Annotated in this window: 219 protein-coding genes, 1 tRNA gene and 3 pseudogenes (1 of these 223 only partly in view); 104 read left to right on the forward strand and 119 right to left on the reverse strand. The window is 61.5% G+C overall.

Features of this window, described 5'->3' with window-relative positions; translation table 11 throughout:
• Positions 1-83 precede the first annotated feature (83 nt).
• A complete protein-coding gene (locus UF78_RS14925; protein ID WP_045163006.1) occupies positions 84-2,006 on the forward strand; it encodes a methyl-accepting chemotaxis protein in 1,923 nt (640 codons plus the stop codon).
• Between the two features lie 177 nt (positions 2,007-2,183).
• Positions 2,184-2,531: a cupin domain-containing protein gene (locus UF78_RS14930; RefSeq protein ID WP_045163007.1), complete on the forward strand. Its 348-nt coding sequence runs from the start codon at positions 2,184-2,186 to the stop codon at positions 2,529-2,531.
• A 129-nt stretch (positions 2,532-2,660) separates the two neighbouring features.
• Here the strand turns inward: UF78_RS14930 and UF78_RS14935 are convergent, their stop codons facing one another.
• From UF78_RS14935 to UF78_RS14945, 6 genes and pseudogenes are all read right to left on the reverse strand, one after another.
• Positions 2,661-3,551 (reverse strand): NAD(P)/FAD-dependent oxidoreductase, encoded by an 891-nt coding sequence (locus UF78_RS14935; protein ID WP_045163008.1) that lies wholly within the window; start codon positions 3,549-3,551, stop codon positions 2,661-2,663.
• 97 nt (positions 3,552-3,648) lie between these two features.
• A complete protein-coding gene (locus UF78_RS14940; RefSeq protein ID WP_045163009.1) occupies positions 3,649-4,107 on the reverse strand; it encodes an Rrf2 family transcriptional regulator in 459 nt (152 codons plus the stop codon).
• A gap of 81 nt (positions 4,108-4,188) precedes the next feature.
• Positions 4,189-4,299 (reverse strand): annotated as a pseudogene (locus UF78_RS22915) (AraC family transcriptional regulator); the annotation flags it as partial.
• A 134-nt stretch (positions 4,300-4,433) separates the two neighbouring features.
• Positions 4,434-4,562: a hypothetical protein gene (locus UF78_RS23185; protein WP_268988826.1), complete on the reverse strand. Its 129-nt coding sequence runs from the start codon at positions 4,560-4,562 to the stop codon at positions 4,434-4,436.
• 148 nt (positions 4,563-4,710) lie between these two features.
• A complete protein-coding gene (locus tag UF78_RS23015) occupies positions 4,711-4,863 on the reverse strand; it encodes a hypothetical protein (RefSeq protein ID WP_196298680.1) in 153 nt (50 codons plus the stop codon).
• A gap of 160 nt (positions 4,864-5,023) precedes the next feature.
• Positions 5,024-5,458, reverse strand: coding sequence for a transcriptional regulator (locus tag UF78_RS14945; protein ID WP_045163010.1), 435 nt, complete (start codon positions 5,456-5,458; stop codon positions 5,024-5,026).
• 240 nt (positions 5,459-5,698) lie between these two features.
• Between UF78_RS14945 and UF78_RS14950 the strand changes: the two genes are divergently transcribed.
• Positions 5,699-6,163: a hypothetical protein gene (locus tag UF78_RS14950; RefSeq protein ID WP_045163011.1), complete on the forward strand. Its 465-nt coding sequence runs from the start codon at positions 5,699-5,701 to the stop codon at positions 6,161-6,163.
• 91 nt (positions 6,164-6,254) lie between these two features.
• On the opposite strand, the gene UF78_RS14955 is transcribed toward UF78_RS14950, so the two are convergent.
• Entirely contained in the window at positions 6,255-7,106 is an 852-nt protein-coding gene (locus UF78_RS14955) for a CAP domain-containing protein (RefSeq protein WP_045163012.1), read from the reverse strand.
• A gap of 157 nt (positions 7,107-7,263) precedes the next feature.
• On the opposite strand from UF78_RS14955, the gene UF78_RS14960 reads away from it, so the two are divergent.
• From UF78_RS14960 to UF78_RS14985, 6 genes are all read left to right on the forward strand, one after another.
• Positions 7,264-7,965: a response regulator transcription factor gene (locus UF78_RS14960; RefSeq protein WP_045163013.1), complete on the forward strand. Its 702-nt coding sequence runs from the start codon at positions 7,264-7,266 to the stop codon at positions 7,963-7,965.
• Positions 7,965-9,296, forward strand: a complete 1,332-nt coding sequence (locus UF78_RS14965; protein WP_045163014.1) for a HAMP domain-containing sensor histidine kinase — start codon at positions 7,965-7,967, stop codon at positions 9,294-9,296. The genes UF78_RS14960 and UF78_RS14965 overlap by 1 nt, the downstream gene beginning before the upstream one ends.
• A gap of 133 nt (positions 9,297-9,429) precedes the next feature.
• Positions 9,430-11,403: a ligand-gated channel protein gene (locus UF78_RS14970; protein WP_045163015.1), complete on the forward strand. Its 1,974-nt coding sequence runs from the start codon at positions 9,430-9,432 to the stop codon at positions 11,401-11,403.
• 194 nt (positions 11,404-11,597) lie between these two features.
• Positions 11,598-11,900: a hypothetical protein gene (locus UF78_RS14975; RefSeq protein WP_045163016.1), complete on the forward strand. Its 303-nt coding sequence runs from the start codon at positions 11,598-11,600 to the stop codon at positions 11,898-11,900.
• A complete protein-coding gene (locus tag UF78_RS14980; RefSeq protein WP_045163017.1) occupies positions 11,897-13,495 on the forward strand; it encodes a PepSY-associated TM helix domain-containing protein in 1,599 nt (532 codons plus the stop codon). Before UF78_RS14975 ends, UF78_RS14980 begins: the two co-directional genes overlap by 4 nt.
• Positions 13,492-13,827: a DUF3325 domain-containing protein gene (locus UF78_RS14985; RefSeq protein WP_045163018.1), complete on the forward strand. Its 336-nt coding sequence runs from the start codon at positions 13,492-13,494 to the stop codon at positions 13,825-13,827. Before UF78_RS14980 ends, UF78_RS14985 begins: the two co-directional genes overlap by 4 nt.
• Before the next feature lie 458 nt (positions 13,828-14,285).
• Here UF78_RS14985 and UF78_RS14990 read toward each other — a convergent pair whose 3' ends face one another.
• Positions 14,286-16,409 carry a TonB-dependent siderophore receptor gene (locus tag UF78_RS14990; protein WP_045163019.1) on the reverse strand — a complete coding sequence of 708 codons (2,124 nt, stop codon included), beginning with the start codon at positions 16,407-16,409 and terminating at the stop codon, positions 14,286-14,288.
• A 348-nt stretch (positions 16,410-16,757) separates the two neighbouring features.
• On the opposite strand from UF78_RS14990, the gene UF78_RS14995 reads away from it, so the two are divergent.
• From UF78_RS14995 to UF78_RS15015, 5 genes are all read left to right on the forward strand, one after another.
• Positions 16,758-18,758, forward strand: coding sequence for a peptidase U32 family protein (locus UF78_RS14995; protein WP_045163020.1), 2,001 nt, complete (start codon positions 16,758-16,760; stop codon positions 18,756-18,758).
• Between the two features lie 18 nt (positions 18,759-18,776).
• Positions 18,777-19,460 (forward strand): hypothetical protein, encoded by a 684-nt coding sequence (locus UF78_RS15000; protein ID WP_045163021.1) that lies wholly within the window; start codon positions 18,777-18,779, stop codon positions 19,458-19,460.
• A gap of 139 nt (positions 19,461-19,599) precedes the next feature.
• The gene (locus UF78_RS15005; protein WP_423831483.1) at positions 19,600-20,364 is read left to right on the forward strand and encodes a transporter substrate-binding domain-containing protein; all 765 of its coding nucleotides are present in this window, start codon (positions 19,600-19,602) and stop codon (positions 20,362-20,364) included.
• Between the two features lie 182 nt (positions 20,365-20,546).
• Complete coding sequence (locus tag UF78_RS15010; protein WP_052679335.1) at positions 20,547-20,963, forward strand: septal ring lytic transglycosylase RlpA family protein; 417 nt, start codon at positions 20,547-20,549, stop codon at positions 20,961-20,963.
• 122 nt (positions 20,964-21,085) lie between these two features.
• Positions 21,086-22,396: a methyl-accepting chemotaxis protein gene (locus tag UF78_RS15015; protein WP_045163023.1), complete on the forward strand. Its 1,311-nt coding sequence runs from the start codon at positions 21,086-21,088 to the stop codon at positions 22,394-22,396.
• Between the two features lie 49 nt (positions 22,397-22,445).
• Here UF78_RS15015 and UF78_RS15020 read toward each other — a convergent pair whose 3' ends face one another.
• Positions 22,446-23,636 (reverse strand): sugar transporter, encoded by a 1,191-nt coding sequence (locus tag UF78_RS15020; RefSeq protein WP_045163024.1) that lies wholly within the window; start codon positions 23,634-23,636, stop codon positions 22,446-22,448.
• Between the two features lie 337 nt (positions 23,637-23,973).
• Here UF78_RS15020 and UF78_RS22680 point away from each other — a divergent pair.
• Positions 23,974-24,178 (forward strand): annotated as a pseudogene (locus tag UF78_RS22680) (NAD(P)-dependent oxidoreductase); the annotation flags it as partial.
• Positions 24,179-24,395: 217 nt separating this feature from the next.
• A complete protein-coding gene (locus tag UF78_RS15025) occupies positions 24,396-24,992 on the forward strand; it encodes a hypothetical protein (RefSeq protein ID WP_045163025.1) in 597 nt (198 codons plus the stop codon).
• Positions 24,993-25,005: 13 nt separating this feature from the next.
• Here the strand turns inward: UF78_RS15025 and UF78_RS15030 are convergent, their stop codons facing one another.
• From UF78_RS15030 to UF78_RS15040, 3 genes are all read right to left on the reverse strand, one after another.
• Positions 25,006-25,788, reverse strand: a complete 783-nt coding sequence (locus tag UF78_RS15030) for a dienelactone hydrolase family protein (protein WP_045163026.1) — start codon at positions 25,786-25,788, stop codon at positions 25,006-25,008.
• 126 nt (positions 25,789-25,914) lie between these two features.
• Complete coding sequence (locus tag UF78_RS15035; protein ID WP_045163027.1) at positions 25,915-26,661, reverse strand: DUF72 domain-containing protein; 747 nt, start codon at positions 26,659-26,661, stop codon at positions 25,915-25,917.
• Positions 26,661-27,932 (reverse strand): acyltransferase family protein, encoded by a 1,272-nt coding sequence (locus tag UF78_RS15040; protein WP_045163028.1) that lies wholly within the window; start codon positions 27,930-27,932, stop codon positions 26,661-26,663. The genes UF78_RS15035 and UF78_RS15040 overlap by 1 nt, the downstream gene beginning before the upstream one ends.
• Positions 27,933-28,029: 97 nt before the next feature.
• Here UF78_RS15040 and UF78_RS15045 point away from each other — a divergent pair, with 97 nt between their 5' ends.
• The 12 genes from UF78_RS15045 (at position 28,030) to UF78_RS15100 (ending at position 43,077) form a co-directional block, all read left to right on the forward strand.
• Entirely contained in the window at positions 28,030-29,208 is a 1,179-nt protein-coding gene (locus UF78_RS15045) for a serine hydrolase (protein ID WP_080890636.1), read from the forward strand.
• Positions 29,205-30,287, forward strand: coding sequence for a serine hydrolase (locus UF78_RS15050; RefSeq protein WP_045163029.1), 1,083 nt, complete (start codon positions 29,205-29,207; stop codon positions 30,285-30,287). Before UF78_RS15045 ends, UF78_RS15050 begins: the two co-directional genes overlap by 4 nt.
• A 113-nt stretch (positions 30,288-30,400) precedes the next feature.
• Positions 30,401-32,836 carry a helicase-related protein gene (locus UF78_RS15055; protein ID WP_045163274.1) on the forward strand — a complete coding sequence of 812 codons (2,436 nt, stop codon included), beginning with the start codon at positions 30,401-30,403 and terminating at the stop codon, positions 32,834-32,836.
• Positions 32,837-33,036: 200 nt separating this feature from the next.
• Positions 33,037-34,068, forward strand: a complete 1,032-nt coding sequence (locus UF78_RS15060) for an ion channel (protein WP_045163030.1) — start codon at positions 33,037-33,039, stop codon at positions 34,066-34,068.
• A 213-nt stretch (positions 34,069-34,281) separates the two neighbouring features.
• Positions 34,282-34,707 carry a DUF1810 domain-containing protein gene (locus UF78_RS15065; protein ID WP_045163031.1) on the forward strand — a complete coding sequence of 142 codons (426 nt, stop codon included), beginning with the start codon at positions 34,282-34,284 and terminating at the stop codon, positions 34,705-34,707.
• 462 nt (positions 34,708-35,169) lie between these two features.
• Positions 35,170-36,045, forward strand: a complete 876-nt coding sequence (locus UF78_RS15070) for an MIP/aquaporin family protein (protein ID WP_045163032.1) — start codon at positions 35,170-35,172, stop codon at positions 36,043-36,045.
• Between the two features lie 12 nt (positions 36,046-36,057).
• Complete coding sequence (glpK, locus tag UF78_RS15075; RefSeq protein ID WP_045163033.1) at positions 36,058-37,569, forward strand: glycerol kinase GlpK; 1,512 nt, start codon at positions 36,058-36,060, stop codon at positions 37,567-37,569.
• Positions 37,570-37,712: 143 nt separating this feature from the next.
• Complete coding sequence (locus UF78_RS15080) at positions 37,713-38,471, forward strand: DeoR/GlpR family transcriptional regulator (RefSeq protein WP_045163034.1); 759 nt, start codon at positions 37,713-37,715, stop codon at positions 38,469-38,471.
• Positions 38,472-38,890: 419 nt separating this feature from the next.
• On the forward strand, positions 38,891-40,450 hold the full coding sequence (gene glpD / locus UF78_RS15085; protein WP_045163035.1) for a glycerol-3-phosphate dehydrogenase: 1,560 nt from the start codon (positions 38,891-38,893) through the stop codon (positions 40,448-40,450).
• 218 nt (positions 40,451-40,668) lie between these two features.
• Positions 40,669-41,832, forward strand: a complete 1,164-nt coding sequence (locus UF78_RS15090) for a Na/Pi symporter (RefSeq protein ID WP_045163036.1) — start codon at positions 40,669-40,671, stop codon at positions 41,830-41,832.
• A 19-nt stretch (positions 41,833-41,851) separates the two neighbouring features.
• Complete coding sequence (locus UF78_RS15095; protein ID WP_021207578.1) at positions 41,852-42,079, forward strand: hypothetical protein; 228 nt, start codon at positions 41,852-41,854, stop codon at positions 42,077-42,079.
• A gap of 20 nt (positions 42,080-42,099) precedes the next feature.
• Positions 42,100-43,077: a PstS family phosphate ABC transporter substrate-binding protein gene (locus tag UF78_RS15100; RefSeq protein WP_045163037.1), complete on the forward strand. Its 978-nt coding sequence runs from the start codon at positions 42,100-42,102 to the stop codon at positions 43,075-43,077.
• Here UF78_RS15100 and ppk2 read toward each other — a convergent pair.
• Positions 43,071-43,997, reverse strand: a complete 927-nt coding sequence (gene ppk2, locus UF78_RS15105; RefSeq protein ID WP_045163038.1) for a polyphosphate kinase 2 — start codon at positions 43,995-43,997, stop codon at positions 43,071-43,073. The two genes, UF78_RS15100 and ppk2, sit on opposite strands and share 7 nt — an antisense overlap.
• Positions 43,998-44,195: 198 nt before the next feature.
• Here ppk2 and UF78_RS15110 point away from each other — a divergent pair, with 198 nt between their 5' ends.
• Entirely contained in the window at positions 44,196-44,477 is a 282-nt protein-coding gene (locus UF78_RS15110) for a peptidylprolyl isomerase (protein ID WP_025242533.1), read from the forward strand.
• A 174-nt stretch (positions 44,478-44,651) separates the two neighbouring features.
• On the opposite strand, the pseudogene UF78_RS23290 reads toward UF78_RS15110, so the two are convergent.
• Positions 44,652-44,890, reverse strand: a pseudogene (locus tag UF78_RS23290) (type IV pili methyl-accepting chemotaxis transducer N-terminal domain-containing protein); the annotation flags it as partial.
• A gap of 318 nt (positions 44,891-45,208) precedes the next feature.
• Here UF78_RS23290 and UF78_RS15115 point away from each other — a divergent pair.
• Positions 45,209-45,580: an STAS/SEC14 domain-containing protein gene (locus UF78_RS15115; protein ID WP_045163039.1), complete on the forward strand. Its 372-nt coding sequence runs from the start codon at positions 45,209-45,211 to the stop codon at positions 45,578-45,580.
• 9 nt (positions 45,581-45,589) lie between these two features.
• Here the strand turns inward: UF78_RS15115 and UF78_RS15120 are convergent, their stop codons facing one another.
• Complete coding sequence (locus UF78_RS15120; RefSeq protein WP_155397657.1) at positions 45,590-46,483, reverse strand: CAP domain-containing protein; 894 nt, start codon at positions 46,481-46,483, stop codon at positions 45,590-45,592.
• A 220-nt stretch (positions 46,484-46,703) separates the two neighbouring features.
• Here UF78_RS15120 and UF78_RS15125 point away from each other — a divergent pair, with 220 nt between their 5' ends.
• Both UF78_RS15125 and UF78_RS15130 read left to right on the forward strand, forming a co-directional pair.
• Positions 46,704-47,438 carry a sulfite exporter TauE/SafE family protein gene (locus UF78_RS15125; RefSeq protein ID WP_045163040.1) on the forward strand — a complete coding sequence of 245 codons (735 nt, stop codon included), beginning with the start codon at positions 46,704-46,706 and terminating at the stop codon, positions 47,436-47,438.
• Positions 47,439-47,905: 467 nt separating this feature from the next.
• A complete protein-coding gene (locus UF78_RS15130) occupies positions 47,906-48,385 on the forward strand; it encodes a DUF3597 domain-containing protein (RefSeq protein WP_045163041.1) in 480 nt (159 codons plus the stop codon).
• Positions 48,386-48,456: 71 nt separating this feature from the next.
• Here the strand turns inward: UF78_RS15130 and UF78_RS15135 are convergent, their stop codons facing one another.
• The 11 genes from UF78_RS15135 to ppc form a co-directional block, all read right to left on the reverse strand.
• Positions 48,457-49,281 carry an inositol monophosphatase family protein gene (locus UF78_RS15135; RefSeq protein ID WP_045163042.1) on the reverse strand — a complete coding sequence of 275 codons (825 nt, stop codon included), beginning with the start codon at positions 49,279-49,281 and terminating at the stop codon, positions 48,457-48,459.
• A 184-nt stretch (positions 49,282-49,465) separates the two neighbouring features.
• Positions 49,466-49,714, reverse strand: a complete 249-nt coding sequence (locus UF78_RS15140; RefSeq protein ID WP_045163043.1) for a DUF2789 domain-containing protein — start codon at positions 49,712-49,714, stop codon at positions 49,466-49,468.
• Positions 49,715-49,878: 164 nt separating this feature from the next.
• The gene (locus UF78_RS15145) at positions 49,879-50,139 is read right to left on the reverse strand and encodes a hypothetical protein (protein ID WP_045163044.1); all 261 of its coding nucleotides are present in this window, start codon (positions 50,137-50,139) and stop codon (positions 49,879-49,881) included.
• A gap of 314 nt (positions 50,140-50,453) precedes the next feature.
• Positions 50,454-50,873, reverse strand: coding sequence for an HPF/RaiA family ribosome-associated protein (locus UF78_RS15150; RefSeq protein WP_045163045.1), 420 nt, complete (start codon positions 50,871-50,873; stop codon positions 50,454-50,456).
• A 358-nt stretch (positions 50,874-51,231) separates the two neighbouring features.
• Positions 51,232-52,014, reverse strand: a complete 783-nt coding sequence (locus tag UF78_RS15155) for a class I SAM-dependent methyltransferase (protein ID WP_045163046.1) — start codon at positions 52,012-52,014, stop codon at positions 51,232-51,234.
• A gap of 56 nt (positions 52,015-52,070) precedes the next feature.
• Positions 52,071-52,763 carry an extensin family protein gene (locus UF78_RS15160; protein ID WP_045163047.1) on the reverse strand — a complete coding sequence of 231 codons (693 nt, stop codon included), beginning with the start codon at positions 52,761-52,763 and terminating at the stop codon, positions 52,071-52,073.
• Between the two features lie 56 nt (positions 52,764-52,819).
• Positions 52,820-53,695, reverse strand: coding sequence for a DUF72 domain-containing protein (locus tag UF78_RS15165; protein ID WP_045163048.1), 876 nt, complete (start codon positions 53,693-53,695; stop codon positions 52,820-52,822).
• Between the two features lie 17 nt (positions 53,696-53,712).
• Positions 53,713-54,075, reverse strand: coding sequence for a hypothetical protein (locus UF78_RS15170; RefSeq protein ID WP_230623663.1), 363 nt, complete (start codon positions 54,073-54,075; stop codon positions 53,713-53,715).
• Between the two features lie 59 nt (positions 54,076-54,134).
• Positions 54,135-54,812 carry a tRNA (adenosine(37)-N6)-threonylcarbamoyltransferase complex dimerization subunit type 1 TsaB gene (gene tsaB / locus UF78_RS15175; RefSeq protein ID WP_045163049.1) on the reverse strand — a complete coding sequence of 226 codons (678 nt, stop codon included), beginning with the start codon at positions 54,810-54,812 and terminating at the stop codon, positions 54,135-54,137.
• A gap of 277 nt (positions 54,813-55,089) precedes the next feature.
• Complete coding sequence (gene adk, locus UF78_RS15180; protein WP_045163050.1) at positions 55,090-55,737, reverse strand: adenylate kinase; 648 nt, start codon at positions 55,735-55,737, stop codon at positions 55,090-55,092.
• Between the two features lie 254 nt (positions 55,738-55,991).
• Positions 55,992-58,628 carry a phosphoenolpyruvate carboxylase gene (ppc, locus tag UF78_RS15185; RefSeq protein WP_045163051.1) on the reverse strand — a complete coding sequence of 879 codons (2,637 nt, stop codon included), beginning with the start codon at positions 58,626-58,628 and terminating at the stop codon, positions 55,992-55,994.
• Between the two features lie 199 nt (positions 58,629-58,827).
• Between ppc and UF78_RS15190 the strand changes: the two genes are divergently transcribed.
• The 3 genes from UF78_RS15190 (at position 58,828) to UF78_RS15200 (ending at position 60,666) form a co-directional block, all read left to right on the forward strand.
• The gene (locus UF78_RS15190; protein WP_045163052.1) at positions 58,828-59,169 is read left to right on the forward strand and encodes a hypothetical protein; all 342 of its coding nucleotides are present in this window, start codon (positions 58,828-58,830) and stop codon (positions 59,167-59,169) included.
• A gap of 252 nt (positions 59,170-59,421) precedes the next feature.
• Complete coding sequence (locus UF78_RS15195) at positions 59,422-59,817, forward strand: DUF4398 domain-containing protein (RefSeq protein WP_045163053.1); 396 nt, start codon at positions 59,422-59,424, stop codon at positions 59,815-59,817.
• Between the two features lie 45 nt (positions 59,818-59,862).
• Positions 59,863-60,666, forward strand: coding sequence for an OmpA family protein (locus UF78_RS15200; protein WP_045163054.1), 804 nt, complete (start codon positions 59,863-59,865; stop codon positions 60,664-60,666).
• Positions 60,667-60,751: 85 nt separating this feature from the next.
• On the opposite strand, the gene UF78_RS15205 is transcribed toward UF78_RS15200, so the two are convergent.
• Complete coding sequence (locus tag UF78_RS15205) at positions 60,752-61,090, reverse strand: hypothetical protein (RefSeq protein ID WP_045163055.1); 339 nt, start codon at positions 61,088-61,090, stop codon at positions 60,752-60,754.
• A 281-nt stretch (positions 61,091-61,371) separates the two neighbouring features.
• Between UF78_RS15205 and UF78_RS15210 the strand changes: the two genes are divergently transcribed.
• A complete protein-coding gene (locus UF78_RS15210) occupies positions 61,372-62,931 on the forward strand; it encodes a class I adenylate-forming enzyme family protein (RefSeq protein WP_045163056.1) in 1,560 nt (519 codons plus the stop codon).
• Between the two features lie 157 nt (positions 62,932-63,088).
• Here the strand turns inward: UF78_RS15210 and UF78_RS15215 are convergent, their stop codons facing one another.
• The 10 genes from UF78_RS15215 to UF78_RS15265 all read right to left on the reverse strand — a co-directional run bounded on the left by UF78_RS15215 (position 63,089) and on the right by UF78_RS15265 (position 75,168).
• The gene (locus UF78_RS15215) at positions 63,089-63,892 is read right to left on the reverse strand and encodes a hypothetical protein (RefSeq protein WP_045163057.1); all 804 of its coding nucleotides are present in this window, start codon (positions 63,890-63,892) and stop codon (positions 63,089-63,091) included.
• Entirely contained in the window at positions 63,889-66,324 is a 2,436-nt protein-coding gene (locus UF78_RS15220; RefSeq protein WP_045163058.1) for a glycoside hydrolase family 19 protein, read from the reverse strand. The genes UF78_RS15215 and UF78_RS15220 overlap by 4 nt, the downstream gene beginning before the upstream one ends.
• 988 nt (positions 66,325-67,312) lie before the next feature.
• Positions 67,313-68,242, reverse strand: a complete 930-nt coding sequence (locus tag UF78_RS15230) for a 2-hydroxyacid dehydrogenase (protein WP_045163060.1) — start codon at positions 68,240-68,242, stop codon at positions 67,313-67,315.
• A gap of 51 nt (positions 68,243-68,293) precedes the next feature.
• The gene (locus UF78_RS15235) at positions 68,294-69,040 is read right to left on the reverse strand and encodes a class II aldolase/adducin family protein (RefSeq protein ID WP_045163061.1); all 747 of its coding nucleotides are present in this window, start codon (positions 69,038-69,040) and stop codon (positions 68,294-68,296) included.
• A 65-nt stretch (positions 69,041-69,105) separates the two neighbouring features.
• Positions 69,106-70,788 carry a long-chain fatty acid--CoA ligase gene (locus UF78_RS15240; protein WP_045163062.1) on the reverse strand — a complete coding sequence of 561 codons (1,683 nt, stop codon included), beginning with the start codon at positions 70,786-70,788 and terminating at the stop codon, positions 69,106-69,108.
• A complete protein-coding gene (gene surE, locus UF78_RS15245; protein ID WP_045163063.1) occupies positions 70,788-71,591 on the reverse strand; it encodes a 5'/3'-nucleotidase SurE in 804 nt (267 codons plus the stop codon). Before surE ends, UF78_RS15240 begins: the two co-directional genes overlap by 1 nt.
• On the reverse strand, positions 71,588-72,658 hold the full coding sequence (locus UF78_RS15250; RefSeq protein WP_045163064.1) for a phosphotransferase: 1,071 nt from the start codon (positions 72,656-72,658) through the stop codon (positions 71,588-71,590). The genes surE and UF78_RS15250 overlap by 4 nt, the downstream gene beginning before the upstream one ends.
• A gap of 10 nt (positions 72,659-72,668) precedes the next feature.
• Positions 72,669-73,436 carry an SDR family NAD(P)-dependent oxidoreductase gene (locus tag UF78_RS15255; protein ID WP_045163065.1) on the reverse strand — a complete coding sequence of 256 codons (768 nt, stop codon included), beginning with the start codon at positions 73,434-73,436 and terminating at the stop codon, positions 72,669-72,671.
• 33 nt (positions 73,437-73,469) lie between these two features.
• Entirely contained in the window at positions 73,470-74,681 is a 1,212-nt protein-coding gene (locus UF78_RS15260; RefSeq protein WP_045163066.1) for an acyl-CoA dehydrogenase family protein, read from the reverse strand.
• Positions 74,674-75,168 (reverse strand): PaaI family thioesterase, encoded by a 495-nt coding sequence (locus UF78_RS15265; protein ID WP_045163277.1) that lies wholly within the window; start codon positions 75,166-75,168, stop codon positions 74,674-74,676. Before UF78_RS15265 ends, UF78_RS15260 begins: the two co-directional genes overlap by 8 nt.
• A 431-nt stretch (positions 75,169-75,599) precedes the next feature.
• Here UF78_RS15265 and dctP point away from each other — a divergent pair, with 431 nt between their 5' ends.
• The 3 genes from dctP to UF78_RS15280 all read left to right on the forward strand — a co-directional run bounded on the left by dctP (position 75,600) and on the right by UF78_RS15280 (position 78,564).
• The gene (dctP, locus tag UF78_RS15270) at positions 75,600-76,634 is read left to right on the forward strand and encodes a TRAP transporter substrate-binding protein DctP (RefSeq protein ID WP_052679336.1); all 1,035 of its coding nucleotides are present in this window, start codon (positions 75,600-75,602) and stop codon (positions 76,632-76,634) included.
• Between the two features lie 83 nt (positions 76,635-76,717).
• Positions 76,718-77,257, forward strand: coding sequence for a TRAP transporter small permease subunit (locus UF78_RS15275; RefSeq protein ID WP_045163067.1), 540 nt, complete (start codon positions 76,718-76,720; stop codon positions 77,255-77,257).
• Complete coding sequence (locus UF78_RS15280) at positions 77,254-78,564, forward strand: TRAP transporter large permease (protein ID WP_045163068.1); 1,311 nt, start codon at positions 77,254-77,256, stop codon at positions 78,562-78,564. The genes UF78_RS15275 and UF78_RS15280 overlap by 4 nt, the downstream gene beginning before the upstream one ends.
• 60 nt (positions 78,565-78,624) lie before the next feature.
• Here UF78_RS15280 and UF78_RS15285 read toward each other — a convergent pair whose 3' ends face one another.
• From UF78_RS15285 to UF78_RS15310, 7 genes are all read right to left on the reverse strand, one after another.
• Positions 78,625-79,920: a flavohemoglobin expression-modulating QEGLA motif protein gene (locus UF78_RS15285; RefSeq protein ID WP_045163069.1), complete on the reverse strand. Its 1,296-nt coding sequence runs from the start codon at positions 79,918-79,920 to the stop codon at positions 78,625-78,627.
• A gap of 136 nt (positions 79,921-80,056) precedes the next feature.
• The gene (locus UF78_RS15290; RefSeq protein WP_045163070.1) at positions 80,057-80,266 is read right to left on the reverse strand and encodes a hypothetical protein; all 210 of its coding nucleotides are present in this window, start codon (positions 80,264-80,266) and stop codon (positions 80,057-80,059) included.
• A gap of 26 nt (positions 80,267-80,292) precedes the next feature.
• Positions 80,293-81,795, reverse strand: a complete 1,503-nt coding sequence (gene lysS, locus UF78_RS15295; protein WP_045163071.1) for a lysine--tRNA ligase — start codon at positions 81,793-81,795, stop codon at positions 80,293-80,295.
• Between the two features lie 181 nt (positions 81,796-81,976).
• Positions 81,977-83,072 (reverse strand): peptide chain release factor 2 gene (gene prfB, locus UF78_RS15300; RefSeq protein WP_155397658.1). Its coding sequence is split into 2 segments (ribosomal slippage): positions 81,977-82,999 and positions 83,001-83,072, totalling 1,095 coding nucleotides; the frame shifts between segments, so codons are not numbered across the junction.
• Between the two features lie 13 nt (positions 83,073-83,085).
• Positions 83,086-83,211 carry a hypothetical protein gene (locus UF78_RS23190; protein ID WP_268988827.1) on the reverse strand — a complete coding sequence of 42 codons (126 nt, stop codon included), beginning with the start codon at positions 83,209-83,211 and terminating at the stop codon, positions 83,086-83,088.
• Positions 83,212-83,230: 19 nt separating this feature from the next.
• Entirely contained in the window at positions 83,231-83,989 is a 759-nt protein-coding gene (locus tag UF78_RS15305; RefSeq protein ID WP_045163072.1) for a tellurite resistance TerB family protein, read from the reverse strand.
• A gap of 31 nt (positions 83,990-84,020) precedes the next feature.
• Positions 84,021-85,130 carry an NADH:flavin oxidoreductase/NADH oxidase gene (locus UF78_RS15310; RefSeq protein WP_045163073.1) on the reverse strand — a complete coding sequence of 370 codons (1,110 nt, stop codon included), beginning with the start codon at positions 85,128-85,130 and terminating at the stop codon, positions 84,021-84,023.
• A 324-nt stretch (positions 85,131-85,454) separates the two neighbouring features.
• Between UF78_RS15310 and UF78_RS15315 the strand changes: the two genes are divergently transcribed.
• From UF78_RS15315 to UF78_RS15335, 5 genes are all read left to right on the forward strand, one after another.
• On the forward strand, positions 85,455-86,351 hold the full coding sequence (locus UF78_RS15315) for a LysR family transcriptional regulator (protein ID WP_196298681.1): 897 nt from the start codon (positions 85,455-85,457) through the stop codon (positions 86,349-86,351).
• A gap of 3 nt (positions 86,352-86,354) precedes the next feature.
• Positions 86,355-87,257: a LysR family transcriptional regulator gene (locus UF78_RS15320; protein ID WP_045163074.1), complete on the forward strand. Its 903-nt coding sequence runs from the start codon at positions 86,355-86,357 to the stop codon at positions 87,255-87,257.
• A 206-nt stretch (positions 87,258-87,463) separates the two neighbouring features.
• A complete protein-coding gene (locus UF78_RS15325) occupies positions 87,464-88,093 on the forward strand; it encodes a glutathione S-transferase family protein (protein WP_045163075.1) in 630 nt (209 codons plus the stop codon).
• 51 nt (positions 88,094-88,144) lie between these two features.
• Positions 88,145-90,202: a pyridoxamine 5'-phosphate oxidase family protein gene (locus tag UF78_RS15330; RefSeq protein WP_045163076.1), complete on the forward strand. Its 2,058-nt coding sequence runs from the start codon at positions 88,145-88,147 to the stop codon at positions 90,200-90,202.
• A gap of 71 nt (positions 90,203-90,273) precedes the next feature.
• Positions 90,274-90,750, forward strand: a complete 477-nt coding sequence (locus UF78_RS15335) for a DUF1348 family protein (protein ID WP_045163077.1) — start codon at positions 90,274-90,276, stop codon at positions 90,748-90,750.
• Between the two features lie 53 nt (positions 90,751-90,803).
• Here UF78_RS15335 and UF78_RS15340 read toward each other — a convergent pair whose 3' ends face one another.
• The 3 genes from UF78_RS15340 to UF78_RS15350 form a co-directional block, all read right to left on the reverse strand.
• Positions 90,804-92,900, reverse strand: a complete 2,097-nt coding sequence (locus UF78_RS15340) for a molybdopterin oxidoreductase family protein (protein ID WP_045163078.1) — start codon at positions 92,898-92,900, stop codon at positions 90,804-90,806.
• Between the two features lie 135 nt (positions 92,901-93,035).
• Entirely contained in the window at positions 93,036-94,751 is a 1,716-nt protein-coding gene (recJ, locus tag UF78_RS15345; RefSeq protein WP_045163079.1) for a single-stranded-DNA-specific exonuclease RecJ, read from the reverse strand.
• 30 nt (positions 94,752-94,781) lie between these two features.
• Positions 94,782-95,309: a winged helix DNA-binding protein gene (locus UF78_RS15350; protein WP_025242572.1), complete on the reverse strand. Its 528-nt coding sequence runs from the start codon at positions 95,307-95,309 to the stop codon at positions 94,782-94,784.
• A 194-nt stretch (positions 95,310-95,503) separates the two neighbouring features.
• On the opposite strand from UF78_RS15350, the gene UF78_RS15355 reads away from it, so the two are divergent.
• The 4 genes from UF78_RS15355 to UF78_RS15370 all read left to right on the forward strand — a co-directional run bounded on the left by UF78_RS15355 (position 95,504) and on the right by UF78_RS15370 (position 99,261).
• Entirely contained in the window at positions 95,504-96,253 is a 750-nt protein-coding gene (locus tag UF78_RS15355) for a 5-oxoprolinase subunit PxpA (RefSeq protein WP_045163080.1), read from the forward strand.
• Positions 96,250-96,954 (forward strand): 5-oxoprolinase subunit PxpB, encoded by a 705-nt coding sequence (pxpB, locus tag UF78_RS15360; RefSeq protein WP_045163081.1) that lies wholly within the window; start codon positions 96,250-96,252, stop codon positions 96,952-96,954. Before UF78_RS15355 ends, pxpB begins: the two co-directional genes overlap by 4 nt.
• Positions 96,951-97,880 (forward strand): biotin-dependent carboxyltransferase family protein, encoded by a 930-nt coding sequence (locus UF78_RS15365; RefSeq protein WP_045163082.1) that lies wholly within the window; start codon positions 96,951-96,953, stop codon positions 97,878-97,880. The genes pxpB and UF78_RS15365 overlap by 4 nt, the downstream gene beginning before the upstream one ends.
• A gap of 163 nt (positions 97,881-98,043) precedes the next feature.
• A complete protein-coding gene (locus UF78_RS15370; protein ID WP_045163083.1) occupies positions 98,044-99,261 on the forward strand; it encodes an NRAMP family divalent metal transporter in 1,218 nt (405 codons plus the stop codon).
• A 48-nt stretch (positions 99,262-99,309) separates the two neighbouring features.
• On the opposite strand, the gene UF78_RS15375 is transcribed toward UF78_RS15370, so the two are convergent.
• A complete protein-coding gene (locus UF78_RS15375; RefSeq protein ID WP_045163084.1) occupies positions 99,310-99,852 on the reverse strand; it encodes a YaeQ family protein in 543 nt (180 codons plus the stop codon).
• Between the two features lie 217 nt (positions 99,853-100,069).
• On the opposite strand from UF78_RS15375, the gene UF78_RS15380 reads away from it, so the two are divergent.
• Together UF78_RS15380 and bfr are read left to right on the forward strand one after the other, a co-directional pair.
• Entirely contained in the window at positions 100,070-100,288 is a 219-nt protein-coding gene (locus tag UF78_RS15380) for a bacterioferritin-associated ferredoxin (protein ID WP_045163085.1), read from the forward strand.
• A gap of 199 nt (positions 100,289-100,487) precedes the next feature.
• Entirely contained in the window at positions 100,488-100,958 is a 471-nt protein-coding gene (gene bfr, locus UF78_RS15385) for a bacterioferritin (RefSeq protein ID WP_021209934.1), read from the forward strand.
• Positions 100,959-101,115: 157 nt separating this feature from the next.
• Here the strand turns inward: bfr and grxD are convergent, their stop codons facing one another.
• Positions 101,116-101,442 (reverse strand): Grx4 family monothiol glutaredoxin, encoded by a 327-nt coding sequence (gene grxD, locus UF78_RS15390; RefSeq protein WP_045163086.1) that lies wholly within the window; start codon positions 101,440-101,442, stop codon positions 101,116-101,118.
• 272 nt (positions 101,443-101,714) lie between these two features.
• On the opposite strand from grxD, the gene argF reads away from it, so the two are divergent.
• Positions 101,715-102,635 carry an ornithine carbamoyltransferase gene (gene argF, locus UF78_RS15395; RefSeq protein WP_045163087.1) on the forward strand — a complete coding sequence of 307 codons (921 nt, stop codon included), beginning with the start codon at positions 101,715-101,717 and terminating at the stop codon, positions 102,633-102,635.
• On the forward strand, positions 102,632-103,741 hold the full coding sequence (locus UF78_RS15400) for an ABC transporter ATP-binding protein (RefSeq protein WP_045163088.1): 1,110 nt from the start codon (positions 102,632-102,634) through the stop codon (positions 103,739-103,741). Before argF ends, UF78_RS15400 begins: the two co-directional genes overlap by 4 nt.
• A gap of 19 nt (positions 103,742-103,760) precedes the next feature.
• On the opposite strand, the gene tadA is transcribed toward UF78_RS15400, so the two are convergent.
• Positions 103,761-104,276 (reverse strand): tRNA adenosine(34) deaminase TadA, encoded by a 516-nt coding sequence (gene tadA / locus UF78_RS15405; protein ID WP_045163089.1) that lies wholly within the window; start codon positions 104,274-104,276, stop codon positions 103,761-103,763.
• A 69-nt stretch (positions 104,277-104,345) separates the two neighbouring features.
• Entirely contained in the window at positions 104,346-105,716 is a 1,371-nt protein-coding gene (locus UF78_RS15410; RefSeq protein WP_045163090.1) for a multicopper oxidase family protein, read from the reverse strand.
• A gap of 362 nt (positions 105,717-106,078) precedes the next feature.
• Between UF78_RS15410 and UF78_RS15415 the strand changes: the two genes are divergently transcribed.
• Positions 106,079-106,918 carry a DUF1206 domain-containing protein gene (locus tag UF78_RS15415; RefSeq protein ID WP_045163091.1) on the forward strand — a complete coding sequence of 280 codons (840 nt, stop codon included), beginning with the start codon at positions 106,079-106,081 and terminating at the stop codon, positions 106,916-106,918.
• 196 nt (positions 106,919-107,114) lie between these two features.
• Positions 107,115-108,101 carry a transcriptional regulator FeaR gene (gene feaR / locus UF78_RS15420; RefSeq protein ID WP_230623665.1) on the forward strand — a complete coding sequence of 329 codons (987 nt, stop codon included), beginning with the start codon at positions 107,115-107,117 and terminating at the stop codon, positions 108,099-108,101.
• A 42-nt stretch (positions 108,102-108,143) separates the two neighbouring features.
• On the opposite strand, the gene UF78_RS15425 is transcribed toward feaR, so the two are convergent.
• The 15 genes from UF78_RS15425 to hpaR form a co-directional block, all read right to left on the reverse strand.
• Positions 108,144-108,818 carry a helix-turn-helix transcriptional regulator gene (locus UF78_RS15425; RefSeq protein WP_045163092.1) on the reverse strand — a complete coding sequence of 225 codons (675 nt, stop codon included), beginning with the start codon at positions 108,816-108,818 and terminating at the stop codon, positions 108,144-108,146.
• 78 nt (positions 108,819-108,896) lie between these two features.
• The gene (locus UF78_RS15430) at positions 108,897-109,256 is read right to left on the reverse strand and encodes a cupin domain-containing protein (RefSeq protein WP_045163093.1); all 360 of its coding nucleotides are present in this window, start codon (positions 109,254-109,256) and stop codon (positions 108,897-108,899) included.
• A 30-nt stretch (positions 109,257-109,286) separates the two neighbouring features.
• Complete coding sequence (locus tag UF78_RS15435; RefSeq protein WP_045163094.1) at positions 109,287-110,585, reverse strand: NAD(P)/FAD-dependent oxidoreductase; 1,299 nt, start codon at positions 110,583-110,585, stop codon at positions 109,287-109,289.
• 158 nt (positions 110,586-110,743) lie between these two features.
• Complete coding sequence (locus tag UF78_RS15440) at positions 110,744-111,193, reverse strand: GlcG/HbpS family heme-binding protein (protein WP_045163095.1); 450 nt, start codon at positions 111,191-111,193, stop codon at positions 110,744-110,746.
• Between the two features lie 28 nt (positions 111,194-111,221).
• Positions 111,222-112,229 (reverse strand): methyl-accepting chemotaxis protein, encoded by a 1,008-nt coding sequence (locus UF78_RS23215; protein WP_045163096.1) that lies wholly within the window; start codon positions 112,227-112,229, stop codon positions 111,222-111,224.
• 15 nt (positions 112,230-112,244) lie between these two features.
• On the reverse strand, positions 112,245-113,315 hold the full coding sequence (locus UF78_RS15450) for an extracellular solute-binding protein (protein WP_045163097.1): 1,071 nt from the start codon (positions 113,313-113,315) through the stop codon (positions 112,245-112,247).
• A gap of 135 nt (positions 113,316-113,450) precedes the next feature.
• The gene (locus tag UF78_RS15455) at positions 113,451-114,794 is read right to left on the reverse strand and encodes an APC family permease (RefSeq protein WP_230623667.1); all 1,344 of its coding nucleotides are present in this window, start codon (positions 114,792-114,794) and stop codon (positions 113,451-113,453) included.
• A gap of 282 nt (positions 114,795-115,076) precedes the next feature.
• Positions 115,077-116,018 carry a p-hydroxyphenylacetate 3-hydroxylase reductase component gene (locus UF78_RS15460; protein ID WP_045163099.1) on the reverse strand — a complete coding sequence of 314 codons (942 nt, stop codon included), beginning with the start codon at positions 116,016-116,018 and terminating at the stop codon, positions 115,077-115,079.
• Between the two features lie 62 nt (positions 116,019-116,080).
• On the reverse strand, positions 116,081-117,250 hold the full coding sequence (locus tag UF78_RS15465; RefSeq protein WP_045163100.1) for a p-hydroxyphenylacetate 3-hydroxylase oxygenase component: 1,170 nt from the start codon (positions 117,248-117,250) through the stop codon (positions 116,081-116,083).
• A 277-nt stretch (positions 117,251-117,527) separates the two neighbouring features.
• Positions 117,528-118,712: a Bcr/CflA family multidrug efflux MFS transporter gene (locus tag UF78_RS15470; protein WP_045163101.1), complete on the reverse strand. Its 1,185-nt coding sequence runs from the start codon at positions 118,710-118,712 to the stop codon at positions 117,528-117,530.
• A gap of 49 nt (positions 118,713-118,761) precedes the next feature.
• On the reverse strand, positions 118,762-120,084 hold the full coding sequence (locus tag UF78_RS15475; protein ID WP_045163102.1) for a TRAP transporter large permease: 1,323 nt from the start codon (positions 120,082-120,084) through the stop codon (positions 118,762-118,764).
• Positions 120,081-120,611, reverse strand: a complete 531-nt coding sequence (locus tag UF78_RS15480) for a TRAP transporter small permease (protein WP_052679337.1) — start codon at positions 120,609-120,611, stop codon at positions 120,081-120,083. Before UF78_RS15480 ends, UF78_RS15475 begins: the two co-directional genes overlap by 4 nt.
• A gap of 4 nt (positions 120,612-120,615) precedes the next feature.
• Positions 120,616-121,632, reverse strand: coding sequence for a TRAP transporter substrate-binding protein (locus UF78_RS15485; protein ID WP_045163103.1), 1,017 nt, complete (start codon positions 121,630-121,632; stop codon positions 120,616-120,618).
• A 352-nt stretch (positions 121,633-121,984) separates the two neighbouring features.
• Positions 121,985-122,899, reverse strand: coding sequence for a 4-hydroxyphenylacetate catabolism regulatory protein HpaA (gene hpaA / locus UF78_RS15490; protein ID WP_045163104.1), 915 nt, complete (start codon positions 122,897-122,899; stop codon positions 121,985-121,987).
• A 29-nt stretch (positions 122,900-122,928) separates the two neighbouring features.
• The gene (hpaR, locus tag UF78_RS15495; RefSeq protein ID WP_045163105.1) at positions 122,929-123,348 is read right to left on the reverse strand and encodes a homoprotocatechuate degradation operon regulator HpaR; all 420 of its coding nucleotides are present in this window, start codon (positions 123,346-123,348) and stop codon (positions 122,929-122,931) included.
• A gap of 207 nt (positions 123,349-123,555) precedes the next feature.
• Here hpaR and UF78_RS15500 point away from each other — a divergent pair, with 207 nt between their 5' ends.
• The 17 genes from UF78_RS15500 (at position 123,556) to UF78_RS15580 (ending at position 140,721) form a co-directional block, all read left to right on the forward strand.
• Complete coding sequence (locus UF78_RS15500; RefSeq protein WP_045163106.1) at positions 123,556-125,052, forward strand: aldehyde dehydrogenase family protein; 1,497 nt, start codon at positions 123,556-123,558, stop codon at positions 125,050-125,052.
• A gap of 152 nt (positions 125,053-125,204) precedes the next feature.
• Complete coding sequence (locus UF78_RS15505; RefSeq protein ID WP_045163107.1) at positions 125,205-125,864, forward strand: fumarylacetoacetate hydrolase family protein; 660 nt, start codon at positions 125,205-125,207, stop codon at positions 125,862-125,864.
• Between the two features lie 10 nt (positions 125,865-125,874).
• Positions 125,875-126,648: a fumarylacetoacetate hydrolase family protein gene (locus UF78_RS15510; protein ID WP_045163108.1), complete on the forward strand. Its 774-nt coding sequence runs from the start codon at positions 125,875-125,877 to the stop codon at positions 126,646-126,648.
• Between the two features lie 4 nt (positions 126,649-126,652).
• Positions 126,653-128,113: a 5-carboxymethyl-2-hydroxymuconate semialdehyde dehydrogenase gene (gene hpaE / locus UF78_RS15515; protein ID WP_045163109.1), complete on the forward strand. Its 1,461-nt coding sequence runs from the start codon at positions 126,653-126,655 to the stop codon at positions 128,111-128,113.
• Positions 128,114-128,185: 72 nt separating this feature from the next.
• A complete protein-coding gene (gene hpaD, locus UF78_RS15520; protein WP_045163110.1) occupies positions 128,186-129,043 on the forward strand; it encodes a 3,4-dihydroxyphenylacetate 2,3-dioxygenase in 858 nt (285 codons plus the stop codon).
• Positions 129,044-129,063: 20 nt separating this feature from the next.
• Entirely contained in the window at positions 129,064-129,474 is a 411-nt protein-coding gene (locus tag UF78_RS15525) for a 5-carboxymethyl-2-hydroxymuconate Delta-isomerase (RefSeq protein ID WP_045163111.1), read from the forward strand.
• Between the two features lie 9 nt (positions 129,475-129,483).
• Positions 129,484-130,287 carry a 2-oxo-hept-4-ene-1,7-dioate hydratase gene (hpaH, locus tag UF78_RS15530; protein WP_045163112.1) on the forward strand — a complete coding sequence of 268 codons (804 nt, stop codon included), beginning with the start codon at positions 129,484-129,486 and terminating at the stop codon, positions 130,285-130,287.
• Positions 130,288-130,382: 95 nt separating this feature from the next.
• Positions 130,383-131,186 carry a 4-hydroxy-2-oxoheptanedioate aldolase gene (hpaI, locus tag UF78_RS15535; protein ID WP_045163113.1) on the forward strand — a complete coding sequence of 268 codons (804 nt, stop codon included), beginning with the start codon at positions 130,383-130,385 and terminating at the stop codon, positions 131,184-131,186.
• 11 nt (positions 131,187-131,197) lie between these two features.
• Entirely contained in the window at positions 131,198-132,652 is a 1,455-nt protein-coding gene (locus UF78_RS15540; protein ID WP_045163114.1) for an NAD-dependent succinate-semialdehyde dehydrogenase, read from the forward strand.
• A 66-nt stretch (positions 132,653-132,718) separates the two neighbouring features.
• On the forward strand, positions 132,719-133,318 hold the full coding sequence (locus UF78_RS15545; RefSeq protein ID WP_045163115.1) for a hypothetical protein: 600 nt from the start codon (positions 132,719-132,721) through the stop codon (positions 133,316-133,318).
• Between the two features lie 139 nt (positions 133,319-133,457).
• Positions 133,458-134,432 (forward strand): helix-turn-helix domain-containing protein, encoded by a 975-nt coding sequence (locus tag UF78_RS15550; protein WP_045163116.1) that lies wholly within the window; start codon positions 133,458-133,460, stop codon positions 134,430-134,432.
• A 100-nt stretch (positions 134,433-134,532) separates the two neighbouring features.
• Positions 134,533-135,441: a SphA family protein gene (locus UF78_RS15555; RefSeq protein ID WP_045163117.1), complete on the forward strand. Its 909-nt coding sequence runs from the start codon at positions 134,533-134,535 to the stop codon at positions 135,439-135,441.
• An 11-nt stretch (positions 135,442-135,452) separates the two neighbouring features.
• Complete coding sequence (locus UF78_RS15560; RefSeq protein WP_045163118.1) at positions 135,453-136,670, forward strand: MFS transporter; 1,218 nt, start codon at positions 135,453-135,455, stop codon at positions 136,668-136,670.
• Positions 136,671-136,718: 48 nt separating this feature from the next.
• Positions 136,719-138,158: an amidase gene (locus tag UF78_RS15565; protein ID WP_045163119.1), complete on the forward strand. Its 1,440-nt coding sequence runs from the start codon at positions 136,719-136,721 to the stop codon at positions 138,156-138,158.
• Positions 138,159-138,347: 189 nt separating this feature from the next.
• Positions 138,348-139,166 carry a molybdenum cofactor biosynthesis F family protein gene (locus UF78_RS15570; protein WP_045163120.1) on the forward strand — a complete coding sequence of 273 codons (819 nt, stop codon included), beginning with the start codon at positions 138,348-138,350 and terminating at the stop codon, positions 139,164-139,166.
• Entirely contained in the window at positions 139,163-139,957 is a 795-nt protein-coding gene (locus UF78_RS15575) for an SDR family NAD(P)-dependent oxidoreductase (protein ID WP_045163121.1), read from the forward strand. The genes UF78_RS15570 and UF78_RS15575 overlap by 4 nt, the downstream gene beginning before the upstream one ends.
• Entirely contained in the window at positions 139,954-140,721 is a 768-nt protein-coding gene (locus tag UF78_RS15580; protein ID WP_045163122.1) for an SDR family oxidoreductase, read from the forward strand. Before UF78_RS15575 ends, UF78_RS15580 begins: the two co-directional genes overlap by 4 nt.
• A gap of 226 nt (positions 140,722-140,947) precedes the next feature.
• Here the strand turns inward: UF78_RS15580 and UF78_RS22920 are convergent, their stop codons facing one another.
• From UF78_RS22920 to UF78_RS15600, 5 genes are all read right to left on the reverse strand, one after another.
• Entirely contained in the window at positions 140,948-141,091 is a 144-nt protein-coding gene (locus tag UF78_RS22920; RefSeq protein WP_155397659.1) for a hypothetical protein, read from the reverse strand.
• A 251-nt stretch (positions 141,092-141,342) separates the two neighbouring features.
• Complete coding sequence (locus tag UF78_RS15585) at positions 141,343-142,686, reverse strand: hypothetical protein (protein ID WP_045163123.1); 1,344 nt, start codon at positions 142,684-142,686, stop codon at positions 141,343-141,345.
• A 931-nt stretch (positions 142,687-143,617) separates the two neighbouring features.
• Complete coding sequence (guaA, locus tag UF78_RS15590) at positions 143,618-145,198, reverse strand: glutamine-hydrolyzing GMP synthase (protein ID WP_045163124.1); 1,581 nt, start codon at positions 145,196-145,198, stop codon at positions 143,618-143,620.
• 111 nt (positions 145,199-145,309) lie between these two features.
• A complete protein-coding gene (guaB, locus tag UF78_RS15595; protein ID WP_045163125.1) occupies positions 145,310-146,779 on the reverse strand; it encodes an IMP dehydrogenase in 1,470 nt (489 codons plus the stop codon).
• 121 nt (positions 146,780-146,900) lie between these two features.
• Positions 146,901-147,461, reverse strand: a complete 561-nt coding sequence (locus UF78_RS15600) for a hypothetical protein (RefSeq protein ID WP_045163126.1) — start codon at positions 147,459-147,461, stop codon at positions 146,901-146,903.
• Between the two features lie 147 nt (positions 147,462-147,608).
• Here UF78_RS15600 and xseA point away from each other — a divergent pair, with 147 nt between their 5' ends.
• The 4 genes from xseA to UF78_RS15620 all read left to right on the forward strand — a co-directional run bounded on the left by xseA (position 147,609) and on the right by UF78_RS15620 (position 151,775).
• Positions 147,609-148,988, forward strand: a complete 1,380-nt coding sequence (xseA, locus tag UF78_RS15605) for an exodeoxyribonuclease VII large subunit (protein ID WP_045163283.1) — start codon at positions 147,609-147,611, stop codon at positions 148,986-148,988.
• A 36-nt stretch (positions 148,989-149,024) separates the two neighbouring features.
• Positions 149,025-149,843, forward strand: coding sequence for a M23 family metallopeptidase (locus tag UF78_RS15610; protein WP_045163127.1), 819 nt, complete (start codon positions 149,025-149,027; stop codon positions 149,841-149,843).
• Between the two features lie 22 nt (positions 149,844-149,865).
• A complete protein-coding gene (locus UF78_RS15615; protein WP_045163128.1) occupies positions 149,866-150,408 on the forward strand; it encodes a hydrolase in 543 nt (180 codons plus the stop codon).
• A gap of 62 nt (positions 150,409-150,470) precedes the next feature.
• The gene (locus tag UF78_RS15620) at positions 150,471-151,775 is read left to right on the forward strand and encodes a mechanosensitive ion channel family protein (protein WP_045163129.1); all 1,305 of its coding nucleotides are present in this window, start codon (positions 150,471-150,473) and stop codon (positions 151,773-151,775) included.
• Between the two features lie 47 nt (positions 151,776-151,822).
• Here UF78_RS15620 and UF78_RS15625 read toward each other — a convergent pair whose 3' ends face one another.
• Together UF78_RS15625 and UF78_RS15630 are read right to left on the reverse strand one after the other, a co-directional pair.
• A complete protein-coding gene (locus UF78_RS15625) occupies positions 151,823-153,955 on the reverse strand; it encodes a TonB-dependent copper receptor (RefSeq protein ID WP_045163130.1) in 2,133 nt (710 codons plus the stop codon).
• Between the two features lie 53 nt (positions 153,956-154,008).
• Positions 154,009-154,398 (reverse strand): DUF2946 domain-containing protein, encoded by a 390-nt coding sequence (locus UF78_RS15630; RefSeq protein ID WP_268988829.1) that lies wholly within the window; start codon positions 154,396-154,398, stop codon positions 154,009-154,011.
• Between the two features lie 297 nt (positions 154,399-154,695).
• On the opposite strand from UF78_RS15630, the gene leuA reads away from it, so the two are divergent.
• The 6 genes from leuA (at position 154,696) to UF78_RS15660 (ending at position 160,576) form a co-directional block, all read left to right on the forward strand.
• A complete protein-coding gene (gene leuA / locus UF78_RS15635) occupies positions 154,696-156,366 on the forward strand; it encodes a 2-isopropylmalate synthase (protein ID WP_045163132.1) in 1,671 nt (556 codons plus the stop codon).
• Between the two features lie 220 nt (positions 156,367-156,586).
• Complete coding sequence (locus tag UF78_RS15640) at positions 156,587-157,645, forward strand: NAD(P)-dependent alcohol dehydrogenase (RefSeq protein WP_045163133.1); 1,059 nt, start codon at positions 156,587-156,589, stop codon at positions 157,643-157,645.
• Between the two features lie 105 nt (positions 157,646-157,750).
• On the forward strand, positions 157,751-158,608 hold the full coding sequence (locus tag UF78_RS15645; RefSeq protein WP_045163134.1) for a carboxylate/amino acid/amine transporter: 858 nt from the start codon (positions 157,751-157,753) through the stop codon (positions 158,606-158,608).
• A 98-nt stretch (positions 158,609-158,706) separates the two neighbouring features.
• Positions 158,707-159,438 carry an endonuclease gene (locus tag UF78_RS15650; RefSeq protein WP_045163135.1) on the forward strand — a complete coding sequence of 244 codons (732 nt, stop codon included), beginning with the start codon at positions 158,707-158,709 and terminating at the stop codon, positions 159,436-159,438.
• A gap of 125 nt (positions 159,439-159,563) precedes the next feature.
• Positions 159,564-160,190, forward strand: a complete 627-nt coding sequence (locus tag UF78_RS15655; protein ID WP_045163136.1) for a DUF2238 domain-containing protein — start codon at positions 159,564-159,566, stop codon at positions 160,188-160,190.
• 5 nt (positions 160,191-160,195) lie between these two features.
• Complete coding sequence (locus UF78_RS15660) at positions 160,196-160,576, forward strand: DUF2784 domain-containing protein (protein ID WP_045163137.1); 381 nt, start codon at positions 160,196-160,198, stop codon at positions 160,574-160,576.
• 16 nt (positions 160,577-160,592) lie between these two features.
• Here the strand turns inward: UF78_RS15660 and UF78_RS15665 are convergent, their stop codons facing one another.
• The 21 genes from UF78_RS15665 to trmJ all read right to left on the reverse strand — a co-directional run bounded on the left by UF78_RS15665 (position 160,593) and on the right by trmJ (position 179,191).
• Positions 160,593-161,387, reverse strand: coding sequence for an amidohydrolase (locus UF78_RS15665; RefSeq protein ID WP_045163138.1), 795 nt, complete (start codon positions 161,385-161,387; stop codon positions 160,593-160,595).
• Positions 161,375-162,523: a pyridoxal phosphate-dependent aminotransferase gene (locus UF78_RS15670; protein WP_045163139.1), complete on the reverse strand. Its 1,149-nt coding sequence runs from the start codon at positions 162,521-162,523 to the stop codon at positions 161,375-161,377. Before UF78_RS15670 ends, UF78_RS15665 begins: the two co-directional genes overlap by 13 nt.
• Before the next feature lie 78 nt (positions 162,524-162,601).
• Complete coding sequence (der, locus tag UF78_RS15675; protein ID WP_045163140.1) at positions 162,602-164,086, reverse strand: ribosome biogenesis GTPase Der; 1,485 nt, start codon at positions 164,084-164,086, stop codon at positions 162,602-162,604.
• A gap of 107 nt (positions 164,087-164,193) precedes the next feature.
• Positions 164,194-165,342 carry an outer membrane protein assembly factor BamB gene (gene bamB / locus UF78_RS15680; protein WP_045163284.1) on the reverse strand — a complete coding sequence of 383 codons (1,149 nt, stop codon included), beginning with the start codon at positions 165,340-165,342 and terminating at the stop codon, positions 164,194-164,196.
• Between the two features lie 4 nt (positions 165,343-165,346).
• A complete protein-coding gene (locus UF78_RS15685; RefSeq protein ID WP_045163141.1) occupies positions 165,347-165,988 on the reverse strand; it encodes a tetratricopeptide repeat protein in 642 nt (213 codons plus the stop codon).
• Positions 165,989-166,028: 40 nt separating this feature from the next.
• Complete coding sequence (gene hisS, locus UF78_RS15690) at positions 166,029-167,312, reverse strand: histidine--tRNA ligase (RefSeq protein ID WP_045163142.1); 1,284 nt, start codon at positions 167,310-167,312, stop codon at positions 166,029-166,031.
• A 14-nt stretch (positions 167,313-167,326) separates the two neighbouring features.
• Positions 167,327-168,439, reverse strand: coding sequence for a flavodoxin-dependent (E)-4-hydroxy-3-methylbut-2-enyl-diphosphate synthase (gene ispG, locus UF78_RS15695; protein ID WP_045163143.1), 1,113 nt, complete (start codon positions 168,437-168,439; stop codon positions 167,327-167,329).
• Position 168,440: 1 nt separating this feature from the next.
• Complete coding sequence (locus UF78_RS15700; RefSeq protein WP_045163144.1) at positions 168,441-169,430, reverse strand: RodZ domain-containing protein; 990 nt, start codon at positions 169,428-169,430, stop codon at positions 168,441-168,443.
• Complete coding sequence (gene pilW / locus UF78_RS15705) at positions 169,430-170,185, reverse strand: type IV pilus biogenesis/stability protein PilW (RefSeq protein WP_045163285.1); 756 nt, start codon at positions 170,183-170,185, stop codon at positions 169,430-169,432. Before pilW ends, UF78_RS15700 begins: the two co-directional genes overlap by 1 nt.
• Before the next feature lie 11 nt (positions 170,186-170,196).
• Positions 170,197-171,345: a 23S rRNA (adenine(2503)-C(2))-methyltransferase RlmN gene (gene rlmN / locus UF78_RS15710; RefSeq protein WP_045163145.1), complete on the reverse strand. Its 1,149-nt coding sequence runs from the start codon at positions 171,343-171,345 to the stop codon at positions 170,197-170,199.
• Positions 171,346-171,365: 20 nt separating this feature from the next.
• Positions 171,366-171,797: a nucleoside-diphosphate kinase gene (ndk, locus tag UF78_RS15715; protein ID WP_021209485.1), complete on the reverse strand. Its 432-nt coding sequence runs from the start codon at positions 171,795-171,797 to the stop codon at positions 171,366-171,368.
• 160 nt (positions 171,798-171,957) lie between these two features.
• Positions 171,958-172,155 (reverse strand): Fe-S cluster assembly protein IscX, encoded by a 198-nt coding sequence (iscX, locus tag UF78_RS15720; RefSeq protein WP_045163146.1) that lies wholly within the window; start codon positions 172,153-172,155, stop codon positions 171,958-171,960.
• A gap of 14 nt (positions 172,156-172,169) precedes the next feature.
• Positions 172,170-172,508 carry an ISC system 2Fe-2S type ferredoxin gene (fdx, locus tag UF78_RS15725; protein ID WP_045163286.1) on the reverse strand — a complete coding sequence of 113 codons (339 nt, stop codon included), beginning with the start codon at positions 172,506-172,508 and terminating at the stop codon, positions 172,170-172,172.
• A 5-nt stretch (positions 172,509-172,513) separates the two neighbouring features.
• Positions 172,514-174,376 (reverse strand): Fe-S protein assembly chaperone HscA, encoded by a 1,863-nt coding sequence (hscA, locus tag UF78_RS15730; RefSeq protein ID WP_045163147.1) that lies wholly within the window; start codon positions 174,374-174,376, stop codon positions 172,514-172,516.
• A 41-nt stretch (positions 174,377-174,417) separates the two neighbouring features.
• Positions 174,418-174,939, reverse strand: a complete 522-nt coding sequence (gene hscB / locus UF78_RS15735; protein WP_045163148.1) for a co-chaperone HscB — start codon at positions 174,937-174,939, stop codon at positions 174,418-174,420.
• Positions 174,940-174,946: 7 nt separating this feature from the next.
• The gene (iscA, locus tag UF78_RS15740; protein ID WP_021209490.1) at positions 174,947-175,270 is read right to left on the reverse strand and encodes an iron-sulfur cluster assembly protein IscA; all 324 of its coding nucleotides are present in this window, start codon (positions 175,268-175,270) and stop codon (positions 174,947-174,949) included.
• Between the two features lie 10 nt (positions 175,271-175,280).
• Positions 175,281-175,673, reverse strand: coding sequence for a Fe-S cluster assembly scaffold IscU (gene iscU, locus UF78_RS15745; protein ID WP_045163149.1), 393 nt, complete (start codon positions 175,671-175,673; stop codon positions 175,281-175,283).
• A 47-nt stretch (positions 175,674-175,720) separates the two neighbouring features.
• On the reverse strand, positions 175,721-176,935 hold the full coding sequence (locus UF78_RS15750) for an IscS subfamily cysteine desulfurase (protein ID WP_045163150.1): 1,215 nt from the start codon (positions 176,933-176,935) through the stop codon (positions 175,721-175,723).
• 30 nt (positions 176,936-176,965) lie between these two features.
• A complete protein-coding gene (iscR, locus tag UF78_RS15755) occupies positions 176,966-177,457 on the reverse strand; it encodes a Fe-S cluster assembly transcriptional regulator IscR (RefSeq protein ID WP_045163151.1) in 492 nt (163 codons plus the stop codon).
• 181 nt (positions 177,458-177,638) lie between these two features.
• Positions 177,639-178,415: a serine O-acetyltransferase gene (gene cysE / locus UF78_RS15760; protein WP_045163152.1), complete on the reverse strand. Its 777-nt coding sequence runs from the start codon at positions 178,413-178,415 to the stop codon at positions 177,639-177,641.
• Complete coding sequence (gene trmJ, locus UF78_RS15765) at positions 178,415-179,191, reverse strand: tRNA (cytosine(32)/uridine(32)-2'-O)-methyltransferase TrmJ (RefSeq protein ID WP_045163153.1); 777 nt, start codon at positions 179,189-179,191, stop codon at positions 178,415-178,417. The genes cysE and trmJ overlap by 1 nt, the downstream gene beginning before the upstream one ends.
• Before the next feature lie 150 nt (positions 179,192-179,341).
• Here trmJ and suhB point away from each other — a divergent pair, with 150 nt between their 5' ends.
• On the forward strand, positions 179,342-180,157 hold the full coding sequence (suhB, locus tag UF78_RS15770) for an inositol-phosphate phosphatase (RefSeq protein WP_025242617.1): 816 nt from the start codon (positions 179,342-179,344) through the stop codon (positions 180,155-180,157).
• Between the two features lie 53 nt (positions 180,158-180,210).
• On the opposite strand, the gene UF78_RS15775 is transcribed toward suhB, so the two are convergent.
• From UF78_RS15775 to queA, 6 genes are all read right to left on the reverse strand, one after another.
• Positions 180,211-180,744 (reverse strand): glycine zipper 2TM domain-containing protein, encoded by a 534-nt coding sequence (locus UF78_RS15775; RefSeq protein ID WP_045163154.1) that lies wholly within the window; start codon positions 180,742-180,744, stop codon positions 180,211-180,213.
• A 79-nt stretch (positions 180,745-180,823) separates the two neighbouring features.
• A complete protein-coding gene (gene secF, locus UF78_RS15780) occupies positions 180,824-181,732 on the reverse strand; it encodes a protein translocase subunit SecF (RefSeq protein ID WP_045163155.1) in 909 nt (302 codons plus the stop codon).
• A gap of 12 nt (positions 181,733-181,744) precedes the next feature.
• On the reverse strand, positions 181,745-183,613 hold the full coding sequence (secD, locus tag UF78_RS15785) for a protein translocase subunit SecD (protein ID WP_045163156.1): 1,869 nt from the start codon (positions 183,611-183,613) through the stop codon (positions 181,745-181,747).
• Between the two features lie 67 nt (positions 183,614-183,680).
• Positions 183,681-184,010, reverse strand: coding sequence for a preprotein translocase subunit YajC (yajC, locus tag UF78_RS15790; RefSeq protein WP_021209500.1), 330 nt, complete (start codon positions 184,008-184,010; stop codon positions 183,681-183,683).
• A gap of 41 nt (positions 184,011-184,051) precedes the next feature.
• Complete coding sequence (gene tgt, locus UF78_RS15795) at positions 184,052-185,167, reverse strand: tRNA guanosine(34) transglycosylase Tgt (RefSeq protein ID WP_196298686.1); 1,116 nt, start codon at positions 185,165-185,167, stop codon at positions 184,052-184,054.
• Positions 185,168-185,181: 14 nt separating this feature from the next.
• On the reverse strand, positions 185,182-186,231 hold the full coding sequence (gene queA / locus UF78_RS15800) for a tRNA preQ1(34) S-adenosylmethionine ribosyltransferase-isomerase QueA (RefSeq protein WP_045163287.1): 1,050 nt from the start codon (positions 186,229-186,231) through the stop codon (positions 185,182-185,184).
• A 116-nt stretch (positions 186,232-186,347) separates the two neighbouring features.
• Here queA and UF78_RS15805 point away from each other — a divergent pair.
• The 3 genes from UF78_RS15805 (at position 186,348) to UF78_RS15815 (ending at position 187,681) form a co-directional block, all read left to right on the forward strand.
• Positions 186,348-186,434, forward strand: a tRNA-Leu gene (locus UF78_RS15805).
• Between the two features lie 440 nt (positions 186,435-186,874).
• Positions 186,875-187,087, forward strand: coding sequence for a cold-shock protein (locus UF78_RS15810; protein ID WP_003284681.1), 213 nt, complete (start codon positions 186,875-186,877; stop codon positions 187,085-187,087).
• A gap of 96 nt (positions 187,088-187,183) precedes the next feature.
• Entirely contained in the window at positions 187,184-187,681 is a 498-nt protein-coding gene (locus tag UF78_RS15815; protein ID WP_045163158.1) for an RDD family protein, read from the forward strand.
• A gap of 143 nt (positions 187,682-187,824) precedes the next feature.
• On the opposite strand, the gene lptG is transcribed toward UF78_RS15815, so the two are convergent.
• Complete coding sequence (gene lptG / locus UF78_RS15820; RefSeq protein WP_045163159.1) at positions 187,825-188,886, reverse strand: LPS export ABC transporter permease LptG; 1,062 nt, start codon at positions 188,884-188,886, stop codon at positions 187,825-187,827.
• Positions 188,879-190,000 carry an LPS export ABC transporter permease LptF gene (lptF, locus tag UF78_RS15825; protein ID WP_045163160.1) on the reverse strand — a complete coding sequence of 374 codons (1,122 nt, stop codon included), beginning with the start codon at positions 189,998-190,000 and terminating at the stop codon, positions 188,879-188,881. Before lptF ends, lptG begins: the two co-directional genes overlap by 8 nt.
• Positions 190,001-190,186: 186 nt before the next feature.
• Here lptF and UF78_RS15830 point away from each other — a divergent pair, with 186 nt between their 5' ends.
• The 8 genes from UF78_RS15830 (at position 190,187) to rlmF (ending at position 200,174) form a co-directional block, all read left to right on the forward strand.
• A complete protein-coding gene (locus tag UF78_RS15830; protein WP_045163161.1) occupies positions 190,187-191,680 on the forward strand; it encodes a leucyl aminopeptidase in 1,494 nt (497 codons plus the stop codon).
• A 22-nt stretch (positions 191,681-191,702) separates the two neighbouring features.
• Positions 191,703-192,122 carry a DNA polymerase III subunit chi gene (locus tag UF78_RS15835; protein ID WP_045163162.1) on the forward strand — a complete coding sequence of 140 codons (420 nt, stop codon included), beginning with the start codon at positions 191,703-191,705 and terminating at the stop codon, positions 192,120-192,122.
• A 122-nt stretch (positions 192,123-192,244) separates the two neighbouring features.
• Complete coding sequence (locus UF78_RS15840) at positions 192,245-192,613, forward strand: hypothetical protein (protein WP_045163163.1); 369 nt, start codon at positions 192,245-192,247, stop codon at positions 192,611-192,613.
• 169 nt (positions 192,614-192,782) lie between these two features.
• Positions 192,783-195,647 (forward strand): valine--tRNA ligase, encoded by a 2,865-nt coding sequence (locus UF78_RS15845; RefSeq protein WP_045163164.1) that lies wholly within the window; start codon positions 192,783-192,785, stop codon positions 195,645-195,647.
• Between the two features lie 352 nt (positions 195,648-195,999).
• Positions 196,000-197,379 (forward strand): sodium:proton antiporter NhaD, encoded by a 1,380-nt coding sequence (gene nhaD, locus UF78_RS15850; RefSeq protein ID WP_045163165.1) that lies wholly within the window; start codon positions 196,000-196,002, stop codon positions 197,377-197,379.
• A 76-nt stretch (positions 197,380-197,455) separates the two neighbouring features.
• The gene (locus UF78_RS15855) at positions 197,456-197,752 is read left to right on the forward strand and encodes a winged helix-turn-helix domain-containing protein (protein ID WP_045163166.1); all 297 of its coding nucleotides are present in this window, start codon (positions 197,456-197,458) and stop codon (positions 197,750-197,752) included.
• Between the two features lie 201 nt (positions 197,753-197,953).
• The gene (locus tag UF78_RS15860) at positions 197,954-199,123 is read left to right on the forward strand and encodes a YbfB/YjiJ family MFS transporter (RefSeq protein ID WP_045163167.1); all 1,170 of its coding nucleotides are present in this window, start codon (positions 197,954-197,956) and stop codon (positions 199,121-199,123) included.
• A gap of 46 nt (positions 199,124-199,169) precedes the next feature.
• Positions 199,170-200,174: a 23S rRNA (adenine(1618)-N(6))-methyltransferase RlmF gene (gene rlmF, locus UF78_RS15865; RefSeq protein WP_045163168.1), complete on the forward strand. Its 1,005-nt coding sequence runs from the start codon at positions 199,170-199,172 to the stop codon at positions 200,172-200,174.
• Here rlmF and UF78_RS22690 read toward each other — a convergent pair whose 3' ends face one another.
• The 4 genes from UF78_RS22690 to UF78_RS15880 form a co-directional block, all read right to left on the reverse strand.
• Positions 200,175-200,606: a GNAT family N-acetyltransferase gene (locus UF78_RS22690; RefSeq protein WP_080890639.1), complete on the reverse strand. Its 432-nt coding sequence runs from the start codon at positions 200,604-200,606 to the stop codon at positions 200,175-200,177. It abuts the gene before it with no gap.
• Between the two features lie 3 nt (positions 200,607-200,609).
• Positions 200,610-200,801 carry a hypothetical protein gene (locus UF78_RS15875; protein ID WP_045163170.1) on the reverse strand — a complete coding sequence of 64 codons (192 nt, stop codon included), beginning with the start codon at positions 200,799-200,801 and terminating at the stop codon, positions 200,610-200,612.
• A gap of 146 nt (positions 200,802-200,947) precedes the next feature.
• Positions 200,948-201,070, reverse strand: coding sequence for a hypothetical protein (locus UF78_RS23195; RefSeq protein WP_268988828.1), 123 nt, complete (start codon positions 201,068-201,070; stop codon positions 200,948-200,950).
• Positions 201,070-202,281 (reverse strand): MFS transporter, encoded by a 1,212-nt coding sequence (locus tag UF78_RS15880; RefSeq protein WP_045163171.1) that lies wholly within the window; start codon positions 202,279-202,281, stop codon positions 201,070-201,072. Before UF78_RS15880 ends, UF78_RS23195 begins: the two co-directional genes overlap by 1 nt.
• 145 nt (positions 202,282-202,426) lie before the next feature.
• Here UF78_RS15880 and yejK point away from each other — a divergent pair, with 145 nt between their 5' ends.
• Positions 202,427-203,434 (forward strand): nucleoid-associated protein YejK, encoded by a 1,008-nt coding sequence (gene yejK / locus UF78_RS15885; protein ID WP_045163172.1) that lies wholly within the window; start codon positions 202,427-202,429, stop codon positions 203,432-203,434.
• 184 nt (positions 203,435-203,618) lie between these two features.
• Complete coding sequence (locus UF78_RS15890) at positions 203,619-204,416, forward strand: undecaprenyl-diphosphate phosphatase (protein ID WP_045163173.1); 798 nt, start codon at positions 203,619-203,621, stop codon at positions 204,414-204,416.
• A 48-nt stretch (positions 204,417-204,464) separates the two neighbouring features.
• Here the strand turns inward: UF78_RS15890 and UF78_RS15895 are convergent, their stop codons facing one another.
• Both UF78_RS15895 and UF78_RS15900 read right to left on the reverse strand, forming a co-directional pair.
• Positions 204,465-205,403 (reverse strand): glutathione S-transferase family protein, encoded by a 939-nt coding sequence (locus UF78_RS15895; RefSeq protein WP_045163174.1) that lies wholly within the window; start codon positions 205,401-205,403, stop codon positions 204,465-204,467.
• 69 nt (positions 205,404-205,472) lie between these two features.
• Positions 205,473-205,772 (reverse strand): GIY-YIG nuclease family protein, encoded by a 300-nt coding sequence (locus UF78_RS15900; RefSeq protein WP_045163175.1) that lies wholly within the window; start codon positions 205,770-205,772, stop codon positions 205,473-205,475.
• A 287-nt stretch (positions 205,773-206,059) separates the two neighbouring features.
• Between UF78_RS15900 and mltF the strand changes: the two genes are divergently transcribed.
• The gene (gene mltF, locus UF78_RS15905; RefSeq protein WP_045163176.1) at positions 206,060-207,520 is read left to right on the forward strand and encodes a membrane-bound lytic murein transglycosylase MltF; all 1,461 of its coding nucleotides are present in this window, start codon (positions 206,060-206,062) and stop codon (positions 207,518-207,520) included.
• A gap of 12 nt (positions 207,521-207,532) precedes the next feature.
• Here the strand turns inward: mltF and ybaK are convergent, their stop codons facing one another.
• Positions 207,533-208,003 (reverse strand): Cys-tRNA(Pro) deacylase, encoded by a 471-nt coding sequence (ybaK, locus tag UF78_RS15910; protein ID WP_045163177.1) that lies wholly within the window; start codon positions 208,001-208,003, stop codon positions 207,533-207,535.
• A gap of 109 nt (positions 208,004-208,112) precedes the next feature.
• Positions 208,113-210,413 carry a 5-methyltetrahydropteroyltriglutamate--homocysteine S-methyltransferase gene (metE, locus tag UF78_RS15915; RefSeq protein ID WP_045163178.1) on the reverse strand — a complete coding sequence of 767 codons (2,301 nt, stop codon included), beginning with the start codon at positions 210,411-210,413 and terminating at the stop codon, positions 208,113-208,115.
• A gap of 157 nt (positions 210,414-210,570) precedes the next feature.
• On the opposite strand from metE, the gene UF78_RS15920 reads away from it, so the two are divergent.
• Positions 210,571-211,161 carry an exopolysaccharide biosynthesis protein gene (locus UF78_RS15920; protein ID WP_045163179.1) on the forward strand — a complete coding sequence of 197 codons (591 nt, stop codon included), beginning with the start codon at positions 210,571-210,573 and terminating at the stop codon, positions 211,159-211,161.
• Between the two features lie 214 nt (positions 211,162-211,375).
• Positions 211,376-212,302, forward strand: a complete 927-nt coding sequence (gene metR, locus UF78_RS15925; RefSeq protein WP_045163180.1) for a transcriptional regulator MetR — start codon at positions 211,376-211,378, stop codon at positions 212,300-212,302.
• Positions 212,303-212,310: 8 nt separating this feature from the next.
• Here the strand turns inward: metR and UF78_RS15930 are convergent, their stop codons facing one another.
• From UF78_RS15930 to UF78_RS15940, 3 genes are all read right to left on the reverse strand, one after another.
• A complete protein-coding gene (locus UF78_RS15930) occupies positions 212,311-213,438 on the reverse strand; it encodes a GNAT family N-acetyltransferase (RefSeq protein ID WP_045163181.1) in 1,128 nt (375 codons plus the stop codon).
• Between the two features lie 88 nt (positions 213,439-213,526).
• Complete coding sequence (locus UF78_RS15935) at positions 213,527-214,825, reverse strand: OprO/OprP family phosphate-selective porin (protein WP_045163182.1); 1,299 nt, start codon at positions 214,823-214,825, stop codon at positions 213,527-213,529.
• A 259-nt stretch (positions 214,826-215,084) separates the two neighbouring features.
• Positions 215,085-216,206: a beta-ketoacyl-ACP synthase III gene (locus UF78_RS15940; RefSeq protein WP_045163183.1), complete on the reverse strand. Its 1,122-nt coding sequence runs from the start codon at positions 216,204-216,206 to the stop codon at positions 215,085-215,087.
• A 319-nt stretch (positions 216,207-216,525) separates the two neighbouring features.
• Between UF78_RS15940 and UF78_RS15945 the strand changes: the two genes are divergently transcribed.
• Positions 216,526-217,056, forward strand: coding sequence for a hypothetical protein (locus UF78_RS15945; RefSeq protein ID WP_045163288.1), 531 nt, complete (start codon positions 216,526-216,528; stop codon positions 217,054-217,056).
• Between the two features lie 43 nt (positions 217,057-217,099).
• Here UF78_RS15945 and UF78_RS15950 read toward each other — a convergent pair whose 3' ends face one another.
• Positions 217,100-217,312 carry a DUF3820 family protein gene (locus UF78_RS15950; protein ID WP_025242650.1) on the reverse strand — a complete coding sequence of 71 codons (213 nt, stop codon included), beginning with the start codon at positions 217,310-217,312 and terminating at the stop codon, positions 217,100-217,102.
• A 315-nt stretch (positions 217,313-217,627) separates the two neighbouring features.
• On the opposite strand from UF78_RS15950, the gene UF78_RS15955 reads away from it, so the two are divergent.
• From UF78_RS15955 to UF78_RS15965, 3 genes are all read left to right on the forward strand, one after another.
• Complete coding sequence (locus tag UF78_RS15955) at positions 217,628-218,986, forward strand: cytochrome B6 (RefSeq protein WP_080890644.1); 1,359 nt, start codon at positions 217,628-217,630, stop codon at positions 218,984-218,986.
• 143 nt (positions 218,987-219,129) lie between these two features.
• Entirely contained in the window at positions 219,130-219,654 is a 525-nt protein-coding gene (locus tag UF78_RS15960) for an ankyrin repeat domain-containing protein (protein WP_045163185.1), read from the forward strand.
• Between the two features lie 166 nt (positions 219,655-219,820).
• Positions 219,821-221,044, forward strand: coding sequence for an MFS transporter (locus UF78_RS15965; protein WP_045163186.1), 1,224 nt, complete (start codon positions 219,821-219,823; stop codon positions 221,042-221,044).
• A 63-nt stretch (positions 221,045-221,107) separates the two neighbouring features.
• Here the strand turns inward: UF78_RS15965 and UF78_RS15970 are convergent, their stop codons facing one another.
• Positions 221,108-222,130 (reverse strand): MerR family transcriptional regulator, encoded by a 1,023-nt coding sequence (locus UF78_RS15970; RefSeq protein WP_045163187.1) that lies wholly within the window; start codon positions 222,128-222,130, stop codon positions 221,108-221,110.
• Between the two features lie 126 nt (positions 222,131-222,256).
• Positions 222,257-222,982 (reverse strand): SIMPL domain-containing protein, encoded by a 726-nt coding sequence (locus UF78_RS15975; RefSeq protein ID WP_045163188.1) that lies wholly within the window; start codon positions 222,980-222,982, stop codon positions 222,257-222,259.
• 176 nt (positions 222,983-223,158) lie between these two features.
• Between UF78_RS15975 and UF78_RS15980 the strand changes: the two genes are divergently transcribed.
• Positions 223,159-224,106: an alpha/beta hydrolase gene (locus UF78_RS15980; RefSeq protein ID WP_045163189.1), complete on the forward strand. Its 948-nt coding sequence runs from the start codon at positions 223,159-223,161 to the stop codon at positions 224,104-224,106.
• Between the two features lie 64 nt (positions 224,107-224,170).
• Here UF78_RS15980 and UF78_RS15985 read toward each other — a convergent pair whose 3' ends face one another.
• Positions 224,171-225,073 (reverse strand): alpha/beta fold hydrolase, encoded by a 903-nt coding sequence (locus UF78_RS15985; protein WP_045163190.1) that lies wholly within the window; start codon positions 225,071-225,073, stop codon positions 224,171-224,173.
• A 285-nt stretch (positions 225,074-225,358) separates the two neighbouring features.
• Here UF78_RS15985 and UF78_RS15990 point away from each other — a divergent pair, with 285 nt between their 5' ends.
• Positions 225,359-227,218, forward strand: a complete 1,860-nt coding sequence (locus UF78_RS15990; RefSeq protein WP_045163191.1) for an SLC13 family permease — start codon at positions 225,359-225,361, stop codon at positions 227,216-227,218.
• 18 nt (positions 227,219-227,236) lie between these two features.
• On the opposite strand, the gene UF78_RS15995 is transcribed toward UF78_RS15990, so the two are convergent.
• Together UF78_RS15995 and UF78_RS16000 are read right to left on the reverse strand one after the other, a co-directional pair.
• On the reverse strand, positions 227,237-228,247 hold the full coding sequence (locus tag UF78_RS15995; RefSeq protein WP_045163192.1) for an alpha/beta fold hydrolase: 1,011 nt from the start codon (positions 228,245-228,247) through the stop codon (positions 227,237-227,239).
• Between the two features lie 229 nt (positions 228,248-228,476).
• Positions 228,477-228,491: the 3' portion of a hypothetical protein gene (locus UF78_RS16000; protein ID WP_045163193.1), read on the reverse strand. Its footprint extends 414 nt past the window's final position; 15 of the gene's 429 nt are visible here — the last part of the coding sequence; its start codon lies off the right edge, out of view; the stop codon is at positions 228,477-228,479.

Below are 228,491 nucleotides of genomic sequence, written 5' to 3' on the forward strand. Positions count from 1 at the left end.
CCGGCGCATAGGCACCGGGCTGCGCGCTGGCCCCGCGCAGGGCAATCGGCACCGAATCGATTTTTGGAAAGGAGAAACACTCAATGAAGAACTGGTTCGCCGATATCAGCATGACCAGGAAGCTGGCGATCGGCTTCGGCTCGGTGTTGCTGCTCACCGCCGCGTTGGCCGTCTATGGCTGGCTCAGCCTCGGCAAAGTGACCCACCGCGGCGAGCTGATGGCCCAGATCGCTTCGCTGAACGAAGCATTGGCCGAGCTGAAGGTCGCACGCCTGCAGTACATGCTCGATAACGGCGACGTGAAGTCGTCCGAGGCCGTCGACGAGGCCATCGAGTGGTTCTCGACTCGGCTCGAGGAGATCTCTCCGAACTTTTCCAGCGCCGAAGATTTGGCGCTGCTGCGCAAGCAGGGTGAACTGATCCAGCAATACCGCACCTCGCTGCAACGGATGCGTGACGCCTATGCTGCCGGCGCCGCCGCCCGCGCGAACATGGGTCAGCAGGCAATGCTTGCCAGCAAGCCGATCGACGCCATGGGCAAGACGATTGAGCAGATGCCGGCGGACGCCGAAAACCGCTACGCAGGCCTCAAGGCGATCTCCGAGCTGCGCATGAACTGGCAGCTGGTGCGCTACCAAATGCGTGGTTACAACACGACGCCGACCGACCAGGTCGCGGCGCTGGTCGAACAGCAGATCGGGCAGGCTCGGCAATCCGCCGCGCGCCTCAAGACGCTACTCGGGGAGTCGTTCTCCACTCAGGTCGCCGTCACCGAGCAAGCCCTCGACGGCTATCTCGCCGCGCTCAAGGCGGTGGTCGCGCAGACCGAAGCGATCGCGACAGCGCGCCAGGCCATGACGAACCAGACCGCCGAAATAAGCCGTCTCAGCAAGGCCCTGACCCAAGCCCAGGATGCCAGACGTGCCGACGAGACCGCACAAGCCCGCATCACCCAGATGACGGTTGCCGGTCTGGCCCTGCTCATCGGCCTGCTGGCCGCCTGGCTGATCACTCGGCAGATCACCCAACCGCTGGCGGATACGCTGGTGGTGGTCAGGAAAATCGCCGCCGGCGATCTGACCGACCAACGCCGCATCGCGCGCCGGGACGAAATGGGCGCGCTGCAGCAAGGCGTGATGGGCATGGCGGCAACCTTGCGCGAACTCATCAGCGGGATCCGCGACAGCGTTACGCAAATGGCCAGCGCCGCTGAGCAATTGTCCACCATCACCGAGCAGACCAGCGTCGGCATGAACGGTCAAAAGATCGAGACCGATCAGGTGGCAACGGCGATGCACGAGATGTCTGCGACGGTGCAAGAAGTTGCACGCAACGCCGAGGAGGCCTCGCAAGCCGCCAGCGAAGCGGATCGCGAAGCACGCGCGGGCGATGCGGTGGTGGCCGAGGCGGTCACCCAGATCGAACGGCTGTCGCAGGAGATGCTGCGCTCCACCGAAGCCATGGCCAAACTGGAGTCCGAGAGCAACCGAATCGGCAGTGTCATGGACGTGATCAAGACGGTGGCCGAGCAAACCAATCTGCTGGCCCTCAATGCGGCGATCGAGGCGGCGCGTGCCGGTGAAGCGGGACGTGGTTTCGCGGTGGTCGCCGATGAGGTTCGCGGCCTGGCCCAGCGCACACAGAAGTCGACCGAAGAGATCGAGCTACTGGTTGCCGGTTTGCAACAGGGCACACAACAGGTGGCCGTCGCCATGCAGAACAGCCACAACCTGACCGAAAGCAGCGTCGAACTCACGCGCAAGGCCGGACTGGCGCTCAACGACATCACCGCCAAGGTCTCGAACATCCAGGCGATGAACCAGCAGATCGCCGCCGCTGCCGAGGAGCAAGGCGCCGTCGCTGAAGAGATCAGCCGCAGCGTGATCAACGTACGCGACATCTCCGAGCAGACCGCCACGGCCAGCGACGAGACCGCTGCCTCGAGTGTCGAACTGGCTCGTCTCGGCAACGAGTTGCAGGCGATGGTCAGCCGGTTCCGTGTGTAAACGCTACGTATCGCTGGGCAGGTCGACGCACGAACGCCGGAGCCTAAAAGCGCTGCGCACGGCAACGTTCACTGCCGCGTACAGCGCAGATGGGCATCCAGGCGTCGACCCCAGACAATTGGACAACGTAACGCCGCTCTATGGTGGGCGACCTACCCCGCCTCACCAGGAGCGCCCATGGCCAACCCACCGATCACCGTACTGCGCGATACCCAGCCCATGCCCGTCGTCGATGCCTGCAAATGGGAGCGAATCGAAGGCGAACCGCATACCGTCAATCTCAATGCCTACACCTCCGATGACGGCAGCAAAATCATGGGCACCTGGATCTGCACGCCGGGCAAATGGCGGGTGGAATACGTCAAATGGGAATACTGCCATTTCCAGGAAGGCTACTGCATCATCACGCCGGACGGCATGGAGCCCATCCACCTCAAAGCCGGCGACATCTTCGTAGTCGAGCCGGGCATGACAGGAACTTGGGAAGTCGTCGAGACCGTCCGCAAGTACTTCGTCTTCGCCTGACGGCCGCGGCATTGGCGAGCGTTCCCATGTGCGATATGGGAACGTCTCGGCTCCAGCCTTACTGCCTCCAAACCGTTGAATGGTAGAGGGACTCGCGTTTCACTACCGACGTTTCGCCGTTCTTCGCCGTCAGATCCCGAACATCAGCGCCCGATGTGCCGCGGCACCCGCCATCGCACCATCACCTACCGCCAAGGGCACCGATCCTGCCGCTCGTGCCGCGTCGCCGCATGCGAATACCCCCGGGATCGAGGTGGCCTGGGTAGGATCGGTTTTGATGAAGGGCCCCAGCGGGCCCTCCTGCATCGCGCAACCCAGTTGCTCGATCAACGCCGAAACGCGTATGCGCGGCGCGAGGAAGATGCCGTCGAACGGCAACCGGCGACCATCGGCCAACTCCACATTCATCGGTTCGCCCTCCTTCAGCCGGATCACCCGGGTTCGCTCCAGTGCGGCGCCTCGCGCTTCGAGCTGCGCCAGTTCTTCGGCGGAAGGCTCGAACACCTCGTTGAGCAGTAACGTCGTGCTGCCCCAGTCGGGCAGCATCAGGGCTTGGTGCATCGACAGCGACGAAGTCGCCAGCACGCCAATCCGGCCCTGGTCGAGCTCGTATCCGTGGCAATACGGGCAATGGAAAACCTGCTTGCCCCAACGCTCGGCCAGCCCCGGGATCGCAGGCAATTCATCGACGATGCCGTTGGCCAGGATCAACAGCCGTGCCCGGTGGTCGTTTCCGCGTGCATCGGTCAGACGAAAGCCCTGCTCGTCGCGCTCGACCCGCGTTACTTCGGCGTGTAGCCAATCGACGGTGTCGTAGTTCATCAGTTGGGCACGACCTTCGGCGGCAATTTCATCCGGGGGAGCGCCATCCTGAGTCAGAAAGCCATGGGACGCCGCAGCAAAACGGTTGCGCCGCAAACCTGCATCAATCACCAACACCCGCCGGCGGGCCCGCGCCAAGGGTAGTCCTGCCGATAACCCCGCATAGCTCCCGCCGATAATGATCACGTCATAGAACACAGCGCTCACCTCTTCGGCAATTTATGTATCTTTTAAAGTTACACTAATAATCGAACGAAAAGAAACTGCTTTCCATTGAGGCTTCAGATGAGCTTGATCAGTGGGGCTTATGCGTGGCAGGCATCGCCTGGCAGGTGCTGTAAAGCGCGTTGAACTCGTTCGACAGATCGGCCAGGGTCAGCGAGCCCAGCCTTTGCAACAGCAGGGCTTCAGCTTGTTGCAAGGCTTCTTCGAGTGCCGAATTGACCACCCGTTCGACCAGGCAATCTGGGTTGTCGCGATCCGCGCCGATGGCGAAGATGCGCGGTCCGCCAACAGCGTGATGAATGTCCAGCAGCGTCACCTGCTGCAAATCGACCGACAGGCTCCAGCCCCCGTTGTAGCCTTTGTCCGCACGCACGTAGCCGGCTTTGCGCAGGCCCGTCATGGTGCGGCGCACAACCGCCGCGTTGGTCCCGAGCATCTGCGCGATCTGCTCGGAGGTGACCGGGCGTTCGTCACGCGCCATGTGCAGCAGGACGTGAAGCATGCGGGAAAGACGGCTATCGGTTCTCATGGCGGGCTTTTCGAGTGGCGGCAAGGTCGGCTCGCACCATACCTCGCAACCGGTGCGAAGGCACGCGGCGGGTCGTTCGCGCTAGGGCAGATAGGGCTCGATGTTGCGCAACCCACGTTCGACGTAATCCGCCTTTTCTCCTACGGGTGCGACGTAATGCAACGCCTCGGCTGCAGCATCGAGAGTCAGAATGGCGATATGCATGGCAAAGCTCGGCGCTGGGCAGGTTGGATCATTCTCAGCGCGACGAGGATCGGCGAGTAGGCACAGTTATCCGTCGCGATACCGGTACAGGCCCGGAACGATACGGCTCAACCAGCGGCCGTTCAGGACTGTTTGGCCAGCACCAGCACGAACCCCACCACGATCCCGGCCAGGGAGATCAACCAGCCGATCCGGTGCGCACGGTTCTTTTCGGCTTGGCGAACGGGATCTACGGGCTTCTTTTTTCTCACGGTTCCACTGCCTCTCGCTGAATAGGGCGCGTTCCGGGGGCGAACCGTCCCAAACGCAACGCGCGCCTTTGTAGGCCGTGAGCGCGGAATTGTCCAGCGAGCAGCCTGTCCTTCACCCTGGAAATACGTCTGGGCTGCTACCGCGAGACTACCCCAGCGGGCTTTCTCCCGGATTCGGTTCATTGCCGGGATCACCGCCCTCGTCCGGCTCGGCCGAATCACCCGACCCGGGTGCATCACCGTATTCATCGTAATCGGGTGGTGTCAGGCCATCCTTGAGTGGATCTTTCGGATCGGTCATGGCTGCGCTCCTCTTCGCGATGAAAAGACCAGAACGACTTCCCCCTTTTTGATGCACGAGCCGCTTCATCGTTCGCCGTCGGCGAGCTAGCGCGCGTCGGGTCGTATTTGACACAGACCTGCCGCTTGGGAATCCGTGTCGGACCGCAAGCGCGGTTGGCTCAAGGAGATCGCTTCGTGACTGTCCGAGCCGGAGGCCTTCCGGCTGCTTCGCCTGTCTTGGCGAAAGCCTTGATCACGTCGCGTACGACCTTACGCTGCTCATTTGGCAGTGCCAGGAAGGCGTCGATGGCCTCTCGGTCGTCATAGAAAGCCGGGTCTTCCCACTGCGCCCGCTGCTCACGGATCGCAGTCACCGCCCTGTCACCAAATCGCAAGGCCTGAGGCTCGACCTTCAACCACTGCGCGATGACCTGAAGCTTGTCCTGCGAGGGGATGGACTTTCCGCCGAGCCAGCGTGAAACAGCCTGAAAGGTCACCGACCGTCCCCAGTAACGCGAATTGAATTCGCGTTCCAGAACAGCAGGGCGATCAGGGTATCCCGCGGCAAGCATCGCAGTGCGCAGGCGTTCGGCAAATTCCATCTTCTCGTTCATGGAGTGGACGTTAAGTTCCAGCCCCATGCCCAACTGAACATGCTGTTGTACATAAAACTGAATTCATGCTTTCATTTCTCAAGAATGCTGTGAAGGACGACGGCATGTCGTTCGATCACGGCAATACGCTTGGTATCCTGAGGCCGTGCACGATAGTTCGACGCATCAGGACACGGGGCAGCTGGGTAACGAATGAAGAAGCCTGACGCCAATGCGGTTCGGGCAGCACGAGGACAAGGAATGCCTACCCTTCATTATCTGAATTTCGAGGGCCACAACCTTTGCGTAGCGCATCGACCAGACGGCCTTGTGCTGCTGGACGGTACAGCGCTGGCACGTTTGCTCGGATACGTCGACGAACTCGGCGCTCTGCATTCACATTGCCGGGTCGAGGGTTTCATCTTCGGCAACCAGCCTCGTCCAACGATCTGGATCGATATACACAACACCTACTGCCTGGTAACTCACAGCGAATCGTCGGTAGCCGAGCGCCTTGGCCATTGGATCAGCCATTGGTTGCTACCGCGCTTCAGCGACCAACGCTCGCAGCCCCATGTTCGAAAGGCCGTTATCGGTGAGCAGCCCCTACGGGTGCTGAACTGGCGGGACGAGTGCTGGATTTCGCTTCACGGAGCGATACGGCTACTCCGCATCGCTGACCAGAACGTGGTCAAAGCACTCGCGGACTTACGCAACTTTCGCTAATGCCAACAACAAATGCGCAGCTCAATGCCGACCCCTAATTGCCCCTGAGCGGTTGCCAGGGAGCGATAGCGCAGCGTCTCGGCCCGCCTGTTCATCGACCGCCAAACATCCCCACCCAGTAGATTCCCGCATCGCTCTGCGGGTCCACCGCGTAGGCGCCGCCCAGCTCGCTGAATTCCGGGTTCATTACATTGGCACAATGCCCCGGGCTTGCCAGCCAGCCCTCGACGATCTGCCGGGGACGGTCGAGCGCCGCGGCGATGTTCTGCCCGACCGGCGAACCGGGATAACCCGCCAGCTCGGCGCGGTCGCCCGGGGTGCGACCTTCAGGGTCGAGATGGCCAAAAAAATTGCCATTGGCCATGGCGCGGCTGTGGGTTTCGGCGAGGCTGGCGAGCGTCGCGTTCCAGCTCAAGGGCGGTGCGGCGGCAAAAGCCTTGCCAGCGCACTGATGAGCGGTTCCGCGGACGCGGTTGACCTCTTCGAGCAACCGCTGCCCTTCGCTCTGGGAATCCTTCAGATGGCCGCCGATCAGCGGGCGCGCCAGCACGATGCGCCAGTCGCGTCCGGCACGGCTGACGCCGACACCGGCGTACTGCGGATCGAGCACCACGCGACAGAAACTTTCACGCAATGCCTGCATGGCCGACGCGGCGTCGCGCGGGCCGGAAAGGCTAATGGCCTGCACACTGACCATAGGGTAACCAGCACGGGCCAACGCGCCCTGCAGATCACCGGAGCCGGTCGCCGGCAGCACCAGGCGCGAGTCGGACTGAAGCGGTGTCAGCTCTTCGCTGGCGCGGTTGTCGCAGCGCTGTACCTCACTGCGATAGGCATTGATCGAGTCGATCAGCTGCGCCTCCCCTCCCACATCGGCGGCGACCACAACGCGACCGCCACCGAGCAGTGCCATCAGAAACAAGGAAGACGAAAGCAGGCGCACGAAATATCTCCAGCAACAGTTGGCGGGACGCTGAAGATGCACCCAGCACGCCCCGAAAGTCGAGCCGGTGCGGCAAAACGCTACCTACCGCGGCCCACTTGCCGTATGGCGAGGACTCCAACTTATAATAGTTCTTATTTGCACCGGAGCCTTTCCATTGGCAACTTGCTCAGCTCAGCGGCTTCTGGCTATCGAGGACGACCCGATCCTGGGGGCGCACTTGAAAACATCGCTGGAAAACCGTGGATTCGACGTAACACTCGCTGGCGACGGTTCTACCGGCCTGGCACTGGCTCGCGATTCGACCTACGACCTGATCCTGCTGGATGTCATGCTGCCGGAACTCAGCGGTATGGAGCTATTAACCCAGCTGCGGAAGCAACGCCGCACACCGGTGCTGATGATGTCCGCGCTGGGCAACGAGGCGCACCGCATCCAGGGCTTCGACAGCGGCGCCGACGACTACCTGCCCAAGCCCTTCAGCGTCGAGGAATTACAGGTTCGCATCTCCGCCATCCTGCGCCGCGTGGCCTATGAGCGCAGTGCACCATCGGCGGTGAATCATGAATCGATACGCTTCGACGATCAGCGCTGCGATCTGCGCTACGAGGGGCGCTGGGTTGGCCTGACCGCCACTGAATACCGGCTGATGAAGGTGCTGCATGACACTGCCGGCGAGGTGCTGAGCAAGCCGTTTCTCTACCAGCAGGCGCTGCGCCGCGGTTATTCGCAACATGATCGCAGCCTGGACATGCACATCAGCAACATCCGCCGCAAACTGGCGCGCGAACAGGTGCTGAATTTGCGCCTGGAATCGGTATGGGGCAAGGGCTACGTGCTGGACCTGCAGGTCGGTTGATGCCCAATCGTCATTCACTGTTCTGGCGCCTGGTGGTGCTGGTCGCGGGCTTCTGCCTGGCAATGATCTGGGCCGGCGGCTACGTCGGCCATCATATCGACCGGACCAGTTCCTATCTGTCGCAGGAAGCCCACAGGGTACTCGCCGGCTATGCCGACGAGGCCCAGGCTGCCTTGCAAACCGGGCCGCAGGCACTGGCCCGATGGCTCGCGGACATGCGCCAGCGAGAGCCGGGCTGGCTGGTCGTGGTCGACGAACAGCTGCAACCCCTCGGCGGCCAAACCCTGACCGCCGCGGAGCGGCAGGGGCTCACGTTCGTGCGGCACTACGAATGGCCAATGAGCCGCCGCTATGAAGGCCTGCCGCTGATTTCCATCCCGATCGCTGATAGCGGCGCACGGCTGGTGATGCGTCTACCGGAACGCTTTCGCCCGTGGCGCCACTATGCGCTGCTCAGGGCCGGCGCGGTGTATCTGCCCCCGATACTGCTGTCCGTGCTGTTCTGCTGGTTGCTCTATCGCCTGTTGGTTTCGCCGCTCGATAGCTTGCGCCGGCAGGCCAATGCGCTACGCGGCAACCGCCTCGACTCGCTGCTGCCGCCCTCCATTGCCCGGCGCAACGATGAACTCGGCGAACTGGGCCACTCGCTGGAATACCTCACCCAGCGCCTGCGCGATTCGATCAACCAGCAACAACAACTGCTACGCGACCTGTCCCATGAATTGCGCACCCCGCTCAGCCGCCTGCGCGTGGCCTGCGAGAGCGAGCTCAGCGCGGAGGAAATGCGAAGCCGAACCGACCGCGAGATCACCCGTATGCAGCAGCTGGTCGATAGCACCCTGGAGTTCGCCTGGCTGGACAGTGAACAGCCCCGCTTTGAATGCGAGTCGGTGGACGTCGCAGCCCTGTGGGACGTGATCAGCGAGAACGCCTGCTTCGAAGCCGGCTGGCCGCGCGAGCGCATCCGGGCGCAGGTTCCGGAAGATTGCCAGGTGCTCGGCAACCTCAACGCGCTGGCGCAGGCCATGGAGAACATTCTGCGCAATGCCGTTCGCTACTCTCCCGCTCAGGGAACGGTGTGCCTGTCCGTCGATCGCGACGGGAACCACTGGAGGCTGCGCATCGAAGATCAGGGCCCGGGCGTGCCAACGGATCGGTTGTCGGTGATCTTCCTGCCATTCGCGCGACTCAGCGCCGCCCGTCCCGGCGGCGATGGTTTCGGCCTGGGCCTGGCGATCGCCCGTGGCATGGTGCTGATGCAAGGCGGCACGATCTGGGCCGAAAACGGCGATACCGGCCTGAGAATGACCATTCGCTTGCGAAGTGTATAGATTGTAAATGCGCTTTACTCTCAAATGAGAATACTTAGCATTGCCAGCAACATCGCGGCGCTCGATGTGCACGCTGGCATGTGGCGAGCTTTTAGCCGCGGACTATGTAGGTTTCTCAGGGAGACGGCAGTAAATGGTGATTTTGAATCGGCATCGGCTGGCTTGCGCAATCGCTGTAGCAACATGGATGAGCACTCCGGTCAGTGCCGAAGAGCCGGTCGAACTATCGAACGTCGTCGTGACCGCATCAGGCTTCCAGCAACAGATCAAGGAGGCGCCCGCCTCCATCTCCGTCGTTACGCGGGAAGAGCTGGAAAAGAAGTCCTACCGCGATGTGACCGATGCCCTACGGGACATCCCCGGCGTCGTGATCACCGGCGGCGCCAGTTCCAGCGACATCAGCATTCGCGGCATGGCGTCCAAGTACACCTTGATCCTCATCGACGGCAAACGCATGGAGTCGCGTGCGACGCGCCCCAACAGCGACGGCCCGGGCATCGAGCAGGGCTGGACGCCTCCCCTGGAAGCCATCGAGCGCATCGAGGTCGTGCGCGGCCCGATGTCGTCCCTGTATGGCTCCGACGCCATGGGGGGAGTGATCAATATCATCACGCGCAAGGTGGCGGACACTTGGCATGGTGGCGTACGAACCGAAAAGACCTTCCAGGACCGCTCAGACTCCGGTGATTACCACAGCCTCAACGGATACCTGTCAGGTCCTCTGGTCGATGGTCTGCTAGGGCTACAGGTCTATGGGCAGGCGTCTCGCCGAGACGAGGACGACATCCCTAGCGGGTTCAACGAGCAGAAGACCAACAGTGGAACAGCCAAACTGTCTTTCACGCCCAACGCGGCTAACGACATCGTTCTGGAAGTGGGAAAGACCGAGCAGGAACGCAACGCCAAGATGGGCCGCTCCGGCACGGGTAACAGTGATTCGCTATCGGATTACGACCGTACTCATTATTCCATCAGCCATACCGGGCGCTGGGATTCGGGCCAGTCGGAAAGCTATGTGCAGCAGGAGCGTATCGAGAACCCAGGCCGCGAGATGGAGCTGGAGAACAGCGTCTTCAATACGCAGACCTCGCTCTTTCTGGGCGATCACATCGCCACGCTCGGCGGCCAGTACAAGTACGAGGATCTCTCGGACAAGGGCAACCAGCTGGCAGGTGCCGAAGACCTGACCCAACTGACACGCTGGTCCTGGGCGCTCTTCGCCGAGGACGAGTGGAGCCTGACCGACAGCTTCGCGCTGACCACCGGCCTGCGCATGGATCGTGATGAAAACTACGGCACTCATTGGTCTCCGCGCATCTATGGCGTGTGGCAAGCCGCGGAGCAATGGACGGTCAAAGGTGGCGTATCCAGTGGTTATCGCTCGCCTGACATTCGCGCCGCGGTGGATAACTGGGGGCAGATCACCGGCGGCGGCCGAGGCGATCCAGCAGTGATCGTGGGCAACTCCTCTCTCAAGCCAGAGGAAAGCCTGAGCCAGGAAATCGGGGTGTTATGGGACAGCCTGAACGGCCTGTCGGCCGGTGTGACGCTGTTCAACACGGACTTCAAGGATAAGATCACCGAGCTTCGTCGCTGCACGGATACCACCGGCAATGCGTCGGGCCAATGTGTCGTCAACGGCGCGGCGTACCGCTTCATCAGCGACCGAGTCAATGTCGATGAAGCTCGCATGCGCGGTGTCGAGGCAACGTTCGACTGGGACATCACCGAAACCGTTTCGCTGGGCGCCAACTACACCTATACCGAATCGGAGCAGCGCAGTGGCGACTTTCGTGGCGAGCCCCTTAATCAGATGCCCAAGCACATGTTCAACACCACGTTGGACTGGCAAACCAGCGACCGCCTCGGCACTTGGGCTCGGCTCAATTACCGCAGCGAAACATCTGAATACCTGTCGCGTACCAGCATGGCCGAAAGCACCCCTTCATACACTTTGGTTGACCTTGGCGGCACCTATGACGTGAACCGCAACGTCAAGCTGCTGGCGGGTGTTTACAACATTTTCAACGAGCAGATCGACTACAACAGCTACGAAACGGTGCTAGATGGGCGTCGATACACGGTCGGGATGAGCGCCTCTTTTTGATGCGATGAACGAGACGCCCATTACCAGGAGCGTCTCGATGGTCGACATGGGACCTGCGTCGCCAATCTTGAGCTTGGCCCCGAGCGTATCGGCGTAGGTCTACTCACCGCTCAACACAGACTCAATGCCCAGCCAGCTAACGCAGCAACGGCTGGGTATTTTCCGTATGGATTCGTTCGGTTCTGGAGCTCGTCGTGACCCGTTCCACATCGCAACCGGGTGGTAACTGGCGAGACATCGCCACGCGTACCGCCCTCGCCATCCTCGGCGGCTATACCTTCACCTACGCCGCGACCGCCGCCCTCGCGCGGCTGCTGCCACTGGACCGGATCGATGCACTGACTGCTGCCTCGCTGCTGTCGTTCGTGATCTATCTGGTATTCATTCTGTGGACGTTTTCCGCCGCCTCGGTGCGACGCGTGCTGATCGTTTTGTGCCTAGCCATACCCATGGCGGGCGTCGGCTTCTGGCCACAACTGCTGGAGGTCCTGCGATGAAACGCAGCCTGACACAATCCATGGCGTGGCTGCACACCTGGTGCGGACTGCTGCTCGGTTGGGTGCTGTTCGCCATTTTTCTCACCGGCACCCTGGCGGTGTTCGACAAGGAGATCAACTGGTGGATGCAGCCGGAGCTGACCGATCGGGCACAATCACCGGCGGCCGCCGCCAACGTCGCGCAACGTTGGTTGACGGCGCACCACGGCGACGAGTCGAACTGGAACATCAACCTGCCGACCGAGCGCTCGCCGAATCTCGGCGTATCCGTCGGCGAGCGGCGCCGGGGCGGTGGTGGCACTCAGCTGGATCCGCTGACTGGCGAGACCATCCACGCGCGTGAAACCATCGGCGGCAACTTTTTCTTCCATTTCCACTACACCTTGCATATGCCGCGGTTGCTCGGAATCTGGGTGGTCGGGTTCGCAGCCATGGCAATGCTGGTGGCGCTGATCAGTGGAATCGTCATTCACAAGAAAATCTTCAAGGAGTTCTTTACCTTCCGCCCCGCCAAAGGCCAACGCTCCTGGCTCGACGGCCATAACGCCAGCGCCGTCCTGCTGCTGCCGTTCCACCTGATGATCGTCTATACCGGCCTGGTGATTTTCTTCCTGATCTACATGCCAGCAGCGGTAGACGCCCTCTATGACGGCGATCGTCAAGCCTACTTCCGCGAGGCGCAGCCAGCCCGTGCTGCCGAGCAAGGTCGAGGTGAGCAACAGAACACGCGTGAGCAGCAAGCGAGGCGTGTCGAAGGTCGCAGCGACAACCCAGCCCCCGCGCCGGCAGCCCCTCTACTGGCGTTGGGTGAAATCGTCAGCCGTGCCGAGGCGCACTACGGCAAGGGTATGATCGGTGCGCTGGCGGTGAGCAACCCAGGCCGCGCCAACGCCCTGGTCACGGCGCGTCCCGTGCTGGGTAATCGCATCGAGCTGACCAAGGGTGAAGGCATGGTCTTCAACGGTGTCACCGGCGAGCTGATCCAGGCACCAGAACCTTCTCGCCCCAGTCTACTGACCCAGCGGGTGATGGCCGGCCTGCACTTCGCCCAGTTCGGTGGCTACCCAATGCGCTGGCTGTACTTCGTCTGCGGCCTGATCAGCTGCGCGATGATCGGTACGGGACTGGTGCTCTATACCGTCAAGCAACGCAAGCAGCCCAAGGCCAACGCGCGCTTCCTGAGGATGGTCGAGAGCTTAAACGTAGCGATCGTCGCCGGGCTTTCGCTGGCCTGCGTTGCGCTGCTGTGGGGTAATCGCTTGCTGCCTTCGGAACTGGCTGGTCGGCAAGACTGGGAGCTGCGGCTGTTCTTCGGCGTCTGGGCTTTGAGCTGGTTGCACGGCTGGGTCCGCAAGCCGCTGCGCGCCTGGCGCGAGCAGCTGTTCGTTGCCGCCGGATTGTCGATCGGCCTGCCGCTGCTGGACTTGATGACTGCGAGCCCGACGCTGGATCCCATGCGTCTATCGCTTGTTGCCAGCGTGTCGGTGATAGGGCTGACGCTCGCCTGGACAGCCTGGCGAATCCCGAACGCCGTTGCCGCCAGACAGGCGCGTTCCACCCCACTCAACCACCCCGCCCCAGGAGCCTCGTCATGAACGGCTCAGCTTTGTTTGCCAGCCTCCTCTTGGCCTATGGCGGCATGCTGGGTTTCTGCCTCGGTATGGAACGGCACTGGAAGCAGCTGGTCAGCTCGCGCGTGCCCGCCCGGCTGCGCCGCCTCGGCACCCCGCTCGGCAGTCTGCTGCTCGGATTGGCGGTCTACACGGCTGGCGACGTCTGGCCCGGCGGCATGGCACTGGTTGGCTGGTTTGGCCTGATCTCGCTTGCCGGCTTCGCCCTGCTCATGCTGATTCCTTACGCGCCGCGCCTGGTTGTCAGATTGCCCGTGGTAGGTGTTCTGCTGTGGATAGTCGTCGCCTGGGTGTGATGTAGGCACGATGGTTGGAGCAGGCAGCGGACTGATCCGGCCATAGCTTGACGGTCACTGCTCGAACCGGCGCGGCCCGGGACCGAAAGGACACCACGTCAAATCTGGCCACCGGGAGGCCTGCACGGAGCTGACCGAATGACGCGTGCCTCTGCCCAACCGGAACGCGTCCGTGAAGCTGCCCGGCGAAGTAGTGCCGGCGACGAGCTGCTTCCCCGATATAACGCATAGCGTCTCGGCCGGTTCGGCACAGAAAAGCGAGAATTAGCGAGCCTGGTGTCGGCTGTTCGCTCAGGGGCAATCAAGCCGCTCGCAAGACGGTATCCCCACATCGCAGCGGTATGATCGAGCGCAGATGAAGCTGACCGTTGTGCCACTTCCGTTTCACAGCGTAAAAAGCGGCACGGTCTGAAGAAGATCCGAGCTCGCCGTAGCGGCAAGGATCTTCAGGGCACCGCTTACCAGTTGTAGCTAACCTTTGCAGTGATTTCACGGCCGGGGTTGTAGTAGTCCGCAGTGGCCGAGCCGACCACATGCTGCTCGTCCAGCAGATTACTGACGTTGACCGCTAGGTCGGTGCCTTTGGCGATCCGGTAGTTGAAAGCGGCATCAAAGAGCGTAGCCGCGTCGCTCTCAGAGGTGTTTTCAGCCTCGAAGTAATAGGCGCTGGTGTAACGGGCACCCAGACCAACGCTCATCTCCGTGCCCGGCAAGGTGTAGTAGCCCCAGAGTGACGCCGTATGATTCGGCGCGACGGTGAACTCGTTTCCTTCGATGGACGTGCCACTACGGAGCGTTCCGCGCACTACTTCAGATTCCATGTACGAATAGCCACCAATCAGGCTCAGGTTGGCGGTCAGCTCCGTCTTGGCTTCCAGATCAAGGCCACGTACGCGTGATTCGCCCACGGTTTCGCGTTCGATGGTGCCGTTGGGCTGCACGATAGCGATGGTCACGTCTTCCTGATTGAGGTCGTAGATGGCTGCTGAATACAGCGAACTCGTGCCAGCAGGCGCGTACTTCACGCCGACTTCGTACTGCTTGCCGTGCTCTGGATTGACACCCACATCAGGCGGCGCGACAGATTCCACCATGCTGACGTAGGTGGAGATTTCATCGGTGACCTTGTAGGTCAGCGAGCCGCGAAGGGAGGTTTCCGAGAAGTCAGACGTGGCGGTGGCTCCAGAGATGCCCGTTTCAGACAGATCCAGGCGATCGTTGCGCACACCTGCAGTCACGATGAACCGGTCGATGGAAAAGTTCTGCTGCACGAAAGCTGATTTAGTCTTGAAGTCCCGGTCATAGCGAGCGTAGACATTCAGGCTGGTCGGTGCGCCGCTGTACACCGGATTGGCAAGGTCGATCGAAGTGGCGTCGCCGTAGAAAGAAGATTCTTCAGTCGATGCATCACGGTACTCGACGCCCACCAATGTGCTGCTGTCGATGCGCTCGAAGCGGGCATCGTATTGCAGCATCACGTTGCCTATAAATTCCTGGGCTTCGCTATCGGTGCCGAAGTAGTCGCGGTCCACCACCGTGCCCGTCCGGGCGGCGGAATCGGTGATGTAGACGTAGCCGAAGCTGTCGGTCAGCTCGCTGTAACGCAGGTTACTGCGCAGGGTGAAGCCGTTGTCGAAATCATGGGTCACGGTACCAGTCACGCTGGTGCGCTCGACATCGTGGTAGTTGAAGCTGGGCTCGCCGAAGAAGTCGCTGCGGTCGTACTCGTCATCAAGCGGGTAGCCACCGCTGTTTGGCGTGCTGTCACGGTTGAGGTAGTCAAGGATGACGGTGGCCGAGGTGAATGCTGTCGGCTCCCACGTCAGGCCACCCATCAAGAACTCGTCATCGTCCTTGGAGTTATCGTATTCGCGCTCACTGTCCTGAAACTTGCCGGTGAGGCGGTATGCCAAGGTTTGGTCGGTGTTCAGAGCATCGCCAACATCAATGCCGGCTTCCTTATGATCAAAGGAGCCGTAGGTCACGAAACCTTGGCCGAAACTCTCGAACCGGGGTTGCTTGCTCACGAAGTTCACCGAGCCACCTGGATCTGCCGGGCCGAACAGTGTGGAGTTCGCACCGCGCAGCACTTCAACGCGCTCGTAGGCGAAAGGCTCTTCGCGAACGCCCCGCATCGAGCCCAAGGTCAGCCCGTCACGGTAAGTGGTGGCATCGAAGCCACGGATCTTGAAGTAATCGTTACGATCATCGGTGCCGTAAAAATCGGTGATGACGCCAGGAGTGTATTGCAGAACCTCTTCGGTGGTACTGGCGCTGCGTTGCTCGATTTCCTTTTCTGTAACCACTGAAACCGAGGCCGGTGTATCGAGGATACTGGTTGCGACCTTGCCGCCTACCCAAAGCTCCCTGGCAACTACCGAGTTCGCATCATCGTCGGGGGCAGCCTGGGCATTAACGATGATGGGCGCAAGACGATACGGTTCATCGACACTCCTGCCGCTCGACTCTTGCGCATTGGCGCTCAAAGGCGCAGCAACCAGCGGCGCGCAGCACAAGAGCGCGGTGGTGGTACGTCGCCAAGGTGTCTGTGCTTGATCAAGCCGGGCCTTACTACCAGTCATACTTGGGCTCCTTAAGTGTGGGAGGCGTGTCAGCGCGCCTTGTAATTTTTGTGCGAGGATGTTGTGCGTTTCGCGGCGAGATAATAATCAATCGCGAATAAGAAACGTAATCATTTTACAAAACTCATCACCTGCTAATGTTCTTCGGGCTTTGCTTTAGCCGCCCGAGCGCTCCAATGCCCATTCAGGTGCAGGTAAACAGGAGCGGTCAGAAAGCGCGCCCAGTGCTCTCTCGGCCTCGGCCAAACCCCAGCGAAGGATCAACCCGACGCACTCGCCCAGCGGCCGTCCCAAATGGTCCGTAAGCCTTTACAATGCGCGCCTTCGATCTGCATCCGGTCCGCGCCCATGTCCTTGCCCCAACACCATCTCGAACTGCTCTCCCCTGCTCGGGACACCGTTATTGCACGCGAGGCCATCCTGCATGGCGCCGATGCGGTGTACATCGGCGGGCCGAGTTTCGGGGCGCGGCACAATGCCGAGAACAGCGTGGCGGACATCGCTGAGCTGGTGACATTCGCGCATCTGTTCCATGCGCGGGTGTTCGTCACCATCAACACCATCCTGCATGACGATGAGCTGGAAGCCGCGCGCACACTGATCTGGAAGCTCTACGAGATCGGTGTCGATGCGCTGATCGTGCAGGACATGGGCGTGATGGAAATGGACATCCCGCCCATCGAAATCCACGCCAGCACCCAGACTGATATCCGCACCCTGGAGCGCGCCAAGTTCCTCTCCAAGGCCGGCTTCTCGCAGTTGGTATTGGCCCGCGAGCTGAACCTGCAGGAGATTCGCGCGATTGCCGATGAGGTGGATTCAGCCATCGAGTTCTTCATCCACGGCGCGCTATGCGTGGCGTTTTCCGGGCAATGCAACATTTCCCATGCCCAGACCGGGCGTAGCGCCAACCGTGGCGATTGCTCCCAGGCGTGCCGTCTGCCGTACACGTTGAAGGACGACCAGGGCCGCGTCGTCGCATTCGATAAGCACCTGTTGTCGATGAAGGACAACAACCAGAGCGCCAACCTGCGCGCGCTGGTCGATGCCGGTGTGCGTTCATTCAAGATCGAGGGGCGCTACAAGGATGTGAGCTACGTGAAGAACATCACTGCTTACTACCGGCAGCGCCTCGACGAAATCCTCGAAGACCGCCCTGATTTGGCCCGCGCCTCCAGCGGCCGCACCGATCACTTCTTCGTGCCGGACCCGGACAAGACTTTCCACCGCGGCAGCACCGACTACTTCGTGACCGATCGCAAGATCGACATCGGCGCCTTCGACTCGCCGACCTTCACCGGCCTCGCCGTGGGCGAAGTGCTCAAGGTGGGCAAGCACGACCTCACCGTGCAGACCCGCGAGCCGCTATCCAACGGTGACGGCCTGAACGTGCTGGTCAAACGCGAGGTGGTGGGCTTTCGCGCCAGCGTGGTCGAGCCGCTGGGGCAGTTCGAAGACGACGGCCAGCAGCTCCTGCAGTACCGGGTCGAGCCCAACGAGATGCCCGCCGCGCTGCGCCAGTTACGGCCGAATCATCCGCTAAACCGCAACCTGGACCACAACTGGCAGAACGCCCTGCTCAAGACCTCCGCCGAGCGCCGTATCGGCGTGCGCTGGCTGGCCAAACTGCGCGCCGATGAGCTCGAGCTGCATGTCACCAGCGAAGAAGGCGCTTATGTCAGCGTCTCACTGGCCGGCCCGTTCGGCGAAGCGAAGAAGCCCGAGCAGGTGCCCGGTCAGATTGCCGATCTGCTGAGCCAGCTCGGTACCACGATCTACCACGCCGAAGAGGTGGACGTGGACGCGCCGCAGGCGTTCTTCATCCCTAACTCGCAGCTCAAGGCCCTGCGCCGCGAAGCTATAGAGGCGCTGACCGAAGCCCGCGAATCGATTCGCCCGCTGGGCAGCCGCAAGGCCATCAGCGTGCCACCGCCGGTCTACCCGGAAGCGCACCTGTCATTTCTCTATAACGTTTACAATGAGAAAGCCCGCGCCTTCTACCACCGCTACGGCGTGCAGCTGATCGATGCGGCCTACGAGGCCCACGAGGAAACCGGTGAAGTCCCGGTGATGATCACCAAGCACTGCCTGCGCTTCTCGTTCAACCTCTGCCCGAAGCAGGCCAAGGGCGTGACCGGCGTGCGCACCAAAGTCGCGCCGATGCAGCTGGTGCACGGCGACGAGGTGCTGACCTTGAAATTCGACTGCAAGCCCTGCGAGATGCACGTGATCGGCAAGATCAAGGGCAACATTCTCAATCTCCCGCAGCCGGGCAGCGCCAGCGGCGTTGTCGGGCATATCACGCCGGACGACCTGAAAAAGACCATTCGCAGCAAGCCGCACGCCTGAAGCTCGAAAGGCACCGCCATGACTTTAATCGCGACATGGGCGGAAATTCGTTCGCTCTATCGGGAGTGCCACCCCAGCGTGTTCAAGGCAAGCTTCGTGCGGGGTGGGCTTCGCATGGTCTGGCCGTCCTGGGGACTGACGCTGGCTGTCGGCGTATTGCTGGTCAGCACCTGGTTCAATGGCCAATCGCCGCTGCAAGGGCTGGCTGCACTGGCGGGCACGACGCTGGCCCTGTTTGGCATGGTGCTGGCCCGCGAGCGCTATTGTGCCTGGCACTTCCGAGATATTTATGCGCGCGAAACGCTGCATCGTTACAGCTTCCTGCGACGAGAGGAGCTGCTCCGCTATGCGCTATTCAGGGACGCCCTACTCGCCCGTGGACTTGGTGCCGCGGATATCGACGAACTGGCACGCATCGCCGAGCTCGCCGGCCAACCGGCGCAGGAACGTTGGATCTCCCAGAACTTGGTGATCGTCATGCTCGTTTCGGCGATCGTCAGCCTGTCGACCGACGTCATCAAACTCACTGATACCTGGATCGCCGGCAAAGGCGTCGTCTTCGTGTTCGCCTTGGCACTGGTCACATATCTGATTTGCTCAGTGCTGGATGGCCTCCGCAGCAACCAGCACCGCGACCGCGTGATCCAACGCCATCTGGAGCGGGCGGCCTTGGACATAGCGCGCGCCACCCCGAGGCCATGAAAGGCCACACGTGATCTGTTCGGCCTTGTGAGTACCTGCCTGCGTCCGGTACGTTTCAGCTGTCCGCCGTATCTCGCGGACCCAGAACAATAACCGGGCCGCTGCGCCCGCCTTGCAAGGAACAACCATGAGATCTCTGATGGCGGCCGGCGTCTTGCTGGCCAGCGGCGTGAGTTTCGCTGCACCCTCTTCCTCAGTACTCGATCAAGTCCAACAGCGCGGTACGCTGAAGGTCTGCACGACCGGCGACTACAAGCCCTACACCTTCCTGCGCGACGACAAGCAGTACGAGGGGATCGACATCGCCCTGGCCGAATCGCTGGCCAAGTCGCTCGGCGTGACGGTCCAGTGGGTGCCGACGACCTGGAAGACACTGATGCCGGACTTCCTGGCTCAGTGCGACATGGCCGTCGGCGGCGTCTCCATTTCGCTGGAGCGGCAGAAAAAAGCGTTCTTCAGCGACCCGATCGCGGTGGACGGCAAGATTCCCTTCGTCCGCTGCGACGAGGTCGAGAAGTACCAGACCATCGAACAGCTCAACCGGCCTTCGGTCCGCCTGATCGAGCCACCGGGCGGCACCAACGAGGCCTTCGTCCATCGCGAATTACCCAAGGCACAGCTGGAGCTGTTCCACGACAACACGGTGATCTTCCAATCCGTCGCCGATAACAAGGCCGACGTGATGATCACCGACTCGTCCGAGGCGCAGTACCAACAACGCAACTACCCTACGCTGTGCGCGGTGAACCCCGACAAGCCGCTGCAATACAGCGAGAAGGCGTTTTTGCTACCGCGTGGCGACGTGGCGTTCAAGGCCTATGTTGACCAATGGCTGCACCTGACCAAGGCGACCGGCGAGTACAAGCGCATCGCCGATAGCTGGCTGGCCAAGCCCGGCGATTGACGGCAGCCGATGAGCCGCGCGAATCAGAACGTCACGTCAGCGCTCAAGCGTGCGGTTCTCGGTCAATTCGTCCACAAACGTAGATAGCTCGCACCATTTCCATAGACACCGATCGCACCAAGCCTGGGTCGATCGCTAGATACCCGTCGACACAGCCTCGGATAGGTAGACAAGGAACGAACATGCTGAAAGGGTCAACTCGCTGGATCGCAATCTCGTTATTTGCCGCGCTGGCCGGTTGCGCGACACCGCCGCCGAAGGAGCCACCATCCGGCACCGAGCCCCGGCCGACCACCGAGCAGGGCGAAGCCATAGGCTCTGGCAAGGCCTCCTTCTATGCCCAACAGCACCATGGCAAGTTGACCGCCAGCGGCGAGCGCTTCGACCAGGGTGCGCTGACGGCCGCCCACCGTACCCTGCCGTTCGGGACCAAAGTCCGGGTGGTCAACGCCCGCAATGGTAAGAGCGTCGTGGTGCGCATCAATGACCGCGGCCCCTATGTCCGCGGACGCGTCATCGACCTCTCCAAAGCGGCATTCCAGCGCATCGCCAGCACCCGCGCCGGGGTGATCCGAGTTCGACTCGAACGGGCTGACTGAGCAGAGCGCCCATGGCGGAGGCAAGCTGAACGACCGCTTGCCGCTGGCCGCGGACGAGCTGCATCAAGAACCCGGAGGCAGCGCCGATAGAGCTGGCACATCAACTCACCTTTCGGTGCCACATGTTCAACGGCCATCTCAAAAAACAACTCGAAGAACAATCCGCGGAGCTGCTGCAGCTACGTCAGCTGCGCGAGCAGATGGACGCCACCAAGCTCACCATCACGCTCGATCGCGATTTCCGCATGATGGCCATGAACCAGCGCTTCGCGCAGACCCTCGGCTACTCCGTAAGCCAGTTGCAGGGCCGGGTCATGACCGACATCGTGCCGGCTTATGTGAGGAACCTGTCCTGTTTCAAGAGTTTCACCAGCGCCGTGTCCCGGATGGAACCCATCAGCGACAACTATCGTTTCCTGGGCGGCAACGGCAACCTCGTCTGGCTGCACATCGAGTGGTATCCGATCCGCGACGCGAAGGGTGGGCTGCAGCACATGAGCGGCTTCGCCCGCGAAGTGACGCGAGAGCTGCAGCTGGCCAAGGAGAACGAAGCCTTCATCAAGGCCCTGCTACGCTCGACCGCGGTCATTCAGTTCAACCTGGACGGCACAATCGTGACCGCGAACGAGCAATTCCTGAAGGGCACCGGCTATTCGCTCCAGCAGATCGTCGGCAAGCACCACCGCATGTTCTGCACCCAGGAAGAGGCCTCGTCCACGCAGTACAGGGCGTTCTGGGAAACCCTCAATCGCGGCGAGTTCGTCGCCGACCGCTTCAAGCGTATCGACAGCCATGGGCGCGACCTCTGGCTGGAAGCGACCTACAACCCGGTATTCGATGCCGAGGGCAAGCTTTGCAAGGTGGTCAAGTTCGCCAGCGTGGTAACCGATCAGGTGGCGCGTGAGGAAGAAGTGCGTGAGGCGGCCAGTATCGCCTATGACGTCTCCCGGCAGACCGACACCCGTGCCGAACGCGGTGCTGTCGTGGTCAAGGACACAGTAGCGACCATGCAGCGCATCGCGGCGGAGGTGGAATCGGCCACTCAGGGTATCGAAGCCCTGGGCCAGCAATCGTTGCTGATCAGTTCGATCGTCCAGACCATTGGCGGCATCGCCGCGCAGACCAACCTGCTCGCGCTCAATGCGGCCATCGAAGCGGCACGCGCCGGCGAACAGGGCCGGGGCTTCGCGGTCGTCGCCGACGAAGTTCGCCAGCTGGCGGGCCGGACCAGCGCAGCCACCGAAGAGATCGTCGCCGTGGTGCAGAAGAACCAGACCCTGGTCGACGACGCCGTGCGGGAGATGGCCAACAGCCGGGAACAGGCGGCCGAAGGGCTGTCACTGGCCAACCAGGCCGGTGCCGTGATCGTCGAGATCCAGGACGGCGCGAAACAGGTCGTCAGCGCGGTCGGTCGCTTCGCCAACGAGCTGTAATCGAAACGATAACGAGGCGGGTGGCATTCCATTCGCCTTTTTCGTTGAGTCAAAGCACCGCGTTGCCCACCGGCCTGGCGAAACGATAGGTCGCAAAGCAGCACAGCACGACGCCACTGACCGCCAGCAGTCCGGCGACGATACCGATATTGCTGAGCCCCAGGTGACTCGTGACGAGGCTTCCCAGCAACGCACCACCCCCGATCCCCACGTTATAGATGCCGGAAAACATTGCCATGGCAACATCGGTCGCGTCGGAGGCCAGGTTCAATACCTTCGACTGCGAGGCCAACCCGAAGCACATCCCGGCGATGCCCCAGACCACCACCAGCGCACCGAGCATCGACGGATCGCTCGCTGCCGGCAGCAGCAACAGCAAACACAGCGCCATGGTCGAGATCGCCGCGATCATGAAGCCTCGCGGATAACGCCCGCTATAACGGCTGAACAGAAACGAGCCGAGAATCCCGGCGCCGCCAAACAACAGCAGCAAGACAGTCGTCAGATCACCGCTCAGGTGCGCGATGGTTTGTGCGAAAGGCTCGATATAGGTGTAGGCAGTGAACTGCGCGGTGATCACCAGCGCGGTCAGCACATAGGCCGCGACCAGCGCCGACCGTTTGAACAGCATCGGCAGGCTGCGCAGCGAACCGGAATTCTGGCTCGGCAGCAGAGGTAGCGTCCGGGCCAGGCAGAGCACCACCAGCGCCGCGATCACGGCAATCGACAGGAACGTCGTGCGCCAACCCAGCAGCTCCCCTATCACTCGACCAATGGGGATACCCAGCACCATGGCCAACGCACTGCCGGTCGCCAGCAGGCCCAGCGCCTGTGCTTGCTTGCCCGGCGGTGCAACGCGCACGGCCAACGATGCAGTGATTGACCAGAACACCGCATGCGCCAGCGCGATGCCGATGCGGCTAAGCATCAACATCCCAAAGCTCGAGGCCACGCTCGAAACCAGATGGCTGCCAATGAACACCACGAAAACGAACATCAGCAAGGTGCGCCGTTCGACGTTGCGCGTCATCAGCATCATCGGCAGCGACATCAGCGCCACCACCCAGGCGTAGATCGTCAGCATCAGCCCGACCTGGGACGGCGGCATGTCGAATGAGCGGCCGATATCGCTGAGCAAGGCGACCGGGACGAATTCGGTGGTACTGAAGATGAAGGCGGCCAGGGCCAGTGCGACGACACTGAGCCAGCTTCCGCCGGTGGCGCTTTGGGTTTCGTTCATTCGGGCAGTTCTGAAAAGCAATGCTTCGTCCGCCAGAGCCTCCCGAACGGAGGTCAGCGCGAAGGACGGTGATGAAAAGGACGATGCACCTGAAGCCGAACGACGAGATCGCCCGCAGCCTCGAGCAAGCGCGGGGACGGGGACGGAAGAAAATTCAGGCGGCAGGTCTGAGCGGCGCGGATTCTACGCCTGGCGCGGAGCGCTGTCAGGTGCCGCGCGCCCCCGGCGACCAGCGGCCACCATCGCTGAGAAGCGAGGCCCTCCACTCGGCACCCTGCCGAAACTTTGCTGGCGGGTATCAGCCGTAACTAGACCGACCCAGCCCCCTGGAGCAGTCATGGCCTACCCAAAAATCCCCGCGCAGAAACAGGACCGCCAGCCCGGCATGGAAGAAGCGAAATGAACCCGCCCGCCGAATTCATCCGCGACAGCTACAAGGGCAGCGGCAAGCTGGCCGGCAAGGTCGCGCTGGTCAGTGGTGGCGACAGCGGCATCGGTCGCGCCGCGGCGGTGCATTCGCCCGCGAGGGCGCGGGTGTCGCTCATCGTACGTTAGCGGCCAGACCATTCGTATCAACGGCGGGAAGGTGGTGAACGGCTGAGCGGCCACGGTGACGTATGACGGCCTGTCGAAGCATCGCGTAACCCCTGCGCAGGGAACCATCGTCGAGCCTGTCGCGCCCAAGACTGAGGAAGGCTGGCAAGACGCCCGGCCCGTATCTCAATCGCAGCCAGCGCTGCCCATGAAACAGGTGAAGTCATGCCCCAGATCCTCATCGCGGCTTTCGACCGCTACGCCGAAGCCGAGCAAGTCAAAACCGAGCTCCTGAGCCAGGGCGTGGCCAGCACGGATATTCAGATTTCCGCGTCGTTCAATCCGGAGACGGTCAACAGCAGCCGGGTGGAAGTGATCGGCGAAGAGCCGGATGAGGACGCGACGGTCGCCGACAAGATCGGCAGCTTCTTTCACAAGGTATTTGGAGACGGTTCCAGCCAGCATGCCGGCCGTTATCCCGAGGCGGCTCGGCGCGGTTCGACGGTGGTGACCGTCAGCCTGGACGATGAAAGCCAGGTCTCGATGGTGGAACGCATCATGGAGCGAAACGGTGCGATCGATATCGACGAGCGCAGCGCAAGCTGGGGCAGCGACGAAGCGACTCCGGTCACCGCCAGCACCGAGACGCTGACCACCGGCTATCCCGAAGCCGCCTCGGTCAGCGAAGACGAGCGCAAGCTCAACGGTATGGCCAGCGCGGATCGCGGCGCGGACGACGGCTCGGTCCCGGGGCGGGCCGAGAATGACAAGGCCTCGCGCCGCGACAACACGGCGGGACGGGTCAGAATCATTCCGCGCTGACCATGAGCAGCGTTCACGGCGCCGTGAACACTTCGTCGAGCAGGTCGTTCATCGCCGCGAAGGCACGTTTCGCCACCTCCGGGTTGTACTCGTTGCGACCCGGTACGTTGGCGTAGGGATCAGTGAACGAGTGCACGGCGTTGCCGTAGCTCACGAGTTGCCAGTCCACATCGGTGGCTTTCATTTCGGTAATGAATCCCTCGACCTGCTCCGGCGGAACAGCCGGATCATCGGCGCCATGCAGCACCAGCACGGGCGCCTTGATCTGTTTAGCGTCATCGGGATCGGGCGTATCGAGGTTGCCGTGGAACGATATGAAAGCGTCAAGTTCCGCGCCGGATCGAGCCAGTTCGAGCACTGATCCGCCACCGAAACAGAAGCCGATCGCCGCCATTCTCCCGGTGTCGACCGGCACTATCGATTGCGCCTTTAATGCATCCGTCGCCGCCTGAGCACGCTTGCGCATGAGCGGGCGATCGCCGCGTACCGAGGAGGCCGCCGCCTTGGCCTCGTCGGGGTTGGAGGGGCGTACGGCCTTGCCGTACATGTCCGCCATGAACACTACGTATTTCTCACCAGCCGCACGCGCCGCCTTCTCCGCCGAACGCTCGGTCACGCCCAGCCAGTTGGGCACCATCACCAGGCCGGGCCGCGCGGTAGTGACCGCATCGTCATAGACGAGCAGCCCCTCGAAAGGCTCGCCGTCGATCTCGTAGGCGAGCGGTTTGACGACGGTTGCCGCCTCGACGGCTCCAATCGATCCCACCAGTGCCAAGGCCAAGCATGACTTTTTCATCGACGGACTCCCTCTCGTGAACGCGTTCATCAACAGTAGAGGAAATCCGCGCAGGCGCTTTACCGACTGGCCGGGAGAGCGTTTCGATTTATGTCGGCCGAACCCGGCCGGCCAGCCGTAATGCCCTTATCCGCATGGGTGCCGACCACCGGATCGCAACTCGTCCAGCGCGAGGGCGTTGGCTGTCGCGGCGCCGCTGGCAGTGTTATCGAAGATGCACCATTGCGGCACATCGACCGGAGCCTTGGCCAGCCGTGCGTCCAATCGGCACAGCCATTCGGGCTCGTAGGAGGAGTAATAAAGACGCGGCGAGCCGTGTAGCCGGTAGTAACGCAGACCGGCCCAACCACCCGGATCGGCCGCCTCGGCAAATGGCGCCGGATCGGCGGCGACCCGTGCGATCCGCATGCGCTGAAGCAGAGCTTCGGACTCGAGCCAGCTCGGGTGGCGGGGCTCGAAGGCCACGAAGCCCTCATGGCGGGCCCGTAGCGCATCGAAGAAGGCCTCGGCACAGCCTGCTTCGTAGACAAGCGAGGGCGGCAACTGCACCAGCAGGCAACCCAGTTTCTCGCCAAGGTGCCCGCACTCGTGCAGGAAGGCCTGGAGCAAGCCCTCGCACCCGAGCAGGCGCGCTTCGTGGGTGATCTGCTTCGGCACCTTCACGCTGAAGCGAAAGCCGGGCGGTACGCTGTCGGCCCAGCGCGCATAGGTCGCCGGCCGGTGCGCACGGTAGAAGGAGCTGTTGATCTCCACTGCCGGCAGCCGAGCGGCATAGCGCTGCAGGTGCGTGCCCACGGCCGGAAAATGCGGCCATTGTTCACGCGGCAGGCTCCAGCCCGCAGTGCCGAGATGAAGGCTGGCCACGGCGCGCATCAAGCTCGCCCCTCAGCATGCTTCGTCTGCACGGGCAGCCGCCTGAGCAGCCACTTTCGCACCGGCACCACGGCGTGTTCCTGCGCCCAGACACACAGCACGACGGTCAATAGCAGATACAGCGGGTAGAGCCTCAGCGACAACGTCTGCTCTGCGGCTTGGGCGGCACAGGCCGCCCAGTCGTCCAGACAACGAGCCGAAGCCACGCCGAGCAGTTTCTCCATACGCGAGAACAGGACGAATGCCGGTACGTGCAATACGAACAGTGGCAGGGACGCGGTACCCAGGCGTTGCGCCCAGACGTTCAGCCGCTCGCGCTTAGGCATACGGATCAAGGCGAGCAGATAGATCAGCATCAATTGCGCAGGTAACAGCAAGCCGTTGTGCAGCAGGAAGTACCAGTACTTCTCGCCCTTGAGTAGCCAGATGGCGAGCAGGAAGCAGAACAGAACGAACCCGGCCATCAGCAGCCGCAGCGCCCTGTTCGGCAGGCGGCCGGCGGTCTGGTGCTCGCGAAACAGCCCGTAGGCGAGAATGCCCGCGAGGAATTCCGGCAAACGCAGCAAAGGCATGCGGTGCAGCATGCCGGTGAAGGGAGTCCCGTACTCCTGCTGCAGGATGACCCACACCGGCGGGATCAGATAGAGCAGCACCACCACGGCCAGCCAGACGACCTTGTGCGGCGTACGCATCAACCGGGGCGCCAGCAACGGGAAGGTCAGGTAGAAGAAGAACAGGGTCGAAATCGACCAGAGCGGCGGATTGAAAGTCAGGTAATAAGGATTCCACGCCTGAAGCATGAACAGCTGAAGTACGAAATTGAGCAGCAGCTCGCCATTGCTCATGAAGTGCTCCAACGTCTCGCGCGAGGCGTCGCCCAGGTCCTCGTTGGTGTCATAGACGACGAATCGCAGCGTGGCCTTGGTGTCGTCCGGTGGGATGCCAAGGTTGGAGATGATCAGCAGCACCACGGCCGTCAGCGCCAGCGAGAACAGGTGCAACGGGTAAAGATTGGCGAAGCGCCGGCTGAGGAAACTCCGTCCGGGCTCGCGCATCCGCCCCTGTTGGCAGTAGACATGCGCCAGCAGGAAGCCAGACAGCGCGAAGAAGCTGCTGGTGGCGAAGAAGCCGACGCCGGTGAGATCCGCCACCCAGTCGGGCAACGAGGTCTCGGCATAGTTGTGCAGGGTGTGGAAACACACGATGTACAGACCAAGCGAGAAGCGCAGCCACTCGAGCCCGATGAATTTGTCCTTGCTGACCTGCTCCACTCGAGGCTCCTACATCCAAGACCGGCGAACATCCCAGCACTAGGACGCACAACGGCGGTCAGTCGTTCGATCAACGAGCGCAGCGGCGGTGCGCCGGATGAATTTAGTCACTATTGAGCGGCGCACGGGCCACGCCGGCTGGGGTCAAAACGGCAGAACCCATCCTGCAGGAGGTCCGACCGCAGTGCTGTCCCGAGTCATTAATCGCCTTCCCGCTAGCCATACCCTTTCCCTGATGCTGGCCGTACTCCTCCTCAATGTCTCGCTGCCGGCCTGCGCCCAGGAAGGCTTCAGTTGGGCGGAAGAATTTCTCCAGCGCGTGGCCGAGGTGGACGAGCGCACGCCCGGCGAGCTGGGCGTTTTCGTCAAGGATCTCGACAGCGGCGTATCGGCGTCCTATCACGGCGATGAACGCTGGTACCTCGCCTCGACCGTGAAGGTCCCGGTGGCGATTGCGATCATGCGCCGCGTCGACGAGGGCGCGCTGAGCCTGGACAGCACCGTGCGGCTGATGGAGTCCGACTACGTCGACGGCGCCGGGCCGACCAACAGCTATGCGCCGGGGACCCGCCTCAGCGTGCGCTATCTTATGGATCAGATGCTGATCCACAGCGACAACACCGCCAGCGACATGTTGATCAGCCTGGTCGGGCTGGAGGCGGTCAATGCCGTCACCGCCGAGCTGGTCCCGGAGGGCTTCGGCCCCATCACGTCGCTCGCCGATGTGCGGCGGCTCATCTACGGCGAATTTCACCCCGCCGCACGCCAGCTGTCGGGCCGCGACTTTCTGCGCCTGAAACAGCAGCGCGGCGAAGCCGGCCGTTTGGAGTTGCTGGCCAGACTGCTTGGCGTGCCAAAAAGCGAACTGCGCGCCATTCGCCTGCGCGAAGCCTACGAACGCTACTACGCCACCCCGAACAACTCCGCCACGCTGCAGGCCTACGGTGACTTGCTCGCGGCGCTGGTGGCCGGCAAGGCCGTGTCCCGGGCGAGCACCGAATATCTGCTGGGCGTGATGACACGGGTGCAGACCGGCGACCAGCGCATCAAGGCCGGCCTGCCGGCCACCGTCAGCTATGCCCACAAAACCGGCACTCAGGTGGCACGAATCTGCGATGCCGGTCTGATTGCCCCGCCCCCGTTCCACGTCGCCGAGGCCACCGGCCGCATCGTAGTGGTCGCCTGCGTGCGCGGCGCCGCCTCGACCGTGAAGGCCGAACGCGCCTTGCGGGGTGCCGGCGAAGCCATTACCGCCTCCGGAGTCTTACGCCTATGACAAGCGTCGCGCTCGGCAACGGAAAGCTTCTCGCATTGCCCGTGCTGATCGGCCTCGGCATAGCGCTTTGGGCGTACCGGGAACAGGCCTATTCGGACTCCTGGCGCAATGAGCTGGAACAGGACATGCGCCGCATCGACGAAGGCTCGCCAGGGCGGCTGGGGCTATACGTCAAACATCTGGGCGACGGCACGGCTTTCGTCTACGAAGCGGATCGATTCTGGTACCTCGGCTCGGCGGTCAAGGTACCGATCGCCGTGGCGGTGCTGCAGGGTGTCGATGAGGGCGAACACAGCCTGGACGATGAGCTGGCCCTCGAAGCCCGCGACAAGGTCGATGGCTCCGGCGATCTGGTCTGGCAAGACAACGGCGTCGCGTACTCGGTGCGCACCCTGCTCAACGAGATGCTCATCGAGAGCGACAACACCGCAGCCAACATGCTGATTCGGCTGGTCGGCGAGGACCGGCTCAACGAGCGCACCCACGAGAACATGGGCGGTAAGGGCTTCGAGCGCATCACCGACTTCACCCAGGTTCGCCGTGACGTCTATGGCGAACTGCACCCGGACGCGCGCGAGCTGGACAACCTCGACTTGGTCAAGCTGGCTTCCGCCCCGTTCAGCCAGCCGCGCTACGAGGCGGTGGCACGAGTGCTCAACCGCTCGCCCGATGAGCTCGAGGCGGACAGCATGGAGCAGGCCTACGAGCGCTACTACGCGCGCAAGCTCAACTCCAGCACGCTGGAGGCCTACGGCACGCTGCTGGAAAAGCTGGTGAGCGGCGAGCTGCTCTCCGAATCCAGCCGGGACCTCCTGTTCAAGAACATGAAGCTCGACCGCTATGATGCCTACCGCCTCGAAGCGGGGCTGCCGCGCGACGTACCTTTCATTCAGAAGACCGGCACACAACTGGAACGCGCCTGCCATGTGGGCGTGATCGACCCACTGTCCGAGGATCAGACCAATACCGTGATCGTCGTGGCCTGCGCCGAAGCCATGGACGAGGATAAGGAAGCAGGCGCCGCCTTCGAGCAGCTCGGCCAGGCAATCACCCAGGCATTGCTGGGCAAGCCCGAGTGACCCCTTCACGCCGCGCAACGCCTCACACCACGGCCGCCCGTCGAGCCTGATGCTCGTATTCAGGCGAGTGATTGTCCAAACTGCGCAGTCATCTGATCAGTGAGGCGTCGATCATGCGCAAGGCCGGAACCAAACAACGCCACGCCTACAAGCTCGAAAGACTTCAGCGCTTTTTGGACTGGGCCAACACGCGCCATCCCGATTTCGTGCCGAAGAAAAATCACCAGGAAAAATGGTTCAGCACCTATCTCGGCCATCAGCCACCGGAAATCGGCCGCGCGGCGCGATTGTTCTGGTTGGGACTGGACCTGCCCACGGTCGAGGCGAATCTTGGGGACGCCGAACCGACTCGCCTGATCGGCCGGCTGCTGAACCGGGACGTGAACGATTTCAGTTGTACCGTCGATATCTTCGGTGTCGAAAAATCGCTGGATTGCGGCCCGGTGCAGAACCTGCTCGAACCCGAGTTCGCGCTGCGCATCGACGACAGCGGATCGATAGACGACTTCGAACGAAACGTGTGCGCCGCGGTGGAGGCCTTGGTCCGGGATCGCTTGCATGTCCTGGAACAGCCATTCACCAGCCTCAGCGAAGAACAGAAAGTTCAATGCTTGGAGCGCCTGCCCGTGCGGCTTTCACGCCTCGACGATTTCGCGGCGCGTGCCGTCGACATCGTCAACGAGGTCAAACACGACCTGCGCTATGTCGTCGAGCTGCGCCACGGCGACGTCGCGCTGGACATGCAACGGCGCATCTCAGGTGGCCAAGGCCATGTGCTCAGCGCGGACGAGGTCGCCGCGATCAAGCGCGAGGACCGCCAGGCCCTGCAGGCCAAGTTCGAGATGATGATCGAGGAGGCGCAGGACTTCGATCTGCAGTTGCTCGGCGAGAAGCGCCTGACTGAAGTCTTCTTGATGGAGCCGAAAAAGCTGCGCCGGACCATCCGTTTCGCCCGCGAGGACAACCGGGAAAAGATGGCCTTCGCTGTGCTGCTGGAGAACAACCCGCGCTTCGTCCACTACCACAAGCTGTACGCCGCTCGGCGCATCACCCGTACCTGGACCGCCCTGCTCGGCCCGACCAACAGCGGCAAGACGCATCAGGCCATCGAGGCGATGACCGCGGTCGAGCATGCCATTTACCTGTCGCCGCTTCGCCTGATGGCACTGGAGAACCAGGAGCGCATCGAGTCCATGGGCGTGCCTTGCTCGCTGGTCACCGGCGAGGAAGAGATCATTCGCGAGGGCGCCACTCATTTCTGCTGCACCGTCGAGGAGTTCGCGCGCTTCCGGCACGAATCCTGGGACGTGGTGGTCATCGACGAAGTGCAGATGATGGCCGACTCGCAACGCGGCTGGGCCTGGGTCGATGCGCTGGTCAGCGCCTACACGCAGGATCTGATCATGACCGGCCCGGAGCTGATCCAGCCGTCGCTGAAAACCCTTTGCGACCTCTGCGAAGACCAACTGGTGGTCAAACGCACCAAACGACTCTCACCGGTGGACGTGGCGCGCCGCTCGACCACCCTCAAGCAGCTCGAGGCAGGCTCGATGCTGGTCGCCTTCAGCCGCAAGACCGTGCTGGAACTCAAGGCATTGCTGGAGATGACCGGCAAGACCGTTTCGGTGGTCTACGGTGCGCTGTCGCCTGAAGTGCGGCGTGAGCAAGCCCGCCGCTTCCGTGAAGGCGAGGCGGACATCATGGTTGCCACCGACGCCGTCGGCATGGGCCTGAATATGCCGGCGCACACGCTGTGCTTCTACACCGACGAGAAGTACGACGGCATCCAGAGCCGTCAGCTCAAAGTGCAGGAGGTCAAGCAGATCGGCGGGCGGGCCGGACGCTTCGGGCATCACGACAGCGGCGTCATCACCGCGCTGGATGTGCAGACACTGCAATCGATCAGGCGTCTGTTCCACAGCCCGGACCTGCCAGTGGACCTGACGCAATTCCAGGTACGGCCTTCCATCGAGCACTTGCAGGCGATCGCCGAGCTGATGAACGAGCCGAGCCTGCTGCGGGCATGGCTGACCTTCAACCGCAACATCAACTACGGCGACGAATTCATCTCGATCCTGCCCGACGAGCTGGCGGAGTGGATCAAGCTGGTCGACGACCCGACCATCGATCTGCCGTTGCGCTGGATTTTTGCCTGCACGCCGATTCGCGGTGGTCTGGACAGCCCGGCGAGCATCTTTGCCCAGCAATGGCTGAAGAAGGTCGCCCAGGACAAGGAGATCCCATTGCCGCGGCTGATCATCGATGCCGATTTGGCAACACTGGAAAGCTCGCTGCATGTCATCGAAACCTACCTGCACCTGTCGCGCACGCTGCCGGCACACTTCCCGGCGTTGGAGCAGGCCGAACAGCATCGCAGCCTGCTCAACGGTGCGATCACCCGCGAGTTGTCACGCCAGCGTAAGCCACGCAGTTCGGATCGCCGGCGGATTTCCGGAGAGACCCGCAACTGCGAGGGCTGCGGCAAGGCGATGCCGATGGCGGCGCGCAAATTTCGGCTGTGTCAGAACTGCTTCCGCGAGCGGCGTTGAGGCAGCTTGGGCGTTTCGGGCGACCAAAAGCAGGCGCTCGACGAGCGTAGTTGGTCGATGTTCGAACGAGCGACACGAGGCATCGAGGCTGGCCAGGGACGGCTTCGGCCCTTAGGATGCCGCAGGTTTATCCAGATGGACGGCGCCTTTTCGGGCGTCGGTCATGACCCTAATCACCGCTTGCCAAGGAACCAGGGCCGATGTCGATCATCCTTCAGTTGCGCCAGCAACTGGCCGCGATCACCAGCAAGTTCGGCTGGGCTGCACTGTTGCTCGCACTAGGCGTCCATGTTGCCGTGTCCTATGCCGGCCTGCGTCTGTTCGAAGAAACACCACTCACCGAGCTGAAGACATTCGTCTATTTCTATCTGACCACCGCGCTGACCGTCGGCTACGGTGACTTCTCACCGCAGACCGCTGGCGGTCGCATCTTTGTTTCCACCTGGTTGATGATCGGCGGCATCGCGCTGCTGACCGCCATCATCGGCAAAACCACCAATTCCATAATCGCAGTCTGGAGGAAAGGCATGAAAGGCAAGGGGACGTTCGCCACCTGCACGGGCCATACCGTTGTGATCGGTTGGGAAGGCGAAATCAGCGAGCGCGTCGTCGAACTGCTGCATGAAGACGAAACCTCCAACGACCACCTGATCGTCATCTGCGACACGGTGCTCGAAGAAAACCCAATGCCAGGCAAGACCGAGTTCATCCATGGCGAGAGTCTGTCGTCTCTGGTGCTGCTGCAGCGCGCCGGGGTGAAAGGGGCCGAACGCACCCTGGTGCGCACCGGCTCGGACGACCTGACGCTAGCCGTCGTGCTGACCATCAACCAGCTCAATCCGGTCGGCCACGTGGTTGCCCACTTCAGCAGCAGTGAGACCGCCCGACTGGCCCGCAGTTATGCGCCCAAGCTGGAATGCACTTCCAGCATGGCCATCGAAATGCTGGTGCGCTCATCGCAGGATCCGGGCTCCTCAGTGATCATTAATGAGCTATTGAGCGTGGGCCAGGGCGCGACCCAATACCGCCTGCTACTGCCCGAGAGCTACGAAAGCACGGTCGGCGCGCTGTACAAGCAATTGAAAGACCGGCACAACGCGACGCTGATCGGCTACCGCGCCAAAGATCAGCCCCAGCCGACCATCAACCCGTCCAACGACACCCCGGTACGAGGCGGCGAATTGTTCTATATCGCCAATACACGCCTCGCCGGCCTGGGTGACGCAAGCTGAGCATGGTGCTGCGCCGAGCAGAGATTCGCCGGTAGGGCTGAACGAGTCGGCCCTACAACAAACGCATCGACACCGCGATCGCCGATAGGCCCAACGAAGCGCCACGGGCGTAGCACCTGCCCCCCGGCTACGACACCCGGCTCCCTTCATTTCGGGAATCAACCTCGCCATTCCGGCTCTGATTAGGACAGCCATGAGCAGCCGGGAGACACCATGAGCGACCCATACGACCTGCAGCGATTCGTCGACGCCCAGCAATCGATCTATGACCGCGCACTGGCGGAGCTGAAGGCCGGCCATAAGCAAAGCCACTGGATGTGGTTCATCTTTCCGCAGATAGCCGGCCTCGGCCATAGTGATATGGCGCGTCGCTACGCCATCAAGGATGCAAACGAGGCGGCGGCCTATCTACAGCACGCCCTGCTCGGGCCTCGTCTTGAGGAATGCGCGGAGGCGCTGCTTGCCCATGCCGAGCGTCCGGCACGGCAGATTCTTGGTTCACCCGACGACATAAAGCTGCGCTCGAGCATGACGCTATTCGCCACCGTTGCGCCTGAGCGAACCGTATTCCAAACGGTGCTGGATGCGTTCTTCGCGGCCGACCCTGACCCGGCGACACTGTCGCGCCTGCATCGTTGAGCGGCGCGGAACGGACCTGCGATAGGCGAGCCAAGGCCGGCACGATAGGCTTCTCGCTTTTCCGGCAGGCCCGCCGCCCCCACACAGGTGCAATACATGGCTCAGGCCGACAGCTTCGAAGCCATGCCGCGGAAGACCGAGTGCGGTACCGCGCAAGCTGATCAGCAAAATCATGCTGCAGCGGATCTCCCCCAGACGCGATCCGGCTTGCGTGTCCCGCCCGGCCCTTAACACACGATCATCGCCACGCATCGAGCCAGCCGTTGCGACCGCTCACCTCGCCACGCCAGAAAACCGTCATCAGTGGCGGCGACAACAGCCTTTCGTCAGCTTTCCGTTGAAATGTTCAAGTTTTTACTTTGACAGCTCGGTATTTTGACTTTAAGTTTTCATTTCCGAACATTTCCGAACCCTCGCAGTATTCGGACTACAACAACAACAGACTCAGAAGAGGACCTGCGCATGAGCAACCCGTCCACCCCGACGCTACGGGGGCAATGCATTGCCGAGTTTCTCGGCACCGCCCTGCTTATCTTCTTCGGCACAGGCTGCGTGGCCGCGTTAAAGCTTGGCGGCGCAGAGCTAGGTCTTTGGGAAATAAGCGTTATCTGGGGTATCGGGGTCAGTATGGGAGTCTACCTTGCCGCCGGTGTTTCCGGCGCTCATCTGAATCCCGCCGTGTCCATCGCGCTTTGGTTGTTCGGCACGTTCGAGCGCAACAAGGTCCCTGCCTACATCCTCGCTCAGACAGCGGGAGCCTTCTGCGCCGCTGCGTTGGTTTATGGTCTTTACAGCAGCCTGTTTTTCGATTTCGAACAGACGCAGCACATGACCCGCGGCAGCATCGCCAGCCTTGAACTCGCATCGGTATTTTCCACCTACCCTCATGCATCCTTATCGGTCGGTCAGGCGTTTGTGGTGGAAGTGGTGATTACCGCTATCCTGCTGGGGATGATCATGGCCCTGACCGATGACGGCAACGGCCTGCCTCGCGGCCCGCTGGCACCCTTGCTGATCGGCCTGCTGATCGCGGTGATCGGCGGCGCGATGGGCCCTCTCACCGGCTTCGCAATGAACCCGGCGCGTGATTTCGGACCGAAGCTGATGACGTATTTCGCTGGTTGGGGTGAAGTGGCCTTTACCGGTGGCCGGGAGATCCCCTACTTTCTGGTTCCATTGATCGCCCCGGTGCTGGGTGCCTGCATCGGCGCCGCAGGCTACAAGGCGCTGATCTGCAAGCATCTGCCAAATCTGGATGGAGGCGCTTGCGCCGCCGAGCCGGACCGCAAGGCCGAGCGCTACACCGCACACGATGTCACTGCCCAAGAAGCTCGTTAAGGAATCGACACCATGAGCACTCAGAACAACAAGCAATTCATCGTCGCCCTCGACCAGGGCACCACCAGTTCCCGCGCCATCGTGCTGGACCGCAACGCCAACGTGGTCACCATTGCTCAGCGCGAATTCGCGCAGATCTATCCGCAACCGAGCTGGGTCGAGCATGACCCCATGGAAATCTGGGCCACCCAGAGCGGCGTGTTCGTCGAAGCCCTGGCACAGGCCGGCATCACTAACGAGCAGGTCGCAGCGATCGGCATCACCAACCAACGCGAAACCGCCATCGTCTGGGACAAGAGCACCGGCCGGCCGATCTACAACGCCATCGTCTGGCAGAGTCGCCAGAGCACGCCGATCTGCGATCAGCTCAAGCGTGACGGTATGGAAGAACACATCCGCAACACCACCGGCCTGGTCATCGACCCCTACTTCTCCGGCACCAAGATCAAGTGGATTCTCGATCACGTCGAGGGCAGCCGTGAACGCGCCCGTCGGGGCGAACTGTTGTTCGGCACCGTCGATTGCTGGCTGATCTGGAAGATGACCCAGGGCAAGGCTCACGTCACCGATTACACCAACGCCTCGCGCACCATGCTCTTCGACATCCACAAGCTGGAGTGGGATCCGGTGATGCTGGAGGCGCTGGATATACCGCGCGAAATGCTGCCAGAGGTGCGCTCATCCTCCGAAGTCTACGGTCACGCCTATCTGGGCTCCGGACAGAGCACCGGCATTCCGATCGCGGGTATCGCGGGCGATCAGCAAGCCGCGCTGTTCGGCCAGATGTGCGTCGAGCCCGGCCAGGCCAAGAATACCTACGGAACCGGCTGCTTCCTCCTGATGAATACCGGCACCAAGGCCGTTCAGTCCAAGCACGGCTTGCTCACCACCATAGCCTGCGGGCCGAAGGGCGAGGTCAACTACGCCCTGGAAGGCGCCATCTTCAACGGTGGCTCGACCGTGCAGTGGCTGCGCGACGAGCTGAAGGTGATCAACGACTCGCTGGACTCCGAATACTTCGCCACCAAAGTACAGGACAGCAACGGCGTCTACCTGGTGCCAGCGTTCACCGGGCTCGGCGCGCCCTATTGGGATCCGCGTGCCCGTGGCGCACTGTTCGGGCTGACCCGTGGGGTCAAGGTCGACCACATCATCCGCGCCGCGCTGGAATCGATCGCCTACCAGACCCGCGACGTGCTCGACGCCATGCAGCAGGACGCCGGCGAGCGCCTGCGCTCACTGCGTGTGGATGGCGGCGCAGTGGCCAACAATTTCCTCATGCAATTCCAAGCCGACCTGCTCGGCACGCACGTGGAACGTCCCCAGATGAAGGAAACCACCGCCCTCGGCGCCGCCTACTTGGCAGGCCTGGCGACCGGTTTCTGGAGCAGCCTGGACGAGTTGCGCAGCAAGGCCACAATCGAGCGCATCTTCGAACCGGCCTGTGATGACGAGAAGCGTGAAGCGCTCTACAAGGGCTGGAAGAAGGCGGTGGGTCGCACCCGCGACTGGGAAGAGGAATAGCCTCGACTACCGAATCGGCATCTTGATTGCGCCCAGCCGGATTCACTTCCGCGCTGGGCGCTGCTATTCGCAAATGAACAATTCTTTAATCACGGACCAGACTGCGGCATGCTTCCCGGCATATCGATAACAAGGAAGCCTCCATGAGTCTGGCCCCACGACAGCAGAGCATTCTCGAATTGGTGCGCGAACGCGGCTACGTCAGCATCGAAGAGCTGGCGCAACAGTTCTCGGTGACACCCCAAACCATCCGTCGTGACATCAATCAGCTGGGCGAAGCCGGCCTGCTGCGTCGTTATCACGGCGGTGCCGCCCACGACTCCAGCGTGCAGAACACCGCTTACACCCAGCGTGCCCGGCAGATGCGCGACGAGAAACGCCGCATCGCCGACGCCATGGCCGCGCACATTCCTGATCAGGCTTCGCTGTTCATCAATATCGGCACCACCACCGAAGCCATCGCCCATGCGCTGCTCAATCACCGCGATCTCAAGATCATCACCAACAACCTGCACGTGGCGAGCATCCTCAGCCCCAAGGAAGACTTCGACGTGCTGATCGCCGGCGGCAATGTGCGCAGCGACGGCGGCGTGGTCGGCCAGGCCACAGCGGATTTCATTAGCCAGTTCAAGGTAGATTTCGCCCTGATCGGCATCAGCGGGATCGACGAAGACGGCACCCTGCTGGACTTCGACTATCAGGAAGTGCGCGTCTCCCAGGCCATCATCAGCAACGCGCGCAAGATCTTTCTCGCGGCGGATTCGAGCAAGTTCGGCCGCAGCGCCATGACCCGACTCGGCTCGCTGGAGCAGATCGACATGCTGTTCACCGAAGCCCGGCCACCGGAAACCTTCATGGAGCTGTTGAATCGCCACAAGGTCAAACTCGAAGTCACGGGTTGACCCGCCATTACAGAGCGTCTTCGGCGAGGCGCGCAACTCGCCACGACTGGATGGATGCCTCTACAAGCGCCAGCGCCGTAGGGTGGCTTTAGCCACCAATACGGACCATATCCCGACACCGTGGCTGGCGCCTACGAAACTGAGCCGTTCCACGAACTGCGTGCAGGCAAGGCGTTGCGCTTAACCGAACCAAGCCGAGTGACTTTCTGTCACACCCGCCTGCCACATTTCTTTGCTCGGCCCGCCTCTGCTTCCACTCCGAGCGGGACAATCCCGAATCACTACGACTGCACAAGCGCCGTCGCTAGCACCAATTGGCAGTTCGAATAGGTTCGATTATTTTCTTTTGATATAAAAAACGAACATACCATCTGGAGAGCGAACTTCTTCTGCGCTAGGATGTTCATATTCGAAAATAAATGTTCGTTCTTGAGGAGAACCCCGTGACCGAAGCCGCCTGCCCCGTCTCCGAACTCTACGACATCGCCGTCATCGGCGGTGGAATCAATGGTGTGGGTATCGCTGCGGACGCGGCTGGTCGCGGACTTTCGGTGTTTTTGTGCGAGCGCGACGACTTGGCGAGCCATACATCATCGGCCAGCAGCAAGCTGATCCACGGTGGCCTGCGCTATCTCGAACATTATGAATTCCGCCTGGTCCGCGAAGCCCTGGCCGAACGCGAAGTGCTACTGGCCAAAGCGCCGCACATCGTCAAGCCGATGCGCTTCGTGTTGCCGCACCGCCCTCACCTGCGCCCCGCATGGATGATCCGTGCTGGCCTGTTCCTGTACGACCACCTCGGCAAGCGCGAGAAGCTACCGGCTTCGCGCGGCCTGCGCTTCGGCGATGACAGCCCGCTGAAGCCGGCGATCCGCCGCGGTTTCGAATATTCCGATTGCTGGGTCGACGATGCGCGCCTGGTCGTGCTCAATGCCATGGCCGCGCGAGAAAAAGGCGCGCATATCCATACCCGTACCCAATGCCTGAGCGCCAAGCGTGCCGCCGGTATCTGGCATGTCGAACTGCAACGTCAGGATGGCAGCCGCTTCTCCTTGCGGGCCAAAGCGCTGGTCAACGCGGCCGGGCCTTGGGTGGCGCAGTTCATCGGTGAGAACCTGCAGCAGCGCTCGCCATACGGCATCCGCCTCATCCAGGGCAGCCATATCATCGTGCCCAGGCTGTACGAAGGCGAACAGGCCTACATCATGCAGAACGAGGATCGGCGCATCGTTTTTGCCATCCCTTATCTGGATCGCTACACCATGATCGGCACCACCGATCGGGAATATCACGGCGATCCGGCTACGGTCAGCATTACCGAGCAAGAGATCGTCTATTTGCTGGGTATAGCCAACACGCATTTCCGCACGCAGTTGGAGCCTAAGGACATTCTGCATACCTTCGCTGGCGTGCGGCCGCTGTGTGACGACGAATCCGACAACCCCTCGGCCGTCACCCGGGACTACACGCTATCGCTGGCTGCCGAGCACAAGCAGGCCCCGCTGCTGTCGGTGTTTGGCGGCAAGCTCACCACCTACCGTAAGCTGGCCGAATCGGCGATGACGCAGCTCAAACCGTACTTCCCGGACATGGAGCCGAGCTGGACGGCCAGCGCCCCGCTACCCGGCGGCGAAGGGATGAGCACCGTCGAAGCACTCATCGAAGCACTGATGAGCAAGGTGCAGGGCGTCGACTTCGCGTTGGCCAAGCGCTGGGCAACGCTTTACGGCAATCGCATCTGGCGAATGCTGGGCGATGCGCGCTCGGTCGACGCGCTGGGTGAGGACCTGGGCCACCAACTGTACGCGCAAGAGGTCGATTATCTTCGCCGCGAGGAGTGGGCGAACGATGTGGACGACATTCTCTGGCGTCGCACCAAACTCGGTCTGGCCTTCAGCGAACCGCAGAAGGAGCGCCTGCAACGCCATCTGCTCGAGCAGCCCACTGAGAACTCCGCGCGCAGCAGCGACGCCGCCTGATTCGATCGGGCCTGCCCATGGCAGGCCGGACATTAGCTCGACGACTAGCCCGCAACTGTTCGGGAAGTGTCCGCGATAGCGTATCGCTTACCCATTAAGCCGCCCTTCTGCCGAATCGAAACGCCTTCAACCCTTCGTCCCGCAGTCCGCTGCGGTCATCAAGCGTTCACACCAGCGCGGCACCGTTAAGCGACCTACACGCTCACGGGAGTTGCCTGATGACGACGAATACCGGTGCCTTGGCGGAAAGCCCCTCCTCCCCGATCACACGCCAATGGCTGTCCTGGCTTCTGGTCATCACGCTTATTTACCTCTTGCTGGCTGCAGTGGGCGCGATCGGCGACGGCTTCAAAGCCGCCACTGGCGATAACGCCAAGGAGCTGTTTGCCTTTGCCACCAACCCCTTCGTCGGGCTGATGATCGGCTTGGCAGCCACGGCGCTGATCCAGAGCTCCAGCACGGTAACGTCGATCATCGTTGGCATGGTCGCCGGCGGGCTGCCGATCCCGATTGCGATTCCGCTGATCATGGGCGCCAACATCGGCACCTCGCTGACCAGCACCATCGTCAGCCTGGGCCACATCCGCAGCGGGCCGGAATTTCATCGCGCCTTCTCGGCAGCGACCGTGCACGATGCGTTCAACATCACCGCCGTGACGATTCTGCTACCGCTGGAACTGCTCTTCCATCCTCTGCAGCGCATGTCCGAAGTCCTGGCGGGTCTGCTGGTAAACGACAGCACCGGGGTCGAAATGAAGAGCATGAACTTCATGAAAACGCTGCTCGCCCCGGCTAGCGACCTGCTCGATGCCAGCGTCTCCTGGCTGCCCAACAAGGTGTGGGCCGGGATCGCACTGATCACCATCGGAATCGGCCTGATCCTGTTCGTGGTGCAAGCCATCGGCAAAGTGCTGCGCAAGGTGATGGTCGGGCGCGCCAAGGACATCATGCACGCCAGCGTCGGACGCGGCCCGCTGTCGGGCATCGCTTCGGGCACATTGATCACAATGCTGGTGCAATCCTCCTCGACGACAACAGCGCTCATCGTGCCGCTGGCGGGCACCGGTGTGTTTACCCTCAAGCAGGTCTATCCCTTCACGCTGGGCACCAATATAGGAACCTGCGTCACTGCCCTGCTGGCCGCCACGGCAATTGCGGGACCAACGGCGGAACTCGCGATGCAGATCGCCTTGGTGCACCTGCTGTTCAATCTTCTCGGTATCTCGATCATCTACGTACTGCCCTTCCTGCGCGGAGTACCTCCGGCCATTGCCAACTACCTGGCGGATCTGGCGCAACGCAGCAAGCTGTATGTCGGGGCGTATATCGGAGGCGTGTTCTTCGGCCTGCCCTTGCTACTGATCGGCGGCAGCCAACTCTGACCCAGCCTGGAGCCCAATCATGCAAAGCGAACGTCGCATCCAGACCGAAAACCGCATCCGCGAATTGCGCGAATCGCTCAATGAGCTCGAAGCCCAACTGGAACGCATCGATGCCCAGGAACAACGTGCGCAGCACCGTGAGATCGAGCACCTGGACGAATACATCAATGCAGTGGATACCCGTTTCAACAGCCTTCAGCTGTTCTGGACCACCCTCAAGGCCGAATGGCTGAAAGCGAAATCCTGACACCCGTAGAGGAACGACACATGCGCGTCAAACCAGGCCCTCTGCTGCTGATCAGCCTCACGCTGAGTCTGCACACGGTGCTCGCCCCGTCCTCACATGCCGTTGAGCCGGTGTCCGACGGGCTGCTCGTCGATGGATCCAGCACCGTTTACCCACTGACGAAGGAAGCGGCACGACGCTTTCAACGCGCCCGGCCAGGCCATCCCATAGAGGTCAAGTTCTCCGGAACCACTGCCGGCTTTCGCCGCTTCTGCGCCGGCGAAACGGACATCAACGACGCTTCGCGCGAGATGAACGCCGAAGAGCAAGCGCATTGCGCCGAGAATGGCATCCGCTATCGCCAGGTTCCGCTGGCCATGGATTCCATCGCCGTGGTGGTACACCCGAGCAACCGCTGGGCAAACGACATCACGGTGGATGAACTCAAGACGTTGTGGGCACCGGCTGCAGAAGGGCATGTCATGCGCTGGAACCAGATCCGCCCGGATTGGCCGGATCGCCCGGTGAAGCTGTTCGGGCGAGGACAGGATTCAGGTACCTATGATGTTTTCACTCAGGAGATCGTGGGAACCACCCATCGCAGCCGCCAGGACTACACCGCCAGCGAAGATGAAGAGCAGTTGGCCGCAGGCATCGCGGCAGAGCCTAACGCGCTCGGCTTCTTCGGCATCGGCGCCTACCATCGGCACTGGGAGGAATTGAAGCTGCTCGCGGTGGACAATGGCAGCGGCCCGATCTTTCCAACGCTCGAAACGGTCAGCGACAACCGCTACAGGCCGCTGACACGCCCGCTGTTCCTGTACCTGAACGAACAGAGCCTTCAGCGCAAGCCCATCACCCAGGCATTCGTTGAACACTACCTGGACGGCTTGCCCAGCTGGATTCATTTCACCGGCTACATGCCACTCAAGGCCGAGCGCTATGCGCGCAGCCTTGCAGCTCTGCAGCAAGCGCAGGAACCGAGCACGACCGACGCAAACCGAACCGGCGCTCAATAGAGCGTCGGCACGACCATGTTGTCCGGCACCGGATTGCGCAGATAGTCCGGGTTGTAGACGCGCTCGGGCAACTTCACCGGGGCGCGTTCCACCTCGCCGTAGGGCAACTGGCTCAGCAGGTGACTGATGCAATTCAAGCGTGCACGCTTCTTGTCGTCGGCCTCGACGATCCACCAGGGCGCGTCGTCGATGTGGGTACGCTCGAGCATGATTTCCTTGGCCCGCGTATAGGCTTCCCAACGACGCCGGGATTCGAGGTCCATGGGGCTCAATTTCCATTGCTTCAGCGGATCATGGATGCGCGCCAGGAATCGGCGGTTCTGCTCTTCATCCGAGATGGAAAACCAGTACTTGATCAGGATGATGCCCGAGCGCACCAGCATCCGCTCGAACTCCGGGACCGAGCGGAAGAACTCCTCATATTCGTCGTCGCTGCAAAAGCCCATCACCTTCTCGACACCGGCGCGGTTGTACCAGCTGCGGTCGAACAGGACCATTTCGCCAGCGGCGGGTAGATGCGAGACGTACCGCTGGAAATACCATTGGGTGCGCTCGCGGTCGTTGGGTGCCGGCAAGGCGGCAACGCGGCAGATGCGCGGATTGAGCCGCTGGGTCACGCGCTTGATGACCCCACCCTTGCCCGCCGCGTCCCGTCCCTCGAAGAGCACGACCACGCGTAGCTTGTGATGCACGATCCAGTCCTGCAACTTGACCAGTTCGCCTTGCAGACGCAGCAGTTCGGAGAAATAGACCCGTCGGGACAACCCACTATCCGACGGTTGCGGCATGCCTTCGCGCCTTATCAACGCATCCATGCGCGCATCGTCCAACTCCATTTCAAACTCTTCGTCGAGGCTGTCCTGAAACTCGTGCAACAGGTGCTCGTATACCTGGAGCGAATTACTCAGATCATCGGTCATCGTCGGCTTCCGGTAAGCGTGAGATAAAAGCCAGGTTTGGTGGCTCCCAGGCTCACGCTAGTGAACAGCAATGACGAGATCATGACCGAAGCCTCCGCTGCGCCGATGGACGACGTGCGAACAGACTTGGATGGAGGCAGCGTTTGAATCGCAGGGCAAATCCGGTAGGCTCGCAACTTTCCAACTGGAGTACACCCCATGGCCCGAGCCACTGCCCGCCACATCCTGGTTCCCACCGAAGAAAAGTGCAACGAGCTGAAAGCTGCCATCGAAGGCGGCGCCGATTTCGCTCAGGTTGCCAAAGACAACTCCACCTGCCCCTCCAGCCGCCAGGGCGGCGATCTGGGATCGTTCGGTCCGGGCCAGATGGTCAAGGAGTTCGACACCGTGGTGTTCAGCGCGCCGATCAACGTCGTGCAGGGCCCGGTGAAGACCCAGTTCGGTTACCACCTGCTGGAAGTGACCAGCCGCCAGGATTGATCCTGAGCCCCTGCGCCAAGGCGCGGGGGCTGTTCGCCTTCCCCTCGAATCCCTCTCCTACCCTTCTCCGATACCGCGAGATCGATCGCCCTGCCCCGCTCGCATACGCACGCTGTTACACGCAAGCCGGCGTCAGGCTTCCAGGCGGAAACGCCCGGTCAGGCTCTTCAAGCTTTCCACATCGCCCGCCGCGCCAACGCCCTGCGCAGCCAACAGCGCCTCCTTGACCATCTTCTGGCTCAGCATTCGCTGGGCTCCGGCCATATCGAGTTGTGAGGCGTCCCTGCTGGAAAGAAACAACCCCCTGCCGTGATCGCCGCGCACAGAAAGATCAGGCTGTAGGAAAAGAAGATCTGGAGATTGATAGTACGCAGGCGGAGGCTGCGTAACAGGGTTCGGATGGCGTTCGCCAGAGCTGATCATGTGATCGTCCAGTGGCCAATTAAAAAAGAGCGTCACGGCCATTGAAACGTCCTCCGACGCTGGCGCAGTTGCCCTTGTCTCGGCCTGGAATGCGCTACTTTTAATACCGTTGATCATGACTGAACTTACTGATCCAGACGGGCTAGTTGGCCTTCAAAAACAGTCCTGAGACAGCGTTTCAGCGCATTGACGAAGGTCAATGAAAACGAAAAATCAAGGTGCTTTTTTTTCGAGCTGATGCGCCTCGACAGCTATGGTTCAAGTAAACGAGCCCGAGCCGTCATTCCCCGTGCTAAAGGAGCGATGAGATGTTCCATGTAACGCGTATAGGCGACAAACGTATCGACGTGGATTTTTCCGGCAAGCTCGACAGCAACGAAATGCGCTTTGCGCTTGATGAGCTGATGAGAAAGTCCGAAGGCATTACCCATGGGCAGATGCTCTTCCGAGTTGGGGACTTCGACATGCCAACGCTCGGCGCGGTCGGCGTCGAGCTGTCGCGAATTCCGCAGATGTTCCGTTTCGTGCGCCGCTTCGACCGTTGCGCGGTCGTTTGCGCCAAGGAGTGGATGAGGAAGGCCAGCGAGATCGAAGGGGCGCTTATTCCTGGCCTGAAGGTCAAGGCCTTCGATCAGCATCAGTCCACCGAGGCGCACGAATGGCTGGAAGGCGCGCTGTAACGCGCCAGGCTAACGCGGCGTACCGAACACCTGCGTCCAGTAGATGGTCGCCGCGCTGCGTGGATGGGTCGCATAGGCGGCACCCATTTCCGTGAAGTCCGGATTCATGATGTTCTGGCAGTGGCCTGGGCTGGCCAGCCAGCCCGACACCGCCTGTTCGGCAGAACCATGACCAGCCGCGATGTTTTCACCGATGCGCTGCCAGCGGTAGCCCTGACGCCTGGCGCGGTCACCAGCCAGGCTCTGATCATGACCCTGGTGAGCGAAATAGTCCCTTTTAGCCATGTCCTGGCTGTGGGCCAACGCGGCTTCCCCCAGTTGCTCGTTCCAGCTCAGCGGCGGCGCCGCATCGAACCGTTGATTGCCACAGCGCCGCGGCTCGGCACGCGCTCGGTTGACCTGTTCGAGAACCGTCTTGCCGGCCTGCGGCCAGTCGCCGATATCGGCGGACAGCAACGGTTTTGCCAGAATCAATTGCCAGGTATTGCCCTCATGCGAGACGCCGATCTCAGCGAAATCGTCGTTCATCAATGCACTGCAGTAACGCTGCTTAAAGACGCGCATCACGGTGTTCGCATCGCCAGGACCGGTCACCGCCATGGCCTGCAGGCTGGCCGCCTGGTAGCCCGACTCCACCACCGCCTGCTGGATCTGCGCGCCGGCACCGGCAGGTATCGATGCCAGTGCAGCGGCGGGTGCGAGGGGGCCGACCGGTTCGGCCTTGGCGCCGCCACAACCTTCGCCCGAGGCGCGGAACTCGTTGACCAGACTCACCAACTCGTCCGTATCATCGGCGCTCGCGCCATTGGCGAATATCGCGGTCAGCAGTGCCGAGCCGACCACAAGACGGCGCAGCGGCGTTCCGAAGATGGATGACCATAAGGCTGATTTGCGTACATCCATACGGCACCTGGATCGAGCGGGAGAGAAAGACCGGTGACGTTCACCAGCCTTCCATGCTGACCACATTCAGCCCCGAGCTATCCCGACCAATGCATCTGGCCGGCACCACCGAGCGCATCGGCCCCATCGCGGCAAACTGATCGACCGGTAAAAAATGCGATGATTGATCCGTCGCCAAAACGACTCATCCGCACTCTTCCCGTCGAGCGCCAACACCGTCATGAACCTTGCCGATTTTCTGCTGTTCGCGCTGCCTGCGATCTTTCTCACAGGGCTATCCAAAGGCGGCTTTGGCGGTGCCCTGGGGGGCATCGCCGTACCCTTGCTGGCGCTGGCCATCTCACCGAAACAGGCAGCGGCCGTGATGCTGCCGATTCTCTGTCTGGCTGACGTGGTGGGTCTGAAAGCCTATTTCGGTAAATGGGACACCGCCAATCTCAAGGTCATGCTGCCTGGCGCGCTGATTGGCATTGCCCTGGGTTCGCTCACCTTCGGCCTGCTCGACGAGCGCATGATCGGCCTGATGATGGGCGTGATCGCGGTGGGTTTCGTGGTGCTCGGGCTGATCACCAACAACGACAAGCCACGTCCACTGCAGCGCGGTCGCGGCACGCTGCTCTCGTCGATTGCCGGCTTTACCAGCTTCGTCGCCCATGCGGGCGGCCCACCGATCATGATGCATCTGCTGCCGCAACAGCTGGACAAGCTGCGCTACGTGGCGACCATCAATCTGTTCTTCCTGATGACCAACGCGATCAAGCTAGTTCCCTACGCCGCACTTGGCCAGTTCAGTCGCGAGAATTTGCTGCTGAGCCTGACGCTTGCGCCCATCGTGCCATTCGGCGTCTGGGCCGGGCTTTGGCTGCACAAACGTATCGATCACACCTGGTTCTACCGAATCGCTCGGATCGGCATGCTGCTCGCCGGCTTGCAACTGATCTGGAAGCACCTTTGACGCGGCATTTGCGCCGCTTACCCGCCGCTGTCTGAACGATCACCGCCCGCCCCAGTCGGAATTAGTGAACCCACTGCAACAGGAGTCATCCTCATGCTGAAGTTTCTGGGCAGCACCATTGGCATCATTTTCCTGATCGGTCTGTTGGTGGTGATCGGCCTGTTCATGCTGGTGTTCTGACACCGCTCCAGCCGAACAGCGCGACGAGGCGGCAGCAGTCGAGTCGAATGCCGAGTGAACGCGTTATCGCAAGGCCGCCGCGGCTCCGGCGGCTTGCTTATACCCGCCTACGTCATTGCGCGTCCTTTGATCCATCCATGCAAAAGCACATAGCCGACTCGCAGCGAAGGTCCGGTGCACCAGATGCGTACCAAATGACACCAGCGTCCGGCTTCCGACCTGCGGCGGTGAATGACCTGAGCGCCGCGAAGGTCCAACGGAAACCTACATCAACCGAGGATCGTGCAATGGGCCTGTTCGACAAGATCAAAGATGCGCTGGGCATGGGTGGCGTGAGCAACGAAGCGCACAAACCTGCCGCCCCGGATTCGGGCGTCAATCAGCACGCCACCGATACGGTGGTCGACTCCGAGCGGCCCACCGCGGCCAACAACGCGACCACGGCACCGTCTACCGCCGGTGGAGTGACCGCCGGCACCGTCGGCACTGCGGGCGGGACCACCAGTGCCGTTGACGTGCCCGCAAAGCTCGACGGTATGGCGGCCAATTTTCCGGAAAAGCTGAACTGGCGTACCTCCATCGTCGACCTGCTCAAACTGCTGGGCCTCGACAGCAGCCTGGAGTCACGCAAGGAGCTCGCCTCCGAGCTGGGTTGTCCGCCAGACAAAATGGCCGACTCGGCGCAGATGAACATCTGGCTGCACCGCACCGTGATGCACAAACTCGCCGAACACGGCGGGACGGTTCCCCCCGAGCTACGCACCTGATACCGAGCCATGGTCCGTTCGCACGCGGCCGTGCGAACGCAGCTGCGGACGCTTCGACGTCCGCTGCGACCTCAACCGTCCAGCGAAGGACCGATCATTTCCGCTAGTTGCGGATAGACGCCCGGGCAGGCGACCAGATAGGGATTGCCACGTAACAGCCCGTCATTACGGAAAAAGTCGTTCACGCAGCCACCCGCCTCCTTCACCAGCACCAGGCCGGCCATGCAGTCCCAGCTTTTCAGCTCGGTTTCGTAATAGCCGAGCAGACGCCCGGCCGCCACATAGGCGGTCATCAGCGCGCCGGAGCCGTTGCGAAAGAACATACCGCCTTCGGCCAGCAGCTTTTCCAGAAACGGGATGAAATGCTCCTTGCCACGCGGGTGAAAGGTGCCGGTGGCGGTCACGCCCTGTCCCACATGAGTGGCGCCGCTCACCTTCAGGGGCGTGTCATTGACGAACGCACCCTGGCCCAGGCAGCCATGGAACAGCTCGTTGTGATTGGGATCGGCGATGGCGCCCAAATGCGGCTCGCCGTCGATCAGCAGGCCGATCGAGACGCACCAGTTATGCAGTCCGTTGACGAAGCAGGCCGTGCCGTCGATGGGATCGATCACCCACACGCAACGGGCGCCGAGATCGGCGGAACCGCTCTCCTCGCCGAGAAATCCATCCTCTGGAAAACGCTCAGCCAGTCGGGCACGAATAAAATCTTCGATCTGCTTATCTGCGATGCTCACCACATCCTGAAGGTCGTCGCCCTTGTGCTCCACCGTCAGCACGTCGCGCTTGCGGTAGTAGTCCAGGCCCAGCTGCGCCGCCTCGAGTGAGAGGGCTTTGGCGCAGGCGTAACGGGCCGCGATATCGAGAGGGCTGGCCGCCGATGGGTCGCTATTCATGGTTGTCCTTCTTGCAGCGGGTCTACAACGAAGCGCGGCATCGCGCGGGAGCGGCGAATTCTAGTGAATCGTCATGGGCAGGCAAACACCGGCCTCGGCTAACCGCTCCCAGCACCACGTCAGGCTCGCGCTCGACCCAGTGGATTGGTTGGCGTTGCGCGCTCGCTGCAAGCCCAGGTTTGGGTCAGGGCTGTGCCTGCTTTTCGTGAAGGCGAGCGTTCAGTTCATCAATGATCGGCACCCATTCGGCGTCCTCTATCCATTCATCGGCGAGGAAGGCACGCTGCGCGTCGCTCCAGAACGGCGCTTCGGTAAGCTTGACGTGGTTGGGTAGCGGCGCATGCTCGGCGATGAAATCGTCAATGCTGGCTGGATCCGAAGGTAGGCCCAGCTGCTCGAACAGTGTGGTCATGTCTTTGTTGGGAAGTTCCATCGAACGGGTCCTCGTCCTGGTGGGTTTGGCGCTGCTCAGGCGCAGGCGACGTCCCCAGTAGAGGCTCCAGCACGGCTAACAGTTCAACGGAACGCTTAGCCACGCGCTCGGCAGTGGCCGTAAGAAAGAAGCGGGCCGCGCGAGGGGCGCGGCCCGCAGGAAATTCAGGCGGCCTTGTCGAACAGTTGCCTGCCTTGATCCAGATATTGGTCCACCAGCCACTTGCCGTGGGCGATGGATGCCCGCTGCGCTTGCTCGAGCTCCGCCATGAAGGCGTGCCCGACCGGAAGCGCCATACGCCGAGTGACCTGTCCCTGCGGGTTGCTGATTCGGCACCCACCGGCCCAGGGAGTCGGGGTGCCGGGATGTTCCATCACTTCGGCCGTAATGACGTGATCGCGGTACTCGCATTGCATCATGGTCATGGTGTCACCTCGCTGTTGATAGCCGTGAGCAATTATCAACAATGCTCATACGGCAAAATTGCCCCCCTCTCGTCATGGTCCGCCACGAGCCGAGCGCGCCGTTAGCCGACGCTCCTCGCGCAGTACCTTGACTGGGTATAGCACAAGGACCGGCGTGCGAAAGGGCCGATGGTCGCTTAAGGGAAGATGGTGGAGCCGGCAGATTTGCGAGCAAGGCGCAGGCACCGCGGAGCGATGCCTGCCTGCTGAGATGGGAAATGAATGACAGGTGTAGCCATCAGGTTACGTCCCGAAGGAGCGATGGATGGCCAGTTTCAGGAGGTGCGCAGCTGCTCGTCCGCAAGGAAATCTTCTTCCAACAAGGCGTCCCGGCCCTCGACTTCGAGGGTCTCGCCTTCGATCGGCGTAGGTGCCGATACGCGCTTGCTGCGCAGTTTGCCGAATTGATGCTTGAGAGCGTTATTGAGCTTGTCGATGGCACCGTCCACGGCCAGTTCCAGGGATGCCGCCTTGTGTGTAACGGAGACCGGCTGCTGTCCTTTCGGGCGTGCCTCGATCTGGCATCGTTTGTCGTGGGCGCCGGCCTTGACGCCGTTTTCGTCGTTCAGATGCACCACGACGCGGGTGACTTCGTCGTCGAACCGATCCAGCTTGTCGGCAACATTGCCGCTGACCCAGTCCACGAGACGGGCGCTTCCTTCGATGTGGTTATCGCTATGTACTTGGATCTGCATATGCTCTTCCTTCTACGCGATCTAGGTAACCACCGTTCAGCCCACAAACGGTCTGATCCAGGACGTGTCCCGGTTCACTGCCGGCCACACCAGCCCTTAAAGGCGCGCGGCCCTTGGCTCAGCAGCCTGGCTTGCAAAGCAACGGAACACGGCCTAGAAATGCCATTGTTGGCGACATTAAGCAAGGCCAACGCAACGCCGCGAGCACGATGGTGGTCGGCCAACCGAACCCGCCCTTCGTGCAGCCACTGCCGAGCAGCCGGCGCACAAGACCTCCAGCCGCTTGGTTACAGAAGATTGCGAAGACTCATAAGTGCCCTGTGCTCCACCGCCGAATCGGATCATCGCCAGCCAGTGATCATTGACCGGCGGATAGCTTCTTTTTCGGGTAAATGTCGTAGCGGCTGGACTTACCCTCCAGGCTATAACCCGGTTTGGGTCCGTCAATGGCAGGCGCTTTACGTGGCCGCTTCACTACCACTCGGTGGCTGGCCAGCGCCAGCGCCCGCTCGAGCAGGACACCCGCGTCCAGATCGTCCCCGACGAAGGGTCTGAACAGGCGCATTTCCTTTTTCACCAACGCGCTCTTTTCACGATGCGGAAACATCGGATCGAGATAGATCACCTGCGGTGGATCACCCTGCCACTGGGCCATTAGCTCGATGGCATTGCCATGCCGCAGGCGCATGCGTTCGACGATCGATCGCACGTCGGCGTCCTCACACCCGCGCCTCAGGCCGTCCTCCAGCAAGGCGGCGATCAGCGGCTGGCGCTCGAACAGCACCAGGTCGCAGCCCAACGTCGCCAGCACGAAGGCATCGCGGCCAAGTCCGGCTGTTGCGTCCAGCACGCTGGGGCGAATCCCGGGTTGAATGCCGACCGCCTTGGCGATCATCTGCCCGCTGCCTCCGCCGAACTGACGACGATGTGCGGCGCCGCCCTCAACGAAATCCACCCGGACCGGGCCCGGCGCCTGAGGGCCGAGCAATTGCAGCTGCAACCCGCTCTCACCCAGTTGCAGGGCGAACTCTGCCTCGTCCGCCCGCAAAGGTAATTCCAGTCGCGATGCCCAGGCACCAGCCTGCTCGGCAAATTGAGGTGCAAGGGCTTCGACACGAACTAACGGGGATGAAGCAATCATACGGAGCTCGGTGGCGGGAAAACGCCGCATTCTGCCAGAGGCGACGCCGGCGTGCCTCAGCGACAGAGGCCAAAACCGCCCATATCCACATGGAAATGATCGTGATGAGCGGCGTTGTACTCCGGGCTCAGAGTAATCCTGAAGGCATCGCAGGCGGCTGCCTTGACCCTGCGAAGGAAGCGCGCCTTGGCGTCATCGCCTTTCCAGTCGCGAGCCACGGTAATGCGCGTACCGTCCTGCAGCCAAAACCCGGCCAGATCCAGCGCATTGGCCGAAGCATGCTGGCTGCGCCGGTTGCTGCGGGCGATGTTGCGGCAGGCGAAACTACCGAAGTGATCGACGCGCACCACCGGCTGACCGAACACCTGTTGCGCTGCGGGCTGCAAGCCATGGCGTTCGAACAACGCATAGGCGGCAGCCAGCGGGCAAGTCGCGAGAAAGGGGCCGTTGAAGCGCACCGCCGAGCCGCTCACGCGCACGGCATTCTCGACCGGACAGCCGGGTTGCGGCGTGCTGTCCGGCACGGCAACGTAGCTCAGATCGGACGTTTTCAGCGCCTGCTCGCATAGTTCCCGATCTTCCTGCAGACGCCGCAGCTTGAAGGAAGTGAGCAGGTTCGGCGCCTCGCGAATATCCAGCGGCGCCCAGGGATTCCACTTCGGCGGGACATCGACGTGACCGCGCCATACCGCGTAGACGAACCCGCCTAATGCGAGCAGCAGCAACAGGAAGAATCGGCCGAAAGTCATAGCGATTTTGGCAACGCCGACACGCCAAGGTTGCAGCGCCGCCCGCTACCGGCAAATCACGAGCAGGGTTCGCTATCGAGCAGAGACATCTGCGACTCGCTCTGTGTCGGCGCTACCGCCAGTGGGGGCAAACCCGGCAGCCGTCCGCTGAGCTGCTCATGGAAACGCATGGCCAAATCCGGCGCCAACCGGTTGTCCGGCGTATGCAGATATACATGCGGACGCTTGCCTGCCTCGATCCAGCCCGCCACCTTGTCCAGCCAGGGCGCGAGAAAGCGATCATTGGCTGCCAGCTCGGGATGCCCGACGAAGCGCAGCTGCGGTGACTGGCTGAACGCCGCCGGACGCACAGGAAGCCGCGGCTTCTTGCTTTGTGCATGAAGCACGGCGGGATCGCTCGTCCGGCAGCTGAACAGTGCGCGAGTGTCCATGCAGACGCGCTCGACACCGCATTCGTGCAATAAGCGGTTCAGCGCCCGCTCCTCCTCGCCTCTGGCGAAAAACGCGGGGTGACGCACCTCTACCGCCAACGGTCTATTCAAGGTTTCGATCAGAGGCACCAGTTCGCCCAGGCGAGCCGGGCCGAAGGTGGCGGGCAGTTGCAACCAGAACGGACTGACCCGCTGCCCCAGCGGAGCCAGCAGCGAACGGAACGACAGGATCAGATCCGTTGTTTCACGCAGATCCGTCGCTTGACTGATCTCCCGTGGCAGCTTGGCGCAGAAGCGAAAGTCGTCCGGCATCAGCGCCGCCCAACGTTCGATCTTCGCTACGGACGGCCAGGCGTAGAGCGTGGTATTGCCTTCGACGGAATTGAAGACCGCGCAATAGCGTGCAAGGAACTCAGTCGCCGGCAAACCTGGCGAATAGAGCGCCCCGCGCCAGGCGGCGTCATTCCAGGACGGGCAGCCGAGAAAGTAGGGAAGGTTCACGCGCGGTTCGCTACGCCTCAGGCGTAGAGATCCAGACCGAGCACTTCGTGGGCATCAAGATCGGCGCTGAAGCTCGCCGTGGTGCCGTAGCTCTGCAGCGCTTGAGAAGCACGACTGGTCAATGGCCGCTCCATCATGGCTTCGAAGCGGGCCGGCATGAAGTCGCCGGAGACTACCGAGGCATAGTCGGTGGACTCGCTCCGAGTGCCTCTGGAGAGGTGTTCATAGGTGGAATCGGCCTGGCTGGACGGGGTAACGATCGACTCACGCGCTTGCTCCGCAGCCCTTTCACTTTCGCGATAGGGCACCGGCGCGCTGCCATGCGGGGCAGGACGTTCGATGGGATAGGCAGAGGGGGCGAGACCGTTGAGGCGCATCATTCACCTGTTCAAGTGCCGCCGACTCTAGCGATCCGCCAGGAGTTTGGCAATGCCGCTGGTCACCGAGTGGCTTTCGGGGTGGCGACGTTGTCGCGAAGATAGGTCGGCTGGGCCTGATCGGCCTCCACCGCTTCTCCGCGTCGCCAGCCATAGGTCGCCAGACACAACAGATCCTCGGCGTGTGGCAGCAACGCCGCATCGACCGCGGCAGGCTTCAGCGCAAGCCGCTCGCCATAGCGCCAGCCCGTGCCAGCAGCGAACCAGTCTCCGCTGCCATCGCGTGGCAGGCTGACCTGTTCCGGCGGCAACACGGCTTCGATCCCAGCCAGCTGCATCTCGCCCTCATGCACGCGATAGCAGCCCCAATAGACCTCATCCATGCGCGCATCGATGGCCACCGCCACCTGCCCTGCGTCATGCTCGCGATACGCGCGCTGGGCGATCGTCGCCAGCGTGGAGATCGGCAGTACCGGGCGCTCCAGCGCGAACGCCAGCCCCTGCACCACGCCAACCGCAATACGCACCCCGGTGAAAGCGCCGGGGCCGCGACCGAAGGCCAGCGCATCAACCGCCGACAGGGCGATTCCCGCCTCGGCCAGCAGGGTCTGGATCATCGGCAGCAACCGTTGCGCATGCAGCCGCGGAATCACTTCGTAGTGGCTGATTACCTTGCCGTCATGCAGCAATGCAACGGAACAGGCTTCGGTCGCAGTATCCAGCGCCAGCAGAGTGGTCATGATGATTTATGCAGGTTGCCGAGTGGGCGGGCATTAAAACGGTTTAGGTCTTTTTTTGCCAGCGTTGCGGCCCGCCGAGCGACGGGGCACAGCGTCGTACGCCTGCGGGCGAGGCCAGGCGTAACGACATCATCCGAAAGCATGCGATTTTCCGGAGCTATGTCAAATTGCCTAGCCGAGCGCTGTAGCGCTCAGCGGCGTTTTTGCCTACCACTTCGATTTGCCTTGAAACGACAACGGCCCGCAAAAGCGGGCCGTTGGTTGACAGCAAGACCGTTTAGCTGAGTGCAGCCATCACCTTTGCAGTGATCTCTTCCACCGAGCCGACGCCTTCGACGCGGCTGCACTTGGGCGTGCCTTCGCTAGCTTCGAGGTTCTGGTAGAAGGCCACCAGCGGTTTGGTCTGCGAGTGGTAGACGCTCAGGCGATGGCGAACGGTTTCTTCCAGATCGTCCTTGCGCTGGATCAGCTCCTCGCCGGTGAGGTCATCGACACCGGCGACCTTCGGCGGATTGTGCTCGGTGTGATACACCCGACCGGAGGCCGGATGCACACGGCGGCCGGACAGGCGACCGACGATCTCTTCGTCATCCACGGCGATTTCAAGTACGTGATCCAGCTTGACACCGGCATCACGCAGCGCCTCGGCTTGCGGGATGGTGCGCGGGAAGCCATCGAACAGAAAACCATTGGAGCAATCGGGCTGCTGCAGCCGCTCCTGGATCAGCGCGATGATGATTTCATCGGAGACCAGACCACCGCTGTCCATGACGTCTTTGACCTGCAGGCCCAGCGGCGAACCGGCCTTGACCGCTGCACGCAACATGTCGCCCGTGGAGATTTGCGGAATGGCGAACTTCTCGGTAATGAAGCGTGCCTGTGTGCCTTTCCCGGCACCGGGCGCTCCCAGCAGAATTACGCGCATGGAGTGAGTCCTCAAGTTTTGCAAAGGGTGCCGCCAGGTCGATGAATGCAACCCTACCTCTGGCGAATCAAAAAATCGGGTTTGCCGCCATGCGACAAAAGGTTGAACACGATACACAGCGCACAGAAAGCAGACAAGCGACCCTCATGGACCCCTTTGCGGTGAGCCTGCCGCCAAGGGTGGGGGCGGTAAAACGTCGCCGCGCGGGCGTGACGACGTTTACCCGACGCGCCACGCGCCGTCCTCTCATGCCGTCAGCCAGTGTTGCGCAACCCGGCAGCAATACCCGCGACACTGACCAGCAAGGCTTGCTCCAGAGGGCTTTCCGCCAGGCTCCGTTGTTGCCGTGAACGGGCCAACAACTCGGTCTGCATCAGGTGCAACGGGTCGAGATAGGTATTGCGCAGACTGAACGCCTCAAGTGTCTCGGGGCTGTGTGCCAGCAGCTCGGACTGACCGGTCAGATCGAGTACCGCCGCCACCGCCTGCGACAATCTGTCACGTAAATCCTCACCCAGGGGCTGCAATTGCGCAGAGACCAGGCGCTCGTCGTAGCGCTTGGCGATGTCGCCATCGGCCTTGGCCAGCACCATCTCGAGCATATCGATACGGGTACTGAAGAACGGCCAACGCTGCCGCATCTGTTTCAGTCGATCACCTTCGCCACGCTCCAGTGCGGCTTGTAGCGCCTGATCCCAGCCAAGCCAGGCGGGCAACATCAGCCGTGTCTGGGTCCAGGCGAATATCCACGGGATTGCCCGCAGGCTCTCGACGCCACCCTCACGGCGTTTTGACGGACGGCTGCCCAACGGCAGGCGTCCGAGTTCCTGCTCGGGCGTGGCCTGCCGAAAATACTCGACGAACTGCGGGTGATCACGCACCACCCCGCGGTAGGCCTTGACCCCAGCGCTAGCCAGTTGCTCCATGGTTTCGCGCCAGTCCGGCTCCGGCATGGGTGGCGGCAGCAGCGTTGCTTCCAGAACCGCCGCCAGATACAGGCTGAGGTTCTGTTCAGCTATATCCGGCAGACCGAATTTGAAACGAATCATTTCGCCCTGCTCGGTGGTGCGGAAACGCCCCGCTACCGATCCGGGCGGCTGCGAGAGGATCGCCGCATGAGCCGGTCCGCCACCGCGCCCAACGGTGCCGCCACGGCCATGGAACAGCAGCAATTCGACCTGGTGTTGGCGGCAGATCTCGACGAGGCTTTCCTGCGCGCGGTACTGCGCCCAGGCGGCGGCCGTGGTGCCGGCGTCCTTGGCCGAGTCCGAATAACCGATCATCACTTCCTGCGGACCATGCAAACGCTGGCGATAGCCGGGCAAGCTCAACAACCGATCGATGGTCGGGCCTGCATTGTTCAGGTCGTCGAGCGTCTCGAACAGCGGCACGACCCGCATCGGTCGTTGCAGGCCCGCCTCTTTCAATAGCAACTGCACCGCCAATACATCCGACGCGCCGCGGGCCATGGAGATGACATAGGAGCCAAGCGATGCACCGGGTGCCTGCGCCACCACACGACAGGTCGCCAGCACTTCGGCGGTCTCGGCAGACGGCTGGAAATGGGGTGGCAGCAGCGGGCGGCGATTGTTCAGCTCGCGCTGGAGGAAATCCAGGCGCTGTTGCTCGTCCCACTGGTCATAGTGGCCAATCCCCAGGTAATCGGTGATTTCCGCCAGCGCCGCGACATGCCGGGTCGAGTCCTGGCGGATATCGAGGCGCACCAGGAACAGGCCGAACGCGGCCACCCGACGCAAGGAGTCGAGCAAGGTGCCGTCGGCGATCACGCCCATGCCGCAGGCATGCAGCGAGTGATAGCAGAGTTCCAGCGGTTCGCGCAGCTCACGGTTGTCCTGTAGCACGGCAGGGGGTGGCGGCTGGTCATGTTCAACCGCGGCGCTGGCCCAATCGCGCGTCGCCTGCAGTCGCTCGCGCAGGCCCTTGAGCAATGCCCGGTAGGGTTCGGCCGATTCGCCACTGTGACGCAGAAGTTCTTCGCTGGCAGCCTGCATCGACAGGGCGGTAATCAACCCCTCGATATCGCGCAGGAACAGATCCGCCGCCACCCAGCGCGCCAGCAGCAACACTTCACGGGTCACCTTTGCCGTCACGTTGGGATTGCCGTCGCGATCACCGCCCATCCAGGAGGCGAAGCGGATCGGCGCCGCATCCAGCGGCAAGTGCAGGCTGGTGCTGCGCTTGAGCGCCTGGTCGGTCTGCCGCAGCACATTGGGCAGCGCCTGCCAGAGCGAATTCTCGATAACGGCGAAGCCCCACTTCGCCTCTTCCACTGGCGTCGGCCGGCTGCGACGGATTTCCTCGGTGTGCCAGGCTTCGGCGATCAGCCGCTGCAAGCGCAGTTCGATACGTGCCAGCTCCGCCGTGCCGAGGTCGGTGTGATCGCGTGCAGCCAGTTGCGCGGCGATGGCGTCGTATTTTTGGATAAGCGTGCGTCGCGACACCTCGGTCGGGTGCGCCGTCAACACCAGTTCGATATCCAGCCGCCCCACCTGCCGGGCCAGAAATTCCTGCCCGAACCCCTCGCCCTTGAGCCGCTCTAGCAGGCCACCCAGCACGCCGATTTCGAACGGAGCCGGCTCGCCGGGCCGACGCCTGCGCACCTGGTGATACTGCTCGGCGATATTGGCCAGATTGAGGAACTGATTGAAGGCGCGGGTCATCGGCAGCAGCTCGTCGTCGGCCAGCCCGTCGAGGGTTTCCTTCAACAGTCTGGCCCCGTCGGCCGAACCACGGCGTGCGCCCTTGGCACCCTTGCGGACGCGTTCGATCTTGTCGAGGAAGGCATCGCCGTGTTGCTCGCGAATGGTGTTGCCCAGCAATTCGCCGAGCAGGTGAACGTTCTCGCGCAACCGCGCGTCGATCTTCGCCATGTTCTGTCTCCTCAGGCTGCGCCCCCAAAGGCTCACAACCGATATGCAACCGATGCTGAACGGCTACGCTGTAAGAACCCTCCAAACAGAGTGCCCAGCGTGTCCGTCGAAGACAAGGCGTCGCGAGGCAAGTCTGTTCGACGGTCGCTCGCATTACACGCCAATATCGCTCGCCACGGCGGGCTAAGGATGGAGCTAGATGAAGATTTCAGAACTTGTCCGTGAATGGGAAAGCAGCGCCACCGGGCGCATGAGCACCACTCGATACACCATTCCACTGGACGTCGAAAGCGCCGCACGGCTGGCCGCGCTGGCGGAGATGTATCCCAAGCGCAGTACCGAGGAACTGCTGGGGGAACTGGTCGGCGCCGCGCTCGAAGGCATCGAGACCAGTCTTCCCTACCAACGGGGTACCAAGGTGATTTCGACCGACGAGCAAGGCGATCCGATCTATGAAGACGTCGGCCCGACACCGCGTTTTCTCGCCCTGTCGCGCAAGCATCTCGAACGCCTGCTGGCCGAGCAATCGGCCGAGTCCTGACACCCACCACGGACACGGCCGGCCCCCGGCCGGCCAGCCGTTCAACTCAGCGAGGCGTTCTCATCCGGCCGCCCCGCTTTTCTCTCGACAGCTCTAAAAAGCCATCTTCAGGCGCTCCGTTTGGCTTTTCACTGGAACGATTGCGGCCTGACGCCCTCACAAAAACATGCCCGTTCTGATTGCTGGGTCCTCCCTAGGGGCCAAACACACGGCTCGCGGGCACCGTTCCCGATCTTCCACTGGAGACTGGCTATGAAAACGAACACCATCGAAAGCCCCCTATCGAGATTTCAGCTACCCAAGCTGGCAGCCGTTGCGCTGGGAGGTCTGCTGCTGGTTGGTTGTGCCGGCAATCCACCCAATGAACAGTTCGCGGTCACCGAGTCCGCAGTGCGCAGCGCGGTCAGCGCGGGCGGCACCGAATATGCCGCGGTGGAAATGCGCGCCGCGCAGGAAAAATGGAAGCAGGCCGAACTGGCCATGCAGAAAGAGAACTACGACGAAGCGCGCAAGCTGGCCGAACAAGCCGAGTGGGATGCACGCGTCGCCGAGCGCAAGGCTCAGGCGGCCAAAGCGCAGAAGGCTGTAGAGGACGCCAACCGGGGTATTCAGGAACTGCGCGAAGAAAGCATGCGCAGCGTCCAGTGATCACCACGATCAACTCTCCACGCCTTCAACACAGGATGATTCGCTATGAATAAATTACTGACGCTCCCTACCCTACTCGCCGTGACCATCGGACTGGCAGCCTGTTCTTCGCAGCCCAACCAGAACCTCGAGCAAGCGCGCGGGCAATATTCGCAACTGCAGGCCGACGCGCGCTCCAGCCAACTGGCCGCATTGGAAACCGAAGATGCGGGCAAGATGCTGGAAAAGGCCAACCAGGCCTACCTCAACGATGCCGACGAGGAAAAAGTCGATCAGCTCGCCTATCTGGCCAAGCGGCGCATCGAGCTCGCCGAGCAGACCATCGCCCTGCGTACTGCCGAGCAGGAGATCGAGAAGGCGTCCGCCAAGCGCGCCGAAGCCCGGCTCGAGTCTCGCGAGCAACAACTCAAGCGCCAGCAGGACGAAATCCGCAAGTTGCAGCAGGATCTGCAAGCCAAACAGACCGAGCGCGGCACACTGGTGACCTTCGGCGATGTGCTGTTCGATCTCAACAAGGCAGAGCTCAAGCCGGCCGGTATGCGCGGCATACAGAAGCTCGCCGACTTCCTGAATGAAAATCCCGAGCGCAAGGTGGTGGTCGAGGGCTATACCGACAGCACCGGTTCGGACTCCTACAACCTGCAGCTGTCCGAACGCCGTGCCGAGTCCGTCCGGCGCGCACTGACCCGCGCCGGGGTCGATGTGCAGCGCATCCAGGCGGTCGGTTATGGAGAAGAGTATCCGGTGGCGAGCAACGACTCGAACTCAGGTCGGGCAATGAACCGCCGTGTCGAGGTCACCATCTCTAACGACAACCAGCGTGTGGCACCGCGCTCATCGATGCAGTGATACTGCGCTGCCGTCATACGGCTGAGAGCATCTATCGTCGAGGCCCGCCATCATGGCGGGCTTTTTTTTGCGCCGAAGCGACGCCTCAGGGCCTGGTTGCTGGCTCTGCGGCAGCCGGCACCTTCTGCCCCATGCAACGAATCGCACGCTTTTTGTTATCCACCAGCACACCGCTCAGGCCCTTCTGCTCGGTGTCGAAGAGCACCAGCACGCCGTCGATGCATTCGGCTACCTGCGGTGCCGGCTTCAGCGAGACGCGATAGTCTTCGCCCGGAACGGTCTTGAGCATGGTGTAGTCAGCCAGCAAGAGCGCGTCTTCCGGCTTGGCGATGTGCACATAACCATAGTAGGTGAGCACCGCAACGGTGCCGATGACGCTGCCGATAGCGGTAAGGATCAGCGGGATGGGATTGCGTTCGGACATGGACGGATTCGCCTGATCAAAGAGGCGGCATTGTCGCAAAAAACAGCGCGCCGAGGGACGCGAGCTTGGCCGACCGGACATGCAACACGGCCACCGTAACGGCCATTCGGCAATGGCACCCACAGGCGGTAAGGCTGGTCTGTACTGATTGCTCGTCATCGCCGGTACGAATAACACTTCACGCACGCGCGTTTACCGCTGAAGGTGGTTTCCATTCCGGTGCCTGCCGTGCCTGCTGTTGCACGGCGCCGCCTTTCCCCATTCGACAGGACGAGCCAGCCATGGAATTTTCTGACCGCCCCGACGCCCTTATTCTCGACCAACCTTTCGCGGCGATTCCCGATCTGATTGCGCACTGGGCCGAACGGCGACCCGATCACCCCGCCTTGCTCCAAGACGAGCGGAGCATGAGCTTCGCCGAACTCGATGCACAGATGAACCGGGTCGCTTGCGCACTGCAGCGCGATGGCATGAAACCCGGCGACGTGTTGGCGATCTGCGCGCTGAATTCCATCGAATACGCCACGGCATTTCTCGGGGCGTTGCGCGCCGGCATGACAGTCGCGCCGCTGGCTCCGTCCGCCAGTGCCGACAGCCTGCTGACCATGCTGGCGGACGCCTCGCCCCGCCTGTTGTGCTTGGATGCGCTATCGGCTCAGCACCTACAGTCGGTCGCGGCACAGCTGCCTTGTACAACGATGCGGCTGGATCAGCAGGATGAGTGGTCCGCCTGGCTGAGCGATGCGACGCCTGAGGCCGTGACGATCCAGCCGGCCTGGGCGTTCAACATCATCTATTCGTCAGGCACCACGGGAGAACCCAAGGGCATCGTGCAGTCTCATGCCATGCGCTGGGCCCATGTGCGCCGCAGCGCCGCCTATGGTTATGACGATGCCACCACGCTGATTTCCACGCCGCTGTACTCCAACACCACGTTGGTGGCCTTCCTGCCGACCTTGGCGCTGGGCAGCACGGTGGTGCTGATGGGCAAGTTCGACGCCGGTCAATACCTGAGGCTGGCCCAGCAGCATCGCGTTACCCATACCATGCTGGTGCCGGTGCAGTACCAGCGGATCATGGCGCGCGACGACTTCGACCAGTACGATCTCAGCCACTTCCGGCAGAAGTTCTGCACCAGCGCACCGTTCAACGCGGCGCTCAAAGCCGAGGTGCTGGCACGCTGGCCGGGGGGCCTGGTCGACACCTATGGCATGACCGAAGGCGGCGGTACCTGCATCCTGGCCGCCCACGAGCACCCCGACAAGCTGCATACCGTGGGCAAACCCGCCGAGGGCCACGATATTCGCGTCATCGACGACGAGGGCAACGAACTACCCAAAGGGGAAATCGGCGAGATTGTCGGTCACTCCCCGGCCATGATGACCGGCTACCTGAACAAGCCGGAGAAGACCGCCGAAGCTGAATGGTTCGACCCCAGCGGTAAGCGCTTCATCCGCACCGGCGATGTGGGTCGCTTCGATGAGCAGGGCTTTCTCACCCTGCTGGACCGCAAGAAGGACATGATCATCTCTGGCGGCTTCAACCTCTATCCGAGCGATCTCGAGGCCATCCTGCGCCACCACCCGACCATCGCCGACGTGGCCGTGGTCGGCGTGCCGTCCACACGCTGGGGCGAGACCCCGGTGGCCTTCGTGGTGCGCGTCACGGGCGCTGCGGTGGCACCCGAAGCGCTACTGGACTGGTTCAACGGACGCGTTGGCAAGACCCAGCGCCTGGCACGCCTGGAGCTAGCTGACGAACTGCCGCGCAGTGCCATCGGCAAGGTACTCAAGCGCGAGCTGCGGGATCGGTATCTGGCGGAACACGGCACGGCCGCTTGATGGGGAATACCCGACGTATTGGCACGCCTTGGTGGGTCAAGGCAGGTCAGTGGCCTTATCCAGCGTCGGGTTTGGTCTTGCAGCGCTCGGCCTCAAGGCGCTTTAACCACAGCAAAGGCCGTTGCGCTCCTAGTAGCCCAAGGCGACTGGTTTCAGTTTATTTTTTTAGAGAGCGGTTCTGATCCGAACATTCGAGCGTGTCCCGACACAGAACCCAGCCTTTGATGTCACCCTTTTTATTGTGGAACACAGCCTCCAACCATCCCGCTTGCCGATCGAGCACCTGTATCTGATCCCCTGCTACCAGATAACTGGTGGTCTTATCTGCGGTGTTGGCTTGATCGTATAGGTAGGTTTTTCTCATGATCCGGGTGACAACACGTTTTTGTTCGAGCCAAGCTCTATATCGCGTGGAGTCAAGCTCGCTTTCTACCTGTGCTTTGGACTTGTAAGGGTGCTTGTATATAAGATCGTCGCTAATCGGTGACGACAGAACATCCGCACCTGAACCAAAGTAGTTGCTGATACGCTCGTCCAGTTCGTATTTTTCTGCTGACCTGGGCCTGTATACCAGGGTCGTGAAGTAATCGGAGCCATAGCTTGTGCCGGTATCCGAGTAAAGAGTTGCCCGATGAATGACAAAAAGCTCGCTAATTCCGTCGAAATCTGCATCTTTCAAGAAGGCGCTCTCCACCTTCCCCGGGTCACCAAGGTAGGGAAGCTCAGCAACCTGCTTTTCGCTACTGGTATCGCATTTTTGCTCGAATATCATGATGGGATAGATATCACCATCCGGGTCAACCGATTCTTCCGCCTTATTAAATCGTATGGCAGTGTTAATACCTAGGCGCACAGAGGGGTATAGGTCATTTTGAGATGCTGTACAGGTCGAGTCGGCTGCATAGGCATTGAGAGCGATAAAGAGTGTGATGACACATGACATGGCCTCAAGGCTATTCATGAAGAACAGGCTCCATATAGTTCAACGAATACATCAGTGATTTCTCGCTTGAATTGTATTCTTTCTGCGAGGCCTTTGGCCCCACCATTGATGACCCGTGTGATTTTTTCCACGGCCTCATCGTCAGTAAGGTCGATGCTTTCAGCATATATTTTTAAGTTGTTGGTTTTCCAGAACCAAAGTCCTGTTTCGATAATCACAGAGGTGTCACTCTGCACCAGAATAGGCTCCGCATCGATCGGCTTTCCTATTGCCAAGGCACAAGCGTGATAGTTGGCGTAATGTGTGAGGTGGAGCAAACCTCGTCCTCGATAATCATTGCCAGGGTACTCGTTACTACCAAAGCAATGTTGCCCATATCCCGCGTCATTCTTAAGCAGGTGATCCTCAATATATTGGAGTTTGGCAGCATGATTGGGAAAGGTAAGGCCGTTCCGGGAAAAACCATTGTTTATTGCTGTCGGCGCCATGTTATAGAGAGACTGAGCTGAATAGCTGGAATAATAGAGCGATTCGCGAAACGCAGTGAAGCGCTTTGTCTCATGCTTTGCTTGGGCAAGCAAATGGGTTATTTGCGCACAGGAATTCACACCATACCGCTCAAATAGCCCGTCAGCATGCAGAGCAAAATCTCTGACAAAACCATCTTCTGCAGAGTTGGCGCATATCCTTCTCAGAAATTCATAGGTTATCGCAATTTGCTTTCCGCACTTGGTGCAGGCATTGCCCCTCTTCGTCTTAAAATTGTCGATTAACATCATGGCATGTATATGCCAGCTTTCCCCGTCTTCGGAAATCCCATGCTTCCCGCCCAACTCCTTCCACCACGACAGTTTCTCGATCCGCTTCTTCTCTTCGGTCCAGTCCAGATTCGGATCGGCGGGGCTGTGTTCCATTAGTTCATCCAGCTCGTCCCACTTGTCCGGGTTCCAGAGCCATTCGCTTTCATGTTTGGTGATCAGCTGTGCGATGGATTGGGCGTGCCAAGGCTTGCCGAGAGCAGTTCGGATTTCTTCCGGAGTGATCTTTTGATCGTCGTTACCGTCGAGGATGGCATATAGGCGTTGCTTGACCGGGCCCTTGTCGGATTGGTCGATCATGCCTTTGTAGCTAGCACGTTCGCTGTCGATCAGCCGGCGCAGGGCTTCGAGGTGATACGCCAGGGCGCCTGCCGGGCGTTCACGGTCTTCGATGAAGTCGTAGCCTTCCCACTCCCAGGGGCTGTGGCGAGTAGTGATCATTTCCTGTTCGGCCAACCAGCCGCTGATCGGCTGGCCGTCCTTGTCGGCCAGCAGGTTATCGAGACGCCACCAACGGGTCTCGGGGCTGCATGACATGTCGCCAGTGCTGGCCGTCACCACCAGCTTGGCGTCTGCCGGCAGGCTGTCGAGCAGGCTCTGCGGCAGCACGAGGTCGACGCCGACCATCACGCCTTCGTCGCTGAGCCTGGGGGGATTGTCGGCACCAATGCCCTGGCGATGCGGAATCAGTTTGCTGGCGCCTTTGTAGACCTTTAGCAGGGTTTTCTGCGTCTCCGGCAGGCGAGAGGCATAAGCCCTGCTCTGGGCAACGAATGCAGGCACGTCATCGCAGCTGAATACCTCCAGATGCAGCAGGGGTTGGGGCATGGCTTCGTCGTGGTTCTGATAGCGGCCGAGGTGGCCGATAAGGTCGCCGGCCTTGATCGGCACGGGCTGGTCCAGTACCACGACGCTGCCTTTGGCTTTGGGTTCGCTTTGTGCCTTGAGGAACTTGAAGGCCAGGTAACCCGGTAGGATTCCCTCACCATCGGCGGGCGTCAGAGCAGGCCGTGCCGCTCCGCTGACAATGCTCAGCAACTTGCGAAACTGACCGTTGCTGGCGCCAACCTTGACCCGCGTTCCCTTGGGTAAAGCAGCCAATATGCTCGCGCTCTGGCTGGGCTCGGCACGGACATTGAGGTCCGAGCCCTGTGTTTCGACGCAATAGATCCCTTCGCCCCAGAAGTCAGGGCGTGGCAGGCTCGCTTGAGCTTGGTATCCGGCCCAGTCCTGCAGATGCATGTAGAGGCTATAGAACGTCAAGGCTGGCTCTGACGCGTCCGATGCAGGCGCAAGGTGCAATGACGGAAGTGCCAGCCGATGCCTGACCAACACGAACCCGGTGGAAAAAAGCGCGCGCTTGATTAGCGGAATCTCGTTGGTGTACTCGCTTATCGGATATTGCTCGTCGATGCGGTAGGCAATCACCTCGCCGTCGGCAATGCAACGCACGCTGGACTGATCGAAGGTACCAGCGGTGCCTTGGTCGAAGTGCACGCCGCCATGCCACAGGCCGTTGGCGCCCATCGGGTAGTAGCCGCCCCTGGCCTTGGCCAGGCTGGTCAGGTTTGCTAACGGATTGCCTGTATTGCCGGCAAAGGGATAGCTCCAATGGTTAACGTTGCCCGTCATCGCCACTCACCTAAAGTCCTTTTCCTTGGTAACGCCGGCGTTCATTGCCTGCGCGTGTTGTGTCCCTTCAACCAAAGAGGTTGAGCATTTCTCTCGCCGCGCAACCTTGCGACAAAGCGCTTGGCGGGTGCAAATGAATAGAGCGGTTTTATGGGCTGGTTCGCGGTAAGAAACCAAGCCGCGCAACAAGTTGCGCAGCTTGGTATGAGCTTCGGCGTATGGCCTGCAGCCAGTAGCGCCAGTTCTTCCCAGAGCTGCTACATGCTTCCCGACCTTGGTAACCACAGCCAAAACGGGACGATTGTGGACAGAAGCCCGCTCCGGGATGAAGCGTTGTACCTCGCTGGGCAGGCCTGCGGCCTGCATTCGCCGCGGGGGCGCGGCTCCCACAACGGCCGGGGCCGGTTGGCCGCTTAGCTGTGGAGCCCCGACCTCAGGATGAAGTTTTCGGCTTCTGGATGCGAAGCGAGCATGGGCGTTCTTCAGCACGACAGCAGCCCTTGAGCGCTTAAGCAGGCCCTGCAGCTGCATTCGCCGCGGGGCCGCGGCTCCCACAACGGCCGGGTGCGGTTGGCCACTTAGCTGTGGGAGCTCCGAGCCGGGGGCGAAGTTTTGGCTTCTGGATGCGAAGCGAGTATGGGCCGTTCTTCAGCGCGACATGACCCTGAGCGCTTAAGCAGGCCTGCAGCTGCATTCGCCGCGGGGGCGCGGCTCCCACAACGGCCGGGTGCGGTTGGCCACTTAGCTGTGGGGAGCTCCGACCCGGGGGCGAAGTTTTGGCTTCTGGATGCGAAGCGAGTATGGGCCGTTCTTCAGCGCGACATGACCCTGAGCGCTTAGGCAGGTCTGCGGCCTGCATTCGCCGCGGAGCGCGGCTCCCACAACGGCCGGGTGCGGTTGGCCACTTAGCTGTGGGAGCCCCGACCTCGGGGCGAAGTTTTTGGCTTGTGGCGGCAAACCGGTCGTTCGGGCCTGTTTCTACAGGGACTCAGTAGCCGCGCTGTATATCGATGACGCCGCTGATGGATTGACCCTTTTCCAGCGCCACGATCTTTTCCGCGATCTGGGCAACGGTCGCTTCGCGCAGGGTGCGGGCCGACACGTGCGGGGTGATGGTCACCTGCGGCATCCGCCAGAACGGATGCTCGGAGGGCAGCGGCTCCTCACGGAACACGTCGAGCACCGCGCGGGCCACCTTGCCCTCGTCGATGGCCCGGCAGAGATCTTCGTCGACCAGATGCTCGCCGCGGCCGACGTTGATCACCACCGCGTCGGGCCTTAGCCGCGACAGCAGGGAATAGTCGATCAGATCGCGCGTGCTGTCGGTCAACGGCAGGGTGTTGATCAATACCCGTGTCTGTCCGAGAAACCCGTCGAGCCCAGCCTCGCCGGCAAAGCTGCGTACGCCGTCGATGGCATGATCGGAGCGCGCCCAGCCACAGACCGGGTAGCCCAGCGCAGCGAACGTGCGGGCGACGCGCTGGCCGATCTGCCCCAACCCAAGCACACCGACCGGCCATTCACTGCGCTCGATGGGCCGGCGCAGCTTCCACTGGCCCGCCGCCTGCTGGTCCCGGTAGTAGTCCATGTCACGGCTGATACCGATGACGTGATAGGCGACATATTCGGCCATCTGCACCGCCATACCGGCGTCTTCGAGGCGAACAATCGGGAGATCGCGTGGCAGGTTCGGTATCCGCACCAGCGCATCCACCCCGGCGCCGAGGTTGAACAGCGCCTTGAGTTGCGGCTCCTTGTCGAACAGCGCCGTTGGCGGGTGCCAGACGATGGCGTAGTCGGCCCCCCAACTGGGGTTGTCCGGCTTCCAGACCTGGATCTCGGCGTCCGGCAAATGCTGCTGGATCAAGTCGGTCCAGCGCTCGGGCTTGGGGTCGGCGGCGACGAAAAGAATCTTCATGGGCACTCGGCAATATTCCCTGGCAGGTAAGCGGATCGCGCTAGCGTAGCGCTATATCGCATAGACGTGACCGTTGGCCTCCAGCAAGCGCAACAGTGCCGGCCAGGTCAGTTTCGACACCATGCCCAGCTCGGTCGACTGTTGGCGAGTGGTCTCGATGGCGGCCGCGGATGGCGTGTGCGTCGGACCGCAGGCCTGGGCGCGCACCTGAATCTCGCAGGCCTTCATCAGGAAATAGAGGTAGGTGAAGGCTTCGGCGACGGTGCCGCCCGCCGTGAGCACGCCATGGTTGCGCAGGATCATCATCTGTTTGTCGCCGAGGTCGCGAATCAATCGCTCCCGTTCGCTGAGGTCCAACGCGACGCCCTCGTAATCGTGATAGCAGAGATGACCGAGACAAAGCATCGCCGTCTGGCTCAGCGGCAACAGACCATCGCGATGCGCCGAGACTGCCACGCCATCAGCGGCGTGCAGATGCATCACCGCACCGGCGTCTTCCCGCCCCATGTGCACGGCGCTGTGAATGGTGAAGCCGGCCGGATTGACCCGGTGCAGGCTGCCGCTCTGGACGATCTGCCCTTCTTGGTCGACCTTCACCAGCGAAGAGGCGGTGATTTCCTGGAACAGCAAACCGTAGGGATTGATCAGAAAATGATGCTCAGGCCCCGGCACCCGCGCCGACAGATGCGTGAAGACCAAATCGTCCCAGCCGAAGTGCGCCACCAGCCGATAGGCCGCGGCAAGGTCCTTGCGCACCTGCCATTCCGCGTCCCGATTCGTCGAGGTTGAATCTTGCATAGCATCTTCTCCATTGGTTGCGAAGGCGCCAGGTGGCGCATTGGCCTGCAGTCGGCACGGTGTCGTCAGGCTTCTTGCGTATCGGCCGCGTGCTTGCGGTTTTCCTCTTCCTGCAGGACACGCCACATCAGCTTGCCGGTGGACGAACGCGGCAACGATGCGACGAACTCGACGTAAACCGGTGCCTTGTAGGCTGCCATCTCGGCCCTGCACCAGTCGATGATGTCCTGCTCGCTGACCTGCCCGGCCTGACCGTCGCGCAGTATCACGCAGGCCTTCACCGTCTCGCCGCGCTTGGGATCGGGGCGCGAGATGACGCAGCACTCCTGGATCGCCGGGTGGCGGTACATCAGGCTTTCGACTTCCGACGGCCAGACCTTGAAGCCGGACGCATTGATCATGCGCTTGACCCGGTCGACCAGGAAGAAATAGCCCTCTTCATCGTAGTAGCCCATGTCCCCAGTGCGAAAGAAACGCTTGCCGTCCAGCTCGATGAACGCGCGCTCGGTCTCATCCGGGCGGTTCCAGTAGCCTTGGAACAGCTGCGGGCCGTGACTGATGATTTCGCCCACTTCGTTGGGGCCCAGCTCCCGCTGCGTCTGCAAATCAATGACCCGGCTGTCGACATCGAACACCGGAATGCCCAGGCACTGTGCCTTGGGCCGCGGCACCGGATTGATATGGGTGGCGGCGATGGTTTCCGACAGGCCGTAGCCTTCGATGTAGCGCAGGCCGGTCAGCCGATGCAGTTTTTCCTCCACCGCCTTGGGCATGGCCGCGCCACCGCCGCCGACGCTGACCAGACTGGACAGGTTGTAGCGCTCCAGATCCGGGTCTGAAAGGAAATCGATGGCCATGGTGGCGATGTTGACCCAGCCGGTCACCTTGTGCCGCTCGATCAGCTCGGCCGCCACCTTGCGGTCCCAGCGGGTCATGATCACTGCGGTGCCGCCGTTATAGATCGGCCCGCTCATGGCGCCCTGCATGCCAGTGACATGGAAGTACGGCAGCGTGGCGAGGATTACTGACTCACTGGTGCTGTTGGTCCAGACCACGCGGTGGATGATCGTCGCCATGGCCGAGCGATGGGTGTGCATGCAACCCTTCGGCGCGCCGGTAGTGCCGGAGCTATAGGGAAACACGCAGAGATCATCCGGGCCGGCCGTGTGGGGCCCCGGTGTATGGCCAGCACGGATGGCCTCATTCCAGCCGATGCCGCCAGTGAAGCTCGGTGTGACCGCTGCTGCCTGGACTTCAGCCGGCAGGGCCAGGTCGGTGGATTGCCGCACGTATTCGGAATAGGCCGCGACGACCACATGGCGCAGCTGCGCCGTGCCGACCAGCGGCGCGATGAAGCCGGTCAGCTCCTGCCCGCAGAGACTCACCGTAGCGCCGGTGTCATGCAGATAGTGCTCCAGCTCGGCGCTGTGGTTCATTGGGTTGACGGGCACCACCACCGCGTCTGCACGAAGAATCGCGTAGTAGGCGATGGTGAACTGCGGTGAGTTCTGCATGTACAACAGCACCCGATCACCCTTGGCAACCCCCAGGTGCTGCAGATAGCCGGCCAGCGCTTCCACTTCACGCAGCAGCTCGGTGTAGGTGATCAGGGTGTCGTAATAGATGATCGCCGTCTTGTCCGGAAAACGCCGCGCGGATATCTCCAGATTGGCGAACAGACTGGTTTCCGGCACCGTCAGATGTTTCGGCAGATCCTCGGGCCAGACCGCGTGATGACGAGTGAACATTAAAGAACTCCTGAATCGCTATGGAGGGCCAGTTCGGCCATGGCCCGTTCTTCGCCCCACTCGAGCCAGCCCCGGGTGTCGCGCAAGGGAGTGATGGCGATGCGCTTGTCGCGCAGCGCGGTGACATCGAGTTCGGGATCGACGAGGTGCGCCGAAGAGTGCTCGAAACCGAGCCACCAGTACGGCAGTCCACGACCGTCCCGACCCGCCTGCAGACGCGGCCGGGCAATCGAACCACGTGATTGCCGGGCCAGTCGCAGATGGCTGACCGCATCGGCCGAGCAAGCCGGGAAGTTCACATTCCAGCAACAGCCGTTTTCGTCACGACGCGCCCAGAGCGCACGTATCGTGGTGGCCGCGTAGGTTTCGACGCATGACCAATCGATCAGCGTGCGATCAAGGAAGGCCTGGCTGAGGCCGATAGCCGGAAGGCCCAGCAGATCAGCGCTGAGCACCGCACCGAGGGTGCCCGAATAAGGCACGGAATCGCCGATGTTCGCCCCGCTGTTAACGCCGGAGAGCACCAGATCCGGCGGCGAATCCTGCAGCCATTCGGCCATGGCGAACATCACGCAGTCCGACGGCGTCCCGGAGACGGCGAAGCGTCGCTCGCCATGGTGATACACGCGCAGAGGTGAATGCACCGAGATACCCTGACCGGTGCCGCTCTGGTCATGTTCAGGCGCGACTATCCAGACTTCCTCGGCCAGTTGGGCCGCAATGCGCTCGAGCAGTGCGAGCCCCGGCGCGGCGATGCCGTCATCGTTGGTCAGCAGGACGCGGCGCAGCAATGGACCGTTCATAGGGCCTCGCCTCCGTCGCCGGCTTGGGCGATGCGCCAACCGGCATCGGCGAGCAGACCGGCGCGTTGTCCAACCTGCAGCGCATCGGCGTTACTGGCATTGCCCTGCAGCGCACGCGCATAAACGCCCTGCAGAATGGCCGCGAGACGAAACAGCGAAAACGCCACGAACACGTGCCAGTCTTCAATGCTCGGTCGCCCGCTCTGCTGGCAGTAACGCGCCAGCAACTCCTGCTCGGATGGAATGCCCTGAGCTTTCAGATCGATCCCGACCAGGCCACGCAGGCCTTCGACGCCCGCCGGCAGGTGATACGGCAAACAGAAGTAAGCGAGGTCCGCCAGCGGATGGCCGAGGGTCGACAGCTCCCAGTCGAGAATTGCCGCCACCTTCGCCTGCTCCGGTTCGAAGATCAGGTTGCCGAGCCGATAGTCACCGTGGGCGATGGCGCATTCGTCGCGCTGCGGCGCCTGCTCCGGCAACCATTGCATCAGCCGCTCCATCGCCGGCATGTCGCCCGTACACGAAGCCTGATACTGGCCGGACCAACGCTTGACCTGGCGGGCGAAGTAACCCTGAGCCTTGCCGAAGCCGCCAAGCCCGACCGCCTCGACATCGACCTGGTGCAGCTCGGCCAGGGTGTCGATGGCGGCCAGATGGAATGCCCGGCGGTCCTGATTAGGCAGCTCTTCCAGCGCCGGGTGGCTGAAGATTCGTCCCGGAACGTAGTCCATCACATAGAAGGCCGTGCCGATGATGCCTTCGTCTTCGCATAACAGGCGCGCAGGCGGTACCGGCACACGGGTGTGCTCGGACAGCGCACGGATCACTTTGTATTCGCGTTCGACCATGTGCGCCGAGGGCAGCACCTTGCCCGGCGGTTTCTTGCGCAGCACGTAGCGGCGACCGGCGCTTTCCAGTAGGTAGGTGGGGTTGGACTGACCACCCTGGAACTGCTTCAACTGCAGACCATCTTCGATCTCTGGCACATGCTGGCGCAGGTAGCGACCTAGCGCGGCCTCATCGAAACGATGCGCCGGTAATACCTCGATCAGTTCGGGCTCGCTCATTACCGGTCCCTCAGCATGCGGTTTCGCCACCATCGGCGACGATTACCTGCCCGGTGATATAGGCACTGGCCGGTGTCGCCAGAAACACCGCCAGACCTGCAATGTCCACCGGCTCGCCGATGCGGCGCAGCGGAGTCCTTTCGGCGGCGCGGCGGACCCGCTCCGGATCGTCGAGCAGTGCCTTGGCGAAATCGGTACGCACCAGTCCCGGGGCGATGGCATTGACGCGAATGCCCTTCGGCCCCCACTCCGCCGCCAGATTGCGGGCCAGCGCCGCCTCGGCCGCCTTGGACACGCCATAGGTACCGATCACGGTGTTGCCGCGCAGCCCGGCGATGCTGGAGAGCATGATCACCGCGCCCTCGCCACGCTCGGCCATCTGCGGCAGCACCATGTTGGACAGCCAGAAGGTGCCCTTGACGTTGGTGTCCATGATCTTGTCCCAGGCGTCGTCGGTCAGCTCGCTGGTCGGGCCATAGACCGGATTGGTGGCCGCATTGCAGACCAGTACGTCGATACGCCCCCAGGTATGCAGGGTGGTATTGACCAACCGCTGCAAATCTTCCTTACGGCCTACATGACAAGGCACCGAGATAGCCTCGAAACCCTCAGCCTTGAGCTCTGCGGCCACCGTCTCGCAGGCATCGGCCTTGCGGCTGGAAATGACGACGCGCGCGCCGCAGCGGGCCATTTCTTCGGCGATGGAGCGGCCAATGCCGCGAGTGGAGCCGGTGATCAGCGCCACCTTCCCGGATAGATCGAATAGCGGATTGTTCATGACGGCATCCTTCTTGTAGGTTTTGTCGGAGGCTCAGCGCTTGCTGGAGTAGTTCTGCAGCTCGAGTTTGGCGATGGTGTCCAGATGAACCTCGTCCGGGCCATCGGCCAACCGCAGCGTCCGCTGGTGAGCCCAGGCCGCCGCCAGGAAACTGTCCTGGCAGACGCCCTTGGCGCCGTGCACCTGGATGGCACGATCCAGCACCCGCAGCGCCATGCTCGGTGCGGCCGCCTTGATCATGGCGATCTCCTGCCGCGCCACCTTGTTGCCGACGGTGTCCATCATGCGCGCCGCCTTCAGGGTCAGCAGGCGAGTCTGTTCGATCTCGATGCGCGAGCGAGCAATGTCCTTGCGGATCGAATCGAAATCAGCCAGCGGCCTGCCGAACGCCACACGGGAATGCACGCGCTCGCACATGGCCTGTAGCGCGCGTTCGGCCACGCCGATGGTGCGCATGCAATGGTGGATGCGCCCCGGGCCAAGACGACCCTGTGCGATTTCGAAGCCTCGACCCTCGCCGAGCAGTATGTTGCTGGCCGGCACCCGGACATTGTTGTAGCGAATCTCGGCATGGCCATGGGGCGCATGGTCATAGCCGAACACGTGGAGTGCCCGGGTGATTTCCACGCCGGGCGTGTCCAGCGGCACGAGGATCATCGACTGTTGCCGATGGCGCTCAGCGCTGGGATCGGTCTTACCCATGACGATGGCGATCTTGCAGCTGGTCGCCATCGCGCCGGACGACCACCACTTGTGTCCATTGATCACATATTCATCGCCTTCACGGCGGATTTCACAGGCGATGTTGGTGGCATCGGACGACGCCACTTCCGGTTCGGTCATGGAAAAGCAGGAGCGTATCTCGCCGTTGAGCAGCGGTTTGAGCCATTTTTCCTGCTGCTCCGGCGTGCCGTAGCGCGTCAGCACTTCCATGTTGCCGGTGTCAGGTGCCGAGCAGTTGAAGATCTCGGCGGCACCGTGCGAGCGCCCCATGATTTCGCAGAGGTGGGCGTATTCGAAATTGCTCAGGCCGGCGCCGAATTCGCTTTCCGGCAGGAACAGATTCCACAGCCCCTGCTCCCTCGCCTTGGCTTTGAGCGCTTCGAGAATTGGCGGCGGCGCCCAGCGATTTTCTGCCGAGGCGGTCTGCTCGTGGAACAAGTGCTCATTGGGATAGACATGCGCTTCCATGAATGCCGTAAGCCGTTCATAAAGTTGTAGCGCTTTACCGGTCAGTTCATACATCGCCGTTTTCCTTTTGGTTGTGCTCCGCCAGAAGCGTTAACGGCACCCCTTGCGGGTGCTCGCTGCCGGAGCGCAGACGGAAAGTCGCTTCGCCGATCGCCAATAGACGGTCGTGCTGGTCGCGTATCTCGCCCGAGCTATTGAATATGCGGGTGCCGCCGGCACGCCGCTTGCCGATGGCGCGGATCACACCACCTGAGCACTGCCCAGTGAAGGTTGTGTTCAGCACCAGCGTGATGGCCTTGCGCACCCGTCCCGGATGGGGGCAATAGGTACCGGCCTCGGCTAGCACCACATCGAGTAGCGAGGTCAGCACGCCGCCATGGAGCACGCCGGCCATGTTCAGGTGGCAGGCCTGTACATCGAGCTCAATGACCGCCTCGTCGTCAGTCCAAGACACCTGGCGATAACCCAGCACCTGATGGAAACCCGGCAGGTCCTTGCCTCCGCTGATCGGCAAGCCGTCTGTCCGGGCTTCGCTTGGCATCGCGTCAGCGTCAGGCCGCTTCATTGCGCTGAATCTGCGCGGGGCGGTTCCATCCCGATGCTTGTTTAAGGAGTCGCATGGCCTGTCCTCTCGATTGTTTTTATGGCGAGTCTGCGTCTTTTTGAAGCTGGCACGACTGAAACCATGCGTCAATTCGAAATCAAGTTCCATCAGGCAGAATTATGATGCCCCACAAACATAACGGTCTAAGATCAGTATCGAAGTGCCATATGCCCGGCGAGCCAGGCGCTTGGACACATCATGAAAAATTAGAAGGGCGACGATAGCCTTCTGCTAGTGGTTGAAAAAGCTCCCCGCTATGTTAGCTTTCGGATAACTTTGTAAAAATCAGTTTTGCTGTGCGAAACGCAAAGCGAAGCAAGTGCTAGAAAATGGCCGTCAGCCAGACAATTACAAGAAGAGGACGCGATATGAAATCCATGTTCAAGAAGCTGCTCGTTCCAGCCAGCCTGGTCGCCTTGGCGGTCTCGGCAGTGCTTCCGCAGATGGCGGCCGCCGCCGATGTCACGAAATGGCGTGTTCAATCGCACTGGCCGAGCGCCAGTAGCTCCTACAAAGACAGTCTTGTGCGCCTGAAAAACCAGATCGAACAGCGCACCGAAGGCCGGCTCGAACTGCAACTGTTCGAATCCGGCGCCCTGTTCAAACCGCAGGAGACGTTCAACGCGGTCAGCCGCGGCATCATCCAGATGGGCACCATCTCCCCCGGCTACGCACAGGACAAGATGACCCTCGCCGGCATCGCCTCCGGTCTGCCCTTCGCCTTCGATAACGTCTGGGAGGCGTCCTACTTCCACAAGCACATGGGCTTCGAGGACATGCTCCGCGAGGAAGCGGCCCAGCACGGCGTCTACTGGTCGACGGACAAGGTCTATCCCACTGAGATGGTGGTGAAAAAGCCGATCAACAGCTGGGAGGATTTCACCAAGCTGAAGATCCGCTCGTCGGGCGCCCTGCAGAAATTCCTCGATGAGGCCGGCGCTTCGACCACCTACCTGCCAGGTGGCGAACTCTATCCGGCGCTCGATACCGGCGTGGTAGACGGTGCTCACTGGGGTGCGGTGCAGGGCGCGGCGAGCATGAGCTTCTATGAGGTGGCCAAGTACCACGTCAGGCCCGCGCTCAACATCGCCGGCACCGATGTGATCATCATCAGTCAGAAGGCGCTGGAGAAACTCTCCGAGCGCGACCAGGAAATCGTCAAGCAGATCCTCGACGAGCAGTTCTGGTACCGCACCAACGAGTACCTGTATCAGGAGCAGGTCACGCTGCGAAAGGTCATGGCCGAGCAAGGCGTTCAGGTCAACACGCTGCCGGATGATGTGCAAAAACGCCTGCGTGAAGTGGCACAGAAGACCTGGGAAGAAGAAGGCCAGCGCAGCGACAAGGCGGCCGAAGCACTGAAGAAGCTCAAGTCCTTCCTCGGCGAACTCGGTTACCTCTGACACCCCTCGCCTGTTCGGCTCGTCCGGCGCGATAGCTCGCGCCGGGCAGCTGATCCGCTCAACCCTTGCTCGTAGGGCTCGTCATGCGCGCGATTCATGCCTACATCAATGGCATCACCCGGCTCAACGAATTCATCGGTCGCTGGGTGGCCTATCTGATCTTTCTGATCTTCGTGCTGTTGCTGCTCGAAGTGTTCATGCGCTACCTGTTTTCGAGCCCGACCTCTTGGACCAACGAGCTCGGCCAGATGCTGTTCGGTGCCTACGTGGTGCTATCCGGCGGTTACGTCATGGCGCACCGCGACCACGTCAACGTCGACCTGCTCTATTCAACCTTCAGCCCGCGTGTTCGCGCCTGGGTCGATATTTTCACCTCGAGCATGTTTTTCCTGTTCATGGCCGCACTGCTGTACTTCGGCAGTTCCATGGCCTGGGAATCGGTACAGGGCATGGAAACCTCCTATTCGGCGTGGAACCCACCGGTGTGGCCGATCAAGATCATGATTCCGCTCGGTACCCTGCTGCTGTTATTGCAAGGCATCGCCAAACTGCTGCAGGACATCCTGATCGCGCTGGGCCGCGAGCCCACTAACGGCGCCAAGCACGCGGAGGATGCCCAATGAGCATCGAAATCACCACGCTGCTGTTCTTTTTGACGCTGGTGTTTTTCCTGGTGCTGGGGCTGCCGCTGGCCTTCGTGCTGGGCGGAGTCTCGGTACTGTTCCTGTATTTCACATGGGGCGTCGATGCCTTCTACATGGTGGCCTCGCAGATGTGGGGCACCATGGAAAGCTTCACCCTGGTGGCTATTCCCTTGTTCGTCTTCATGGCGATGTTGCTGGAGCGCACCGGGGTCGCGCGCGATCTCTATCGGATGATGCACCTGTGGTGCGGCGGCATGCGCGGCGGGCTGGCGATCGGCACCTTAGGCATCTGCGCGGTGTTCGGCGCCATGGTTGGCATCAGCGGCGCGGCGGTAGTGGCGATGGGCACCATTGCCCTACCGGCCATGCTCGAACGCGGCTACGACAAACGCATGGTGCTCGGTTGCATCAACACCGGCGGCGGCTGGGGCATCCTGATACCGCCGAGCATCATGATGATTCTCTACGCCATGATCAGCGGCCAGTCGGTCGGCAAGATGTTCGCCGCCGGAGTGCTGCCGGGCCTGTTGCTGGTGGCGCTGACGGTCACCTACGTGCTGGTGCGCTCTTTCCTGCAACCTCATCTCGCACCGGCACTGCCGAGGGAAGAGCGAGGCAGCTGGGGCGAGAAACTACGGGCGATACGCGCGGTGCTGCTGCCCATTGGTATCGTGGTAATGGTACTCGGCTCGATCATCGGCGGGCTGACCACACCCACCGAAGCCGCCGCCATGGGCGTGTTCGGCGCGCTGATTTCAGCCGCTGTCTACCGCAAGCTGAACTGGCCTGTGCTGCAGGAAGCGGCTATCCGTACCTTCAAACTGACCGGTATGATCGCCTGGATCCTGTTCGCAGCCCACGCGTTCAGCTCGGCCTACCAAGGTATGGGGGCGCAGTCGCTGATCGAAGGACTGATGATGGATCTGCCTGGGGGCCGCTGGGCCATCATCATTTTCATGATGGCGATCGTCTTTGTCATGGGCATGCTGCTCGACCCTGTCGGCATCATGCTGATCACGCTGCCGGTATTCCTGCCGATCGTCGCTTCACTCGGCTTCGATCCGATCTGGTTCGGCGTGCTTTTCGTGATCAACATGGAAATCGGCTACATGACGCCACCGTTCGGGTTCAACCTGTTCTACCTCAAAGGCATTGTGCCGCCCGGCATCACCATGAAAGACATCTACTGGTCGGTCATACCCTTCGTGATCGTCAACATCATTGGCATGGGCATCATCATGCTATTCCCAGAGATCGCAACCTACCTGCCGAATACGTTGTTCTGACGACGGGCCGCTTAAACGAAAAAGCCGGAGCGAAAGCTCCGGCTTTTTTGTGCGCTCCGATCAGATGATGTTGGCGTAGTCGGCTTCGATGCGATCCAGGCTCAGATGATTGAGGAAGTTGGAAAAGCACATCCAGGCCGACAGCGCGTTCAAATCCTGGAATTGCTGCGGCAGGTACTTGGGCGGCACCACCATTCCCTCCTCGACCAGCTGGCGCAGGGTACGCATGTCTTCCAGCGTGGTCTTGCCGCAGAATAACAGCGGGATATGTTCCAGCTTGCCCTTGCGCACCGCCAGCTGAATATAGTTGTAGATCATGATGAAACCCTTCAGATAGGACAGGTCCTTGGTGAAGGGCAGACCATTCGGGAGCGAGCCGCGGAAAACCCGGCTGGCATTGCTGTAGCACTCGTCCTCCGTATAGCCCTGGTCACGGAAAAAGCCGAACACATCGAGAAAGTCCGCGCCCTCCTCGGCCATGTGGATCGCACGGGTACGGTTGGTCAGCTTGCGCAGGCGGGTCGGGTAGGAGGCAAAAGCGATTACCTCCATCAGAATCGCCAAGCCTTCCTGGGTCACTGTCGAGGACGGCGGGCCCTTCGCGAGGAAGGTGCAGATCGGCTGGTTCTGGCCGTTGAGCGTGGTGCCGACGTGCACCAGCCCCTCATGGACTTCCAGCGCACGCACATCGCGGGCATTGAACATCGCGTCGCTGCGGATCTTGATGTAGTCGGCCCCCGCCGCGGCGTCGGCGAGAATGCCGTCGGATTCAAATACGCGAATCACGCCTTCACCCTCACCGAACACCAGATCCAGCCGCTGCTGCAACATGTCCACGGCTTGCGGCGCACTGAGTGTCTTGGCTTCGTCTTTGAGATCGCCCCGGTCGGCGATGTTGTTCAGGTAGTCGGAAAGCATCAGACCGAGGTCCGCCAGCGTCGGATCGCCCGCGTGAAAGGCGTCCGAAGCGGCGCCGTAAAGCTCTTGGGAAATCAGACCGAAATCGGCGGTGCCACGCGCTTCGAGCATGCGGATCACCATGCGGTACTCCTTGCACATGCGCCGCATGATCTGCCCGACCGGATTGAACTGTCCTAGCTGGCGCGTGATGTCACGCTCGATATTCTGAAATTCTTCCTTCTTCGCACTGGAATCGAAGCCCAGCGGCCGTCCCTCGTAATACCCACGATCAACCTGTGGCAGCTCGCGAGCACCCGCGGCGAAGAAGCCCTGGCGAATGCTGTCGTCCCACTTCACCGCATCAAGCACCCGCATAGGGGTTTGCGCCTCGACGATACGATCGGACAGGCCGCGCACCGTGCTTTGGTACTCATCGAGATTGTTACGGGTATTCATCCGTACCTCGTCAGTGATGATCCGTAGCGTTCAAGTTATACATCAGTGGGCCCTCGCCTTCCGTGTTCGGTTCACGAACGCCGCGTGCCATATATGAAGCTTTCGGCAGGCGACGACCGATCTGAAGCCATCGAGCCTAGCGCTCGATCGTGGTGCCATGGCTCAGCTGTGCATCTTCGGTGCTGACGCAACCACCACGATGGGCGAACGCGGCCGGCTGCGGCGTGGCGCCTGTCCGTGGCGGTTCCACCTGCGGATGGCCCGTCCGTCGCTTGCGTGCACCGACGCAGGCCAGCAGAACGATGTCGGGCGCAGCCAGTCGCCGAGGACGATTGGCTCCGTCCACGGCGGATTTTGCGCGTCCTGGTCTGATCAGACTTCTGGACGCATATGCGGGAACAGAATCACGTCGCGGATCGACGGCGAGTTGGTCAGCAACATCACCAGACGATCGATACCGATGCCCTCACCTGCGGTCGGCGGCATGCCGTATTCCAGCGCGCGGACGAAGTCGGCGTCGAAGTGCATGGCCTCATCGTCACCCGCGTCCTTGTCACGGACCTGCGCGTGGAAGCGCTCGGCCTGGTCTTCGGCGTCGTTCAACTCGGAATAGGCGTTGGCGATCTCGCGGCCGCCAATGAACAGCTCGAAGCGGTCGGTCACACTCGGGTCGTCGTTGCTACGACGCGCCAGCGGCGACACTTCGAACGGGTAACGGGTGATGAACGTCGGCTGCTCGAGCTTGTGCTCGACCAGCTCTTCAAAAATCATCACCTGCAACTTGCCCAGCCCCTCGAAGCCGAGCACCTTGGCGCCGGCTTTCTTGGCGATGGCGCGCGCGGTGTCGATGTCCTGCAGATCGGCGGCGCTGATGTCCGGGTTGAATTTGAGGATCGAATCGAACACCGACAGCCGCGCAAAGGGCTCGCCGAAATGAAACACCTTGTCGCCGTAGGGCACGTCGGTGCTGCCGAGGACCAGCTGCGCCAACTCGCGGAACAGTTCTTCGGTGAGGTCCATGTTGTCTTCGTAATCGGCGTAGGCCTGATAGAACTCGAGCATGGTGAACTCGGGGTTGTGCCGAGTCGAAACACCTTCGTTGCGGAAGTTGCGGTTAATCTCGAAGACCCGCTCGAAGCCGCCGACCACCAGGCGCTTGAGATAGAGCTCCGGCGCGATACGCAGGAACATCGGCAGGTCCAGCGCGTTGTGGTGGGTCTCGAACGGCTTGGCCGCGGCACCGCCAGGGATGGTCTGCAGCATCGGTGTCTCGACTTCGAGGAAGTCGCGTTCGTTGAGGAACTTGCGGATGTGGCCGATCACCTGCGAACGCACACGGAAGGTGTGGCGGGTTTCTTCGTTGACGATCAGGTCGACGTAACGCTGGCGGTAGCGCTGCTCGGTGTCGGTCAGGCCGTGGTGCTTGTCCGGCAGCGGACGCAGCGACTTGGTCAGCAAGCGTACGTCGGTCATCTCGACGTAGAGGTCGCCCTTGCCGGACCGCGCCAGCGTGCCTTCCGTCGCGATGATGTCGCCCAGATCCCAGTGCTTGATGGCTTCCAGGGTCTCAGCCGGCAGCGTCTTGCGGTTGACGTAGACCTGAATGCGCCCGGTCATGTCCTGCAGCACCATGAAGGCGCCGCGGTTGAGCATGATGCGCCCGGCAACCTTCACCGGGATCGCCGCTTCTGCCAGCTCTTCCTTGGTCTTGTCGGCGTATTTCAGCTGCAGGTCGTTGCAGTAGCTGTCGCGACGGAAGTCATTGGGGAAAACATTGCCCTTGGCGCGCTCGGCGGCCAGCTTTTCCTTGCGCTGAAGGATCAGGCTATTTTCTTCCTCTTGGATGGCGTGCTGGTTCAGCGGTTGTTCGCTCATGGTTTCAAAATGCCTGGATCGATTGGATGAATCCTGGGACGACCGTGCCGGAAAGTGCTCCGCAGCAGGTACTGCCCCGTTTTGGTCGGCTGAAGCCCACCCTACTTGTATGCAAAGCTGATGCAGAGAGGGCCAGGCGACGTTCCGCTTCAGCCCACCTCCACTCGCCAAGCACAGCGGCTTAGAGCCCCTGTTTCAAACTGGCTTCGAGGTACTGGTCGATGTCGCCATCCAGAACCTTCTGGCAGTCGCTACGTTCCACACCGGTACGCAAATCCTTGATGCGCGAGTCGTCGAGCACATAGGAGCGAATCTGATGACCCCAGCCGATATCGGACTTGGTGTCTTCCAGCGCCTGGGAGGCCGCGTTGCGCTTCTGCATTTCCTGCTCGTACAACCGGGCCCGCAGCATTTTCATGGCGGTGTCCTTGTTGGCGTGCTGGGAACGCTCGTTCTGGCAGGCCACCACCGTGTTGGTTGGTACGTGGGTGATACGTACCGCCGAGTCGGTGGTGTTGACGTGCTGACCACCAGCACCGGAGGACCGGTAGGTGTCGATGCGCAGATCCGCCGGATTGATGTCGATCTCGACCCTGTCGTCGATCTCGGGCGAGACGAACACTGCCGAGAATGAGGTGTGGCGGCGAGCGCCAGAGTCGAACGGGCTCTTGCGCACCAGGCGGTGCACGCCGATCTCGGTGCGCAACCAACCAAAGGCGTACTCGCCTTTGATGTGTACGGTCGCGCCCTTGATACCGGCGACTTCACCCTCGGACAGCTCGACGATCTCGGCGCTGAAACCGCGCTTGTCAGCCCAGCGAAGGTACATGCGCAGCAGGATGTTGGCCCAGTCCTGGGCTTCGGTGCCGCCGGAGCCGGCCTGGATGTCGAGGTAGGCGTTGTTGGGGTCCATCTCGCCGCTGAACATGCGGCGGAATTCCAGCCCTTCGAGGATGGCGCGCAGGCGGTCGAGTTCGGTGGCGACATCGTCCACGGCGCTCTGGTCGTCTTCTTCGACAGCCATGTCGAGCAGGTCGCGGGAATCGGCCAGGCCGCCCTCGAGGTCGTCGATGGTCTCGACGATCTGCGCCAGGGTCGCGCGCTCACGGCCCAGGTTTTGGGCGTACTCAGGTTTGTTCCAGACGTTGGGGTCTTCGAGTTCGCGGTTTACTTCGACGAGACGATCATGCTTCTGATCGTAGTCAAAGATACCCCCGAATTGACTGGGTGCGCTCGGACAGGTCCTTGATGCTGTTGAGGATCGGGTTGATTTCCATAGGTAGGCAGCTCTCAATCGGACGGTGCGAAAAGCCGGCGATTATAGCGCAGCAGACCGCCGCTGACAGCCCACGCGAGACCGCCGGCATCGCCGCTGTCAAGCAGCTCGACCGGGAACAACACAGCCAGGGCGATCAAGCATCACCCCTACAAGGCATCAGGCGGAAACGCCGCGCACCTGGCTCTCCAGTTCGACCTTCAACTGCGCATCGAGCTTCAACTGCCGAGCCAGTTCGTCGAGGTAGGCTCGCTCCATGAACTGCTCCTCATCCACCATCAGCACGCTGGCCAAGTACATTTCCGAAGCCATTTCCGGTGTGGTGGCGGCCGCGGCGACATCAACCGGATCCAGCGGCTTGTTCAACTCCGCCTCGAGCCAACGCTGCAATTCGGGATCATCAGTGAGCTGGGCCAGCTCGGCTTCGAACATTTTCCGCTCCTGGTCATCGACGTGGCCATCGGCTTTTGCCGCCGCGACCAGCGCCTTGAGGATCCCGCGGCTGTGCTCCTCGACCTGATCCGGCGGCAGCCGATCGACCGTCTTCGGCTCCGCCCGTGTAGCGGTTGTTCGCGCTGTGCCACCCTGCTGTGCCTGTTGTGCCTGCCAGTTACCGTAGGCCTTGTAGGCCAGCATGCCGAGGGCGGCCAGGCCGCCATAGGTGATCGCCTTGCCACCCAAGCGGCGGCCGCCCCGGCTTCCGAGGAGCATACCCAGTGCCCCGGTCGCCAGCGCGCCTTTTCCAGCTCCGCCGACGCCACCGAGTATGCTTCCAAGCGGGCCACCGGCACCGGCCAGCATGTCGCCGAGCGCCCCCTTTCCATTGGTCGTCGGTGAACGGGAGGCCGACCCTTGCTGCTTCTGCAGCAGGTCCTGGCCGGACTTGAGTAGCTGATCGAGCAAACCACTGGTTTTCATGGAGATTACCTGAAGCGAGTTTATGGGGGATTCAATCGAGCGAATCGGGAACTTGGCGAATGGGCGTGTTTCGGTGAGCTGCGCGGACGTACTGGGCGGGCCAAGGCACCGAGCTGTCACGTAGGTCCTCGGCCGCGTGCAACGGCCAGTAGGGATCACGTAGTAGCTCGCGCGCCAGCAGGATCAGATCGGCCTGGCCGGTACGCAGGATGTGCTCGGCCTGCACCGCCTCGGTAATCATGCCGACCGTACCGGTGGCGATGCCGGCCTCACGCCGCACCTGCTCGGCAAACTGGGTCTGATAGCCCGGGCCGACCGGGATCTCGGCATTGACGGCCGTGCCACCAGAGGACACGTCGATCAGATCGACGCCGAGAGTCTTCAGCCGCCGCGCGAGTTCAACGGTTTCTTCCGCATTCCAGCCGTCCTGTACCCAGTCGGTCGCCGACAGCCGCACGAACAGCGGCAACGCCTCCGGCCATACCGCCCGCACCGCCTGGGTAACCTCCAGCAGCAAGCGGATACGGTTGTCGAAGGAGCCGCCATAGCGGTCCTGACGCTGATTAGAAAGCGGTGAGAGGAACTGATGCAGTAGATAGCCGTGCGCCGCGTGCACCTCAGCCACTTTGAAGCCTGCCGCCAGCGAGCGCTCGGCGGCACGCACGAACGCCTGGATGATCTCGTTGATTCCCGCCTCGTCCAGCGCGGTGGGCACCGCATGCTCCGGATCGAAAGCGATGGTCGAGGGGCCGACCGGCGTCCAGCCCCCGGCCGCGATCGGTACGCTTCCGTGCCGTCCGAGCCAGGGCTGCCAGGTGCTCGCCTTGCGGCCGGCATGGGCCAGCTGAATGCCGGTTACCGAACCCTGAGACTCGATGAACCGCGTGACGCGGCGCAACGGTTCGACATGGTCGTCGGACCAGATACCCAGGTCTTCCGGCGAGATGCGCCCATCAGCCGTCACTGCGGTGGCTTCGATGATGACCAGCCCCGCCCCGCCGACGGCCCGGCTACCCAGATGAACCAAATGCCAATCGTTGGCCATGCCGGCTTTGGCCGAGTACTGACACATGGGCGAAACGGCGATGCGATTGGGCAGCGTCAGCTGACGCAGGGTGAGCGGCTGGAAAAGCTGTGTCATGGAAACCTCACTGCAATGGATGCGCGTTGGACATCCTCCAGTACAGACTGTTTCGACGACTTTGCTCGGCCAAGGCCGCGTGGGTGGCGAATCGGTGACAGAGTGTTGCAGTTGGCTAGCTCATCACTGTGGGTGGGCGGTTTCGTGGGAAACAAATCAGCCTTGGACGATCGATTCGTGCCTGCCCTTTCCCAGCGCAGCGCAAATGGGACGGCACTGCCCGTGCCGGTTGTTTTCTTTTCGACGGTGACTCGCAAACACTAAGCTGGAATCCATTTAACGAAGGCTCGAATCTGGACGGTGAGTGTGGACAGGTTTCAGGAGATGAAGGTACTGCTGGCGGTTGCTGATGCGCAGAGCTTTGCGGGCGGGGCGAAACGGATGGGCATGTCGCCGCCGAGCGTGACGCGAGTGATAGCGGGTCTGGAGCGCCGCCTAGGCACTCTGCTATTGGCGCGCAGCACCCGCAGTCTGCGTCTGACCGAAGCAGGCCGGCGCTATGTGGAAGACTGCAAGCGCATCCTGCTGGATCTGGAAGAAGCCGAAGAACTGGCCACCGGCAGCAGCATTCGTGTGCGCGGCAATCTGACCGTGACAGCTCCGGTGATGTTTGGTGAGTTATTCCTGATTCCGCTGATCACCGAGTACCTTGGTGAGCACCCGGACGTAGTCATCCACGCGCTGTTGGTGGATCGTCTGGTGAACGTGGTTGAGGAAGGCGTAGATGTGGCCATACGCATCGGCCAGCTGCCTGAGACCGGTCTGCAGGCTATCCATGTCGGGCAGATCCGCCCTGTCATCTGTGCCGCACCCGCATTCCTCGATCGCGTCGGCAGACCGATATCCCCAAATGAGGTACTGGCGTCACCGATAGTGATGTCCTCTACGAGCAGCCTGCTTACCGATTGGCAATTCCAGGTGGGGCCGAACTCCATCACCTTGCACCCCAAACCGCGGCTGGTGGTCAGCTCCAATCAGGCGGCAATCAATGCCGCGCGCATTGGCTGGGGGTTCACCCGGGTGCTGTCTTACCAAGTTGCCGACCTGGTATCGAAGGGGGAACTGGAAATCGTCCTCGATGAGTTCGGTACATCGGCATTGCCGGTGCATGTGCTCTATCAAGGCGGTAAACGGGTGCCTGCCAAGGTGCGCACTTTCGTCGACTATTGCGCCAGTCGGTTTCTGGAAAATCCAGGGCTGCACGTGGTTACACGGACCTAGCGCATGAGCCGATACCGCGAAATGCAGGTATTCGAAGCCGTTGTGAAATCGGGCAGCCTCGCCGCTGCCGCGCGGAATCTGAATCTATCGCCAGCGACAATCACGCGCACGGTAGCGTCATTGGAAGCACGCCTGAATAACACCCTGTTGATTCGTGGTCCGCGCGGCGTCGAGCCGAGCCCTGCAGGCGAACGGTTTGCCTTGGACTGTCGAGAAATCCTGGAGCGAATCGACCACGCCGAACACTCCGCTGCCGGCTTGCATGCATGTCCCACCGGGGAACTGACCGTCTCGCTACCGCTGCTGATGGATCCCCACGTATTCACGCCGATCGCCACTGCTTACTTGGCGGCCTTTCCTGACGTAAGTCTGGTTATCCGGACCAGCGAAGGCGTGCCCAAACTCCTCGAGGAGGGCATCGATGTCGCCCTTGTCGTTGGCCAGCTGCCAGACTCGTCCGGGTTCGCCATGCCAGTGGGCATGGTGAGACCCATTGTCTGTGGTTCGCCCGGCTACCTGGCAACATGGGGGCGGCCCGAGACCCCCGACGATCTCCACGCTCACCGCACCGTCCTTACCGCGTCCGCAAGCCCTGAGGCCGAATGGCGTTTTCGCGGCGAGCGCGCCACACGGCTGATGCGGCCTGCCCCCGTGCTGACGTGCACCACCCAGCGTGCGGCTATTCGTGCCGCCACCCTGGGGTTGGGGCTGATTCGCTGCATGAGCTACGAAGCGCACCATGAGCTGCAGAGCGGCTTGCTCGAGCCCGTCTTGGACGGCTTCGCCAACCAGAGCATGCCGGCCCATTTGATCTACCGCGATGGCCGCCGGGCCGAGGCGCGCGTGCGCACCTTCGTCGACTTCGCGACGCCCCGATTACGCGCCCACCCGGCCTTTTCCAGATGAAGCCACCAGGCTTCGATCGATCCATTTCCCACCGTAGCCCTTTGTCAGCTGGCAATACGATTATTTCGTAGAACGAAATTATGGATTGCTCCGTGTGGCGATTCTATCGAGCCGCGAGCAGGCGCAGCATTCATCTGGCAGCGCAAGGTTCTCTACACGACTCGAAGCTGCGCTGACTTCTCTCAACCAGCTACGGAGCCACGACCATGACCCAAGCCGCCATCAAACTGTATCGCCATCCTCTTTCGGGCCATGCCCATCGCGTCGAGCTGCTGCTCTCGTTGATGAAGCTGCCAACCGAGCTGGTTTTCGTAGACCTGGCGAATGGTGCGCACAAAAAGCCTGAATTCCTGGCCATCAATGCGTTTGGCCAGGTTCCGGTTATCGAAGACAACGGCACCACGCTCAGCGACTCCAACGCGATCCTGGTCTATCTGGCAAAAAAATACGGTGGCGGCAGTTGGCTGGCTGAAGATTCCCTCGGTGCCGCGCGCATTCAGCGCTGGCTATCGGTTGCCGCAGGCCAGATTGCCTATGGGCCGGCCGCCGCGCGCCTGATCACGGTATTCGGCGCCCCGTTGAATGCCGATGACGTCACCGCGCGCTCCCACGCCTTGCTCAAGGTGATGGACAGCGAGTTGACCAACTCGCCGTTCCTGGCCGGCAACACCGCAACCATCGCCGATGTCGCCAACTACACCTATATCGCCCATGCCCCGGAAGGCAACGTGTCGCTGCAGGCCTACCCCAATGTGCGCGCCTGGCTGGAGCGTATAGAAGCGCTTCCCGGCTTCGTACCCATGCAGCGCACTGCCGTCGGTTTGCAGAGCAACTGAGTGGGCACCGGCTGCTGGGCTTTCCGGCAGTCTTCCCAAGGAGCGTCTTCCATGAATCATCTCCCCAAGCACCGTCAGTCACCCTGGCATGCCGGCGAAAAAATGCTTCAGGAAACAGTCGGCGCGACCGAGCGAATGGACGTTGTTGGCCAGAAGGCCATTCGTGACTACATGCCCGACCAGCACCGGGAGTTCTATCATCAATTGCCCTTCATGGTCGTCGGCGCGGTCGATGCGCGGAACCGTCCTTGGGCCACGCTGATGGAGGGGCCGGAGGGTTTCGTCGTTTCTCCGGATCCACAGCATTTGGTGCTTGCGGCACCTCTCGACAGCCAGGACCCGGCCGCGGCTGGCCTGCAGGCGGGTCATGCCGTCGGCATGCTCGGTATCGAGCTGCATACGCGCCGACGTAATCGCATCAACGGCATGATCGAACACGCCGCACCGGACCGCCTCGAGGTTGTGGTCGAGCATTCCTTTGGTAACTGCCCGAAGTACATCCAGGAAAGGTCCTATACGCGCTCGACGGAGCGGTGGAAAGACCGCGGAGCGCGCGAGGATTTCACTGCGTTGAACCCTCGAACCACCGAGATGATCCGCGCCGCCGACACATTTTTCATCGCCAGCTACTTCGATCATGACGACCACCACCGCTCCGTGGATGTCTCCCACCGGGGAGGTCGCGCCGGGTTTGTGAAGGTCGAACGCAACCGGCTGTTCATTCCCGACTATGCGGGCAATCAATTCTTCGCCACGTTGGGGAATCTGAAGGTCAACTCCCGCGCCGGGCTGTTGTTTGTCGACTTCACCAGCGGCGACATGCTGCAACTTAGCGGGCGCACGGAACTGATTCTGGACGGCCCGATCGTCCGCGCCTTCGAAGGCGCCGAGCGGCTGTTTACCTTCGACGTGGAGCACGTGGTGCTGAGGCCGGCCGCCGTGTCTCTGCGCTGGACGTTCCATGGCTACGCACCGACCAGCTTGATGACCGGCACCTGGGCCGCGGCAGACGAAAAGCTGCGGCAGAACGAACAGCATCGGCGGTGGCAACCGTGGCGGGTGATGCGGCTGCAGGACGAAAGCAGAGACATTCGCTCATTCATCCTCCAACCGCTGGACGATACTCCGGTGGAATTCAACCCCGGACAGCACCTGCCGATGCGCCTATACGCCGACGGTGAAGCGGCACTGATCAGGACCTACAGCATCTCCAGCGCCCCTTCCGATGGTCACATTCGCATCAGCGTCAAGGCGCAGGGGCTCGCATCCCAACATCTCCACGACAAGGTGCAGGTGGGCGACATTCTGGAGGTTCGTCCGCCACTGGGCGGCTTCACCCTGACGGTTGACACCGCAAGACCGGCGGTATTGATTGGCGCGGGGGTCGGCATTACACCGCTTATTTCCATGTTCAGGGAGCTGGCCTGGCAAAACCAGACGCAGCAAAGGGAACGCCACATCCATCTGTTCCAGAGCGCCAGGGCGCTGGAGGACCTTCCGTTTCAGGAGGAGCTTGAGCAACTGTTACAGCGCGATGCTGGGCAGCTGCACGTCCACCGGGCGCTGAGCAGGCCGGGCACGGAAGCGGTTCTTGGGCGCGACTACGAAATAGCCGGTCGCCTCGGCTTAGCCGACGTCAAGGCCAGGCTCGCGTTCGATGACTACGACTTTTATCTCTGCGGGCCAGCCGGGTTCATCCAGGACCTGTACGACGGTTTGCGCGCACTGAACATTGCGGATGAGCGAATCCACGCCGAGGCATTCGGCCCTTCGATGCTTCAGCGGTCAGCGGCCGAACATTCCACCGCCTTGATTCAAGCGCCGGCTGCCAGCGCTCCGGTGCCGGTGCTTTTCTCGTTATCGGCACTGGAAGCACGCTGGACTCCAGGAAGCGGCAGCCTGCTGGAGCTGGCGGAAAGCCGCGGTCTGAACCCCGATTTCAGCTGCCGTGGAGGCTCCTGCGGGACCTGCAAGACACGTCGGATCAGCGGCATTGTCCATTACCCCAATCCTCCGGTGGAAATGCCGGAGAGCGACATGGTGCTGATCTGCTGCGCCGTAACCGCGGAAGGTGAGAATGGGAGTCAGCCCTTGGTCCTTGAACTCTAGTGCCGCCAGCCGCAACAGCCCGAACCGACGACTATCCTCAATATCTCTTTCTCGAAACCGGAGCGATCGCCATGTCTACCACCGAAATCCGTCAACCTGTTCCTCCCTTCACTCGGGAGTCAGCGGTATTGAAAGTCCGACTGGCCGAAGATGGCTGGAACAGCCGCGATGCGGCAAAAGTGGCCATGGCCTATACCCCGGACACCAAGTGGCGAAACCGCTCGGAATTCGTCACCAGTCGAGCTGAGGCGCAGGCGTTTCTGACCCGCAAATGGAACAAGGAACTGGAATACAGGCTGATCAAAGAGCTTTGGGCGTTTACCGATAACCGAATCGCCGTGCGTTACGCCTATGAATGGCACGACGATTCGGGTAACTGGTTCCGCTCCTACGGCAACGAAAACTGGGAGTTCGCTGAAAACGGCCTGATGGCTCATCGATTTGCCTGCATCAATGATTTACCCATTCAGGAGTCCGACAGGAAATTCCGCTGGCCGCAAGGTCGCCGTCCCGATGACCATCCAGGACTGTCGGATCTAGGCCTATAACAGCCCACCTCGCGCCCGCCAAAAGCTCCGGTGATCGCCCGATGGCCGGGACGCTAGGCGGCTTCCACCCGCACCGGCACACCGTTGAGCGCAGCATTGCCGGACAGCGCGTCCAGCTGGCGCTCATCGGTCAGATCGTTGGCGCTGGCGCCCGGCTGGCTGCTGGCGATGCCCATCTGCACGCCGGGGCGAGCGTGGCCCCAGCCATGCGGCAGGCTGACTACACCGGACATCATCTCGTCGCTGGCAGCAACCTCCACCTCGATCATGCCGACCCGCGAACGAACCCGCACACGCTGACCATCGGTCAATTCGAGGCGGCTCAAGTCCGCCGGATTCATCAGCAACTGATGACGCGGCTTACCCTTCACCAGACGATGGTAGTTGTGCATCCAGGAATTGTTGCTGCGGACATGACGGCGTCCAATCAGCACCAGTTGATCCGACGCCGACTGCGGCGCGGAGGCGAAGCGCTTCAGGTCTCCGAGGAACAGTTCCGGTGCGACCTGCACCTGTCTGGTCGCGGTCTTCAGGCGGCCGGCGAGGTTCGGCTGCAGCGGCCCCAGATCCAGGCCGTGCGGGTAATCACGCAGTTTGGCGAGACTCAGGCCAGACGTGCTGCCGTCGCCATGCGGACCGGCACGCAAGCCCAGATCGATCATCTGCTCGGGCGCCATGGTCGATTTCAGCTCGATTCCGGTACGCGCCGCGAACGCCTTGGCCAGCCCGACGAAGATTTCCCAGTCATGCAGCGCACCCGCCGGCTTGGCGAGCACCGCTTCGTTGAAGCGAGTGACGTTGCGCACCGCGAAGACGTTGAAAGTGGTGTCGTAGTGATCATGCTCCAGCGGCGCCGTCGGCGGCAGGATCAGATCGGCGTAACGGGTGGTTTCGTTGATGTAGAAGTCGACGCTGAGCATGAACTCCAGCCCATCCAGCGCCTGTTCCAGCTGACGGCCGTTGGGCGTGGACAGTACCGGATTACCGGCCACGGTGACTAACGCACGCACCTGCCCTTCCCCTTCGGTGAGCATCTCCTCAGCCAGCGCCGATACCGGTAGCTCGCCACCATATTCCGGCAGCCCCGAGACTCGGCTTTGCCAGCGATTGAAGTGGCCACCCGAAGTGCTGGCCACAAGGTCCACCGCCGGCTGGGTGCAGAGCGCGCCGCCCACCCGGTCGAGGTTGCCGGTGACCAGATTGATCGACTGCACCAGCCATTGGCACAGCGTGCCGAACGCTTGCGTGGAGACGCCCATGCGCCCATAGCAGACCGCTTTGTCGGCCGCAGCGAAATCCCGGGCCAGTTGACGAATCTGCACGGCCGGCACCCCACAGCGTGTACTCATAGCCTCCGCGGTGAAAGGCGCCACTGCCGTGCGCAGCTCATCCAGCCCCTCCACAGGTAAATGACTGGCACGGGTCAGGTCTTCTTCGAACAGGGTATTGAGCAAACCGAACAGCAGCGCTGCGTCTTCGCCAGGGCGAACGAACAGATGCTGGTCGGCAATGGCCGCCGTTTCACTGCGACGCGGATCCACCACCACCAGTTTGCCGCCACGCGCCTTCAAGGCTTTGAGACGCTTTTCCACATCCGGCACGGTCATGATGCTGCCGTTGGAGGCCAACGGATTGCCACCCAGTATCAGCATGAAATCGGTGTGATCGATGTCCGGGATAGGAATCAGCAGACCGTGGCCGTACATCATCAGGCTGGTCAAGTGATGCGGCAGCTGGTCGACCGAGGTGGCGGAGAAACGATTGCGAGTCTTCAGCTGACCGAGGAAGTAGTTGCTGTGGGTCATCAACCCATAGTTGTGCACGCTGGGGTTGCCCTGGTAAACGGCCACCGCGTTATTGCCATGGCGCTCGCGAATCTCGGCGAGGCGCTCGGCGACCAGCTCGAACGCAGCGTCCCACTCGATGGCCTGCCACTCGTTGCCGACGCGGCGCATGGGATGACGCAGACGGTCCGGATCGTTCTGGATGTCCTGCAGCGCGACGGCCTTGGGACATATGTGGCCGCGACTGAAGCTGTCCTGCGGATCGCCCTTGATCGAAACGATTTGCTCGTCGCGAGTTTCGATTGTCAGGCCACAGATGGCCTCGCACAGATGGCATGCACGGTGGTGCTGGGTCGATTCGCTCATCGCGGGCTCCGAAGGATTGTTCTTTTAATCCAATCACTCTAGGCCCACGACGACCAGGCAACAATCAATTGCGCCCTGGTAAATGCTCCTCGATTCAGCAGGCCGATCTTGGATCCCGAACGAGGGCCTGGCGAATCAACGCGCGGCGATATGCGCCACCAGCAGCTGCACGCTTTCACGGCCGCGGAATTCATTGACGTCCAGCTTGTAGGCCAGGTCGGCCCAGCGCACGTTGGGGTTGGGCCAGAGATCCCGGTCGATATTGAATGCGATGCCATCGAGAGTCAGCGAGCCGCATTCGCTCTTGAGCACCATCTTCAGGTGCTTCTCGCCGACCAGGCGCTGCTGCACCAACTGGAACACACCGTGGAACACCGGCTCTGGGAAATGCTGTCCCCAGGGGCCGGCGTTGCGCAGTGCCTTGGCCAGTTCGAGATGAAACTCCTCGATGCTCAACTGCCCATCGGTGAGCAGCCGTCCGGTCAGATCGTCTTCGCACAACTGCCGGCGCACTTCGGCATCGAAGGCGGCCGCAAAGGCGCCAAAGTTCGCTTCTGGCAGCGATAGACCTGCCGCCATCGCATGGCCGCCGAACTTGCTGATCAGACCCGGATGACGTGCCGCCACCGCATCCAGCGCATCACGAATATGGAAGCCCGGCACCGAACGTGCCGACCCCTTGAGCACGCCTTCGCCAGCATCGGCAAAGGCGATGGTCGGCCGGTGATAGCGCTCCTTAAGCCGCGAAGCGAGAATACCGATGACGCCCTGGTGCCAGTCCGGCTCGAACAGGCAGAGGCCGAACGGCATGTCTTCGAGCGGCAAGTCCTTGAGCTGGGCCAGCGCCTCGCGCTGCATGCCCTGCTCGATACCCTTGCGGTCCTGGTTGAGTTGATCCAGCTGCACGGCCATGTCCCGCGCCAGTGCCTCGTCTTCGCAAAGCAGGCATTCGATGCCCAGCGCCATGTCATCCAGGCGCCCCGCCGCATTCAGCCGCGGGCCGAGAATGAAGCCGAGATCGGTCGAGGTGATCCGCCGATGATCGCGCCCGGCAACCTCGAGGATTGCCCGCAGCCCAGGCCGCGCGCGACCCGCGCGTATGCGCGCCAGGCCCTGGTGCACCAGGATGCGGTTGTTGGCATCCAGCGGGACCACGTCGGCGACGCTGCCCAGCGCCACCAGATCCAGCAATTCGCCCAGGTTCGGCTCCGCCCAACCATTGCGGGCGAACCAGCCCAACTCGCGCAACCGGGCACGCAGCGCCAGCAGTACGTAAAAGATGACGCCGACGCCCGCGATGCACTTGCTCGGGAAGGCGCATTCCGGCTGGTTGGGGTTAACGATGGCGTCCGCCGCCGGCAGTTCGGGCCCGGGCAGGTGGTGATCGGTTACCAGTACTTTGAGTCCGGCCACCTTGGCTGCCGCCACGCCGTCGACACTGGAGATGCCGTTGTCCACCGTCACCAGCAGATCGGGCTGGCGCTCCAGCGCCACAGCGACGATCTCAGGGGTCAGGCCATAGCCGTACTCGAAGCGATTGGGCACCAGGTAATCCACATGCGCGGCGCCCAACTGGCGTAGGCCCAGGACGCCAACCGTGCTGGCGGTGGCGCCGTCGGCATCGAAGTCACCGACGAAGAGAATGCGCTGACGCTTTTCCAGCGCCTCGACCAACAGCGTCACGGCCGCGTCGATACCTTTGAGCTGGTCGTACGGGATCAAGCGCGCCAGGCCCTTGTCCAGTTCAATCACCGACTGCACGCCACGTGCCGCATAGAGGCGTGTCAGCAGAGGCGGCAGGTCACCCAGATCGGGCAACAGGTCGGGCAACGGGCGGGGTTCAATGCGCATTCTGGGATTATCCGGTTCAGCGTGAGGCGTTCAGAGCGAAGTCGCGGCGCGCGCGGCCTGATCGTACAGGCCCGACATGGCGCGCAGCATCCCGGCGAGGCGGTGAATCTCCTCCGGGTCGATATTCAGGTTCTCGAAGGACGCGATCAGGCATTCGCGACGGATATCAGCGTATTCCTGACACAGCTCGCGGCCTTTGTCGGTGGTTCGGTAGAACATTTCCTTGCCTTGCTTCTCACCCGTCACCAGGCCCAGCTTGCCGAGCTTTTTCAGCGCGTAGGTCACGGTGTGCGTGTCTTCGATGTTCAGCAGCAGACAGATATCCGCCTGTCGCTTGGCACGGCCGCGGCTGGTCAGGTTGTGCAGCACCATGACGTCCAGCGCATTCATTTCCACCGCACCGGAGGCCTTCATGCAGCGTTCCATCCAGCGCATCAGCGCGGCGCTGGCGATGATGATGCCGTATTCGAGTTCTGAGAGTTCCTGCGACTGCTCGGCGAGATGCGCCGACGCCACGATGGACGATCGCAACGGACGAGGGGATTTGGCGTCAACCATCTTGCGGACCATGAAAAATGAGGATGGCCGCTGGCTGCCATCCAGGTGAATCGGGTCCGCAAGCATACAGCAATGCGCACCGAGAGACGGCTCGGCGGCGCTACGAAAAATATTTATTGATAAATTATCGATAATTTATCATCGTATTTCCACGCATCGACTTGTTACACGGGACAGCCCGTTACAGAGGACCCATGAACGCCCTACTCCTGAATTGCGATATCGGCGAAAGCTTTGGCGCCTGGACCATGGGCATGGACGCCGAGGTCATGCCCTTCATCGACTGCGCCAACATCGCGTGCGGCTTCCACGCGTCGGATCCCCAGGTCATGCGGCGCACCGTGGCGCTGGCGACACAGCATGACGTGCAGATCGGCGCGCATCCGGCTTATCCCGATCTGGCCGGGTTCGGTCGCCGCTCCATGGACTGCAGCCCGAAGGAAGTGGAGAACATGCTGCTCTACCAGATCGGCGCGCTGGACGGCATCTGTCGCGCCGAGGGCACCCGGGTTCGCTACGTCAAACCCCACGGCGCGCTGTACAACGACATGATGCGCAAGCCAGAACTGCTGCGCGCCGTGATGACTGCAATCGTTTCCTACGCGCCGTCGCTGCCGCTGATGCTAATGTCGACACGCGACAACAGCGCCAGCCAGACAATGGCGGACGAGCTCGGCATCACGCTCTGGTTCGAAGTATTCGCCGATCGGGCCTATGACGCCTCCGGCATGCTGGTTTCCCGCGCCCTGCCCGGTGCGGTACATCACGATGCCAATACTGTCGCGGCCCAGGCGCTCAGCCTGGCCAAAGGCGAACCATTGACCGCCAGCGATGGCAGCGCGCTGGTTCTGCGCGCTGACACGCTCTGTGTGCATGGCGACAACGCCGGCTCGGTTGCTGCGGTGCAGCGCATCCGCCAGACGCTCGAGAGCCTTGCGGGATGAAGCCGCGTATCGAAGTGGTCGGCATCGACAGCCTGATGCTGCGCCTGTTCGATGAGATCGACGAAGCCCATATGCCCTGGCTTCTGGCTGCGGCCAGCCGTCTGCGTGAGGCCTTCGGTGCGGCGCTGATCGACCTGGTGCCCTCTTATACGACGCTGCTGGTGCATTACGACCTGACACGACTGGACGACCATCAGGCGCGCCAGTGCATCGCCGATGCCCTGCATGAATTGCAGCCGGACGCAGGTGGTCAGGCGCGCGAGCTGAACATTCCGGTGTGGTACGACCCCAGCGTCGGGCCGGAGCTCGAGGCCCTCGGCCAGCGCAGCGGGTTGGGAATATCCGGTGTGATCGAGCAGCACAGCGCCCGAACTTATCAGGTGTTCGCGCTGGGCTTTGCGCCGGGCTTCGCCTTCATGGGGTTGGTCGATGAAATCCTCGCCAGTCCTCGCTTGCAGACACCCCGTAAACAGGTCCCGGCTGGCAGCTTGGGCATCGCTGACCGCCAGACCGCGATCTATCCGCTCGTTTCGCCCGGGGGCTGGAACCTGATCGGCCGCAGCCCAACCCGGCTGTTCGATCGAGAAATGGAGGGTTACAGCATCTGGCAGCCTGGCGACCATGTGCGTTTTCAGCCTATCGAGCACGATGAATTCGTGCGCCTCGGCGGTGACGACAGCCCGTTCGAGGTGATGCCATGAGCCTGCTGATCGAACGCAGTGGCGCGTTGGCCAGCTTGCAGGACGGCGGCCGGTTCGGTGTCCGTCACCTGGGCGTGACCCAGGGCGGCGCTGCTGACTGGGTCTCCCAGGCTTGGGCCAACTGGCTGCTGGGTAATCCGCTGCAGGCCGCTACCCTGGAAATCACCCTTGGTAATGTCGTGCTGCTCGCCGAAGCCGATACCTGCGTGGCGCTGTGCGGCGCCGATCTGGGCGCCACACTGGACGGTCAGCCCATCGCGCCGGGACGCAGCTTCAGCATTCGCAGGGGGCAACGGCTCAGCTTCGCCCAGCCGCGCCAGGGCGTGCGCGCCTACCTTGCCGCGCCCGGTGGTTTCGTGGCCCCGCAGCTACTCGGCAGCTGCGCGACGGTACGCCGGGAAGAACTAGGTGGGCTACACGGAAACGGCCAACCATTGGCGTCAGGCGACCGGCTGCACTGGAATGGCGCAGCCCCCCTACCGCGAACTCTGGATGCCACCCAGACACTGCCGCTGATCACTTCTGATGCGCTGCCGGTGGTATTGGGTGCACAGATCGGTGACTTCAGCGGGCGAAGCCTGTTCGATGCATTCAACTGCGAATGGACCGTGGACCAGCGGGCCGATCGTATGGGCGTTCGCCTGCGCGGGCCGGTACTGCGCAGCTCGCGCCAGTCGATGATTTCCGAAGGCGTTCCGCTCGGGGCCATTCAGGTCCCGCCGGATGGCCAGCCCATCGTGTTGCTCAACGACCGGCAGACCATCGGTGGCTATCCGCGGCTCGGCGCCCTAACGCCCCTGGCAGTCGCTCATCTGGCTCAGTGCATGCCGGGAACCACATTGCGGCTCAAACCAATATCCCTGGAGCGCGCGCAGAACGAGCAACGCGGGCTGCTAGGTAGCTGGCGTCGTCCGCCCTCTCGATAGCGAAGCGAATCAACGGACCGTACTCCCGAACGCGATAGAAAACCCAAAGGTGATCCGACCCAGACCAGACCACACAAAACCAAAACAACAATTACAAGAGAGTCCGGTTCACGCCCGGCTGCATTCCTACCTGCCCCAACGCCAATAAAGAAAAGGTACTCCAATGCACCCCACCTCCAGCGCCACCCCTGCGTCGCAACGCAACGTCCTGCGCGGCGCCATCTTCATAATGGCAACCTCGTCGATCGGCCCCGCCTTTCTGACCCAAACTTCGCTGTTCACCGAGAAATATCTGGCGAGCTTCGCCTTCGCCATTGTCATTTCGCTGCTGATCGACATCGGCGCCCAGCTCAACATCTGGCGGATCATCACCGTTGCCAACATGCGCGGTCAGGACGTTGCGAACCGGGTTCTGCCGGGGGTCGGCCACCTGATTTCCGCATTCATCGTGCTCGGCGGAGTCGCCTTCAATATCGGCAATATCGGTGGTGCCGGCCTGGCAATGAACGTGATTTTCGGCGTACCGCCGGTGATCGGCTCACTGATCGCAGCGGTACTGATCATCGGCATCTTTCTACTGCGCAACGCCAAAAGCGTCATGGACTCGGTGATGCAGCTGCTTGGACTGGTCATGCTGTGCATGATCGGCTACGCCATGCTGCAATCGAGCCCGCCGGTCATGGAAGCCTTGAACCGCAGCTTCAATCCCGACGACCCGCTGATCCTGCTGCTGCCGATCGTGACACTGGTGGGCGGTACCGTGGGCGGTTATATCTCGTTTTCAGGCGGCCATCGCCTGGTGGAAGCCGGCATCACCGGCGTACAGAACGTGGGCGTCGTGACGCGCGCCGCAGTGACCGGTATCGCGACGACGGGCGTAGTACGGATCTGCCTGTTCCTGGCCGCCCTGGGCGTCGTCAGCCAGGGGCTGAGCCTGGATCCCGGCAACCCGGCCGCGTCGGTGTTCTCCCATTCGATGGGTACGGTGGGTTACAAGATTTTCGGTGTGGTGCTGCTGGCCGCTTCAGTGTCTTCGGTGATCGGTGCCGCCTATACCAGCGTAACCTTCATGTATTCGCTGCATGAGAGCATCCAGCGCAACAATCAGCGCGTAGTGATCGCTTTCATCGCCTGTTCGACATTGATCTACAGCCTGGTCGGCCAACCGGTCAAGGTACTGGTCATCGCCGGCTCGTTGAATGCACTGGTGCTGCCGCTGGCACTGGGTTGTGTCCTGTGGGCAGCCAAGAAGCCGAGCATTGTCGGCACCGAGTACCGCCATCCCTCCTGGATGCTGGTATTCGGCCTGCTGGCAATGATCGCCACCGCAGCGGGCGTGGTGCTCTCCTTCAACGCCCTGGTGCAGTTCTGGCAGTCCTGAATCGCTGCTTGCCGGGGCACAGACGCCCCGGCGAGTCCTTCCGGCGCTTTAGCCGCGCTCGCCGATCAACCATTCCAGCGGTACTTCATGCTGGCCGCGCTCATCGGTGATGAACAATCCGCCCTCGCTGATCATGACACTCCAGCTGATTGCCCGCGGCAGATCACGCGCCACGGTTTCCAGCGCCTCCTGATCGACCGCCACCACGTTGATCTTCTTCAGGCTGCGCACGCTGTCGAGAACCTTGGTCTGCCAGACACGCAAGTTGCCGTAGGCCACCAGGCTGAATCGTTCCGCACGCCGTGAACACCAAGTGATCCGCTCGGCGTCTGGCTGGCCGACTTCGATCCAGTGCAGCACGCGATCGTCCAGGCTTTTCTCCCATAGCGCCGGCTCGTCGACATCCGATAGCCCGCGGCCGAACGCCAACTGCTCGCCGTACCAGAGCACATAGGCGATCAACCGGGCGGCGAGACGCTCTTCGGTTTCCGACGGATGCCGGGCAACCGTAAAGCGCAGATCCTGATAAACGTGGCGATCGAGGTCAGTGAGATTGATCTCAACTTTATAGGGCGTGGCTTGCAGGGCCATGACGGCTCCAGACACAGAAAAGGGGACGCAGTTTAACCCATCGCGCGTTCGGACTTTTATCACTCGATTAGCGCAATTCAGCCAACCGTCTATACGCATGCAACCACAGCGACAATTCGGCTATCCAGGCGGCGCACGCTACCCGACGAACGATCTTTGACAATCATTCTCATTCTGTTTAGCATCTCAAACATCGCAGACCCAACGGGTAGTTCATATGTACGTGTGTCTTTGCCAGGGTGTTACCGACGGCCAGATCCGTGAAGCCATCTACGAAGGCTGCTGCAGCTATCGTGAGGTGCGTGAGGCCACCGGCGTTGCCAGCCAGTGCGGCAAATGTGCATGCCTTGCCAAGCAAGTGGTCCGTGAAACGCTGAGCAATGTCCAAAGCGCTCAGGTTTCCCTGGCCTACCCCGCCGGTTTCGCTCCCGCCTGATAGAAACAGCATATTTAGAAGCCGGGCCTATGCCCGGCTTTTTTCTGACCATAAATCAAAGTGTTGCTCCCCATTCGCGGAACAGACGTATTCTTATTCAGTTTTACCCTTTTGCATTCAACGACTTAGGTTTGACAGCCCACGAGTTGGTGGCCAGACTGCCTGCATCGAACATATTGATTCAACGCAGGACACCGACATGAAAGGCGACAAGCTAGTCATTCAGCACCTCAATAAAATCCTCGGCAATGAGCTGGTCGCCATCAACCAGTATTTTCTGCATGCCCGCATGTATGAAGATTGGGGACTCGGCAAGCTCGGCAAGCATGAATACGACGAATCCATCGACGAGATGAAGCATGCCGACAAGCTGATCAAGCGAATCCTGTTTCTCGAAGGTCTGCCCAATCTGCAGGATCTCGGCAAGCTGCTGATCGGCGAGAACACGCGTGAAATGCTCGACTGCGACCTAAAGCTCGAGCAGGGGGGCGTCCAGGATCTCAAGGTTGCCATTGCCTACTGCGAGAGCGTCGGCGACTACGGAAGCCGCGAGCTGCTGGAAGACATCCTCGAGTCCGAAGAAGAACACATCGATTGGCTGGAAACCCAGTTGAGCCTGATCGACAAGGTCGGCATGGAAAACTATCTCCAGTCCCAGATGGACGACTGATTCTTCTGCCTGTAATGCGAACGGGAGCCATCGGCTCCCGTTTTCATTCCAGCATCTACCCAGCGCAACGCGGCTTTGCAGCGACCGCCATGCCTCGATCGAAAGGCGTCGAGACATAAAAAACCCGCCGTGCGGCGGGTTCAGTCGGGCATCGCGATCAGGCGCCGGCTTTCTGCACGGCTTCCTTGATCAGCGGTTGCAGTTCACCTTTCTCGAACATTTCCAGAATGATGTCGCTGCCACCGACCAGCTCGCCGTTGACCCACAGTTGTGGGAAGGTCGGCCAGTTGGCGTATTTCGGCAGGTTCGCCCGAATCTCGGGATTCTGCAGGATGTCCACGTAAGCGAATTTTTCGCCGCAGCCCATCACAGCCTGCGTCGCGCGGGCGGAGAAGCCGCACTGCGGGGCGTTGGGCGAGCCTTTCATGTACAGCAGCACCGGGTTCTTTTCGATCTGCTCTTTGATGGTTTCGATGATATCCATGGGGCACCTCGGCTAGTCACGGTTGGCGCGCATTGTACCGTAACAACAGGTTAAAAGCCGAGTCGCGGACTCGGCTTTTCTCTTCCACCACTTATAAATGCTCGCTTGTGGGGCACGTTTCCAGCGTGCTGAGGCCGATTTGCGCCCGTGAATGCTTTCTGGATAAGATCGCGCCTTTCCCGTTTCGTCGCTTCTGGTGCGACCCCTGTCGTAGGCCCCCTTTTTTCTCGAAAAACCCCCAGGCCTCGATTGCGGCAATAAAGGTAGTTGATATGAGCGCAAGGCATTTTCTCTCACTGATGGATTGCACGCCCCAGGAGCTACTTGGCCTGGTTCGTCGCGGCATCGAGCTGAAGGATCTGCGCGAGCGCGGCATTCTGTTCGAGCCGCTGAAGAATCGGGTTCTGGGAATGATCTTCGAGAAAGCCTCGACGCGGACTCGATTGTCGTTCGAGGCCGGCATGATTCAGCTGGGCGGCCAGGCGATCTTCCTCTCGCCTCGCGATACTCAACTGGGGCGCGGCGAGCCGATCAGCGACTCGGCCATCGTCATGTCGAGCATGCTTGATGCGGTCATGATTCGCACCTTCGCTCACGCCACCCTGACCGAGTTCGCGGCCCACTCATCGGTGCCCGTCATCAATGGCCTGTCCGACGATCTGCATCCCTGCCAACTGATGGCCGACATGCAGACGTTCCATGAGTACCGTGGCAGCATCGCCGGCAAGACGGTGGCCTGGATTGGCGATGGCAACAACATGTGCAACTCCTATATGGAAGCAGCGATCCAGTTCGATTTCCAACTGCGTATCGCCTGCCCTGAAGGCTACGAGCCCGAGGGCGAACTGCTGGCCAAAGCGGGTGATCGGGTAAAGATCGTCCGCGACCCGCGAGAAGCGGCTGCCGGCGCTCATCTTATCAGTACCGATGTATGGGCCTCGATGGGCCAGGAAGACGAAGTCGCCGCGCGGATCGCCACCTTCCGCCCCTATCAGGTCGACCGCGCCCTGCTCGACGTGGCGGACGAAGACGTGCTGTTCATGCATTGCCTGCCGGCTCATCGAGGCGAGGAGATCAGCCACGACCTGCTCGACGACCCTCGCTCAGTCGCCTGGTCCCAGGCCGAAAACCGTCTGCATGTACAGAAGGCCCTGCTTGAATTTCTGGTCGAGCCGGCCTACCACCACGCATGAGCCATCAGCCGCTGCTGCATCTGCGCAATCTGGACTGCGGTTATGGCGGACAGAGCGTCGTCCAGAACCTCAATCTGCACTTGAATCGCGGCGACATCGGCTGCCTGCTGGGGCCTTCCGGCTGCGGCAAGACCACCACGCTAAGGGCCATCGCCGGTTTCGAGCACATTAACGAAGGCGAGATCCAGCTGGGCGACGCCGTACTCTCGCGACGTGGCTTCACGCTCTCGCCGGAGAAGCGCCGGATCGGCATGGTTTTCCAGGACTATGCACTGTTCCCCCATCTGACCGTGGCGGAAAACATCGGCTTCGGCATTCGCAAGCACCCGCACAGCCAACGTATCGTTCGCGAAATGCTCGAGCTGGTGCATCTTTCGCCCCTCAGCAAGCGCTACCCGCACGAGCTATCCGGCGGTCAGCAGCAACGTGTCGCGCTTGCTCGAGCACTCGCTCCCGAACCCGAGCTGCTGCTGCTCGACGAGCCTTTCTCCAACCTTGATGGCGACCTGCGGCGCCGCCTGAGCCATGAAGTACGAGAGATTCTCAAGGCGCGAGGCACCAGTGCGATTCTCGTCACCCATGATCAGGAAGAAGCGTTCGCCGTCAGCGATCAGGTCGGGGTATTCAAGGATGGTCGCCTGGAACAGTGGGACACGCCGTTCAACCTGTACCACGAACCGCTTACGCCTTTTGTCGCAAGCTTCATCGGCCAGGGTTACTTCATTCGCGGACAGTTGATCGATCCGGAAACGGTACAGACCGAGCTTGGCGTCATTCGCGGCAACCGTGCCTATACCATGCCGGCCGGCAGCTCGGTGGACGTTCTGCTGCGCCCCGACGACATCGTCTATTCGCCGCAAAGCGCGCTCAAGGCGCTCATCGTCGGCAAGACGTTCCTCGGCGCCTCGACCTTGTATCGCCTGCAATTGCCGACCGGCAATCTGCTCGAAGGGATCTTCCCCAGCCATGCGGACTATCCGACCGGCCAGGATGTCGGTATTGGCATCGCCGCCGACCATTTGGTGGTATTTCCCGCCCAGGGCAGCATTGCCGCCCACGAAAAGCTGCCGGAAGCAGGCGTGCGTCGCTACAGCGGCAACGTCTGATCGTCAGACGTTCGCCCTCTCAGCCTTCCACCTGCCCCAGTGCCCCACCTTCACGAGCCTTGAGGCGCCGAGCCCGAAAGAACTCGCTCAGCATTGCGCTGCACGCATCTGGCATAACGCCACCTTCGACCACCACGCGGTGGTTGAGAAACGCCTGGGAAAAGAACTGCCCGCGGCTGATCGCTACACCAGCCTTGGGCTCCGTAGCGCCGTACACCACTCGTTGGATGCGTGAATGCACAATCAGTCCGGCGCACATACTGCAAGGCTCTAGCGTCACGTACAGCGTACTGCCCGACAGTCGGTAGTTTGCGATATTCGCTGCTGCGTCACGGATCGCCACCATTTCGGCATGCGCGCTGGGGTCGTGGCGAGATATCGGACAATTGAAGCCGCGGCCGATGACCTGGCCGTTCTGCACCACTACCGCCCCTACCGGAACTTCTCCCAACTGCGCACCTTCTGCGGCCAGCGCTAACGCTTCACGCATGAAGTCCTCGTCACGAGAACGATCGATGATCACGGGTCTTTTCATTTCAAATCCAGCTTACCCACTCCAGACACTCGCTGTTCACTTGCTGTTGTGACGCTTGGCAGCAGCTGCTTACACCACTTCGATGGCCGCCATCAGCCCGGTTTCCATATGGTCGATGACATGGCAGTGAAACATCCAAACGCCCGGATTATCCGCCACCAACGCGATTCTGGCGGTTTCATTCTTGCCCAGCAGATAGGTATCGGTGAGCCAGGGGTCGATCTTCTTGCGGTTGGACGAGATCACCTTGAAGGTCATGCCGTGCAAATGAATCGGGTGTTGATATTGGCTGAGGTTACGCAGTTCGAAGATGTAGTGGCCGTTCTTTCTCAGCGTCGCGATTGGTCGGTCCGCACAGGTCTTGTCGTTGATGTCCCAGGCCTGGCCGTTGATTTGCCAGAAGGTGAACGCCTTGTCCTGCCCCGCGTCGCTGGACAAGGTGCCGGCCCATTCGAAGTTGAAGCGCAGGGTTTCGGCCTGCTGCAGATTCGGTTCGGCGACAGGATTGGCGGGTAGCGCCGCAGGCCAGTCCCCCCCTACCTCGTTGGTGTTCACCGACTTCAGGGTGGCCAACCGTAGCGGACCATTACGCAGCGACAGCTCCTCGCCAGCCGGCGGAACCTTCAACGCCAAATCCGCGCGCATGCCCGGCCCCAACCAATAACCCTTGCCGAGCGGACGCGGATCGATCGGGTTGCCATCGAGCGCATAGAGACGCGCTTCTCCGTCCGGCAGATTCAACCGGTAGGTCAGCGTGTTGTCCAGGTTGAGAATGCGCAGGCGCACCACCTGTCCGGCGGGTAATTCCAATGTCGGCGCATGCTCGCCATTGACGCTCGAGAGCACGCCCGGAGTGCCGCCGCGTGCGGCTTCGCGCGGTACGCTGAAGGCTGTGAATGCGCCTTCCTTGTCGACGTGCCAGCTCTTCAGGCTCAGCGTGCGCTCGTGGCGGAAGCCGCTCGGCTCACGTTCCTCAATGATCAGCGGCCCGACCAGGCCGCGACCAAGCTGTTCGGCGCTGCGAGTGTGCGGGTGATACCAGAAACTGCCTGCATCAGGCACCTGAAAGCGGTAATCGAATGACTCGCCCGGCAACACCGGAAGCTGCGATACGTACGGCACGCCATCCATGTTCAACGGCAGACGGATGCCATGCCAGTGGATGGTGGTCGGTTCCGGCAGATGATTGGTGAAGCGCACCCGCAGCCAGTCACCCTGTCGCGCACGCAATTCTTGGCCTGGAGCTTGCCCGCCGTAACACCAGGCGGGCGTCGCCGCACCAGGAATCAGCTCGATATCAGCGGGTGCTGCGATCAGGTCGTAATCATGGGTGGCGACATCAGCGGGACGCCCGAGCCAGTAGCGTACGCCCCCGACGCCTGCGCCGACGGCGCCCAGCCCGACCAGCCCGGTGAGTATCTGTCTACGGCTAAACGACATGATGCTCGGAAGTTCCTTACGTGAAGACGACACAGTTTCTCATTAACTGTCGGGATTGTGCGACCGCCACGACGCCTTGATCTGTGTCCGATAGCCGCAACCTCGCGACGGCCAACCGTGCCGGCAGGATTTGCCGCGCTCAGAAGCCGCTGGCAATCGGCATCAATAGCCCTGCAGCACTAGCAGCCATGCCGACGGCTCAGTGGTGCCTGGCGCCGCTGCCTAGCGGGCTCGGCTCGGCGTCCCGTTTACGTTCGCTCTCATTGCTACCACCACCGGCCGGCAGCTGTGTCCCGAGTTTCGCGAACCGTTGCGCGACGTTACGCGTCTACTGAACACACTTACATACACAAGGATGCTCTATGCACACCAACCCAGCCAGTGCAAAAGATGACGACAGCATAAGCAAAGGCATCGTCTGGCTCGCACGGAGCGGGTACGCCGCTCGAGGCGTGGTCTACCTGATCATCGGCGCTTTCGCGTTCCTTGCCGGTATCGGCAGCGGTGAAACCATCGGCACAAAAGGCGCCATCCAACAATTGTTGAGCCAGCCGTTCGGTGAAACCTTGCTCTGGATCTTGGTGGTAGGGCTCGTGGCCTATGCGGCATGGCGCCTGACTCAGGCAATCGCCGATCCGGAAGGTCATGGCGCCGACGCCAAAGGCCTCGCGATCCGAGCTGGTCTGGTCGGCAGCGCGATCGCCTATGCCCTGCTCACGCTGTTCACGCTGGGCCTGCTCGGCAGTCCGATAGGCAATGCAGGTGGCAGTGGCGGCTCTGATGGCCAGGACTTCCTATCGGGTCTGCTCGGCTGGAAGTTTTCCAACTACCTGGTCTACGCCGTTGCACTGATTCCGCTTGGCGTGGGTATCGCTCATATCATCAAGGGCTGGAAAGCAAAGTTCGAAAAATATTTCTACGCCTCCGAAGATGTCATGCGCTGGGTCCGACCGATTTCACGCGCAGGTCTGATTGCGCGAGGTGTTGCCTTCCTGATCATTGCCGGCATGCTTTTCAGTGGCGGAGCGCGCTACGAACCAACCGATCCGCCTGGTCTGGAAGATGCGCTGAATGCGTTACAAAGCCTGCCCTTCGGTGCCTTCTGGCTCTCGCTGGTCGGTCTCGGGTTGGCGGCTTTCGCCCTGTACAGCGTCTTCGAAGCCATCTGGCGCCGTATCGATATGCCGGCGGTCATCCACTAGCAGCAAAGCCGGGAAAGCTTTCGTACAAGCCGACGCAATGACTAGGCGCGAACCAGCGTACTGCTATCCACAGCAGCTCGATCAGGAATTATCCATTCACCGCTGACGAGCGCTGGCACAAAAAATGCTCCTTTCTAATTATGGTTGGCCTAAAGGAGCAAATTGCTCCGATAGGTAACATATTAACGAATTACGAATGAGCAGCTGTGCTTCGGAGGGCGCCATGTTGGGGCAACAGACCACACACCACGCATTGGAACGTTGGCAGCAATCAATCGAATCGGTTTGCGGCGCCTATGAAACACAGCTCGCCTATAACCGCTCCCTGTTCATTGGCGAAGTTGAAGCCCGAGCTCATGCAGGAATCACACTTGCCCACTTGAAGACCAATGCCGGCTTGATCAGACGCACTCGCCGCCCGGACCGCGAGGATGAGAGCAATTGCTTTCTGGTCAGTCAGCGCAGCGGTACGTCTCAGATTTCACAGAACGGCATAACCTTCACGCTCGTTCCGGGCGATATCGTTTTGATGGATTCGGTGGGCAGTTGCGAAATCACTCCCCAGGGACTGATCGAACATGCCTCCTTTGCGCTCCCCCGAGCTGAGGTGGTCAAAGTGCTGCGCAGCCCCGGTACACAGTTCGGCAAGGTCTCGACCAATCACACCAGCGGCCGCATGCTCAAGCTGCTCATCGACCAGCTCTGCCTGTATGAAGAAGGGTCTACCGCAGATACCAGCGAGGCGGGCTCCCTACTATCTGCGTTCACGACGCTGCTAAGTCCGTCGCTTTGCCGCAACGCCAACCAGGACATGGTGTTCGAGTCGCTGGACAGCCAAAGCCTCCGTGCTTGCGTGTACAAGCTAATCGATGAGTCGCTCGGTCAGCCGAACCTCACACCCCTCTCGCTTGCGACTCGGTTGGAAATATCCGTTCGACATCTGTACCGCCTGTTCGAAGAGCAGGGAGACAGTGTCTGCCGTTACATTCAGCGCATGCGACTCAAACGCAGCGCGGCCGACCTGGCCAACCCGAACCTGCGCCATCAGTCGATCACCTCGATCGCATACAAATGGGGTTTCACCGATTCGGCGCATTTCAGTCGCTCGTTCAAGAAACAGTACGAGGCCAGTCCCAAGGACTATCGTGCCGTCTCGCTCCAGGCGTTGATGCGCTTGAACTAAGCCGGGGCAAGCGATTTACGCCGGACGCTTACTGCAGAACCCTCAGTTCTGCAGAAAAAGCGTCGCGATCAGCTCGGTGCGATTATGCACGCCCAACTTGCGATAGAGGTTGTTGAGATGCGTCTTGATCGTGGGCAAGCCAACCCCGAGTGTCTGGGCCAGCACCTTGTTGCTCGCTCCCTGACGGAGCAGTTCGGTCAATTCGCGCTCACGACCGGTCAAGCGCTTGAACGCGTCGGCCGACGGTGGACAGAGCGATGGTAGAGCCAGCTGGAGCAAGCCGCGCATGCCCGCCAGGCAGTCAAGGTCGCGATCATTGAACGTCCCCTGCCCTACGATACGCAGCAGCGAGATACCCAACACAGGTCGGCCTTGATCGCTGACCAGCAGCTCCACGACATCGCACGCGCCAAAACGGGCAAGAAATCGGCCGTAGGTATCGCAGGCAGAACGTGACTGGACGGCCCGGGCTTCATCGAGGGTGACGAGATCCAGGCCTAGCGCCTGACATCGGACGGGTCTCAACGGATCGAAGCGCTGGTAGGTATCGAGGTAGCGCTGGTGCATGGTGGGCGTCAGCCCGAGCAGTTCGTAGTCGAAGGCGTCGAGCCCCTCATCGATGCGGTACAGCGCAGCGCTAGCCGCAGGAACCGCCAAAGTCACCGCCCTGAGGCATGCCTGGGTGGCGGACACCCCGGACCCTTCAATCGCAAGCATGTAAGGCCCCCCTTGTATGGCTCTTCGAAGCCAACCGAGAGAATGAGCCCGCCAGACCTTCCGGCGGGCTCGGATGGGTCAGACGACCGCGAGGTAGTGCTTGGTGAAGCTGTCGCTGACGACGTCCCACAGAACGGGCGTGCCTTTTTCGACGAACCAGCTCTCGCCAGCTTTGTATCGGGTGCTTTGTCCGGTCTTTTCATCGGTCAGGACCACTTCGCCGTGCACGACGGTGGCCTGTTCGGTGAACGGATAGACCATGCGGAACTTGCTCCTGGTCGCGGCGAAGTAGCCAGCGCTGACCGGATCGGTCGGTGCACCGAAGGTCATGCGACCGGCTATCTTCGCTTCACCTTCGAGGATTTCCGAGCCAAGGTCAGCGACAGTGCCCCAGCTATCCAGTTCTTGATACGTAACACCCTGTTTGATCGGGGTCATGGCAGTTCCTCCAGTTGAGGTGAGTCGTTATTAGCGGCGCCCGGTCCAGAAGCCTTCGAGCTGATGCCAGGTTTTGCCGCCCGTGAGAATGAGGGCACGCAAGGTGTCCTTGGCCGGGATATCGGCATGCTGTACAGAACTGATCAGATCGTAGCGGGCCGAACCTTCGTTCATCCCCTCGGCGAGAACCTTGCAGATGATGTGGCTCGGAGTGACGCCGAATCCTGCGTAACCCTGTACGAAGAACACGTTTGGATGACCGGGCAAGGAGCCGATCTGCGGGAACAGGTTCGCACCGACGGCCATCGGCCCGCCCCAAGCCAGATCGATCTTCACGTCCTTGAGATAGGGGAAGATCTTAAGCATCAGGTTGCGATTCCAGGCCTTCAGGTCGCTGGGAATATGCTCCACGTACGGGGTAGCAGAACCGAACAGGAGCCGGTTCTCAGCCGTGACCCGGTAGTAGTCGATGACCGGACGGATATCGCTGAACGCACCGCGGATCGGACTGATGCGCTCGATGAGCGCGTCGGACAGCGGCTCGGTCATGATCTGGAAGGCGTAGGTGTTGAGCGTCTTCTTATGCAGCGTGGGCTCGAGCTTGTTGAGAAAGCTGTCGCAGGCCCAGAGCAGCTTGCTCGCCCTGACCGAGCCCTTGGCGGTGCGCACCGTGACTCGGTCGCCGTACTCGACGGCCAGCGCCGGGCTGTTTTCGTAGAGCCTGGCGCCATGGCTGGTCAGAGCCTGTGCTTCGCCGAGCAGCAGATTGAGCGAGTGAACATGGCCACCGCCCATGTGAAGAAGACCACAGCTGTAAGCATCCGACCCGACCATCCGCTTCAGATCAGACCCGGTCAGCAGCTCGATTTCCTGATCCGGCGCGATGGCGCGAAATTCTTTTTCCCAGCCCCGCAGCGTCTTCTCCTGGCGGCTGTTGAAGCCCATGTAGCCATAGCCATGGGTGAAATCCGCATCGATGTTGTAACGCTCGATACGGCTCTTGATGATCTTGGCGCCCTGATCACTGATTTCGAAGATCTTCGCCAGGCCATCCTCGCCCACTTGCTTGCGGATCGTTTCAAGATCATGGCCAATACCCGCCATGATCTGTCCGCCGTTGCGCCCGGTGCCGCCGAAGCCTAGATAGCGCGCTTCCAGCAACACGATATTGGTGATTCCTTTCTCGGCCAGTTCCAGCGCGGTGTTCACGCCGGAGAACCCGCCACCAATCACGACGACATCCGCCTCGATATCACCTTCGAGTGAAGGGAAGCTCAGGTCGTATTTCTTCGTGGCGGTGTAATACGTCGGGGTTTCGATATTGATCATGGGACAACCTGCACGAGGTGAACGCTCTGGCGGTAAACATCTGGTTTGCCGGCAAAGCTACAACGGAGTGGCCTATTAACGGTTTTCAGCGCGCAAAAGTCTTGACCATCACTGACGCCGGCTTGACCGATCATGCCAGGACTGAAAAAGCCGGGCATCTAGTCGGGCAGGCCCTGCAGCAAGGCCTTCACCCGTTCGCTGGCCGCGCGAGCGCACGCGACATCGACCGACTCGGACGCACCTGAAAGACCAACCGCACCGATGACGTCGCCCTGATGCACGAAGGGTTCGCCGCCACCGAAAAATGCAAGACCCGGCTGCAACGGTAAGCCTTGCCTGACCATTGCAGAGCAGCAGGCCAGCCGCTCCTCCCACTCGGCCGTTGAGTCACGGAACGCGGCAGCGGTCATCGCCTTGCTCAGCGCAATGGCGCGGCTTGGCGGCGGTGCGCCATCCATATGCGCGGTCAACACCACTTCGCCTCCGGCACCGACAATAGCGACGCTGACGGCCACCTCCTGGCGCTCGGCCTCCTCAATCACGCACGCCAGGATTTCGCGGGCCAGGCTCAAGGTAATGCTCGGGACGACACGCAGCAGCTTCGACATGGCGTGACTCTCCTGGCTCATTTACTTGTCAGCTCGCCTCGGATCCACTGCCCGTACCGCGCAGCGTCTGCGCCTCGAGCATCTCCTGGATCTGCTGGGTGGCCTGCCGAGTCCGGTCCGCCAGTTTCTTCACCTCGTCGGCGACCACCGAGAATCCCCGCCCCACTTCGCCGGCGCGGGCGGCCTCGATCGCCGCATTGAGCGCCAGCAAGTTTGTCTGATCAGCGATGCCCTTGATGACGCTGACGACCTGGGCGATCTGCGCGTAGGTCGCCTGGTTCTGCCGCACCATCTGCTCATGGACCGAGCGCGCGCTGTGTTCGTCCGAGATGTCCCTGACCGCCCCGATCACCCGATAGAGCACGCCAGCGGCGTCGCGCACTGCACGCCCGCGCTCGCGGCACCAGATATAGCCGCGGGTCTTGTGCCGCATACGGTATTCGATGACGTACTCACCGCTACCGGCGGGACTGACGATTTCTCGCTCGAACAACGCGAAGATGGCCGGCGCATCGTCCGGATGAGTAATGCTGACCTGGCTATCCCAGCCATCGGGCAGCTCCTCCGCACCATACCCCATCAATGCTCGGAACTGCCCAGACAGCCGCATCAGGCTGGCCGGGTCGTCGACTCGTCCGTTGACTACCGTGATGTCCCAGCAGCCCTCGGTGAGCGTCGACTGCATGATCTCCCAGACATGCGCTTCACGAGCATGCAGTTCGTTCTGTTCCGCGAGGACTTCACGCGCACGAGCGGCCTCGCGGTGCGCATGCTCGAGGGCGATGCAATCGCGCTCCAGGCTCGCGATACGTTGCTCGGCCGTGCTCAGAGCGCTACGGGAGCCAGCCGCCTCGTGTTTGAAGCGCTCTAACCGTTCGGCTGTAGCTTGTTCCCGGCGTTGAAGCTGGTCGAGTGCCTCGATCAGCAGCGGGAACGGCCGCAGAGACGCGGATGCCGCGACGGGTTCGCCCCGCCCCAGGGCCTCCAGCTGCTGTACGAGATCTTCGGCGAGCCGTTGGCGTTTATCGATGAACATGAGCACTCCACACGGTTATGGCACCAGGTCAGGCGCCCGATCCTGTTTCAAGCGCGACCACTCTCGATCAATGACCGCTTTCTGATCAGGGGACAGCTGCTCCAGGAAATACAGGCGCTGCCGCGCAGCGGCGGTTGGCACAAGACGGGCGTCGGTGATCGCCAAAGCCTCCATCTCGGCCAGCGTGGTCTTCATCGGTGAGTAGAAGCCCGTCGCCTGGGTGTTGCGGACCGCAACCGGAGCCATCAGCATGAAGTTGATGAATCGATGGGCAAGTTCCGGGTTGCCGGCATTGGCAGGTATCGCCCAGCTGTCAATGGTCAGCAAACCGCCTTCACGCGGGATCCGGTATCGCAGCGACGGGCGCTGCTGCGCGGCGGTGATCGCGTGCCCTGCCCACGCCATGGCAACGCAGAGCTGCCCCTTGGCGAGGCCATCCACATAGGCGTCATTGTTCAGCGAGCCAACCCGTGAAGCCGACTCGCCAATGCGCCGCGCATAGCGCTCCAGGGCCCGTGGGCTGGCTCGCCCAAGCTGTTTGCCGCGATAGTTCAACCAGAGCGAGAAGATTTCCTCCGGCGCGTCTATCCAACCGATGCCGCAATCGCTCAGCCTGTTGGCAATAGTTGGATCGAACAGAACGGACCAGCTGTCGGCTGGCGTCTCACCAAGCCGCTCGGCCAGCTTGGCGTCATCCGTCACGAGGCCGACGGTGGTCCAGAGATAAGGCACGACGTAATCGTTTGCCCTGGAAAAGGCCGCCAGGGAGGCGAGTAGTTTCGGATCCAGATTGTCGTAGTGGCTCAGGCGGAATTTATCCAGGCGCAGGAGCCGGCCGCTGTCGATCAATCTGGTGAGCTGGAAATGCGAGGGCACGATCAGGTCGTAGGGCGTGCCGGCATCCAGCAGGCGGTCGAGTTCATCGGCCGAGGTGAAGGTCTGGTAGTCGATGCGCACCGCATGCTCGGCCTTGAAGCGTTCCAGCACCTCGGGTTCGATGTAGTCCTTCCAGTTGAGCACTCTGAGTGTGGTATCGGCCCGGGCCAGACCGGCCAACAGCGTCAGCAACAGCAGCAATCCTCTCATGAGCACTCTCCCCCCGATCCGTTCAGAGAATTAAGTCCTCAACCGCACCCCCCGTCTTGCCTCTCGCTGCTGTGGTGTTGTTTGCCGCTGCCATGCAGACGAAAAAAAGGCGCCTTGCGGCGCCTCGTCGAGCGGTTACGACAGATCCGGTTCGAACAGGTTGCGCTTCATGTAGAACTTCACCCAGAGCGCCGCAATGACACTGATCAGCAACAGGATGCCACCGGTAATCTTGTAGACCAGCGCCGTGATTTCCGGCGACGGCGAGTTGTTCAGAGCCACATAGGCCATGCCGAGAATACCCAGCAGCTGTGGCAGCGGATAGAACGGCGTCCTGTAGGGACGCGCGTGCTCCGGCATGCGGCGGCGCAGAACCAGCACGTTGACGTGCGCGACGATGTAGGCGAGCAGCCAACTGGTGGATGCGGCGATCACCAGCGTGATGAGCGAATCGATATCGGCGAGCAGCACAGGAACGGCGATGATGATGGCCATGAACAAGATCGCAACCCAGGGCGTGCCGAAGCGCTCGCTGACGATCTTCATCTGCGGGAACGCCTGACCATTCTCGGCCATGCCCTGCAGCATCCGCGGTACGGCCGCGAGTACGGTATTGATCGTGCTGCAGGTCGCTGCGATAGCCATGACGGTAGCAACCAGCAGACCGGCCTTACCGAACACAGCGTTCGCATAATCCAGGTACGGCAACGGCGCCGTCGCCAGGGTTTCCGCGCTCAGGTAGCGAGAAGCGCCAACCACGAACGTCAGGAAAATCGCCAGCATCAGCACCAGCGAAAGCATCATCGCCCGCGGGATGTTGCGTTCGGGCTTGTCGACCTCGTTGATCATCGGGCAGATGAATTCGACCCCGACCATCAGCCACATCGCCAAGGCGACCAGCCCCAGGAAGCTGCCATCAGCGACCGAGGCGAAGCTCCAATCGACCCCTGCTCCCTCGATCGCCGGATACGGCTCGGCGATACCGGTCACAGCGCACAGGCCAATCAGCACCAGTGCGCAGACGAGGACGAACGCCAGCAGATTCTGCACCCTGGCGAAAACATCTGCCCCCACCAAGTTAGTGATCGTCAGCAGGACCAGGATGGCAATAGGCACGACCTTCGCTGGAAACATGCCGGGGAGCAACTCACCGATGATGGCATCGACCAGGAACATCTCGACCGGCAGCGCCAGCATTGCCACCACCACGTAACCTGCAAACACCGCGACGATGGCCGGGAAATGGCCGATCGCTTTCTGCGTGTAAGTGGCCAGCGTTCCGGCCTGCGGGAACATCAGCGATAGCTCGGAAAAGGTCATGGCGTTGAATTGCGCCAGCACGAAAGCGACGAACATCGCCGCGATGAAGCCCATGCCGCCGATACCGATTCCCTGCGTCGCCGAGATCATCGAGCCCTGCACGATGACCACGCCGATACAGATCGACATCATGGTCAGAAAGCCCAGCTTTTTCGTCATGGTCGAAGCGCTCCCTGGTGCAGCGTTCGCAAGACTGGATACCTGTGTCGGGTTCATAATTGTTCGTCCCGTATTCGTATTCGGCCCAAGCCGTCGGTTGCAGTAGTACGCGATCGTCTCGATCAGGCGTCGCGCAATCGCTTGCTACTGTGAAACGCGGCGGCCGGAGTTTCTTGCCCCTGGCTGCCGAGCTCTTGCATCGGGCTGTCATGGTGGCTTTTCAATATCACAGCGCGATGGAGCCGCCAAACGTAAAACGGCGCCCTGAGGCGCCGTCCGTACTCAACAACCGGCTATCAACGCTCTCAATACCTGCTTGAAGGCCGACATCTGCTCGTCGCTGAAACGTCCGAACACAGCGTCTTGCTGTTCCTTGGAAATGCTCCAGAGATCCTCGGTCTGCTCGTTCCCTGACGGGGTGAGCGCGTAGCCGGCAGCGCTGTCACTGACCAGCCCCTTGCGTTTGAGTATCTCGGCCGCCTGCTCGATCTCGCGCAGGGGCATGTCGACCTCACGCTGCAGGTCCGCCATGCTCAGGCCCGAATCGTTCTCGAGCACCATCAGCATGCGCGCCTCGCTGGTGCGCAAACCGGTGGACAGCTGACGAGGTTGATAACTGGCCTGGTAGCAGCGCACCGCTTGGGTCATCAAGTAGTACATATTGTCGGCCAGACGTCCCTGAAAGGCGCTCGTCGGCCGCTGCACTTCGTCCTGACGGTGCATCCGCGTGTGCGGCAGCACCATGGAATAGGCGCCCTGGTGATAGAGCAGCGGCGACCGACCGAAGTCGTCGAACGCAACCACCTTACCGATCAGAATCCAGTGATCACCACCTTCGACGATCTGATGCCGTTCGCACTGGAAGCGTGCCGCGCAGTCGGCCAGTAGCGGCGCGCCACCGGCGCCGCGCTCGAAGTCGATCCCGGCGAACTTGTCGTCCTTGGGGCGGGCGAACTGGTTGGATATCTCGATCTGGTCTGCCGCCAGGATGTTGACCGCGAAGTGGCTCGCCTCCGCAAACACCTCATAGCTGGTGGAACGCTTGTCGATGCTCCAGAGGATCAGCGCGGGGTCGAGCGATACCGAGTTGAAGCTGTTGGCCGTGACGCCGGCCTGCTGACCGGCAGGCGTGGCGGCCGTCATGACGGTTACGCCTGTGGCGAAATTGCCGAGCGCACGGCGGAAGGCGCGCGGGTCGAAACCCGACTCGTGGGGGGTGTTCATGCAGGGCTCCTCGGCTGCCGGCGCCCGACAGCCAGTTGTTCTTGTAGTGAAAGGGCAGCGGCTCAGAGCAGGGTCGGATCGGGCTCCAGGCCCATAAGCTCTCGGCCGAGGATCTGTGCGCACACGTCGTAATCGGTGTAGGCATGAGCACCGGTCATGTGCACGTCGCGGAACAAGCGCTGCATTTCGTTGGCTTCCATCCAGGCGCCACCGCCCGCTGCCTCGAACAGGCGATCCACTGCTTGGATGCACATCTTCACCGCATAGGCCTGGTTGGTCCGCCAGAACGCCAGCGTCTCTCGATCGGGATAGCGATGTGCTTCGCTGTACTCGGCATGCTGCTGCCAGGTTTTTTCCAGAAACGCGCGAGCTGCGGCGACCTGGTGGGTGGACTCGGCCAGGCGCATCAGCGCTGGTGTTGCCGCACCGACATTGGCGCCGGTGTATGCCCGCACGCGGTTTTTAGTCTTTTCCTTGAAGGCGACGAGCATGCGTTCGGCGATCCCGAGACTGACAATCGAGAAACCACTGGCGAAATATGGACGGTACGGCGAATAGAAGATTTTGCTGTCCGGGTACAAACCAAAACCGGCCGACTTGCCTTCCATCATGTCCTTGGCGGTCTGGATGCGATGGTTGGGCACGAAGGCATCCTTGACGCTTAGCGTCTTGGTGCCGCTGCCCCGCATGCCGACGGCATACCAGTCGTCACGGATTTCGTAATCCGAGCGCGGCAGCACCGCGAAACAGTAGTTCAGGTTGCCTTCAGCGTCTTTGCGCTTGCAACCCATGATTGCCCACTCAGCGTGGTCGGAGCCGCTGCTCCAGCCCATCTCGCCATTGAAGATGACCCCGCCTTCGACCTCCTCCACCTTGCCGAAGGGCGCGATGCTGCTGCTGGCCGTGGCATCCGGGTTCTCGCCCCAGACTTCGTCCTGTAGCTGCCTGGGAAACATCGCCAGTTGATGGCTATGCGTGCACAGCAAGCTCATCGCCCAGGCCGTGCTGGCGCAGGCGCCGGCCAGCGCGGCTATGCAATCGGCAAATTCGGGCAATGAAATCTCAAGGCCACCGTAGGGCTTGGGCTGGAAGGCCCGATGCATGCCAATGCCCTTGAGCATCTCGATATTTTCCGGTGGCACCATGCGCAGCCCTTCGGCTTTGGAAGCATTGGCGGCAATGGCAGGCAGGATGTCCTGAAGGCTTTCGAGTAGCGGGTTTGGCTTTTTCATACGGTGACCCTGATTATGGTTGTGCTTTCCGGCCGACCCATTCGTGACAGGACAACGACGGGCATTCACGCAAGGATGCCCCGCCCACGCCACGACTGGATCGACTTGGGTATGGCTCGATTATGAATGTGTGAACGATCCATCGAAATGTATGTTCCGGGGAGTGAGTTGCACTTTTCATGAAAATACGGCAGCCCCCGAAACACCCTAAACACACACCATTCGCCGCCCCTCGGATGTTCCCCCGTACAGGTGCCCATACGGGCTAAGCCGAGTCTTACGGGTGAGTCCGGCAGGCCAGACCATAGGCCAGCGCACTGCCGATTCCGGTCGTCGCGATGATCAGGGTCATGGGGAGCGGCGTGCCGTCATGCCATGCGCTGACCCAGGCACTCGCCAGCATGCCCAAGCCGAACTGGGTAGCGACGGCCAATCCCGCAGCGGCCCCCGCCTGCTCGGGAAAGTCGCCAAGGAGCCGGGCCAGGCAGTTGGCGCCCAGCAGTCCGGTGACGCTGATATAACAAAGCAGCCCGACCACGATGGCAGCGAGCCCGCCGGCTTCGATCAACCCAACGATCAGCAGCCCAATACCCGACGCAGCAGCCATGAGCACGCCAAAGACCAGCATGCGGTGGGGCCCGACGCGGGTCACCAGCCGTGCATTGAACAAGGTGACGACAATGACGCCGGCGATATTCAGTGCGAACAGCAAACCATAGCGCTGCGCCGACACGCCGAAGTAATCGATGTAGATAAAGGGCGATGCGGTGATGTAGGCGAACATCCCGGCGAAGCACAGCGACATGCAGAGAATTAGCCCCACCGCGTGCGCGCTGCGCAGCAACCGTCCATAGGCACGGAACGCGCGGCTCACCGACGCGCCCCGCCGTTCCGAGGGATGGGTTTCAGGTATCGCCAGATAGACGCACACCAGGCAGATTGCCGCATAGCCTGCGAGCGAAATGAACAGTGATCGCCAACCGGTGATCAGCATCAGGTAGCTGCCGAGAATGGGCGCGATCAGCGTCGCGACCATGGTCACCAGATGCATCAGTGAAAGGGTTCGGGCTGCCTGCGACACCACGAAAATATCGCGCACGATGGTTCGCGCCAGCACCGTCGCCGAAGCGGCGCCGAGGGCTTGGACCAGCCTTAGCACGGTGAGCTGCTGCGCATCGGCGCTAACCGCACAGCCGAGGCTGGCGAGAATGTACAAGAGCATGCCGCCAAGCAGGAGCCGCCGCCGACCGAAGCGATCGGACAACGGCCCATAAAGCAACATCCCGGCGCTGACGCCGCCCAGGAACACCCCGATGGTCAGTTGAATAGCCGACTCGGTCGCGCCGAGGTCGGCAGCGATCACGGGTAGGCTCGGCAGGTACATATCGATGGAAAGCGGACCGAATGCAGTCAGTGCCGCGAGCAGCACGATCAGCCGCTGCGGTCGGGTTACGGTGGTCATTGTTTGCTCCAGCAGCTGCAGCCGTCAGGGCGACGGCTGCGATGTCGATCTACAGGCTAAGCAAGCCGAGGCTGATGATCGGAAACAGCGCCAGCAGCACGATGCGAACCAGGTCGGAGGCCAGGAACGGCAGCACGCCCCGCGCCGTCTCGGAGAACGGCACGTCGCCCGCCGCTTTCTGCACGATGAACAGGTTCATGCCCAGCGGCGGCGTGATCAGCCCGATCTCCACCACCATCAAGGCGAGGATGCCGAACCAGATGGACTTTTCGGAGGCATCGAGCCCGTAGAAATCCAGCCCGATGATCAGCGGATAGAAGATCGGGATGGTCAATAGGATCATCGCCAGCGAATCCATCACGCAGCCCAGCAGTAAGTACAGCACCAGGATCGCCGCTAGCACGATCATTGGAGCCAGGCCGGACTCGCTCACCCGTGTGGCCAGTTCGGTCGGCATCTGGGTCAGCGCCAGGCCTGAATTGAGCAGGTCAGCTCCGAGCAGCACCAAGAAGATCATCGCGGTGGTTTCGGCCGTGCCCAGCAGGCTGGTACGCATGCCGGCCCAGCGCATGCCGCCCTGCAGCACCGCGAGAATGCCGCAGGCCGCCGCGCCGATGGATGCCGCCTCGGTCGGGTTCGCCCAACCGCCGTAGATCCCGACGATCACCACCAGAAATACCCCGATCACCGGTAGAACACGCACGAACGCACGCAGACGCTCGCTTGCCGACGCTTTTTCGATCACATCGATGGTGTCCTCGTCGCGTGCCACCATGATGCGCAGGACGATCATGTAGCCGATCACCGCAAGGATGCCTGGGATTACCGCCGCGACGAACAGCTTGGCGATCGACTCCTGGGTCAGCACCGCATAGATGATCAACGGCACCGAGGGCGGTATGAGAATGCCCAGGGTGCCGCCCGCCGCGACTGTGGCCGTCGCCAAACGTCCGGAATAGTGATGACGCCGCAACTCGGGTAACGCCACGTGACTCATGGTCGCCGACGTTGCCAGCGAGGAGCCGCAGATGGCACCGAAGCCGGCGCAAGCGCCGATGGCGGACATTCCCAGCCCGCCCCGCAGATGCCCCACGAAAGCCGCTGCGCAGCGGAAGATGCCCTTCGACAATCCTCCGTGCGTGGCGAACTGCCCCATCAGCACGAAAAGCGGGATCACCGCCAGGTCATAACTCGATAGGCGCGAATAGGCCAGGTTATTCAGGGTGAACCACAACGCGTTGAAGTCGCCGTCATTCACCGCCAGGTAGCACAGCGCACCGCCAACCAGCATGGTGACGCCGATATGGATGCGCATCACCAGCAGGAACATGGTCACAGCCAGCGCGATGAGCCCCAACGTCAAGCCGCTCATGCCCGCACTCCCGCACCGCGAATGATGTCTGCCACCCTTGCCAGCGCACACAGCGCAAGCAATGCAAGGCTGGGCACAATCAGCGCCAGCGGAATCCACAGAGGAATGGAAAGCAGCGTGGTTACGTCCCCGTATTCCAGGCTTTCAAGTGCCTGCAGGCTGGTTCGCCAGACGAGAATCGCGGCCGCGAAGAAACACAGAAAATGGGCGAGCCCATCCAGCACTCTTCGCACCATCAAGGGCGCCTTGAGCGTGAAGGCATCAGCCTTGAGATGGTTGCCTCTGAACTCACACAGAGGCAGAAAAGCCGCAATGGCTACGGCAGCCCCCACTTCCATGATCTCCATGTCACCGCGTATCGGCGTGGAGAACAGCTTTCTACCGACGATCGATACCAGCGACATGTTGATCAATCCCAGCAGAATCAGCCCGCCCGCCAGGGCGAAGGATCGGGTGGTGATATCCAGCACACGCCGGAGGAAGCCGGCATGCTGAGGCGTAGTGGGAAAGGACAGGGACTCGTTCATCTAATCACCGGTCACCGGCAACCAGCTTGCGCACGCCGTCTACCAGCGCAGCACCGTCGAGCCCGTTATCGCTGGCCTCTTTCGCCCACTGATCCGGTACCGCAGCCACGGCGGCTTCCATGGCTTGGTACTCCGCGTCAGCAATCGGCACGATCGAGTCAGCCGGTACCTTCTGTTTGGCCTCGGCGATCGCCTTGTCCCAGGCGGCACCAAAGCGCTCGGCCAGCGCCTTGCCGCTGTTGCGGTCGAGAATGGCCTTTAGATCATCCGGCAGTTGCTCGTATTTGCGCTTGTTCATCAGCATCGTCAGCACCGTGTAGCCGAATGCCTGGCGGCCTTCGGCAGCGCTGTGATATTGGGTGACTTCATCGAGTTTGGTAGGCGGCACCACTTCCCAGGTCGCCATCGCACCGTCGACCACGCCCTTGGATATCGCCTCGGTCATCTGTGCGGGGGGCATGCTCACGGGCGTCGCGCCGAGGCTTTCCAGGGTCCTGGCAATGGTTCGGCTGGATGCGCGCAGTTTCAGGTCCTTGAAGTCCGCTGCCGTTCTTACCGGTGTGCTGCGCGTGTGTACATCCATGCCGCCGTCGCCAAACAGCGCGAGCATTTTGTAGTCTTTGAAATCATCCTTCGCGTACTGCTCGTAGAAATCCCAGATGATGCGATTGCCAGCCTGACCGCCATACGGGAGCAGGGATGGCAGCTCCAGCGCCTCTACCCGCGGGAACTTGCCCGCGGAGTAGCCGGGAGCTGTCCAGACGATATCAGCCACACCGTTTCGGGCCATGTCCGCCAGCTTGGCCGGGGTGCCGCCCAGTTGCATCGACGGATAGATCTGGCATTTCAGGCGACCCTGCGACTCTTTTTCCAGATCTGCACACCAAGGCTCGATGACGTTGGCATGCGCATTTGACGCGGCGGGAAGGAAATGGCCGATCTTGAGGGTGACGGTCTCGGCACTGACCAGTGACGATATCCCGAGCAGGACGGCAGCGGCAGCAGCTTTGGCGGTATGCATCGTAGGGTCCCTTCGTTGTTGTTTTAGAGACAGGGGGCAAGGTCGCCCGGACTTTGGTTAATACATTAACCTTCTAACGACTAAAGTCAACATACAGACAAATGGGCCAAGCTAGTTATGCGTTGCTCCATCTAGGCATGAGTAGATAAATACTTTAAATTCAATCGCTTATTTGTTTTCACTCACGAATAAAAACAACGACCGCTATCAAAAAAGCGCCGATCCAACATTGTTAATCTATTAATAGTAGATCGCTGGCTAAGCAGCGCTTACCTCCGCGCGCAACGCGCCAGCGCCGTCGACGAAAGGTGCATCCTCAGAGGGCGATCGGGTGCAACCGGCAGGCGCCCTCCTAGCCTGCGTGCGGATCGTTGCGAGCCGCACGCAGGCGGTACTCACCCGGCGTGACATCCGCGTTACGGCTGAAGAAACGGCTGAAATACGCCGGGTCCTTGAAGCCCAGCTCGTAGCAGATCTCGTTGACCGAATGCCCCGTGAACAGCAGAAGCCGCTTGGCCTCTTGCATAAGCCGATCATGGACCAGTCGTTTGGACGGCAGGTCGGCGATACGCCTGCACACATCGTTGAGTCGCGCTTCCGTCGCGCCCAACGCCTCGGCATATTGCGACAGCGACCAATGCGCCTGGTAGTGCGCCTCGATGAGTTCGTTGAAGCGTTGATAGATGTGAAGGTCCTCGCCGCGTGCCGGCTGTGCAGTGAGCGAGCGCGAGGACAGGCGCAGCAGGCTGATGAAGATTAGCCGTGTCAGCGAGATAAGACTCAATGCACGGCCCGGACGCTGCTCGGCGAACTCGCTGCGCAACTCGTCGAACAACAGATTCAGGCGCATGATTTCACGTCCGAACTCAGGCCCCAGCTCGGCCAGCCCTACACAAACCGGCGAGATGTTCGGGCCCGACGCAAGCCCGAACTCCTCGGACAACAGCGGCCAGATCAGTTGCTGGCGAACCGTAATGACGTGCCCGTCGCTTTCGGCATCCGTGACGAAGGCATGGGTGAAGGTCGGCGGCGTGAGAAAGAACATCGGCCCTTGCTGCTGATAGCGCTGGTCATCGAGATAGACCCGCACCGTGCCGCTCTTGACGTAGTGAACCTGAAAGAAGCGGTCATGCCGATGCACGGGCATGTTGCGACCGAAGAAGTCAGCCAGATTGCCAAGCGCCTCGTAATGCACCTCGGCGTCGGCGTAGCGCTGGTCGTAGACCTGGCCGATATCGATATTGGGAATGGGTTGCTGATCTCGCATGTGCCCTCCCGATGCCTGCATTTAGCCCGTCAGGGCTTGATCTGCTTGAACTCGTTGAGCAAGCCGAACAGCTGCTGCAGTTTTTCCTCGCCGAATTGCTCCTGGATCCGCCGATAGTTGGCTTCCATGTCCTCGCTCATGGACAGGAAGCACTGATGCCCCTTCTCCGTGAGGTTGATGTGCACGCGCCGCTGGTCGTGGGCCGGCTTACGGCGGCTGACGATACCGTCGCGCTCCAGACGCGTCAGCACGCCAGTCATGCTCGGTTTGAGAATGCAGGCGAGCTCGGCCAGCCGATAGCTCTCCATCTCGCCATGCTGGCGGAGTATGCGTATGACCCGCCATTGCTGCTCGGTCAGGCCGTGCTGATTGAGCGACGGACGGAAAAAGCTCATGGCGGCCTCGCGGGCCTGCAAGAGTGTCAGCGTGAGGGATGGACGTGTTGGCATGGGATTCCGAGTTCGAGTTGGAATGATGAACATTTTAACGTTCGCATGATGATCCCTGGCAAGCGCTGCCGACAAAAGCAGGCTTCTGGCAAGCATGAACATATCGCGCTGCACGCAGAGTCAAGCCACCTGCAACGAGGGATCTTAACCTCCGACATCCAAGAGGCATCTGTTCAGCGATGCCAACATTGAAGCGGGAGCACTCAAATGTCTGCCTTGATCGACGTGATCCAACCAGTAACTCAATTCCTTCAGAAACGACACGCCTCGTTCATTGACGGTCAATCCTTATCCGACCAAGGCGGCGCCAGCCACACGCTGCATAACCCGGCCACCGGCGAGCCGTTGGCTACAACAGTCCAGGCCGACGCTGCCGAAGTCGATGCGATCGTGCTGTCGGCATACCAGGCGTTCACCTCCGGGCGTTGGAGCAAGCTAGCACCGGCCGAACGCGAACGTACACTGCTGCGCTTCGCCGATCTGGTCGAAGCGCACGGTGAAGAACTGGCGCAGATCGAAACGCTGAACCAGGGCAAGTCGATCCACCTGTCCCGCGCCATCGAGGTTGGCGCCTCGGTCAACTACATGCGCTACATGGCGGGCTGGGCCACCAAGATCGAAGGCCAAACCTTCGACGTCTCGATCCCGATCCCGGCTGGCGCGCGTTTCAATGCTTATACCCGTCGCGAGCCTGCAGGAGTGGTTGCGGGCATCGTGCCGTGGAATTTTCCGATGATGATCGCGCTGTGGAAGGTCATGCCTGCACTGGCCTGCGGCTGCACCATCGTCATCAAACCGGCCGACGAAACGCCACTGACGGCATTACGCCTGGCCGAACTGGCCATCGAAGCCGGCATCCCTGCAGGCGTGTTCAACGTACTGATCGGCAAAGGTTCGCAAGCCGGCGCAGCACTGGTCGCCCATCCGCTGGTCAACAAGGTCTCGTTTACCGGCTCGACCGCGGTCGGCAAGCAGGTTGGTATCGCCGCGTTGAACAACATGACCCGCTTCACCCTGGAGCTCGGCGGCAAGAACCCGATGCTGGTTCTGGAAGACGCGGACATCGAGAAAGCCGTCGCCGGCGCCATTGGTGGCGGTTTGCTCAATCAGGGACAGGTGTGCGCAGCCGCCTCTCGCCTCTATGTGCACAGCAGCCAGTACAACCGGTTCGTCGAGGCGCTCAGCGCAGCAGTGTCGGGAATGACCATCGGCGCGGGCCTGGACCCGAATGCGCAGATCAACCCGCTGGTCTCCCAAAAGCACCAAGCCAGCGTATTGAATTACCTCGAAATCACCCGAAGGGAAGGCGCACGTTTCGCAACCGGCGGCCAGACCATGGACCTTCCGGGCTATTTCGTTCAGCCCACGGTGCTGTGCGACATGGAACAGAAATCCACCCCCATCCAGGAAGAAATCTTCGGCCCGGTGCTTTCAGTCATGGCCTACGACGACCTCGAGCGCGCGGTGGAGATGGTCAATGACAGCCGCTACGGCCTGACCGCGAGCATCTGGAGCAACGATCTGGGCCGGGTCATGGACCTGATCCCCCGTATCGAAGCCGGAACCGTCTGGGTCAACAACCACGTGCCGGTCGATCCGAACATGCCGTTCGGCGGTTTCAAGCAATCGGGCATGGGCCGTGAATTCGGCCGCGCTGCGATTGAAGGGTTCACCGAAACCAAGTCGGTGTGCATCACCTACTGATCGAAGTGGATGCCGTGGGCGCACGGCTCGGCCAGCAAGTCGACCAAACGACCAGCATACTCCCTTGACATTCATTAACATATTAACTACAAAGTTAACATCTTAACGAGCTGCAGACGGACAGGTTCGCAGCCAAGTATCGGAGAACAACGATGGCCCGCTCCTTAGACCAGGCAGCCTCCGGCACCCTGTTCGGCATTGCGCTGAACTACAAAGGGCTGCTCGATAGCCGGATGGATGAGTTCCAGCAAGCGCCTTACCAGAAGCCGCCGGTCAAGCCGGTGCTGTTCATCAAGACGCCTAATACGCGCAATGCCGACGGTCAGCCGGTGGTGTTTCCGGCCGGTGTCGAGCGCCTGCAACCCGGCCCTGCGCTGGGTGTGGTCATCGGCAAACGTGCCAGCCGCGTCAGCGAAGCCGACGCCATGAGCCACGTGGCCGGCTACACCATCGTCAACGAATTCAGCCTGCCGGAAGACAGCTATTACCGCCCGGCGGTCAAGGCCAAGTGCCGCGACGGCTTCTGCCCCATCGGGCCCGAGCTCGTGGAAGCGAGCCAAGTCACCGACCCGAACGCCCTGACCCTGCGCCTGCTGGTCAACGGCGAGGTTCGACAGGAAAACAGCACCGCCAACTGGGTGCGCACCATCCCCCAGCTGATCGCCGAACTGAGCGACTTCATGACCCTGAACGAAGGCGACGTGCTGATCACCGGCACCCCGGAGGGCCGTGTGGACGTAAAGCCCGGTGACACCGTAGTGGTGGAAATCACAGGTCTGGGCAAGCTGACCAATACCGTGGTCGCGGAATAAGGAGCCAACGATGAAACGCGCACGTATCCGCTACCAAGGCGACATCCATAACGTCACCGTAGAAGCCGACAACGCTGTTCGCTTGTCGAGCGGCGAGCTGCTGCTCGAAGACCAGGTCGAGTGGCTGCCGCCCGCCACCGGCAGCATGTTCGCCCTGGGCCTGAACTACGCCGACCACGCCGCCGAGCTGTCCTTCAAGGCGCCGACCGAGCCGCTGGCCTTCATCAAGTCGGCAAATACCTACACCGGCCACAAGCAGGTCACCTGGCGCCCGGACAACGTCAAGTACATGCACTACGAGTGCGAACTGGTCGCCGTGATCGGCAAGCCGGCACGCAACGTCAAGCGCGAGGACGCCCTTGAGTATCTGGCCGGCTACACCGTCTGCAACGACTACGCGATTCGCGACTACCTCGAGAACTACTACCGCCCGAACCTGCGGGTGAAGAACCGCGACTGCACCACGCCGGTCGGCCCGTGGATCGTCGACGCGGCCGAGGTGCCGGACCCATCCAACCTAAAACTGCGCACCTGGATCAACGGTGAGCTGAAGCAGGAAGGCACCACCGCGGACATGATTTTCGATATCCCCTACCTGATCGAGTACTTCTCCAGCTTCATGACCCTGCAGCCGGGCGACATGATCGCCACCGGCACGCCAGAGGGCCTGGCCGACGTGGTGCCGGGGGATGAAGTCGTCGTGGAAGTGGAAGGCGTAGGCCGTCTCGTCAATACCATCGTCAGCGAAGAAGAGTTTTTCGCGGCGCGTGCCAAAGAGGTTTGAATACATGATCAAGCATTGGATCAACGGCCGTGAGGTCGAGAGCAAAGAGACGTTCACCAACTACAACCCGGCCACCATGGAAGCCATCGGCGAAGTCGCCAGCGGTGGTGCCGACGAGGTGAACCAGGCCGTTGCGGCCGCCAAGGAAGCCTTTCCCAAGTGGGCTGGCCTGCCCGCCAAGGAACGCGCTCGCCTGATGCGCAAGCTGGGTGAGCTGATCGACCAGAACGTGCCCAAACTGGCCGAACTGGAGACGCTGGACACCGGCCTGCCGATCCACCAGACCAAGAACGTGCTGATCCCGCGGGCCTCGCACAACTTCGACTTTTTCGCTGAAGTCTGCACGCGCATGAATGGTCACACCTACCCGGTCGATGACCAGATGCTCAATTACACCCTGCATCAGCCGGTGGGTGTGTGTGGCCTGGTGTCGCCGTGGAATGTGCCGTTCATGACAGCCACCTGGAAAACCGCGCCCTGCCTCGCACTGGGCAACACCGCCGTTCTGAAGATGAGCGAGCTGTCACCGTTGACGGCGAACGAACTGGGCCGCCTGGCCCTTGAAGCCGGCATCCCCAACGGCGTATTGAACGTCATCCAGGGTTATGGGCACATCGCCGGCGACGCGCTGGTCAAGCACCCGGACGTGCGTGCCATCTCCTTCACCGGCGGCACCGCCACCGGCAAGAAGATCATGGCCAACGCCGGCCTGAAGAAGTACTCGATGGAGCTGGGCGGCAAGAGCCCGGTACTGATCTTCGACGATGCCGATCTCGACCGGGCGCTGGATGCCGCGCTATTCACCATCTTCTCGCTCAACGGCGAGCGCTGCACCGCTGGCAGCCGTGTCTTCATCCAGGAAAGCGTCTACGCGAAGTTCGTCGACGAGTTCGCCGCCCGCGCCAAGCGGCTGATTGTCGGTGACCCGCAGGATCCGAAGACCCAGGTCGGTTCGATGATCACCCAGGCTCACTACGACAAGGTCACTGGCTACATCAAGATCGGCATGGAAGAAGGCGCCACCCTGGTTGCCGGTGGCCTCGAGCGCCCTGCGGGCCTCCCGGCTCATCTGTCCAAAGGCCAGTTCATCCAGCCGACGGTGTTCGCCGACGTGAACAACAAGATGCGCATCGCCCAGGAGGAAATCTTCGGCCCGGTGGTCTGCCTGATCCCCTTCAAGGACGAAGCCGAAGCCCTGCGTTTGGCCAACGACACCGAGTACGGCCTGGCCTCCTACATCTGGACCCAGGACATCGGCAAGGCGCACCGTCTGGCTGCGGGTATCGAAGCGGGCATGGTGTTCATCAACAGCCAGAACGTGCGCGACCTGCGTCAGCCGTTCGGTGGCGTGAAGGGCTCGGGCACCGGCCGCGAAGGTGGCGAGTACAGCTTCGAGGTGTTCACCGAAGTGAAGAACGTCTGCATCTCCATGGGCAGTCACCACATCCCGCGTTGGGGCGTGTAAGGCAGCCGGCGGGCGCCAGCGCGCCCGCCACCACTGAACAACAAGAGCCCTCCGGGGCCAGGGAGAACCGTCATGGGCGAAGTCGTCCTCGCAGCAAAGATCTGCCACGTTCCTTCGATGTATCTGTCCGAACTACCCGGCCCGAACCACGGCTGCCGGGAACAAGCGATCGCCGGCCACAAGGAAATTTCCCGCCGCGCCCGTGAGTTGGGTGCCGACACCGCCGTGGTGTTCGATGTGCACTGGCTGGTCAACAGCGGCTATCACATCAACTGTGGCGAGCACTTCAAGGGCATCTACACCAGCAATGAGCTGCCGCACTTCATCAAGGACATGGACTACGAGTATCAGGGCTGCCCGGAGCTGGGCGCGTTGATCGCTGAAGAGGCCAATGCCGCCGATGTGCGTACCCTGGCGCACAACATCCCGAGCCTGGAGCTGGAATACGGCACCCTCGTCCCGATGCGCTACATGCACATGGGCGCGCCCGACGATCAGCAGTTGAAGGTGGTTTCCATCGCCGCCTGGTGCGCCTGGCACCGCCTGGAAGACAGCTTCACCTTTGGCGCAGCCGTGCGCCGCGCTATCGAGAAGAGCGACCGCAAGGTGCTGGTGCTGGCCTCCGGTTCGCTGTCGCACCGCTTCTCCGATGACCGCATCGCTCAGCAGAACCTGAACAACTGGAGCCGCGAATTCGACAAGCAGGTCGACCATCACGTGGTGAAGCTTTGGCAGGAAGGCCGCTTCAAGGAGTTCTGCGCCATGCTGCCGGACTACGCCGAGCACTGCTATGGCGAAGGCAAGATGCACGACACAGCCATGCTGCTCGGCCTGCTCGGCGGCCCGGAATACAGCGGCAAGGTGGAAGTCATCACTCCGCTGTTCGGCAGCTCCGGCACCGGCCAGATCAACGCCATTTTCCCGCTCTGACCCAGCACGCGGAGGCCCCTATGCCACATCTGGTTCTGCTCTATACCGCCGACCTGGAAGCCGAGGTGCCGATGGGCACACTCTGCCGCGAGCTGGCTGACACCATGCTCGAGCAGCGCGACGAGGCCGGCAAAGCCGTGTTTCCCAAGGGCGGCACCCGTGTGCTGGCCTACCCTGCCGCGCATTCGGCGGTGGCTGACGGCCAGGGCGACTATGGCTTTCTCTACGCCAACCTGCGGATGGGCAGCGGTCGCAGCCAGGCCGTGCACCAGACGGTCGGCGCGGCCCTGAGCGCCGTACTGGCGCGCCACACCGAGGCCGTGCGAGCGCGTCGCCCAGTAGGCGTGACGCTGCAGATCGATGAAAGCCCGGGTCAGGTATTCGATGCCAAGCACAGCAGCCTGCACCCCCTGTTCAACAAGAATTCCTGAGGACACCCCATGCTCGACGCCTCCGTCATCCAACAGTGCGCCGCACGGCTGGACGCAGCCGAACGCTCACGGCAGCAGATTCGCCAGTTCTCGCTGGAGCATCCCGAAATCTCCATCGAGGACGCCTACGCCATCCAGCGCGCCTGGGTGGACATGAAGATCGAGGATGGCCGCAAGCTGGTCGGCCACAAGATCGGCCTGACCTCGCGCGCCATGCAGGTCTCGTCCAACATCACCGAGCCGGACTACGGCGCGCTGCTCGACGACATGCTGTTCGACGAGGGCACCGACATTCCCTTCGAGCGCTTCATCGTGCCGCGCGTGGAAGTCGAACTGGCGTTCATCCTCGGCAAACCGCTGAAGGGCCCGAACTGCACCATCTTCGACGTGCTGGACGCCACCGAATACGTGATTCCCGCGCTGGAAATCATTGATGCACGCATCCATCAGGTTGACCCCGACACCAAGGTCACCCGCAAGGTCTTCGATACCATCTCCGACAACGCGGCCAATGGTGGCGTGGTCATGGGCGGCCGGCCGATACGACCCCACGACATGGACCTGCGCCGCGTCCCGGCGATCCTCTACCGCAACGGCGTCATCGAGGAGTCGGGCGTTTCCGCCGCGGTGCTCAATCACCCGGCCAAAGGCGTGGCCTGGCTGGCGAACAAGCTGGCGCCGTATGACGTCACCCTGCAGCCGGGCCAGATCATCCTCGGCGGCTCCTTCACCCGTCCGGTCGCCGCCAACCCAGGCGACAGCTTCCACGTCGATTACGACCAGCTGGGCTCCATCGCCTGCCGGTTCGTTTAACGAGCACTGGGGCTGGGGACGGGGGGTAGGCATGGGACAGACAGAATTCCGTGAGCCGTGCACCCAGCCCCAGCGCCTCAATTGAGGAGTCCACCATGGACCTTCCAGTCAACACCTTCAAACAACGCCTGAAATCGGGCGAAGCGCAAATCGGCCTCTGGGTCGGGCTGGCCGAGCCCTATTGCGCTGAGCTGGCAGCCAACGCCGGCTTCGACTGGCTGCTGCTCGATGGCGAGCACGCGCCGAACGATGTCCGCAGCCTGCTCGGCCAGCTCCAGGCCGTGGCAGCATATCCGTCCCATCCGGTGATCCGCCCGCCCATCGGTGATGCCGTAGTGATCAAGCAGCTACTGGATCTCGGCGCGCAGACGCTTCTGGTACCGATGGTGGATTCCCGTGACCAGGCCGAGCAGCTGGTACGCGCCATTCACTACCCGCCCAAGGGCATTCGCGGTGTGGGCAGTGCGCTGGCTCGCGCCTCGCGCTGGAACACCGTTCCTGGCTACCTCACTCATGCCGACGAACAGATCTGCCTGCTGGTGCAGATCGAGAACCTGGAAGGTCTCGCGCATCTCGATGAAATCGTCGCAGTCGATGGCGTGGATGGCGTGTTCATCGGCCCGGCTGATCTATCCGCTTCGATGGGCCATCGCGGCAATCCGGGCCATCCGGATGTACAGGCTGCCATCGAGGATGCCATCGAGCGTATCCGTCGCGCCGGCAAGGCCGCGGGCATCCTCTCGGCCGACCAAACGCTGGCACGCCGCTACATCGAACTCGGCGCAGCCTTCGTCGCGGTCGGCGTCGATACCACCATTCTGATGCGCGGGCTGCAGAGCCTGGCCGCCGCATTCAAGGACGCCCCCGCCCCGACTACCGGTGGCGGCGGCGTTTACTAAACGAGGTCGAGATGAATCTGAATGACTCCTCACTGCTGCGCCAGAACGCCTACGTTGATGGCCAGTGGATCGAAGCCGAAGACGGCGCCCGCTTCGCCGTGCGTAACCCAGCCGATAACAGCGTCATCACCGAAGTCGCCTCGGTTGGCGTGAGCGAAACCCGCCGCGCCATCGAGGCCGCCGAACGGGCCTGGCCGGCCTGGCGCGACAAGACCGCCAAGGAACGCGCCGCCATCCTGCGCCGCTGGTTCGAACTGATCATGGCCAATCAGGAAGACCTGGCGCGCCTGCTGAGTTGGGAACAGGGCAAGCCGCTGGCCGAAAGCCGTGGCGAAATCGCCTACGGCGCGAGCTTTATCGAGTGGTTCGCCGAAGAGGCCAAGCGGGTTTACGGCGATGTGATCCCGCACGACAAACAGGGCCGTCGCCTCGTGGTGATCAAGCAGCCGATCGGTGTGGTTGCAGCCATCACACCGTGGAACTTCCCCAATGCCATGATTACCCGCAAGGCCGGTCCGGCCCTGGCCGCCGGTTGCACCGTGGTGCTCAAGCCCGCCTCGGAGACGCCGCTGTCAGCCCTCGCACTGGCCGAACTCGGCGAGCGTGCGGGCATTCCGGCCGGTGTGTTCAACGTGGTGCCGGGCACCAATTCCCGCGCCATCGGTGGTGAACTGACCGGTAACCCGAAGGTGCGCAAGCTCTCCTTCACCGGCTCCACCGGCATCGGCAAATTGCTCATGGCCCAATGCGCCGAAAGCATCAAGAAGGTCAGCCTGGAGCTGGGCGGCAACGCGCCCTTCATCGTCTTCGACGACGCCGATCTGGATGCGGCCGTACAGGGCGCGCTGGGATCGAAGTTCCGCAACACCGGGCAGACCTGCGTCTGTACCAACCGCGTATTGGTCCAGGCCGGCGTGTATGAAGAATTTTCCAAGCGTCTGAGCGAGGCCGTTGCCGCCATGAAAGTCGCCCCGGCCACAGACGACGGCGCTCAACAGGGCCCGCTGATCAACGAGAAAGCAGTCGCCAAGGTCGTCGAGCACATCGAAGATGCCGTGTCCAAGGGTGCCCGCGTGCTCACTGGCGGCAAATCCCATGCCCTGGGCGGAAGCTTCTTCGAGCCGACCGTGTTGGCCGATGTCACGCCTGACATGCTGGTCGCACGCGACGAAACCTTTGGCCCGCTGGCGCCGATCTTCCGCTTCGAGACCGAAGAGCAGGCAATCGCCATGGCCAACGATACCGAGTTCGGTCTGGCGTCCTACCTCTATACACAGAACCTGGGCCGTGCCTGGCGGGTCAGCGAGGCGCTGGAATACGGCATGGTCGGCGTTAACGAAGGGCTGATTTCGACCGAAGTCGCTCCCTTCGGCGGCATCAAGCAATCCGGCCTCGGTCGCGAAGGCTCCCATTACGGAATCGACGATTACATCGAGCAAAAATACATGTGCCTTGGCATCGGCTGAGGCTTCCGAACTCCTCGTGTCACCTTCTTAGCCGGCTCACCACCGGCTCTTTTTTGGGAGTTGAGTATGAATAGACGCCTCCTACAGGCGGTTCTCCCACTGGCCGTAACGCTTGGCTTATCCGGCTGCAGCACCTCCAGCGATACCGATCCGCACGCGCGCTTCACCGCCGCGCTGCAGAAGGAAATCGATAACCGCGCGCTCGCTAGACACGTAGTGCCGGTTCTGGCTGAACGGCATGCGGGTAGCGACCAAGGCCAGTTCTGGTCCAGCTACACCGCGCTGGAGATTCTTCAGGCGCCCCGTTACACCGCCATTGCCGAACGCCACGGCTTCGCACCCGCCAGGCTGAAGACGCGGATCAAGGGGGATGCTTCGCTGTTGATCAGTTGGGCTTTCCCGCAGCGCTTCACTCGCTCTCTGTCCGGCGCAACGGAGAAATACGTCGAGGAGCTGCGCGCCATCCCGGTGCCACCTGATCCGGAAGATGCCGAATTCCGTCAGTACATGATCGAGCAGGAAGAGGCTCAGGTTAAGGCGCTCGCCCAAGCGGCCGCTGGGCGCTATCAGGCAGCGGCTGACGAACTTGAGGCGTTCATTGCCATGACCCGATGCGCCTCGGGTGAAGCCAACAGCTCGGCAGCTCTGGCGGGCTGCGATGGCTGAGCCGTAAGGCGCACAGAACCGTGTTCCCTGCGCTCGGCTTCTAGCCGATATCGGCAAATATTGAGCGCATCGGCCCGCATGGGAATGGAAATTGCCTTAACCAGATATCGCAGGATTCAACCCCCAGAGGGTTACCGAAATGCACAGTGCCATCATCGATCAAGCCGTGCCGCTACCGATCATTCGCTATCGGCAGACATTCGACATCGAGGATCACGCCGGCGGCTTGGACGGCTGGCAGTTGCGCTACGACCAGCTCACCCCCGGTGTATTCAAGGGCAGCATCAGCCAGATGCACCTCGAAGGCCTGCAACTGGTTCATGATCGAGCCAACCAGGCAATGACCAAGCAGGGCGAAACCTGGAAAGGTGCCATCAGCTTCAGTTTGCCGCTGCACGTACCAAACAGCAGTTTCCATTGCCTTGGCCATTCGGTCATTGGCCGAAATCTGCTGGTCACACGAGGCGAAGACTTGCCCGAGCTGCGAACGCCAGCCGATCTAGATCTGCTCTGCATCGCCGTTGACGAGTCGCTGCTTCGCGACAGGCTGGAAAGGAACCTCCAGTTGACCAGCCTGCCATCGATGCCTCACTGGTATCGCATGGTGGACGCAGAGAGTCATACCGCGCTGGTCGAGCTGTGTAGCAGTCTGCTCGATGCGCATGCCAACAAAACCAACGACCTACTCGGATACGCCGCTATACGCGCCGGTATTCGTGATGCCGTGGTCATGCACCTGCTGGATCTGATCGACGATCAGGAGGTGAATCTGCTGGAACCCAACGCACGTAAGCGCCTGGTCGACCGTGCGCGCGAATACGCGTTGGCGAACCGCGATGCCCCACCCACGATCCTGGAACTCTGCGACAAGGTCGGCGCCTCGCGTCGCAAGCTTCAGTACTGTTTCCAGGAGACGCTGGGGATCAATCCGGTGGCGTACCTGCGGGCGTTACGACTGAATGCTGCGCACCGCGCGCTGATCACAAGTGACGGCACGCTATCGGTGCAGACAGTGGCGGCCAGCTGGGGATTCTGGCACCTCAGCCGCTTCGCCAGCGACTATCGCCAACTGTTTGGTGAATTGCCTTCGGACACGCTTCGCCGTGCTCGATGAAACTGTGCTGATTTCGGATAACCACCTTCGCTGACCTGTCCATAGGCTTCCCCTACCCATAACAACAAAACAGGGGAACACCATGAAAGGACATCGCACGATGGCCGCCAAGGGATTGCTTTGCGTATCGATCCTGGCCGCATCCGGCATTGCACTGGCTACTGAAGGCGGCGCGCCCACGACTCCCAATGGCGTGTACGACTTCGGTGCCGGTTTCACACCGCCGGCGACACCTACCGGCACCGTCGGTCTGCGCACGGCGTTCTACTCGGCCAACCGGCTGATGGACGCCAGCGGGGACAAAACCCCGGTGGACTTCTCGATCGATGTCCTGTCCATCGGACTGGCGTATATCCGCATGACCGACCAGCAGTTCCTCGGCGCGCGATACGGCTTCGGAGCGGTGCTGCCCTTCTTCAAGATGAATGCATCGCTCGATGTCGACACCCCGTTCGGTCCGATATCCCGAGACGCGGAAATGTTTCGCCAGGCAGACGCACAGATCCTCCCACTCATACTGCAGTGGTCGCCTTCACGCAATCTGGGGATCAATACCCAGTTTCAGATCCAGCTACCGACCGGTGACTACGACGAAGATCGCTTGGTTTCTCCCGGGCTCAACCACTGGACCTTCTCGCCAATTCTCAACGCCACCTACATCACCGATGGCGGTTTCGAGATGTCGTCGAGCTTCCAGGTTGACGTCAACACTCGCAACCACGCAACCGACTACAAGAACGGCGTCGAGTACCGCCACGAGTTCGCCGTCGGACAGCACGTCGGCCCCTGGACGCTAGGCCTGGGTGGCTATTACTACCGTCAACTGAGCGATGATGACAGCCCCGACCTCACCAGCGGCAACCGTGGCCGAGTCGCCGCCATCGGGCCCGCTATCAGCTATTTCAAGCCGGGTCTGCCGCCCGTCTGGCTCCACGCTTACAAGGAATTCGGCGCACGCAACAAACCCGAGGGCTACACCGTCGCCCTGCGCTTCTCGCACAGTTTCTGAGGAGACCGAACATGAGCCGGAATCTGTCACCGATACGCCAAGCCAGGACCGGACGCGAAGGCGCCGTACTGATGCTCGGCAGCAGTCTCACTATCATGGGCTCGGTCATGGTCGCGCCGATCTTGCCGAAGCTCTTCGCTGAGTTCGGCCCGGTCGAACCGAAAGCCGACCTGCTCGTTCCGCTGGCCATCACAGGCCCCGCGTTGACCATTGCACTCTTCGCACCGCTGGCTGGATGGCTGGCCGACCGCGTGGGCCGCAAGGCATTGCTGGTGGCTGCCACCATCCTGTACGCCCTCTTGGGCACGTTACCGGCGCTACTGGACAGCTTGCCCGCCATTGTCGGTTCGCGGCTGCTGTTCGGCTGTACCGAAGCGGCAATCATGACCTGCTGCGCCGCCTTGATTGCAGACTACTGGCAGGGAGAGCAACGGTTGCGGCTGGTCAACCTGCAAGTCGTGACGATCGGGCTGATCGGCGCGCTGTTCTTCGTGATTGGCGGCGCGTTGGGTGAGCAGGCATGGCGAGCGCCGTTCTATCTGTATTTGTTGCCCTTGCTGCTGGTGCCATTCATGGCTCGCGTGCTCTGGGAACCGGCAACCATCCGCCAGCAACAGTTGGAAGATGGCGAGGACCAAATTTCCGTCCTGACGCTGGTGATCGGCTATCTGCTGATCTTCGCCGGCATGCTGCTCAACTTCATCGTCCCGGTACAGGCGCCCGCGCTGCTGGTCAGCATCGGCATCACCTCCAGCACGCTGATCGGCGCCTCTGCCGGCCTTGGCCTGCTGGCCTCGCTGGCAGGCGCGCTGCTTTGGCCGGTGTTGCGCCGGACGCTGGGCATCTCCGGATGCAACGCTCTGCTGCTTGGGTTGCTGGCGCTGGGTCTGTGGCTACTGAGCCAAGCCCAGACCTATAACGAGGTGTTGGTGGCGGTATCGCTCCATGGCATCGGTGCCGGCTTGCTGGTCCCCAACGCCATGGCACCGGTGATGAACGCGCTGAGCGCCAACACCCGAGGGCGTGGTCTGGGCGCGTTCACCGCATTCCTCTACCTCGGCCAATTCGCGAGCCCCCTGCTGATCGCGATGCTCGGCGGCTTCAATTACGACCTTCGTGGCGCCATCCAACTGCTGGCCATGCTCAGCCTGACGGGCGGCATCGTCTGGGTCGTCGCGGCCATCCTCAAGCCACATCGTGCTGCAGAAGCCATCGGCCCGCACGCCTGATTCAACTGCCGACGCGCGAGCGTCGGCCTTCACACCTCCGAGGCTTATATGCAAGACATCCAATCACTCATGGACCGCGAGGACGCGACAGGACTCGCCAATTTGGTCAAAGCACGCGAGGTCAGCCACAGCGAGTTGCTGGAAGCTGCGATTGCTCGACTGGAACTCGTAGAGCCGCAGCTCAACGCGGTCGCCGAAAAGCTCTATGACACCGCACGCAAGGCGCCGACGTTCGATGGCCCGTTCGCCGGCGTACCAACGCTGATCAAAGACCTGTTTTCACCGTTGACCGAAGCACGCATGACCAGCGGCTCGATTGCGCTGGGTGAGGCCAGGCCCGGGCTCGACGATGCAGTGGTGAGCCGCCTTCGCACCGCGGGTTGTCAGTTCATCGGCACCAGCACGTCGCCTGAATTCGGCACCTCCTATACCACCGAGTCGACCCGCTTCGGTGCGACCCGCAACCCCTGGGATACAACGCGCAGCGCCGGTGGCTCCAGCGGCGGCGCCGCAGCCTTGGTAGCGGCTCGTGTCGTCCCCTTTGCGCATGGCAATGATGGCGGCGGCTCGCTACGCGTGCCGGCGTCCTGTTGTGGCGTCTTCGGGCTCAAACCCAGCCGCGGTCGCATGCCCAGTGGCCCACTCGTCGGTGAAGGCTGGGCCGGTATGGGTACGCCCCACGCCATCACCCTGTCAGTGCGCGACAGCGCCGCCCTGCTCGATGTGACCGCTGGTGCGGATCTTGGCGCGCCCTACGCCGCCCCTCACCAGAGCATCCCATTCGTTGACTGCCTGACTCGCCGGCCCACCCGGCTGCGCATTGCGGTGATCGAGCATCTGGCTCCCTGGACCAGCAGTGCGGAAGCGCTGGCCGCCGTGCGCCACACCGCGCAGCTGTGCCAGGAGCTGGGTCACCAGGTAAAGCAGACCACACTCCCGGTCAATCCGCTGCCGGTGCTCGACGCGATGTTCGACATCATCGGCGCCAGCACCCGCAGCTACGTCGATATGCTCGGCAAGCTACGGAATCAGCCGGTCGCCGATGAGGAACTGGAGCCCCGAACCCGGATCATTCTGCGCGAGCGAGGCGCCGTCAGCGGGGCACGCTACGCCGATGGCGTCGCCAGCCTCCATGCACTGGGACGCGACCTGGCACGCTTCCTCTGCGACTACGACCTGATACTGACCCCGACGCTGACCCGCGAGCCTCCACGCATCGGGACTCTGGATGCGTTCGATGACCGCCTCGACCTGGCCACGCTGATCGAACACTTCCACAGCTACTCGCCGTTCACCTCGCTGTTCAATGCCAGCGGCCAGCCCGCCATGTCGGTTCCGCTTTACTGGAGCCCGAAGGGTTTGCCGATCGGCTCCCATTTTGCCGCTCGTTTCGGTGAGGAAGGCACCCTGCTCGCCCTCGCCGCGCAGCTTGAAGAAGCCCAGCCATGGAGGGGCCGGGTGCCGGTGGTAAACGCGCTGCAACGCTGAAATGCATAGGCGGGAACGTCTGGACTCCCAACCGGCCAGTCCCGCCGTCCCGTTTCGAGGCTTATCGCAGCAATGTGCGCGCCTAGCCCCGCCTCGAGTTTTCCCGGTGCGGACCTAAACCTTCTGGTTGATATTCGCGCCCGGGCATCGCGGCCAGGATAGACGCACCCATACCGAGGAGTACTACTCATGTCCGCTACATCAGAATGGATCACTGTCGGCGCCCTGGCCGACGGCTTCATGCCCGAAGCCTTCCTGCTACCGCACGTCAACGACTTTGCTGGCAAGACCCATACGCTGCATTTCGCCAAGGGCGGCGCCATCGAGCATCGCTTCGAGGCTGATCGCCTGCATTGGCACGCGGACGATGGCCACTCGACCGGCAGTGCCCCGTACCGGGCTACAGCGCTGCGTCCCAGCATTTACCTGGTGGATTTCGTCAAACAGGAACAGGGCCGCCATTGGTCCATCAGCCTGGTGCTCGACGTCAGCGCTGGCGTTTTTACCGCAGTCATCGGTGCGCTGCCCAGCGAAGCCGACACGCAGCGTGGGCTCTATGGACGTGCGCTCGCCGGCGAGCCTCTGACAGGCGTGGAGGTGCAAATCCTGCACGGCAGCCTCAACGACGCCAGCCGTGCCAGCCAGTGCCATCACCAACCAACCGATCAACTGGTGGGCCTGCGCAACCGTTACCGCTACAGCCCCACCGAGGTCTATGACCATATCTACCTCAACGAGCAGTTCTACACCTGGATGTGCCTGAAGGGCGTTGAGAAAGGTCTGTGCGACACCGACCGCTGCCATTACATCGCGATTGCACCGGAGCTGTTCCTGTTCGTATGGCGCGAAAAGATCGTACCGACCCTGGGGCTGGTGCTGATTGACCTGAAAGCCCATCGCAGCGACGGCAAAATCTTCGGTTATGCCGGGGAAGACTTCACCCAGGTGTCCAACTTCCCTGTCGCGTCCCACTGCCAGGTGGTCAGCCGCCTGGAGGCGTCTGAATGAGCCAGCGCACCCTCCTGATTACCGGGGCCGGCACCGGCATTGGCGAAGCCTGCGCGCGGCTGTTCGCGCAGGATGGCGCTAATGTGGTGCTGGTCGGCCGTCGGCGCGAACCGCTGGAACGGCTTGCAGCGGAAATCGGCGGCCTGGTCCTGGCCGGCGATGCCGCCAGCAGCCAGGGCTGGCAAGCGTTCATAGCGCAGATCCGTGAGCGCTTCGGTGGCCTGGACGGTGTCGTCGCCTGCGCCGGCGGGCTCGGCCCGGGCAGCGCCACCCAGACCAGCGACGAGGTCTGGCAGATGGCCATGCGCAGCAACCTGGATAGCGCCTTCCAGACCGCACGGGCCTGCATACCCTTGCTGGCAGAGCGAGGCGGCAGCCTGGTGCTGCTTGGCTCCATCGCTTCCTTGGCGGCCGGCCCGGAAGTGTGCGGCTACACCACGGCCAAGCACGCCCTGCTGGGGCTGAACCGTTCGCTGGCCCGCGACTTCGGTCCGCAGGGCGTGCGGGTCAACTGCGTCTGCCCGGGCTGGGTGCGCACGCCGATGGCGGACGAGGAAATGCAGCCGCTGATGGACCACTACGGTGAGGATCTCGACGCCGCCTATGCCCGCGTCACAGCGGACGTGCCGCTGCGCAGGCCAGCGACCTCGGAGGAGATCGCCCGGGTCTGCCGCTTCTTGCTCGGCGAGGACGCCTCGATCATTACCGGTGCCACGCTGGTGGCCGATGGCGGCTCCACCATCGTCGACGTGCCCACTCTCGCTTACGACCGCATGGGGATTGCGCAATGACCGGGAATCAGACCTTCGCCAACCGCATCGTCTTGGTCACCGGCGGCGCACAGGGGATCGGCCGTGGCATCGTCGAAGCCTTCGCGCGCCGCGGTGCCGAGGTGGTGATCGCCGACCGCCAGGCCGACGCCGCCGAGGCGCTGGCCGAGACGCTACGTCAGGAAGGGTTGGCGGTCCGCGCGCATGCCGTCGATCTGGCCGATCTCGCCGCCATCGATGCCCTGTTCAAGGTGCTCGACGGGCTGGATGTGCTGGTGCACAACGCCGCGTACTTCCCATTGGTCAACTTCACCGACATCACCCCAGAGGTGCTGCAACGAACCCTGGATGTGAATCTGGCCGCGCCCTTCTGGCTGACGCAACGCGCGCTGCCGCTGATGCAAGCGCGTGGCGGCGGCAGCGTACTGATGACCTCCTCGGTGACCGGACCGCGCATGGCCTATCCGGGGCTCGCGCACTACGCGGCCTCCAAGGCAGGCGTCAACGGCTTCATCCGCGCCGCGGCGCTGGAGCTGGCGCCCTACAACGTGCGGGTCAACGGCGTCGAGCCGGGCATGATCCAGACGCCAGCGATGGACAACCTCGGCGACACGGCGCTGGCCGAGCACATCGCCGCTGGCGTGCCGCTGGGCCGTCTCGGCCGCCCAGCCGACATTGCCGAGGCGATGGTATTCCTCGCATCCGAGGGTGCCGGCTACATCACCGGCCAGACCATCGTGGTCGATGGCGGCGCCACGCTGCCGGAGGTACGGCCGGCGGGCTGAGCGTCCGGCTGGCGACCTCAGACAAGCGGGAGCAGCAGGTCGCATTGCCCCGTACCTAGCTTTCGAAGTACGGGGTGATGATTTCCCAGCGCCCGCCTGGCGGTCCCAGGCCCGCAGACCGAAGATCGAGCCTTCCGCCCTTCCCATCGCAGTCCTGCGTGTACTGCCCCGCATCTCCGGGAACGGTGGCGCATCGCATCAATCGTCAGGGCGGGTTCCAGCCCCTTCAGCGCACGCCCAAAATCTGCGGGCGGACGCTGTAACCGTGGGCTCCGTAATGCGAGTAGTGGAACAGCCGCTGCATCTCGTTCGGCACCAGCCAGCCCACATCGCCCGGCGCATAGAACAACCGCCCCACTGCCGAACGCACATCTCACGGCCACCGTTGCCTTGGGCTGGAAGGCACCGTGCGTGCCGATGGACTTGAGCAATGCGACGGGTCATTGATTCAGATCGAAACGGCGGCGGATTACCACGGCAAGGCCCCTGATGTAACTTTGCGCCAGCCAAAGAAAAAGGCGCTGGCTAACCAGCCAGCGCCTTTTGGGGTCCGTCAAGCGGTGTTCAGCCGCATCGGGACGACGTGGCGATGCCTTCGCGCCACACCTGATGACTCGCCGATCAGAACATGGTCACGACCAGCAACTGTCCATACAGGTTGGTGTCGTCATTGCCTATCTGGCTGCCGCCGTTGGCCAGGCTTTCGTTCGGCTTGTAGAAGCCCACCACAGGAATGATGAACAGATTGTCCCTGGCTGCCCACTCGGCATACAGGTCGATTTCCTTGCCGCCCAGGTCGGCGAACGCACCGGCATTCGAATCGATCGTTTCGAAGCGGTACATCAAGGCGCCAACCGTCAGGTTTTCCGCAGGGGCGGCCTTCAAGCCGATGTGGTGCACGCGCGTGTTGCTATTGAACGGGCCGGCATAGTTGGAGGCGACTTCGCCTTGGAACCAGGTGCCCAGTGCACGGCCGTTGCCGTAGAACAGCGGGTCATAGGCGTTGGAGAAGCGGCTGTAGCGGTAGTTGACGCTCGGTGACCAGGCGATGTCCGAGAAGGTCCAGCCGGCTTCCAGATACCAGGCGTTCTCGTTGCCGGCATTCTTGTCCTGATAGGCGTATTCGCCCGACAGGAACAGATTTTCGATGCCGGCGTTGCCCTGCGCCCGTAGGCTGTAGGTCTTGATGCCCTTGCGATCGACGAAGTCAAAGTCCTCGTCGGTATCCAGCACGTCGAGGTAGGTAAGGCCCACGGTGCCCTTATCGGTGACATTTTCCAGCGTAGCCACCGCCATTTCTGGCCGCCCCTGGGAGCGATTGTCGGATTTGAGCCACATCAGATCGCCGCGCAGGCCCTGCTCCCCTCCAAGCCGCAACACTGCCGTCTTGTCGAAGGCTTTACGCGGGGTGATGTAATAAGCACCGCCTCGGTCGAGCATCCCGTCCGCCACTTCCCGGCCGAAATTGAGCGCATCACCGGAAACCAGAAAGCCGTCACCGATCACGATGTTCTGCCGGCCGAAAGAGACATCCACACCGTTTTCGCCCAAGGCCGCGAACCGATTGCCCGAGCGCCAACCGAGGTAGGCGTCCTCGATCTTGGTGGTGCGCTCGCTACCGTTGGACCAGCCCGCCGCATCGCCGTCACCGAAGGTACCGGAGCTGACCCAGTTGAGCGCGCCGTATGCCTGATCCCCGGAACCGCTCAGCCCCTGCGAGAAGCTGAAGCCGTACTTGAGATAGGCCTCCTGCCAGGATGAAGAGCCTTCTGCCAAGGTGCCGGATTGGCCATAGTTCTCGCCGCTGTGGAACAGCCCGACCATGGCTTCCAGGTCAGCGTTGATTTGCGTGTCGCCCTGGTTGTACAGCTCGTAAGCCCAACCCTGGCCGCTGGCGCAAACCAGCAGCGCTGCACTACCCGCGCGAATGGACTGGGCAAGCTTGGTACGCGATAGCCTATGCATTCGAAGAATCCTTGTTGTTGTGTTGTTCAGTTCCGAGGGCAATGGCGATGCCGCTCGATGCCACGGCGGCTCGAACGCTCCTTGTTGGCCATATGGCGGCCGGAGCTTGGGCGAGTGTAGGGAGGGGGCGCAGGCAATTATTTCCTGTGGCTGCCAGATCCTTGATTACCGATGCCACCGCGAATATCGTCATGCGGGCACGCCTGCGGGATCGGGCGACGCGCCTTTAAGAGGCCGCGTAGCGGGCCAGGCGCCGCATTTCGACGGCACCGAAGGCATGCATATCAGCGGCGATCCGCCAGCGTCGGTTAGACGATCAAGGGCCTCGAGGCTACAGTCGGTCCCGCAGCCATTCTTATGGCTTTGCCGCAGGCGTTATCGTCATCCAACGCGCCCACTGCCTCACTTCGCTGCGCCATCAACTGCGCAAGATTCCTGTGGAAGTGCTGGAGCTGCTGCCCGCCCCATGTGCAAACGGAACTCACCGGTGCCCAGCAAGCCACCGATCCTCGTGCCATGCCGCTTCGCGACTACATAGAACAAGTGATGCGAATGCTCGAACGTCGCAATCATCCCCGCGGGGAGCTTTTGCTCGATCGCGATAACGCTCGAAGATGGGCCGATTGGGCGGCACATACGACGCCATATTCGCAACGATGAACTCTTAGCGATGAGCCGCCTCGGGGATTGACCGTGCACACCTCCAATCTTTCGGAGCATGCTCTGCTTCGAGGGCTGTGGCGATCTGCAGTCCCAGCCGCTGAGGTCGCCAGGCTGCGCTGATCGATACCCGTCACGTCCTGCCCATCGGCCTATGGCCGATGCGTGGGATCAACAGGGATAGCGCCGGAAATCCAAAAAAACGAAAGCCCGCATAGGCGGGCTTTCATGTGCTGCGGGCTATAGGTAGCGACTATCGCCGGCTATCCGATCATTCCCACTCGATGGTCGCTGGTGGCTTGCTCGACACGTCGTAGGTGACGCGGGAAATGCCTTCGATCTCGTTGATGATGCGGTTGGAGACCTTCTCCAGCAGCTCGTACGGCAGATGCGCCCAGCGTGCGGTCATGAAGTCGATGGTTTCCACTGCACGCAGCGCGACGACCCAGGCGTAGCGACGACCGTCGCCGACGACACCGACCGACTTGACCGGCTGGAACACCACGAAGGCCTGGCTGGTCTTGTGGTACCAGTCGAAGTTGCGCAGTTCCTGGATGAAGATGTGGTCGGCACGACGCAGGAGGTCGGCGTATTCCTTTTTCACTTCGCCAAGGATGCGTACGCCCAGACCCGGGCCCGGGAATGGGTGGCGATAGACCATGTCGTACGGCAGGCCCAGCTCGAGGCCGATCTTGCGGACTTCGTCCTTGAACAGTTCGCGCAACGGCTCGACCAGCTTGAGGTTCATTTCCTCCGGCAGGCCGCCAACGTTGTGGTGGGACTTGATCACGTGGGCCTTGCCGCTCTTGGCACCGGCGGACTCGATGACGTCCGGGTAGATGGTGCCCTGGGCGAGGTACTGGATGTTGTCGAGCTTGCTGGCCTGGGCATCGAACACGTCGATGAAGGTGCGGCCGATGATCTTGCGCTTCTTCTCCGGGTCGGCTTCGCCAGCCAGATTCTCGAGAAACTGCGCTTCGGCATCGGCACGGATCACCTTGACGCCCATGTTCTCTGCGAACATCGCCATTACCTGGTCGCCTTCATGCAGGCGCAGCAGGCCGTTGTCGACGAATACGCAGGTCAGCTGATCGCCGATGGCCTTGTGCAGCAGCGCCGCGACCACCGAGGAATCGACACCGCCGGACAGGCCCAGCAGCACGTTGGCCGAACCGACCTGATTGCGCACCTGCTCGACCAGATCTTCGACGATGTTGGACGGCGTCCACAGCGCTTCGCAGCCGCAGATTTCCAGCAGGAAGCGCGACAGGATGCGCCCGCCCTGACGGGTGTGGGTCACTTCCGGATGGAACTGCACGCCGTAGTAACGACGCTCGTCATCACCCATCGCGGCGATCGCGCAGCTCGGGGTGCTGGCGAGGATATGGAAGCCTTCCGGCAGGTCGGTGACCTTGTCGCCGTGACTCATCCAGACGTCGAGGCCGAACACGCCGTCGTCGTCCATATGATCTTCGATGCCATCGAACAGCTTGGACTTGCCGACCAGATCGACCCGCGCGTAGCCGAACTCGCGCTCATCGGAACCCTGCACCTTGCCGCCGAGCTGCTCGGAGATGGTCTGCATGCCGTAGCAAATACCGAACAGCGGCACGCCCAGGTCGAACACCGCTTGTGGCGCGCGCGGGCTACCTTCAGCGTGAACCGACTCCGGGCCGCCGGCCAGGATGATGCCGCGCGGGTTGAAGGCACGGATGTCCTCGTCGCTCATGTCGAACGGATGCAGCTCGCAATAGACGCCGATCTCGCGAACGCGACGGGCGATCAGCTGGGTGTACTGGGAACCGAAATCCAGGATCAGGATGCGGTGGGCGTGAATGTCAGGATGAGACATGGGCTTTCCTTCGGAAAGAGCTTGAAGCTGAAGCCGGAAGCTGGAAGTGCAAGCCGAAGTCATCGCCTCGGCTTCCAGCTTCCAGCTTCCAGCGCCTGTTAAAGCGACGGATCAACCCACGCGGTAATTGGGCGCTTCCTTGGTGATCTGCACGTCATGTACGTGGGACTCGGCCATGCCGGCGCCGGTGATGCGCACGAACTGCGGATGGGTCCGCATATGGTCGATAGTCGCGCTGCCGGTATAGCCCATGGAGGCGCGCAACCCGCCCATCAGCTGGTGGATGATCGCGGCCAGCGAACCCTTGTACGGTACGCGGCCTTCGATGCCCTCGGGCACCAGCTTCTCGGCGCCGGCAGAGGAATCCTGGAAGTAGCGATCCGAGGACCCCTGCGCCTGGGACATCGCGCCCAGCGAGCCCATGCCGCGATAGGCCTTATAGGAGCGGCCCTGGAACAGCTCGATCTCGCCTGGAGCTTCTTCGGTACCAGCGAACATCGAGCCCATCATCACCGCGTTGGCGCCGGCAACGATGGCCTTGGACAGGTCGCCGGAGAAACGGATGCCGCCGTCGGCGATCATTGGAACACCGGTACCTTCGAGGGCGGCGGAGACGTTGGCGATGGCGGAGATCTGCGGTACGCCGACACCGGCGACGATGCGGGTGGTGCAGATCGAGCCAGGGCCGATACCGACCTTGACCGCGTCGGCGCCGGCCTTGACCAGGTCCAGTGCCGCTTCGGCGGTGGCGATGTTGCCGCCGATGACTTGCACCTGCGGGAAGTTTTCCTTCACCCAACGCACGCGATCCAACACGCCGCGCGAGTGGCCATGTGCGGTGTCGACGACGATCACATCGACACCGGCAGCAGCCAGTGCCTCGACACGCTCGGCAGTATCGGCGCCAGTACCAACGGCCGCGCCGACACGCAGACGCCCCTGGTCGTCTTTGGACGCCAGCGGGTAAGTCTTGGCCTTCTCGATATCACGGAAGGTGACCAGGCCGCGCAGATGGAAATTGCTGTCGACCACCAGCATCTTTTCGATGCGGTGCTCGTAGAGTTTGGTCTTGATCTCTTCGAGGCCGGTGCCTTCCTGTACGGTGACCAGCTCTTCTTTCGGCGTCATGATCGCGGCGACCGAATCGCCGGCATTCGGCGTAAAACGCAGGTCGCGGCCGGTGACGATACCGACCAGTTCCTTGCCGGACACCACTGGAAAGCCGGAGAAGCCCAGCTCATGCGCCTTGCGCAGCAACTCGCTGATCTTGGTTTCCGGCGTAACCGTCACCGGGTCATGGACGATGGCCGTCTCGTGACGCTTGACCTTGCGGACCTCGGCGGCCTGCTGCTCGATGTTCATGTTCTTGTGGATGATGCCGATGCCGCCTTCCTGCGCCATGGCGATGGCCAGGCGGGCTTCGGTGACGGTGTCCATTGCAGCCGAAACGAGGGGAATGTTCAGCTCGATTTCGCGGGTCAGGCGGGTCTTGAGACTGACATCCTTCGGCAAGACCTCGGAATAACCCGGGATCAGGAGAACATCATCGAAAGTCAGGGCTTCTTGGCTGATACGCAGCATGGCGGGGGCTCCCAGGCGGGAAAAAGGAAGCGCGGCATTATACCGAGCACGGGCGCATGGCTCAATCAAACAATGCGCCGCCGCGGCACGAATGAACAGCGTAGAGACACGTCACGCGTCGCTAGTAGGCGACTTCCACCAACGCCAACGGATACCCCAGCCGCTCAGTGAACTCCTCGATGAAGGAGCGGCGGAAGTACCGGCCTGGCCAGTTGTTGAAGATGAACCCCAGATCCGAGAAACCGCAGGGTTGGCTGAAGGGGAAGCCGTTGATGTCGTCCTCGTGCCCGCACTCCGGGCAGATGAAATTCTCCGTTTCGCCCGGCATCCACTCTTCTAGATGCTCCAGCAGCGCTTCGCCGATCTGCTTGCGACACTCCGGGCAGCGCGCTCGCCCTTCGAAGCCACGCTCGGGTGTATAGATGCAGCGATCGGTGATGATTTCCAGGCCGTTGCGCTCCCGTTCATAGGGCAGCAAGGCGGCGCCAGCCGGCTCCAGTACCTCGGCGGCGCGCGGACCGATGCCGTAGGCCAGGCGGCCCGGCGGCGCCGAACCGCACGCGGACAGGTGCGGGGCGATGATTCCGCGCTCCACCAGCCAACGCTGGATTACCCGTGCGCGCGACTGGGCGCCCGGGTAGCTGGAAATCTTCGGCACGATGATGAACTGCTGATCACTCATGGACGCTACGTCTGAAGGAAAGCGCGCAGCTTAATCGGCCATCGCCGCAGGTCAAGCCGTAGCCATGGCGGTCCCGACATCTACGAACCTTGCAACAAGGTACCGGTACGGATGAAGCGCCCAGCGTCTTGCCGTATCATCGCCGCCATGCTCAAAGACCCTTTTCAACGCCTGAACCTCGACCGCGAAGTGCTGACTGTCAGCCAGCTCAACGGGCGCGCCCGGCTGCTGCTCGAAGACGTGTTCGCCCAAGTCTGGGTGGAGGGCGAGATTTCCAACCTGGCCAAGCCCGCCTCCGGCCACATCTATTTCACCCTGAAAGACAAGAGCGCCCAGGTCCGCTGCGCGCTGTTCCGGCAGAACGCGCTACGTGTGCGGCAGGCCCTGCGCGACGGGCTGGCGGTGAAGGTGCGTGGGCGGGTGTCGTTGTTCGAAGGGCGTGGTGACTACCAGCTGATCCTCGACAACGTCGAGCCTGCGGGCGATGGCTCGCTGCGCCTGGCGTTCGAAGCATTGAAAGACAAGCTCAGTGCCGAAGGCCTGTTCGACGCCGCCGGCAAGCGCGCCCTGCCCGCTCATCCACGGCGCATCGGCATTGTCAGCTCGCCCACCGGAGCGGTGATCCGCGACATCATTTCGGTGTTCCGCCGGCGGGCACCGCACGTGGCCCTGACCCTGGTGCCGACGCCGGTACAGGGCCGCGAAGCGACCGCGCAGATCGTCCGTGCGCTGGAGCTGGCCGATCGCGGAGACTTCGATGCGCTGATCCTGGCGCGTGGCGGTGGCTCGCTGGAAGATCTCTGGTGCTTTAACGAGGAAGTGGTTGCACGGGCCGTGGCGGCCTGCGTGACACCCATCGTCTGTGCCGTCGGGCATGAAACCGATGTTTCCATCGCCGACTTCGTGGCCGACGTCCGCGCGCCGACGCCCTCCGCCGCCGCCGAATTGCTGGCGCCGAGCAGCGAAGACCTACGTCAGCGGCTGCAGAGTCTGCGTCAACGCCTGTTGCTGCGGATGCGTGATCGCCTGCATCGCAACAGCTCGCAACTGGAAGGTCTGACCCGACGCCTGCGCCATCCAGGCGAGCGCCTGCAACAACAGGCCCAGCGTATCGACGATTTAGAGCAGCGGCTTTTGCGCGGTATCGATCGACGGCTCTGCGCGGGCCAGGAACGCTTCGCGCGGCTGGAGACGCGCCTCGCTGCGCAGCATCCCGGACGAGCCCTGCATCTGTTGCGTCAGCGCCTTGAGCACCTGACCGGACGCATGCCACGTGCCATGCAGGAAGCGTTGAAAAGTCGCCGACAGCATTTACAAGGGCTGGCCCAGACCCTGAATGTGGTGAGTCCGCTGGCGACCCTGTCCCGCGGTTACAGCATTCTGCTCGACGAACGAGGGCAGGCGATTCGTCGCGCCGACCAGACTCAACCCGGCCAGCGCCTGAAGGCTCGCCTGGGAGAAGGCGAACTGGATGTTCGTGTCGAGGACAATCATCAGACGCCAGTGACGTTGTCGCTGCTGGACTAGCGCACTGGCCGCAACCCGCTCATCACAGGAATCACCATGCGTTTTGCCTTAGCCCTGCTGCTGTGTTTCGCCCTTCCCGTCCACGCCGAAGGTTTCCTGACCCGTCTGCTGAACAAGCCGGTGCCGGGCGGCGTGGCGGTGATCGGCCTGGGGGATGGCACCGAGGCGCCCAACGTGCGTTATGAAGGTAAACCGGTCCTGGTGGTACGCGAAGAAGGCCAACGCTGGATCGCCATCGTCGGGCTCCCGCTGACGGTAAAGCCCGGCCAGCAGCAGCTGGAAGTGAACGGCACCGCACGAACCTTCTCTGTCGGCGCTCGCGAATACCGCGCGCAGCACATCACGCTGAAAAACAAGCGTCAGGTCAATCCCAACCCCGCCGATCTCGAACGCATCCAGCGCGAGCTGGACGAACAGACCCAGGCCTACCAGCAGTTCAGCGCCCGACAGCCGAGCAACCTGTTGTTCGACAAGCCGGTCGACGGCGCCCTCTCGTCGCCGTTCGGGCTGCGTCGCTTCTTCAACGGTGAGGAGCGCAACCCGCATTCCGGCCTGGATTTCGCTGTCCCGGCCGGCACCCCGATCAAGTCACCTGCCGCTGGCAAGGTGATCCTCACGGGCAACTATTTCTTCAACGGCAACACGGTGTTCGTTGACCACGGCCAGGGCCTAATCAGCATGTTCTGCCACCTGTCGAAGATCGACGTAAAGGTCGGCGACGAACTGGCCCGCGGCGCGGTGCTGGGCAAGGTTGGCTCCACCGGCCGGGCCACGGGGCCGCATCTGCACTGGAACGTCAGCCTCAACGATGCGCGGATCGACCCATCGATTTTCATCGGTGCATTCAAACTCTGAATCCACTTTCAAGGACAACGACATGCTTATCCATGCGCAGGACTCCACGCTGCTCGTCATCGATATCCAGGAACGGCTGTTTCCCATCATCGAAGACAACACGGCGCTGGCCGAGCACAGCACCTGGCTGATCCAGATCGCCCAACGCGTCGGGGTGCCGGTCCTGCTCACCGAGCAATACAGCAAGGGCCTGGGGCCGACCATCGCGGCGCTACGAGACGGCATCGACGCGGACTCGATCATCGAAAAACTGCACTTCTCCGCAGCGCGCGACGGTGAGCTGTTCAAACGCCCAGGAGGCGAACGCCGGCAGTTCATCGTGTGTGGTGCTGAGACGCACATCTGCGTCCTGCAGACGGTGCTCGACCTGCTCGCGCGCGGCCATCAGGTGTTCGTGGTGGAGGAAGCTGTCGGCTCACGCCGCGCCCGCGATAAGGCCCTGGGGCTGGCGCGGATGCAACAGGCTGGCGCCAGCATCGTTTCGCGGGAGATGGTCGCCTTCGAGTGGATGGAGCAGGCCGGCACCGACATCTTTCGCAGCATCAGCCGCGAATTCATCCGCTAAGCAAAGACCCCGCAAGGGCAACGCTGCGACAGTCACATTCGATCGGACGGAGAAATGATCCCATGCAGGAAGACCTGAACGTCTGGCTGGAATGGCTGAGCGAGCATGCCGAGTTGCAGACCCTAGTAGCCAGCAGTGCGCTGATATTCGCAGCCTGGCTCGCCAACTGGGTAGTCAAGAGGATTCTGGTGCGCGGTCTGTACAAAGTACTGCGCCGCGCTCGCGAAACCGAACTGCAGGACTTCGGCATCATCCGCCGTTTATCGAATATCGTACCGGCGCTGGTACTGTCGATCGGCGTAAACACCGTACCGGGCCTGCCGGAAGCCGTCGTCACGGTGGTACGCAATGTCTGCGGTGGTTTCATCGTGCTGACCATCGCACTCGCCATGGGCGCGCTGCTGGACATCATCAACCTGCTCTACCAGCGGCGCGCCGATGCGCATGTCCATCCGATCAAGGGCTACCTGCAGGTGGTCAAGATCATCCTCTACGCCGTCGCCACCATCCTCATCATCGCCACGCTGATCGACCGCTCACCGCTGATCCTGCTGTCCGGACTCGGCGCGATGGCAGCGGTGTTGATGTTGATCTTTCAGGACACCATCCTCTCGCTGGTGGCCAGCGTACAGATCTCGTCGAACGACATCATTCGGGTCGGCGACTGGGTCGAGATGCCGCAACTCAACGCCGACGGCGAGGTCGTCGACATAGCCCTGCACACGGTGAAGGTGCAGAACTGGGATAAAACCATCACCAACATCCCGACCAAGCGCTTCATCAGCGATTCGTTCAAGAACTGGCGGGGCATGCAGCAAAGTGGCGGTCGAAGGATCATGCGCAGCCTTTACCTGGATCAGCAGAGCGTGCATTTTCTCGACCCCGAAGAATGCAAGCACCTGCACCGCTTCAACCTGCTGGATGACTACCTGACCGACAAGCGTCGCGAAATCGACGAGTGGAATGCCAAGCTCGAGAAACGCGGCAAGGAGCCGGTCAATACCCGACGCATCACCAACATCGGCAGCTTCCGGGCCTACGTGGAGCGCTACTTGCGCAATCACGGCGGGATTCACCAGGGCATGACCCTGATGGTGCGTCAGCTCAGCCCGACGGCGGACGGTCTGCCAATGCAGATCTACTGCTTCACCAACACGGTGCAGTGGGTCAGATACGAAAGCATCCAGTCGGATATTTTCGACCACCTGCTGGCCATCCTCCCCGAGTTCGGCTTACGTGTGTTTCAGCACCCGAGCGGCGCCGATATGCGTGAGGGCTACGGCTCGGTCAGCCAGTTGCTCAGCCGATCGCGGCCCGAACAGCACCAGCCCGACAAACGCGGCGAAGGCCAGCGGCTGGAAGATTGAGGGAATCGGGAGAGCCGTGCCGCAGGCCCTCCCGAGCTCCGACAGCATCAGAAGCTCATGTCCACCCGTGCCCAGTAGATTCGACCGGGTTCGTTGATACGAGTATCCGCGGCATAGCCGAAGCCGGCGCTTCCCGCCTGGTTAAGGTGCTCGCTGTACGTCTTGTCGAGCAGGTTGTCGATGCCGGCACTGAGCTTGTAATGCATATTCACGCGATAGGCGCCGTTGAGCGAGAACACGCCGAACCCGGCGCTATCGCCAAAATCCTTGCTGGTGACGTTGCCCTGCCCTTCTGCGATCCGGGTCTGCTTGGCCACCAGGCGCCACATGCCCGCCGCACTCCAGTCGCCCTGCTCATAAGTCAGCCCCAGTCGCCCTTCCAGGGGCGGAATCTGCGGCATGGGGCGATCGTCCGAACGATTCTTGCCCCAGGCATAAGCCAGGCTGGCATCGGTCTTCCAGTTCGGTGTCAGCCGGTAGCTGGCGCCAAGCTCACCGCCCATGATGCGCGCGTCGATGTTATCAACCGAGGTGCTGGTCATCATGCCCATCGGCACATAGTTGAACAGGATGTAGTCGCGCACCTGCCCGACGTACCCCGACGCCCACACAGCCAACGGCCCCTGCTCGTACTGAATGCCGACATCCAGCTGAGTGGTTTTTTCCGGCTTGACCGTTTCGAATGCCTGGATACTGCCAACGGGCCCGGTGCTGGCGGAAAACAGCTCCCAGTAATCGGGGAAGCGCTGAGCATGACCGAGTCCTATGTAGGCGGTGGCGGGGATATCGTTCAGGTCATGTTCATAGCGCAGGAACGCACTGGGCAAGGTATCGCTGCGCTCGTGATCGGCGGTCGGGTTCACCCAACTACCACCCATGGTCGTGGCAAACCGCTGCCGATAATCCTTGGCAGAGGCTCGGTCGAGACGTGCACCAGCGATTACCCGGTCATCCATGGCCGCATTCCAGGTCAACTCCGCGAAAGTCCCGTAGTTGTGGAAATCGGCGTCCTTGCTCCAGTTCGCCCGTTCATGACGGGTGTAGCCGGTCATCATGCTGAATGCCGAGGAGCGTTTGCGATGTTCATTGGTCTGGGCGTCAACCCCCGCGACCAATTCGTAGGCGTCCCATACCCAGGTGCCGGCCACTCGGCCGCCCAGCGTTCGACGATCGACATTGCTCGCCATGGGGTTGCCCATCATGCCGGTGCCTGACGGCCTACGCAGGCTGAAATTGTCCATTACATGGTCGGCATAGTTGTAGTAGAGGCGCGCCTCGATCTTTTGTAGCACCTGGCCCAGATTCTCGCGCTCGAAACGCAGCCCCAGGCTCTCCCGCTCGAATTGGCTACCGTCCATTCCGCGTCCCGCATAAGCGGCTTCGCCGTCACCGATGCCGGCAGTCAGCTCCAGCAGCGTGTCGGCATCGGGCGTCCAGCCGATCACCAGGTCGCTGCTCCACTTATCCCACTGCGAATGGACCCGGTCACCATTGCCGTCGCTGTAATCATCGGAATCCGAGCGGTTCGCCAGGAGTCGGACATAGCCCTGATCGTTGCCGGCCGCCGCATCGACGCTGCGATCGAAACGACCATCGGATCCGATCAGCAGGCTTGCATCGACGCGACCGCCGAGTTCGCTGAAGCGTTCAGGGTCACGTTCGAAGAGAATGGTTGCAGCGGAACCACCCGGCCCCCACAACACGGTTTGCGGTCCCTTGATCACGGTGAGCCGGTCATAGCTCTGCGGGGTGATGTAGGAACTGGGGGAATCCATGCGACTCGGGCATGCACCGAGCATCACCCCACCGTTGGTGAGCATGTTCAGTCTGGAACCGAACATGCCGCGAAACACCGGATCGCTGTTGGAACCGCCGCCGCGCACCGCGGAGAACCCTGGAATCGTCTGCAGGTAATCGCCTGCATCGCTCGCCGGCACGGGCTGACGAGGAATTTTCGGATCCGTAACCACGGTCAGCGGTGATTGTTGCGCCACACCAGTGATGACCATCGGCGTGAGTTCGATCGATTGATGTTGATGTGCTTCGGTTGCCATGGCATTGCTGGCAAGACTACCTAGCAGGGCCAGGTGAGCCAGTCGCCAATGCAGACGCGACGGCTGCAGGGCAAAGGTGGCGGACAGGCGCGGACGCGCCGAGCAGACAAGCGTGTTCTTGGACATACAGAGATTTCCACATCTGGATATTCGGACGCCGCGCACTGGCGGCTCGGAGATCAGCTGTGGACGGCGGGCGGTGCACGCGGATAGCCGGCGCCACCACGCGGCGCGGGCGGCAGCGGCCGTTGTGGACGCAGCCGGGCGTATGACGGCGCGTAGTAGGGCATCGCCATCTGGACGGTGAGCACCAACGCCGGGCTCAAGGTCAGCAACTCGCAGTAGCCGCACAGATCGAGCGCCGACAACCAGGCCGGCTCAGCGGCATTGGCCCGCTGGGGTTGGTGCCCGGCTTGAGCGTGCGCGTGATGGGAAGATTGGGCGATAGGTGCGGCAATCGACGACGTCAGTCGCGAAGCCGAATAAAGCGGACCGACATGAATCATCAGCATGGCGAAAAGGCCAAGCCATAAACCCGATGTGAGGTGCGCTTTACGAATCACGGAAATCCTTGCATGCGGGCATCCGCCCTGTCCGTTCAATCGGGGCGAATGATGGCACGGCTCGCCACCCCCGTTGAGTGCGACCCGGAGCCGCAACCTCTTAGCAATCCAATGCATGCTTCTGCGGCGCTAAAAGAACCAAATATCCGTTTATCGAACTTTTTTGAAATAAAACATCAATTTTATGCAAGCTGTTGCAATGAACCGTCGCCACCTACTAAATTCGAACCATCAACCCGTATCGATCCGCTCTGTCTTGCTCTTCGACGTACCACGCCCGGAGAGCCGCTCAAGGAAAACGCCATGACCATGCTCAAAGATCCCTCGAAAAAATATCGGGCTTTTCCGGTCATCAACCTGCCCGACCGCACCTGGCCATCGCAAACTATCACCCGCGCACCGATCTGGCTGAGCTCCGATCTGCGCGACGGCAACCAGTCGTTGATCGAACCGATGGACGCCGGCAAGAAGATGCGCTTCTTCAAGACCCTGGTGCAGGTTGGCGTAAAGGAAATCGAGGTGGGCTTCCCCTCCGCATCGCAGACCGACTTCGACTTCGTTCGTGAACTGATCGAAGGTGGCCACATTCCGGACGACGTGACCATCCAGGTGCTCACTCAGGCCCGCGAAGATCTGATCACCCGCACCTTCGAGTCGCTCAAGGGCGCCAGGCGAGCCATCGTCCATTACTACAACGCCACCGCGCCGAGCTTCCGCCGCATCGTCTTCAACCAGGACAAAGCCGGCGTGGTGGGAATCGCGGTCAACGCCGCGCAGGTCGTCAAACGTCTGGCCGACGCCGCGCCGGAGACGGATTGGCGTTTCGAGTACTCACCGGAAGTCTTCAGCTCCACCGAGACCGATTTCGCTGTCGAGGTATGCAACGCGGTTATCGAAGTCTTCCAACCGACGCCGGCGAAGAAACTGATCCTCAACCTGCCGGCCACCATCGAAGCGGCTACCCCGAACATCTACGCCGACCAGATCGAATACTTCGGTCGCCAGATCAACAAGCGCGACAGCGTGCTGATCAGCCTGCATACCCACAACGATCGCGGCACCGGTGTGGCTGCCACCGAGCTGGGCCTGATGGCCGGCGCCGATCGCGTCGAGGGCTGCCTGTTTGGCAACGGTGAGCGCACCGGCAACGTCGATCTGGTGACCGTGGCGCTGAACATGTATAGCCAGGGCGTCGACCCACAGCTGGACTTCTCGGATATCGACGCGGTGCGCAAGGTCGTCGAGGAATGCAACCAGCTGCCGGTGCACCCACGGCATCCCTATGTGGGCGATCTGGTCCATACCGCCTTCTCCGGTTCGCACCAGGACGCGATCCGCAAAGGTTTCAGTCAGCAGGACCCTGATGGCGTCTGGGAGGTACCCTATCTGCCGATCGACCCGGCCGACATCGGCCGTAGCTACGAGGCGGTCATCCGCGTCAACAGCCAGTCTGGCAAGGGCGGCATCGCCTATCTGCTGGAGCAGGAATACGGCATCAGCCTGCCACGGCGCATGCAGATCGAATTCAGCCAGGTGGTGCAGAAGGAAACCGATCGCCTCGGTCTGGAAATGAGTGCCAAGCAAATCTATGCACTGCTCGAGGCCGAGTATCTGCACGCCAGCACGCCCTACATGCTCAAGAGCCATCGTCTGCAGGAAGAGAACGGCACCAGCGCGGTGGATGTGGAAGTGGCCAGCGACGGCGAAGTCATGCATTGGCGTGGCATCGGCAAGGGCCCGCTGGAAGCCTTGGTCGCCGGGTTGCCGGTCAAGTTGGAGATCATGGATTACCACGAGCACTCGATCGGCGCCGGCAGCAACGCCAGGGCTGCGGCTTACATTGAAGTGCGCCTGGACGGTGAACGCTCGCTGCACGGTATCGGCATCGACGAAAACATCACCACCGCCAGCATCCGCGCGCTGTTCAGCGCATTGAACCGTGCACTGCGCGAAGCGACGTCCAAAGCCGCCTGAGGTTGGACGGCGAGCCCTGAATGGGCTCGCCGTTCAGGTTTGCGCTTGTGCCTGGGCGCAACAGCTCCTCGGGCCCATCGCCATATGCAGGTCGTATCCATAGCCGCTCTCCCCCGTTCCAGCAGGAACGCATCATTCATCAGCAGAATCGTGCAACCGCTCCGCGGCCATCGGCACTAGGATTGGTTTTCCGTTCAGACCATCAGTCCAAGGAGCCGCCATGAGCAATGCCATCGGTTACGCCGCCCACGATCCGAGCACGCCGCTCGTTCCCTATTCGTTCACCCGCCGCGACGTCGGTCCGAACGACGTAAAGATCGATATTCTCTACTGCGGCGTCTGTCATTCCGACCTGCATACCGCCCGCAACGAATGGAACAACACGCTCTACCCCTCGGTCCCCGGCCACGAAATTGTCGGGCGGGTAACGGCCGTTGGTGATGCAGTCAGCCGCTTCAAGGTCGGAGAAATCGCCGGCGTCGGCTGTCTGGTCGACAGCTGTCGGACCTGCCCGTCCTGTGACGAGGGGCTTGAGCAGTACTGCGAGAACGGCTTCACCGGCACCTACAATGGCCCGGCATTTGGCGGTGGCGAGAACACCCTTGGCGGTTACTCGGACAATATCGTGGTGGATCAGAAATTCGTTCTGCGCATTTCCCATAGCGAAGACAAGCTTGCCGCCGTCGCGCCGCTGCTGTGCGCCGGTATTACCACCTATTCGCCGCTGCGTCAGTGGAAGGTAGGCCCCGGCCAGAAAGTCGGCGTGGTCGGCCTCGGTGGCCTCGGCCACATGGCGGTGAAGATCGCCAATGCCATGGGCGCGCGCGTGGTGCTGTTCACCACCTCGCCGGACAAGAAAGAAGACGCGCTGCGCCTCGGCGCCAGCGAGGTGGTGGTATCGAAGAGCAAGGACGAGATGGCCGCGCATCTGAACAGCTTCGATTTCATCCTCAACACCGTGGCGGCGCCGCACAACCTCGATGCCTTTCTGAGCTTGCTCAAGCGTGACGCGACCATGACGCTGGTGGGTGCACCGGCCTCACCCCACCCGTCGCCCAGCGTCTTCGGGCTGATCTTCAAGCGCCGCCGCCTAGCCGGTTCGTTGATCGGAGGCATCGCCGAGACGCAGGAAATGCTCGATTTCTGTGCCGAGCACGGCATCGTTTCGGACATTGAGATGATCGAGATTCAGAACATCAACGAAGCCTACGAGCGAATGCTCAAGAGCGATGTGAAGTACCGTTTCGTCATCGACATGGCCTCGCTGAAGGCGGCCTAAAACTCCTGGGCCGAGAGTGCCTGCCATGCAACGCCCGTTGCTGGCAGGTCTTTCCTCTTTTCAACCGAACCGCTATGGTCGCCGGCCTTCTGCTGAGGAGCCGGCATGCGCTACCTGATCTTCGTCACTTTGCTCTGGGCCTATTCTTTCAACCTGATTGGCGCCTATCTGGCCGGGCAGGTGGATAGCTATTTCGCCGTGCTGACACGGGTCGTCCTGGCCGGCATCGTGTTCCTGCCGCTGACCCGCTGGCGTGGCGTCGAGCCGCGCTTCATCGCCGGCGTGACGTTGGTGGGCGCGCTGCAGTTCGGAGTCACTTATCTGTGCCTGTATCTGAGCTTCAACGTGCTGACCGTGGCCGAAGTGCTGTTGTTTACAGTGCTCACACCGTTGCACGTGACGCTGATCGACGATGCGCTCAATCGCCGCTTCAATCCCTGGGCGCTGGTAGCGGCAGCGGTTGCTGTACTTGGCGCCGGACTGATTCGCTATGACGGTATTTCCAGCGATTTTCTCGGCGGTTTCTTGCTGATGCAGCTGGCCAACTTTACCTTCGCCGCCGGGCAGGTGGGCTACAAGCATCTGGCGCAGCGGTACCCGTCCGATATCCCGCTTTATCGGCGCTTCGGCTATTTTTTCCTCGGTGCATTGGTGATCGTGCTGCCAGCCTGGCTGCTGTTCGGTCACGTCGACAAGCTGCCGACCACGGCGAGCCAATGGGGCGTGCTGATATGGATGGGGGTGCTGGCGACCGCGCTCGGCCAGTTCTGCTGGAACAAGGGCGCAACGTTGGTCGATGCCGGGACCCTGGCAGTGATGAACAACATGGCGGTACCGGTCGGGTTAGTGCTCAATCTACTGTTCTGGGGCACGGAAACCAACCTGGTACTGCTCGCCATCGGAGGGCTGATTATTCTCACCTCGCTGTGGATCAATCGCCTGGGCCGCAAGCAGGCCCAATGACACTATGTAACTTACTGTTATATATAGGTTTTATGGATTAGCAATTAAGATAGCGCACCCCGCATGGATGCGATTCTCAGTCCGTCGTCGAGAACCCCATGCGCCGTTACAGCTTGCTTCTGCTCGTCCTGTTTTTATCATCAACCGTGCATGCCGATGCGCCACGCACCTTTCGCGAAGCGAAGAAGCTGGCCTGGCATATCTACGCTGAACGGCCAGTGGACTTCTATTGTGGCTGCGCCTTCAAGGGCAGGCGCATCGATCTCGCCAGTTGCGGTTACGTCCCACGCAAACAGCCCAAGCGTGCAGCGCGCGTGGAGTGGGAACACATCGTTCCCGCCTGGGTGATCGGCCACCAACGCCAATGCTGGCAACAAGGCGGGCGCAAACATTGCACTTCGAGTGACCCGGTGTTCAGCAAAGCGGAAGCCGACCTGCATAACCTCGTTCCGGTGGTCGGTGAGGTCAACGGTGATCGCAGCAATTACGGCTTCGGCATGCTCAGCGAGAAGCCAAGCCAATACGGCGCATGCCCCTTCGTGGTGAACTTCAAGCAGCGCACCGCCATGCCGCCGGCGTACAGCCGTGGCGCTATCGCCCGCACCTACCTGTATATGAGCGATCGCTACGGGCTGCGTCTGTCGAAGCAGGACCGCCGACTCTACGATATCTGGAATCGCCAGCATCCGATCACCGAGTGGGAACGGTGGCGCAACCGCAGCGTCGCTTGCGTACAGGGCAATGCCAACCGCTATGTGGGCGCAGTGGATCTGAATCGCTGCGGCAAATCGATCTCTCGTTTTCCAGCGACACGCGCCGGGCGGGTCTGAGCGAGTCGCCTGGCAAGATGCCCTCAGAAGCCGGGCAATGACCGTTCACCGCCCGCTCGGATCTTGCGTGGCGCCGCGCATGCACTGCATGCTGGCAGCTTATCCGGCCACCATGGCGACGCCCGATGCAGGACAAAACGCTCTACGCAACCCTGGCCCTAGCGGTTCTGCTGGCGCTGATCGCCTCAGGCATCGCTCCATACGACCGCGCGACCTGGCTGCTGGAAGTCGCGCCGGTGCTGATCGCGATCCCTGTCCTGCTATTCAGCTACCGGCAATTCCCGCTTAGCCGTCTGCTCTACGTTGTGATCGCTATCCATGCGCTGATATTGATCCTGGGCGGCGCCTACACATATGCCCGGGTGCCACCAGGGTTCTGGGTACAGGAGTGGTTCGATCTCAGCCGAAATCCTTACGACAAGCTCGGCCATTTCCTACAAGGCGTGACACCTGCCCTGCTCGCACGGGAGATCCTGCTGCGCCTCGGCATGCTTGCGCCCGGAAAAATGCTGGGGTTTCTCGCGCTCTGTGTTGCGCTGGCATTCAGCGCCTTCTACGAACTGATCGAGTGGTGGGTAGCGCTGATCGCCGGGCAAGGCGCGGAAGACTTCCTCGGCACCCAGGGCGACCCCTGGGATACCCAGTCGGACATGTTCATGGCGCTGCTCGGTGCGCTGCTGTCGGTCTCCTGGCTCGCGCATACTCAGGATCGACAGATCGCCCGACAAGCGTTACCGAGCCCGCGAGCATAGCTGTCATGCTCCATCGCCTCGCCGCCGATGCGGTGCTTATCCTGCACCTCAGCTTTATCGTTTTCGTCTTGCTGGGCGGCTTGCTGGTGGCCTGGAAGCCCCGCCTGCTGTGGCTGCATCTGCCGGCGGTAGCCTGGGGCGTTTTCGTCGAATTGAGCGGACGTCTGTGCCCGCTCACCGACTGGGAAAACTCGCTGCGGCATCTGGCTGGTGAAGCCGGATACGAGACCAGCTTCGTCGAGCAGTATCTGCTGCCGCTGATCTATCCGAGCTGGCTGAGCGTACCAGCGCAATACCTATTGGCCGCTATAGTGGTGTTCGTCAATCTGTTGATTTATGGCTGGCTGATCGCGCGCTGGCGACGCAAGACCGCACCGCCAAGCTGACAACCGCGACGCTGGGCTAGACCTTCAGTTCGAATGCATCGCCGTCGTGATACGCCGGGAACTTGCTGCGGAACGCGGCCAAATCCTGGGCGCGTAACGTGGTTCGGAACACGCCGTCAGCAGCGCCCACTTCCAGCAACGGATCCCCCAGATAATCCAGCACCTGGCTATCGCCACTGTAGGGGTAGCCCTTGCCGTCTTCGCCGACTCGATTCACAGCCGCAACATAACATAGGTTCTCGATCGCCCGTGCCGGCAGCAGACGGTTCCAGGCGTCGCGCCGGGCAGCAGGCCAGTTGGCGGTGTAAAGCAGCAGATCGGTGTCGTGCGGATCGCGACTCCATACCGGGAAGCGCAAGTCGTAACAGATCAAAGGCCGCACATGCCAGCCGTTGAGCTCGAACAAAGCCTGTTGCTCGCCCGCCGTGTAGTGCTTGTGCTCACCCGCCATGCGGAACAGATGGCGCTTGTCATAGTGCGAAATCTCGCCGTTGGGCCGCGCCCAGAGCAGGCGGTTGCGATGACTGCCGTCTGCGGCTTCGATGATCACGCTGCCGGTTATCACCGCGTCCATACGCGCCGCCTGCTCACGCAACCAGGCGTAAGTCGGCCCTTCCTCGGGCTCGGCCAGTTCCGATGAGTTCATCGAGAACGCTGTAGTGAACATTTCCGGCAAAACGATCAGGTCGGCCCCACGCGCCTGTTCGAGCAAACCGACAAACCGCTCGCGGTTGGCAGCCGGGTCCTGCCAGACAAGGTTCGTCTGGATCAAGGCCAGTTCGAGGTCGGGCAAATCGTTCAGATCGCGCATAGCCGCTCCGCTGCCTGGCGCAGCGTCTCCTCTCGTTTGGCGAAGCAGAAGCGAACCAGTCGCGATTTTGCAGGAGGCTTTTGGTAAAAGACCGAAATCGGGATGCTGGCCACACCGTGCTCACGGGTCAGCCATTCGGACATGGCGACGTCGTCGAGATCCGGTCGAATAGCCGAATAGTCGGCCAACTGGAAATAGGTGCCCGCCGCGCGGCGGAAGCCAAAACGCGAGTCAGCCAGCAGATCGCAGAACAAATCGCGCTTGGCCTGGTAGAACGCCGGCAAGTCGCTGAGGTGTTCCGGATGCGCCGCCATGAAATCGGCCAGCGCCCACTGCAAGGGTGTAACGCCGGTGAAGCTGACGTACTGGTGAACCTTTCGTAGTTCGCTGCTGAGTGCGGCAGGCGCCACCACATAGCCGGTTTTCCAGCCGGTGACGTGGTAGGTCTTGCCGAAGGAACTGATGACGAAGGCGCGTTGATAAAGTTCTTCATGGCGCAACACACTGGCATGCTCGCGGCCGTCGAAAACCAGATGCTCGTACACCTCGTCGCTGAGTAAATAGATGTCCCGCTCGCGGATCAGATCGGTCAGCCGATCGAGATCTGCCAGGTCGATCAGTGCGCCACTGGGATTGTGCGGCGTGTTCAGCACGATCATCCGCGTACGCGGCGTAATCGCATCGGCCAGCTTCTGCCAGTCGATGGCGAAATCCGGCAGGCTCAGCGCCTGGTGGATGCAGATCCCGCCAGCCAGCTCCACCGCTGGCTCGTAACTGTCGTAGCAGGGATCGAAGACGATCACTTCGTCGCCAGGGCGGATGACCGCATGGATCGCACAGAAGATCGCTTGCGTCGCACCTGGGGTGATGGTGACTTCGGCGTCGGCGCTGACCTGGCGGCCGTAGAGCGATGCCACCTTGAGGGCGACCTGCTCGCGCAGCGCCGGCAGGCCGGCCATGGGTGCGTACTGGTTGTGCCCGGCCATGACATGGCGGGCGACGGCTTCACGCAGCGCATCAGGCCCGTCAAAGTCCGGGAAGCCTTGCGACAGGTTCAGCGCGCCGGTCTGAGCCGCCAGATGCGACATGGTGGTGAAAATGGTGGTGCCGACATTGGGCAGTTTGCTGGTGATCATGAATTCGCTCGGAGCTGAAAGTTGGAAGCAACGAGCCGGAAGCAAGACACTGCCAGCTCACGGCTTCCATACTTGAGGCTATCGTTTGTCGCGGCGCTTCTTCTCGGCCTTCTTGTGGTGCGACATGAGGCGGCGCTTCTTGTTTACCTGCCGGTCGGTGAGGGTGTTCTTTTTGCCCTCGTAGGGGTTTTCGCCACCCTTGTATTCGATGCGGATCGGCGTACCGACCAGCTTCAGCACACGCCGGTAGGTGTTCTCCAGATAGCGGGTATAAGACTTGGGAATCGAGTCGACCTGGTTGCCGTGAATTACGATCAGAGGCGGGTTGGCGCCGCCCAGGTGCGCATAGCGCAACTTGATCCGGCGACTGGCCACCATCGGCGGCGCATGCTCACGCACGGCGTCCTCGAGGATCTGCGTCAGGCGGCTGGTGGGCCAGCGGGTAACGGCCGAGGTGAACGAGGCCTGCACCGACTTGTACAGGTTGCCGACACCGGTGCCGTGCTTGGCGGAGATGAAGTGGATATCGGCGAACTCGACGAAGAACAACCGGCGTTCCAGCTCGGTCTTGACGTAGTCACGCTCGCTCGGCTCCATGCCATCCCACTTGTTCAACGCAATCACCAGCGCCCGACCGCTCTCGAGAACGAAACCGAGCAGGTTGAGATCATGCTCGACCACCCCTTCACGCGCGTCCATGACGAAGATCACTACGTTGGAGTCCTGGATGGCCTGCAGCGTCTTGACCACGGAAAACTTTTCCACCGCCTCGAAGATCTTGCCGCGACGACGGACGCCGGCAGTGTCGATCAGGGTGTATTTTTCATCGTCGCGTTCGAACGGGATGTAGATGCTGTCGCGCGTGGTACCGGCCTGATCATAGACAATGACCCGCTCCTCACCGAGCATCCGGTTGACCAGCGTCGACTTGCCAACGTTGGGGCGGCCAATGATGGCGATCTTGATGCCATCCTTTTCGCTCGGTCCGGGGATGCGCTTGAGCTCCTGCCCCTCCGCAACGACCTCGCCCTCTTCCGCCTCGCCTTCTGCTTCGGTTGTCTCGGCGTTGTCCTTGGGAAAGACACCGAGCGCCTGCTCCAGCATATGGCTGATACCGCGACCATGGGCGGCAGCGATCGGCAGGGCATCGCCAAGCCCCAGAGGGCTGAACTCCGCTCGGGCAATGTCCGGATCGATGCTGTCGACCTTGTTCGCTACCAGGAAGTGGCGCTTGTTCATCTTGCGCAGATGCTCAGCGATCATCTGATCGCCAGGGGTCATGCCGGCACGCGCATCGACCATGAACATCACCGCGTCGGCTTCCTGCATCGCTTGCAGCGACTGCTCGGCCATCTTGGCGTCGATGCCTTCTTCGTCTCCGGTCAAACCACCGGTATCGATGACGATGTAGGTGCGGCCCTGCCATTTGGCCTCGCCGTACTGGCGGTCACGGGTCAGACCGGCGTACTCCGCAACAATGGCGTCGCGACTCTTGGTCAGACGGTTAAAGAGAGTGGACTTACCCACGTTCGGGCGGCCCACCAGGGCGATTACGGGAACCATTCGGCTCTCCACTGCGATAATTCAGAAAACACGAAGGCCGCTGCAAAGCAGCGGCCGAATATTAGTGCCCCGCCCAAGCGAAACAGCAGACAGCTGAAATGAAGCCGTCAGTCCGCCTGGCGAATGGTCAACGCGACAAGCTTGCCGTCATTGCCGTAAGCATAAAGCCAGTCACCCTCGACGACCGGACGGGCACGCACGCCGTCGCTGTCGATACGGGTCCGGGCAACGAAACGGCCGTCGACCTGACTCAGAAAGTGTAGATAACCCTCCTTGTCGCCGACTACCACGTAACTGGAAAACACCGCCGGAGCGGAAAGCTGACGCCGCAGCAGCGAGTCGTTGTTCCACAGCACTGAAGTGGACCGCTCATCGATGCCCATGACAGTGCCATCGGCCTGACTCACGTAAACACTTCCGTAGCCCAACGCAACACCGGTCGCCGTCGACGCATCGCGCTGCCAGAGGATTCGACCGCTTTCCATATCCAGCGCCGCAGCACGGCCTTGGAAGGAGGCGACATACAAGGTACCGCCGGAGAGCAGCAGTCCGCCGTCGATATCGACGACACGCTCGAGTTCGGAACGGCCTTGCGGAACGGCAACGCGCTGCTCCCAGATCGGTAGGCCTCGGCTGGTGTCCAACGCCACGACCTTACCGCTGGAAAGACCGGCGATCGCCAGCTGATTGGTCAGCAAGGGGGCACCAGTACCCCGCAGGGTGAGCACCGCCGGGGAGCTTTCATAGCTCCAACGCTGCTTGCCGGTGTCGATTTCCAACGCGATCACGCGGTCGTCCTGGGTTTGAACCACCACTACATCGCCGTTCACCGCGGGCGCGGCAAGGACCTCACTGCTAACCTGACTGCGCCAGCGCTCTTCTCCGGTCGAGACATCCAGGGCCAGCACTTCGCCACGCAGGGTGCCGACCAACACCAGGCCATAGCCTGCCCCAACAGCGCCCGAGATCGGTACATCCAAATCGTTTTTCCAGTTGACCTTGCCCGTGGTGCGATCCATCGCAACCACCAGGCCTTCAACATCAGCGGCGAATATTTCGTTGCCGTAGACGACAGGTGCCAGAAGGTTATAGGTCTCGCCCTGGCCTTCGCCAATCGAGCGACTCCACTCCTTGTTCAACTGTATCTCGGCGTCGAACTTGACCAGTTCGGCGGGTTCGGGTTCTTTCTTGTCGTTGCTGCTGCAACCAGCAGCCAGGACGGCCAGGGTCAGCAGTGCGGCAGTTTTCCAACGCATCAATTCACGCCTCTCCACGAGCCAGATCGTCCAGTTTCAGCTGCAGGCCACCGATCGCGGCATCCTGCGAAAGCAGTTCTTTTGCCTTGGAATAGGCGGCATGAGCCTCATCAGGACGACCCAACTTGACCAGGAGATCACCACGCAACTCTTCACGACTGGCGCCGAACGCTTCGACTGCCTCGCCCTTGAGTAGTGCAAGCCCCTCTTCGGCCTTGTCCTGCGCCGCCAGGATGCGCGCGAGGCGCTGGCGTGCCAGCTCTTCGAGCGTCCTGTCGGCAGGCTTGTCCAACACACGCCGTAGCTCTGCCGCGGCCTCGTCGAGACGGCCGGTCTCCACCGCTACCTTGGCCACGAACAGGCTGCCGTACTGGGCGTAGTGCGAGCCTGCGAATTCCTTCTGCAGCAGATTGCCCAGACGCGAAACCTCGGCGGTATCCGCCCCATCCTGCTCCAGCGCGACATTGAGCAATTGCTGATAGAGCGCCGAAGCGCCCTGTGCCTGGTTGAGCTGATGTTTCTGCCAGAACTGCCAGCCGAACACCAGCACCAGAGCGAGTAAGCCCCCCAACAGCAAAGGCTTGCCGTTACGCTGCCACCACTCCTTGATTTGCGCCAGCTGTTCTTCTTCGGTACCCGAGGTCACACTGTCACTCCTTACATTCGCTGAATTCAGACCTGTCCGTTCAAGCCAGACAGGCAGCCAGACGCTCGGGTAGAGCATCCCAGGCAATGCTTTGTTGTTCGCTGTCGTCGCGCAGCGGCTTGCAACCTACCACGCGCCCGGCCAGTTCGTCGTCACCCAGAATCAGCGCGAACCGCGCACCGCTCTTGTCAGCCTTCTTGAACTGGCTCTTGAAGCTGCCACCGCCGGCGTTGACCAACAGGCGAAGGCCCGGCAAGACATCACGCAGGCGTTCAGCCAGCCCCAGCGCGGCCAGCTCGGCCGCCTCACCGAAGGCGCAGACGTAGGCGTGCGCCGGCTGGTTGAGCGCCTCGGGGACGAGCTCGAGAGTTTCCAGCAGCAGCACCAGACGCTCTATGCCCATGGCGAAGCCCACACCGGGCGTCGGCTTGCCGCCGAACTGGCTGATCAGCCCGTCATAGCGGCCGCCGGCACAGACGGTACCTTGGGCGCCCAGCTTGTCAGTCACCCACTCAAACACGGTGCGGCCGTAATAATCCAGGCCGCGCACCAGTTTGGGATTGATCTGATAGGCAATTCCCGCCGCCTCGAGTCGCGCCTTGAGGCCGTCGAAATGGGCACGCGACTCGTCGTCCAGGTAGTCGTGCAAGGTCGGCGCATCGACCAGCAATGCCTGGGTCTGGGCGTTCTTGCTATCCAGGATGCGCAGCGGGTTGCTGGTCAGGCGACGCTGGCTGTCCTCGTCGAGCTGCTCGAAATGTTGCTGGAGATAGGCGACCAGCGCGTCCCGGTAGGTTGCGCGTGCTTCGCTGGAGCCCAGGCTGTTGAGCTGCAGCGTGACCGCGTCGGACAGGCCGAGCGACTTCCAGAGTCGCGCAGTCAACACGATCAGTTCGGCATCGACATCCGGCCCCGGTTGGTTGAAAACCTCCACGCCAATCTGGTGGAACTGGCGATAACGGCCCTTCTGCGGCTTTTCGTAACGGAACATGGGGCCGGCATACCAGAGCTTCTGCACCTGACCGCCTCCGGTCATGCCGTGCTCGAGCACAGCACGGACGCAACCCGCCGTGCCCTCGGGGCGTAGCGTCAGCGATTCCTCGTTCCGATCGAGGAAGGTATACATCTCCTTGTCGACCACATCGGTACCCTCACCGATGCCGCGGGCAAAAAGATCAGTAAATTCGAGGATCGGCAGACGGATCTCGCTGTAGCCATAGCTGTCGAGCAGCTGCGCGAAGGTCGTTTCCAGGTAGCGCCAAACCGGCGTCTGTGCCGGCAGAATATCGTTCATGCCACGAATGGCTTGCAGGGACTTGCTCAATTCGGTTCCTTAAATCAGCTACGCACGATCAGCGCGGCATCGTTCTCGACCTTCTCGGCGGCCTTGCGACGAATCAGCTGTTCCAGTTCGTCGACCAGATTCTCGTTGTTCAGCTTCTGCGCCGGCTTGCCGTCGATATAGATGAGGTTGTTCGGCGTGCCGCCGGTCAGGCCGATATGCGCTTCCTTGGCCTCTCCCGGGCCGTTGACGACGCAGCCGATCACCGCAACGTCCATCGGCACCAACAGATCGTCGAGCCGCCCTTCAAGCTCGTTCATGGTCTTGACCACGTCGAAGTTCTGCCGCGAGCAGCTGGGACAGGCGATGAAGTTGATGCCACGCGAGCGCAGGCGCAGCGATTTGAGAATATCGAAACCGACCTTGATCTCCTCCACCGGATCGGCGGCCAGAGAGATGCGGATGGTGTCGCCGATACCTTCGGCCAGCAGCATGCCCAGCCCCACCGAGGATTTCACGGTTCCAGAGCGCAAGCCACCAGCCTCGGTAATTCCCAGGTGCAAGGGTTGCTCGATCTTATCCGCCAATAGCCGATACGCAGCCACCGCCATGAACACGTCGGAGGCCTTAACGCTGACCTTGAAGTCGGGGAAGTTCAGCCGGTCGAGGTGCTCGACGTGTCGCAGCGCCGACTCAACCAGCGCCTCGGGCGTAGGTTCGCCGTACTTTTTCTGCAGGTCCTTTTCCAGCGAGCCGGCATTGACGCCGATGCGGATTGGAATACCTCGGTCACGCGCCGCTTCGACTACAGCCCGCACTCGATCCTCTCGCCCGATATTGCCCGGATTGATGCGCAGGCAATCGACACCAAGCTCGGCAACGCGCAAAGCGATCTGATAGTCAAAATGAATGTCTGCCACCAAAGGTAGGTCGACGCGTTGCTTGATCTTGCCGAACGCCTCGGCCGCCCCCATCGAAGGCACAGACACGCGAACGATATCGGCACCGGCATTCTGCAGCCGTTGGATCTGCGCAACAGTCGCGTCGACGTCGCAGGTTTCGGTATTGGTCATGCTTTGTACGGCGATAGGCGCATCGCCACCGACCGGTACGTTGCCGACCCAAATTTTTCGGGTATGACGACGCTTGATGGGGGATTCACTATGCATATTACTGTCCGAGCTTAAAGCGCGCAGTTTCGCCACGCGTTTTGCCTGAGAGACTGACGGCTTCGCCGTTGAAGCTGACTTGCACACCAGAAGCGAAGCCCAGATGAACGTCCAATGGGGTTTTGCCGACCAGGGCGCGACTGGTGCCGGCTTTCCCCAAACCGCTGTAGAGCACTTTACCCTCGGCATCGGTTACCCGGGTCCAGCAGTCCGCCGTGTAATCCAGCGTGATGCGGCCTTCTCCAGTTGCGACAGTCTCGGCGTCGGTCACCGGTGTCGTACCGGTATCGGCCTGCGGAGCAGTGATCGGTGCTTCGCTCGCAGGCACGGCTTCGACAGCCTCCTCGGGCGCATCGATAGGTGCTTCGGCTTCCGGCTGCTCATCCGGCGGCAGGGTTTGTTCATCAGAATCCTGCGCTTCGTCATCCGTCGTTGACGGCGTCGAATCGGTCGGCTCGCCGGTGGCGAGCTCAGCGGGCTCGTCGGCACGATCGAGCAGATGAATCTCGGTAGTACCGTCTGCCGCCTCGACCTCGATTCGCTCCAGCGGCGCAACCGCACGACTTGCCTCGTTGCGGGTCGTACGGTCCTGCCACCAGAGAAAAGCGCCTACGGCAATCGCCAGCGTCAGAATCAATGTAAAAAAACGCACCATGCTTCTCGAAAGACGCACGGGCTCGTCGATGTGTCCGAGGCTGTTGACGCTACTGCCAGTCGCATCCGTACCGGTATGCTGGTCGAACTGCTGTACAAGACGGTTCTGATCCAACCCCAACAGTTTTGCATAGGCACGCACGTAACCACGAGCAAAGGTGTGGCCAGGCAGCTGACTGAAATCGCCGGCCTCGATCTGGCTGAGCGAGCGCTCCGACAGATTGAGCTGTTTAGCCACCGAAGAAAGCGTCCAGTTCTTGTTCTCGCGCGCGGTGCGAAGCGTTTCGCCTGGGTTGGTCGAGGTCGGCGCAGCGGCTTCAGAATGTGGCGCTATCATCATTGCTCCGAAAGAAACTGTTGATATTCAGGCGTACCCGGATACAGGCGTTTGAGCTGTAGACCAAGGCTTGCCGCCTGATCTCGGTCCTGATGAATTTTCGCCAGACGAATGCCCAGAAGGAGGCTGCGGGAATTCTGCTCGGAAAGACTGCTGAAGCTATCGTAGTAACGCTTTGCCGGGACATATTGCTTGTCCTCGTACGCCATGACTGCCAGTTCAAGCAGAGCACGTGGCTGTCGGCTGTCGAGACGCAAAGCACGGGTAAAATAGGTTTCGGCCTGCTCGCGCTGCCCGAGCTTCAGGGCAGTCATGCCCATGTTCTGAAAGACATGCGACCGACCGGAATAGAGATTGTCCTCGGCTGCCTTTGCGAAGCGCTCCATGGCTTCCTGATAGCGCTTCTGCTCGAAGAGAAAACTACCGTAGTTGTTCAGAATACGCGCATCGTTGCGGCTGGATAGCGCCTTGCGGTAATGCTCGTCAGCCAGCTGGTTTTCCATCTCGTTCTGGAACACCAGCGCCAGCGCCGCGTGCGCATCGGCACTGTTCGGGTCCAACTCGAGTGCCTTGCGTAGCGGCGTCTTGGCCCGGGACGCCTCGCCTTGCTGCAAATAGCCGATACCCAGCTGAATGTAGGCGTCTCGCGCTTCGTCGCGTCCTTCCGAGGTCCGCATGGGATTGCCCGATCCGGAAGATACACAGCCAGCCATAAGGCCGACGAGCAAAAACAGCAGCGCAACGCGCAAGGTCATCAGCATCCCCCTCAGGAACGGTTCGTAACAACAGGCGTCGTCGCGGGCTCGGACTGCAGCTCGCGCACCGCGATATAGCGCTCGCTTCGGCGGGTTCGATCCATTACCTGCCCGACCAACTGACCACAGGCGGCATCAATGTCCTCACCGCGCGTGGTGCGCACTGTCACATTGTGCCCGGCTTTATGCAGGATGTCCTGAAAACGACGGATCGCATTGTTGCTCGGCCGCTCATATCCGGAATGCGGAAAGGGGTTGAATGGGATCAGATTGATCTTGCAAGGAATTTTGGCCAACAGCGCGATCATTTGCTCGGCATGCTCGGGCTGATCGTTGATGCCCTGCAAAAGCGTGTATTCGATTGTGAGAACGCGCTTTTCACCCAGATTGGAGATGTAGCGCTGACAGGCGGCCAGCAGCATCTCCAACGGATATTTTTTGTTGATGGGTACCAATTGATCACGCAATGCATCGTTAGGTGCGTGCAGCGACAACGCCAGCGACACATCGATAACCTTGGAGAGTTCCTCGATCATTGGTACTACGCCGGATGTCGAAAGCGTCACTTTTCGTTTGGAAATACCGTAGCCCAGGTCGTCCATCATGATCTGCATGGCGGCCACGACATTGTCGAAGTTCAGAAGCGGCTCACCCATGCCCATCATCACCACGTTGGTGATAGCGCGATCGACCTTCGCCGGTATGGTGCCGAACGATTTATTGGCAATCCACACCTGACCGATCACCTCGGCAGCGGTGAGGTTGCTGTTGAAGCCTTGTTTGCCGGTCGAGCAGAAACTGCAATCCAAGGCACAACCGGCCTGGGAGGATACGCAGAGCGTGCCGCGTCCGCCCTGGGGAATGTAGACGGTTTCCACGCAGCTCCCCGAGGCCACACGTACCACCCATTTACGGGTGCCGTCGGTAGAGATGTCTTCGCTGACAACCTCGGGGCCGCGGATCTCAGCAGAGGCCTTGAGCTTTTCGCGCAAGGCCTTGCCGATGTTGCTCATGGCGTCGAAATCATCGACGCCGAAGTGGTGAATCCATTTCATGACCTGGCCGGCACGAAAACGCTTCTCCCCTATCGAATCGAAGAAGCTTTCCAGCTGAGGCTGGGTCAGCCCCAGCAGGTTTACTTTACCGGTCGTAACAGTCATCTGAATTCACCTTCGCCAAATCAGCGAATGCGGGCACACACTTCGGTGGCGGAGAAGAAATAGGCGATTTCGCGAGCAGCAGAGGCTTCAGAGTCAGACCCGTGAACAGCGTTTTCGTCGATGGAAACGGCGAAATCGGCACGAATGGTGCCCGGAGCGGCTTCTTTCGGGTTGGTGGCGCCCATCAGCTCACGATTCTTGGCAATGGCGTCTTCGCCTTCCAGCACCTGAACGATGACCGGGCCGGACACCATGAAAGCGACCAGATCCTTGAAGAACCCGCGCTCGCTGTGCTCGGCATAGAAACCGCCCGCTTCACGCTCGGACAGTTGGACCATCTTCGAAGCGACGACGCGCAGACCGGCCTTCTCGAAACGGGAAGTGATCTCGCCGATTACGTTCTTGGCGACGGCATCAGGCTTGATGATGGAGAAGGTGCGTTGCAGGGCCATTTGAAAACTCCAGAAAGGATTGGGTTAAAGCGAACGAGTAAACCCGCGAATTATACGCGGGTCCCGATTGAAATTATAAGAGCGGCTGTACGCCGCTTAGCGCAGAGTCACCGAGAGGCTGTATCGACGTACATGCATGCAGCACTGTCGAAACCGACCTCTAGGCTTCTTCTATCCAGGCGGCCTGGATGGCTTCGAGGACTTTCTCGCCGCCGCGTTGCGGGTCGTCGGCAAAATCCGGCAACTCGACGACCCAGCGATGCAGCTCGACGAAGTTTACGTAACGGGGATCCACATCCGGCTTACGCTCAGCCAGTTCGATCGCGATGTCCAGCACATCACCCCATTTAAGTGCCATGCTTCACCTCGCCCTCAATGACCTTCGGAGACCTGGTTGATGGTGTATTTCGGAATCTCGACCACCAGATCTACATCCGCAACGGCTGCCTGACAGGACAACCGAGAGCTCGGCTCGAGGCCCCACGCCTTATCCAGCATGTCATCTTCCAGCTCGTCAGAGGCCTCCAGCGACGCAAAGCCCTCACGGATCACCACGTGACAGGTCGTGCAAGCACAGGACTTTTCGCAGGCATGCTCGATATCGATACCGTTTCGCAGCGCGGCATCGAGCACCGTCTCGCCAGGCTGCGCCTCCACTACAGCCCCTTCGGGACAATGGTCGGCATGGGGCAGGAAAACAATTTGCGGCATCTGGGTCATTCCTCGATATCGTTAAGCCGCCGTCCGGCCAATGCAGCCTTGACGGTGGAATCCAGCCTGCGCGCGGCAAAGGCATCGGTAATCTGGCTCAGGCGCTTGACTTGGCGCTCGATCGCCACACCGTCCTGGCTATCGAGCAGCTCCCGCAGAACCTGCATCTGCGACTCGATCGACACACGTTCCTCCTCGCTGAGCAAACGCTCGCCGTCCACCGCCAGAGCGCCCTCGACCGCTTCAATCAACCGTTGCGCATCGACTAGCTGTTCGCGCAGCGCACGGGCCGTTTTGTCTTCGCTGGCCTTGTGAAAGGAGTCTTCCAGCATGCGAGCGATCTCACCGTCAGTCAGCCCGTAGGAAGGCTTCACCTGAATGCTCGACTCAATGCCGGACGCCAGCTCACGGGCAGACACGCTGAGCAACCCGTCGGCGTCAACCTGAAAGGTGACACGAATCTTAGCCGCACCCGCCACCATTGGGGGAATGCCTCGCAGCTCGAAGCGGGCCAGCGATCGACAGTCGGCGATGAGTTCTCGCTCGCCCTGCAATACGTGGATCATCATGGCCGACTGGCCATCCTTGTAGGTGGTGAAATCCTGTGCGCGAGCGACTGGGATGGTGGTGTTGCGAGGGATGATCTTTTCCATCAACCCCCCCATGGTCTCCAGCCCCAGCGACAGCGGTATTACGTCGAGTAGCAGGAGCTCTTCGCCATCCCGGTTGTTGCCCGCCAGGGTCTCGGCCTGGATCGCTGCACCGATGGCAACCACCTGATCAGGGTCAATGTCGGTCAGCGGGTCGCGAGCGAACATTTCGCCGACCCGCTCACGGACGCGTGGCACGCGGGTGGAACCGCCCACCATGACCACCGCATGAACGTCTTCGAGCTCGACAGACGAATCGCGCAATGCGCGCCGACACGACTTGAGGCTACGAGAAATCATTGGGTCGACGAGTTCGTTGAAGGTGGCACGAGTCAGAAGACCCTGCCAACCGGCATAGCGCACCTCTACGGATTCGGCATCGCTGAGCTGCTCTTTGGCGTTACAGGCAACTTTCAATACATCTCGCTGCGCCCCTGGATCGAGATCGTCGGACACACCCGCCTGGGCGAGTATCCAGCCAGCGATGGCATGATCGAAGTCGTCACCACCAAGCGCGGTATCGCCACCGGTAGCCAGCACCTCGAAAACACCCTTGGTCAGACGCAGGATGGAAATGTCGAAGGTTCCGCCACCTAGGTCATAGATCGCCACGACCCCCTCAGCCTCACGGTCCAAACCATAGGCGACTGCAGCGGCGGTAGGCTCGTTGAGCAGACGCAACACGTTGAGATTGGCCAGTCGTGCGGCATCCTTGGTCGCTTGCCGCTGCGCCTCGTCGAAGTATGCAGGCACCGTGATCACCGCGCCGACCAGCTCCCCCCCGAGAACCGCTTCTGCCCGCTCTCGCAGTTCGCGAAGGATTTCAGCCGAAACCTCCACCGGGCTCTTGGCGCCCTGTACCGTCTCGATGAAAGGCATTTGCGATTGCCCTTCGCTGAAGCGATAAGGCAGCTGTCCACCCAATTGCTTCACATCACCGACACCGCGTCCCATCAGGCGCTTGACCGAGAGGATGGTGTTCAACGGATCGCTGGCGGCAGCGCGCTTTGCAGCCCGCCCCACCTCGACGCGATCGGCGCAATAACGTACCGCGGAAGGCAGAATGACCTCGCCGTCGGCATCGGCCAACGGCGCCGTGACACCACTGCGCAACGCGGCCACAAGTGAGTTGGTGGTGCCCAGATCGATACCAACCGCCAGACGACGCTGGTGAGGTTGCGGGCTTTGTCCGGGTTCAGCTATCTGAAGTAAGGCCATTTCTGTCTGATATCGGGCGCAGCGTCTGGGGCTACGCGTGGTTAGTCGTCGAGGCGCTCTTCTAACTGGCGCACTTCCTGGGAGAGCTTATCGAGGAACTGCATCCGACGCACAAGCCGCTCCGCCTCGGCGCGCTGTGATTCATCCTGCCATATGCGCGCAAACGAATCGTTGAGGTCGAGCTGAGCAGCCTTGAGGCGAACCTTGAAAGACGCGACACCGGCCATATCCGCTTCGTCATGCAGCTCTTCGAGCTCTTCTCGCCACTGCATCTGCTGCATGAGGAAAGCAGGATCCTGAACGGTAGCCTCCAGCGGCATCTCCCGCCCCTGCAGCGTCAGCAGATAGCGGGCCCGTCGCGACGGGCTTTTCAAGGTCTGATAGGCCTCGTTCAGATTTGCCGAACGCTCGATGGCATGGCGCTGTTCGGTTTCACCAGCATCAGCAAACCGATCAGGATGGACTTTGCGTGCGAGCTCGCGGTAACGAGACGAGAGCATGTCCAGGTCTATATCGAAGGCAGGCTGCAACTCGAACAGCGCGTAATGACAGGGAGTTCCCACAGCGTCCTCAGATATTGAAGCTCTCGCCGCAGCCGCATTCGCCACGCACGTTGGGATTATTGAACTTGAAGCCCTCGTTCAGCCCTTCCCGGACGAAATCGAGCTCCGTTCCGTCAAGGTAAACCAGGCTTTTGGGATCGATGATGACCTTCACGCCGTGGCTGTCGAATACCGAATCTTCTGCGGCCGCTTCGTCAACGAACTCGAGCACATAGGCCAGACCTGAGCAACCGGTTGTACGAACACCCAACCGGACCCCAAGCCCCTTGCCGCGCCCTTCCAGCGAGCGGCGTACGTGATTGGCGGCGGCGGTCGTCATGCTGATAGCCATCGATACCTCCTTACGCCTGTGGTAACCCTTTCTTCTCACGATAATCGCGAACGGCCGCCTTGATGGCGTCTTCGGCCAACACCGAGCAGTGAATCTTCACTGGCGGCAATGCCAACTCTTCAGCCAGCTGGGTGTTCTTGATGGTTTCCGCCTCTTCCAGCGTCTTACCCTTCATCCACTCGGTCGCGAGGGAGCTGGAGGCGATGGCCGAACCACAACCATAGGTCTTGAACTTGGCATCTTCGATAATGCCTTGTTCGTTGACCTTGATCTGCAAGCGCATTACATCGCCGCAAGCCGGGGCGCCGACCATGCCGGTGCCGATGGTGGGATCCTCAGCGTCGAACTTACCGACGTTGCGGGGATTTTCGTAATGGTCAATGACCTTATCGCTGTATGCCATGGTGCAATCCTCTTTGAATCAGGCTATGCGGAGCTCGACGGATCGGGTCAGTGGGCAGCCCACTCGACCTGCGAGATGTCGACGCCATCCTTGAACATGTCCCATAAGGGTGAAAGCTCACGCAACTTGGTAACCGCCTCGCTTACTTTCTGCGCGGCGTAGTCGACTTCTTCTTCGGTGGTGAAGCGGCCAAAGGTAAAACGGATCGAGCTGTGAGCGAGTTCGTCGTTGCGGCCCAGCGCGCGGAGCACATAGGAAGGCTCCAGCGACGCAGAAGTACAGGCCGAACCGGAAGACACCGCGAGGTCCTTGAGCGCCATGATCAGCGACTCGCCTTCAACATAGTTGAAGCTCAGGTTCAGATTGTGCGGCACCCGCGAGGTCATGCTGCCGTTCACATACAACTCTTCCAAGTGCTCGACTCGCTTGAAGAAACGGTCGCGCAGCTTGGTGATGCGCTCGCTCTCAGCAGCCATTTCTTCCTTGGCAATGCGAAACGCCTCCCCCATACCCACCGACTGGTGCGGCGCAAGGGTACCCGAGCGCATGCCGCGCTCATGACCACCGCCGTGCATCTGCGCTTCCAGGCGTACGCGCGGCTTGCGGCGTACATACAGCGCGCCGACGCCCTTGGGCCCGTAGGTCTTGTGAGCGGAGAAAGACATCAGGTCGACCTTCATGCTTTCCAGATCGATCTCGACCTTGCCGGTGGACTGAGCAGCATCGACATGGAACAACACGCCGCGCGAACGGGTAAGCTCACCAATGGCGGCGATATCGTTGATCGTCCCGATTTCGTTGTTCACGTGCATGATGGAAACCAGCACGGTGTCGTCACGCAGCGCGGCCTCGACCATTGCCGGCGTGATCACGCCATCTTCACCCGGCTCGATGTAAGTCACTTCGAAACCCTCCCGCTCGAGCTGGCGGGTCGTATCCAGAACGGCCTTGTGCTCGATCTTGCTGGTCACGATGTGCTTGCCCTTAGAGGCATAGAAGTGCGCGACACCCTTGATCGCCAGGTTGTCCGACTCGGTCGCACCGGACGTCCAGACGATTTCGCGAGGGTCCGCATTGACCAGCTCGGCGACTTGCCGACGGGCATTCTCGACAGCCTCTTCGGCTTTCCAACCAAAAGCGTGGGAGCGCGATGCCGGGTTGCCGAAATTGCCTTCGGCAGTCAGGCATTCGACCATTTTCTCGGCAACGCGAGGGTCGACCGGTGTGGTAGCGGAGTAATCCAGGTAAATCGGCAACTTCATCAGGTATCTCCTATCAGGCAGGCGCCCTACTCACTCGACGGCGGACGCTTCGATCTTATCCAGGTGTGCATTCTGACCATTGGCTCGTCGCATATCCTGGCGCAGAGCTACTTCCTGAACCTCACGACGCATCACCAGGTCGGCCAGACTGATACCGCTTAGAAATTCATGGATCTGTTGGCTCAGATCGCACCACAAATGATGGGTCAAACAGGTGTCGCCCGAGTGGCAATCGCCCAGCCCCTGGCAACGGGTGGCATCGACCGACTCATTGACCGCATCGATGACTTGCGCGACTTGAATGCCAGCCATCTCGCGGGAAAGCTGATAACCACCACCCGGCCCACGAACGCTGGTAACCAAGCTCCCACGGCGCAACTTGGCGAATAGCTGTTCTAGGTAGGAAAGCGAGATGCCTTGCCGCTCGGAAATGTCCGCAAGGGACACCGGCCCGTGTTGCGCATGCAGCGCGAGATCGAGCATCGCAGTGACGGCGTAACGGCCTTTGGTAGTCAATCGCATCGGTTCGCACCAAGCATCATGGTTTGGGGCAAGTATGCAATACCCGACTATTTAGATCAACTATAAGACTGATTAAATCACTCGGACTTTAGCCGTACAAGTAACGCAGCTGGTCGGCGAGGCTCTGTCACCCCGCCAGCGAGAGGCGCCTATGATAGCAGCCCACCCCGTCCATCGCACTTCAAGGACGAGGCTCGTCACCCACGTCTTTGACTTCGGCGAAGTCCTCTTCACGCAACTCAGGCATTTGCTTTGCACAGTAATCGCTGCCAAGAGCAGTCAACGCTTGGCACATGCCCTCCATGCGCTCTTCGACAGCCTGAACGTGATCGAGCAACTGGCCGATGGCACGCGCCACTGGATCGGGCATGTCTTCCGTCACCCCATAGGCGTCGAAACCGATCTTCTCGGCGATCGCCTTGCGCTTGGCTTCCTGCTCGTCATTCGACTTGACGATCACGCGCCCAGGGATACCGACCGCGGTCGCACCGGCCGGAACCGCCCGCGTAACCACCGCATTGGAGCCGACCTTGGCGCCCGCCCCCACGGTGAACGGACCAAGAATCTTCGCGCCCGCCCCGACGATCACACCGTCCTCGAGCGTGGGATGCCGCTTGCCCTTGTTCCAGCTGGTACCACCGAGAGTGACCCCATGATAAAGGGTCACGTCGTCACCGATCTGGGCAGTCTCACCGATGACGATACCCATACCGTGATCGATGAAAAAACGCCGTCCAATCTGCGCGCCTGGATGAATTTCGATCCCCGTCAGCCAGCGCGCCAGGTTCGAATTCATACGCGCCAGCCACTTGCAGTCGTTCAGCCACAACCAATGGGAAACCCGATGAAACCAGACAGCATGCAATCCCGGATAGCAGGTAATGACCTCGAATGCGTTACGCGCTGCCGGATCGCGGTGAAAAACGCTCTGGATATCTTCGCGCATGCGTTCGAACATCAATCAGATCTCCGCTTATGGGGTTCGCCGCGGACGGCTTTCTGGGTTTCGGTAAGAATTCCGCGCAGGATATTCATTTCCAACTTGCTGATACCGCTGCGACCGTAGAGCCTGCGCAGGCGAGGCATGAGATGACGAGGCTTCTGAGGATCGAGAAAACCGATCTCAATCAAGGTCTGCTCGAGATGTCCGTAGTAATGCTCGAGTTCGTCTGCGGTGACTGGCTGCACATCGAGCATCGAGGTGGTTTCGAGTTTCTCCTGCTTGCTTGGCTGATTGTTCGCAGCCAGCCATGCCATACGTACCTCATAGGCAATCACCTGCACGGCAGCGGCAAGGTTCAATGAGCTGAACTCGGGATCTGACGGAATATGGACATGGTATTGGCAACGCTGCAGCTCTTCATTGGTAAGCCCTGCATATTCGCGCCCGAATACCAACGCAACCTCCCCGCCCCTCTGAACCTGCTCCACGCAGGCTGACCCGGTTTCGCGCGGATCCAGCAACGGCCAAGGTATGCGCCGATCACGAGCACTGGTACCGAACACCAGACTGCAGCCCACCAAAGCCTCTTCAAGGGTCTCGACCACCTGCGCTGAGTCCAGCACATCAGTCGCACCCGATGCCCGCGCAACGGCATTCGGGCTCGGAAAGTCCTGGGGGTCCACCAGTACCAGGCGAGACAAGCCCATATTTTTCATCGCCCTGGCCGCCCCGCCAATATTGCCGGCGTGACTGGTATTGACCAGCACTACACGAATGTTCTGAAGCGACACTGTTGTTCTCGACAGGAAAGCAAACCGAAAGCTTACAGGAACGCCCGAGGCCTCCGCTATTGCTGTCCCAATGCGCTCCAACCACGTAACACCCGACCAAGCTTTCTGATAGAATTGCCGGCTTTCTTTAAACGACCAGGTATTTGATCGATGCAGCCCATGCTGAATATCGCGCTGCGCGCCGCCCGTAGCGCCGGCGAAATGATTGTTCGTTCCACCGAGCGCCTGGACGTGATCTCGGTTAGCGAAAAGGACGCGCGCGATTACGTCTCGGAAATCGACCGCACCGCAGAGCAGCTCATCGTTGCGGCGCTGCGCAAAGCCTATCCGAACCACGGCATTCTTGGCGAGGAAGGCGGTTTGCTGGAGGGCAGCGGCGATGGCGCGGATTACCTCTGGGTAATCGATCCGCTGGATGGCACGACCAACTTTCTGCGCGGCGTCCCGCATTACGCCGTCAGCATCGCTTGCAAATACCGTGGTCGCCTCGAGCATGCCGTGGTCCTCGACCCGGTGCGCCAGGAAGAATTCACTGCCAGCCGCGGTCGAGGCGCCGCACTCAACGGTCGCCGCCTGCGAGTTAGCACACGCAAGAGCCTGGAAGGCGCACTCCTCGGAACAGGCTTCCCGTTCCGCGACGGCCAGATGGACAACATGGACAGCTACCTGAACATGTTCCGCAGCCTGGTTGGACAGACCGCAGGCCTGCGCCGCGCTGGCGCCGCCAGCCTCGATCTCGCCTATGTTGCGGCCGGCCGCTACGACGCGTTCTGGGAATTCGGTCTTTCCGAATGGGACATGGCGGCAGGCGCGCTACTGATTCAGGAAGCTGGTGGCTTGGTCAGCGACTTCAGCGGCAGCCACGATTTCCTTGAGAAAGGCCAGATCGTCGCCGGCAACACTAAGTGTTTCAAGGCCGTACTGACGGCGATCCAGCCACACCTGACGCCCTCGCTGAAGCGCTAGAAAACGGCTCAAAAAAAACGCCCAGACGGGCGTTTTTTTCTTTTACAGTCAGCTCACTGCTGCGTCAGCACCAATTGGCCGTCGCGAAACGGAATTTTGCTGCCCGGATCCCGATCCATACGAATCTGACCGATCTCTCCGCCGAGATCATATTTGACGTCGTAACCAACGATCTTGTCATGGCTGTCGGTTACCGTATTGCAGCGGGTTTCAGTAGTGGTGTAGGTGTCATTCGCCTGCATACGGCCCTGTACCTGATTACCGGCATAGCCGCCCCCTACCGCACCGACAACGGTGGCAATCTTCTTCCCATTACCTCCGCCGACCTGATTGCCCAGCAAGCCACCGACGACCGCTCCCACCGCCGTCCCGGCAATTCGATTGCTATCCTGGATGGGCTTCTGCCGCGTGACGGATACCTCTCGGCAAACCTCACGCGGCGTCTTAATAGTTTCCTTGACAGGCTCAACGGCCAACACTTCGGCGAACTTCGGCCCTCGATCAACCAGTGAATAGGTGGCGAATGCCCCGCCAGCAGTGACGACTACAGCACCCAGAACACTACCTACCAGCATCGACTTGTTCATTTAACTTCCCTTCTTCTGACGGGCCAGGCCCGCTGCGCCCGTTAGTCAGCGCAGCGGGACAGAAGTTCAAAAAATCAAGTCAGGGCAGCTCGTCCACCTCTTCAACGACAGGGGGAATCAGATCGTCACGAGTAAGCTTCAGCCACACCAGCAACATCCCCGCGACATACACCGACGAGTAGGTCCCCGCCCCGACACCTATCAGCAACGCCAACGAGAAGCCCCAAAGATTTTCCCCACCGAAGAACATCAGCGCACCAACCGCCAGCAAGGTAGACACCGAGGTGGCCAGCGTACGCAGCAGGGTCTGCGTGGTTGAAATATTGATATTCTCCAAGAGCTCCGCCTTCCGAAGAACGCGGAAATTCTCACGAATCCGGTCGAAGATCACGATGGTGTCGTTAAGCGAGTAGCCGATTACCGCAAGCACCGCCGCCAAAACAGTCAGATCAAAAGTGATCTGGAACAACGAGAAGACCCCGAGCACCAGTACCACGTCGTGAAACAGCGAAAGCACCGCGCCCAGCCCGAACTTCCACTGAAACCGGAAGGCGACATAGACGAGGATGCCACCGAGGGCGAGCAGCATGCCCAACCCACCCTGGTCGCGAAGCTCCTCGCCAACCGCCGGCCCGACGAACTCGACACGCTTGACGGTGACGGCACTGGCGCCTTCACCACCACGCAATGCATCAGCAATGCGCTCGCTCATCATCGGATCATCGCCCGGCATCCTTACCAACACGTCGGTCGTGGCGCCAAAGCTCTGCACCACGGCGCCGTCGAAGCCAGACCGGGAGAGCTGCGACCGCACCTGATCCAAGGGCACCGGCTGCTCATAGGACAGCTCGATCAACGTGCCGCCGGTAAAGTCCAGGCCGAAATTCAAACCTTTCACCGCCAAGCTACCGAGCGAGACAAGCGTGAGCAGTACGGTCAGGGCAAACGCCACATGACGCACGCCCATGAAATTGATTACGCGTTTCATCGTGCTAGCCCCTTAAATCCACAACTTCTTGAGATCGCGGCCACCGTAGATCAGGTTGACCATGGCGCGGGTCACGATGATGGCGGTGAACATGGAGGTCATGATCCCGAGCGAGAGGGTGACGGCGAAGCCCTTGATCGGCCCCGTGCCCATGGCGAACAGGATGCCGCCGACCAGCAGCGTGGTCAGGTTGCCGTCTACGATCGCGGAAAACGCCCGATCAAAGCCTTCATGGATCGCGCGCTGGATGGACATGCCATTGGCGATTTCCTCCCGGATACGCGAGAAGATCAGCACGTTGGCGTCGACCGCCATGCCCATCGTCAGCACGATACCGGCGATACCAGGCAGCGTCAGCGTGGCGCCCAGCATCGACATCAGCGCTGTCAGCACCACCATGTTGAACAACAGGGCAATCGTCGCCAGGACGCCGAAGAACTTGTAGATCAGCACCATGAAAACCGCGACGAAGAGAAAGCCCCACAGCGCAGCCTCGATGCCGAGCTTGATGTTCTCTGCACCCAAGCTCGGGCCGATGGTGCGCTCCTCGGCGAAGTACATTGGTGCCGCGAGCCCGCCAGCACGCAGCAATAGCGCCAATTCGGATGATTCACCCTGACCATCCAGTCCGGTGATACGGAACTGACTACCCAGTGGCGACTGGATTGTCGCCAGACTGATGATGCTTTTCTCTTCCTGGAAGGTCTCGACGCGCGATTCCTGCTCGACGCCGTCGACCATCTTCTTGACATAACGCGTGACCGGACGCTGCTCGATGAAGATCACCGCCATGCTGCGGCCAACGTTGTTGCGGGTGGCGCGGTTCATCAGATCGCCGCCATGCCCATCCAGACGAATGTTCACCTGCGGACGGCCATTCTCGTCATAGCTGGCCTGAGCGTCGGTGACCTGGTCACCTGTGATGATCAGGCTGCGCTCGAGCTGTACGGGAGGGCGACCTTCCTCGCGGAATCCGAAGGTCTCAGTTGTCGCGCGTGATGCGTCGGCCTCGGCGGCCAGACGAAACTCTAGATTGGCGGTCTTGCCCAGAATGCGCTTGGCCTCGGCGGTATCTTGCACACCTGGCAGCTCGACGACGATGCGATTGGCACCCTGGCGCTGAACCAACGGCTCGGAAACTCCCAGCTCATTGACCCGATTGCGCACGGTCGTAAGGTTCTGCTTGATCGAATACTCGCGAATCTCCGCCAGCTTGGCCTCAGTAATTGCCAGGCGCAATACATGCTGTCCATTGCGCTCGCTGGAGGTCAGCTCGAAATCGTTGAAGCTCTTGCGGATCAGTGATTGAGCTGCCGAGAGCGCAGCTTCGTCGGCAAACCCGAGCTGCACAGCGTTGTCCGCCTGGGGGAGACTGCGGTAACGAACACGCTCCTTACGCAGCAGGCTCTTGACCTCGCCTTCATAGACGTTCAGACGAGTCTCGATCGCCTTGTCCATATCGACTTCAAGCAGGAAGTGCACGCCCCCCGACAGGTCCAGACCCAACTTCATCGGGCTGGCACCCAAGTTGCGTAGCCACTCGGGCGTGGTGGGCGCAAGATTGAGCGCAACCACATAAGCATCACCCAGCGCGCGTCGCACGACATCCTTGGCTGGCAACTGGTCGTCCTGGTTGGCCAGCCGTAACAAGCCGCCACGACCCTGCTCGTCCAGGCTCGCCGCTTTGACCTCGATACCGGCCTCCGCAAGCGCCTTGCTGGCACGATCGAGATCGGCGTCGGTGACGTTCAGCGAGGTTGTAGCACCAGTGACCTGAACGGCCGGATCGTCCGGATACAGATTGGGAGCGGAATAGATGAAGGCAATGCCTAGCACTACTACGATCAGCAGGTATTTCCAGAGAGGGAATCTATTGAGCATGACGCAGCCCGTCTAATGACGCGGGGCGCCTTGCGCGCCCCGTCGTTGGTGTTGAGTAGTAGTCAGCTCAGATGGCTTTCAGCGTGCCTTTGGGCAGCGTTGCGGCAATCGCCACCTTCTGGAACTTCAGCTCCACCGAATCGGAAACTTCGATCACGACGAAGTCATCGGAAACCTTGGTGACCTTGCCCGCGATACCACCGGAGGTAACCACTTCGTCACCCTTCTGCAGGCCGCCGATGAGGTTCTTATGTTCTTTGGCGCGCTTGGCCTGAGGGCGCCAGATCATCAGATAAAAGATAACCAGAAAACCAACCAGGAACAGCCACTCGAAGCCACTACCAGCGGGACCAGCGGCAGCCTCTTGAGCGTAGGCGGCGGGAATCAGAAAGCTCATGTAGCACTCCTGTTGCAGAGATCAGTTTAGTTATGGGTTCGTCACGCAAGCGGCGGCGTTGGCAGGCCGCGCTTGGCATAGAAGGCGTCGACAAAGGCCGCCAATGTACCCTGTTGGATAGCATCGCGTAAACCAGCCATCAGAAGCTGGTAATGACGCAAGTTGTGGATTGTATTCAACATGCTGCCCAACATTTCGCCACATTTGTCGAGATGATGCAGATAAGCGCGGGAGAAGTGTTTGCAGGTGTAACAATCGCAACCGGCATCCAATGGCGAGTCGTCGTGTCGGTGTACGGCGTTGCGAATCTTTATCACCCCACTATCAGTGAACAGGTGGCCATTACGCGCATTGCGGGTCGGCATCACGCAATCGAACATATCCACGCCACGGCGCACGCCCTCGACCAGGTCTTCCGGCTTGCCCACCCCCATCAGATAGCGCGGTTTGTCAGCTGGCATCTGCGGTGGAAGGAAATCCAGCACGCGAATCATTTCTTCCTTGGGCTCACCAACCGAGAGCCCACCGATGGCCAAGCCATCGAAGCCAATCTCACACAAGCCCTCCAGCGAGCGCATGCGCAGCGACTCGTGCATGCCTCCCTGAACGATGCCGAACAACGCCGCAGGACTGTCGCCATGCGCGTCCTTGGAGCGGCGCGCCCAGCGCAACGATAGCTCCATCGAGCGCCGCGCCACTTCCTCGTCGGCCGGATAAGGCGTGCATTCGTCGAAGATCATCACGATGTCGGAGCCCAGATCTCGCTGCACCTGCATCGACTCTTCCGGCCCCATGAACACCTTGGCGCCATCGACAGGCGAGGCAAAGTAGACACCCTCCTCCTTGATCTTGCGCATCGCCCCAAGGCTGAACACCTGAAAACCGCCGGAGTCGGTCAGAATTGGTCCGTGCCACTGCATGAAATCATGCAGATCGCCATGCGCCTTGATCACCTCGGTACCCGGCCGCAACCAGAGATGGAAGGTATTACCGAGGATGATCTGCGCACCGATACCCTCTACGTCACGTGGCAACATGCCTTTCACCGTGCCATAGGTGCCCACCGGCATGAATGCTGGGGTTTCTACCGTGCCGCGCGGGAAGGTCAATCGCCCACGGCGTGCCCTCCCTTCGGTGGCGAGCAGTTCGAAAGACATGTGGCAGGTGCGACTCATTGTGAATCCTCGGGGCTACGGGGGGCCGGATTGCGAGTGATGAACATGGCATCACCGTAACTGAAAAAGCGGTAACCCCTGGCGATGGCCTCAGCGTAAGCAGCCATGGTTTCCGGATAGCCCGCGAACGCCGAGACCAGCATCAGCAGCGTTGACTCGGGCAGATGGAAATTGGTGACCAGCGCATCGACCACATGGAAGGGTTTGCCCGGGTAAAGAAAAATGTCGGTGTCGCCGCTGAACGCCTTGAGTATGCCGTTACGCGCAGCGCTTTCCAGCGAGCGCACGCTGGTGGTCCCGACTGCAATCACCCTGCCGCCGCGAGCACGGCACGCCGCAACCGCATCGACCACACCCTGACCGACCTCCAGCCACTCGCGGTGCATATGGTGCTCTTCTATGCGCTCGACTCGCACCGGCTGAAAGGTCCCAGCCCCCACGTGCAGCGTGACGAACGCGCTCTCGACGCCTTTTTCCTTCAGCGCCGCCAATAGTTGCGCATCGAAATGCAGACCTGCTGTTGGCGCGGCGACCGCGCCCGCCCGCTGCGCATAAACCGTCTGATAGCGTTCACGGTCAGCAGCTTCGTCCGGCCGATCTATATAAGGGGGCAACGGCATATGCCCGACGCGCTCGAGCAGGGGCAGTACAGCTTCATCGAACTCCAGCTCGAACAGAGCGTCATGGCGCGCCAGCATCAGCGCCTCCCCACCGCCGTCGATATGAACTTTCGCACCGGATTTGGGCGATTTGCTGGAACGGATATGAGCCAGCACGCGGCGATCATCGAGCACGCGCTCCACAAGCACCTCAACTTTTCCGCCGGTTTCCTTCTGCCCGAAGAGGCGCGCCGGAATGACCCGCGTATTGTTGAAAACCATCAGATCGCCGGGACGCAGATAATCGAGCAGCTCGGGGAAACCACGGTGCTCCAGCCGACCGGTCGGCCCGTCGAGCACCAGCAAACGGCTGGCACGACGCTCGGCCAGCGGGTGGCGGGCAATCAGCGAATCGGGAAGTTGAAAGGAAAAATCGGAAACTTGCATTTGAAAAAGATCAGCGCGGGGCATCGGGGGCGCAAAGCTTAGCGGAAACACCTCAATCTGACCACGCCGGACGATTGACCGACTCGCCTCGCATCCCTATACTGCGCCGCCACTGTGCCTCGATGGCGGAATCGGTAGACGCAGCGGATTCAAAATCCGCCGTTGGTAACAACGTGAGAGTTCGAGTCTCTCTCGAGGCACCATAATCAGACACCACAGGCAGCCGACAGCCTTTGGTACGGGAACCGCACAGCAGTAGCGGCATCACCCACAGCCCATGCTTCATGTATTGGGCAACGGCAACAGGCTCATCGAGCCCAGCTCAGCAAGGCGCCTGCTCCAGTCGTATTGAACGGTTGTGGCGTCGGCGAATCGCCAGAGCGCCCGCAACACCTGAAGAACGTGCCGATAACGGCGGCGCTTGCAGTGGACCACTCCATGACTCCGAGGGCTTGGCATCGCCCGGCGAGTTATCGTAGAGTGTGCCCACTGTGTTTGCATGGGTCGCCGTTGAATCGTGACCTGGTGCAGTAGATCTTCAGATCCGCTACATCCCGTTCGACTCTTTACTCCTTGCAACCAGTCTCCGCCTCCTGCCCGATGCAGGGGCGCTTCTACTATTGAGTTTCAAGGATACAAAGCTATGTCGAATCGTCAGAACGGTACCGTCAAGTGGTTTAACGACGAGAAAGGTTTTGGTTTCATCACTCCCGAGAGCGGTCCGGATCTGTTCGTGCATTTCCGCGCGATCGAAGGCAACGGCTTCAAGAGCCTGAAAGAAGGTCAGAAAGTCAGCTTTGTCGCCGTACAAGGTCAAAAAGGCATGCAGGCTGACCAGGTTCAAATCCAGGAATAAGCCGCTGCTTCGAAGAGCCCCTGATTGCAATATCAGGGGCTTTTTTATGCGCACGATTCCGTAGAATGCGCAGCTGCCTTTTCCATCGAGACGTCTATGCGCAACCATCCGCTTCGCCCGCAGGGGCAGTTTCCTCCGGCCGGCCTGATTCGCCGACTCGCCGCCCTGTTTTACGACTCGTTTCTCTCGATCGCGCTGATGATGGTCGTCACCCTGCTCTACCAGCAGGTAATTCTGCGCTTCTTCTACGGCAGCGAAGGGCTCAAAGCACTGGCGGAATCTGGAGGCCTGGATATCGATCCCGTACTTTCAACGCTCTTGCTATTCACCGTGTTCGCCTTTTTCGCCAAGTTCTGGACACACAACGGCCAGACGCTTGGCATGCAGGTCTGGGGCGTGCGGATACAGAATGTCGACGGAACCGCGATCGATCTCTGGCAGGCACTGCTTCGCTTTCTGATCGCAATTATGTCGTGGCTCGCCCTGGGACTGGGCTACTGGTGGATGCTATGGGACAAACAGCATCGCACCTGGCACGACATGTATTCGGAGAGCCAGGTCGTTCAATTGCCGAAGAACATCCATAAGAAATAAGCTAGAAGCGAAACAAGCAGCGCTGGGTTGACCACCAAGTCGCCCGGCGCCGTCTCCCGACGCCCCTTCGTCGTCCCGCCTTACCGCTCCTACGACCTATTTGGCTTCCTTGCCTCTGGTCCAGCACCCGTAGCGCCTTCCGGCTATCCCGCACGTCGCAGCAACCAGACACCTGCCAACGCACAAATACTGGCCGGCACCGCCACTGCCAACAAAGGCGAGAAACCGAACACTTGACTGGCCGGACCCAGCAGATCCTGCAGAATGCGGAACACGAAACCGACGATCACACCGGTAAAGATGCGCTGCCCGAGCGTCACCGAACGCAGCGGCCCGAAGATGAACGAGATCGCGAGCAGCACCAAGGCCACCGTTACCGCTGGCTGCAGCACCTTGGTCCAGAATGCCAGCCAGTAGCGAGCGTTGTTCAAGCCCTGGTCATCGAGGTAATGGATATAGCGCCACAGACCAGTGACGGACAAGGCCTCCGGCTCCATGATCACCGTACTGACCAGCTGCGGCGTCAGCTGTACGTCCCAATGCTCTTCGGCGGCTTTGGCAATCTCGGTATGGTCACCACGGAAATGCGTCGTGGCGACATCACTGAGCAGCCACTCGTCACCGTCGTAGCGTGCCCGACGGGCAAAGCTTGCCGATAACAGCTGCCGCTGCTCGTCGAAACGATAGCGGGTAACGCCGAGCAACAGACCGCCCGGCTGAACCGCGTTGATGTGCACGAACTCATCGCCCTGACGATGCCAGAGCCCATGCTTGCTACTTTGCGCTTCACCTGAACCCTGTGCCGAGGAGCGACTGGCCTGGGCGACATTTTCGCTCCAGGGCGCCACGTACTCACCAATCAGCACGCCGATCAGCATCAGCAGCAGCATCGGCTTCATCACCGCCAGCACGATGCGCCCGAGCGACACTCCGGCGGCCCGCATGACGGTCAGCTCGCTACTACTGGCAAGCGTGCCAAGACCGATGAGGCATCCGATCAGCGCCGCCATCGGCAGCATTTCGTAGGCCCGCTTGGGCGTCGTCAGCAGCACGTAAACAGCCGCATCCAACGTGCCGTAGCTACCTTTCACATCACCCAACTCATCGATGAAGGCGAACAGCAACGCCAGACCGACGATGACGCCGAGCACGGTCAGAATGGCCAGCAGCACATGACTACCGATGTAGCGGTCAAGCTTACGCATGAGCAGCTCCCGCCATGGCGCGACGCTTGTCGATCGCGAGTCGCAACGGTTCCCAGTAGAGCATCAGCATCCCTATAACAAAAAAGACTCCATGCACCCACCAGAGCCCCAGCGCCGGAGGGATACGCCCCTTGTCCAGCGAACCACGGGCAGCAATCAGCAAGGTCAGGTAAGCCATGTACAGGAGAATGGCAGGCAGCAACTTGAGGAAACGCCCCTGGCGCGGATTAACCTTCGACAACGGCACCGCCAGCAGCGTGACGATGAATACCAGTAACGGCAACGACAGCCGCCATTGCAGCTCGGACTGCAGCCGAATGTTGTCGCTGCCGAGCAATTCGCGGGTAGGCATCGCCTCGCGCTCGCTCACTTCAACGCTGATTTTCGGCTTGGGCAAAAGCACACCGTAAGTGTCGTACTGGATCGCCCGGTAGTCGGCCTGCCCGGGAGTGCCATCATAGCGATAGCCGTTTTCCAGAATCAGGTAACGGCTTCCATCGGGCTGAATTTCCTGGCGACCGCTCTCCGCGACCAACACAGACAGTCCACGCTGCTTGCCCGTCGCGCTGGAACGGTTGGTTTCGGAGATGAAAACGCCGGCCAACTCGGTTCGATCGGCGGTCAATTCACGGGTATAGGTCACGCGAGTGCCGTCGCGCAGGGTCTGAAAGCGCCCCGGAACCAGCGTATCGAACTCGGTCAACGAGTCCTGCTCATTGAGGATGCGATCCACCTCGGCCACACCCTGCGGTGCTAACCCGAGGCTGAGCCAGCCGACCAGGCCAGCAACCAGCGCCGCCGGTGCCAGACTGTAGGCCAGCAGGCGACGCTGACTCATGCCCGTAGCGGAAAGAACGGTCATCTCGCTATCGAGATAGAGCCGACCGTAGGCCAACAGGATGCCGAGAAACAGCCCCAACGGCAGGATCAATTGAAGAAACCCTGGCAGGCGGAACCCCATGATCATCAGCAGCACCCCCGGATCGAGGAGCCCCTGCGCCGCTTGCGCCAGGTATTTGATGAAGCGACCACTCATGATGATCACCAGCAGCACGGCGCTAACCGCGCTCAGGGTGACCAGCAGCTCACGGGACAGGTAACGAAAGACGATCAAACCGGACACTCCAGGGTTGTCAGGCTCCGGCGGCTACGCTCAAACTAGCCGCCAAGCAGCCGGTCCGCCCGCAACAGGACGTTGGACATCACGCAATACGTACCAACGCCCCGGTGAACGAACCACCGGAAAATAAGCCCGGCATTATCCTGCAAACCCGACTCTTTGTCTTGGGGACTCGACGCCATGGAATTTGTTGTAAAAAACACCAAAGCAGCTGCGGCAAAAACAGCCACCCTGGTCTTGCCAGTCGGTGAAAATCTACAGCTCGGCTCAACCGCGCAAAGCGTGGATCAGGTCAGCGGCGGCGCCATCAGCGCCTTGCTCAAGCGCGGCGACCTGCAGGGCAAGCCGGGTCAGACCCTCTTGCTGCACAGCCTGCCGAACCTGAAAGCCGATCGCGTACTACTGGTCGGCACTGGCAAAGAGGGCGAACTCGACGCTCGCCAATGGCGCAAGATCGCCGGCGCCGCGCTTGGCGTTCTCAAAGGGCTCGGCGGCAAAGATGCAACCTTTGCGCTGCAAGATGTACAGGTCAAAGAGCGCGATACCTATGCGTGCATCCGGATGCTGGTCGAAGTGTTGGCCGATGGTCAGTACGTATTCGAGCAGTTCAAGAGCAAGAAGAACGATGCCCCGGCGCTCGGCAAGATCACCATCCTGAGCGACAAGGCGAACCAGACGCAGGTTGAGCAGGCCACTCGCCACGCCGCAGCGATCACCGCCGGCATGAGTTTCGCCCGAGACCTGGGCAATCTGCCGCCGAATGTCTGCCATCCCAGCTATATGGCCGAGCAGGCCAAGCAGCTCGGCAAAACATTCAAAGGCCTGAAAGTCGACATTCTGGACGAAAAGAAACTGCGTGAACTCGGTGCCGGCTCGTTTCTTGCCGTTTCCCAGGGCAGTGAGCAGCCCGGGTGCATCATCGTCATGCAATACAACGGCGGCCAGAAAGGCGAGCAGCCCTACGCGCTGGTCGGCAAGGGCATCACCTTCGATACCGGCGGTATCAGCCTCAAGCCAGGCCAGGGCATGGATGAAATGAAGTACGACATGTGCGGTGCCGCCAGCGTACTCGGCACTTTCCGCGCCGCACTGGAATTACAACTACCGATCAACCTCGTCGGCCTGCTGGCCTGCGCGGAAAACATGCCCAGCGGCAATGCCACGCGTCCGGGCGACATCGTCACCACCATGAGCGGCCAGACCGTCGAGATTCTCAATACCGACGCCGAAGGCCGTCTGGTGTTGTGCGATACCCTGACCTATGCCGAGCGCTTCAAGCCGCGCGCCGTGATCGATATCGCCACGCTCACTGGCGCCTGCATCGTTGCGCTGGGTAGCCATACATCGGGCCTGCTGGGCAACAACGACGAACTGCTGCAACAGGTGCTGGGGGCCGGCCAGAAAGCCGATGATCGGGCCTGGCAACTGCCGCTGTTCGACGAATACCAGGAGCAGTTGGACAGCCCCTTCGCCGACATCGCCAATATCGGCGGGCCCAAGGCTGGCACCATCACCGCGGCCTGTTTCCTTTCGCGCTTCACCAAGGCCTACCCATGGGCGCACCTGGATGTCGCCGGCACCGCCTGGGTCAGTGGCGGAAAGGAAAAGGGCGCCACGGGTCGTCCGGTACCCTTGCTGACGCAATACCTGCTGGATCGAGTCGGGCAGGCATGAGCCAGGCGAGCGGAAACCGGGCATGACACGCATCGAGTTCTACGTACTGCCCGATAGCGAACCGGCAGGCCGAGCCAGAGCCGCCTGCCTGTTGGCAAGCAAAGGCTGGCAGCACGGCATGCCGGTATTCATACGCTGCCAGGACAGCCAGCAGTGCAGCGAACTGGATGAGCTGCTGTGGAGTTTTCGCGCCGAGCGCTTCATTCCGCATGAGCTCCACGACGACGATCCTCAAGCGCCCGTGGTGATCGGTACGGAGCAGCCGCCTACCGCCACCCAGGGCCTGCTGATCAATCTGTCACCCACCCTGTCGCCGCATACCGACCAGTTCAGCCGAGTGATCGAGATCGTCAACCAGCAACCGGAGCTATTGACCGTTTGCCGGGACAATTTTCGTCTCTATCGACAGCGCGGCTATGATCCAAAGAGAGTCGAATTGTAGCGAGCCTTCGGACGGCACGAACTCACCGACTCCGCAGCCGTTCGACGGCCTTGGCTATAGGGCCAATGCCCTTTCAGGAGCGCCACACCGCCTGGACGCTTAATCTCCGGAAACCACCGTACATGACGCAAACACCTCCCAATAAAGCCGCTCACCTGCTTGACGACCTGGAATCCATTCGCGCTCTGCTTGGGGATGAGGACCCTCCCATGCTCAGCGAGACACTTGACCCAGACAGCATCCCCCTGCTCTCTGAGGTCGTCGAGCGCGCGCCCACAGCGGCAGCTCAGCAAGAAATCGAGCCACGCGAGCCAGCCGTACGGACTGCTTTCCGCACCCTTGCCGAGCGCCACCTCGATCATGAGTTGCGCACCGCCGCGCAGCTGATTCTGCAAGATGTGATCGACGATTTCGTGCCGCAGATCGAAGCTGAACTGCGCAGTCGCCTGGAGGCGCGCGCCGAACAGCTGATCAAATCCCACCGTTCCTGAACGATCCGCCATGATTGCACCGGGGCGTCTCCGGTGACGTCCCCTCCCCACACATCGGACGGTTCATTCAGCAGTGCCGGATAAATGCCGCATCGCGGTTCTGCCCCTCGCGCACTTTGCCTTTATACTTGCCCGCTTTTCCGATCAGCCGTTCTAAGGGTCCCGCCGCATGGACAAGACCTACCAGCCGCACGCCATCGAAACTTCCTGGTATCAAACCTGGGAGTCGAACAACTATTTCGCCCCCCAGGGTTCAGGCGAGCCTTACACCATCATGATCCCGCCGCCGAACGTCACCGGCAGCCTGCATATGGGGCACGGGTTCAACAACGCGATCATGGATGCGCTGATCCGTTTCCGCCGCATGCAAGGTCGCAACACGCTGTGGCAGCCAGGCACCGATCACGCCGGCATCGCCACGCAGATGGTGGTCGAGCGGCAGTTGAGCGCGCAAGGCGTGAGTCGTCATGACCTGGGCCGCGAAAAGTTTCTCGACAAGGTCTGGGAATGGAAGGAGGAATCCGGCGGCAACATCACGCGTCAGATCCGCCGCTTGGGCTCTTCGGTGGATTGGTCGCGCGAACGCTTCACCATGGACGCCGGCCTGTCCAATGCCGTGAAGGAAGCCTTTGTACGCCTGCATGAAGATGGTCTGATCTACCGCGGCAAGCGCCTGGTCAACTGGGACACCAAGCTACACACCGCCATCTCCGATCTGGAGGTCGAAAACCACGACGAGAAGGGTCATCTCTGGCATCTGCGCTACCCACTGGCCGACGGCTGCAAAACGGCCGACGGCAAGGACTACCTGATCGTCGCCACGACCCGTCCGGAGACCATGCTGGGTGATGCGGCCGTCGCGGTGCACCCCGAGGACGAACGCTACAGGAACTTGATCGGCCGGCACATCATGCTGCCGCTGGTGAATCGTCTGATCCCGATCATTGCCGACGATTATGTCGACCTCGAGTTCGGTACCGGCTGCGTAAAGATCACCCCGGCGCACGACTTCAATGACTATGAAGTAGGCAAGCGCCATCGCCTGCCCCTGATCAACATCTTCGACCGCAACGCCGCGATCCTGGCGCGCGCGCAGGTGTTCAACATCGACGGCACGCCGAACGACAAAGTCGACGCCAGCCTGCCCGATGGCTATGCACATATGGATCGCTTCGACGCGCGCAAGGCCATCGTCGCCGAATTCGAAGCCATGAGTCTGCTGGAAAAGATCGACGATCACGCGCTCAAGGTCCCGCGCGGCGACCGGTCCGGCACCATCATCGAGCCCTGGCTGACCGACCAGTGGTACGTCTCGACCAAGCCATTGGCCGAGAAAGCGATCAAGGCCGTCGAGAGCGGCGAAATCCAATTCGTGCCTAAACAGTACGAGAATATGTACTTTAGCTGGATGCGCGATATCCAGGACTGGTGCATCAGCCGCCAGCTCTGGTGGGGGCACCGCATCCCAGCCTGGTACGACGAAGCCGGCAACGTCTACGTCGGCCGGGACGAGGCGGAGGTTCGCAGTAAGTACAACCTTTGCAACAACGTCGAGTTGCGTCAGGACGAAGACGTGCTGGACACCTGGTTCAGCTCCGGCCTGTGGACCTTCTCCACCCTCGGCTGGCCCGAGCAGACCGAATTTCTCAAGACGTTCCACCCGACCGACGTACTGGTTACCGGCTTCGACATCATCTTCTTCTGGGTCGCCCGCATGATCATGCTGTCGACTCACCTGACCGGGCAGATCCCGTTCAAGACCGTCTATGTGCACGGTCTGGTCCGCGATGGACAAGGGCAGAAGATGTCCAAATCCAAGGGTAACGTGCTCGACCCGCTGGACATCGTCGACGGGATCGAGCTGGACGCGCTGCTGCAAAAGCGCACCAGCGGCATGATGCAGCCCAAGCTTGCCGAGAAGATCGCCAAGCAGACCCGCGCCGAGTTCCCTGAAGGCATCGCCAGCTACGGCACCGACGCCCTACGCTTCACCTTCTGCTCGCTCGCTTCGACCGGCCGCGACGTGAAGTTCGACATGGGGCGCGTCGAGGGTTACCGCAACTTCTGCAACAAGATCTGGAACGCCGCCAACTTCGTCTTCGAGAACACCGAAGGCCAGGATACCGGCGTCAATGGCGAACCGGCGACCGGCGCTCCGGCGGCCGACGCTTCGGTGGAGCTGTCGTCAGTGGATCGCTGGGTCATTTCCGCACTGCAGCGCACCGAAGCCGAAGTTACTCGTCAGCTCGAGGCCTTCCGCTTCGATCTGGCCGCCCAAGCGCTCTACGAGTTCATCTGGGACGAGTACTGCGCCTGGTACCTGGAGCTGGTCAAGCCCGTGCTCTGGGACGAAAACGCCAGCCTGGAACGTCAGCGAGGCACACGCCGCACGCTGGTGCGCGTGCTGGAGACCGCCCTGCGCCTGGCCCATCCGTTCATGCCTTTCATCACGGAAGAAATCTGGCAGCGGGTCGCACCGCTGGCAGGCAAATCCGGTCCAACCCTGATGCTGCAACCCTGGCCGCAATTCAACCCGGAGCGTCTCGACGAGGCGGCTGAAGGCGATATCGAGTGGGTCAAGGCGTTCATGCTCGGCATTCGCCAGATCCGTGGCGAAATGAACATCTCCATGGCCAAGCGGATCGACGTCGTGCTTGGCAACGCTTCCGATACGGACCGGCGTCGTCTGGCGGACAACGAGCCGCTGCTGAAGAAGCTGGCCAAGCTCGAAAGCGTCCGCATCCTCGGTGTCGGCGAAGAGCCGCCGCTGAGCGCCACGGCACTGGTCGGCGACATGCAGGTGCTGGTGCCGATGGCCGGGCTGATCGACAAGGACGCTGAACTCGCCCGCCTCGACAAGGAAATCGGCAAGCTCGAGGGTGAGGTCAAGCGCGTTGGCGGCAAGCTCGGTAATGCCGGTTTCGTCGACAAGGCGCCAGCCGAGGTGATCGACAAGGAGCGCGCCAAGCTGGCCGAGGCCGAACAGGCAAAAGCCCAACTTCTGGAACAGCGCGAGCGTATCGCCAGCCTGTAACCAAACAGAAGGCCAGCGCGTGATGTGCTGGCCTTTTTTGTTTAGGCCTTTGCACTTGATTGATGACAAGTAAAAACCGATGTGGCCGATACACTATCCGCACACGGACATTAACAATTAACAATTTATAGTTGGCAGGCCTAACTCGCAGAGCGCTCCACGACATGAAATATGCACGAGTCGTCACGCCGTGACGGAGGGACCGTGCAACCGTTCACACGCTGGCGCCAGCCTTTCGTTTTGCGGTTTCGCTTCATGCTTCGCATAGCCGTTTGCCCATCTTGAGCCTGCCACTGCCGAATCGTCGGCACTGCCGACGAGCCGGTTTGGTTTCTCAATATGGAGCCCTCCGATGTACGTACTCATGGCTGTCGTGTTTTTTATCGGCTATCTCTGCATAGCCTTAGAACACCCGTTGAAGATAGACAAGGCAGCGCTGGCGATTCTCACCGCCGTGATTTGCTGGACACTTCTCGTGCTGGGTGCCGACTCGATCATCCCGCACATACAAGGCGGGCACGAAACGGCTAGTCCGGCCGAGACGGTCGTCGAGTCATTGCGGCACCATCTCGGTGAGATCTCGGAGATCCTGTTTTTTCTGCTCGGCGCCATGACCATCGTCGAACTGATCGATTCCCACGAAGGGTTCAAGGTGATCACCGATCGCATCCAGACCCGCAAGCGCGTGCATCTGTTGTGGATCATCGGCTTCCTGACCTTCTTCCTCTCCGCCGCGCTGGACAACCTGACCACCACCATCGTGATGGTCTCGCTACTGCGCAAGCTGATTCGTGGCCGACCGGAACGTTGGCTGTTCGTAGGCGTCGTGGTTATCGCAGCCAACGCCGGTGGTGCCTGGTCGCCGATTGGCGACGTCACCACCACCATGCTCTGGATTGGTAACCAGATCACCGCGTCCGGCGTCATCGTCGGGTTGTTTTTGCCGAGTCTGGTATGCCTGATGGTGCCGCTGTTGATCCTCAGCTTTCGTTTGCGCGGTGAAGTGCCCCGCCCTGGCGCCCGCGCGCATTTGGCTGAAAGCAATCCGCCAGCCACGACGGCGTTCGAGCGCAATCTGGTACTGGCACTTGGCCTCGGAGCGCTGGTGTTCGTCCCCATTTTCAAAACGGTCACGCATCTGCCGCCGTACATGGGCATCCTGTTCGGGCTTGGAATCCTCTGGATTACCACCGAGTTCCTGCACCGTCACAAGGAGGACGATCACAAGCATCCGCTGTCGGTCGTCGGTGTGCTGCGCAAGGTGGACACGCCAAGCGTACTGTTCTTTTTGGGTATCCTGCTGGCGGTCGCAGCATTAGCCACGGCCGGTCACCTGACCCAGGTCGCTACGATATTGCGCGAGTCCCTTGGCCATATTTATCCGATCAATTACACCATTGGCCTGCTCTCGGCAGTGGTGGACAACGTGCCACTGGTAGCCGGCGCGATGAAGATGTACCCGCTGGTCAACCCCGTGACGCTGGCTGCCGCCACGCCGGAAGAGTCGACCTGGCTGTCTCAGTTCGTGGTCGACGGGAATTTCTGGGAAATGCTCGCCTACTGCGCCGGTACCGGCGGCAGCACGCTGATCATCGGTTCGGCGGCAGGCGTAGCGGCCATGGGCATGGAAAAGATCAGCTTCACCTGGTACGTCAAACGAGTCAGCCTGCTGGCCTTCCTCGGATACACGGCCGGAGCCGTCACCTATATCGGTCTGCTCGCATTGCGCTGAACGGCACACTACTATCCTGGCCCGTCGCCACGACGCGGTATTGAGCGGGCCGGACTTTCATAGCAATGGAATCGAGATGACCGTCAGCAAGACCAAAAGCAGTTTCTATCGCCGCCTCTATGTCGCATGGTTGATCGACACTGGAGCGGCCACCAACGTGCCAGCGCTGGTCGCCGCAACCGGCATGCCAAGGCGCACCGCACAAGACACCCTGGCCGCGCTATCCGACCTCGATATCGACTGCCGCTTCATCCAAGAGGACGGCGAACGCCACAACGCCGGCTGCTATCGCATCCATGACTGGGGCGCGGTCGATAGGCAGTGGATCGAGCGCAACCTGTCCCGAATCAAAACCGTACTCGACTATCCTTGAAAGCAGCGCAATCCGGGCCGATCCCGTCTGCTCGGTGGGTGTCACTCACCAACGTTCACGCTAAGGATGGAGTATGTGGGATACCGGGAGTCGTCTTCGCCAGGTGGATCTGCTGGCTGGTCGCCCCGCCATAGGTAGCGTGGTCGTTTGCCTCAGCAGCCGCTAAGCTGTGATCCCTTTTCGCTGATAGTCCACATCTCGATGTCTCGACGCCCCGCCCTGTTTCCGGTCCTGTTGGCCGGCGCCATCTTGCTGCTGGTCGTTCACGGGCTGGGCCGTTTCGTCTACACCCCGCTACTTCCGTGGCTGGTGGAGGACGGCCTGCTGACGGTACGAGAAGGCGCCAGTATCGCCACTTGGAATTATCTGGGCTATCTCATCGGCGCATTATTGGCGTTACGCTGGCACCGCGTCGCGCAAATCCGCCGCAGTCTGCCTTGGGCCCTGGTGGTGCATGTACTCAGTACGCTGGCGCAAACCCAGGCCGATTCAGCCGATGCGCTTTCGGCGCTTCGTCTACTCAATGGAATCAGCAACGGGCTGGTCTTCGTTCAGGCACCTTCGCTGATTCTCGAGTGGCTGGCGCGCCAGCAGCGTGTGTCATCCAGCGGGCTGGTGTACCTGGGTGCCTGTGTTGGGCTGATTCTCTCCAGTCTGCTGGTCAGCCTTAGCAATGGCGTGCTGACAGGTGCGGACCGCTGGTGGCCGGCGGCGCTGCTGTCCTTACCCTTGGCATGGTGGGGCTGGCGGCAGCTAGCTCGCCTGGACATGCCGGAAACGCCCCTCGCCGACGAATCGGAACACGTGCCGAGCGGGCGCCTGCTGGACCGCGCCAGTACACCGCTGTTTCTGTCCTACGCCGGGGCCGGCATGGGCTACATCCTGCCGATGACGTTTCTGCCGATGGTCGCGCGTCTGCAGGTCGAGCCCGGCGACCTGCTCATCGAGAGCAGCTGGCTGGTGGTTGCACTCGCAACGCTGCCCTCCCCCTGGTTGTGGAACCGCCTCGGTGCTCTGCTGGGCGATGTGCTGGCCTTGCGCTTGAGCTATGTCGCTCAACTACTCGGCGTGCTGGCAGCACTGTTGCTGCCGGGTGCGTCAGGCATTCTGCTTTGCGCCGTACTGGTCGGCGGTACCTTTCTCGGCACGGTCCTGCTGACCCAGCGCTTGGCACGCGCACTGCACCCGCACCAGGGCCCGCGGCTATCGGCGGCACTGATTGCGCTCTACAGCCTGACTCAGTTGGCCGGCCCTTGGCTTACGGGTATCTGGCTTTCCATGGGGGGCTCGCTGCACAGCGCATTCTGGCTCGGTGCCGGCGCGCTGCTCTGGGGCCTGGGCTGGATGCTGCAGGTTCCACGTCGCGCCTGAAAGCTGTGGGACAATGCCGGTTTTCACCGTTACAAGCAGCCGAAAAATGACCGTCCGCAAATCCGTCAACCCGCCAGCACGGGCCGCCAAATCAGCTGAAGGCAAGGCCACCCTGCATCCGCGTAACCGCCATAGCGGACGCTACGACTTTCCCGCACTGATCGCTGGCAGCCCAGAGCTGGCCGAGTTCGTGATCATCAACCCCTACGGCAAGCAGAGCATCGATTTCGCCAACCCGGATGCCGTACGCGTGTTCAACCGCGCCTTGCTCAAGCAATTCTACGGGATCGCGCATTGGGACATTCCGCCAGGCTATCTATGCCCGCCGATCCCTGGGCGGGCCGACTACCTGCATGGTCTGGCCGACCTGCTGGCGGACGAAAACGCTGGTGAAATCCCTCGCGGCATGCGCATTCATGCGCTGGACATCGGTACCGGTGCAAACTGCATTTACCCACTGATCGGTGTGCGCGAGTACGGCTGGCGCTTTACCGGCACGGACATCGACGTGATAGCCCTGGCTTCGGCGCGTACCATCATCGCGGCGAACAAGCTGGGCAAAAGCATCGCGTTGCGCCAGCAGAGCGATCCAGGGCATATCTTCGAACACTTAATACAGCGTGACGATCGCTTCGACATCACGCTCTGCAATCCTCCCTTTCATGCATCACAAGCCGAGGCGAGCAGTGGCAGCCAACGCAAATGGCGCAACCTCGGCAAACTCGACCCCAAGCGCAAATTGCCGGCCCTCAACTTCGGCGGCCAGGCGGCGGAGCTGTGGTGCGAAGGGGGCGAGGCGGCATTCATTGCCCGGCTGGCGGACGAAAGCCGCGGCGTGGCGCAACAGGTCTGCTGGTTCAGCACGCTGGTGTCCAAGGGTGGCAATGTGCAGCCGTTGCAGGCGCGCCTGAAAAAGCTCGGAGCCCAGCAGATACGCCTATCGGACATGGCACAAGGGCAGAAGCGCAGTCGCTTCGTCGCCTGGACCTTTCTGGCCGAAGAACAACAGCGCGAGTGGCGCGCGACGCGTTGGATGCGCCAGCCGACCTGATCAGCTCAGCGGGCGACGGAAGTACCTGGGCGCATCCTCGTAGCCCAGTCGCGCATAGAAGCGATGAGCCCCTTCGCGACGAACATCGCAATGAAGCTCCATGCGATCGCAACCGCGCGCTCGGGCGCGCTGCTCGGCAGCCTGCACCAGCCGTTCACCGGTCCCCTGGCTGCGCGCCGTCGAGTCGACACACAGATAGCTGATTCGGCAGAAGTCGCCTTCGAGCGCCAACTGGACGATGAAGTGCAGGGAAATGAAGCCGAGCAGTTGCCCCTCACCTCCTTCGGCTACCAGCAGGCAGGCATCGGCATGATTCAGGTGCTGCTGAAGGCGACGCTCGATGACGTCATCGTTTGCCGGGTAGCCAAGCTCGCCGAGCAGGCGGGCTATTGCTGATGCATCAGTACGGCGCGCGTCGCGCACATGGGGCATTGCTCAGACCGCCACGTCCCAGAGCTGCTTGTTCTTCAGCGCCATGGTCTGGATGTAACGTGGCTCACCGTTGATCTCTTCCAGTTCGGTCATGCCGGCGAGTTCGCCGACCACGCGGTAGCGCTTGCCGACGCGCTTGTCCTGCAGTGGATAGAGCTGAGCGATTTGTTGGGCGAGTTCGGTAAGAGTGGACATGGTTCGGTGGCTCCAGATAACTGCATGCCGCAGCTTTTTACAGGCATTAGATGACGGTTACGCGACAGTTTCATTCGTCTCGCTTGTTGGAGCCATCTTTGGCTGATTGATTCCTTAGCCAGCGCAAAAACTGCCCAAACGATCGATCAGCAAATACCGACACCCAACTGGAGCAGCGCCAACCCGCCCTGCCGCCAACCCCAAAAGATCGCCGCCATGAGCAGCGCCAACAGCATGACGCCGCCGGTCCAGAGCCACCCGCCACGCATCAGGCCATCTCCGCAGCCAGGCGCACCCGCTCGACCGGTTGCTCGCGAATCGGCCAGTTCAGCGCGGCGGCCATCAGGCTGAGCGCGATGGAAATTTGCCAGACCAGGTCGTAGCTGCCGGTCTGGTCGTATACCCAGCCGCCCAGCCAGCCGCCAAAGAACGAGCCGATCTGATGGAACAGGAAGACGATGCCACCGAGCATCGACAGGTTGCGCACGCCGAAGAGCGTCGCCACCGTGCCGTTGGTCAGCGGGACCGTGGAGAGCCACAGTAAGCCCATCGCGATACCAAAGGCATACGCGGTCCACAGCGTCAGCGGAGCGAAGAAGAACGCGCTGATCACCACCGCTCGGAGCAGGTAGAGCGCGGTCAGCAGCTTGGGTTTCGAATAACAGCCGCCGAGCCATCCGGCGGTATAGGTCCCCACCACATTGAATAGCCCGACCAGCGCCAGCACGGTTGTGCCCGCCATGGCCGGTAGATGCTGATCCACCAAATACGCTGGCAGATGCACGCCGATGAACACCACCTGAAAACCGCAAACGAAGAACCCCAGCGCCAGCAGGCGGAACCCGGAATGACTGACCGCCTCGCTCAGCGCCTCGACCAGCGACTGTTGCGGTCCGGTCACCGGTGCCGGCGGTCCGCTACGCAACATCAGCGCCAGCGGCATAATCAATGCGACCAGCAGGCCCAACGCCAGTAGGGCCGACGACCAGCCCAGCCAGCTGATCAGGCCGAGTGTGCCGGGGAGCATGGCGAATTGACCGAACGAACCGGCGGCGCTGGCGATACCCATGGCCATGCTGCGCTTCTCGGCCGGCACGGCGCGGCCGACCGCGCCAAGGATCACGGAGAACGAGGTGCCGGACAGCCCCAGACCGATCAGCAGACCTGCGCTCAACGACAACGAGATCGGTGAATCCGCGCCAGCCATGAACAGCAGACCAACCGCGTAGAGCACGCCGCCGATCAATACCGTGCGAGCGACGCCGAAGCGATCCGCCAGTGCGCCGGTAACCGGCTGCGCCAGACCCCAGATCAAGTTCTGCAAGGCGATTGCAAAGGCAAAGACCTCACGCCCCCAGCCGAACTCCGCGCTCATGGGTGGCAGAAACAGGCCGAAGCCGTGCCGCGTTCCCAGGGAAACGGCCAGGATCAGAGAACCACCCAACAGAATCCAGGTACTGTTGCGCCATATCGCATTCATAGCCGACACACTTAGCAAAAACGAAGGGGGGATCCATCTTACTCGCATACCCCTACCCGTTCGCATCCACTTTTTTTTGCCCTGCGACGGGAACGGCCGCTCGGGTAAACTGCCGCCTGTCTGCCTCACCCGACGCGAGTAACCCATGCCGATTCGCCACTGCATTGTTCATCTGATCGAGAAAAAGCCGGACGGGACGCCCGCCGTGCTTCATGCCCGTGACTCGGAGCTGGGCGATTCCCAGGCTATCGAGAATCTTCTGGCCGATCTCAACGAAAGCTACAACGCCAAGCAGGGCAAGGCTTGGGGCTTCTTTCACGAGGAGTCCGGCGCCTACCCGTTCAGCGGCTGGCTGAGCCAGTACATGGAGGGCAACCAGGATTTCACGGCATTCAGTCGGCAAGCGGTGGAGCATCTGCAAAAGCTGATGGAAGAATCCAACCTCTCCACCGGCGGCCATGTGCTGTTTGCTCATTATCAACAGGGCATGACCGATTACCTGGCGATCGCTCTGCTGCACCACAGCAACGGCGTGACCGTCACCGACTCGCTGGATGTCGCCGAAGCCCGGCACCTGGATTTAGGTCAGTTGCATCTCGCCACCCGGATCAACCTCTCCGAGTGGAAGAACAACCAGCAGTCCAAGCAGTACATCTCGTTCATCAAGGGCAAGAATGGCAAGAAAGTCTCGGAGTATTTCCGCGACTTCATCGGCTGCCAGGAAGGCGTCGATGGACCCGGCGAGACACGAACCCTGCTCAAGGCATTCAGCGATTACGTCGAGAGCGAGGACCTGCCGGATGAAAAAGCGCGGGAGAAAACCAGTGCGCTGGTCGGCTACGCCAGCAGCCAGGCCAAGATCGGCGAGCCGATGTCGTTGGAGGAACTGTCCAGCGTGATCGACGAGGAGCGCCCGCGCGCCTTCTACGAGCACATCCGCAACAAGGATTACGGCCTTTCGCCGGAGATCCCGGCAGACAAGCGCACCCTCAACCAATTCCAGCGTTTCACCGGCCGCGCCGAGGGGCTGTCGATCAGCTTCGAATCCCACCTGCTGGGCTCGAAGATCGAATACGACGAAGCTCGTAACATGCTGATCATCCGACAGTTGCCCACCCAACTGACCGATCAGCTCAAACGCCGCAAAGACTGACCCACCACTGTGCAATACAGCCGGCAACGGCAAAGAGCACTCGCGCGCGTTCAGCTCGCCCGCCTTGCTGCGGGACGAGCGGAACGAAATTCGACCGCCGTCGAATGAAATGCCGGTTTGTCAGTCACATGGCTGCTCAATTGGAGCTGCCACCCCGCACGACCCGTTCTGGTAAGGATTCACAATGGATTGGCTTCACCTGATTATTCTGTCCCTGGTGCAGGGCATCACCGAATTCCTCCCGATCTCCTCCTCCGCTCACCTGATCCTTCCGTCCCAGGTATTTGGCTGGCCCGACCAAGGCCAGGCATTCGACGTCGCGGTGCACGTCGGCACGCTGTTAGCGGTGCTGATCTGCTTCCGTCATGAAGTGATCGCCACCAGCCGCGGCTGGCTGGCTCACGTGTTCAGGCAGCAGGTCAGCGCCGAGAGCCGGCTGGGTTGGGCGATCATCATCGGCACGCTGCCGGCGGCCATTCTCGGGTTGTTGCTGGAGGACTACATCGAGCAGTACACCCGCTCGATGCTGTTCATCGCTGCCACCACCATCATTTTTGGCTTGCTGCTGTGGTATGCGGACGTAAAGGGCCGTCGAGTCGCCGAGATGGATCAATTGACCTGGAAGAGCGCGTTGATCATCGGTTTCGCCCAGGCCCTGGCGCTGATCCCCGGCACGTCCCGCTCGGGCATCACCATGACTGCCGCGCTACTGCTCGGTTTTACTCGGCAGACAGCTGCACGCTTCTCGTTTCTGCTGTCGATACCGCTGATTCTCGCAGCGGGTGGGCTGAAGGCCGTCGAGCTGGTTCAGTCCGGGGAAGACGCGCAATGGAACGACATTTTCATCGGTGCGGCCCTGTCTTTCGTCGCCGCCTTCCTCTGCATCAAACTGTTTCTCAAGGCCCTGGATGCACTGGGCATGCTGCCTTTCGTGATCTATCGGCTGCTGCTGGGCGTCACGTTGCTGTTCATCGCCCTGTAAGCCGTGCAGAGCGCCCGCGGCCCAACCGCGGTCCGCGGGTGCATCGCATCAAGAGGCCTCGATGCGATAGCCGATACGCGGAAAATGCACGTGCACGACGCCAGCGCGCTCGTCTTCACGTCGCAGGATCAGCTCTTCTACACCAGCGAACACCAGTTCACCCGTCACCGGATCGGTCCCGTAATCCACGGCGGCAATCGTCACCTGCTGGCCTGCCTGGAAGCCGTTGGGTTCGAAGAACGCCTCGTCTGGCAATGGAGCCGGCGTGGCCTCGCGCGAACACGTCAGCGCCGCTTCGGCGGACAGCTCGCTATGCGAGCCATGTCCGACGCCCAGAATCTTGCTCAGCCAGGCGGCGACCTCCGGATAGTCCTCGACCAGCGGCGCGGTGACCGGCGTGGCCTTGAGGAACCAAAGACAATGCGCAACGGCAAAATCCGCGATGCAAGGCGCGCTTCCCAACAGGAACTCACCGGTCCCGCGCGCCAGTTGCTGCTGCAGTCGAGCCATCAGTACCGGCCAGTGACTCTTGGCCTGCTCCAGCGGAATGCGTGACACCGACCCCCCACTGAACAACTGGGCGCGATCCTCGCTGAACACCTGCACGAACTCCTTGGGTACCTGAGCGAAACGCACGGCCATGGACTCCGGCTGGAACACCAGACTCACCGCGTGCAGAAACAGCACGGAGTCGGCCCATTGTGCCAACGTCGCCGCGACGAACTCCTGGCCCTCCGGGAACAACGCGGGCGTGCTTTTTTCAGCCTCGAGGCGGCGGGCCATCAGCGCGGTATCGCAATACACGTCAGCACCGATCTGCAACACCGGAGTCCGCCGATAGCCACCGGTCAGGGCAGTGAGATCGGGCTTGGGCATGACGGGAGGAATCGCCACCGAACGCCAGGAGAGCTGCTTGAAACCCAGTATCAGGCGCGCCTTTTCAGCGAAGGGAGAGGTGGGATAGTGGTGCAGAATGATTTCGTGCATTGCAGGCTCCGCCAGTCTTGTTCAGGTAGAACGGCAGCTTACTCGCGACCAAGCAAGTGGCCTACCCGTTCAGCTGATTGCCTCGTCATTCACCGGGACACAGCCACCCTGCGCAGAAACCAGAGCCTCCTTGGCCGCTTTTTTAAGCTGCTTGATGGCACGTTCCCGGCGTAGTGCATCGCCTTTGTTGTCGCAGGCTTCGACATACACCAATGCCACCGCCGGGCTGGAATGAAAGAAACGCGCCCCTTGTCCACGCTGATGGGCGGCGAAACGGCGATGTGCATCGTCGCTTATCCCGCAGTACAGCGAACCGTTGGCGGCTCGCACCAGATAGACGAACCAGGGCTTTGCAGAAGCGACGCTCATGCGATGGGGTCTCTCGATGGGTGATATGCCACGCGACGCGCCGAGTCGCCCGGCGATGGGTGCTGGATTCTCCCGGTCCATCGCACCTGGAGCAAGCTAGCTGGGATCCACGATCAGTATTTGTCCGCGCATTCGACGGATGATCATCCGATATATGGCAGCCGTCGGCGGTTGGTAAAAGGAGCCCATGCCAGCCCTGGGTTTTCGACCCATTGCCGCTTCGCTTAGCAAAGTCCGTCGATCCTGTCGAGATATGGTGGCGGTTCGCCTTTGCGTATACTGCGCCGATGTTTGCCCAAACCGCGTTCCGCAAGCGCTGCACCTCCTGGTTGCTGGCGACCGGACTCTTCCTGATGCTCAGTAGCTGCGCTGAACCGCCCAGCGCCCTCGAGCGTATTAAGGAGGAAGGTGTACTGCGCGTGATCACTCGCAACAGTCCGTCGACCTATTTCCAGGATCGCAACGGCGAAGCCGGCTTCGAATACGAGCTGGTCAAACGCTTCGCCAGCCATCTCGGCGTCAAGCTCCAAATCGAAACCGCCGACAGCATCGAGGACATTTTCACCCGCCTGAACCGCCCGGGCGGCCCAGCCCTCGCCGCTGCCGGCCTGGTGGCCAGCGAAGGACGCAAGGATCTCGCACGTTTCACCAAACCCTACCTGGACGTCACGACTCAAGTGGTTTATCGCCGGGGGCAACGCCGGCCGACCCAACCCGAAGACCTCGTAGGCAAGCGCATCCTGGTTCTCAAGGGCAGCAGTCAGGCGGAAAAACTCAAGGCGCTGCAGGCCGAACTGCCGGAGCTGCGCTACGAGGAATCCGACGCGGTAGAGGTGGTGGATCTGCTGCGCATGGTCGATGAGGGTCAAGTCGACCTGACGCTGGTCGAATCGAATGAGCTGGCTCTCAATCAGGTCTATTTCACCAACGCACGGGCGGCATTCGAGTTGGGTGAACAGAACAGCCTGTCCTGGATCATCGGCAAGGGTGAAGACGACAGCGTGCTCGAGGCGGCCAACCAGTTCCTCGACCAGGCGCGGGAGAACGGCACGCTGCAGCGTCTGCGCGAACGGTACTACGGCCACGTCGACGTACTCGGTTATGTCGGTGCCTACGCCTTCGCCAAACACTTGCAGCAACGTTTGCCGCGGTATGAAAAGGTTTTCCGCGAGACGGCCAAGGAGCATGGGGTGGACTGGCGCCTGCTTGCCGCAATTGGCTACCAGGAATCTCATTGGCAACCGGACGCCACGTCAAAAACCGGTGTGCGCGGTCTGATGATGCTGACGCTGAACACGGCCAAGGCCATGGGTGTGAACAATCGCCTCGATCCGGCACAGAGTATTCAGGGCGGCGGAAAGTACATTGCCCGAATCCACGACAACCTGCCTGAAAGCATCAAAGAGCCCGATCGCACCTGGTTCGCCCTGGCCGCCTACAACATCGGCGGTGGTCATCTGGAAGATGCGCGCATACTGGCCGAGAGCGAAGGCCTGGACCCGAACAAGTGGTTGGACGTCAAGCAGATGCTGCCCCGCCTGGCGCAGAAGCAGTGGTACACCAAGACGCGCTACGGTTATGCCCGCGGCGGTGAGCCGGTGCACTTCGTCGCCAACATTCGCCGTTACTACGACATCCTGACCTGGGTGACCCAGCCACAGATGGAAGGCCAGCAACTGGTGCATAACGAGTTTCACATCCCCGGCGTCAATGCCACCGACCTCGGCGAAATCCTGCCGCCTCTGTAAGCCCTTCCAAATTCATGGCCGGCCGATCGGCGCGAAGCTGCCGGCGGTATGCTCGGCCAATATCTCGGCGCCCAGCTCGACCTCCAGCCCCCGCCGCCCTGCACTGACATAGATGCCCGGCTGCGCCTGCGCCGAGCTGTCGATAAAGGTACGCAGCCGCTTTTTCTGACCCAGCGGACTGATCCCACCCACCAGGTAACCTGTCGCCCGTTGCGCGGCCATCGGATCGGCCATCTCGACCTTCTTCACTTTGGCCGCCTGAGCCAGCGCCTTCAGATCAAGCGTACCGGCGACCGGCACCACGGCGACCAGCAGCTCATTCTTCTCGCTGCAGGCCAGCAGCGTCTTGAATACCCGCGCAGGTTCGAGACCGAGCTTTTCGGCGGCCTCGAGGCCATAGGAAGCGGACTTCGGATCGTGCTCATAACTGTGAATGCGGTGCTCGGCTTTAGCCTTCTTCAGGAGATCGATGGCGGGCGTCATGGCGAAAGGATCATTAGATGGAGGTCGCTACATTAGCCAAAAACACAATGGCCCGCACGCTGTGCGGGCCGCTGATGTCACGACATGCCAGCGGCCTGCCGACTCCGGCTCAGGCCACCTTGGACCGCTGCGTCGCACGCAGCTGCCGTGCCGCCGCCACCATGTTGACCAGTGCCGCCTCGGTTTCCGGCCAGCCGCGGGTCTTCAGGCCGCAGTCGGGATTGACCCAGAGCCGCTCAGCGGGGATGCGCTCGCTGGCTTTTTCCAGCAACTGCACCATTTCCTGCGTATCCGGTATCCGCGGCGAATGGATGTCGTAGACGCCCGGGCCGATGTCGTTGGGATAATCGAAGGCACGGAAGGCCTCGAGCAGTTCCATTTGCGAACGCGAGGTTTCGATGGTGATGACATCGGCGTCCATTGCGGCGATCGATTCGATGACATCGTTGAACTCGCTGTAGCACATGTGCGTATGGATCTGCGTCTCGTCACGCACGCCACTGGCGCACAGGCGGAACGCCTCGACTGCCCAGTCGAGATAGCCCTGCCACTGCGCGCGACGCAGCGGCAATCCTTCGCGGAACGCAGCTTCGTCGATCTGCACGATTTTGATGCCGGCCGCTTCCAGATCACACACCTCGTCACGGATCGCCAGTGCCAGCTGCCGGGCCTGCTGCTCGCGACTGAGATCCTCGCGGGTGAAGGACCACATCAGCATCGTCACCGGGCCGGTGAGCATGCCCTTTATGACTTTGCCGGTCTGCTGCTGTGCATAGCGGATCCACTCCACCGTCATGGGCGCTGGACGACTCAGATCGCCGTAGATGACCGCCGGTTTGACGCAACGAGAGCCGTAACTCTGCACCCAGCCGAAACGGGTGAAGGCGTAGCCGTCCAACTGCTCAGCGAAGTATTCGACCATGTCGTTGCGCTCAGCCTCACCGTGCACCAGCACATCCAGGCCCAGTTGTTCCTGCACGGCTATCGCATGACGGATCTCCGCCTGCATCGCCTCGGTGTACTCGGTCAACCCCAGCTTGCCCTGCTTGAAGGCCTGGCGTGCCAGACGGATCGCCGACGTCTGCGGAAAGGAGCCGATGGTCGTGGTCGGGAATGCCGGCAGTCCCAGCCGCGCACGCTGCTTGTCGATCCGCTCGGCGAAAGGCGACTGACGCTGGCTATCAAGCGGGCCGATAGCGGCCAGGCGCGCCTGCACTTCGGGCTTATGGATACGCGGCGATTGCGTCCGATTGGTCTGAACATCCCGGCTGTGCTGCAACGCGGCCTGTACCCGGGCGTCTTCGGGGGTGTCCAGCGCACGTGCCAGGACCGCGATTTCAGCGCACTTCTGCACGGCAAACGCGAGCCAGTTTCTGAGCTCAGCGTCCAGTTGATCTTCGCGAGCCAGATCCACGGGGGTATGCAGCAACGAACAGGAAGGCGCAACCCATAACCGATCGCCGAGACGATCGTGTGCATGCCGCAGCACATCCAGCGCCTTGTCCAGATCGCAGCGCCAGACGTTGCGACCGTTGACCAGACCAAGGGAGAGAACCTTGTAGGTCGGCAGCCGATCGAGAATGACTGGGTACTGCTCCGGCGCACGCACCAGATCGATGTGCAGACCATCCACAGGCAATGCGGCCGCCAGTCCCAGATTATCTTCCAGGCCGCCAAAATAGGTCGCGACCAGCTTCTTCAGCGGCGCTCTTTGCAGCAGATGATAGGCCCGTTCGAAGGCATTCCTCCAATCCTGCGGCAGGTCCAATACCAAAATTGGTTCATCGATCTGTACCCAATCCACGCCTTGCGCAGCTAAGCGCTCGAGCACCTCGCCGTAAATCGGCAGCAAGCGTTCGAGCAGCTCCAGCTTGTCGAACGCTTCCCCCTTGGCCTTGCCCTGCCAGAGATAGGTCAGCGGGCCGATCAGTACCGGCTTCACCGCATGCCCCCGCGCCTTGGCCTCCTCGACCTCCTCGAACAATTGGGTCCAACACAGGCTGAAGGATTGATCCGCAGTGAATTCGGGCACCAGATAGTGGTAGTTGGTATCGAACCATTTGGTCATTTCCTGTGCCTGTCCGCTGCCGCAGCAGCTCTGGCTGACGCCGCGCGCCATGGCGAACAGAGTGTCCAATGTCGGTGCGCCATCGGCCGGACGAAACCGCTCGGGGATCACGCCAAACATCAGCGAGTGCGTCAGGACTTGGTCGTACCAAGCGAAATCACCAACGGGCAACAGCTCGATCCCCGCGTCGGCCTGCAATTGCCAATGCGCAGCACGCAGTTCACGGCCCACTTGGCGTAGTGCTTCCTCGGTCAGGTCGCCCTTCCAGTACGCCTCCAGCGCCTTCTTCAACTCCCGATCGGCGCCGATGCGCGGGAAACCCAGGGAATGAGCAACAGCCATAACAATCTCCAATTCATTTCGCTTCGATGGAGGAGATTGTGGGCGTAGCCAGAGAATGAAACAAACTAATGCATTTTGTTTTGAATAGTAAAAAATTTCATATTGTCGTTTTTTCGCTTTTGTTCTCTAACACTCCAAAGACATAAGAAGAACTGAAATGATTGGCAGACAACAACCGGAGAATCTTGAAGGTCTGCTGGAGCGCCTCAGCCAGGCTGGCGAACCCAGCGAGCCGGTTACCATCCAGGGCATGCTCGAAGCGACCGGCCACCGCAGCTTCGGAGCCTTGTTGCTGGTGCCGGGTTTATTGGTGTTTTCGCCCCTGTCGGGTATCCCCGGACTGCCAAGCTTGTTTGCCGTCATGGTGGGGCTGATCGCACTTCAAATTTTGATCGGGCGCAAACACTTCTGGCTGCCCCGGTGGTTGCTTCAGCGTCGGGCATCGCGGGGTAAATACGATCGGGCCATCGCCTTTCTGCAGCGTCCCGCGCGCTGGGTCGATCGGCTGTTGCGGCATCGCCTGACCTTTCTCACCGAAGGCCTCGCAGTACGCCTCAATGCGCTGGTATGCCTGCTGATCGCCGCCACCATGCCGCCACTCGAGCTGATCCCGTTCGGCAATTCTGCCGCGGGCGCCGCGCTGAGTTTCCTCGGGCTGGGCATGATGGCGCGCGACGGCGCCCTGGTAATCGTCGCCCTCCTGTTTCTCGGCGTGCTGGTCTATCTGGTCAGCCGCATCTGGATGTGACCCGCCTCATCACCTCTGCATCCCGCGTCTCGGCGAAGACAACCTTTTGCGAGACGCGGGTGAGTTCAGCCGCCATTCTGCCTGCTCGACAATAGCCATCGCGCTGGAACACACTTCGCCAACACAATGAGTGATGCTCAAGTCATCGTAGTTTCCCCGATCGAGTATTTCCTCGGATCCTGGCCCCGATACCGTCACAGCAGGAAGCCGCAGCATGCTGGAAATCCGCCACCTGAAAACCCTTCATGCTTTGCGCGAAACCGACAGCCTCGTCGAAGCGGCCGAGCGCCTGCATCTGACCCAGTCGGCGCTATCGCACCAATTCAAGGAACTGGAGGAACGTCTGGGCCTGCAGCTGTTCGTGCGCAAGACTCGCCCCGTGCGCTTCACCAGTGCCGGCTTGCGCCTGCTGCAACTGGCGGACAGCCTGTTACCGCAACTGCGCAGCGCCGAGCGTGACCTGGCGAGGCTGGCCGGTGGCACGGCGGGCCGTCTGCACATGGCCATCGAATGCCACAGCTGCTTCCAGTGGCTGATGCCCACCATCGACCAGTTCCGCGATGCCTGGCCGGAAGTCGAACTCGATCTCGCCTCGGGCTTCTCGTTCGCGCCGCTGCCGGCTTTGGCTCGCGGCGATCTGGATCTGGTCGTGACCTCCGATCCGATCGAGCTGCCCGGCATCACCTATGTCCCGTTGTTTACCTATGAGGCCCTGCTGGCGGTCGCCAACCAGCATCCCTTGGCCAATCGGCCCTACGTGCGCGCCGAAGACCTGGCCAGCGAAACCCTGATTACCTATCCGGTGGAGCGCGACCGGTTGGATATCTTCACCCGGTTTCTCGAGCCGGCGGATGTCGAGCCGGCGCAGGTCCGTACCTCTGAGCTGACAGTGATGATGATGCAGTTGGTGGCCTCGGGCCGCGGTGTCTGTTGCGTACCGAACTGGGCGCTGCACGAATACAGCACCCGCGGTTATGTCACCGCCAAGCGCCTGGGCGAAAAAGGACTGTTTGCTACGCTGTTCGCCGGCATTCGCGCCGACATGCTGGATTCGCCATTCATGCGCGACTTCCTGCTGACCGCCAAGGACACTTCCTTCTCGACCCTGGAAGGCGTCAGCGCGGCGCAGAAAGCGAAATAGAGCGTCCTTCAGCCCTGCCGATAGGGCAGCGCATTGCGCGCTGCCTCGGCGTAACGCCGCACTCCGACGCGTTCCTGTTCGAGAAATTCGCTCACCGCGGCGCGCAGCCCGGGGTGTCGCAGGTAATGCCAGGAACGGGTAATCACCGGCTCGAAGCCACGAATGAGCTTGTGTTCGCCCTGGGCCCCGGCATCGAAGCGAGACAGCCCGGCCGCGATGGCCTGGTCGATACCCTGATAGAAGCAGGTCTCGAAGTGCAGCCGATCGAACTCGGCAAGACAGCCCCAGTAACGTCCGTAGAGCCCATGTGCATCGACCAGACTGAAGGCCATGGCCACCATCCGGCCGCCCTGCCGGGCTAGCACGACGCGGATCGCCTCCGGCATCCGCTCGGCCAGCAGGCTGAAGAAGCTTCGCGTCAGGTAGGGTGCCTGCCCGCGTACGTAGTAGGTATTGGCATAACAGGCGTAGACGAAATCCCACTCGGCCTCGCCAAGCTGATGGCCCTCACGCCAGTCGAATTCGATCCCCTGCCCCGCCACCTGTTCGCGCTCCTTGCGCAGTTGCTTGCGTTTGCGTGAGGTGAGCGCGTCGAGAAAGTCCTGGAAATCACGGTAGCCGCGGTTGTGCCAATGAAATTGGCAACCGATGCGCTCCAGCCAGCCATCGCGCCCTTGGAAAACCGCATCGGCGGCCGCTTCGGTGAAATTCACATGCAGGCTGGAATGCCCGTTCTCGGCGAGCCCTTCGGTGAGCTGATCGAGCAGCTCGCCGGCCGCCTCGCAATCACCCAACAGGCGCGCGCCGCACACGGGTGAAAATGGCACCGCGCAAAGGAGCTTCGGGTAGTACTCGATGCCGGCCCGATGGCAGGCATCCGCCCAGGCCCAGTCGAACACGTACTCACCGCTGGAATGGGTCTTGCGATACAGCGGCAGCGCGGCGATGGCTGCACCCTGCGCATCGCTGAGCAGCTGATGCTGCGGACGCCAGCCACTTCGCCTTCCGACGCTGCCGCTGTCCTCCAGCGAGGCGAGGAACGCGTGGCGAAGAAAGGGCTGAGGATGGTCACCGAGCAGAGCATCCCAACGAGCGGGCGCGATGTCGGCAAGGCAGGAAAGAGTCTGAATAGGCATAGGCGCCAGTCTGGCGGCTAATCGGAACGAAAAAAAGCCCCATGTGTATGGGGCTTTAAAGGAGCATCACGAAGGAAACTGTGTTGCGTTAGAACACGTACTGCGCGCGGAACACCAGGCCATCGCCGTCGTCGTCGCCGTTGGCGTTCTCGGCGTTGTCGACCTTGGCTTTGACGTAGTAGCCGCTGAGCTTGACGTTCTCGTTGGCGTACCAGTTCACACCCAGGTTGTGCACCTTGCCTTCGACGTCGTTGGTCGCAACGAGGCCGACCGAGTCATCCTCAGCTTCGATATGGTCGTAGCGGTAGAAGACTTCCCAGGCACCGATCTGCTTGTTTTCCGGCTTGAGCTGGTCGAAGCGGCCGAGCTTGTAGCCACGTGCTTCGCCGGTGAGGGTGTAGGCGACCTGGGCGTAGTAACCCTTGGCCTCGACATCTTCGTAGGCAGCGGAATCGGAATCCATCTCGCGGGTGATGTATTCACCCTGAACGGACAGCGGACCCATCGCCCAGGCAGCTTCCAGACCGAACGCGGTGTCGTCGCCGTAAGAACCCGCCGGTGCGTTGTTCGCGCCACCGAGCAACAGGCGGTTGCCGTTGGTGCCGGCATCGTTACCACCGGCAGTGCTCACGCCGCGCATGCCCAGGCGGCTGCGGATGCGGCCGTCGGTGGCCGTGTCGTCCAGGTTGCGCTGGGCGAAGTTGATACCGAAGTGCAGGACGTTGCCGGCCTCGTGCATCGGCGCGAAGACCGCACGGGCGTTGACCTGCTTGACGCTTTCACCGTCGACGTCGTTCTGATCCTTGGCATGCAGGCCCAGCGAGCCGTACAGGGAGTCGCCAGCCGTGCCGTTGACCTGGATGCCCAGCCCGTTCTGGTGGCCGTTGGCCCAATCGACCAGATCGTAGGCAGCGTTACGCTCCTGGGCGGTCACCCATTTGGAGCTGGTGGCTTTTTCCAGACCGAAATCGGGATCGAAGCGACCCATCTTGATGTTCACTGGGCTGAAGCCGGAATACTGGATGGATGCTTCATCCCAGTAGCCGTCTTCGCTGCTGCCGGCGTTATGCGCGAAATCGTAGTTGAACTGGTATTTCCAGTCCTGGTAGGCCACGCCGCCGATTTCCAGGAATGCGCGACGGAAGTAGGCGGCGTCGGCGTTGTCGCCATTCTGGGTGTAGAAGCCGTCGAAGGTGCTGTAGTCGGCTTGCAGACGCCCGCCGATCTTGAAGCTGAACTGCTTGTCCGTCGTGGCGACTTCCAGGCCACCCTTGGTCTTGACTACGATGTCAGCGCCGTCAGTGGTGACGGTGCCGGCGAAAGCCTGGGCGGAAACGGCCAGAGCGAGGGCGCTGGCGGCGAAACCGGCGAAGTGCTTACGGATCATCGAAAATTCCCCTTTTGGTTTAGCGTTGGAAAACACACAGGTATGGCTCTTTGTGCTGCCGGCATCTTGGCCAGGCTATGTGTCAGCCAGGTGGCTGTTCCATAAAGCTTTTATGACAAGGGGAACTTAAAAGATCAGTGTTTATCGCAATAGCTGTTGGATGAGTGACACAACCCAAGAGGCCTTGCGCGTTTCGGCCAACGCGCAGGAAAAAAGGGCGGATCAAGATCCGCCCTGGTTGTCGCAAGCTGCGCGGCGATCAGCGCTTGCGCAAAATCACGCTGCCAATCGAGTAGCCAGCACCAAACGAGCTGAGCACGCCAAGGCTGCCAGCCGAAAGGTCGTCCTGATGCTTGTGGAAGGCGATCACCGAACCGGCCGAACTGGTGTTGGCGTAGGTGTCGAGAATGACCGGCGCCTCTTCCGGGCTGGCGTCGCGACCCAAGAGTTTGCGCACAATCAGATGGTTCATGTTCAGGTTGGCCTGGTGCAGCCAGAAGCGCTTGACGGCGCTGACCTCGATTTCGTTCTCCTTTAGATGTTCGCCGATCAGCTCGGCCACCATCGGGCAGACTTCCTTGAACACCTTGCGACCTTCCTGGACGAACAGCTTGTCCGGGTTGGTCATGTATTCCTCGGCGGTGCGGTTCAGAAAGCCGAAGTTGTTGCGGATGTTGTTGGAGAACTCGGTCGCCAGCTTGGTGCTGACCACGTCCCATTGGTATGGCGAAGTGGCCAGGTCGGCGCGCTCGATGATCACCGCCGTGCAGGCGTCGCCGAAAATGAAATGGCTGTCGCGGTCGCGGAAGTTCATGTGCCCGGTGCAGATCTCGGGGTTGACCATCAGCACGGCACGCGCCTGACCCAATTGCACCGAGTTCGCCGCGTTCTGGATGCCAAAGGTGGCCGAGGAGCAGGCCACGTTCATGTCGAAGCCGAAACCCTTGATGCCCAGCGCCGCCTGCACTTCGATGGCGATCGCCGGGTAGGCGCGCTGCAGGTTGGAGCAGGCGACGATCACGCCGTCGATATCGGCGGCAGTCTTGCCTGCGCGCGCCAGTGCCTGCTCGGCCGCCTTGACCGACATCTCGCAGAGGATCGACCACTGTTCGTTGCTGCGCTCGGGAATACGCGGGACCATGCGGTCCGGGTCGAGAATGCCGGCCTTGTCTGTGACGAAGCGACTCTTGATGCCCGACGCCTTCTCGATAAAGGCCGAGCTGGATTCCGGTACCGGCTGCACGTCACCCGCCTCGATGGCGGCGGCGTGTTCGGCGTTGAAGCGACGGGCGTAGGTGTTGAACGACTCGACCAGTTCGTCGTTGGAAATGCTGTGGGCAGGGGTATAAAGGCCGGTACCGCTGATGACGACGTTATGCACAGTCGTTCCTCTTGAATATTGGCTGATCGTTGTCTGGCGCCGCAACGGAGCGAGGCCGGCCAGCGCCGTTCGCCATCGTTCATGCCGCGTCTGTTTATATGGCGGCTATTGTGCACGAAAACCTGACAGATGCCGCAGCTTGGCGTTCAAATGCAGACAAAACAGATCACAAGCCTGCAACGTCACCCGCGTTGACGCGTCAGGGAAGCGGGTGTCGAGAGGGGAACGCCATCCCGACATGCCGGCTGCGTTCCAAAGGCGCCCGTCGGCAATGATCGCTTTCGGCTATTCTTGCGATCCCAACCCACAGGACCATCCGATGAAAGACCCACTCGCCGAGCTGATCCGTCTGATCAGCTCGGGCTGCATGAGCGAAGACGAGATCAACCGCCTCGCTGACGAAGCGGCTCAAGCCTATGCCGATCCCGGTGCCTTTCTGCAGGCCAACCCGGACATCATCTACGACGATGACTTCCCCATTCCGCTAGGCGAATGGATGATCGTCGGCAGCCTGCCGGACACCGTGCTGTTCCAGGCCGACGATTACCAGACGCTGTTCGAGCAGATCGTCGGCTCGTTCGGCCCGGACGTGAATTTCGTCCTCAAACCCAAGCAGTTGGCGAAAACCGAGCCGCTGAAGGCGCTCAACCGCATCCAGACGCAACTCAGCAGTCTCTACCCGGAAAAAGGCGGCTACGTGCTGGTGGACTTCAGCGAGCCATTGGATGACGAACTGCAAGCGGTGCTCGTATACACCAGCGATATCGAGCGGGTAATGACCCTGGCGGTGGAAGTGGGCATCTATGCCGCCCCGGCGCTGGCGGCGTTACAAGCTGAAAGCGAAGGCTGAGCCAGCTCCGCTGCCGTTTCGTTCGCCCCGAGCGGCAACGGGCCTAGCGTCGGCGCAGCGGCTCCAATAGCCCTGACAGACCGTTATGGTCGATTTCCTGCATCAGCGCCAGCAACTGGCCAATTTCCCCGGGCGGGAAGCCGACCCGCGCGAACCAGTTCAGGTAGTTGCCCGGAAGATCTGCGATCAACCGCCCCTTGTACTTGCCGTACGGCATCGTCTGGGTCACCAGGCGTTCGAGGTCTTCGGGTTTCATGGCAGCGCTTCGGTCGACGGAGCGCAGATACTGCCACAGCCGGTCTGAAACGGCAGCTTGGGTAAGCTGAACCCTTTCGTCATAACGCTGCGCGCCAAGCAAGCGCACAGCTATAAGGCACATCGCCATGACCTCTCCAGCCTGCGCCACCGCTGACGACAGCGAATGGCCGGGGTTCGCTAGAGGTTCTCTATCGCGACCATAGGCCTTGCCTATTTAGCAAGCGAAGCCATTTGCTTCTAGGCCTTCTGTACGACCTCGTCGATACAGGAAAACAACAACATGAATGCCGTCCTAGCCCGTTCGTGCCTGGCCATGGCACTTGGCACCATGCCTATCGTACCGATGGCCTACGCCGCCGAAGACGATAAGCCGACCAGCTACAACCCCGTGGTCATCAGTGAGAATTTCGATGCGATCATGCAGCGCATGTCAGCGGACAAGCCTGCCATCCTCGAGAGGCACATGGAGCTGCTGAGGCAGCGCTACGACCTCAGCGACACGCCAGCCGAAGGCGTCACCATGGCGCGCGGCAAGCCGATACAAGCCGGCGTGCGGGTCAAGCTCGCGGGTGGCAGCTGGGAGGAATTGGCGCAACTGAGCCCCGAGCAGATCCGCCAACAGAAGCGCTTCCCCGCCGGGTTCATGCCGCTACCACACCCGAACCATCCCGAAGGCGGAATGGTGTTTCCGCAGTTTCATATCGATGAGGTCAACAAGATCGAGGGCCGCGACCTGACCCGCTTCGACCTGGATTTCGATCTACCGGACCACTTCCTTCCGGAATTCCCGGCGCCGATCTATCTCACCACGCGGCCGGATCTCGGCGATGTATCCCAGGGCAAGCTGGTGAACATCCGCAACTACTTCGAGCTGTTCAACGGCATCCTCAACCCCAAGCAGCTCGAAGGGCTGCGCCTGCTGGTGACGACTTTTCCGCAACAGCAATTCAATGCGACCGATGACCGGCGCAGCGAGCATCCACATACCGGAGTCGCCTGCCTGGATTGCCACGCCAACGGTCATACCAATGCCGCCACGCACCTGGCCGGTGACGTGCGGCCGCAGAAATTCCGCCACCGCATCGACACGCCCACCCTGCGCGGCGTGAACGTGCAACAGATCTTCGGCTCCCAGCGCGCGCTGAAGACGGTCGAAGATTTCACCGAATTCGAGCAGCGCGCCGCCTATTTCGATGGCGACATCGTGCTGGCGGCGAAAAAAGGCGTGAATGTGCTCGAGCGCGGCAGCCAGGTGCATTTCATGGGCGAGTTCCAGGCACTGCTGGACTTCCCGCCGGCCCCCAAGCTCAACGTCGAGGGCCGACTCGACCCGGCCAAGGCCAGCGAACAGGAACTGCGCGGCGAGCAGGTTTTCCACGGCAAAGGCGCCTGCGCAAGCTGCCACATACCGCCCTACTACACCGACCACCTGATGCATAACCTGCAGACCGAACGCTTCTACGAACCCCAGGAGTACAACGGCGTCATGGCCGTCGGCGACGGGCCGATCAAGACCTTCCCGCTGCGCGGCATCAAGGACTCGCCTCCGTACCTGCACGACGGTCGCCTGCTGACACTCGAGGACACCGTCGAGTTCTTCAACCTGGTATTGCAGCGCGGCCTGAGCCAGGAGGAGAAAGCCGATCTGGTGGCGTTTTTGCGCACCCTGTGACGCCGCTGCGCCAGGGTTGAGGTCCTAATACGGACGGCCTATTGCAGGCATGGCCTTTGTCATGGCGCCTTTTTCCCTGTCGCTTGTCACAATGCTGCACGCGCCGGCAAACGTCGGCGCATCGCCTCATCGAGGAGCGCTCCATGACCGAACCAGCCCAACCCAAGCCCGAACTGGACGACGCCGCGCTGGCCTTTGCCGAGCAGATATTCGACAGCGCCCGTAAAGGCGATGCAGTGCGCCTCGCCGACCTGCTCGGCCGCGGCCTGCCGGCTAACATACGCAACCACAACGGCGACAGCCTGTTGATGCTCGCCACCTACCATGGTCATCTCGATGCGTCACGCGTGCTGCTGGAGAGCGGCGCCGATCCGCAGCTGCGCAACGACAAAGGCCAGACACCGCTGGCGGGTGCGGCGTTCAAGGGGGATCTGGCGATGATCAGTCTGCTGCTCGAACAGGGCGCCGATGTAGAGGGCGCATCACCTGATGGCAAAACCGCGCTGATGATGGCCGCCATGTTCAACCGCACCGAGATCGTCGAATACCTGATCGCCCAGGGCGCCGACCCGCACGCCGCCGACCGCAACGGTGCCACGCCACTCACCGCCGCCGCGATGATGGGCGCCGCCGACGCCCATGCGCTGCTGAGCAAGTTCGCCGACTGACCGGCACCGCCCTACCAATCGCGGCGCTCGACGCCCGTGCCGCGTCGTTGAACCATCGCGTCCTCTTCCGATCTCTGTGTACTGAGCCGAAAGCAGCCAGCGCTCCCCTTCCGGCGCGCTGCACGGGATAATCCCGCATTTTTCTCCGCCACCTCCGAGGACGACCATGACGGCGTACACCGCCCCGCCGACGCCGCGCTTTTCTCCGCGCGCGATCCTGTTGATAGAGCTGGCGCTAGCCATGGGCGGTTTCGCTATCGGCACAGGCGAGTTCACCATCATGGGACTGATGCCCAACGTGGCGCAGGGATTGGGCATCAGCGAGCCGCAGGTCGGCCATGTGATCAGCACCTACGCTTTGGGTGTGGTGGTCGGGGCGCCGCTGCTGGCGATCCTCGGCTCGCGGTTGTTCCGCCGACATTTGCTGTTGCTGCTGATGAGTTTCTTCGCACTGGGCAACTTCGCCAGCGCCATGGCCCCGGATTACCACTCGCTGATGCTGTTCCGCTTCATCGCCGGACTGCCCCACGGCGCCTATTTCGGCGTGGCCATGCTGGTCGCCGCATCGATGGTGCCGGCGGATCAACGCGCCAAGGCGGTCAGCCGGGTGCTGGCCGGACTGACCATCGCCATGCTGATCGGCAACCCCATCGCGACTTGGCTGGGGCAGTGGCTGAGCTGGCGTTGGGCGTTCGGCCTGGTGGGGCTCATCGCGCTGCTGACGGTGCTGCTGGTGGCAATCTTCCTGCCACTGGACCGTAGCGAGCCACGTAATAATCCGATGCGCGAACTACGCGATTTCAATCGCAAACCGGTGTGGCTGGCGCTGGCCATCAGCTCGATCGGCTTTGCTGGCATGTTCTGCGTGTTCAGCTACCTGGCGCCGACCCTGCTGGAGGTTACCCGCGTCAGCGAAAGCTGGATTCCGGTGGGCCTGGCGGCCTTCGGTCTGGGCGGTATCGTCGGCAATATTTTCGGTGGCTGGCTATTCGATAAGCTGCGCTTCAAAGCCATCGCCTGGCTATTGCTCTGGAGCATTTTCGTCCTGCTGGTATTTCCCTTTGCCACCCATTCACTATGGACCATCCTGCCGGCGGCCTTCGCAGTGGGTACCATGGTCTCGCTGTCGCCTGCACTGCAGACGCACCTGATGGACGTAGCCGCCGATGCGCAGACGCTGGCCGCGGCGTCCAACCATTCGGCATTCAACGTCGCCAACGCGCTCGGCCCATGGCTTGGCGGACTGGCCATCAGCGCTGGCCTGGGTTGGACCTCCACCGGCTACATCGGCGCTGCAACCGGTGCGGTCGGTTTGTTGGTGTTCTGGTGGGCCTGGACATCACGCGACGACGATCAAGCGTCCCCCGAAACGGCCATCGCCTGCGATTGAATACCCGAATTAACGTGGGAGGGGTTGAGTTCGCAGTATCCATCCCACGCACAACTCATAGCGTCAGGTGCAGAGCGCATCGACCGCCTGGCCGAGGTAGCGCAACAGGCCTTCATCAACCCAGGTGCCCTCCATCAGGCTGGGCTCGCGCTGGTTGGCCTGGCGAATCGTCTGCTGGATCCGCGGATCGTCACCGGCATAGGCGCGAAACAGTGCCAGCCAACGTCGGGCCAGCTGCCGCACCTGCTCGGAGTCGGGCGCCAGGCCATCCCGTTGCGCCTTACGCAACGCAGCGATCAGGCCAGGCCATTCACGCATGCTGTCCAGATAGTGCCGACGCATGAACGCCATGCTGTCGGGATCGAGGTAGCGCTCGTACACGGCCAGCTTGGTCTCGGCAAAGGCTCGTAGCACATAGTCACTGACCTCACGGGAGATGCCGGTCTGTTGTTGCAGTACCGGTTCTTCCAAGTGCATGGCGTCGAGTTTCGCCAGCAGGCCAGGATCGGCCGCGGTGTCCCGCTCCAGTTGCTGCATCCAGCGTCGCGCCAGCGCTTTCGCCCGTTCGTCCTGCGGGTCGACTTCTTCGTATAGCAGCCGTGCGCCCTCCTCGGCCAGTTCGGCCCAGCGGGCATCGCTCACGGCGTTGCGGTTGTAGAACGGCAGTTGCCGCAGTTCGTCTTCGGAAAAATACTTCTCGTACATGCTCATCAACTCCAGTGCTTCCAGCCAGTCGGCAAGCGCCGGCTCGTCGCCCGAGACGCACTGCTGATGCAGCTGCGCCAGCCGTTCGCGCAGCCGTATCTGGCGTGCGATCTGCTGGTCGAGCAGGCTCAACTGCTGCTCGATCACGGCGGACACCGACCGCCCTTGCCGGTCGAGAATCGCTCCGACTTCGGCCAGCGAAACACCCAGGCTTCGTAGCGCCTGGATCTGCTGCAACCGTGCAACATCGTCACGGTTGTACAGCCGATAGCCCGCGTCGGAGCGCGCGGATGGGCGTAGCAATCCGATGTCGTCGTAGTGGTGCAAGGTCCTGACGGTCAGACCACAACGCCGGGCCAATTCACCTACTTTCAACTGCATCGCAAAGCGCTCCTCGTCCGTGCGAAAGTGATGGTCGGGCCTCACGCAACGTGAGGGTCAATGGCATCAAGGAAGTTTTTCGACAGCGACCGTCCCGGATACGAGCGGATCGTTGCGACGTGATGTTTACTGAAGGGCGTATTCGAAGGTACTGACTACCCGCAGACGCTTGCCCGGCGTGCGACCGGTATCCATGTCGCTGCCATCGTCGTCGAGCACGCGGATCACCCCCTGATTGGCGTTTTTCAGCTCGCCCAGACGCGCACCAGCATCCTCGGCGAATTTGGCCGCCTGCTCGCGCGCGTTGCGTGTGGCGTCTTCCAGCAAGGCCGGCTTGAGATCATTGAAGCCGCGCAGCTGATAACGTGGCCCGCTGAAACCGTTCTGCTCGGTATCGAGCTGGATACCGGCCTGGATCAGCGGATCGACACCGTTGGCGGCCTTGCCGACCGCCTCGACACGCATCGACTTGACCAGCACCTGGCCGCTGCCGTTGAAGCGCAGGGCGATCTCCTGCGGCGCCCATTCACGCGCCAGCAGGTCCTGAACCTGCAACGGGCGCACCTCGATCTCGTCATCAGCGAAGCCCTGCTCGCGCAGGAACGCCACCACCCGGCTGCGATCGTCCGACAAGCCCTGCTGGACGCCGGCGAAATCGTTGCCGGCGCGACGGAAGCCGAGCGTCCAGACGGCAAAATCGCTTTGCACGTCGCGTTCTGCCAGCCCTTTGACCGTCACCGAGCGGTCGGCCATACGAAAACGTTCCACTCCCTGTCCCACCGACCAGCCGGCGAAGGCGAGCGCGGCGGCAATCAACAGGGCGGGCAGCAAACCGATGCGTGTTGTGATCACGATGAAACTCCTGAAAACGACGGGAGCCAGGATGCTAACCCGCGCTGAAGGCCAATGGTGCGAAGCGGACGTCGCTACGCTGCAATCTGTAGTAAAGACTTGTCGTCGCGAGCCGCTTGCATGCGCCCGCCAGCTAATCGCTCAATGGCGCTTCACTAGGAGATGCCCCAGCCGCCATGTCGACCTTGTCGCTCTTTCGCAAAAAAGCCCGCTCCAATTTCTTGCTGTTCATTGCCGCGGCGCTCGCCGTCCTGCCGATCGGCTGCTCGCTGCTGGAGCACAAAGAGCGTGAACTGGTGTTCCGAATCGAGCCTGGTACAGCCAGTTGGTATCGCGGGCTGCCCAGCGGCGTGGAAGAACGCGAATTAAGCGCGCCAGCGTTCGGCGACAGCCAGAACATTCACGCTTGGTGGTGGCCAGCCGAACAGGTAAACGCGCCGGCAATCCTTTATTTGCATGGGTCGCGTTGGAATCTCACAGGGCACTTGTTCCGGCTGGAGCAAATCCGTTCGCTGGGCTTTTCAGTGCTGGCGATCGATTACCGCGGCTTCGGTCAGAGCTTGGGCGAGCTGCCGTCCGAATCCAGCGTTTACGAGGACGCGCGGATTGCCTGGGATCATCTCAAGACGCTGCAGCCCGATGCCGACAAGCGTTTGATCTATGGCCATTCGCTGGGCGGTGCGGTGGCGGTGGATCTAGCGGCCGAGCTGGGTCTCGAAGCCGAACGTCGCGGCGAAGCACCGCCCGCACGCGCGCTGATCGTCGAGTCCAGCTTCACCAACCTGGCCGATATCGCGACGGAAGTGGCCGACACCCCCTGGCCGATCCGCTGGCTGGTGTCGCAGAAATTCGATTCGATCGACAAGATCGATCAGATCGGCATGCCGCTGCTGCTGGTTCACGGTACGGATGATCAATACGTACCGGCCCGCTTCAGCGAAGAACTATACGCCGCCGCCAAGCACCCCAAGCAGCTTCTGCTGATCGAAGGCGGCACCCATAACAACGCAATGCGTGTGGGTCGCCGAGCCTATTCCGACGCCATCCGGGAATTGCTGGCTGCGCCAAGGGAGCACGCTGCGGATAGCGGATCGCCCGGAGACGTGCATACCAACCGCGGCTAGACACCGTTTGGGCCTGAAAGCACGGCTTCGCTACGCCGGTAACGCTGGATCCCGCAGTGCGTACTCAACAGGCCTCGCAGGCGACGGGCTGGGGCGCGTCCGACCAAGGATTGCGGCCCTCGCCGATCCACGCCAGGCTCGCCAGCCAGAAGCCGTCACGGTGGCGTTCATGGAACAGATCGAAATGCCCGACGCGCGCCAGACCCAACTCGGCGGGGCTGAGCCGCACATGGTCGCGCTGGCTGTTGCGGTAGTAGCTCAATCCCCGCTCGATGGCCGGCGAGGTGCCGTACTCATCATCGCAGACGCTGACCGCCAGAATCGGGGCGTAGACGGCGGCGAATCGCGCCAACATCTGTTCGCGCTCATGCGCTGGGTAGCTGTGCTCCATTCGCGCCCGGCGAAACGCCCACTCCAGCGCCACGCCGGCCGGCAGGTCTTCCAGCCAGCCCAGCCGTCGTCCCGGAAAATAGCCGTAGACCGCCGTCACGGCCGGCATGAACAGATGCCACTTGGCAAACATCCGCCAACGTTGGGCGGCGGCGTAATCGCGCCAATAGGCATATTGCGCGCCGACGCTGAGAAAGCGGTCCACTTGGCTGGCGGCCTCGGCGAACCCCGGCAGAAAGCCACCGATGCTGTGCCCGACCGTGACCAATAGGCCGTCCGGGTCGCGCTCACGCATCCAGCGCACTGCCGCATCGAAATCGTAGTCGCCCCAGTCGCGCCAACGAATGTCGACCCCGCGCAGGTTCTTTGGCCGCGAGCCGCCGATACCGCGGTAATCGTAGGTCAGCACCGCATATCCATGCTCGCGCAGAAACGCGGCGTAGCGGGCGTAGTAGCGTGCCAGCACGCCGGTTGCGCTATTGATGATCACCGAGCCGCGCGCCTCGCCATTGGGCAGCCAGAGCTGCGCGGCAAGCGAATAGTCATCGCGGCATTGCAGAAACATATGCTTGGGCATGGGCGGCCGTCGCTTCGTGGGGTCTCGTGCAACATTGCCCGCTGCAGCCATTTTTGGCCAGCCCATTGGTGGAGCCGGCCGATACGCCGTGCATCACGACTAGGCGGCGGCGCTGCGATGCAATCACAATGGTCGCCGGTTCCCTACCGTGAGACCGTCAACGAACGCAGCGCTGGTCCAGCGGTCCATCATCGGGCTGACGCGGCGCCGCCGCGGCGTCTGCTTTCATCCAACCGCTCTGCTCTCCGCCTTTGACTGCGGTACAGCGGCCTTTCGGAGTTCTCCATGCAAAGCGATCAGCTGATCGTATTCGCCGTGCTGGCCGCAACACTGGGGCTGTTCGTGTGGAATCGCTGGCGTTACGACATCGTTGCGCTCGGCGCCCTGCTGGTCGTCACCCTGACCGGTATCGTGCCGCCAGAGAACACCTTCATGGGCCTTGGGCATCCGGCGGTGATCACTGTCGCTGCCGTACTGGTGCTCAGCCGCGGCCTGCTCAACAGCGGCGTGGTCGATTCACTGGCGCGCCATCTGACCCGGGTTGGCGACCAGCCCTGGATTCAGGTGCTGACGCTCACCGGTATCGTCGCGCTGTGCTCGGGCTTCATGAACAACGTCGGCGCGCTGGCGCTGTTCATGCCGGTCGCCGTATGGATGTCACGCCAGAGTGGCCGCTCGCCCTCCTATCTGCTGATGCCGCTGGCGTTCGGCTCATTGCTCGGCGGTACCCTGACGCTGATCGGTACGCCACCCAACATCATTATCGCCGGCTATCGGCGTGAAGTCGGCGAGACGCCGTTCCGCATGTTCGAGTTTCTTCCCGTAGGTCTGGCGATCACGGTCGCCGGCGTTCTGCTCATCACCCTGTTGTGGCGCCTGACCCCGCGTCGCGAGAACCAGAGCGGTGATCAGGAGCTGTTCGAGATCAGCGCCTATATGACAGAACTGCAGATTCCGCAGGGCAGCAAATATGCCGGTCGCACCTTGCGCGATCTGCTGGTCGCAGGCGGTGAAGAAGCCGATGTCATGGTCATCGCCCTGGTACGCGCCGGGCAGCATCAGCGCATGCCCTCGACCTACGAAGTGCTGCACGAGGAAGACGTTCTGCTGGTCGAAGCCGATTCGGACAGTCTCAAGAGCTTTCTCGACGTGACGCACCTGCAGCTGGCCGCCGAGGCGGACAGCAAGGCGGAAGCGCGTGAGAAAGCCGAGCAGGAAAAGCGGGCCGAAACTAATGGCGACAAGAGCCAGCAGCCAGATGACCCGGACGCCGATCGCACGCCTCGCGGGGAGCGCGCCCTGGCAGAGGCGATCATTACCGCCGGCTCGTCCCTGGTCGGCACGACCGCAACCGGCCTGGCGCTGCGTGAGCGCCACGGGGTCAACATCCTTGCCGTGGCGCGCCAAGGGCAGCGACTGCAGCAACGACTGGGCAAGATCCGCTTCGCCGCGGGCGACATTCTGCTGCTGCAGGCACGCGAGGATCAGCTGCAATCGACATTGAGCAACCTCGGTTGCCTGCCGCTGGCATCGCGCGGTCTGCGTATCACCGCGCCTCGCAAGGTGTTGTTGGCCAGTAGCATTTTTGCCGGCGCGCTGGCGCTGATCGCGTTCGGCGTGGTGCCCGCGGCGATCGCATTGGTCGGCGCGGCATTGGCGATGGTGCTCGTGGGGCTGGTCCCCACCGGCGACATCTACAAGAGCATCGACATGTCGGTCATCGTCCTGATCGCCGCGATGCTGCCGATTGGCGAGGCACTGGAAACCACCGGCGGCTCGCGCCTGATCGCCAACGCCCTGCTGGACATCAGCCAGGCGGCGCCACCGGCCGCCACGGTGGCGACCCTGATGATTGGCGTGATGCTGTTATCCAACGTGGTCAATAACGCCGCTGCCGCGGTGCTTGCCGCCCCCGTGGCGATCGCCCTCGCGCGCGGTATGGACGCCTCTGCCGATCCGCTGTTGATGGCGGTCGCCATCAGTGCTTCCTGCGCCTTTCTAACGCCCATCGGACACCAGTCGAATACGCTGGTCATGGCCCCCGGCGGCTACCGTTTCGGTGACTACTGGCGGCTCGGGCTGCCGCTGTCGATCTTGGTGGTGCTGGTGGCCGTACCCGTCATCCTCTGGGTTTGGCCTCTATAGCGGCGTCCGCGGCGTGGTTCAACGCGTCTTGAGTCCATTGAGCAACGCCCCATGGAACACATCCGGCGCCTCGACCTGCGGTGAGTGGCCTAGCTCAGGGAAAGGCACCAGGGTCGCGTTGGGAATCATCGCCGCGGCCTGCCGGCCAAGTTCGGGATAATCGCCCAGGCGTTGCGCGACGTCTTCCGGCGCTCGATTGGCTCCCGGTGCGGTGCGGTCCTTACCACCGATCAGCAACAAGGTTGGCACACTCAGCGTGTCGAATTCGTGGATCACCGGCTGGGTGAAAACCATGTCAGACGTCAGCGCCTGGTTCCAGGCAACGATCTCTTTGCCGTCACCGGCGTACATCCCGGCCAGCATGCTCACCCAGCGGTCATAGCGCGGTTTCCAGCTGCCGTTGTAGTAGAACTTCTGCTGGTAGGCTTTGATCTTTTCGAAGTCGGTCTTCAACTCGCTCTGATACAGTTCTTCGATTGACGCGTAGGGCACGCCTTTTTCTTGCCAATCCTCGAGCCCGATGGGGTTGACCAGTACCAGCTGCTCGACCATCTGCGGATAATTGAGCGCGAACCGTGACGCCAGCATGCCACCCATGGAATGACCGATCACGGTGACCTTCTCCAGATCCAGCGACTCCAGCAGCGCGCGGGTGTTGTGTGCCAGCTGCGCAAAGCTGAACTGGTAAGCCTCAGGCTTGCTGGAACTGCAAAAACCGATCTGATCGGGCGCAATCACTCGATAACCGTTCTGCGAGAGCGCCGCGATGCTCTCCTCCCAAGTCGCCGCACAGAAGTTCTTGCCGTGCATCAGCACGACCGTTCGCCCATTGCCTTTGCCCGCTGGGGGCACGTCCATGTACGCCATGGTCAAAGGTTGGCGCTGAGACGAAAAGTCGAAGCGCTTGATTGGGTGGGGATACTCAAACCCTTCAAGGTGCGGCCCGTAGGTCGGCTGTTGTTCAGCGTGCAGCACGGGGACGACAGTCAGCCCGGCGGCGAACATCAAGGAGGATATGGCTCGTTTCACGCATCAACTCCTGGCAGGCGACCATTCGGCCGCGATGACGTATGGGTCGTTGTGCGGAGCGGGCTGTCTTCAGAATCCAGACAGGCACCGAAGGCTCAAGCACAACGGTTTGCCTATCTGGGAGCACGAAACCGAAGTGAGGGTTCGGCGAGGACGGTGCAAGAATGTTTCTTTGTGATACCGCCTCGTACCGGGATCAAACAGACACCCGATGCGAGCGACAGCGACGCTACTGGGCGTCGAC

The organism is Stutzerimonas stutzeri (assembly GCF_000952685.1).
GTDB classification, from domain to species: domain Bacteria; phylum Pseudomonadota; class Gammaproteobacteria; order Pseudomonadales; family Pseudomonadaceae; genus Stutzerimonas; species Stutzerimonas stutzeri_E.

Bases quoted from the DNA above. Each gene is read 5' to 3' on its own strand.
- lptG (WP_045163159.1), bottom strand. From the start codon at position 188,886: ATGCGTAAGCTTGACCGCTACATCGGTAGTCATGTGCTGCTGGCCATT.
- UF78_RS15565 (WP_045163119.1), top strand. From the start codon at position 136,719: ATGCAAGACATCCAATCACTCATGGACCGCGAGGACGCGACAGGACTC.
- UF78_RS15060 (WP_045163030.1), top strand. From the start codon at position 33,037: ATGTCGATCATCCTTCAGTTGCGCCAGCAACTGGCCGCGATCACCAGC.
- UF78_RS15895 (WP_045163174.1), bottom strand. From the start codon at position 205,403: ATGCACGAAATCATTCTGCACCACTATCCCACCTCTCCCTTCGCTGAA.
- UF78_RS15625 (WP_045163130.1), bottom strand. From the start codon at position 153,955: ATGTCCAAGAACACGCTTGTCTGCTCGGCGCGTCCGCGCCTGTCCGCC.
- UF78_RS15930 (WP_045163181.1), bottom strand. From the start codon at position 213,438: ATGCCTATTCAGACTCTTTCCTGCCTTGCCGACATCGCGCCCGCTCGT.
- UF78_RS15575 (WP_045163121.1), top strand. From the start codon at position 139,163: ATGAGCCAGCGCACCCTCCTGATTACCGGGGCCGGCACCGGCATTGGC.
- feaR (WP_230623665.1), top strand. From the start codon at position 107,115: ATGAGCAGCTGTGCTTCGGAGGGCGCCATGTTGGGGCAACAGACCACA.
- UF78_RS15880 (WP_045163171.1), bottom strand. From the start codon at position 202,281: ATGAATGCGATATGGCGCAACAGTACCTGGATTCTGTTGGGTGGTTCT.
- UF78_RS15000 (WP_045163021.1), top strand. From the start codon at position 18,777: ATGACTTTAATCGCGACATGGGCGGAAATTCGTTCGCTCTATCGGGAG.
- ppk2 (WP_045163038.1), bottom strand. From the start codon at position 43,997: ATGACCGATGATCTGAGTAATTCGCTCCAGGTATACGAGCACCTGTTG.
- yejK (WP_045163172.1), top strand. From the start codon at position 202,427: ATGCCGATTCGCCACTGCATTGTTCATCTGATCGAGAAAAAGCCGGAC.
- UF78_RS15620 (WP_045163129.1), top strand. From the start codon at position 150,471: ATGCAGGAAGACCTGAACGTCTGGCTGGAATGGCTGAGCGAGCATGCC.
- UF78_RS15125 (WP_045163040.1), top strand. From the start codon at position 46,704: ATGAACCTTGCCGATTTTCTGCTGTTCGCGCTGCCTGCGATCTTTCTC.
- UF78_RS15580 (WP_045163122.1), top strand. From the start codon at position 139,954: ATGACCGGGAATCAGACCTTCGCCAACCGCATCGTCTTGGTCACCGGC.
- nhaD (WP_045163165.1), top strand. From the start codon at position 196,000: ATGTACGTACTCATGGCTGTCGTGTTTTTTATCGGCTATCTCTGCATA.
- UF78_RS15435 (WP_045163094.1), bottom strand. From the start codon at position 110,585: ATGATCAATATCGAAACCCCGACGTATTACACCGCCACGAAGAAATAC.
- UF78_RS15120 (WP_155397657.1), bottom strand. From the start codon at position 46,483: ATGGATGTACGCAAATCAGCCTTATGGTCATCCATCTTCGGAACGCCG.
- UF78_RS15415 (WP_045163091.1), top strand. From the start codon at position 106,079: ATGCACACCAACCCAGCCAGTGCAAAAGATGACGACAGCATAAGCAAA.
- UF78_RS15440 (WP_045163095.1), bottom strand. From the start codon at position 111,193: ATGTCGAAGCTGCTGCGTGTCGTCCCGAGCATTACCTTGAGCCTGGCC.
- UF78_RS14965 (WP_045163014.1), top strand. From the start codon at position 7,965: ATGCCCAATCGTCATTCACTGTTCTGGCGCCTGGTGGTGCTGGTCGCG.
- UF78_RS15840 (WP_045163163.1), top strand. From the start codon at position 192,245: ATGACGCAAACACCTCCCAATAAAGCCGCTCACCTGCTTGACGACCTG.
- UF78_RS15470 (WP_045163101.1), bottom strand. From the start codon at position 118,712: ATGACCACCGTAACCCGACCGCAGCGGCTGATCGTGCTGCTCGCGGCA.
- UF78_RS15485 (WP_045163103.1), bottom strand. From the start codon at position 121,632: ATGCATACCGCCAAAGCTGCTGCCGCTGCCGTCCTGCTCGGGATATCG.
- guaA (WP_045163124.1), bottom strand. From the start codon at position 145,198: ATGTCTCATCCTGACATTCACGCCCACCGCATCCTGATCCTGGATTTC.
- UF78_RS15020 (WP_045163024.1), bottom strand. From the start codon at position 23,636: ATGAACGAAACCCAAAGCGCCACCGGCGGAAGCTGGCTCAGTGTCGTC.
- tgt (WP_196298686.1), bottom strand. From the start codon at position 185,167: ATGTCTTTCGAACTGCTCGCCACCGAAGGGAGGGCACGCCGTGGGCGA.
- UF78_RS15555 (WP_045163117.1), top strand. From the start codon at position 134,533: ATGGCCGCCAAGGGATTGCTTTGCGTATCGATCCTGGCCGCATCCGGC.
- adk (WP_045163050.1), bottom strand. From the start codon at position 55,737: ATGCGCGTAATTCTGCTGGGAGCGCCCGGTGCCGGGAAAGGCACACAG.
- UF78_RS15830 (WP_045163161.1), top strand. From the start codon at position 190,187: ATGGAATTTGTTGTAAAAAACACCAAAGCAGCTGCGGCAAAAACAGCC.
- UF78_RS15660 (WP_045163137.1), top strand. From the start codon at position 160,196: ATGCTCCATCGCCTCGCCGCCGATGCGGTGCTTATCCTGCACCTCAGC.
- UF78_RS15155 (WP_045163046.1), bottom strand. From the start codon at position 52,014: ATGATTGCTTCATCCCCGTTAGTTCGTGTCGAAGCCCTTGCACCTCAA.
- secF (WP_045163155.1), bottom strand. From the start codon at position 181,732: ATGAAACGCGTAATCAATTTCATGGGCGTGCGTCATGTGGCGTTTGCC.
- UF78_RS15340 (WP_045163078.1), bottom strand. From the start codon at position 92,900: ATGAGCGAATCGACCCAGCACCACCGTGCATGCCATCTGTGCGAGGCC.
- UF78_RS15160 (WP_045163047.1), bottom strand. From the start codon at position 52,763: ATGACTTTCGGCCGATTCTTCCTGTTGCTGCTGCTCGCATTAGGCGGG.
- UF78_RS14940 (WP_045163009.1), bottom strand. From the start codon at position 4,107: ATGAGAACCGATAGCCGTCTTTCCCGCATGCTTCACGTCCTGCTGCAC.
- iscU (WP_045163149.1), bottom strand. From the start codon at position 175,673: ATGGCATACAGCGATAAGGTCATTGACCATTACGAAAATCCCCGCAAC.
- UF78_RS15835 (WP_045163162.1), top strand. From the start codon at position 191,703: ATGACACGCATCGAGTTCTACGTACTGCCCGATAGCGAACCGGCAGGC.
- UF78_RS15235 (WP_045163061.1), bottom strand. From the start codon at position 69,040: ATGCAAGATTCAACCTCGACGAATCGGGACGCGGAATGGCAGGTGCGC.
- UF78_RS15375 (WP_045163084.1), bottom strand. From the start codon at position 99,852: ATGGCCCTGCAAGCCACGCCCTATAAAGTTGAGATCAATCTCACTGAC.
- UF78_RS14980 (WP_045163017.1), top strand. From the start codon at position 11,897: ATGAAACGCAGCCTGACACAATCCATGGCGTGGCTGCACACCTGGTGC.
- UF78_RS15335 (WP_045163077.1), top strand. From the start codon at position 90,274: ATGTCTACCACCGAAATCCGTCAACCTGTTCCTCCCTTCACTCGGGAG.
- ispG (WP_045163143.1), bottom strand. From the start codon at position 168,439: ATGCATAGTGAATCCCCCATCAAGCGTCGTCATACCCGAAAAATTTGG.
- UF78_RS15050 (WP_045163029.1), top strand. From the start codon at position 29,205: ATGACAAGCGTCGCGCTCGGCAACGGAAAGCTTCTCGCATTGCCCGTG.
- grxD (WP_045163086.1), bottom strand. From the start codon at position 101,442: ATGGATATCATCGAAACCATCAAAGAGCAGATCGAAAAGAACCCGGTG.
- UF78_RS15275 (WP_045163067.1), top strand. From the start codon at position 76,718: ATGCGCGCGATTCATGCCTACATCAATGGCATCACCCGGCTCAACGAA.
- UF78_RS15550 (WP_045163116.1), top strand. From the start codon at position 133,458: ATGCACAGTGCCATCATCGATCAAGCCGTGCCGCTACCGATCATTCGC.
- UF78_RS15965 (WP_045163186.1), top strand. From the start codon at position 219,821: ATGACGGCGTACACCGCCCCGCCGACGCCGCGCTTTTCTCCGCGCGCG.
- UF78_RS14990 (WP_045163019.1), bottom strand. From the start codon at position 16,409: ATGACTGGTAGTAAGGCCCGGCTTGATCAAGCACAGACACCTTGGCGA.
- UF78_RS15215 (WP_045163057.1), bottom strand. From the start codon at position 63,892: ATGAATAGCCTTGAGGCCATGTCATGTGTCATCACACTCTTTATCGCT.
- UF78_RS22690 (WP_080890639.1), bottom strand. From the start codon at position 200,606: ATGCCCCATGTGCGCGACGCGCGCCGTACTGATGCATCAGCAATAGCC.
- UF78_RS15115 (WP_045163039.1), top strand. From the start codon at position 45,209: ATGTTCCATGTAACGCGTATAGGCGACAAACGTATCGACGTGGATTTT.
- UF78_RS15315 (WP_196298681.1), top strand. From the start codon at position 85,455: ATGAAGGTACTGCTGGCGGTTGCTGATGCGCAGAGCTTTGCGGGCGGG.
- UF78_RS15650 (WP_045163135.1), top strand. From the start codon at position 158,707: ATGCGCCGTTACAGCTTGCTTCTGCTCGTCCTGTTTTTATCATCAACC.
- UF78_RS14995 (WP_045163020.1), top strand. From the start codon at position 16,758: ATGTCCTTGCCCCAACACCATCTCGAACTGCTCTCCCCTGCTCGGGAC.
- leuA (WP_045163132.1), top strand. From the start codon at position 154,696: ATGACCATGCTCAAAGATCCCTCGAAAAAATATCGGGCTTTTCCGGTC.
- UF78_RS15935 (WP_045163182.1), bottom strand. From the start codon at position 214,825: ATGATCCGTAAGCACTTCGCCGGTTTCGCCGCCAGCGCCCTCGCTCTG.
- UF78_RS15110 (WP_025242533.1), top strand. From the start codon at position 44,196: ATGGCCCGAGCCACTGCCCGCCACATCCTGGTTCCCACCGAAGAAAAG.
- UF78_RS15330 (WP_045163076.1), top strand. From the start codon at position 88,145: ATGAATCATCTCCCCAAGCACCGTCAGTCACCCTGGCATGCCGGCGAA.
- UF78_RS15205 (WP_045163055.1), bottom strand. From the start codon at position 61,090: ATGTCCGAACGCAATCCCATCCCGCTGATCCTTACCGCTATCGGCAGC.
- rlmF (WP_045163168.1), top strand. From the start codon at position 199,170: ATGACCGTCCGCAAATCCGTCAACCCGCCAGCACGGGCCGCCAAATCA.
- argF (WP_045163087.1), top strand. From the start codon at position 101,715: ATGAGCGCAAGGCATTTTCTCTCACTGATGGATTGCACGCCCCAGGAG.
- UF78_RS15030 (WP_045163026.1), bottom strand. From the start codon at position 25,788: ATGAAAAAGTCATGCTTGGCCTTGGCACTGGTGGGATCGATTGGAGCC.
- UF78_RS15505 (WP_045163107.1), top strand. From the start codon at position 125,205: ATGGCCCGCTCCTTAGACCAGGCAGCCTCCGGCACCCTGTTCGGCATT.
- UF78_RS15145 (WP_045163044.1), bottom strand. From the start codon at position 50,139: ATGACCATGATGCAATGCGAGTACCGCGATCACGTCATTACGGCCGAA.
- UF78_RS15255 (WP_045163065.1), bottom strand. From the start codon at position 73,436: ATGAACAATCCGCTATTCGATCTATCCGGGAAGGTGGCGCTGATCACC.
- UF78_RS15010 (WP_052679335.1), top strand. From the start codon at position 20,547: ATGCTGAAAGGGTCAACTCGCTGGATCGCAATCTCGTTATTTGCCGCG.
- UF78_RS15310 (WP_045163073.1), bottom strand. From the start codon at position 85,130: ATGACACAGCTTTTCCAGCCGCTCACCCTGCGTCAGCTGACGCTGCCC.
- UF78_RS15200 (WP_045163054.1), top strand. From the start codon at position 59,863: ATGAATAAATTACTGACGCTCCCTACCCTACTCGCCGTGACCATCGGA.
- UF78_RS15005 (WP_423831483.1), top strand. From the start codon at position 19,600: ATGGCGGCCGGCGTCTTGCTGGCCAGCGGCGTGAGTTTCGCTGCACCC.
- UF78_RS15750 (WP_045163150.1), bottom strand. From the start codon at position 176,935: ATGAAGTTGCCGATTTACCTGGATTACTCCGCTACCACACCGGTCGAC.
- suhB (WP_025242617.1), top strand. From the start codon at position 179,342: ATGCAGCCCATGCTGAATATCGCGCTGCGCGCCGCCCGTAGCGCCGGC.
- UF78_RS15950 (WP_025242650.1), bottom strand. From the start codon at position 217,312: ATGAAACCCGAAGACCTCGAACGCCTGGTGACCCAGACGATGCCGTAC.
- UF78_RS15140 (WP_045163043.1), bottom strand. From the start codon at position 49,714: ATGGAACTTCCCAACAAAGACATGACCACACTGTTCGAGCAGCTGGGC.
- UF78_RS15670 (WP_045163139.1), bottom strand. From the start codon at position 162,523: ATGATCACCAGCAAACTGCCCAATGTCGGCACCACCATTTTCACCACC.
- UF78_RS15845 (WP_045163164.1), top strand. From the start codon at position 192,783: ATGGACAAGACCTACCAGCCGCACGCCATCGAAACTTCCTGGTATCAA.
- UF78_RS15955 (WP_080890644.1), top strand. From the start codon at position 217,628: ATGGCACTTGGCACCATGCCTATCGTACCGATGGCCTACGCCGCCGAA.
- UF78_RS15265 (WP_045163277.1), bottom strand. From the start codon at position 75,168: ATGCCAAGCGAAGCCCGGACAGACGGCTTGCCGATCAGCGGAGGCAAG.
- UF78_RS15610 (WP_045163127.1), top strand. From the start codon at position 149,025: ATGCGTTTTGCCTTAGCCCTGCTGCTGTGTTTCGCCCTTCCCGTCCAC.
- UF78_RS15645 (WP_045163134.1), top strand. From the start codon at position 157,751: ATGCGCTACCTGATCTTCGTCACTTTGCTCTGGGCCTATTCTTTCAAC.
- UF78_RS15080 (WP_045163034.1), top strand. From the start codon at position 37,713: ATGAGTCTGGCCCCACGACAGCAGAGCATTCTCGAATTGGTGCGCGAA.
- ybaK (WP_045163177.1), bottom strand. From the start codon at position 208,003: ATGACGCCCGCCATCGATCTCCTGAAGAAGGCTAAAGCCGAGCACCGC.
- UF78_RS15045 (WP_080890636.1), top strand. From the start codon at position 28,030: ATGAATTTAGTCACTATTGAGCGGCGCACGGGCCACGCCGGCTGGGGT.
- UF78_RS15585 (WP_045163123.1), bottom strand. From the start codon at position 142,686: ATGCATAGGCTATCGCGTACCAAGCTTGCCCAGTCCATTCGCGCGGGT.
- secD (WP_045163156.1), bottom strand. From the start codon at position 183,613: ATGCTCAATAGATTCCCTCTCTGGAAATACCTGCTGATCGTAGTAGTG.
- UF78_RS14945 (WP_045163010.1), bottom strand. From the start codon at position 5,458: ATGAACGAGAAGATGGAATTTGCCGAACGCCTGCGCACTGCGATGCTT.
- tsaB (WP_045163049.1), bottom strand. From the start codon at position 54,812: ATGACCACTCTGCTGGCGCTGGATACTGCGACCGAAGCCTGTTCCGTT.
- UF78_RS15700 (WP_045163144.1), bottom strand. From the start codon at position 169,430: ATGATAGCGCCACATTCTGAAGCCGCTGCGCCGACCTCGACCAACCCA.
- lysS (WP_045163071.1), bottom strand. From the start codon at position 81,795: ATGAGCGAACAACCGCTGAACCAGCACGCCATCCAAGAGGAAGAAAAT.
- cysE (WP_045163152.1), bottom strand. From the start codon at position 178,415: ATGTTCGAACGCATGCGCGAAGATATCCAGAGCGTTTTTCACCGCGAT.
- UF78_RS15250 (WP_045163064.1), bottom strand. From the start codon at position 72,658: ATGAGCGAGCCCGAACTGATCGAGGTATTACCGGCGCATCGTTTCGAT.
- mltF (WP_045163176.1), top strand. From the start codon at position 206,060: ATGTTTGCCCAAACCGCGTTCCGCAAGCGCTGCACCTCCTGGTTGCTG.
- tadA (WP_045163089.1), bottom strand. From the start codon at position 104,276: ATGAAAAGACCCGTGATCATCGATCGTTCTCGTGACGAGGACTTCATG.
- UF78_RS15065 (WP_045163031.1), top strand. From the start codon at position 34,282: ATGAGCGACCCATACGACCTGCAGCGATTCGTCGACGCCCAGCAATCG.
- UF78_RS15665 (WP_045163138.1), bottom strand. From the start codon at position 161,387: ATGCGCGATCTGAACGATTTGCCCGACCTCGAACTGGCCTTGATCCAG.
- UF78_RS15240 (WP_045163062.1), bottom strand. From the start codon at position 70,788: ATGTTCACTCGTCATCACGCGGTCTGGCCCGAGGATCTGCCGAAACAT.
- UF78_RS15540 (WP_045163114.1), top strand. From the start codon at position 131,198: ATGAATCTGAATGACTCCTCACTGCTGCGCCAGAACGCCTACGTTGAT.
- metE (WP_045163178.1), bottom strand. From the start codon at position 210,413: ATGGCTGTTGCTCATTCCCTGGGTTTCCCGCGCATCGGCGCCGATCGG.
- ndk (WP_021209485.1), bottom strand. From the start codon at position 171,797: ATGGCCCTGCAACGCACCTTCTCCATCATCAAGCCTGATGCCGTCGCC.
- UF78_RS15980 (WP_045163189.1), top strand. From the start codon at position 223,159: ATGTCGACCTTGTCGCTCTTTCGCAAAAAAGCCCGCTCCAATTTCTTG.
- pilW (WP_045163285.1), bottom strand. From the start codon at position 170,185: ATGACCTTGCGCGTTGCGCTGCTGTTTTTGCTCGTCGGCCTTATGGCT.
- UF78_RS15900 (WP_045163175.1), bottom strand. From the start codon at position 205,772: ATGAGCGTCGCTTCTGCAAAGCCCTGGTTCGTCTATCTGGTGCGAGCC.
- UF78_RS15960 (WP_045163185.1), top strand. From the start codon at position 219,130: ATGACCGAACCAGCCCAACCCAAGCCCGAACTGGACGACGCCGCGCTG.
- UF78_RS23195 (WP_268988828.1), bottom strand. From the start codon at position 201,070: ATGCGTGGCGGGTGGCTCTGGACCGGCGGCGTCATGCTGTTGGCGCTG.
- UF78_RS15615 (WP_045163128.1), top strand. From the start codon at position 149,866: ATGCTTATCCATGCGCAGGACTCCACGCTGCTCGTCATCGATATCCAG.
- hpaA (WP_045163104.1), bottom strand. From the start codon at position 122,899: ATGCGAGATCAGCAACCCATTCCCAATATCGATATCGGCCAGGTCTAC.
- UF78_RS15985 (WP_045163190.1), bottom strand. From the start codon at position 225,073: ATGCCCAAGCATATGTTTCTGCAATGCCGCGATGACTATTCGCTTGCC.
- hpaI (WP_045163113.1), top strand. From the start codon at position 130,383: ATGGACCTTCCAGTCAACACCTTCAAACAACGCCTGAAATCGGGCGAA.
- UF78_RS15465 (WP_045163100.1), bottom strand. From the start codon at position 117,250: ATGAAAAAGCCAAACCCGCTACTCGAAAGCCTTCAGGACATCCTGCCT.
- queA (WP_045163287.1), bottom strand. From the start codon at position 186,231: ATGCAAGTTTCCGATTTTTCCTTTCAACTTCCCGATTCGCTGATTGCC.
- UF78_RS15775 (WP_045163154.1), bottom strand. From the start codon at position 180,744: ATGAACAAGTCGATGCTGGTAGGTAGTGTTCTGGGTGCTGTAGTCGTC.
- iscX (WP_045163146.1), bottom strand. From the start codon at position 172,155: ATGGCACTTAAATGGGGTGATGTGCTGGACATCGCGATCGAACTGGCT.
- UF78_RS15135 (WP_045163042.1), bottom strand. From the start codon at position 49,281: ATGAATAGCGACCCATCGGCGGCCAGCCCTCTCGATATCGCGGCCCGT.
- hpaH (WP_045163112.1), top strand. From the start codon at position 129,484: ATGCTCGACGCCTCCGTCATCCAACAGTGCGCCGCACGGCTGGACGCA.
- UF78_RS15090 (WP_045163036.1), top strand. From the start codon at position 40,669: ATGACGACGAATACCGGTGCCTTGGCGGAAAGCCCCTCCTCCCCGATC.
- UF78_RS15350 (WP_025242572.1), bottom strand. From the start codon at position 95,309: ATGGTTGACGCCAAATCCCCTCGTCCGTTGCGATCGTCCATCGTGGCG.
- ppc (WP_045163051.1), bottom strand. From the start codon at position 58,628: ATGGCGAAGATCGACGCGCGGTTGCGCGAGAACGTTCACCTGCTCGGC.
- UF78_RS15945 (WP_045163288.1), top strand. From the start codon at position 216,526: ATGAAAGACCCACTCGCCGAGCTGATCCGTCTGATCAGCTCGGGCTGC.
- UF78_RS15810 (WP_003284681.1), top strand. From the start codon at position 186,875: ATGTCGAATCGTCAGAACGGTACCGTCAAGTGGTTTAACGACGAGAAA.
- UF78_RS15475 (WP_045163102.1), bottom strand. From the start codon at position 120,084: ATGAGCGGCTTGACGTTGGGGCTCATCGCGCTGGCTGTGACCATGTTC.
- hpaE (WP_045163109.1), top strand. From the start codon at position 126,653: ATGATCAAGCATTGGATCAACGGCCGTGAGGTCGAGAGCAAAGAGACG.
- UF78_RS15280 (WP_045163068.1), top strand. From the start codon at position 77,254: ATGAGCATCGAAATCACCACGCTGCTGTTCTTTTTGACGCTGGTGTTT.
- UF78_RS15860 (WP_045163167.1), top strand. From the start codon at position 197,954: ATGTCTCGACGCCCCGCCCTGTTTCCGGTCCTGTTGGCCGGCGCCATC.
- UF78_RS15990 (WP_045163191.1), top strand. From the start codon at position 225,359: ATGCAAAGCGATCAGCTGATCGTATTCGCCGTGCTGGCCGCAACACTG.
- recJ (WP_045163079.1), bottom strand. From the start codon at position 94,751: ATGCGCATTGAACCCCGCCCGTTGCCCGACCTGTTGCCCGATCTGGGT.
- UF78_RS15500 (WP_045163106.1), top strand. From the start codon at position 123,556: ATGTCTGCCTTGATCGACGTGATCCAACCAGTAACTCAATTCCTTCAG.
- UF78_RS14925 (WP_045163006.1), top strand. From the start codon at position 84: ATGAAGAACTGGTTCGCCGATATCAGCATGACCAGGAAGCTGGCGATC.
- UF78_RS15100 (WP_045163037.1), top strand. From the start codon at position 42,100: ATGCGCGTCAAACCAGGCCCTCTGCTGCTGATCAGCCTCACGCTGAGT.
- UF78_RS15560 (WP_045163118.1), top strand. From the start codon at position 135,453: ATGAGCCGGAATCTGTCACCGATACGCCAAGCCAGGACCGGACGCGAA.
- UF78_RS15430 (WP_045163093.1), bottom strand. From the start codon at position 109,256: ATGACCCCGATCAAACAGGGTGTTACGTATCAAGAACTGGATAGCTGG.
- UF78_RS15380 (WP_045163085.1), top strand. From the start codon at position 100,070: ATGTACGTGTGTCTTTGCCAGGGTGTTACCGACGGCCAGATCCGTGAA.
- glpK (WP_045163033.1), top strand. From the start codon at position 36,058: ATGAGCACTCAGAACAACAAGCAATTCATCGTCGCCCTCGACCAGGGC.
- fdx (WP_045163286.1), bottom strand. From the start codon at position 172,508: ATGCCGCAAATTGTTTTCCTGCCCCATGCCGACCATTGTCCCGAAGGG.
- UF78_RS15305 (WP_045163072.1), bottom strand. From the start codon at position 83,989: ATGAAAACCAGTGGTTTGCTCGATCAGCTACTCAAGTCCGGCCAGGAC.
- UF78_RS15425 (WP_045163092.1), bottom strand. From the start codon at position 108,818: ATGCTTGCGATTGAAGGGTCCGGGGTGTCCGCCACCCAGGCATGCCTC.
- guaB (WP_045163125.1), bottom strand. From the start codon at position 146,779: ATGCTGCGTATCAGCCAAGAAGCCCTGACTTTCGATGATGTTCTCCTG.
- UF78_RS15510 (WP_045163108.1), top strand. From the start codon at position 125,875: ATGAAACGCGCACGTATCCGCTACCAAGGCGACATCCATAACGTCACC.
- hscA (WP_045163147.1), bottom strand. From the start codon at position 174,376: ATGGCCTTACTTCAGATAGCTGAACCCGGACAAAGCCCGCAACCTCAC.
- UF78_RS15400 (WP_045163088.1), top strand. From the start codon at position 102,632: ATGAGCCATCAGCCGCTGCTGCATCTGCGCAATCTGGACTGCGGTTAT.
- UF78_RS15285 (WP_045163069.1), bottom strand. From the start codon at position 79,920: ATGAATACCCGTAACAATCTCGATGAGTACCAAAGCACGGTGCGCGGC.
- glpD (WP_045163035.1), top strand. From the start codon at position 38,891: ATGTTCGTTCTTGAGGAGAACCCCGTGACCGAAGCCGCCTGCCCCGTC.
- UF78_RS15370 (WP_045163083.1), top strand. From the start codon at position 98,044: ATGCACCCCACCTCCAGCGCCACCCCTGCGTCGCAACGCAACGTCCTG.
- UF78_RS15210 (WP_045163056.1), top strand. From the start codon at position 61,372: ATGGAATTTTCTGACCGCCCCGACGCCCTTATTCTCGACCAACCTTTC.
- hpaD (WP_045163110.1), top strand. From the start codon at position 128,186: ATGGGCGAAGTCGTCCTCGCAGCAAAGATCTGCCACGTTCCTTCGATG.
- UF78_RS15970 (WP_045163187.1), bottom strand. From the start codon at position 222,130: ATGCAGTTGAAAGTAGGTGAATTGGCCCGGCGTTGTGGTCTGACCGTC.
- UF78_RS15815 (WP_045163158.1), top strand. From the start codon at position 187,184: ATGCGCAACCATCCGCTTCGCCCGCAGGGGCAGTTTCCTCCGGCCGGC.
- UF78_RS14950 (WP_045163011.1), top strand. From the start codon at position 5,699: ATGCCTACCCTTCATTATCTGAATTTCGAGGGCCACAACCTTTGCGTA.
- iscA (WP_021209490.1), bottom strand. From the start codon at position 175,270: ATGGCTATCAGCATGACGACCGCCGCCGCCAATCACGTACGCCGCTCG.
- UF78_RS23215 (WP_045163096.1), bottom strand. From the start codon at position 112,229: ATGTTCATCGATAAACGCCAACGGCTCGCCGAAGATCTCGTACAGCAG.
- UF78_RS15450 (WP_045163097.1), bottom strand. From the start codon at position 113,315: ATGAGAGGATTGCTGCTGTTGCTGACGCTGTTGGCCGGTCTGGCCCGG.
- UF78_RS15320 (WP_045163074.1), top strand. From the start codon at position 86,355: ATGAGCCGATACCGCGAAATGCAGGTATTCGAAGCCGTTGTGAAATCG.
- bfr (WP_021209934.1), top strand. From the start codon at position 100,488: ATGAAAGGCGACAAGCTAGTCATTCAGCACCTCAATAAAATCCTCGGC.
- UF78_RS15150 (WP_045163045.1), bottom strand. From the start codon at position 50,873: ATGCAGATCCAAGTACATAGCGATAACCACATCGAAGGAAGCGCCCGT.
- UF78_RS15035 (WP_045163027.1), bottom strand. From the start codon at position 26,661: ATGCGCGCCGTGGCCAGCCTTCATCTCGGCACTGCGGGCTGGAGCCTG.
- UF78_RS15525 (WP_045163111.1), top strand. From the start codon at position 129,064: ATGCCACATCTGGTTCTGCTCTATACCGCCGACCTGGAAGCCGAGGTG.
- surE (WP_045163063.1), bottom strand. From the start codon at position 71,591: ATGAACGGTCCATTGCTGCGCCGCGTCCTGCTGACCAACGATGACGGC.
- yajC (WP_021209500.1), bottom strand. From the start codon at position 184,010: ATGAGCTTTCTGATTCCCGCCGCCTACGCTCAAGAGGCTGCCGCTGGT.
- UF78_RS14930 (WP_045163007.1), top strand. From the start codon at position 2,184: ATGGCCAACCCACCGATCACCGTACTGCGCGATACCCAGCCCATGCCC.
- iscR (WP_045163151.1), bottom strand. From the start codon at position 177,457: ATGCGATTGACTACCAAAGGCCGTTACGCCGTCACTGCGATGCTCGAT.
- UF78_RS14985 (WP_045163018.1), top strand. From the start codon at position 13,492: ATGAACGGCTCAGCTTTGTTTGCCAGCCTCCTCTTGGCCTATGGCGGC.
- UF78_RS15220 (WP_045163058.1), bottom strand. From the start codon at position 66,324: ATGACGGGCAACGTTAACCATTGGAGCTATCCCTTTGCCGGCAATACA.
- UF78_RS15195 (WP_045163053.1), top strand. From the start codon at position 59,422: ATGAAAACGAACACCATCGAAAGCCCCCTATCGAGATTTCAGCTACCC.
- xseA (WP_045163283.1), top strand. From the start codon at position 147,609: ATGCTCAAAGACCCTTTTCAACGCCTGAACCTCGACCGCGAAGTGCTG.
- UF78_RS15230 (WP_045163060.1), bottom strand. From the start codon at position 68,242: ATGAAGATTCTTTTCGTCGCCGCCGACCCCAAGCCCGAGCGCTGGACC.
- UF78_RS15455 (WP_230623667.1), bottom strand. From the start codon at position 114,794: ATGACGAAAAAGCTGGGCTTTCTGACCATGATGTCGATCTGTATCGGC.
- UF78_RS15460 (WP_045163099.1), bottom strand. From the start codon at position 116,018: ATGAACACCCCCCACGAGTCGGGTTTCGACCCGCGCGCCTTCCGCCGT.
- UF78_RS15655 (WP_045163136.1), top strand. From the start codon at position 159,564: ATGCAGGACAAAACGCTCTACGCAACCCTGGCCCTAGCGGTTCTGCTG.
- UF78_RS15325 (WP_045163075.1), top strand. From the start codon at position 87,464: ATGACCCAAGCCGCCATCAAACTGTATCGCCATCCTCTTTCGGGCCAT.
- UF78_RS15025 (WP_045163025.1), top strand. From the start codon at position 24,396: ATGCCCCAGATCCTCATCGCGGCTTTCGACCGCTACGCCGAAGCCGAG.
- UF78_RS15365 (WP_045163082.1), top strand. From the start codon at position 96,951: ATGAGCCTGCTGATCGAACGCAGTGGCGCGTTGGCCAGCTTGCAGGAC.
- UF78_RS23015 (WP_196298680.1), bottom strand. From the start codon at position 4,863: ATGACCGATCCGAAAGATCCACTCAAGGATGGCCTGACACCACCCGAT.
- UF78_RS14970 (WP_045163015.1), top strand. From the start codon at position 9,430: ATGGTGATTTTGAATCGGCATCGGCTGGCTTGCGCAATCGCTGTAGCA.
- dctP (WP_052679336.1), top strand. From the start codon at position 75,600: ATGAAATCCATGTTCAAGAAGCTGCTCGTTCCAGCCAGCCTGGTCGCC.
- UF78_RS15095 (WP_021207578.1), top strand. From the start codon at position 41,852: ATGCAAAGCGAACGTCGCATCCAGACCGAAAACCGCATCCGCGAATTG.
- UF78_RS15875 (WP_045163170.1), bottom strand. From the start codon at position 200,801: ATGTCCACTCTTACCGAACTCGCCCAACAAATCGCTCAGCTCTATCCA.
- metR (WP_045163180.1), top strand. From the start codon at position 211,376: ATGCTGGAAATCCGCCACCTGAAAACCCTTCATGCTTTGCGCGAAACC.
- UF78_RS15190 (WP_045163052.1), top strand. From the start codon at position 58,828: ATGAAGATTTCAGAACTTGTCCGTGAATGGGAAAGCAGCGCCACCGGG.
- der (WP_045163140.1), bottom strand. From the start codon at position 164,086: ATGGTTCCCGTAATCGCCCTGGTGGGCCGCCCGAACGTGGGTAAGTCC.
- UF78_RS15855 (WP_045163166.1), top strand. From the start codon at position 197,456: ATGACCGTCAGCAAGACCAAAAGCAGTTTCTATCGCCGCCTCTATGTC.
- UF78_RS15480 (WP_052679337.1), bottom strand. From the start codon at position 120,611: ATGAACGAGTCCCTGTCCTTTCCCACTACGCCTCAGCATGCCGGCTTC.
- UF78_RS15890 (WP_045163173.1), top strand. From the start codon at position 203,619: ATGGATTGGCTTCACCTGATTATTCTGTCCCTGGTGCAGGGCATCACC.
- pxpB (WP_045163081.1), top strand. From the start codon at position 96,250: ATGAAGCCGCGTATCGAAGTGGTCGGCATCGACAGCCTGATGCTGCGC.
- bamB (WP_045163284.1), bottom strand. From the start codon at position 165,342: ATGCGTTGGAAAACTGCCGCACTGCTGACCCTGGCCGTCCTGGCTGCT.
- UF78_RS15600 (WP_045163126.1), bottom strand. From the start codon at position 147,461: ATGAGTGATCAGCAGTTCATCATCGTGCCGAAGATTTCCAGCTACCCG.
- UF78_RS15260 (WP_045163066.1), bottom strand. From the start codon at position 74,681: ATGTATGAACTGACCGGTAAAGCGCTACAACTTTATGAACGGCTTACG.
- UF78_RS15055 (WP_045163274.1), top strand. From the start codon at position 30,401: ATGCGCAAGGCCGGAACCAAACAACGCCACGCCTACAAGCTCGAAAGA.
- hpaR (WP_045163105.1), bottom strand. From the start codon at position 123,348: ATGCCAACACGTCCATCCCTCACGCTGACACTCTTGCAGGCCCGCGAG.
- UF78_RS15920 (WP_045163179.1), top strand. From the start codon at position 210,571: ATGATTGGCAGACAACAACCGGAGAATCTTGAAGGTCTGCTGGAGCGC.
- UF78_RS15355 (WP_045163080.1), top strand. From the start codon at position 95,504: ATGAACGCCCTACTCCTGAATTGCGATATCGGCGAAAGCTTTGGCGCC.
- UF78_RS15130 (WP_045163041.1), top strand. From the start codon at position 47,906: ATGGGCCTGTTCGACAAGATCAAAGATGCGCTGGGCATGGGTGGCGTG.
- rlmN (WP_045163145.1), bottom strand. From the start codon at position 171,345: ATGACTGTTACGACCGGTAAAGTAAACCTGCTGGGGCTGACCCAGCCT.
- UF78_RS15410 (WP_045163090.1), bottom strand. From the start codon at position 105,716: ATGTCGTTTAGCCGTAGACAGATACTCACCGGGCTGGTCGGGCTGGGC.
- UF78_RS15570 (WP_045163120.1), top strand. From the start codon at position 138,348: ATGTCCGCTACATCAGAATGGATCACTGTCGGCGCCCTGGCCGACGGC.
- UF78_RS15015 (WP_045163023.1), top strand. From the start codon at position 21,086: ATGTTCAACGGCCATCTCAAAAAACAACTCGAAGAACAATCCGCGGAG.
- UF78_RS15070 (WP_045163032.1), top strand. From the start codon at position 35,170: ATGAGCAACCCGTCCACCCCGACGCTACGGGGGCAATGCATTGCCGAG.
- UF78_RS15640 (WP_045163133.1), top strand. From the start codon at position 156,587: ATGAGCAATGCCATCGGTTACGCCGCCCACGATCCGAGCACGCCGCTC.
- UF78_RS15170 (WP_230623663.1), bottom strand. From the start codon at position 54,075: ATGATGCGCCTCAACGGTCTCGCCCCCTCTGCCTATCCCATCGAACGT.
- UF78_RS15545 (WP_045163115.1), top strand. From the start codon at position 132,719: ATGAATAGACGCCTCCTACAGGCGGTTCTCCCACTGGCCGTAACGCTT.